This is a genomic window from Bradyrhizobium hereditatis (assembly GCF_020329435.1).
GTDB lineage: Bacteria > Pseudomonadota > Alphaproteobacteria > Rhizobiales > Xanthobacteraceae > Bradyrhizobium > Bradyrhizobium hereditatis.
In genome coordinates, this window is the sequence record NZ_JAGKJK010000002.1 from 1 (window position 1) to 230686 (window position 230686).

Annotated in this window: 199 protein-coding genes, 1 tRNA gene, 2 other RNA genes and 9 pseudogenes; 79 read left to right on the top strand and 132 right to left on the bottom strand. The window is 62.2% G+C overall.

What is annotated here, in order from left to right; genetic code table 11:
* Positions 1-210: transposase (locus J6524_RS05295; protein ID WP_225669337.1), on the top strand; the 210-nt coding region annotated here is incomplete at its 5' end.
* Between the two features lie 186 nt (positions 211-396).
* Here J6524_RS05295 and J6524_RS05300 read toward each other — a convergent pair.
* Positions 397-1158 carry a DUF2243 domain-containing protein gene (locus J6524_RS05300; protein WP_225669338.1) on the bottom strand — a complete coding sequence of 254 codons (762 nt, stop codon included), beginning with the start codon at positions 1156-1158 and terminating at the stop codon, positions 397-399.
* 247 nt (positions 1159-1405) lie between these two features.
* Here J6524_RS05300 and J6524_RS05305 point away from each other — a divergent pair, with 247 nt between their 5' ends.
* Positions 1406-1852: a hypothetical protein gene (locus J6524_RS05305; protein WP_225669339.1), complete on the top strand. Its 447-nt coding sequence runs from the start codon at positions 1406-1408 to the stop codon at positions 1850-1852.
* Between the two features lie 90 nt (positions 1853-1942).
* On the opposite strand, the pseudogene J6524_RS38205 reads toward J6524_RS05305, so the two are convergent.
* A pseudogene (locus tag J6524_RS38205) lies at positions 1943-2080 on the bottom strand (DUF1127 domain-containing protein); the annotation flags it as partial.
* A 541-nt stretch (positions 2081-2621) separates the two neighbouring features.
* On the bottom strand, positions 2622-3308 hold the full coding sequence (locus J6524_RS37580) for a DUF1127 domain-containing protein (protein WP_312002345.1): 687 nt from the start codon (positions 3306-3308) through the stop codon (positions 2622-2624).
* Positions 3309-3460: 152 nt separating this feature from the next.
* Between J6524_RS37580 and J6524_RS05320 the strand changes: the two genes are divergently transcribed.
* Complete coding sequence (locus tag J6524_RS05320) at positions 3461-5038, top strand: winged helix-turn-helix domain-containing tetratricopeptide repeat protein (protein ID WP_225669829.1); 1578 nt, start codon at positions 3461-3463, stop codon at positions 5036-5038.
* A 122-nt stretch (positions 5039-5160) separates the two neighbouring features.
* Here the strand turns inward: J6524_RS05320 and J6524_RS05325 are convergent, their stop codons facing one another.
* Both J6524_RS05325 and J6524_RS05330 read right to left on the bottom strand, forming a co-directional pair.
* The gene (locus J6524_RS05325; RefSeq protein WP_225669340.1) at positions 5161-6348 is read right to left on the bottom strand and encodes an extracellular catalytic domain type 1 short-chain-length polyhydroxyalkanoate depolymerase; all 1188 of its coding nucleotides are present in this window, start codon (positions 6346-6348) and stop codon (positions 5161-5163) included.
* Positions 6349-6353: 5 nt separating this feature from the next.
* The gene (locus J6524_RS05330; RefSeq protein ID WP_225669341.1) at positions 6354-6773 is read right to left on the bottom strand and encodes a ribbon-helix-helix domain-containing protein; all 420 of its coding nucleotides are present in this window, start codon (positions 6771-6773) and stop codon (positions 6354-6356) included.
* 114 nt (positions 6774-6887) lie between these two features.
* Between J6524_RS05330 and J6524_RS05335 the strand changes: the two genes are divergently transcribed.
* Complete coding sequence (locus J6524_RS05335) at positions 6888-7889, top strand: alpha/beta fold hydrolase (protein WP_225669342.1); 1002 nt, start codon at positions 6888-6890, stop codon at positions 7887-7889.
* A 251-nt stretch (positions 7890-8140) separates the two neighbouring features.
* On the opposite strand, the gene J6524_RS05340 is transcribed toward J6524_RS05335, so the two are convergent.
* Positions 8141-8434: a hypothetical protein gene (locus J6524_RS05340; protein ID WP_225669343.1), complete on the bottom strand. Its 294-nt coding sequence runs from the start codon at positions 8432-8434 to the stop codon at positions 8141-8143.
* 439 nt (positions 8435-8873) lie between these two features.
* On the bottom strand, positions 8874-9077 hold the full coding sequence (locus tag J6524_RS05345) for a CsbD family protein (protein WP_225669344.1): 204 nt from the start codon (positions 9075-9077) through the stop codon (positions 8874-8876).
* Positions 9078-9541: 464 nt separating this feature from the next.
* Between J6524_RS05345 and J6524_RS05350 the strand changes: the two genes are divergently transcribed.
* Together J6524_RS05350 and J6524_RS05355 are read left to right on the top strand one after the other, a co-directional pair.
* Entirely contained in the window at positions 9542-10396 is an 855-nt protein-coding gene (locus J6524_RS05350) for a hypothetical protein (protein ID WP_225669345.1), read from the top strand.
* A gap of 227 nt (positions 10397-10623) precedes the next feature.
* Positions 10624-12171, top strand: a complete 1548-nt coding sequence (locus J6524_RS05355; protein WP_225669346.1) for an FAD-dependent oxidoreductase — start codon at positions 10624-10626, stop codon at positions 12169-12171.
* A 200-nt stretch (positions 12172-12371) separates the two neighbouring features.
* Here the strand turns inward: J6524_RS05355 and J6524_RS05360 are convergent.
* The 4 genes and pseudogenes from J6524_RS05360 to J6524_RS05375 form a co-directional block, all read right to left on the bottom strand.
* Positions 12372-12764 (bottom strand): annotated as a pseudogene (locus J6524_RS05360) (beta-barrel domain-containing protein); the annotation flags it as partial.
* Between the two features lie 149 nt (positions 12765-12913).
* Positions 12914-13708 carry a Fic family protein gene (locus J6524_RS05365; RefSeq protein ID WP_312002354.1) on the bottom strand — a complete coding sequence of 265 codons (795 nt, stop codon included), beginning with the start codon at positions 13706-13708 and terminating at the stop codon, positions 12914-12916.
* A gap of 300 nt (positions 13709-14008) precedes the next feature.
* The gene (locus J6524_RS05370) at positions 14009-14188 is read right to left on the bottom strand and encodes a hypothetical protein (protein ID WP_225669831.1); all 180 of its coding nucleotides are present in this window, start codon (positions 14186-14188) and stop codon (positions 14009-14011) included.
* A gap of 205 nt (positions 14189-14393) precedes the next feature.
* Entirely contained in the window at positions 14394-14927 is a 534-nt protein-coding gene (locus tag J6524_RS05375; RefSeq protein ID WP_225669348.1) for a hypothetical protein, read from the bottom strand.
* 148 nt (positions 14928-15075) lie between these two features.
* Here J6524_RS05375 and J6524_RS05380 point away from each other — a divergent pair, with 148 nt between their 5' ends.
* From J6524_RS05380 to J6524_RS05395, 4 genes and pseudogenes are all read left to right on the top strand, one after another.
* On the top strand, positions 15076-15363 hold the full coding sequence (locus J6524_RS05380; RefSeq protein ID WP_225669349.1) for a PAS-domain containing protein: 288 nt from the start codon (positions 15076-15078) through the stop codon (positions 15361-15363).
* A 13-nt stretch (positions 15364-15376) separates the two neighbouring features.
* Positions 15377-16027 carry a GGDEF domain-containing protein gene (locus J6524_RS05385; RefSeq protein ID WP_225669350.1) on the top strand — a complete coding sequence of 217 codons (651 nt, stop codon included), beginning with the start codon at positions 15377-15379 and terminating at the stop codon, positions 16025-16027.
* Between the two features lie 29 nt (positions 16028-16056).
* Positions 16057-16194: pseudogene (locus J6524_RS37045) on the top strand (EAL domain-containing protein); the annotation flags it as partial.
* 354 nt (positions 16195-16548) lie between these two features.
* A pseudogene (locus J6524_RS05395) lies at positions 16549-16686 on the top strand (IS5/IS1182 family transposase); the annotation flags it as partial.
* Between the two features lie 174 nt (positions 16687-16860).
* Here J6524_RS05395 and J6524_RS05400 read toward each other — a convergent pair.
* From J6524_RS05400 to J6524_RS05415, 4 genes and pseudogenes are all read right to left on the bottom strand, one after another.
* On the bottom strand, positions 16861-17334 hold the full coding sequence (locus J6524_RS05400) for a DUF3147 family protein (protein ID WP_225669351.1): 474 nt from the start codon (positions 17332-17334) through the stop codon (positions 16861-16863).
* A complete protein-coding gene (locus tag J6524_RS05405; RefSeq protein ID WP_225669352.1) occupies positions 17331-17678 on the bottom strand; it encodes a DUF3147 family protein in 348 nt (115 codons plus the stop codon). Before J6524_RS05405 ends, J6524_RS05400 begins: the two co-directional genes overlap by 4 nt.
* Positions 17675-18279, bottom strand: a pseudogene (locus tag J6524_RS05410) (cupin domain-containing protein). The gene J6524_RS05405 and the pseudogene J6524_RS05410 overlap by 4 nt, the downstream one beginning before the upstream one ends.
* Positions 18266-18898: a phosphatase PAP2 family protein gene (locus J6524_RS05415; RefSeq protein ID WP_225669353.1), complete on the bottom strand. Its 633-nt coding sequence runs from the start codon at positions 18896-18898 to the stop codon at positions 18266-18268. The pseudogene J6524_RS05410 and the gene J6524_RS05415 overlap by 14 nt, the downstream one beginning before the upstream one ends.
* A gap of 825 nt (positions 18899-19723) precedes the next feature.
* Between J6524_RS05415 and J6524_RS05425 the strand changes: the two are divergent.
* A pseudogene (locus J6524_RS05425) lies at positions 19724-19945 on the top strand (cupin domain-containing protein); the annotation flags it as partial.
* A gap of 454 nt (positions 19946-20399) precedes the next feature.
* Here J6524_RS05425 and J6524_RS05430 read toward each other — a convergent pair.
* From J6524_RS05430 to J6524_RS05440, 3 genes are all read right to left on the bottom strand, one after another.
* A complete protein-coding gene (locus J6524_RS05430; protein WP_225669354.1) occupies positions 20400-21764 on the bottom strand; it encodes an exopolysaccharide biosynthesis polyprenyl glycosylphosphotransferase in 1365 nt (454 codons plus the stop codon).
* 190 nt (positions 21765-21954) lie between these two features.
* A complete protein-coding gene (locus J6524_RS05435) occupies positions 21955-22950 on the bottom strand; it encodes an NAD-dependent epimerase/dehydratase family protein (protein WP_225669355.1) in 996 nt (331 codons plus the stop codon).
* A gap of 249 nt (positions 22951-23199) precedes the next feature.
* Positions 23200-24636 carry a polysaccharide biosynthesis/export family protein gene (locus J6524_RS05440; protein WP_312002346.1) on the bottom strand — a complete coding sequence of 479 codons (1437 nt, stop codon included), beginning with the start codon at positions 24634-24636 and terminating at the stop codon, positions 23200-23202.
* 289 nt (positions 24637-24925) lie between these two features.
* On the opposite strand from J6524_RS05440, the gene J6524_RS05445 reads away from it, so the two are divergent.
* Together J6524_RS05445 and J6524_RS05450 are read left to right on the top strand one after the other, a co-directional pair.
* On the top strand, positions 24926-25906 hold the full coding sequence (locus tag J6524_RS05445; RefSeq protein WP_225669357.1) for a UDP-glucuronic acid decarboxylase family protein: 981 nt from the start codon (positions 24926-24928) through the stop codon (positions 25904-25906).
* Positions 25907-26759: 853 nt separating this feature from the next.
* Positions 26760-27608, top strand: a complete 849-nt coding sequence (locus J6524_RS05450; protein ID WP_225669358.1) for a LuxR C-terminal-related transcriptional regulator — start codon at positions 26760-26762, stop codon at positions 27606-27608.
* A 303-nt stretch (positions 27609-27911) separates the two neighbouring features.
* Here J6524_RS05450 and J6524_RS05455 read toward each other — a convergent pair whose 3' ends face one another.
* Genes J6524_RS05455 through J6524_RS05475 form a run of 5 tightly spaced genes read right to left on the bottom strand, consistent with a single transcriptional unit; the run spans position 27912 to position 32451 of the window.
* Complete coding sequence (locus tag J6524_RS05455; protein ID WP_225669359.1) at positions 27912-29261, bottom strand: NAD(P)H-dependent oxidoreductase; 1350 nt, start codon at positions 29259-29261, stop codon at positions 27912-27914.
* A 52-nt stretch (positions 29262-29313) separates the two neighbouring features.
* Positions 29314-29892 (bottom strand): dTDP-4-dehydrorhamnose 3,5-epimerase, encoded by a 579-nt coding sequence (rfbC, locus tag J6524_RS05460; RefSeq protein ID WP_225669360.1) that lies wholly within the window; start codon positions 29890-29892, stop codon positions 29314-29316.
* Between the two features lie 13 nt (positions 29893-29905).
* Positions 29906-30970, bottom strand: a complete 1065-nt coding sequence (locus tag J6524_RS05465; protein ID WP_225669361.1) for an NAD-dependent epimerase/dehydratase family protein — start codon at positions 30968-30970, stop codon at positions 29906-29908.
* A 15-nt stretch (positions 30971-30985) separates the two neighbouring features.
* On the bottom strand, positions 30986-31639 hold the full coding sequence (locus tag J6524_RS05470; protein ID WP_225669362.1) for a PIG-L deacetylase family protein: 654 nt from the start codon (positions 31637-31639) through the stop codon (positions 30986-30988).
* Positions 31636-32451 carry a glucose-1-phosphate cytidylyltransferase gene (locus J6524_RS05475; protein ID WP_225669363.1) on the bottom strand — a complete coding sequence of 272 codons (816 nt, stop codon included), beginning with the start codon at positions 32449-32451 and terminating at the stop codon, positions 31636-31638. Before J6524_RS05475 ends, J6524_RS05470 begins: the two co-directional genes overlap by 4 nt.
* A 422-nt stretch (positions 32452-32873) precedes the next feature.
* On the opposite strand from J6524_RS05475, the gene J6524_RS05480 reads away from it, so the two are divergent.
* From J6524_RS05480 to J6524_RS05510, 7 genes are all read left to right on the top strand, one after another.
* Entirely contained in the window at positions 32874-33830 is a 957-nt protein-coding gene (locus tag J6524_RS05480; RefSeq protein ID WP_225669364.1) for a GumC domain-containing protein, read from the top strand.
* Positions 33799-35196 (top strand): lipopolysaccharide biosynthesis protein, encoded by a 1398-nt coding sequence (locus J6524_RS05485; protein WP_225669365.1) that lies wholly within the window; start codon positions 33799-33801, stop codon positions 35194-35196. The genes J6524_RS05480 and J6524_RS05485 overlap by 32 nt, the downstream gene beginning before the upstream one ends.
* 12 nt (positions 35197-35208) lie before the next feature.
* The gene (locus J6524_RS05490; RefSeq protein WP_225669366.1) at positions 35209-36594 is read left to right on the top strand and encodes an O-antigen ligase family protein; all 1386 of its coding nucleotides are present in this window, start codon (positions 35209-35211) and stop codon (positions 36592-36594) included.
* Positions 36595-37110: 516 nt separating this feature from the next.
* The gene (gene asnB, locus J6524_RS05495) at positions 37111-39114 is read left to right on the top strand and encodes an asparagine synthase (glutamine-hydrolyzing) (protein WP_225669367.1); all 2004 of its coding nucleotides are present in this window, start codon (positions 37111-37113) and stop codon (positions 39112-39114) included.
* Positions 39104-40717, top strand: coding sequence for an FAD-dependent oxidoreductase (locus J6524_RS37585; RefSeq protein WP_225669368.1), 1614 nt, complete (start codon positions 39104-39106; stop codon positions 40715-40717). The genes asnB and J6524_RS37585 overlap by 11 nt, the downstream gene beginning before the upstream one ends.
* Before the next feature lie 141 nt (positions 40718-40858).
* A complete protein-coding gene (locus J6524_RS05505; protein ID WP_225669369.1) occupies positions 40859-42352 on the top strand; it encodes a right-handed parallel beta-helix repeat-containing protein in 1494 nt (497 codons plus the stop codon).
* A gap of 181 nt (positions 42353-42533) precedes the next feature.
* Positions 42534-43496: a glycosyltransferase family 2 protein gene (locus J6524_RS05510; protein WP_225669370.1), complete on the top strand. Its 963-nt coding sequence runs from the start codon at positions 42534-42536 to the stop codon at positions 43494-43496.
* Here the strand turns inward: J6524_RS05510 and J6524_RS05515 are convergent.
* From J6524_RS05515 to J6524_RS05545, 7 genes are all read right to left on the bottom strand, one after another.
* Positions 43493-44386 (bottom strand): class I SAM-dependent methyltransferase, encoded by an 894-nt coding sequence (locus J6524_RS05515; protein ID WP_225669371.1) that lies wholly within the window; start codon positions 44384-44386, stop codon positions 43493-43495. The genes J6524_RS05510 and J6524_RS05515 overlap by 4 nt on opposite strands.
* A gap of 106 nt (positions 44387-44492) precedes the next feature.
* Positions 44493-45323, bottom strand: coding sequence for a WecB/TagA/CpsF family glycosyltransferase (locus J6524_RS05520; RefSeq protein ID WP_225669372.1), 831 nt, complete (start codon positions 45321-45323; stop codon positions 44493-44495).
* The gene (locus tag J6524_RS05525) at positions 45311-46630 is read right to left on the bottom strand and encodes a nucleotide sugar dehydrogenase (RefSeq protein WP_225669373.1); all 1320 of its coding nucleotides are present in this window, start codon (positions 46628-46630) and stop codon (positions 45311-45313) included. The genes J6524_RS05520 and J6524_RS05525 overlap by 13 nt, the downstream gene beginning before the upstream one ends.
* Complete coding sequence (locus tag J6524_RS05530) at positions 46606-47820, bottom strand: hypothetical protein (protein WP_225669374.1); 1215 nt, start codon at positions 47818-47820, stop codon at positions 46606-46608. Before J6524_RS05530 ends, J6524_RS05525 begins: the two co-directional genes overlap by 25 nt.
* A gap of 499 nt (positions 47821-48319) precedes the next feature.
* Entirely contained in the window at positions 48320-50605 is a 2286-nt protein-coding gene (locus J6524_RS05535) for a hypothetical protein (RefSeq protein ID WP_225669375.1), read from the bottom strand.
* Between the two features lie 1254 nt (positions 50606-51859).
* Positions 51860-52420, bottom strand: a complete 561-nt coding sequence (locus tag J6524_RS05540; protein WP_225669376.1) for a hypothetical protein — start codon at positions 52418-52420, stop codon at positions 51860-51862.
* A 108-nt stretch (positions 52421-52528) separates the two neighbouring features.
* Positions 52529-53635, bottom strand: coding sequence for a TAXI family TRAP transporter solute-binding subunit (locus tag J6524_RS05545; RefSeq protein ID WP_225669377.1), 1107 nt, complete (start codon positions 53633-53635; stop codon positions 52529-52531).
* 261 nt (positions 53636-53896) lie between these two features.
* Between J6524_RS05545 and J6524_RS05550 the strand changes: the two genes are divergently transcribed.
* A complete protein-coding gene (locus J6524_RS05550) occupies positions 53897-54208 on the top strand; it encodes a hypothetical protein (protein ID WP_225669856.1) in 312 nt (103 codons plus the stop codon).
* On the opposite strand, the gene J6524_RS05555 is transcribed toward J6524_RS05550, so the two are convergent.
* From J6524_RS05555 to J6524_RS05580, 7 genes are all read right to left on the bottom strand, one after another.
* Entirely contained in the window at positions 54094-54576 is a 483-nt protein-coding gene (locus tag J6524_RS05555; protein WP_446479898.1) for an MFS transporter, read from the bottom strand. The two genes, J6524_RS05550 and J6524_RS05555, sit on opposite strands and share 115 nt — an antisense overlap.
* Positions 54567-54980, bottom strand: coding sequence for an MFS transporter (locus tag J6524_RS38210; RefSeq protein WP_446479897.1), 414 nt, complete (start codon positions 54978-54980; stop codon positions 54567-54569). The genes J6524_RS05555 and J6524_RS38210 overlap by 10 nt, the downstream gene beginning before the upstream one ends.
* 452 nt (positions 54981-55432) lie before the next feature.
* Positions 55433-55508, bottom strand: a tRNA-Lys gene (locus tag J6524_RS05560).
* A gap of 175 nt (positions 55509-55683) precedes the next feature.
* Positions 55684-56271 (bottom strand): Spy/CpxP family protein refolding chaperone, encoded by a 588-nt coding sequence (locus tag J6524_RS05565; protein ID WP_225669378.1) that lies wholly within the window; start codon positions 56269-56271, stop codon positions 55684-55686.
* Positions 56272-56404: 133 nt separating this feature from the next.
* The gene (locus J6524_RS05570; protein WP_225669379.1) at positions 56405-57730 is read right to left on the bottom strand and encodes a TRAP transporter large permease; all 1326 of its coding nucleotides are present in this window, start codon (positions 57728-57730) and stop codon (positions 56405-56407) included.
* Positions 57727-58302, bottom strand: a complete 576-nt coding sequence (locus tag J6524_RS05575) for a TRAP transporter small permease (protein WP_225669832.1) — start codon at positions 58300-58302, stop codon at positions 57727-57729. The genes J6524_RS05570 and J6524_RS05575 overlap by 4 nt, the downstream gene beginning before the upstream one ends.
* 125 nt (positions 58303-58427) lie before the next feature.
* Positions 58428-59429 carry a TRAP transporter substrate-binding protein gene (locus J6524_RS05580; protein WP_225669380.1) on the bottom strand — a complete coding sequence of 334 codons (1002 nt, stop codon included), beginning with the start codon at positions 59427-59429 and terminating at the stop codon, positions 58428-58430.
* 1291 nt (positions 59430-60720) lie between these two features.
* Between J6524_RS05580 and J6524_RS05585 the strand changes: the two genes are divergently transcribed.
* Positions 60721-60864, top strand: coding sequence for a hypothetical protein (locus J6524_RS05585; protein ID WP_225669381.1), 144 nt, complete (start codon positions 60721-60723; stop codon positions 60862-60864).
* Positions 60865-61133: 269 nt separating this feature from the next.
* Positions 61134-61592, top strand: a complete 459-nt coding sequence (locus J6524_RS05590) for a DUF3237 domain-containing protein (RefSeq protein WP_225669382.1) — start codon at positions 61134-61136, stop codon at positions 61590-61592.
* A 371-nt stretch (positions 61593-61963) separates the two neighbouring features.
* Here J6524_RS05590 and J6524_RS05595 read toward each other — a convergent pair whose 3' ends face one another.
* The 5 genes from J6524_RS05595 to J6524_RS05615 form a co-directional block, all read right to left on the bottom strand.
* Positions 61964-62686 carry a cytochrome c biogenesis CcdA family protein gene (locus tag J6524_RS05595; protein WP_225669383.1) on the bottom strand — a complete coding sequence of 241 codons (723 nt, stop codon included), beginning with the start codon at positions 62684-62686 and terminating at the stop codon, positions 61964-61966.
* A gap of 51 nt (positions 62687-62737) precedes the next feature.
* Positions 62738-63130 carry a thioredoxin family protein gene (locus tag J6524_RS05600; protein WP_225669384.1) on the bottom strand — a complete coding sequence of 131 codons (393 nt, stop codon included), beginning with the start codon at positions 63128-63130 and terminating at the stop codon, positions 62738-62740.
* Between the two features lie 208 nt (positions 63131-63338).
* Positions 63339-63845: a hypothetical protein gene (locus J6524_RS05605; protein WP_225669385.1), complete on the bottom strand. Its 507-nt coding sequence runs from the start codon at positions 63843-63845 to the stop codon at positions 63339-63341.
* A 220-nt stretch (positions 63846-64065) separates the two neighbouring features.
* On the bottom strand, positions 64066-64746 hold the full coding sequence (locus J6524_RS05610) for an adenylate/guanylate cyclase domain-containing protein (protein ID WP_312002347.1): 681 nt from the start codon (positions 64744-64746) through the stop codon (positions 64066-64068).
* A 162-nt stretch (positions 64747-64908) separates the two neighbouring features.
* A complete protein-coding gene (locus J6524_RS05615) occupies positions 64909-66468 on the bottom strand; it encodes a 2-isopropylmalate synthase (protein ID WP_225669387.1) in 1560 nt (519 codons plus the stop codon).
* 428 nt (positions 66469-66896) lie between these two features.
* On the opposite strand from J6524_RS05615, the gene J6524_RS05620 reads away from it, so the two are divergent.
* A complete protein-coding gene (locus J6524_RS05620; RefSeq protein ID WP_225669388.1) occupies positions 66897-68402 on the top strand; it encodes a CYTH and CHAD domain-containing protein in 1506 nt (501 codons plus the stop codon).
* An 80-nt stretch (positions 68403-68482) separates the two neighbouring features.
* On the opposite strand, the gene J6524_RS05625 is transcribed toward J6524_RS05620, so the two are convergent.
* The 6 genes and pseudogenes from J6524_RS05625 to J6524_RS05650 all read right to left on the bottom strand — a co-directional run bounded on the left by J6524_RS05625 (position 68483) and on the right by J6524_RS05650 (position 74354).
* Positions 68483-69394: a polyphosphate kinase 2 family protein gene (locus tag J6524_RS05625; RefSeq protein WP_225669389.1), complete on the bottom strand. Its 912-nt coding sequence runs from the start codon at positions 69392-69394 to the stop codon at positions 68483-68485.
* Positions 69360-70371 (bottom strand): annotated as a pseudogene (locus J6524_RS05630) (branched-chain amino acid ABC transporter permease). Before J6524_RS05630 ends, J6524_RS05625 begins: the two are co-directional and overlap by 35 nt.
* Entirely contained in the window at positions 70368-71249 is an 882-nt protein-coding gene (locus J6524_RS05635) for a branched-chain amino acid ABC transporter permease (RefSeq protein ID WP_225669390.1), read from the bottom strand. The pseudogene J6524_RS05630 and the gene J6524_RS05635 overlap by 4 nt, the downstream one beginning before the upstream one ends.
* Before the next feature lie 203 nt (positions 71250-71452).
* A complete protein-coding gene (locus tag J6524_RS05640) occupies positions 71453-72157 on the bottom strand; it encodes an ABC transporter ATP-binding protein (RefSeq protein WP_225669391.1) in 705 nt (234 codons plus the stop codon).
* A gap of 3 nt (positions 72158-72160) precedes the next feature.
* Positions 72161-72928 carry an ABC transporter ATP-binding protein gene (locus J6524_RS05645; protein ID WP_225669392.1) on the bottom strand — a complete coding sequence of 256 codons (768 nt, stop codon included), beginning with the start codon at positions 72926-72928 and terminating at the stop codon, positions 72161-72163.
* A gap of 115 nt (positions 72929-73043) precedes the next feature.
* Positions 73044-74354 (bottom strand): ABC transporter substrate-binding protein, encoded by a 1311-nt coding sequence (locus J6524_RS05650; protein WP_225669393.1) that lies wholly within the window; start codon positions 74352-74354, stop codon positions 73044-73046.
* Between the two features lie 278 nt (positions 74355-74632).
* On the opposite strand from J6524_RS05650, the gene J6524_RS05655 reads away from it, so the two are divergent.
* Positions 74633-75436, top strand: coding sequence for a FadR/GntR family transcriptional regulator (locus J6524_RS05655; protein ID WP_225669394.1), 804 nt, complete (start codon positions 74633-74635; stop codon positions 75434-75436).
* A gap of 29 nt (positions 75437-75465) precedes the next feature.
* On the opposite strand, the gene J6524_RS05660 is transcribed toward J6524_RS05655, so the two are convergent.
* From J6524_RS05660 to J6524_RS05670, 3 genes are all read right to left on the bottom strand, one after another.
* Positions 75466-76167: an NUDIX hydrolase gene (locus J6524_RS05660; RefSeq protein WP_225669395.1), complete on the bottom strand. Its 702-nt coding sequence runs from the start codon at positions 76165-76167 to the stop codon at positions 75466-75468.
* Positions 76168-76216: 49 nt separating this feature from the next.
* On the bottom strand, positions 76217-77245 hold the full coding sequence (locus J6524_RS05665; protein WP_225669396.1) for an ABC transporter substrate-binding protein: 1029 nt from the start codon (positions 77243-77245) through the stop codon (positions 76217-76219).
* Between the two features lie 484 nt (positions 77246-77729).
* Positions 77730-78050: a hypothetical protein gene (locus J6524_RS05670; RefSeq protein WP_225669397.1), complete on the bottom strand. Its 321-nt coding sequence runs from the start codon at positions 78048-78050 to the stop codon at positions 77730-77732.
* A gap of 176 nt (positions 78051-78226) precedes the next feature.
* Here J6524_RS05670 and J6524_RS05675 point away from each other — a divergent pair, with 176 nt between their 5' ends.
* Complete coding sequence (locus tag J6524_RS05675) at positions 78227-78868, top strand: cation diffusion facilitator family transporter (RefSeq protein WP_225669398.1); 642 nt, start codon at positions 78227-78229, stop codon at positions 78866-78868.
* A gap of 123 nt (positions 78869-78991) precedes the next feature.
* On the opposite strand, the gene J6524_RS05680 is transcribed toward J6524_RS05675, so the two are convergent.
* On the bottom strand, positions 78992-79780 hold the full coding sequence (locus J6524_RS05680; protein WP_225669399.1) for an ABC transporter permease: 789 nt from the start codon (positions 79778-79780) through the stop codon (positions 78992-78994).
* A complete protein-coding gene (locus J6524_RS05685) occupies positions 79780-80607 on the bottom strand; it encodes an ABC transporter ATP-binding protein (RefSeq protein WP_225669400.1) in 828 nt (275 codons plus the stop codon). Before J6524_RS05685 ends, J6524_RS05680 begins: the two co-directional genes overlap by 1 nt.
* Positions 80608-80839: 232 nt before the next feature.
* On the opposite strand from J6524_RS05685, the gene J6524_RS05690 reads away from it, so the two are divergent.
* The 3 genes from J6524_RS05690 (at position 80840) to J6524_RS05700 (ending at position 83641) form a co-directional block, all read left to right on the top strand.
* The gene (locus J6524_RS05690) at positions 80840-81109 is read left to right on the top strand and encodes a hypothetical protein (RefSeq protein ID WP_225669401.1); all 270 of its coding nucleotides are present in this window, start codon (positions 80840-80842) and stop codon (positions 81107-81109) included.
* Between the two features lie 187 nt (positions 81110-81296).
* A complete protein-coding gene (locus J6524_RS05695; protein WP_225669402.1) occupies positions 81297-82085 on the top strand; it encodes an ATP-binding cassette domain-containing protein in 789 nt (262 codons plus the stop codon).
* Positions 82082-83641, top strand: a complete 1560-nt coding sequence (locus tag J6524_RS05700; RefSeq protein WP_225669403.1) for an ABC transporter permease/substrate-binding protein — start codon at positions 82082-82084, stop codon at positions 83639-83641. Before J6524_RS05695 ends, J6524_RS05700 begins: the two co-directional genes overlap by 4 nt.
* A 61-nt stretch (positions 83642-83702) precedes the next feature.
* Here J6524_RS05700 and J6524_RS05705 read toward each other — a convergent pair whose 3' ends face one another.
* From J6524_RS05705 to J6524_RS05715, 3 genes are all read right to left on the bottom strand, one after another.
* Positions 83703-85454 (bottom strand): sulfatase-like hydrolase/transferase, encoded by a 1752-nt coding sequence (locus J6524_RS05705; protein WP_225669404.1) that lies wholly within the window; start codon positions 85452-85454, stop codon positions 83703-83705.
* Between the two features lie 10 nt (positions 85455-85464).
* Complete coding sequence (locus J6524_RS05710; protein WP_225669405.1) at positions 85465-87174, bottom strand: sulfatase-like hydrolase/transferase; 1710 nt, start codon at positions 87172-87174, stop codon at positions 85465-85467.
* Between the two features lie 204 nt (positions 87175-87378).
* The gene (locus tag J6524_RS05715; protein WP_225669406.1) at positions 87379-88065 is read right to left on the bottom strand and encodes a TetR/AcrR family transcriptional regulator; all 687 of its coding nucleotides are present in this window, start codon (positions 88063-88065) and stop codon (positions 87379-87381) included.
* 201 nt (positions 88066-88266) lie between these two features.
* On the opposite strand from J6524_RS05715, the gene J6524_RS05720 reads away from it, so the two are divergent.
* Complete coding sequence (locus J6524_RS05720) at positions 88267-88887, top strand: hypothetical protein (RefSeq protein ID WP_225669407.1); 621 nt, start codon at positions 88267-88269, stop codon at positions 88885-88887.
* On the opposite strand, the gene J6524_RS05725 is transcribed toward J6524_RS05720, so the two are convergent.
* Together J6524_RS05725 and J6524_RS05730 are read right to left on the bottom strand one after the other, a co-directional pair.
* Positions 88884-89093 carry a hypothetical protein gene (locus tag J6524_RS05725; protein WP_312002348.1) on the bottom strand — a complete coding sequence of 70 codons (210 nt, stop codon included), beginning with the start codon at positions 89091-89093 and terminating at the stop codon, positions 88884-88886. The genes J6524_RS05720 and J6524_RS05725 overlap by 4 nt on opposite strands.
* Positions 89094-89249: 156 nt before the next feature.
* A complete protein-coding gene (locus J6524_RS05730; RefSeq protein WP_225669408.1) occupies positions 89250-90101 on the bottom strand; it encodes an SDR family oxidoreductase in 852 nt (283 codons plus the stop codon).
* 591 nt (positions 90102-90692) lie between these two features.
* Here J6524_RS05730 and J6524_RS05735 point away from each other — a divergent pair.
* Entirely contained in the window at positions 90693-91670 is a 978-nt protein-coding gene (locus J6524_RS05735; RefSeq protein ID WP_225669409.1) for a DUF2336 domain-containing protein, read from the top strand.
* Positions 91671-91765: 95 nt separating this feature from the next.
* Here the strand turns inward: J6524_RS05735 and J6524_RS05740 are convergent, their stop codons facing one another.
* Positions 91766-92599, bottom strand: coding sequence for a LysR family transcriptional regulator (locus tag J6524_RS05740; protein ID WP_225669410.1), 834 nt, complete (start codon positions 92597-92599; stop codon positions 91766-91768).
* Between the two features lie 100 nt (positions 92600-92699).
* Between J6524_RS05740 and J6524_RS05745 the strand changes: the two genes are divergently transcribed.
* Positions 92700-93152: a PaaI family thioesterase gene (locus J6524_RS05745; protein ID WP_225669411.1), complete on the top strand. Its 453-nt coding sequence runs from the start codon at positions 92700-92702 to the stop codon at positions 93150-93152.
* A gap of 545 nt (positions 93153-93697) precedes the next feature.
* On the opposite strand, the gene ilvC is transcribed toward J6524_RS05745, so the two are convergent.
* The 8 genes from ilvC to miaA form a co-directional block, all read right to left on the bottom strand.
* On the bottom strand, positions 93698-94717 hold the full coding sequence (gene ilvC / locus J6524_RS05750) for a ketol-acid reductoisomerase (protein ID WP_225669412.1): 1020 nt from the start codon (positions 94715-94717) through the stop codon (positions 93698-93700).
* A gap of 146 nt (positions 94718-94863) precedes the next feature.
* Positions 94864-95469 carry a LysE family translocator gene (locus tag J6524_RS05755; protein ID WP_225669413.1) on the bottom strand — a complete coding sequence of 202 codons (606 nt, stop codon included), beginning with the start codon at positions 95467-95469 and terminating at the stop codon, positions 94864-94866.
* Between the two features lie 7 nt (positions 95470-95476).
* Complete coding sequence (locus J6524_RS05760; RefSeq protein ID WP_225669414.1) at positions 95477-96367, bottom strand: EamA family transporter; 891 nt, start codon at positions 96365-96367, stop codon at positions 95477-95479.
* A 9-nt stretch (positions 96368-96376) separates the two neighbouring features.
* Complete coding sequence (locus J6524_RS05765) at positions 96377-97072, bottom strand: class I SAM-dependent methyltransferase (RefSeq protein ID WP_225669415.1); 696 nt, start codon at positions 97070-97072, stop codon at positions 96377-96379.
* A gap of 3 nt (positions 97073-97075) precedes the next feature.
* Complete coding sequence (ilvN, locus tag J6524_RS05770; protein ID WP_225669416.1) at positions 97076-97633, bottom strand: acetolactate synthase small subunit; 558 nt, start codon at positions 97631-97633, stop codon at positions 97076-97078.
* A 19-nt stretch (positions 97634-97652) separates the two neighbouring features.
* The gene (locus J6524_RS05775) at positions 97653-98642 is read right to left on the bottom strand and encodes a threonine dehydratase (protein ID WP_225669417.1); all 990 of its coding nucleotides are present in this window, start codon (positions 98640-98642) and stop codon (positions 97653-97655) included.
* Positions 98643-98852: 210 nt separating this feature from the next.
* Entirely contained in the window at positions 98853-100628 is a 1776-nt protein-coding gene (locus J6524_RS05780; RefSeq protein WP_225669418.1) for an acetolactate synthase 3 large subunit, read from the bottom strand.
* 430 nt (positions 100629-101058) lie between these two features.
* Entirely contained in the window at positions 101059-101991 is a 933-nt protein-coding gene (gene miaA, locus J6524_RS05785; RefSeq protein WP_225669419.1) for a tRNA (adenosine(37)-N6)-dimethylallyltransferase MiaA, read from the bottom strand.
* Between miaA and serB the strand changes: the two genes are divergently transcribed.
* Entirely contained in the window at positions 101990-102892 is a 903-nt protein-coding gene (serB, locus tag J6524_RS05790) for a phosphoserine phosphatase SerB (RefSeq protein ID WP_225669420.1), read from the top strand. The two genes, miaA and serB, sit on opposite strands and share 2 nt — an antisense overlap.
* Positions 102893-103018: 126 nt before the next feature.
* Here the strand turns inward: serB and J6524_RS05795 are convergent, their stop codons facing one another.
* From J6524_RS05795 to J6524_RS05840, 10 genes are all read right to left on the bottom strand, one after another.
* Positions 103019-104521 carry a Do family serine endopeptidase gene (locus J6524_RS05795; RefSeq protein WP_225669421.1) on the bottom strand — a complete coding sequence of 501 codons (1503 nt, stop codon included), beginning with the start codon at positions 104519-104521 and terminating at the stop codon, positions 103019-103021.
* Positions 104522-104763: 242 nt separating this feature from the next.
* Positions 104764-104964, bottom strand: a complete 201-nt coding sequence (locus J6524_RS05800; protein ID WP_225669422.1) for a DUF2065 domain-containing protein — start codon at positions 104962-104964, stop codon at positions 104764-104766.
* A 102-nt stretch (positions 104965-105066) separates the two neighbouring features.
* Complete coding sequence (gene hflC, locus J6524_RS05805; protein ID WP_225669423.1) at positions 105067-105990, bottom strand: protease modulator HflC; 924 nt, start codon at positions 105988-105990, stop codon at positions 105067-105069.
* Positions 105987-107129 (bottom strand): FtsH protease activity modulator HflK, encoded by a 1143-nt coding sequence (gene hflK, locus J6524_RS05810; RefSeq protein WP_225669424.1) that lies wholly within the window; start codon positions 107127-107129, stop codon positions 105987-105989. The genes hflC and hflK overlap by 4 nt, the downstream gene beginning before the upstream one ends.
* Positions 107130-107314: 185 nt before the next feature.
* Complete coding sequence (locus tag J6524_RS05815) at positions 107315-107824, bottom strand: dihydrofolate reductase (protein ID WP_225669425.1); 510 nt, start codon at positions 107822-107824, stop codon at positions 107315-107317.
* Entirely contained in the window at positions 107824-108309 is a 486-nt protein-coding gene (locus J6524_RS05820; RefSeq protein WP_225669426.1) for a GNAT family N-acetyltransferase, read from the bottom strand. The genes J6524_RS05815 and J6524_RS05820 overlap by 1 nt, the downstream gene beginning before the upstream one ends.
* A gap of 7 nt (positions 108310-108316) precedes the next feature.
* Positions 108317-109111, bottom strand: a complete 795-nt coding sequence (locus J6524_RS05825; protein WP_225669427.1) for a thymidylate synthase — start codon at positions 109109-109111, stop codon at positions 108317-108319.
* A gap of 175 nt (positions 109112-109286) precedes the next feature.
* Positions 109287-110270, bottom strand: a complete 984-nt coding sequence (locus J6524_RS05830; protein ID WP_225669428.1) for a tripartite tricarboxylate transporter substrate binding protein BugD — start codon at positions 110268-110270, stop codon at positions 109287-109289.
* A 112-nt stretch (positions 110271-110382) separates the two neighbouring features.
* On the bottom strand, positions 110383-111948 hold the full coding sequence (locus tag J6524_RS05835; protein ID WP_225669429.1) for a tripartite tricarboxylate transporter permease: 1566 nt from the start codon (positions 111946-111948) through the stop codon (positions 110383-110385).
* Positions 111949-111955: 7 nt separating this feature from the next.
* The gene (locus J6524_RS05840; RefSeq protein ID WP_225669430.1) at positions 111956-112456 is read right to left on the bottom strand and encodes a tripartite tricarboxylate transporter TctB family protein; all 501 of its coding nucleotides are present in this window, start codon (positions 112454-112456) and stop codon (positions 111956-111958) included.
* A gap of 369 nt (positions 112457-112825) precedes the next feature.
* Between J6524_RS05840 and ssrA the strand changes: the two genes are divergently transcribed.
* From ssrA to J6524_RS05865, 5 genes are all read left to right on the top strand, one after another.
* Positions 112826-113183, top strand: a transfer-messenger RNA (tmRNA) gene (gene ssrA / locus J6524_RS05845).
* A gap of 145 nt (positions 113184-113328) precedes the next feature.
* A complete protein-coding gene (locus J6524_RS05850; RefSeq protein WP_225669431.1) occupies positions 113329-113844 on the top strand; it encodes an SspB family protein in 516 nt (171 codons plus the stop codon).
* Between the two features lie 72 nt (positions 113845-113916).
* Positions 113917-115332 (top strand): class II fumarate hydratase, encoded by a 1416-nt coding sequence (fumC, locus tag J6524_RS05855; protein WP_225669432.1) that lies wholly within the window; start codon positions 113917-113919, stop codon positions 115330-115332.
* 272 nt (positions 115333-115604) lie between these two features.
* Entirely contained in the window at positions 115605-115793 is a 189-nt protein-coding gene (locus tag J6524_RS05860; protein WP_225669433.1) for a DUF4169 family protein, read from the top strand.
* Complete coding sequence (locus J6524_RS05865) at positions 115790-116050, top strand: ribbon-helix-helix domain-containing protein (protein ID WP_225669434.1); 261 nt, start codon at positions 115790-115792, stop codon at positions 116048-116050. Before J6524_RS05860 ends, J6524_RS05865 begins: the two co-directional genes overlap by 4 nt.
* A gap of 52 nt (positions 116051-116102) precedes the next feature.
* Here J6524_RS05865 and J6524_RS05870 read toward each other — a convergent pair whose 3' ends face one another.
* The gene (locus tag J6524_RS05870) at positions 116103-116678 is read right to left on the bottom strand and encodes a tetratricopeptide repeat protein (RefSeq protein WP_225669435.1); all 576 of its coding nucleotides are present in this window, start codon (positions 116676-116678) and stop codon (positions 116103-116105) included.
* Between the two features lie 273 nt (positions 116679-116951).
* Between J6524_RS05870 and J6524_RS05875 the strand changes: the two genes are divergently transcribed.
* Together J6524_RS05875 and J6524_RS05880 are read left to right on the top strand one after the other, a co-directional pair.
* Entirely contained in the window at positions 116952-118529 is a 1578-nt protein-coding gene (locus J6524_RS05875; protein ID WP_225669436.1) for an ABC-F family ATP-binding cassette domain-containing protein, read from the top strand.
* A gap of 279 nt (positions 118530-118808) precedes the next feature.
* Positions 118809-120569 (top strand): adenylate/guanylate cyclase domain-containing protein, encoded by a 1761-nt coding sequence (locus J6524_RS05880; protein ID WP_225669437.1) that lies wholly within the window; start codon positions 118809-118811, stop codon positions 120567-120569.
* Positions 120570-120776: 207 nt separating this feature from the next.
* Here the strand turns inward: J6524_RS05880 and J6524_RS05885 are convergent, their stop codons facing one another.
* Together J6524_RS05885 and J6524_RS05890 are read right to left on the bottom strand one after the other, a co-directional pair.
* Entirely contained in the window at positions 120777-124412 is a 3636-nt protein-coding gene (locus tag J6524_RS05885; protein ID WP_225669438.1) for an AsmA family protein, read from the bottom strand.
* A gap of 161 nt (positions 124413-124573) precedes the next feature.
* Positions 124574-125806 carry a cytochrome P450 gene (locus J6524_RS05890; protein ID WP_225669439.1) on the bottom strand — a complete coding sequence of 411 codons (1233 nt, stop codon included), beginning with the start codon at positions 125804-125806 and terminating at the stop codon, positions 124574-124576.
* A gap of 108 nt (positions 125807-125914) precedes the next feature.
* Between J6524_RS05890 and J6524_RS05895 the strand changes: the two genes are divergently transcribed.
* Positions 125915-126526: a TetR/AcrR family transcriptional regulator gene (locus J6524_RS05895; protein WP_225669440.1), complete on the top strand. Its 612-nt coding sequence runs from the start codon at positions 125915-125917 to the stop codon at positions 126524-126526.
* Between the two features lie 185 nt (positions 126527-126711).
* On the top strand, positions 126712-127620 hold the full coding sequence (locus J6524_RS05900) for a M23 family metallopeptidase (RefSeq protein WP_225669834.1): 909 nt from the start codon (positions 126712-126714) through the stop codon (positions 127618-127620).
* Between the two features lie 4 nt (positions 127621-127624).
* On the opposite strand, the gene J6524_RS05905 is transcribed toward J6524_RS05900, so the two are convergent.
* Positions 127625-128926, bottom strand: coding sequence for an MFS transporter (locus tag J6524_RS05905; RefSeq protein ID WP_225669441.1), 1302 nt, complete (start codon positions 128924-128926; stop codon positions 127625-127627).
* A 227-nt stretch (positions 128927-129153) separates the two neighbouring features.
* Between J6524_RS05905 and J6524_RS05910 the strand changes: the two genes are divergently transcribed.
* Both J6524_RS05910 and J6524_RS05915 read left to right on the top strand, forming a co-directional pair.
* Positions 129154-129633 carry a hypothetical protein gene (locus J6524_RS05910; RefSeq protein WP_225669442.1) on the top strand — a complete coding sequence of 160 codons (480 nt, stop codon included), beginning with the start codon at positions 129154-129156 and terminating at the stop codon, positions 129631-129633.
* Between the two features lie 14 nt (positions 129634-129647).
* A complete protein-coding gene (locus J6524_RS05915) occupies positions 129648-130331 on the top strand; it encodes a class I SAM-dependent methyltransferase (protein ID WP_225669443.1) in 684 nt (227 codons plus the stop codon).
* On the opposite strand, the gene J6524_RS05920 is transcribed toward J6524_RS05915, so the two are convergent.
* From J6524_RS05920 to J6524_RS05930, 3 genes are all read right to left on the bottom strand, one after another.
* A complete protein-coding gene (locus J6524_RS05920) occupies positions 130255-133389 on the bottom strand; it encodes an adenylate/guanylate cyclase domain-containing protein (protein ID WP_225669444.1) in 3135 nt (1044 codons plus the stop codon). The genes J6524_RS05915 and J6524_RS05920 overlap by 77 nt on opposite strands.
* Positions 133390-133534: 145 nt before the next feature.
* Positions 133535-134527 (bottom strand): NAD(P)-dependent oxidoreductase, encoded by a 993-nt coding sequence (locus J6524_RS05925; protein WP_225669445.1) that lies wholly within the window; start codon positions 134525-134527, stop codon positions 133535-133537.
* 99 nt (positions 134528-134626) lie between these two features.
* Positions 134627-136672, bottom strand: a complete 2046-nt coding sequence (locus tag J6524_RS05930) for an adenylate/guanylate cyclase domain-containing protein (RefSeq protein WP_225669446.1) — start codon at positions 136670-136672, stop codon at positions 134627-134629.
* A 199-nt stretch (positions 136673-136871) separates the two neighbouring features.
* On the opposite strand from J6524_RS05930, the gene J6524_RS05935 reads away from it, so the two are divergent.
* From J6524_RS05935 to J6524_RS05975, 9 genes and pseudogenes are all read left to right on the top strand, one after another.
* On the top strand, positions 136872-137603 hold the full coding sequence (locus J6524_RS05935) for a cytochrome c biogenesis CcdA family protein (protein ID WP_225669447.1): 732 nt from the start codon (positions 136872-136874) through the stop codon (positions 137601-137603).
* Positions 137604-137747: 144 nt separating this feature from the next.
* On the top strand, positions 137748-138245 hold the full coding sequence (locus tag J6524_RS05940) for a DoxX family protein (protein ID WP_225669448.1): 498 nt from the start codon (positions 137748-137750) through the stop codon (positions 138243-138245).
* 151 nt (positions 138246-138396) lie between these two features.
* Positions 138397-140136 (top strand): annotated as a pseudogene (locus J6524_RS05945) (DUF255 domain-containing protein); the annotation flags it as partial.
* Positions 140137-140458: 322 nt separating this feature from the next.
* The gene (gene bufA2, locus J6524_RS05950) at positions 140459-140722 is read left to right on the top strand and encodes a BufA2 family periplasmic bufferin-type metallophore (RefSeq protein ID WP_225669449.1); all 264 of its coding nucleotides are present in this window, start codon (positions 140459-140461) and stop codon (positions 140720-140722) included.
* A 192-nt stretch (positions 140723-140914) separates the two neighbouring features.
* A complete protein-coding gene (gene bufA2 / locus J6524_RS05955; protein ID WP_312002349.1) occupies positions 140915-141172 on the top strand; it encodes a BufA2 family periplasmic bufferin-type metallophore in 258 nt (85 codons plus the stop codon).
* A 110-nt stretch (positions 141173-141282) separates the two neighbouring features.
* Positions 141283-142188, top strand: a complete 906-nt coding sequence (gene bufB, locus J6524_RS05960) for an MNIO family bufferin maturase (RefSeq protein WP_225669450.1) — start codon at positions 141283-141285, stop codon at positions 142186-142188.
* Positions 142185-142970 carry an HvfC/BufC N-terminal domain-containing protein gene (locus J6524_RS05965; protein WP_225669451.1) on the top strand — a complete coding sequence of 262 codons (786 nt, stop codon included), beginning with the start codon at positions 142185-142187 and terminating at the stop codon, positions 142968-142970. The genes bufB and J6524_RS05965 overlap by 4 nt, the downstream gene beginning before the upstream one ends.
* Before the next feature lie 23 nt (positions 142971-142993).
* Positions 142994-143770, top strand: a complete 777-nt coding sequence (locus J6524_RS05970; RefSeq protein WP_225669452.1) for a creatininase family protein — start codon at positions 142994-142996, stop codon at positions 143768-143770.
* Complete coding sequence (locus J6524_RS05975; protein WP_225669453.1) at positions 143767-144756, top strand: hypothetical protein; 990 nt, start codon at positions 143767-143769, stop codon at positions 144754-144756. Before J6524_RS05970 ends, J6524_RS05975 begins: the two co-directional genes overlap by 4 nt.
* 79 nt (positions 144757-144835) lie before the next feature.
* On the opposite strand, the gene J6524_RS05980 is transcribed toward J6524_RS05975, so the two are convergent.
* Positions 144836-146254, bottom strand: coding sequence for an FAD-binding oxidoreductase (locus tag J6524_RS05980; protein ID WP_225669454.1), 1419 nt, complete (start codon positions 146252-146254; stop codon positions 144836-144838).
* Between the two features lie 79 nt (positions 146255-146333).
* Here J6524_RS05980 and J6524_RS05985 point away from each other — a divergent pair, with 79 nt between their 5' ends.
* Positions 146334-146861 carry a thioesterase family protein gene (locus J6524_RS05985; protein ID WP_376711982.1) on the top strand — a complete coding sequence of 176 codons (528 nt, stop codon included), beginning with the start codon at positions 146334-146336 and terminating at the stop codon, positions 146859-146861.
* Between the two features lie 4 nt (positions 146862-146865).
* On the opposite strand, the gene J6524_RS05990 is transcribed toward J6524_RS05985, so the two are convergent.
* The gene (locus J6524_RS05990) at positions 146866-148404 is read right to left on the bottom strand and encodes a helix-turn-helix domain-containing protein (protein ID WP_225669456.1); all 1539 of its coding nucleotides are present in this window, start codon (positions 148402-148404) and stop codon (positions 146866-146868) included.
* A 152-nt stretch (positions 148405-148556) separates the two neighbouring features.
* On the opposite strand from J6524_RS05990, the gene J6524_RS05995 reads away from it, so the two are divergent.
* Positions 148557-149399: a class I SAM-dependent methyltransferase gene (locus tag J6524_RS05995; RefSeq protein ID WP_225669457.1), complete on the top strand. Its 843-nt coding sequence runs from the start codon at positions 148557-148559 to the stop codon at positions 149397-149399.
* Positions 149400-149469: 70 nt separating this feature from the next.
* Entirely contained in the window at positions 149470-150294 is an 825-nt protein-coding gene (locus J6524_RS06000; protein ID WP_225669458.1) for an alpha/beta fold hydrolase, read from the top strand.
* A gap of 37 nt (positions 150295-150331) precedes the next feature.
* Here the strand turns inward: J6524_RS06000 and J6524_RS06005 are convergent, their stop codons facing one another.
* Positions 150332-150505, bottom strand: coding sequence for a DUF1328 domain-containing protein (locus J6524_RS06005; protein ID WP_225669459.1), 174 nt, complete (start codon positions 150503-150505; stop codon positions 150332-150334).
* A gap of 285 nt (positions 150506-150790) precedes the next feature.
* On the opposite strand from J6524_RS06005, the gene J6524_RS06010 reads away from it, so the two are divergent.
* The 4 genes from J6524_RS06010 (at position 150791) to J6524_RS06025 (ending at position 156468) form a co-directional block, all read left to right on the top strand.
* Positions 150791-153385, top strand: a complete 2595-nt coding sequence (locus tag J6524_RS06010) for an ATP-dependent helicase (RefSeq protein WP_225669460.1) — start codon at positions 150791-150793, stop codon at positions 153383-153385.
* A gap of 301 nt (positions 153386-153686) precedes the next feature.
* Complete coding sequence (locus J6524_RS06015; protein ID WP_225669461.1) at positions 153687-154619, top strand: ABC transporter ATP-binding protein; 933 nt, start codon at positions 153687-153689, stop codon at positions 154617-154619.
* Entirely contained in the window at positions 154616-155377 is a 762-nt protein-coding gene (locus tag J6524_RS06020; RefSeq protein ID WP_225669462.1) for an ABC transporter permease, read from the top strand. The genes J6524_RS06015 and J6524_RS06020 overlap by 4 nt, the downstream gene beginning before the upstream one ends.
* A gap of 299 nt (positions 155378-155676) precedes the next feature.
* Positions 155677-156468, top strand: coding sequence for a L,D-transpeptidase family protein (locus tag J6524_RS06025; protein ID WP_225669463.1), 792 nt, complete (start codon positions 155677-155679; stop codon positions 156466-156468).
* A gap of 12 nt (positions 156469-156480) precedes the next feature.
* Here J6524_RS06025 and J6524_RS06030 read toward each other — a convergent pair whose 3' ends face one another.
* From J6524_RS06030 to J6524_RS06040, 3 genes are all read right to left on the bottom strand, one after another.
* Complete coding sequence (locus J6524_RS06030) at positions 156481-156939, bottom strand: DUF6691 family protein (protein WP_225669464.1); 459 nt, start codon at positions 156937-156939, stop codon at positions 156481-156483.
* A gap of 2 nt (positions 156940-156941) precedes the next feature.
* The gene (locus J6524_RS06035; RefSeq protein WP_225669465.1) at positions 156942-157367 is read right to left on the bottom strand and encodes a YeeE/YedE family protein; all 426 of its coding nucleotides are present in this window, start codon (positions 157365-157367) and stop codon (positions 156942-156944) included.
* 65 nt (positions 157368-157432) lie between these two features.
* Positions 157433-159694 carry a fused MFS/spermidine synthase gene (locus tag J6524_RS06040; protein WP_225669466.1) on the bottom strand — a complete coding sequence of 754 codons (2262 nt, stop codon included), beginning with the start codon at positions 159692-159694 and terminating at the stop codon, positions 157433-157435.
* 233 nt (positions 159695-159927) lie between these two features.
* Here J6524_RS06040 and J6524_RS06045 point away from each other — a divergent pair, with 233 nt between their 5' ends.
* Positions 159928-161532, top strand: coding sequence for a phytoene desaturase family protein (locus tag J6524_RS06045; RefSeq protein ID WP_225669467.1), 1605 nt, complete (start codon positions 159928-159930; stop codon positions 161530-161532).
* Positions 161533-161814: 282 nt separating this feature from the next.
* Here the strand turns inward: J6524_RS06045 and J6524_RS06050 are convergent, their stop codons facing one another.
* Positions 161815-161976 carry a Flp family type IVb pilin gene (locus J6524_RS06050; RefSeq protein WP_225669468.1) on the bottom strand — a complete coding sequence of 54 codons (162 nt, stop codon included), beginning with the start codon at positions 161974-161976 and terminating at the stop codon, positions 161815-161817.
* Between the two features lie 205 nt (positions 161977-162181).
* Here J6524_RS06050 and J6524_RS06055 point away from each other — a divergent pair, with 205 nt between their 5' ends.
* The gene (locus tag J6524_RS06055) at positions 162182-163072 is read left to right on the top strand and encodes a 50S ribosomal protein L11 methyltransferase (RefSeq protein ID WP_225669469.1); all 891 of its coding nucleotides are present in this window, start codon (positions 162182-162184) and stop codon (positions 163070-163072) included.
* A gap of 8 nt (positions 163073-163080) precedes the next feature.
* Here J6524_RS06055 and J6524_RS06060 read toward each other — a convergent pair whose 3' ends face one another.
* On the bottom strand, positions 163081-163263 hold the full coding sequence (locus J6524_RS06060) for a hypothetical protein (RefSeq protein ID WP_225669470.1): 183 nt from the start codon (positions 163261-163263) through the stop codon (positions 163081-163083).
* Between the two features lie 181 nt (positions 163264-163444).
* Between J6524_RS06060 and J6524_RS06065 the strand changes: the two genes are divergently transcribed.
* The 3 genes from J6524_RS06065 (at position 163445) to J6524_RS06075 (ending at position 167128) form a co-directional block, all read left to right on the top strand.
* Positions 163445-165280 carry an aminopeptidase P family protein gene (locus J6524_RS06065; RefSeq protein ID WP_225669471.1) on the top strand — a complete coding sequence of 612 codons (1836 nt, stop codon included), beginning with the start codon at positions 163445-163447 and terminating at the stop codon, positions 165278-165280.
* 70 nt (positions 165281-165350) lie between these two features.
* Positions 165351-165536: a M24 family metallopeptidase C-terminal domain-containing protein gene (locus J6524_RS06070; protein WP_225669472.1), complete on the top strand. Its 186-nt coding sequence runs from the start codon at positions 165351-165353 to the stop codon at positions 165534-165536.
* 311 nt (positions 165537-165847) lie between these two features.
* Positions 165848-167128: a multidrug effflux MFS transporter gene (locus tag J6524_RS06075; protein WP_225669473.1), complete on the top strand. Its 1281-nt coding sequence runs from the start codon at positions 165848-165850 to the stop codon at positions 167126-167128.
* Positions 167129-167289: 161 nt separating this feature from the next.
* On the opposite strand, the gene ligA is transcribed toward J6524_RS06075, so the two are convergent.
* From ligA to rsmH, 22 genes are all read right to left on the bottom strand, one after another.
* On the bottom strand, positions 167290-169437 hold the full coding sequence (gene ligA, locus J6524_RS06080) for an NAD-dependent DNA ligase LigA (RefSeq protein ID WP_225669474.1): 2148 nt from the start codon (positions 169435-169437) through the stop codon (positions 167290-167292).
* A 176-nt stretch (positions 169438-169613) separates the two neighbouring features.
* On the bottom strand, positions 169614-171302 hold the full coding sequence (gene recN / locus J6524_RS06085) for a DNA repair protein RecN (protein ID WP_225669475.1): 1689 nt from the start codon (positions 171300-171302) through the stop codon (positions 169614-169616).
* A gap of 301 nt (positions 171303-171603) precedes the next feature.
* Entirely contained in the window at positions 171604-172509 is a 906-nt protein-coding gene (locus J6524_RS06090; protein ID WP_225669476.1) for an outer membrane protein assembly factor BamD, read from the bottom strand.
* Between the two features lie 302 nt (positions 172510-172811).
* A complete protein-coding gene (gene lpxC / locus J6524_RS06095) occupies positions 172812-173771 on the bottom strand; it encodes a UDP-3-O-acyl-N-acetylglucosamine deacetylase (RefSeq protein WP_225669477.1) in 960 nt (319 codons plus the stop codon).
* A gap of 350 nt (positions 173772-174121) precedes the next feature.
* A complete protein-coding gene (gene ftsZ / locus J6524_RS06100; RefSeq protein WP_225669478.1) occupies positions 174122-175930 on the bottom strand; it encodes a cell division protein FtsZ in 1809 nt (602 codons plus the stop codon).
* Between the two features lie 90 nt (positions 175931-176020).
* Positions 176021-177340, bottom strand: coding sequence for a cell division protein FtsA (gene ftsA / locus J6524_RS06105; RefSeq protein ID WP_225669479.1), 1320 nt, complete (start codon positions 177338-177340; stop codon positions 176021-176023).
* Entirely contained in the window at positions 177337-178326 is a 990-nt protein-coding gene (locus J6524_RS06110; RefSeq protein WP_225669480.1) for a cell division protein FtsQ/DivIB, read from the bottom strand. The genes ftsA and J6524_RS06110 overlap by 4 nt, the downstream gene beginning before the upstream one ends.
* Before the next feature lie 301 nt (positions 178327-178627).
* Positions 178628-179620, bottom strand: a complete 993-nt coding sequence (locus J6524_RS06120; RefSeq protein ID WP_225669481.1) for a D-alanine--D-alanine ligase family protein — start codon at positions 179618-179620, stop codon at positions 178628-178630.
* A 47-nt stretch (positions 179621-179667) separates the two neighbouring features.
* Complete coding sequence (gene murB, locus J6524_RS06125; RefSeq protein WP_225669482.1) at positions 179668-180588, bottom strand: UDP-N-acetylmuramate dehydrogenase; 921 nt, start codon at positions 180586-180588, stop codon at positions 179668-179670.
* A 304-nt stretch (positions 180589-180892) separates the two neighbouring features.
* Entirely contained in the window at positions 180893-182296 is a 1404-nt protein-coding gene (murC, locus tag J6524_RS06130; RefSeq protein ID WP_225669483.1) for a UDP-N-acetylmuramate--L-alanine ligase, read from the bottom strand.
* Positions 182297-182455: 159 nt separating this feature from the next.
* The gene (gene murG, locus J6524_RS06135; protein WP_225669484.1) at positions 182456-183556 is read right to left on the bottom strand and encodes an undecaprenyldiphospho-muramoylpentapeptide beta-N-acetylglucosaminyltransferase; all 1101 of its coding nucleotides are present in this window, start codon (positions 183554-183556) and stop codon (positions 182456-182458) included.
* A gap of 136 nt (positions 183557-183692) precedes the next feature.
* On the bottom strand, positions 183693-184844 hold the full coding sequence (gene ftsW / locus J6524_RS06140) for a putative lipid II flippase FtsW (protein WP_225669485.1): 1152 nt from the start codon (positions 184842-184844) through the stop codon (positions 183693-183695).
* Between the two features lie 228 nt (positions 184845-185072).
* Entirely contained in the window at positions 185073-186455 is a 1383-nt protein-coding gene (locus tag J6524_RS06145; RefSeq protein ID WP_225669486.1) for a DUF5107 domain-containing protein, read from the bottom strand.
* Positions 186456-186635: 180 nt separating this feature from the next.
* Positions 186636-187094, bottom strand: a complete 459-nt coding sequence (locus J6524_RS06150) for a nucleotidyl transferase AbiEii/AbiGii toxin family protein (RefSeq protein ID WP_225669487.1) — start codon at positions 187092-187094, stop codon at positions 186636-186638.
* A complete protein-coding gene (locus tag J6524_RS06155) occupies positions 187078-187275 on the bottom strand; it encodes a hypothetical protein (protein WP_225669488.1) in 198 nt (65 codons plus the stop codon). The genes J6524_RS06150 and J6524_RS06155 overlap by 17 nt, the downstream gene beginning before the upstream one ends.
* A gap of 215 nt (positions 187276-187490) precedes the next feature.
* Entirely contained in the window at positions 187491-188891 is a 1401-nt protein-coding gene (gene murD, locus J6524_RS06160) for a UDP-N-acetylmuramoyl-L-alanine--D-glutamate ligase (RefSeq protein ID WP_225669489.1), read from the bottom strand.
* A gap of 132 nt (positions 188892-189023) precedes the next feature.
* Complete coding sequence (gene mraY, locus J6524_RS06165; protein ID WP_225669490.1) at positions 189024-190130, bottom strand: phospho-N-acetylmuramoyl-pentapeptide-transferase; 1107 nt, start codon at positions 190128-190130, stop codon at positions 189024-189026.
* Between the two features lie 165 nt (positions 190131-190295).
* On the bottom strand, positions 190296-191678 hold the full coding sequence (locus tag J6524_RS06170) for a UDP-N-acetylmuramoyl-tripeptide--D-alanyl-D-alanine ligase (RefSeq protein WP_225669491.1): 1383 nt from the start codon (positions 191676-191678) through the stop codon (positions 190296-190298).
* Positions 191675-193132 (bottom strand): UDP-N-acetylmuramoyl-L-alanyl-D-glutamate--2,6-diaminopimelate ligase, encoded by a 1458-nt coding sequence (locus J6524_RS06175; protein ID WP_225669492.1) that lies wholly within the window; start codon positions 193130-193132, stop codon positions 191675-191677. Before J6524_RS06175 ends, J6524_RS06170 begins: the two co-directional genes overlap by 4 nt.
* 52 nt (positions 193133-193184) lie before the next feature.
* On the bottom strand, positions 193185-194936 hold the full coding sequence (locus tag J6524_RS06180) for a peptidoglycan D,D-transpeptidase FtsI family protein (protein ID WP_225669493.1): 1752 nt from the start codon (positions 194934-194936) through the stop codon (positions 193185-193187).
* Positions 194933-195325, bottom strand: a complete 393-nt coding sequence (gene ftsL / locus J6524_RS06185; protein WP_225669494.1) for a cell division protein FtsL — start codon at positions 195323-195325, stop codon at positions 194933-194935. Before ftsL ends, J6524_RS06180 begins: the two co-directional genes overlap by 4 nt.
* A 2-nt stretch (positions 195326-195327) precedes the next feature.
* Positions 195328-196323, bottom strand: a complete 996-nt coding sequence (rsmH, locus tag J6524_RS06190) for a 16S rRNA (cytosine(1402)-N(4))-methyltransferase RsmH (protein WP_225669495.1) — start codon at positions 196321-196323, stop codon at positions 195328-195330.
* 546 nt (positions 196324-196869) lie between these two features.
* Here rsmH and J6524_RS06195 point away from each other — a divergent pair.
* On the top strand, positions 196870-197655 hold the full coding sequence (locus J6524_RS06195; RefSeq protein ID WP_376711983.1) for a peptidoglycan recognition protein family protein: 786 nt from the start codon (positions 196870-196872) through the stop codon (positions 197653-197655).
* 110 nt (positions 197656-197765) lie between these two features.
* Here the strand turns inward: J6524_RS06195 and J6524_RS06200 are convergent, their stop codons facing one another.
* From J6524_RS06200 to J6524_RS06210, 3 genes are all read right to left on the bottom strand, one after another.
* Entirely contained in the window at positions 197766-199007 is a 1242-nt protein-coding gene (locus J6524_RS06200) for an RNA polymerase sigma factor (RefSeq protein WP_225669497.1), read from the bottom strand.
* 14 nt (positions 199008-199021) lie between these two features.
* The gene (locus J6524_RS06205) at positions 199022-199372 is read right to left on the bottom strand and encodes a YciI family protein (RefSeq protein WP_225669498.1); all 351 of its coding nucleotides are present in this window, start codon (positions 199370-199372) and stop codon (positions 199022-199024) included.
* Between the two features lie 148 nt (positions 199373-199520).
* The gene (locus J6524_RS06210; protein WP_225669499.1) at positions 199521-199952 is read right to left on the bottom strand and encodes a PAS domain S-box protein; all 432 of its coding nucleotides are present in this window, start codon (positions 199950-199952) and stop codon (positions 199521-199523) included.
* Between the two features lie 130 nt (positions 199953-200082).
* Between J6524_RS06210 and rnpB the strand changes: the two genes are divergently transcribed.
* Positions 200083-200508: RNase P RNA component class A (gene rnpB / locus J6524_RS06215), an RNA gene on the top strand.
* A gap of 169 nt (positions 200509-200677) precedes the next feature.
* Here the strand turns inward: rnpB and J6524_RS06220 are convergent.
* The 3 genes from J6524_RS06220 to J6524_RS06230 form a co-directional block, all read right to left on the bottom strand.
* On the bottom strand, positions 200678-201307 hold the full coding sequence (locus J6524_RS06220; RefSeq protein ID WP_249789323.1) for an alpha/beta fold hydrolase: 630 nt from the start codon (positions 201305-201307) through the stop codon (positions 200678-200680).
* Between the two features lie 425 nt (positions 201308-201732).
* The gene (locus tag J6524_RS06225) at positions 201733-202698 is read right to left on the bottom strand and encodes a helix-turn-helix transcriptional regulator (RefSeq protein WP_225669501.1); all 966 of its coding nucleotides are present in this window, start codon (positions 202696-202698) and stop codon (positions 201733-201735) included.
* A 71-nt stretch (positions 202699-202769) separates the two neighbouring features.
* A complete protein-coding gene (locus tag J6524_RS06230; protein WP_225669502.1) occupies positions 202770-203486 on the bottom strand; it encodes an alpha/beta fold hydrolase in 717 nt (238 codons plus the stop codon).
* 184 nt (positions 203487-203670) lie between these two features.
* Between J6524_RS06230 and J6524_RS06235 the strand changes: the two genes are divergently transcribed.
* Together J6524_RS06235 and J6524_RS06240 are read left to right on the top strand one after the other, a co-directional pair.
* On the top strand, positions 203671-204414 hold the full coding sequence (locus J6524_RS06235) for a sulfite exporter TauE/SafE family protein (RefSeq protein WP_225669503.1): 744 nt from the start codon (positions 203671-203673) through the stop codon (positions 204412-204414).
* Between the two features lie 73 nt (positions 204415-204487).
* Positions 204488-205420: a DMT family transporter gene (locus J6524_RS06240; protein ID WP_225669504.1), complete on the top strand. Its 933-nt coding sequence runs from the start codon at positions 204488-204490 to the stop codon at positions 205418-205420.
* A 35-nt stretch (positions 205421-205455) separates the two neighbouring features.
* Here J6524_RS06240 and J6524_RS06245 read toward each other — a convergent pair whose 3' ends face one another.
* The 4 genes and pseudogenes from J6524_RS06245 to J6524_RS06260 all read right to left on the bottom strand — a co-directional run bounded on the left by J6524_RS06245 (position 205456) and on the right by J6524_RS06260 (position 210899).
* Positions 205456-207258, bottom strand: coding sequence for an ABC transporter ATP-binding protein (locus J6524_RS06245; RefSeq protein ID WP_225669505.1), 1803 nt, complete (start codon positions 207256-207258; stop codon positions 205456-205458).
* A gap of 327 nt (positions 207259-207585) precedes the next feature.
* Positions 207586-207806: pseudogene (locus J6524_RS06250) on the bottom strand (transposase); the annotation flags it as partial.
* A gap of 180 nt (positions 207807-207986) precedes the next feature.
* A complete protein-coding gene (locus J6524_RS06255; protein WP_225669506.1) occupies positions 207987-209570 on the bottom strand; it encodes a DHA2 family efflux MFS transporter permease subunit in 1584 nt (527 codons plus the stop codon).
* A 51-nt stretch (positions 209571-209621) separates the two neighbouring features.
* The gene (locus J6524_RS06260) at positions 209622-210899 is read right to left on the bottom strand and encodes an HlyD family secretion protein (RefSeq protein ID WP_225669507.1); all 1278 of its coding nucleotides are present in this window, start codon (positions 210897-210899) and stop codon (positions 209622-209624) included.
* 190 nt (positions 210900-211089) lie between these two features.
* Here J6524_RS06260 and J6524_RS06265 point away from each other — a divergent pair, with 190 nt between their 5' ends.
* The 6 genes from J6524_RS06265 to J6524_RS06290 all read left to right on the top strand — a co-directional run bounded on the left by J6524_RS06265 (position 211090) and on the right by J6524_RS06290 (position 217038).
* Positions 211090-211731 carry a TetR/AcrR family transcriptional regulator gene (locus J6524_RS06265; RefSeq protein ID WP_225669508.1) on the top strand — a complete coding sequence of 214 codons (642 nt, stop codon included), beginning with the start codon at positions 211090-211092 and terminating at the stop codon, positions 211729-211731.
* A 278-nt stretch (positions 211732-212009) separates the two neighbouring features.
* Positions 212010-212357, top strand: a complete 348-nt coding sequence (locus J6524_RS06270) for a YunG family protein (protein ID WP_225669509.1) — start codon at positions 212010-212012, stop codon at positions 212355-212357.
* A gap of 237 nt (positions 212358-212594) precedes the next feature.
* Positions 212595-213266, top strand: coding sequence for a TetR/AcrR family transcriptional regulator (locus tag J6524_RS06275; protein ID WP_225669510.1), 672 nt, complete (start codon positions 212595-212597; stop codon positions 213264-213266).
* Positions 213263-215953 (top strand): molybdopterin-dependent oxidoreductase, encoded by a 2691-nt coding sequence (locus tag J6524_RS06280; protein WP_225669511.1) that lies wholly within the window; start codon positions 213263-213265, stop codon positions 215951-215953. Before J6524_RS06275 ends, J6524_RS06280 begins: the two co-directional genes overlap by 4 nt.
* Entirely contained in the window at positions 215950-216873 is a 924-nt protein-coding gene (locus tag J6524_RS06285; RefSeq protein WP_225669512.1) for an FAD binding domain-containing protein, read from the top strand. Before J6524_RS06280 ends, J6524_RS06285 begins: the two co-directional genes overlap by 4 nt.
* Before the next feature lie 63 nt (positions 216874-216936).
* On the top strand, positions 216937-217038 hold the full coding sequence (locus J6524_RS06290; protein WP_225669513.1) for a type II toxin-antitoxin system VapB family antitoxin: 102 nt from the start codon (positions 216937-216939) through the stop codon (positions 217036-217038).
* Positions 217039-217294: 256 nt separating this feature from the next.
* Here J6524_RS06290 and J6524_RS06295 read toward each other — a convergent pair whose 3' ends face one another.
* Both J6524_RS06295 and J6524_RS06300 read right to left on the bottom strand, forming a co-directional pair.
* The gene (locus tag J6524_RS06295; RefSeq protein ID WP_225669514.1) at positions 217295-218548 is read right to left on the bottom strand and encodes an extensin-like domain-containing protein; all 1254 of its coding nucleotides are present in this window, start codon (positions 218546-218548) and stop codon (positions 217295-217297) included.
* Between the two features lie 332 nt (positions 218549-218880).
* Positions 218881-219753, bottom strand: a complete 873-nt coding sequence (locus tag J6524_RS06300; protein WP_225669515.1) for a DUF2147 domain-containing protein — start codon at positions 219751-219753, stop codon at positions 218881-218883.
* A 180-nt stretch (positions 219754-219933) separates the two neighbouring features.
* Between J6524_RS06300 and J6524_RS06305 the strand changes: the two genes are divergently transcribed.
* Positions 219934-220644, top strand: a complete 711-nt coding sequence (locus J6524_RS06305; RefSeq protein ID WP_225669516.1) for a DUF2147 domain-containing protein — start codon at positions 219934-219936, stop codon at positions 220642-220644.
* Positions 220645-220785: 141 nt separating this feature from the next.
* Here J6524_RS06305 and J6524_RS06310 read toward each other — a convergent pair whose 3' ends face one another.
* Complete coding sequence (locus tag J6524_RS06310; protein ID WP_225669517.1) at positions 220786-221556, bottom strand: NUDIX hydrolase; 771 nt, start codon at positions 221554-221556, stop codon at positions 220786-220788.
* 72 nt (positions 221557-221628) lie between these two features.
* On the bottom strand, positions 221629-222492 hold the full coding sequence (gene asd, locus J6524_RS06315) for an archaetidylserine decarboxylase (protein WP_225669837.1): 864 nt from the start codon (positions 222490-222492) through the stop codon (positions 221629-221631).
* Positions 222493-222526: 34 nt separating this feature from the next.
* Between asd and J6524_RS06320 the strand changes: the two genes are divergently transcribed.
* Positions 222527-224191, top strand: a complete 1665-nt coding sequence (locus J6524_RS06320) for an aminotransferase class III-fold pyridoxal phosphate-dependent enzyme (RefSeq protein WP_225669518.1) — start codon at positions 222527-222529, stop codon at positions 224189-224191.
* A 206-nt stretch (positions 224192-224397) separates the two neighbouring features.
* Here the strand turns inward: J6524_RS06320 and J6524_RS06325 are convergent, their stop codons facing one another.
* From J6524_RS06325 to J6524_RS06335, 3 genes are all read right to left on the bottom strand, one after another.
* The gene (locus tag J6524_RS06325) at positions 224398-225015 is read right to left on the bottom strand and encodes a hypothetical protein (RefSeq protein WP_225669519.1); all 618 of its coding nucleotides are present in this window, start codon (positions 225013-225015) and stop codon (positions 224398-224400) included.
* Between the two features lie 125 nt (positions 225016-225140).
* Positions 225141-225830, bottom strand: a complete 690-nt coding sequence (locus tag J6524_RS06330; RefSeq protein ID WP_225669520.1) for a class I SAM-dependent methyltransferase — start codon at positions 225828-225830, stop codon at positions 225141-225143.
* A 59-nt stretch (positions 225831-225889) separates the two neighbouring features.
* Entirely contained in the window at positions 225890-226945 is a 1056-nt protein-coding gene (locus J6524_RS06335) for a glycosyltransferase family 4 protein (protein WP_225669521.1), read from the bottom strand.
* A 131-nt stretch (positions 226946-227076) separates the two neighbouring features.
* On the opposite strand from J6524_RS06335, the gene J6524_RS06340 reads away from it, so the two are divergent.
* Positions 227077-228474 (top strand): TAXI family TRAP transporter solute-binding subunit, encoded by a 1398-nt coding sequence (locus J6524_RS06340; RefSeq protein ID WP_225669522.1) that lies wholly within the window; start codon positions 227077-227079, stop codon positions 228472-228474.
* Between the two features lie 80 nt (positions 228475-228554).
* Here J6524_RS06340 and J6524_RS06345 read toward each other — a convergent pair whose 3' ends face one another.
* On the bottom strand, positions 228555-228932 hold the full coding sequence (locus J6524_RS06345) for a cupin domain-containing protein (protein WP_225669523.1): 378 nt from the start codon (positions 228930-228932) through the stop codon (positions 228555-228557).
* 800 nt (positions 228933-229732) lie between these two features.
* On the opposite strand from J6524_RS06345, the gene J6524_RS06350 reads away from it, so the two are divergent.
* Positions 229733-230416 (top strand): L,D-transpeptidase, encoded by a 684-nt coding sequence (locus J6524_RS06350; protein WP_225669524.1) that lies wholly within the window; start codon positions 229733-229735, stop codon positions 230414-230416.
* Positions 230417-230686: the final 270 nt, after the last annotated feature.

Genomic DNA, 230686 nt, shown 5'->3' on the forward strand with positions numbered 1-230686 from the left:
GACCAAGAGCCCAACAAGATGACCTTACGCCGTCAAACGGCGGAGCATCCGTTCGGGACCATAAAGGCCTGGATGGGGGCGACGCACTTCCTGATGCGAAGACAGCACAAGGTTGCGACCGAGATGGCGCTCAATGTGCTCGCCTACAATCTAAAACGTGTAATAGCCATTCTGGGCTGCCGAACACTGCTGGAAGCGATGCAGACGTAAAGGATTTTGCACTGGAGCCAACTCCAGATCCGGTCCCAGACCTCTCGACCTGCCACTCGACAAAAGGGTTATCACACAGCCTGGGCCAGAGGCTGACATCGGCCGCACGGTCGACCTGCCGTACTGGCGAACATCAGGATAGGGCGTGCGACTAAATGCGTGGAGGTGACAAAAAGTTGGATCAGCTCAAATCGCGCGAGACCACGATAGACATCCAACAGCCAAAAGTGAGTTGCCGACGAACAGTGCACCATGCTTGTAGAGTGCTGTCGATCGGCTCGGATCAGACAAATCTAAGGCCCACAACTCTCCAGACCTGTCGGACCAGATAAGCCGAGCGTCAACAGCTGCCGCAGCGGCTATGACGGTCTCCGCTTTCGCCGCCGGACCGAAGTAAACCATGACCTGTGAGACATTGCGTGGCGGTATGGCCGACCACGCTCCGCCGACAAACACGGCGGCTGCGAGGACGGACGCAACAATGTGCCCTGTACCCTCGTCGTGGCTTCCGCGCCGCATCAGCAGACCAAGAACGAGCGGAACAATGCCGAAGGTCGCGAACCAGATCAGGTCCCAAACCAGCGGGTTTGCGGTATCCATTTTGATCCGGTGGATGCCTGTGATCCAATGGGAGAATACGCTGTCCACAACATGCCATACGCCAAAGCCAATCAGGGCATTTGCGAACAGCCACCGGTCCGAGCGTGCCGCAGCGAACTCCCCTCTGGTCCGCCACAGCAGCAAGAGGCCCAAAGCAGCAATCAAGTACATCAGAGCGTGAAACAGGCCATCGGCCAGAATTTGTACCCTAATATCACTGAAAGCGTGGGCTTGCAGCCCAGCCAGCAAGTGATGCCATTGCAGGATTTGATGCAGCAGGATTCCGTCAAAGAACCCGCCTAAGGCGAACCCCAATAAGTATCCGGACCAATGGTAACCACTGCTCATTTATGCGCAATCGCGTTCGATGTCGTAAGTTCCTTCCTAAATGTCCGGTTTGGGGTCACAAGCGGCGGTCGAAGGATCGCTGATGCGAAGTCCGGACTGCCCTCAGTACCAGACCAGCCGCAGGCGACGAGGTTGGTCGGCTTGGGGTCCACAAGCGGACATGACAACTCATTTCTGGCGGAGAATAATGAGGCCGCCAATAAAGCGGCCTTACAGTCCGATGGTTAGTAAAAAAGCGATCCACGCATTGACCGAAAAGGTCAGCGGCATTCTCAACCGAGAATGGCACCCTATTCCTGGCGATTGCCCAGAAGATGAGTACAACTCCTACGCATTGAAGATTGCCGGGATGGTTCTTCAGGGGGCGGATGATCATGCCATTATGCGATACTTGGAGCGATCTGAACGGCATGACATCGGCTTAGGCAGCTTCGATCATAATCGCGCAAGCCAAGTCATCGCGGCCATTCGAACTCTGCCATCATCGAATTCGAACACCACATTTCCTGAACCTGTTGGACGGCGAAAGAGCGGCGGCGGTCGAGTACTGATGGCCGCCTTGGGTCAAAAGGCGCCGTTCGGAAGATCGTTCGGCTGCTTCCGGTTTACCCCGACAAGCCGACGCTCAAAGAGCCAGACCGGACTTCGCTTTCGGGCCAGAAGCGGAAATTGCATTCGTTTGGAACAGGATTAATTCCCCGCTTCATCTGCTCTCGGTTGGGGACGATTAGCTGCGCCTCGCATCTACCGACTTAATAGGAGATCGCGAATACGGTCTTGGACATCAGCGATGGACGAGTGCTGCCTCCGCTGGTGCGGCCTTATTGGACCGCACGAATAGAAAACGGGACGCTACAGAAATTTCTGCTTCGGCGCGGCCATCCTGGCCGATGAGGATCAGTCCCGCTCCGCCATTAGCAACAGTGGAAGAAGATTACGTTAGGGAGCTTTTCAGATTTGCTCGCTCTTCGTAACGCTTTGAATGCAGTAGGTTGTGGCATCGGAGACTCGGCTGGGGAGATTCTTGCTCGACCAGACTTTACCCTCGGCGCCACGAAAGCAGACGTGGAGCTTTTTACGGTATCGGCGGCCGAACTCGGCTTTCAGACTTCCCGCGGTAGTGATTGGTCAGAAACCTAAGGACAGCCTGACTGTGTGTGGCTTTCCAGGGCACGCTGTGCGAGCTTCCGGCAATTGAAAAACGGCGTCTGACTGAACCTTTGTCGGCTAATACCAGCGATCGACGAGTGCTGCCTCCGCAGGTGCGGCTTTATTGGACTGCACGAATAGAAAACGGGACGCCACAGAAATTTGCGCGTCGACGCGGCCATCTCGGCCGATGAGGATTAGTCCCGCTCCGCCATTGGCTACAGTTAGAACGACGGGTTCGCCCTTCCCTGTTTTGATCGGTTCCATTCCGATGATCAGAAATTCACCGATCGGCTGATCTAAGTATTGAAGCCTCAGTTGCGGAGCGATTTCAGCTGCCGCAAGTCCAAACCTAGCTGTTGAGCACGGGCATAAATCTGTCCCAGCGACGCAGTCTCGGTCTTAAAGCCGAGTTCGGCCGCCGATACTGCAAAAAGCTCCACGACTGTTTTCGTGGCGCTGAGGGTAAAGGACGGTCGAGCGAGAATCTCCCCAGCCGAATCTCCAACGCCACAACCTTTTGCATTCAACGCGTTACGAAGCGCGAACGACTCTGAAAACGTCCCTACTGAAATCTTCTTCCAGACCGGAGCGTCGACGGCGGATCTGACTAGAACCTGCGTAACAGTAGGTGAAGGGATCTTGTTGAGCTTCAGTTGGTTCTGCAAAACATCTCTCGCCGTGCATTGAGCTTTAGCTTCGCTCGCGAATATGAGAATGCACGCGTTGCAGAGCATCAGATAGATGAGAGCACCGCTATTGTGCCATCCTGTCGAACTGTGCGGTGTTACGAGACCTCGCTGCGAGGCAACGTAGTCTATCTCACCGCGCGTGACACCAATATCCGTCAGCTCCCTTTCGCTTAGGTGGCACAACTGGGTTCGTAGCCGCCCGCGTTTGTGCCACTCTTGAAATGCATCCCAATATTTTTCGCGAGGGCTATAGACTTGCCGCTTTGCGGCTGTCTGTCGCAACTCGGTGGCGCCGTGGATCGTGCTCATTGCGATTTGTCCCAGGCTGGACTGTTTCACCCGGCGAGGGTCCCGGACATGCGCCGGCGCGCTTAACATCCAGCTTACATTTTTCTTACCGCGGGCTTATTTTTGTGCTGCAACTGGCACTAGAGCTATCGGACGAAAAAAGGAACGGCAGTTTGCGCTATCTCTTCGAGGAGTTCGTATTCGATACGGACCGTCGCGAGCTACATCGCGGGGCAAACCTCGTCTCCATCACACCGCAGGTATTCGATCTACTCGACTATTTGATCCGGCACAGGGAGCGCGTTGTTAGCAAGGATGATCTCATCAGTGCTGTTTGGAATGGACGCATCGTCTCAGATGCTGCGCTGACGACCCGGCTGAATGCTGCTCGGGCCGCAATCGGTGACGGTGGTGACAAGCAGCGCCTAATAAAAACATTGCCGCGTAAAGGCGTTCGTTTCGTCGGCACAGTTCGGGAAGTTAAGACGTCCACAGATCAGCCGGTTGGCTCGGCGGCGCATGGCCGCGATATGACGCCTAGGTCGTCATCACCACGTCTGTCCATCGTGGTGTTGCCGTTCGATAACCTCAGCAGCGATCCCGAGCAAGGCTACTTCGTCGATGGTGTGACCGAGAGCTTGACCACTGACTTGTCGCGCATCAGTGGCTCATTCGTTATCGGCCGGCACACCGCATTCACCTACAAAGGCAAGGCGGTCGATCTGAAGCAGGTCGGTCGCGAGCTAAACGTTCGGTACGTGCTTGAAGGCTCCGTGCAGCGCCGCGACAACAGACTTCGCGTCAACGTGCAGCTAATCGACGCCGAAACCGGCACCCAACTTTGGGCCGACCGCTTTGACAAACCCGTCTCCGACTTGTTCGACATGCAGGACGAGATCGTATCGCAGCTCGCTAACACACTGACAGCCAAACTCATAGCAGTAGAAGCGCGTCTGGCAGAGAGGTCGATGCAGCCCGACGCAACGGACCTGACTTTTCAGAGCAAAGCGTGTTTGTACAAGGCGACCACCGCCAAGCAGTTGATCCAAGCGCGCGGCTTTTTCGAACGTGCGTTGGCTATCGATCCGCGAAGTGTGGGAGCGTTGCTCGGTATGGCAGTGAGCGACTTTCGAATGGCTTCCAGTCTGCTGGCTGATGATCGCATCGCGCGCTTTTCAGCTGCTGAAACAAAGGTGATCGAAGCGTTGTCAATAGCGCCCGACCATTCATCGGCTCACATGATCTTGGGTGGCATCTGCATTTATACCAACCGCGCTGTCCAAGGGATCGCAGAGTGCGAACAGGCATTGCGACTTGATCGCAATGAGGCCCACGCTCATAGTTCAATAGGGTTGGCAAAATACTACTTGGGTCGGCCTGCCGAGACCCAAGGCCATATACTCGATGCCCTCCGTCTCTCTCCTCGCGACAGTGGCGCCGCCGCGTGGATGGCCGTCGTCGGCGTGGCCAAGATACAGCTCGGCGTAGATGCCGAAGCCGCCGGTTGGCTACGGCGAAGTATTGAGGCGAACCGCAACTTTGCTTTCGGCCATTTTGGACTGGCCGCTGCGCTTGGTCTGCTCAGTGCTCTCGATCAAGCGCGTGCCGCCGTGAAGGCAGGACTTGCGCTCGACCCGAACTTTACTATCCAGCGCGTGCTTGCAACACAACTGAGCGACAATCCAACTTACCTTGCTGGGCGGGATCGCATTTGTGAGGGTATGCGCAAGGCTGGGGTGCCGGAGGGGTGACGTCCGCCCAGGGTCACAAGCGGCGGTCGAACGATCGCTGATGCGAAGTCCGGACTACCCTCAATACCAGACCAGCCGAAGGCGACGAAGTTGGTCGGCTTGGGACCGCGAATGGACGAACTCTAACCTGATCCCTGTGCGAACGAATGCTCAAGGAAAAAACGCAGCATTTCCCTCGTTGCGTCCGGTCCTTTCGGATCGGTGTAGGAGCCGGCAGGGCTGCCTCCGGACCACGCGTGTCCAGCGCCGTGGATATTCCAGTGCTCCAATATTCCCCGCCCACTCGCGTCGCTAAGGATCGTGCAGGTGTAGGCATGCCCTCCAGGCACCTGGCCGCGATTAGTGTTCTTTTGCAGCCTCATGGCTCTCACAGACTGCTCAAGAATTTGATTGCCGTTGTTGGGATGAACGGTGGTGTCGCGATCTCCATGAAAAACAATGGTCGGGACAGGCGTCCCGTCGCCAAGAACAACACTGTGACTGGATCCGCCACCTTGTCGCATGGCGACCAACGCAGAAGGAAGGTCAATGGCGGCCCCGCAAGCAAGGCCCGAATGTACGCCGACTGCTGCGTACAGGTCTTTATAGGTATTACCCATGATAGCTGCAGCAGCAGCCCCGGCCGATAGTCCAGCGACATAGACACGATTTGGATCAATCGGAAAATCGCGCATTACCTGGCGAGTGATGCCGGCAATGATCGACGGTTCACCAATGCCCCGCTGCTGATCGGCTGCGCGAAACCAGTTCCAGCATTTCGCGCGGTTTGCCTCGCTGCGCTGTGCCGGATAGACCACAAAACAGGATTTTTCTTCAGCGATGAAGTTCATCCTCGTACCGGCGGCGAAATCGTCCGGGGACTGGGTGCAGCCGTGTAGCATCACGACCAGGGGAAGCGGTCGGCCCTGATTGCGGCTGGGGATGAAGAGCTTGTAGGCACGGCTTCCCGCCGCATTGCTGTAGCTAGCGTCGATGAACCGTGTGCCGTCGGGCACGATATCTGACGTGGACAGCGGCTTGCGCGCAGTCACACCTCGCGACACGAACCCACGGCGCTGCTTCGCGCGCTCGAGCAGCTCGCGTTGCAGGCGAGCTTTATCACGCGGCCGGTCCGGCCCAGTGTTCTCCTCAACAGCATTGGCTTTTGCGTCAATGATTAGTGGCTCTTTCAGTGCCGGCTGAGCACTGCGCGACTTCGAGTCTGGCGCGCTTTCGCCGCGCAGCATGCGTTGCAGCAGCGCGGTGGCCTCGGCTAGTCGGCCAGCGCGCGTGAGGCGTGTGGCTTCTCCAATCATGTCCTGTCGCAGCATCGCATTCACCGCGTTCTATCGGCGAGCGCGGCCTTGACCGCCGGACTGGCCTGTAAAGCGCCCAGCACGGAGACGGAGGCGATCGTGGCGCGAGCAAGCTCGGGCGTCACATCCTGAGCGATGCTGGCAAGGCCCAAAACGTTGATGTGCAGCATCTCCCCGGCTCGGCGCGCCGCTTCGAGATCCTCTCGGCTGAAGTGCCTCAGGCCCAGATCTAGATTTTTCCGGGTTGCTGACCGTTTGAGGACGTCGGAATGACGTTCCAGTTGGTTGCGGATTGCCGTTCGAATGAAATCGGTTCGATTTGAATAGAAGCCCTCCTGCACCATCAGGTCGACCTGACCAAGATCGACATAGCCAAGATTGATCGTGATCTTTTCGCTGTCCGGGGGCTTTGGCCGGAGTTCGCGAATGTTGTCTGCCATAACGTGATCCATCCTGCTACCATCCATTTGGATGGTGTAGGGATGGAACGGCCATTTGTCAAGCGTGAAGGAACGCCGGTCGGTTTTCGTCTTTGACGTGCACCGGGGGCGACGATGTTTCCGATTTTTTCGATTAGCGACGCCTACAGAAGGTCCCTCGGCGGCTTGCTGGAAAATGCCGGCTGCGGGCCGCATGAAGCAGCATGGGATCGCCTAGAGCATCCCGATTTTCGACTGCGCCGCTACGCGCCCTTAGCGGCAGACCCTTTGCCGGTCTTGATCGTACCCGCCCCGATCAAGCGGGCATACATATTCGATCTCTTGCCGGGCGTGAGCGTCGTTCGGCGTCTCATCCAGGCGGGATTCGCCGTCTATCTGTACGAATGGCCAGAGGACCAGGATGGGAAGTCGGACCTCGAATCCAGCATAAGCTCGCTCAGCCTTGCGGCTGAAATGATTGCGACCGAGCATCGCGGCCCATCCATCCTCATTGGGCACTCTCTTGGTGGGACCCTCGCCGCGGTCACTGCGTCTATTGAGCCGCACCTCGTCAGCAAACTCGTGCTTGTTGAAGCTCCCCTGAAATTCGGCGAACAGACCGGAGCACTAGGTCCTCTTGTGCTGTCTTCGCCAACAGTGCCGCCCTGCTCTGTTCCGGGAAGCCTGCTCGATGTTGCCAGCGTTGTGGCGGCTCCGGAAGAATTCGTTATCGGGCGCTATAGCGATAGTTGCACGAGCATTCTGGATCCGGAAGCGTTAGCAATCCATCTTGCCGTCATTCGCTGGAGTCTGGACGAGTTCGCGCCTAGCGGCCCCTTGATCCAAGATGTAATCGAGCTGCTCTATCGTGAAGACCGCTTCGCCCGAAACGATCTTCATGTGCTTGGGCGGGTCGCCCGATCGGACTTGCTGGGCAAACTGCCCATTGCGGCAATTGTCGATCATGCAAGCCGAGTGGTCCCATCCTCGTCCGTTTTGGGAGCGTTGAAGGACCCTTCGATCTTTCCTTATGAGCCGGAAGTCGGAGTGGCGCTTCAGCACGTCGGACCGCTTGTGGGCAGACAGGCGCATCGAGAAATCTGGCCGAAGCTAATCGATTGGATGCGCGGGCGTTAACCGGGACGTCGAGCGAAGGGGCAAATGTTCGATTTCCGCTTTGCTTCTACAATGGACCAATCCTCAGAAGCGGGATTTGGATATTTCCCGGCCTCTTCCCGTGTTCACCGATAAGCAGACCATCAGTAGCCGGCATTAATGCATTGCGCGACGTGTCGGGGCGCCCCGTCCTTTGCTTTGACTTTGCCTGATGTTCTAGTTGTACGATCATCGAACTATGAGCAAGTCCGTACGGCTGTTCAACGACCGACTTACTCGTTATCAGGAGAATGGCCGTGAAAAGCATTGCCACCGCAGCCGTCGCAAGCTGTAAAGGCAGGCAATTTGCCTCTCCTTCTTTCGCTTAGGACATTGCGGCGAACAGCCAACAGGCCGCGAAGAACCGAGGTCACTTCGCTAAAGTGTGTCGGAATATAGCAACATGCGGGTAACTTCCGTCCCATGACCACCCCGATTTCCATTTTCCGGTCTTGTGACGCCATGCAATACAACCAAGATGCGCCGAGCAAGGCCTTCAATACGGGATCGGGAACAAGTGGAAACACGGCGGCGTTCCTCTATGTGGGCAACTATGGAGGCGCAAATGCCGGTATTCATCATGTGGGCCGTTCCTGCCGTCATCGTGATAGGTGGCGTCAGCTACTATTTAATTCGCGCGGTTCACTAACCGATGCAGAAACGGGGCCGAAGGCCGTCATCTCTGTTACTAAGTGTCATGTGGCGGCCTTCGGCGCTTGTGCCCTTGGATAAGGGCGGTTTCGAAATTTTAAATAGTTTTCCGACTGAGCTCAATGACGCGAAATCTACGGAGGAGGTCACCAGACCTCCTCCGCTTCAGTGGAGAGATCAGTTATGCGCATCGCCTTGAGCTGTTCCTTGGCGTGCCATTGCCAATCATCCGCTGCTGGTTTTATTCCGGCATCACTAATCCAGATCGTCGCGCCACAAAAAAAGCCCGCGGACGCCGGCTTCTTACGTTCGGTTTCACCACTTCTGGCGATCGAACCAGTCGTTGATCTCTTTTCTGGCTTGGTCCTTGGCGTAGCCATACCGTTGCTGCAGCCGGCCTTCTAGCTGGTCCTGGCGGCCATCGATGACGTCGAGATCGTCATCGGTAAGCTTTCCCCATTGCTGTTTGACCTTACCCTTTATCTCTTTCCAGTTTCCCTCAACGCGATTCCAATCCATCTCCGTCCTCGCTCGTTGCTGGGAATGATAACCGGGCACGGCACGCTTTCGTTCCGATCCGCAAGCCCCAGCAAGAGGCGCGTTGGTTCCGCAATACGACCAGCGCAGATCAAGTTGGAGGATGACGCGTCGTTCCGAGAACCGCAGCCCGTTCCGGCGCCAAGCTTTCGATGCGGTGCCATAGTGGTGCATCTCTGCATCAGTCTGGTGGCGGCGAGCGCGCCTGCCGGACAAGCATCGCAGCGCAGCAGCGCCGCGTCTCGCTGCTGCTTTCTCGTGCAGAGGAACCAGTGCTCACGGTTTCGAATTGTGCATTCGAGAGGAAACACAGGAGCAATTCATCAAACGTGCTCTTGATCGCGTGATTACGGGAGCCGTCTATGCACCAGCTTATTTATCTCATTGGATTGATCGTGGTGATCCTCGCTATTCTTTCCTTCTTCGGTCTACGCTGAGCCAGGACCATGACCACCATCGTCGAAGAAGAACTGGCTTACTCCAGCCCCGCACCCTTTCTGGCCTGGACGCCGGCCGTCGCCGGCGCGTTGATCGGGGCGGCCTTCTCAACGGTCCTGATTGCCTTCGGCACCGCCATTGGCCTCGGCGTTGCATCGGCCGCGCCGAGCTGGCGTGACGCTTCGGTTGCACTTTGGCTGTTGTCGGGCTTCTATTTGATCCTGGTGGCGTTGATCAGCTTTGGACTCGGCGGCTATGTTGCCGGGCGCATCCCGTCGAATAGGCCGACGACAGATTCGGGCGGCATCGAACTCCGGGACGGCCTGCATGGCCTGGCTGCCTGGGCTCTCGCGGTCGTTCTTACCGTCCTGATCAGCACCCTGATCGCTAATGCGGCCGCATCGCGCGCGTCCAGTGCGCAGAACATGCCTTCCGCGATGGCGGCGGAGCCTTTGCTGAGCTACGAGCTCGATCGCCTGTTCCGGCCAGCGCGACGCAATCCCAATGCCGAGACCGGCATGGAGCGCGCGGAAACCGGCCGGATCTTGCTAACGTCGTCCAGCCATAGCGGCGTCGCGGCCGAAGACCGTACCTACCTGGTGCAACTGGTGAACGGAATTGCCGGTCTCGCCGGTCCGGATGCCGAGCGCCGCGTCGACAACGTCATCGCTGCCTCAAAGACAGCAATCGCCCGCTCCCGTCGCAGCGCCATCATCGCGGCCTTTTCGGTCGCGGCATCGATCCTGCTCGGCGCTGTTGTCGCATGGCTCGCGGCCTGCGAAGGCGGACGGCATCGCGACGGAGCGGCTCCTGAATGGCTGGCTACCCGTTCACTCGCACCGGGGAGACCAAGCGTCCGTTAGTCTCGCCGCACAGCGTTTTCACACAGCTAGGTCAAAATCCGACGTGGCAGTGGTAGTGGCCAAAGTCCTTCTTGGGTCAGAAAGCGAGATCGGGTCGGACTTGCAGACACTTCTGCTCTGCTCTCAACGGCGGACATCATCCGGCCCGCTGGGCATGTCGGCTAAGGCCAAGCCGCCGTAGGAACCTTCGCCCTGCCGCGCCGTTTGTTCTCTCGAGGAACAGTGTCATGAACGTACGGGACGAGCACACCCGGTCGCTGTGGATGGATATTTCGGTCGCCGATGCTCCGGCGTTGTCGCGTGCGGAGCGTGCAGATGTCGCTGTGATCGGTTCCGGAATTGCCGGGCTGTCGGTCGCCTATGAGCTCGCCAATCGTGGACGTTCGGTCGTGGTTCTGGACCGCGGCGGCATTGGCAGCGGGATGACGGCGCGCACTACCGCGCATCTGGCAACGGCGCTCGACGACGGCTACGACGAACTGCTCAGAGTACGCGGCCATGACTGTGCGCGGCACTATTATCAGAGTGTCGTCACCGCGATCGATCGTGCGGAGGCCATTCAGCGCGCTGAGAAGATCGATTGCGATTTTCGACGGGTGGACGGTTACTGGGTGCTGGCGCCCGAGACACCCGCATCCGAGCTGGACCAGGAACTGGATTGCTGCCGCAAGCTCCAGATTGACGTCCAAGACTGCACGGAGCCTACCCCGTTCCACGTCCGAGGCCTCGTGCGCTCGTTACGCTTTCCCCGGCAGGCGCGCCTGCATCCGACCAAATACCTCGCCGGTCTAGCCAGCGCGCTTCAGCGCAGGGGTGTGCGGCTCTACGCTGACAGCTGCGTCGAAAGCATCGATCAAAGCCAAGGCGACATGGTGGTGAAGACCACTTCGGGCCACGAACTGCGTGTGGCCGACGTAGTAGTCGCGACGAACTCGCCCATCAATGTGCGGGTGGCGATCCACACCAAGCAGGCGCCTTACCGTACCTACGCGCTCGCCGCGAAGATTCCGGCCGGCGCGGTTGTGGATGCGCTCTATTGGGACACGCTCGATCCATATCACTACGTCCGGCTGCAGCCGCTTTCTGCCGATGAGGACATCGTGATCATCGGCGGAGAAGATCACAAGTCCGGCGAAGCGGACGATGGCGCGCAGCGCTTTGCCGCGCTCGAGCGCTGGGCGCGCGATCGATTGCCGAGCCTGGGCGAAGTCAGCCATCGATGGTCAGGTCAGGTGCTCGAGCCAATTGACTATATTGGTTTCGTCGGTCATAGCCCCGATGAGGACCATGTCTTCGTCGTCAGCGGCGATTCCGGACAGGGCATCACCAACGGGCTTGTGGCCGGAATATTGATCGCGGATCTGATCACGACGGGCACGAGCCCGTGGAAACAGGTCTACTCCCCTTCCCGGAAGATCCAGAAGAACATCGGCGAGTTCATCAGCGAAAACATCACTCCGCTGAAGAACTTTGCGGAGTACCTTACGGCGAGTGAAATTGCGAGTGTCGAACGGCTTCGGCCGGGAGAGGGTCGCCTTGTCCGCAGCGGATTGAGAAAAATCGCGGCTTGTCGGGACCAGAACGGAAAGCTGCATCTGCATTCGGCAAGCTGCACTCATCTCGGCTGTGTTGTGCACTGGAATTCACTGGAGCAATGCTGGGATTGCCCATGTCACGGCTCGCAGTTCGCGCCTGATGGCACCGCGCTCAATGGCCCGGCGGTGTCGCCGCTGAGCGGCGTTGAGAAGCCGTCCGATCTCGAAGCGGCAGAGTGACCGGGCGCAGCCGGGGCGGCGCAGCGTATGCCGCCCGGACTATAGCGCCGCCGCCTTGCGGTACGGCTGAGATGATCCGCCCAAATCCGATATCTTACTTTCACCGGAGGCGACTCCTTCAGAATCGCATTGCCGCGGACGTAACAGCGGCGTCGATGTGAAGCAAGGTCTCGCGAGAAACCATGGACTCAGGCATCGCGCTATCGCTCGCGCCAACCCTTCATAATTTGGTCCGAAATCGGCTTGACCAGGTACGACAGCGCCGTGCGGTCGCCAGTCCGGATGAAGGCCTCGACCGGCATTCCCGGTACGAGCTTGAGGCCTTGGAGCCGCGCCATCTCGTGATCTGGCAGGCTGATTCGCACAGTGTAGAACCCTGCTCCGGTTTTTGCGTCATGTGTGACGTCGGCGGCAACCCCAATCACTTCGCCGTTCAGCTCGGGCGTCGTACGTAGATTGAATGCCGCGAAGCGGAGCAGCGCTCGTTGCCTGATCCGGACTTGGTCGACGTCCTGAGGGGCAACTCTGAGTTCAACGAGCAGCGGATCGCTCTCGGGCACGATCAGCATGATGGGGTCGCCCGGACTGATCAGATGGGTGCATGGCGGTGCCGTTCAACACGACATCGTGCGGGGCACGGTCGAGAGTGCAGTGCTCAGCGGGCTAAAGGCCGAATTGCGCGCGCCGAAAGTTATTTCGGAGTACGTACGCACATATCTCGAGGAGCGGAAGCGCCTCGCAGCTACGTCAAATGCAAAACGGCAGCGCCTTGAGCAGCAGCTTGAGCAACTAAACCGGGAAATCGAACGACTGGTGGATGCGATCGCATAGGGAATGGCGATCCATCCGTTCTCGGGTCGCGATTATTGTTTTTGACGTTGTAGATCGGTTTTAGGCGCCCGAAGGCAGCCGAAACATCCATCTCTCCCTCTTCAAGAAGCAGATGAATAATCGCTAGCTGTCGATCCGCAATCACGCGCTTCCGGCTACTTGCGAGACGATGGAATAGATCGTTGGAGATGTCTCTAAAGAGCGCCTTAGAAATGTTCGTGTTGATTTCATTTAGTAGGCGCTTGCATTGCACGGCGATGCCTGTGAGACCAAAAGCCAAAAACGCGGTCATGTCCCCGCCATTAGATTTTACCGAGGACAGAGTCCGCAGATAGCTGGTCTTTTCGTCGTAGTAGTAGTTGGAAAGCGCGATAAAAGTCCCATCGCGTGCGCGTTGCGGCATAAGCGCTTCAACGGCTCTGGCGTTTCTTCCGTTACCGTCTAAAAACGGATCCATCGCGCCGATATGATAATGAAACGCCAACGCGCGAATGAGAATGTCATGCGCACGAAACTCGCCATTGACGGCGTCAATCAATTCATTGAACGCGCTCGTGCATTCCCGACCACCCTCTGACCCTCGATGACGAGGGGCGCCGAATGTGACATTCTCTCCGTCTTTTCGCAGACCGCCGGGCTCACAATGGTCATCATCGCAACCAGTAACTATTCGACGGTGTATGTCCCTGACCAACTCAGCGTCAATTGGCCGGTCGTCCGGAAGGGACGCCCAGCGCGTTCGTTCGAATCGGTATTTTAGTTCGCAGCTTCACGCCAAGCTGTTTCGCTTTTACCACCTCATTCCACACGCGCCTTGCCTGTAACCAGCTTGGGAGTGATCGGCATGATCAAAGTATAAGTCCAAGGAAAGAGACAGCTTCTAGTGATCTGACGAGGAGGGCCACTCCCTCCCGAATTAGTAAGCGGCTGGACCAAAAAGCGAGCGGCACGCACTGTTAGTGATGAGATAAGCAGCGCGGTGATGCGGGACAGCTTCTATAGGCGCTCACAAAGACCGCTGATCGATGCCCCCCACGGACGTTTCCCGATCCGCCTGAAGCTCAGCCTCAAGTTCTAAGATGATGATGTGTAGCAGAGTTGCAGCAAGTGGATCGGTGACTTCCCGCTCCAGCAGCCGATAGCGCGCGATCTGAACTTCTCGCTCTCTGAATTTGCGCTCCGTCACCATGTTCTGCCCTCCAACAAACCGACGCGGTGGCAGGCAACTTGTTTCGCTAGAATCTTCAGATCATTTTGTATGGTTTCTAATTAATGAATGCGGGCGGCGATGGCATAGGTCCTCCTTGCGATTGTTACTAGATTTCTCAGAGTGCTATTGCTTGCCGAGAGCACGATCGCCGCCCCCGCTCCCCATAGCGGATTCTCCGTGTTCACTTGGTCGGATCAGGTCGCGAACTTCCGACGGTAGCCGGAATTTTGTACTCACCGCGGAGTTCATCCCACAAGGCCGTGTCGCTGACCAGCACGACGTGGTACTCACCGCGGCCCGTGATCCCTGCATATTTTCCTGTGCCGCCAGTGAACTCGAAGGTGCCGCGGAACTCCTTCGGCTTCGCGTCCTTCAGGACGTACTTGGCAAAGACCTTGGATCCGTCGGCCTCTGTGAAGGTCTTATGGCCGCCGCTGGAAGTGCCAGCATCCGTCAGATCAACAACCTGATAGCGAGCTTTGTCGAGGAAGGGCTTGCCATCGGCGTTGAACACGGCGCCGTCGTATTCGGTGACCGACACCGTATGGTCAGCCCTGTCTTCCACCTTCACGCTCTTACTGGAGACGGCTACCAGAACGGCTCGACCGAACCATTGGCCCGCTTCTTCCGCCAAGACGGGGACAGCGCCCCCCGGGACTGCCAAAGCAAGCACAACACAACCGCACATCCACGATGAATTGAGATGATATCTCATGGTTTCCTCCCAGATGGATCGCAGGTTACGAATTTGTTGGGAGCAAGATCTCCATGATCCAGTTTCCACGATGCCAATCATACCACTGCTTCCAAGGAGGACTTGCGCAGAGCGATGTTTGGATAATGCGTCTATTAGACGCGTGATTATGCATGTTTTCGTTCAGATCGCCGCGCTGTCAATCTCAAGGACTTTGTACGTCGATGCCAAGCAGAAGGTCGTGGTTTCGAACGCCAGATGCGCCGAGATCGACGGGCTAGATCGTGAGGAGATAGGACCTGGCATCTCGCTCGCCGAGATCCTTCAGTACCGTCGCAGAAGAGGCACCAACTTCTCCGATGTTTCGGAAGACGCCTACCTGAAGGCGAACGTAAAGCAGGCAGCGAGTTATGCGAACTCGCCGATGGCCGCGTCATCTCGATCGCACGTCAGATGATGCCGGCCGGCGGGTGACCACACATGAAGACATCACAGACCGCGCCAGAAACGAAAAGAAGATCGCGTTCCTGGCGCAGCATGATCTGCTTACCGGCCTCGCGAACCGCGCAGTATTTTCCGAGAAAATAGAGAAGGCTGTTAGGCGCCTTCAGCGCCATGGCACCAAGTTTACGATGCTCATGCTCGATTTGGACAAGTTCAGGATGATCAACGACACGCTGGGGCACCGGCTCCTGATCGAGGTGGTGCGGCGGCTCAGATCCTTGCTCCGCGATACGGATGTTCTCGCTCGACTGGGTGGCGACGAATTTGCGATCATCCAGGAGAACGAAACCAATCAAAGGGAGGGCGCCATCGGCCTCGCGCTGCGGATCATCGATCTAATCGAGCAGCCATTCGATTTGTACGGTCAGCGTGTGGTGGTTGGCACGAGCATTGGCATCGCCTCCGCTCCGGAGCACGGAGCTGATACAGAAACGCTGCTGCAGAAGACAGATCTCGCCCTGTATGCCGCCAAATCCAGGGGCAGGAACGATTTTCATATATTCCAGTCCCATCTTAGTGAGGCCGCTGACTTGCAGAAATCAACCGAAAGCGAACTGCTGGATGCAATACTCCGCAACCAGTTCGAGCTGCATTATCAGCCTATACTCAAACCGTGACACGCGAAGTAATCGGTGCGGAAGCGTTCGTGCGCTGGCGCCACCCGTCCAAAGGCATTCTCTCCGCCGAGGAATTCCTCACTCTAGCGGAATCGACGGATTTGATTGTGTCAATCGGCGAATGGATTCTGCAGCGAGCGTGCCAGGATGCCACTGCCTGGCCGCCCCATATTCGGGTCGCCGTGAACGTCGCGACGGCACAGTTCGAAAAAGGTAATCTCTTCGACGTCGTCTTGTGCGGCCTCGTAGATTCCGGCCTTCGCCGGAGCGGCTACAGATCGAGATCGCCGACGCAGCATTGCTACATGCCGGCCGGCCCACCTGCTCGCGGTCCGTCGACTCAAGAATCTCGGCATCTCGATCGTGCTCGACAATTGCGGAGAATGCTCCATGGTCAGTTATCCGCAGGGGTTTCCATTCGACAATCTGCAAATCGAGAGATCGATCGTGCAAGGCTCCGCAAATCGCAGGGATTGGGATCGCTGATTCATTCCCCCCAAAATGGGTGGAGATTTGAATCGATGATGGGTCCTCGGCAGGTCGATCAGGCGGCACTCCTTCACGAGTTCTCTCTTGAGCGACATGTTCTGGCCGGCCACTTGCTGAGGTCGATTGATCGCTTTGTCGATTTGTCAGAGGTTCGGGGCCATCTAGCGCCATCGGGATAACCTCGCTGGCAGCGCCCCACGCCGCATCATCGAGGGTTGCCAGATACTCCTTTACCGCGCGACTCGACTTCTTGGTATCGCGACCTCTGGTGCCAGTCCGGTCCCGCGATGACCGGTACTTGTGGCATCGGCAGCAATCAGGCTGGCACCAAAGCCTCAGCGGCCTCACGACGTCGCGGAGCCATTCGTGTTTTTCGAGAGCCGCGCCCTCCGCCCTGAGCGCATCTTGCGACGCGCGTACCAGGCCGCCATCGAAACTGTCAGCCAGGAAAGCGATGCACCGATGAAGCCGGCTGAGATGCTGATTTCTACCGTCAACCAGAAGACAATCGCAAAAACCAGCAAACCGAGCGCACCCAGCGCGGCACCGGCGGCGTCGAGCGCGGCAGCCTCTTGACCGCGTCGTACACCGTTGAGCCCAGCTTCCCGCTTGCGGCGGAGTTCATGCTTCTCGATGAGGGTCGCGCTTGCGCAGAAGATGGCGGGCAGAGCGAGAAAGAGACCCCCAATAGATGCTCCATAACGGCTGCTGACGAGACCGGTGAAGACGGTCGCGGCGCCGCCAAGCGCGAAGCGGATCAGGTATTCGTACCAGCGGCTTTCCTGTAGCGATGACGGCGAAAAGCGGATCGGGGTCATGCTTGCCCTCCGCCGAGCGTCAGCAGGGCGAAAGCGGCGATCAGCCAGACGACAAGTGACAGCAAAGTTGCCGTCGCCGCTCGCAGCCGCGCACGTACTAGGAGATGGCAGACGACAACGCTATAGACGGAGAGCGCAATCGCGCCCGCCATCATCGAACGGCTCTGCAGTGCTGCATAGCGGGCGCCGTGTTGGTAGATGGCGATGCCGAGAGTGGCGAGCGCGACAGAGGGCGCAGCGCCGAAAAGGCCCGCGAAGCTTTTGGGGCGCAGAAGGTCGCCCAGCATGGCGAAGGCCGAGACGACGGCGCCCCCGACGAGGAAGCGGACGACATACTCCGTCATTTCGCTCTCTTCCAGAGTTTCGAGAGCGGCCCGCCGCCCCCGTAGACCGGGTCCTTGCGTGGCACCGGCACCTCCGGATCGTTTCCAGCGCGCGCGGATGGTCTTCGACGGTCGTGCACTCGTCGTATGTGCCGGTCGACAAGTAGGACCCGATGACGAGGAACTCATCGTCCGCTGAAAGGCACCGATGGCCGGTGCCGGCGGGAAGAACGGCGACGTCGCCAGCTTTCAGCGTGAAGATCCTGCCCTTGTTGCCGCCGAACCGAACGCGGCCCTTGCCGCGCGCGATGCCGAGGACCTCATGAATCCGGGAGCGATAGTGCACATAGTCGTAGATGCCGCCGCGCCAGGTGTCGCCCCATTTGTTGGCTTCGAACAAGTCCTCGATAACGTCCGCCGGGTCGTGGTGTTCGTCTAAATCGAGAGCGCCTCGATAGATGATCAGCGGCCATCGCGGATGATTGGGGACGAGACCGTCGTCCTTGAAGCGGACGGTGTGGGGTTTTCGCGCCCGCGCGAGGTCCGGAGCCTTCCGTCTGCCGGGTCGGCTGAGGCCGGTCGCGCGCTCCGTGTATTCCTTCAGATCTTCAAGAATCGGCATGATCGTTGTCCTTTGAAGCTTCGGCTGGATAGCCGGTCCACGGTCGCAGGAGCCGTTCGACAACCGCTACGAGCGCGAATCCCGCGACGACGTCGCTCACCCAGTGCGCCAGAACCACTATGCGCGTCAGCGAGAGCCCGACCGCAAGCGCTCGGATCGCCCGGCGCGGGATGGCCGGCAACGCGCCGACCGCGGATGCCAGCGCCCCCATGTGCAGCGCGTGGCCAGAGGGAAACGCGTCGTCACGCTTGCCCGAGAACGGGATGCCGTGGATGTGCCCAATCACCGTTCTGCGGTCCGGACGGGTCTGGTCGAACAGGAGTTTCAAAGCGTGCGGCAACAGCGACGCCGCGACAGTGACCAGCAATGCATGGTTTCCGGCGCGCCGCAGCTGCTCCCCGCGCCCACGCGAGCAGAACCAACCGGCAGTGGCCAGAACCAGAAGGACCTTCTCGTCCGCGCCCCAGGTCAGGGCGCGGGCGATCTCCTCCGGAGCGGGCGCGGTATCGCGCGCAATTGCACGCGCGACCGCAACATCGGGCCCAGTCGGCCGGACCGTAATGGGAAAGCTTAGCCCGCGGCGAAAGCGACTGGTTCGAATTCTAGCTGCTGTACACATGTTTACGGCTCGGGTCGTCGGTATTCCAGATCGGCGGCCCGTTTCAATGAGCGATCATTACCGCCACGACGCCGAAGGCGAAGATGCAGGCGGCGACTAAGGACCAAAAGGTAATTGCAATCTGCTTAGGCATAAGCTTTAAATTGCCGACGCACATTCCGAGTTCCAAGCATTGGATGCCCTTTTTAGCCCACCGGATTGATGCGCTGCGATGAAGCCGCCCGTGCACGCGAAACCAAAATCTTGGACGGAAGCGGAGAAGCGGCAATTGATGAAATTGGTGCGCGATGGCACGCGTATGCCTCAGATATCGGCAAAGCTAGGACGGTACGCCGGCACGAGACCTAGCTGCTTATCGGGCCCGTGCCGCTTTAACTTGGTCAAGCGCTTCGCTGCCCTCCCCGCCAGCGGTAAATTAGGAAGTTACACAACAATGGCGCGGTGTTGCGTTTCGGTAACCCGTTCTCTGCCTTCAAGCGATAAGCTCAGTCGTTTTGCGAGACAGGCATATGGATGTGTATTTGAACACCAGACGTGATCTGCTCGTTGTGAAGAAGGGATTTCCGATACCGCCTATTGCGCCGCCGGGAAAATGGCGCAAAGCAAGAAACGGGTTGTCAAAGTTAGCGAGGAGATTAGGTCAGCGCTTCAGACGCAGGGCTACTACATGCGCAAGCTGAGAGACCTGCATTCTGATCGAGACTAGTGGGGAACATCTATCGCAGCAGCTCTCCAGAAATGTGCAATCTCTACAGCATCACGACGAACCAAGAAGCGATGCGCGCTCTTCCGCGTGATGAATCGTTACGTCGGCAACCTGCCCCCCACCACCACCGCTCCGAGCACTGGATTGTCGTCCGTGGAGCCGCGCGTGTCACCGTCAACGATACGATCAAGACGGTGCACGAGAACGAATCGATCTACATTCCGATCGGCGCCGTGCACCGCCTGGAGAATCCGGGCAAGATCCTGCTCGAATTGATCGAGGTGCAGACCGGTAGCTATCTCGGCGAGGACGACATCATCCGCATCGAGGACGACTATCAGTCGCACCTGACTTGGGGTCTTATGTCAAACAAATGTGGTTCTCATAACGACATACGCAGAACCGCTGGAACAACGTGCGGATGGACGAGCGGAGGCGAAGGCGCGGACATTGCTGATCGAGAAGCTCAAATTCGGCTACGGCCATCCAATCCGGAGGTAAACCTATCCGACAGAAGACTGCCTGCCGAACTGCCAAAACACGGCAGCAGCCTTTGCCTCCGTTTCGGCCGGGCCATACTCTTCAAATTCGGGTGATTTAACCGTTGCTCTGAACGTCAGCTAGTATGCCTCCGATAGGGTCAACGCACATGCTACGAGACGTGAAGAAATCCGAAGGTCTCTTCGCTCCATTGGATTGAACAGATCAGATCGAGCACCCTCGAGAAACGCCAACATTCACAACGCCGGCTTTCCGACTGTGGAGTTCACTCGATTAAGGTCCGGGAAGTCGCATTCACCTGGCGCCTCTGCCGCTCAGAACGACGATAACTGTCTGCAGCAGGATGTAGATGTCAAGCACCATGGACCAGTTTCGGATATAGAAGAGATCTTGCGCCTTCTGAACTTGCAAATCGCCGTTGCTCCGCGAAGAGATCTGCCACATTCCAGTGAGGCCGGGCGGAACGCTGACACGAATATTCCGAAACTCAGGATCAAAGCTGTTCATGTGATAAGTGGGAAAAGGCCGCGGACCCACAAGACTCATATCGCCAAGGATTACGTTCCAAAGCTGCGGCAACTCGTCAAGGCTGCTGCGCCGCATGAATCTTCCGATAATAGGCAGCACCCGAGGGTCGTGCACCAGCTTAAAAAATGATTGCCATTCCGCGCGCGCCTGCGGATCACCGCGTAGATACTCCTCCAACCGCTGCTCGGCATCAATATACATCGTGCGGAGTTTAAACGTTCGCAGTTTCGTCGCGTTGCGTCCTATGCGCTCCTGAACGTAGATGGCAGGACCGGGATCGACGAGCTTGATGGCAAACGCAAGAACGAGGATGACAGGCAACAACAGCAGCGCAAGCGGAACCGCTAAAAGAACATCGATTGCGCGCTTGAGCACCAGATTGTGTGGCAAATAGAGATCGCGCCGGATTTCAATTCCAATTGCTCCGCCGAGCATCCGCGTGCGCAGCCACAGGCTCTGCAAATTGTGTACATCCTCGACCAGCAGGAAGCGGCAAGACGACGTCCATGCCTTGGGCACGAGCGTAAGCGCGGAGAGTTCATCCACGGAGTCGAAAATCGCGAATTCGATATAAGGACTGATTCGATCCATATCCGCTATCGCTCCGATCAGCGGCAACGGAAGCGCCGCGTGATGCAAATCTCGGTCGCTGGAGGTCTTGATGAATCCGATCGGCCTTAACCCGAGCGAGGGCTGATGCACAAGCAATTCCGCCATTTTTCGACTGTTCTCGCCACAGCCCACAAGGACAACCGAAGCGCCCCACAGGTCTAGACGGATCAGTAGAGTTCGGATCATCGCCTCAGTGTAGTGACCGAAGATCAGCAGACAAAGCCCGTCGCCCAATCCGGTCATAAGAAGCAAGCCCCACTGGGCATTCGGGACCCCCACCAGCAGTTCGACCGCCACCAGGCCGATGACACCGATCGCACGCAGCCGGAATCGCTCATATGAGCTAGGCCCACATCCGGCGTATAGTCGAAGGCAAAAAAACGTCAAAATAAGCAGGGCTATCAGGAGGTGGATGGAGTCCGCCGGTTCGGCACCGGTCATCGCAATCAGCGATCGAGTAAGTGAAGTGGCAGCAAGGGCGGCAACGACATCGCCAAACGCCAACGTCGCTGCGACCATGGGCTTTCGCAATCGATCGGCAATCCCCGCATCACCCCTGCGCCAACCGTGATAGCGACTTTTCGGGGCGTCGCTTCGCGGAAGAATCGCGCCAGCGTCTACCATTTTCACCCTCTATCCGCTCTCAGTAGTTCAGCAACACATGCCCGCGTGACCGCATCCTGTTTGATCGGCCATCGCGATTACCTGCCTACTCGGCTGCGGTCTGCACAGGCTGATGCAGTCGCCCTGATACGCATGCTTCGATCCATCTATATGTCGGGATGAGCCCGACTCGCAGCGGCGTCTTGGGCTCCCAGCCGAGAACGCTTCTCAGTCGCGAATTGTCGCTATTACGGCCGCGCACGCCTTGTGGACGAGAGGTGTCGTGCCGCTTGACCAGCTTCTTGCCTGCAATGCTCGATACAATGTCGACAAGCTCATCAACACTCACCAACTCATCCGTGCCAAGATTGAGGGGCGCACTGTAGTCAGACCGCATAATGCGATGGATGCCTTCGACGCAATCATCGATGTACATGAACGATCGCGTCTGCAGTCCATCGCCCCAGATCTCGATTTCGCTTCCATCTGCAAGCAAGGCGACCTTCCGGCAAATTGCCGCGGGCGCTTTCTCGCGGCCTCCGTCAAAGGTACCGAGCGGGCCATAGACATTGTGGAAGCGCACGACCCGTGTCTCAAAGTGCCAATCTTTGGTGAAGTATTGACAGAGTTTCTCGGTATAGAGCTTTTCAAGCCCGTAACCCTCCTCAGGGTCGGCGGGGAATGCGTCTTGCTCCCGCAGCGGCTCGACATCGGGCCTTTTCTGAAGGTACTGAGGGTATACGCATGCCGAAGACGAAAACAATAACCGCCTTACTCCGTTTGCGCGGGCCGCGCTGAGCATATGAGCGTTGATGAGCGTATTGTTCAAAGTGATGCTCGCATGCGCTGCACTGATGTAGCCGATTCCTCCCATGTCGGCGGCGAGGTGATAGACCTCGTCGATATTCTTGGTCACCTTCAGGCATTCGGAATGATTCCGCAGGTCCGAGATAACGAACTCGTTGGCATCGGTTCCTTCAAATTCCGGAGCCTTGATGTCGGCACCGCGCACGACGTATCCACGTTTGACGAGATACTTGACGAGATGGTGGCCGATAAATCCGCCTGCGCCGCTTACAAGAATCCTCGGCTCGTTTGACATGGCAATCGCTCCCTCAGCATCTCCTTCAGCGCTTCGATGACAATACTTGCGATCGATGCGATTTGATCACTGCAACAAGGGAGTAATCCGGATTGCCCTCCAACCTAGCTGGTGGGCTGTGGCGTGCCGTTGCCGCGAGTTGGCGTGACAATCCGCTCGAGATGAGGCAAACGCACCGTCTGGGACCGAATTCGAATCTCCAGGTCTCGAATCGCCGACAATGGACTCCCGCGTGCCGACGCCGTGTGATCACCAGGGCGAACTGGCAGGCTGAGAGGCGGTCAGTAGATGTGGGGGCATACGGTTTTGCAGTCGAACGCGCTCCACTGGCCCTTCAGGATCTCGTTTTCCCATTTGAGACGGACGCAGACTGGACTGACTGGCCGAAGCGCTCCGGGGCAGCGATTCGCGAGACAGCAACTTCTTGACATGGATGACATCGCCCGGCTCGAGAGTCGTTGTCTCGATTGCCTGGAAGACGGTGGCCTCGCCGTTTCGAATACGCGTGATACTGAAGGAGCGAGCGGCTTCGGCTCCGCTCACATTGCCGGCCTGCTGTAGCTTTAGCTCGCGAATCTCGCGCGCCGACGGCAGCGTAACATCCACCTCCCTGAGACGCTCGCGCACGTCTCGCAGTTCGGCAATGACTTGCCTCTTGAAGGACGCCTCGGCCTCATAGATCTTGAGGTCGAGCTCACCGGCCTGCACGTGCAGACGCAACAGCTGGGTTGTAATCCTCCAAAGCTCGTTTTCATGGTTCGCCTCCATGAGCCTGAGCTGCAGCTCCGCGTTGACGACGCCCAGGCCCTGCTTGACCAGCCGGCTATATTGATCGGCTTGCTGCTTGACGACCTCAAGCTGCTTCTTCGCGGCCGCAATCTGCCCGTTGAAGGACTCGATCTCTCTTTCGATGCGCGGTTTTTGCGAACGCAGCAAAGTTAGCTGCTGTTGCAGGATGGCATCCTGCGTATCGAAGGTATCCGCCTCGTCCGCGACTACGCTCGACGGCTGCTGCGGCGGCGTGTCGTCGCCGGACATGGGCGCTCCTTCCGCGCCCTGCGGGGTAGGCGGCAAGAAGGTCTTCATGCCGTCCCGTTGCGCTTCGAGCCGCGCACGGCGGGCGAGCAAGGCCTGCTGTTGGAGCGTCAGCCGGCGCACACGCTCGTCCGCCAGAAGGAATTCGGAAACGCCCGTCTCCTGAAGGAGTTGAGGGAGCCCGAATCCGCCAGCAACAGCTACAGCGCTCTGCACGGTGCTGCCGTACCGGAACGGATAGGCGCCGGGTGTGCGTACATCGCCTAAGATATACAGCGGTCGGAGCTCGCTGATCCGCACGCTCACTAACGGTTGTCGGAGAATTCCATCGGCGAGCCGGTCTCGAACAAGATTTTGGCACTCGAGAGTCGTGAGATCCTTAACTTCAATCGCGCCGACCAGTGGCAGCACAATATTGCCTGCGCCATCGATAAGCATGTCGCCGGATAATTCCGCCTGTCCGAAAACGGTCACAGTGATCCGATCGCCCGGCCCTAGCCTATGGGTGCGACCGTCTCCCGCAGACTCGGCGCGGAGGGGAAAAGAGAAAGCGAGTGCACCAAGCAGAGCTGCCGCTCCTAAAGATCGATATACCACGCTCGCACAACAGCGCCCGATCGTGCCGGTCATTGCCGTCCGACCAGATGTCATGGCGTTCCTCTCGCGAGTTTCCACTCTCGCACCTCCGACCGAAGGCTTGCCGACAGCGCCGCAGCGTTCCTGAACAAGCTAACGGCGGTCCACACGCCATCGGGGACGAACAGTGGCTATGGAAGAGGCTCTCAGTGAGTACCTCGCGGGTATGCGCGGATACTTCGCTCTCTATCGTCCGCGTTCTGTGCTGCCCCCAATGAGCACTTCTCATAGTTCGTCCTGCCCGTCACAGTTCCGAACCAGCTCCGACAGGGGCTCCTGTCGCGACAATAACCGGGAGGTGTTGGTGAAAAAGCGGGTTCTTGTGACCGGTGGTGCGGGCTTTCTGGGTTCGCATCTGTGTGCACGGCTGCTCGAGCAGGAGTGCCAGGTTCTCTGCGTCGACAATTATTTTACAGGTGCGCGCTGCAACATCGAACCGTTGCTCCGCCACCCCGCCTTCGAGGTCATGCGCCACGATGTGACCTTTCCTCTGTATGTCGAGGTGGACGAGATCTACAACCTCGCGTGCCCGGCCTCGCCGATCCACTATCAGCATGATCCAGTTCAAACGACGAAGACGAGCGTCATTGGAGCGATCAACATGTTGGGTCTCGCAAAGCGCTTGCGTGCTCGCATTTTGCAGGCGTCCACCAGCGAGGTATACGGCGATCCCGACGTCCATCCGCAGCCGGAGGAGTACCGCGGTTACGTTAATTTGGCAGGCCCGCGCGGTTGCTATGACGAAGGCAAACGCTGCGCCGAGACGCTGTTCTATGACTACAAGCGCCAGCACCGGCTCTCCATAAGGGTCGCGCGCATCTTCAATACATATGGCCCCAACATGCACCCGCAGGACGGGCGCGTCGTGTCCAGTTTCATCATCCAAGCGCTGAAAAACGAGCCGATTACCATATATGGGTCGGGGTCACAGACGAGATCGTTCTGTTATGTCGACGATCTCACCGACGGCCTCATGCGTTTGATGAATGTCGAGGGCGACGTCGAGGGACCGATCAACCTCGGCAACCCCATCGAAACGACCATTTCGGAGCTGGCCGGGCTTATCATCTCCCTCGTTGGCTCGCGTTCCAGGCTCGAGTTCCGAGCGCTGCCACAGGACGACCCCCGACAACGGTGCCCCGACATCACGCGCGCCAAACAGATCCTGCACTGGCTGCCAGCGGTGCCGCTCAAGGAAGGCCTGAGCCGCACCATCCGCTACTTCGACAACCTGCTCTCGAGCCCAAGTGAAGCAAAGAGGATCTTATGGAAGGTCGCCAGCTAAGGTCCGGCAGCCTAATCCGCGACGATCGGGTCGACGTTCCTGGTGTCGGTGTCAGCCCCCCTTAACATCGATAACGCGATCGCAACAATTGAGCGCTGGAACAGGAATCGCACCCGCAATTGCACCGTGTAACCGGTGTCCACGGCGTGCTGGAGAGCCGGCGCGACCAGCGCCTCTGCGCCGCATTCACAATGAGGCCCGCTTGGTGACCCCCGACGGCATGCCGCTCGTTTCGCCTTCGCGCGTCCTTGGAAGAATCGCACGGCACGCGCCTATGGTCCCGATCTGATGCACAGAATGACGACCGGCATTCCTAAGTATGGCGGCTCCGAAGGCTCAGCCTACAAGCTCAAGCAGGCTCACCTCTAATAGGTCTATAGAGTTCCATATACGCCCAGAGTTCCAATAGAGATGTTCTTGAAATCCTAAGGCTGAGGCTCGGGTTTCTCCGATCCGACCCGGCACCGCACTCTTGCACCGGTTGCTTGTCGGGGTAATCAAAAGGGAGTAGCGCGACCAATCGCCGCCAATATTTCCTTGCGATCTTCAAAGGTGTATATGGATACGCGCAATTACTAACGTCTTACAAGTTTCGCGAGTACCCTTTGATTTTGGCGGCGAGATTTTTCGTCTAGAAGTAGAGAGGAGGAGCGCGACCGACTGAAGACGCCAGCACGCTCGACATCAAGATTTTACGCCGCCCAAGAAGCAAGACTTAGCGTCGACAATCCCCAAAATGAGAAGGACTGATCCCTTGGGTGTTCGATAGGCCAGTCCAACATCTGTTTCGTTCGCCTGCACGCTGGGAGGGTCACCATTCCAAATCTTTTACGCCTGCGCTTGGAGGGTTACCATGAAGAGGCGACAATCTTTTGCAACCATACTCCTTGGTAAAAGTATTCTACTCAGAGAAGGACTTGCGAGGATCCTGCACTCGGCAAATTTTCGCATTTTAGCCTCAGTCTTATGCGCCGACGACGTGCTGCCGGGCAAACTCCAACTACACCAGCCGCTTTTTCTCATTGTGCACACTGGCGAGGATTTTGACACTGCGCTTGAACAAGTCGGCCTTCTCAGGGACCGCCACCCGGACGGGCGCATCGCGATCGTGACCGACCATTATCGGATGGGCGAGGTGGTCTCTGCGTTTCGCGCGGGCGCCAACGGCTATTTCGCTGACGTCATGAGGTGCGATGCATTCATCAAGTCCATGGAATTGGTGATGATGGGCGAAACGGTTTTCCCGCCCGCATTTCTGTCATCCGTTCTGAGTCCCGAGGATGGCCTCCGCGCGGCGGTACGGCGCAACGAAGGGAACGAGGCGCCCCTCATTACGGACGAGGGCGCACTCGCACCACAGCTTTCCGAACGGGAGAAAGCCATCCTGAGCTACCTAATCAACGGCGATTCGAACAAATGCATAGCGCGAAAAATTGATATCGCGGAGGCGACCGTTAAGGTCCACGTAAAGGCGATCCTGCGCAAGATCCGGGTTCACAACCGGACGCAGGCGGCAATCTGGGGGATGAACAACGGGCCACTGACACGACTGGCGAACAACAACAGCCCGCCCTCTACCTGCGATGTGAGAAAGTCGCTCCCAAATCTCAATGAGACAACGCCGGAACTTAAGCAAATCGATGTACGCGCCAACAGCCGCGATCAATCCTCAATCAAATCACGTCGAGATGTCTCGCATTGATCGCCCGATCCGCTAGAACGAAGGTCATCCTGGCACCGCACGCACTGGCAAATAGCCGACGATCTCGCGAAGATTGATGACTGGATTTCTGTTCGTCTGACCGTGCTCTTGCCAACGCTCGGCGTACGGACCGTCTCTACTTTGATATCGTCGATGCCCGGACTTTAGTCATTCGCCGAGAGCATTCAGCGGATCCCATCGGCCAGAACGATCGGCCCGCCTCATACCGCCGAAAGGCTATACCGAGCTGAAAGCCGCGCACCGATCGCGTGGCGGATCGCACCATGTCAGTCAACGGTCAGCTCAGACTGCGACGTGTCGTCCGGTCCCTTGCGTGGTAGTCAACAGATCCACGAGCCATGTTTCGCCGCGGAACTTACAATACTGTTCCGCTCGCAACCTATCCGCGAGGCGGCCGGCCGGCAGCACGACGTCGTCGTAAGTGATGACCGCATCCTTGGCAATGTTGCGCGTCAACCGGCACCCCTCCACCAGGCCCTCCGGCAAGTAACGCCCTGCGCTCATTTCATCGGCATTCACGGCCTCGCCGTAAGTCATGTACATGCCATAGTCGTCGAGCACCTCGCCGGCGTTGAGATCGCGCTTGGCAACGGCGCACACCTCCACCACGGGGCCGCCAAGTGGCTTCGTGGTGGGATCGCGGAACAGCACAGCGCGCGCGATCGCGTTCGGCGCTTCGAAATGTACCAGATGATAGGGAATGAAGAAGGAATACAGCGGCCCTGGTCCCATCTTGTACAGGTTCAAATAGTGCTGCTGCTTGGGGTCGGGATGCTCGGCCAGGCAAAAGACCTTGGTCAACGGCGTCCCAACGACATAATCCACCGCGCCGCCCAGCTCGCGCAGCTCCGTTACGTCGTAGAGTTCGCCAATTTTCAGAACATCGCCCGTGTATTGAAATCCGCGGGACATGCCCCGCTGGCGCACCTTGAATCCCGTGGCGTTCGCGACAATGCTCTGCTCGAAGCTGATCTTCGAGCCATCGGCGAAGCTTGTCACCATGGAGGCGTTCTGTCCCCAACGGTCGGCGAAGCCCTGTTGCGTGGTTGGATTACGATAAGGGTCCTGAAGACCTTTCACATTCCCCATGAGGCGAGGCGTGAGGCCAAGGCCTTTCACCCAGCGATACAAGTTCATCTGCACGCCCGGTTCGTCGCCCTCGCAGCCAGTAAGGATGACGCTATGCTGGTCGGCATAGGTCTGGAGGATGGGGCCGATGGTGCCATCGAGTTCGGCGTTCATCAGCACGACATGCTTGCGGTGCCTAAACGCCTCAAGCACGACGTGGGCACCGTACTCCACCGAGCCAGTGACGTCGACGATCACATCGAGGTGCAGCGAGCGTGCGAGGAGCATCGGATCAGCGGTCGCCACCTGCCGACCACGTTCGAGGGCACTATCGAATTTGAGCTGCGACTCCGCCATGACGATGTCTTCGCAGCCCGCATAACCGAAGACCGCAAGGGCTCTCTCGGGACGTCGGTTGGATATGGCATCAACACGCATGCCAGGCGTGCTATGGACGATCTGGTTCGTCAAGCCTTGGCACATGAAGCCAGCGCCGACGATCCCGACGCGGATAGGCTGGTTCTGATTGGCTCGCATCTTCAATGCCGTATCTAGGATCCACATGGAGGCTCCTTCGCCACCCCATAGCCCCGAGCCGCCTTCTTTGCAGCAACGTTCAGGCAGGCGCGGGTGCGGGCGACATTCTGCGCTTCAGCGCGTCCTCGATCTCGCGCAACGGGCGGAACGCCTGATCCTTTGGCGACATCACCGAAACCGGCAGCGGCCATTTGAGCCCCAACCGCGGATCGTCGTAGCGCAGCCCGCCCTCGGCGGTCGGCGCGTAGAATTCGCCCACCTGATAGCTCGTATCCGTATTGTCACGCAGCGCTTGGTAGCCATGCGCGAAACGCTCCGGCACGTAGAGCGCCGTCATATTGTCCTCGTCGAGCTCGACGGAAATATGCTCGAGGTAGGTCTGGCTCTCGGGCCGCAGATCGACAATAATGTCGAGGATGGCACCGCGCGTACATCGTACCAGCTTGCTCTCGGCAGCAGGTGGAAACTGAAAGTGCATGCCGCGTAACGTGCCCTTTTTTCGGTTTGAGGCAACATTGGCCTGGGCAATCACAGGCTTCAGCCCGTGTTCCCGGAATTCGTGTTGGCAGAACGAGCGGGCAAAAAACCCCCGCTCGTCCGTCCTACGCTCGAGATCGATGATGAAGGCGCCTTTAAGCTTTGTTTCGGTAAAGATCATCGTTCTCTCCCGTCTAGCCGCTGGCGACGGCACGCTCGGGCGCGGCGGCCGGGCAATGTCTCAGATCGTCAGCAAGAATGCCGTCAGCGATCAGTTTCTGGATGTGACCGATGCGCTGGTACCGCGGACCCTCGAATTCCTCGAGCGTCAGCTTCGATTGGCAATAAGCGTTGTAGAGCTGCTCGGCCCCGCGCCGCGCATCCCACTGCGGCTTGAAGGAGGGCAGCACGCGCGCGATCTTGTCGAAATTGACACGGTAGGACCGGGTGTCAGGGCTCGCATCAGGAGCGATCTCGAGCCGGCAGCCCGGAACCACATCGGCGACGATCGCGGCGATATCCCGGATGCGGTAGTTGTGCGCGGTTTGGCCGACGTTGAATGCCTGATTGAAGACCAGGTCCGTCGGTGCTTCGAGCGCGGCGATGAAGGCGCGTGAAATGTCTTCGACGTGAACGATCGGTCGCCAGGGCGATCCATCCGACTTCAGATATATCAGAGCCTTGGTGACCGCCCAGGCCACTAAATTGTTCAGCACAATGTCGAAGCGCATGCGTGGCGAGACGCCATAGGCGGTCGCCGGACGCATGTAGGTCGGGCAGAAGCGACTGCCGGCGAGCAAGGAAATATCGCGCTCGGATCGGACCTTGGACTTGCCATAGGCGGTGACCGGGTTCAGCGCGCCCATCTCATCGAGCATAGCCTCGCCTGCCTGCCCGTAATTGCTGCACGAGGAGGCCAGCAGAAACCGCTTCACGCCTGCCTCCTTAGCAAGCGTGGCCAAGCGCACGCTGCCGTGATGGTTGATCTCGTAGGTGAGTTGGGGCCGAAAATTTCCGAGTGGGTCGTTCGACAGAGCGCACAGATGGATGATGGCGTCGAGCCCTTTGAGATCTTCGCGCGCAACATCGCGGATGTCTTTGCAAATATGCGGCACAGGCGCAATACTGCCGCCTATCTCGAAGGTGCAACGCTCATAGAGATTGCTGTCGAGGCCGATCACTTCGTGGCCAGACCGCAGCAGCATCGGGACCATGACCGTCCCAATGTAACCTAAATGTCCTGTCACCAGAACACGCATCGCCGTTCACCCTGTTCACCGGACCACAATCTTCCGTCCATGGAAGGCTTCTGCGAAACCGTCCGGCGCGCGGCATTCCGCGCCCCGCAGACGCGCCAGACCCATGAAGGTTTGCGCGTCGAACCAGTCCTTTGAGCGTTGCGTGCCGAAATGGTCGTAGAGAAGCTTTGCCTTGCGCTCCATTAGCGCCCTGCTGGCCGGGATGAAGACGTTCGGCTGGCTTAGATCGCCATCCCATTTCGGAATCTCGTATTCGAGGATCGCGTGGTCGCGAAATGTGCTCCACGTCAGCATGGACACTTCACGATGATCCTGATGTGCATCGTCGCGCGAGTGGCACAGGATCACATCAGGCGACGTGCGTCGTTTCAGCGCCTCGAACCAGATCTTGATGTCGGCTCCCTGGTACGGGAAGAAGCCGTCCTTGAACTCCGCCAAGTCGATGACCGACCGCGCTGCATCGGCTAGAAATGCCTGTGCGGATGCACGCGCTTCGTCAGAGCGTGGACCGGAGGCGCTGAGCACCGCCCAGTGCACGTCCAAGCGCACGCCGCGATCGATCCAGCCCAGGATCGTTGCTCCGGCGCCGATTTCGATGTCGTCTGAATGAGCACCGATACAAAGGACGGAGAGGCGGTCGCCCGAACCTGCAAATCCAAAGAGCTTCATCCAGTCTTCCTCCCGGCATCGACCGGGGCGGCCCGGGAGTTCCGATTGAGGAGCCAGGGCATCGTGCCTTTCTCGACGAGGTCCTCGAGGATCTGCTTGTCCTTCAGCGTGTCCATCGGGCGCCAGAAGCCCTCGTGCCGGAAGGCCATGAGCTGGTCGGCTTCGATCAATCGTTGAAATGGCGCTTCGACCAGTTCATCGCCTTCGCGCATGTAGTCGAATATTTCCTTGCGGAAGATGAAGAAGCCGCCGTTAATCCAGAGATTGGCGTCCTCGCTGGCGCGGATGCGCTCGACCTTGCCGCTTCGCAGCATATCAACCATATGCAGGCTGAACGACGGCCGCACCGCAGTGAAGCACGCAATTTTGCCACTCGCCCGGAAGGCCTTGATCATTTCAGGCAACTTGACATTGGACAGGCCGTCGCTGTAGTTGGCGAGGAACATCTCCTCGCCCGCGACATGCTCGCGCACGGCCCACAGCCGCTCGCCGATGTTGCGCCAGATGCCCGTGTCGATCATCGTGATCCGCCAGTCCTGCTGTGGATCACCGAGGATCTCGACCTTATTGCCAAAGCCCGTAACGACGCAGTCGGCATAACTCTGCGGCTTGTAGTTCAGGAAGAAGTCTTTGATGACGTTCGCCTTGTAGCCAAGACACAAGACGAAGTCCTTATGGCCGAACTGGCTGTAGTAGTGCATCAGGTGCCAGAGGATCGGCCTGTCGCCGATCGGAATCATCGGCTTCGGGATAGTTTCGGACACGTCCCGAATACGCATACCGAGGCCGCCGCAGAACAGGACTGTTTTCATCTCTCAGCCGTCTTTGTCGGGTGTGTGCGTCGCATGTCGGCTTGCATCCCATCTCAATGCCGTCTCTCGGAACTTGAGATTCTCTGGACGTACATTCATCGTGCCTGGGGCGAATTAGCCTAAACTTCCGTCTCACCGAAATATGAGCGCAAGCTCGCCGGCTTTTTCTCAAACGGCTCTATCTCACAACGACTTCGAAGGGCCGAGTATTCTCGAGTGAGTTCGCCAGGATACTAGTGAAGCCTGTCGGCGGCAGTGCACGGAGTCAACGAACCATCCGGGGTACTCACCCTGGAAGACTGTACGCCGGCGGAAATAACCGAAAAAAACTTGGCACCGCGTCTTCGAGGTAGTCATCTTGCAGCGCATACGCCGCCCAAAGCGCTGCGCGCTGCGCGCTCCGATCAGATATTGAATCAATGATGAATACACCGCTCAAATTCAATCATGAAAAGCCGCCCGATTTTCAGCACGAGGGTTCGGATTTTCGAGCCCACTACGTGGATGTCGCCGCCCAAGCGCTAGTCTCGATTTGGCGGCACAGAAGGCGCATCGCATCCCTCGTGGCGCTGGCGCTCGCGGTCGCGAGCATCTTCATACCCCTGATGCCGCGTAAGTATTCGGCGGAGGCTCTCATCTATCCGAATCTGTTCTTCTCCCATGAGCAGGGGAAGGCCGTACCCTTGGGAACCGTTGACGCGGCGTCGATGGTCACCAGCGAGGCTCGTCTGATCCGTTCCGACGCAATCGTGCGGGCGGTCGTAAAGCGACTTGGGCTGGATCCCATGGCCGCGAACTCGCGCTCGTGGGCCACGCAGGGCCTGGATTGGATTCGGGTCAAGCTTCTACCGGAAACCCGTAACCATTCGCCATTCGATCGCACCGTCGCGATGTTGCGCAACAAAGTGACGGTAACGAACGACACACGTTCATACCTTATCTCTATTTCCTTTACGGCGACGTCCGCCGACCAGGCCGCGCGGGTCGTCAACGCCTTCGCCATCGAATACCTCCGGGACAAGGACCTGCAACGGAGACGGGATGCCGCTGCGGCAGCCCACGGTGAACTGGGGCGTCAACTCGCGATCTACGGCGAAAAGCATCCGAACGTCTTGCAGGCCGGGGCCGCACTGAATGCTGCACGCGCAGCCCTGAGCGCCGCCATGAATCCGGACGATGCTGACCAAAACGGCCTTGTGAGTAATGAAAGCGTCAAGCTGGCCATACCAAATCGGACACCGACGAGCCCGAAGGGATTCGTGATCCTGGGGGTGTCATTCATATTGGCTTTGCTGGCCGGCATCGGCCTGGCCGTCTGGCACGATCGCATGATCTCCAGACAGAACGTTGATCATCGGCAGCATCCGCGTTTGCTCTGAAACCAGTTCTGATCTGCATCTCCTGGTGGGGATAACGACTGCCGAGGGCATTTCCATGAGCGCCAAACCTCTCATCGAGAAAGCATCATGGACGCTCGTCGACCAGGGTGTAGTGAGCTTCGGCAATTTCCTGCTGAACTTGCTGCTCGCGCGCACTCTCAGCGAAGAGGACTACGGGGAATTCGCTCTTTTCCTGGGTGCCATCTTCATCCTGCGGAACATCGATTACTCACTCATTTCCTACCCGCTCTCGCTGCGCCTGTGCATCGCGAGTGATGAGGAGCGCGCCGGTCTGCTCGGAAACACGGTCCTGCTCGCCGCGACTCTGGCTCTCGTGCTGGTCGTGGTCATGGCGCTTGGAACCACGCTGCTGGAGTTCGACAATATCGTGTTGCCGGCCTGCCTCTGCTATTTGTGCTGGCAGGCGCAAGAGACTTCGCGGCGATGCCTGCTCGCCGATTTCCTTTATCGCGCGGCGGTGGCCGGAGACGGTATCGCCTTTGTCGGACAGGCCCTGCTGGTCGGGCTTCTGGCTTGGCTCGATGCCATCACCCTCCCGGCCGCGCTCTATGTGATGTCGGTGACCTTCGGCATCGGTGCCATCGTGCATGCGTCGAAGCTACGATATGCTTGGCCGGATTTTGCCGACGCGCGGCTATTGGCGCGTGAGTATCTTTCGATCGGCAAATGGTCTCTCATCAATTACCAGTTGGTGCTTACCCGCTTTCAGCTCCTTCCGTGGGTGCTGGCGGCCTTTGCAGGTACCGCGGCGACCGCATCGCTTCAAGCCGGCCTGAACATCGCTAACATGATGAACCCGATCATCATGGGGATGGGCAACGCCATACCGCAGCTCGCCGCTCACGCATACCGCGCAGGGGACACGATCGGTGCGGCGCGCGCAGTCTATGGCTATGTCCTCTTTGGTTTGGGCCCGATACTTCTCATTGCTGTCGTAGCCGTTCTGATGCCGGAGCTGCTTCTGCGGTTGGCATATGGTCCGTCATCGCCCTACCTCACCCTGGCCACGGGCTTGCAGCTCCTCGCGGCCGCCTGCGTGCTCGAATACATCGCGGAAATGATCAACAAAACCCTCCTCGGCGTTCAAGCCGGCAGCCTCGCCTCTCTGGTCAATGTCTTGGCCCTCGGCGCGGCGGTGGTGCTGGCCTTTGCGCTCATCGGCCAGCTCGGCGCGTTCGGGGCATGCGTGGCTCTGTTGCTCGCCAACCTGGTGCGTGCAACCGGCGCCGTGATCGCGATCGCCTGGCTGATCGCCAACGAAAGATCACGCGCGCCGGTGCGATCCGCGGCGGCAGTCAGCCCAGTCCCGATCGACAAGACCCACGCTGCCCCCACAGAACGATGAAGGATTGCAGCAATGTCCGACGCGCAAGGAACATTGGCTGACACGTTGAAAAGAGAATCCCGGGACGCGCTTTCCGCAGGCGACCGTTATCTGGCCCTGCTCGCTATCGTGTTGCTGGGTTATGCACTCATGGGGAAGGGCTTCGCCTATCTCGGCTTCCCGCCGCTCTACGTGGGCGAGATGGCCTTCCTCACCGGCATCGTTGTCTTTCTCCGGATCGGCGCGTATGTCGGCACGCTCGCGACGCTGCCGGCGCTCCTGCTAGCCGCGCTGATGGCTTTGGTCCTCGCGCGCACGCTTCCGTTCGTTGGCTTGTACGGGTTCGACTCCCTGCGCGATAGCGCCATCATCATTTATGGCGGTTTTGCCTTCATTGTTATTAGTCTGTTGCTCGAGGATGCGCGCCGCATCAACGTCATGCTTCGCTACTACAGGATCATGCTGGCGAGCTTTCCCGCCATGTTAGTGGGGTTATTGCTTGCCAAGTACTGGGGCAACGACATTCCACGGCTGTACGGTCCAGTGCCGATCGTGGATATAGGTCCAAGCGCGGTGGGAACGCATTTGGCCGGCGGCATGGTTTTCGCCTTGATCGGCTATCGTAAAGTCTCTTTTTTCTGGATTGTCGTCTGGTTCGCTATGCTGGTTCTGGTCAGCGCGACCAATCGTGGCGCAACGCTTGCCGTCATCGTACCAGTCACGATAGCAATGCTCGCGCTCGGACGGTACCGTCTGATGCTCGCGACTGTGGTGGTGACCGTGGGCGTATTCGCCGCTCTTCTCGCGCTCGAGTCTACCTTCGGCGCTTACGAGGAAGCCAGGGGTGGTTCGTGGGAGCGCCCGGTCAGCGCGCACCAGATTGTCGAAAACGCCAAGAGCATCATCGGACAATCCGGCGAGCAAACGGAAGGCACCAAACTATGGCGTCTGAATTGGTGGGACGTCATCATCAACGATACCATCTATGGACCCAATTTCTGGACCGGCCGAGGCTTCGGGATTAATCTCGCCGACGCCGACGGTTTCTTCGAGGGTAGCATCGGTGGGCGCGATCCTCGTCCGCCAACGCGCAGTCCGCATAACGCGCACATGACCCTGTTGGCGCGCGCTGGGGTTCCCGGCCTGGTGCTGTGGGCGCTTGTCCTCGTGTCCTGGTTTGGCATGCTGATGAGAGCGATACTCACGGCCCGCGCCCGCGGACATAAACAGTGGGCCGACCTGTTCTTGTTCATCGGCTGCTATGCCGCGGCGATCCTTATCAATGCGACGTTCGACGTCGTGCTCGAGGGTCCAATGCAGGGCATCTGGTTCTGGTGCCTGTTCGGCTTCGGCGTTGGATCTGTGATGATCTATCGGGCTCAGCCTTTCAACGGATTTCGTTGGTATACCGGGTTCTAGGCTAAAGCGAAACTGAGTGTTCGGTCGGTTGGAGAAAGGAGCAGGTGAGCATATCCAAAGCTACCGATAGCTGCGCGTGGTCCTATTGCTCGATCCTTCATACATCACTATGCGGGGCGTCACTCCCGATGATCTTGCCGAGCCGGCGATCGGTATCCCCCGCGCAGTGAAAGCATCGCGAGCAAAACATCGGAGGGTGAGAGGATTACGCCAGTATGCGTTAGTGGTAGCCCAAAATCTCGCTAACGATCACCAAGGACCGTAGTGCAGCCAAAGCCGAACTGCCCCATGGTTATCAGCATAGGAGGCGTTCCGATGGAGAAGGCCATGTCGGCTTGGCGGACCTGATGGCGCCATGCCTATCGATGGTGGCGCCCTGCTACAACAACGCAGAAGTCCGCGCTGCCATTCACCAGGGTGCGTTCATTTTCGCCGCTCCGGATTTCGTGTGAGTGGCGTTGGCCGGCGTGCTGAAGGAACTGTGGATCATCGACAATCAAGACCGGAAGGCTCCTCGTGTGCGGCATCGCAGGCTTCCTTGACCCCAGCAGCAATCGCGGTCCCGAATGGATGCGCCGACATCTCATCGACATGACGAACTCCCTCGCACACCGTGGACCCGACGACGAGGGTACCTGGGTCGACCCGATCGCTGGAATCGCGCTCGGAAATCGAAGGCTGGCGATCATCGACCTTTCACCCGAGGGCCATCAGCCCATGCACTCCGCATCGGGTCGGTACGTGATCACGTACAACGGTGAGATCTACAACGCCGCGGCGATCGCTCGGACGCTCGAGTCGGCAGGTCTGGCGCCACGCTGGCGCGGTCACTCGGACACCGAGGTGATCCTTGCGGCCATCGAAGCTTGGGGCCTCGACAGCGCGCTCGAATCGTTCAACGGCATGTTCGCGTTCGCGCTCTGGGACGCCCGCAAGCGAACACTGTGCCTAGTGCGAGATCGACTCGGCGTAAAGCCCCTCTACTACGGTCGCCTCAACGGCGCACTCGTATTCGGTTCGGAATTGAAGGCGATTTCGGTCCATCCATACGCAGCACTGACGATCGACCGCGACTGGCTGGATCGGTACCTACGCGGGATACACCGACGATCCGAGGACACGATCTACCGCGGAGTTCGCGGCATCCGCCCAGGAACGCATGTGACGTTTGACCACAGTATGCAGGTGCATGAGCACGTGTACTGGTCGGCGACTGACAAGGCCGAGATCGGACACCAGGATCGCTTCTCGGGAAGCGAGGCAGACGCCGTCGAGCGGTTGGACAGCTTGTTGAGGGACGCGATCCGCTTGCGCACGGTCAGCGACGTTCCGCTGGGGGTCCTGCTTTCGGGCGGGATCGATTCCTCGACGGTGCTCGCGCTTCTGCAGCATGACAGCCCGAGGAGGATCCGAAGCTTCTCGATCGGCTTTCCCGATTCGGGCCTCGATGAGGCGCCTGCCGCGCGGAAGATCGCGGCTCACATCGGGTCGGATCACACCGAGCTCTACATGGCGCCGAACGATATCATCCAGCTTATCCCTTCGCTCGCTCGGCTGTCCGACCAACCGCAATCCGATCCGTCCTACGTATCCAATCACGTCGCCTACCGGCTTGCTGGACAGAGCGTGACCGTTACATTGTGTGGCGACGGAGGCGACGAGCTATTCGCGGGCTACCACCGCCATCGATGGCTGCCAAGAGTGTGCCGACGGCTCGGTTGGGTGCCGGCCGGGCTCCGGGAGCAAGGAGCGCGAGCGCTGACGGCGATCTCACCGGCGACGTGGGACAAGTTCTTCGACATCATCGAGCCGGCGGTCCCTCCCCGGCTACGGGAGCGAACCCCTGGCGCCAAGCTCCACCGATTGGCACGCTGGATGGTCTCTGCCTCCGACGAAGAGATGTACCGTGTACTATCCACCCGGTGGGATCCCGGTGACCGACTCGTCGTCGGTCACGATCCCGAGCAACCGCCAACCGATTTTGCATTCGTTCGACTGAACGGCGAATTCGAGATTTTGGAGCGGATGCTCGCTCATGAACTCGTCACGACCTTCGTGGACACGCAGCTCAAGAAGGTCGATCGCGCGAGCATGACCGTAAGCGTAGAGGCGCGCGTGCCGTTCATGGACTATCGCGTCGTCGAATTCTCCTTCACTCTGCCGCCTGACCTGAAGGTGCGCGGCGAGACGGGGAAGTATATCCTTCGCCGGGTTCTCCACCGACACGTTCCCGAAGCATTGTATCGGCGACCCAAGATGGGATTCCATCTGCCGTTGAGCACGTGGCTCAGAGGACCCCTGAGGGAATGGACCGAGGACCTATTGCACCCAAGTAGCATCCGCCAAGAGGGACTGTTGGACCCAGATCCGATCCGAGTGAAGTGGCACGAACATCTGACCGGCCGGCGAGATCGCGCTGACCATCTTTGGCCGGTGCTCATGTTCAGGTCCTGGCTTAGGCATCATGGTCCTGGAGTCTCCAGCGTGCTTGAGGATCGGAGGCCGGTGGGTGTTCACTGACGCAAGATACATCGCCGCGGGCTCGACGCTGCAGGCCGACATCTGCATCGTCGGCGCAGGGATCGCCGGGATCTCGATCGCGCGGGAGTTCATCGGTCGGTCTGAGAGAGTCGTACTCCTCGAAGGAGGCGACCTCGAATTCACGAAGTCCCTTCGCGACCTACCAACCGTGCTGCGACGACATACGCTGGGTGAGCAAGCACTGGCCAGCGGCCTCAACGCTGGACAACCCTACTATCCGCTCCGGTTCACAAGGGTGCGCGCGTTCGGCGGCTCGTCGCGGGCATGGCACGAACGTCGCGGCGTTCACGCCCGACCGCTCGACGCGATCGATTTCCGGACACGAGACGGTTTGCCGGAGCACGGCTGGCCAATCGACAGGGCGCAGCTCGAGCCCTTCTACCAACGGGCCCAACAGGTGTGCGGGTTGGGCCCGTTCGCCTACGATGCGAAGACATGGGAGGCCCAAGGCTACGGGACTCCGCTACCTCTGGATCCTAAGCTCGTCGAATCGGTGATCTTCCAGTTTGGCAGGAACAGCAGATTCGACCGATACGAGGATGACTTCGCGCGGGCCGAGAACGTCAACCTCGTGCTCCACGCCACCGCCGTGCACCTCGCCGACAGCGGCGGGCGCGTGGTCCGGACGGACTGTGCGACGTTGTCAGGCAACCGATTCGGCGTCCACGCACGGACGTTCGTTCTCGCCGCGGGAGCGATCGAGACCGCTCGCCTGCTGCTGGTCTCGAGGGACAGCCAGCCCGCTGGCATTGGCAATGACCGCGATCTGGTGGGCCGGTCCTTCATGGAACATCCGGATGTCACAACAGGATACCTGATTCCCGATCCGAAGCTCGACCAAAACGCGTTCAGGCTGTACCAGCACCAGCGCGCTGGGGAGCACGTCACGGTCGAAGCCATGTTTCGGTTAAGTGACTCTGCTCTGAGCACAGAGCGACTGCTCAATGCCGTGCTGCGTCTACGACATACCTACCGCTCTGGTATGACGCCGGCCGTGCGATCGGCCCAGATCGTCCGCAGATCGGTGCACCACGGAGTTGCGACGCCGGGGCTGGCGAGGCACGCGCTGAGGACCATTCTGGGCGCACCGCAGATCATCCGCCACTATGCGACCTGGCGCTCCGGGCGCCCACCGGAGGTCTTCGGCATCGACGTGATGGCCGAGCAGGCGCCGACGATGTCCTCTAGGGTGAGACTCGCGCGACGCCGAGATCGACTCGGCGTCCCCATGACGATCCTCGATTGGCGGCTGACGAGCATGGACTGGGGCTCGATCCGGCGGACCATGGAGATCTTCGGCGACGCCGTCCGTGAGGCAGGCGTGGGCACTGTGATCTCGACCCTTGGAGACGGGAAGCATTCGCCGGCGGTGTTCGGCAACTGGCACCACCTCGGTACGACACGGATGCACAACGACCCCACTCGTGGAGTCGTGGACGAGAACTGTCGGGTACACGAGATGACCAACCTCTATATCGCCGGAGGATCGGTCTTTCCCACCGGCGGCTATGCCAACCCGTCGCTGACCATCGTCGCGCTCTCGCTTCGGCTCGCCGATCACCTCAGATCGACGCCGAACTAGAGACCCCATTATGTCGAATGCCCCTCAGCAAAATGAGGTGGGATCTGGAGTGCCGGCCGCGATCGGTCTGACCTGCGGATTGCGGCTGGCGCAGCGGTGAAGGGTAGGCTGAATTGTCGCCTTCGAGAACGTGGGGGGCGCATGATGGACGCAATGGCAATGGGAGCATGGATTCGAAGTTCGACAGCGCGAAGGACAGTTATCGGCACGTTGGCTCTTAGCAGCGTGTTGATCCTTACCGCGGCCGCCCTCGTCAAGGTCAACAGTTCATCCTGTCCCCTCGATGCGATCGCCATTGAGCCTGGCAGCTCGATCCAGGCAGCGGTCGACATCTCTGGCGAGGGCGCCGTGTTCTGCCTGAAGGAAGGAATACACAGGGCGCAAGCCGTTCGCCCACGGCCGGGGCAGATATTCTACGGGGAGAGCGGAACCGTTCTGAACGGCAGCAGACTGCTGGACGGTTTCAGACGCGAGAAGAACTATTGGGTGGCGAACAGCCAACTCCAACGTATTCCCCGACATGGCGAATGCCTGCCGAGCGCGCCGGCCTGCGACCAGCCCGAAGCGGTTTTCATTGACGACAAGCCGCTCACGAAGGTGCTGAGCAAGGATGCGCTTGCAAGCAATGAAGTTTACATCGATTACGCAGGCGGCCGGGTCTATGTCGCCGACGACCCGACGAACCACAAGGTCGAGGCGACAATCGCCACGTTTGCCTTCGAAAGCGATGCGTCCGATGTGGTGATCAGCAACCTCACGGTCGAGAAGTATGGGAGCCGGGCGCAAAAAGGTGCCATCCACGCTCGCGAGGGCGCACGATGGATGATCGAAAACTGTATAGTGCGGCTCAACAGCGGTAGCGGGATCGGCGTCGGGACCGGAACTCGCGTGCACAACTGCGACATCCATCACAACGGCCAGATCGGCATCGCGGGCAACGGCAAGGACATCCTCATCGAGGATAACCGCATCTGGTCAAACAACATCTATGGCTTCGATCCAGAATGGGAGGCTGGCGGAGCCAAGATCGCTCGGAGCAGCGGCGTCACGTTCCGTCGTAATCATGTCAATGATAACAATGGTATTGGGCTGTGGTGCGATATCGAATGTCGCAACGTCATTTACGAAGACAATATCGTCGAGAACAATCAGTACAACGGCATCTTCCACGAGATTTCGTTCAACGCGGTGATCCGCAGGAACGTGGTGCGGCATAATGGACGTGGGAGAAGCTGGTTTTGGCGAGCCGATATTGCCATTGCCGCGTCGCAGGACGTGGAGGTGACCGGCAATACGGTGACGGTTGAGCCCGGGGCGTGCGGCATTATGCTGATCGATCAAGGACGCCGCAGCGAGAAAGGCGCGATGTACAAAACGCGCAATAACACCGTTCGCGCCAACGAAATGACATTCGAGGGAGCCCCCTGTGCTGGAGGTGCCTCAGACACAAAGCCCGAGAACGAGAATTTTGGCATCATTAGCAATGGCAACAATCGGTTCGACGCCAACACCTATCGTGTTCGAGGCACGAGTGGCCCGGCTCGCTTCGTTTGGGACGAGGACGTGACCGACTGGGACGGATTCCGGCGCAAGGGCCTGGAGCAGAGCGGTCGCCAGGTCTTGTCCGACAAATGATGGCCGCGCTTCTCCGGGCTGCGATTCAGTTGATCATTCTGAAGGAGTACCTCCAAACTCGGTGTCCCGGCGCCGTCGACAGGTGCGGATGGCCGCAAAGTGGTACCGCGCAGGCGGTCGTTGATCTGAGCCGTTACGACCGACATGATCGGCGCTGATCAAAGCAGGATGCTCAAGCCCGATGCCTAAACTCTCGATCGGAATCCCGGTATTCAATGGAGAGGAGTTCTTGTCGGAGCTGCTGGACAGCTTTTTGGCGCAGACCTTTCGGGATTTCGAGATCCTGATTTGCGATAACGCTTCGAGCGATCGCACTCCACAGATCTGTCGCGAATATGTACGGAACGATGCTCGCGTTCATTATGTCCGCAATCAGCGGAACCTCGGAGCTGTTGCTAACTTCAATCGAGTGTTCGAGCTGTCGAAGGCGCCCTTGTTCAAATGGGCTGCCCACGATGACCTCTATCATGAGACCTACCTGGAGGCGTGCGTCAGGTTGCTCGAAGAGAATCCGGATGTCGTCCTGGCTCACACCGGTACTGCCTTCATCGACGAAAAAGGCGAGCTGCTCCCCTTCGAACAGGAGACAGGAAGCTTTGTCGATCCTACAAATCAAAGGCGGTATTGGGCGGACGTCCCTGGCATAGGCGATGCGCCTGTGGCCATCAGCCGGTTTTGGCAGGTGCTCACGCGCGCCCGCTGGGGGACTCACATGTTTGGCGTCGTCCGTCGTGACATTCTGAAGCAAACATCTCTCCTGCCCAATTTCGCCGGCAGTGATCGCGCAATGCTGGCAGAACTGGCTCTGCTTGGCCGTTTCCGGTGCGCAAACGAGCGATTGTTCCTAAAGCGCTTCCATGCCAACGTCTCGGCCGCTCTTGACCTCAAGGAGCTGAGAGGTTTCCTTAGCACTGACGGCAAGCGCTATTCACGACGACTGCGGCAAATCAAGGCTTTCTTCGGTGCGCCAATTGGCAAACCGATTGGTATCGTGAGCAAGTCGGTGTGCCTCATGCTGGTGGCTGCACATAGCGCCAAGATCACCGTCCAGTCGATAGGTCAAAATGACCCGCGCATGGCGGCCCGTGGTTATGGGTGGCCGGGAGCGCTTGCCCCGCGGATCCGCCAGAGGCGACGCGGCTAAACTTTCTGTCCAAGCCTTGGCTCGACCTCCGGTGCGATGGACTTGGTCGGCCGTAGATGAACCCAGAGATGCCAGCCAAGGAGACGGCCGAGCGGCAGCCAAGATACGCGCAGCGGCGGCCCATGCATCCAACGCTTATAGGCACGGGCCACGTGGAATGAAGGGAAGTCCTGGCGCACTTCCCGCAGGCCATAGACCTTGGAATAGGGGTTGCTCGGCCCATCGGTGTTGCGGTGGATGAAGTTGCTCATCTTCAGATAGTTTCTCAACCCCATCCTGCGGGCGTTGACGACATGCTCGCCGTAGACGCCGCCGGGATCGAGATTGAGGCCCCAGAGGGCCAGCAGGCCGAGACGGCGCAGCAGACTAATCGCGACCAGATAGTTGAACGACCATTTGGCGTAGACCATCATGATCAGCTCGCCATCAGGCTTGAGCACGCGAGCGATCTCGCGTTCGGCCAGCCGAATGTCGGGGATATGGTGTAGCACCCCGTGACTGAACACCTTGTCGAAGGTGTTGTCGGGATAGGGGATGGCCAGCGCGCTGCCTTGCTTCAGCTCGTCATAGGGCAGCCGACGCAGCTGCAGCCGGGTGCGCAGCCGGGCTACGGACTCCGCCGTGAGGTCCAGCCCCGACCAGCGCGCTCCTCGGCGGATGATCTGCTCCGAATCAGTGCCCTGGCCGAGGCCGATCTCGAGCACTTTCGCGCCACGGAAGTCGATGCCATCGAGGCAGCCCAGGATGTGACCCTCGCGGCTATAGCGGAAGGCGTCGTATTGCCAGAAGAACGCTTCGTAGTCGCCACGGAAGGCCTGATCGAGGCTGCCGACCTGCTGATCGCCGCAAGGATGAGCCTGCCAGAACGCTTGGATCTGCGCTTCGTTCATGGGTGCCCTTCCAAGGCTTATCGTGAGGTTTGCAGCCGTGAAGCTGACAACTGGAAGCGCCCAACCTTTTTCAGTCAGGCGATTAACTTGCCTGACGGACCTTTCTTTAGGCCCGCCTGCGCAGGACGTCCCAGAGCAAATAGAATAGGAATATAGAATTATATCGGAGATAACGCGGGCCCAGTCGGAGCGGCTCCTTGCTTAACCGGTAAGCCCAGGTCAACCCCATCCGTTGCATCCACGGCGGAGCGAACGACTGGCGGCCGCTGAGCAGCGCAAATGCATCTCCCACCGCGAGGAACACACCGCGCCGGTACCGCGCCTGATTGTCGATGATCCACCGTTCCATCCGCACGCCGGGCAACGCGACCCACACGAAATCCGGATCGGCGTTATTGATGGTATCGGCGAACGAAACCTCGTCGGCCTCTGTGAAGGGCCGAAACGGCGGGCTAAGCATGCCTACAATTTTAATATCCGGTTGCAATTGGACCAGCGCGCGTCGCAGCTCCACGAGGCATTCCTCGGAATCACCGAAAAAAAAATGCCGCCAGGGTCGAGGCGTGTGCCGCAATGTGTGTCGCATAAAATATGGACCATATACCCGGTCCTTCAGGCCGGCTCCGCGAAAGTTGAGCGCCCAAACCACCGGCATCCCGTCCGGCAACACCAGGTCGAAACGGGCCAGTACCCGGGCGAATTCGGAGTTGTGCCGGGCCTCGCCAAGGATGTGAGTGTTGGATGGACAGACCGCTGTGGCCCGCGGTTCACGAGCGAGCGCCTTGATTCGCTCCAGCGCGGAATCGTAAGTGACACAAGCGACGGCCGTTCCCAAAAGCACGATGGAGTCCAATGATCCATTAGTTGAATACGCCGCATCGGGCTGCGCGCAGCAGGAGAGACCGGCATAGGTCGGGTTTTCACTCACAATTGCCATGGCGTGAAGACCCTGTTTCCCGCGGTAACGGCTAAGTCCCGGTACTGAGGCCAGGGACAACAAATAACGACGAGATCCACACCGGGATCTTTTTTGAATTCGTCCCAGTTCGAGATCATCTCGAACTCGTGGAGGCTCGGAGCATTGACAGGGGTTGCAGCGAAGTCATGGACGAGGACGCGATTGCCGCGCCGTTTGAGCCGTTGCGCCAGAAAAAGTCCCGCCGCTTCCTCGGTAATATACGTGTTCGGCTTGTACGCAACGCCGAGAACCGCAACCACGTCGCCTGGCCTGGTCATTTCCTCTATTTTCTCGACCAACTCTTCCTTGGTTCGCTCGTTCACCCGGTCCGAAGCCTCTGCGAGCGGCGCTTCCAGTCCGACCTGCCGCGCAGTGTAAGCCAGCAGACGGTTGTCGCGCGGGAAACAGGGGCCTCCATAGCTTAAACCGGCGCGCAGGTATTTTTTCCCAATACGGCTGTCGTTGCCGAGAGCGTCGAGTATTGCATGAATATCGGCCTGTGGATGACGCGCTGCAATAAGCCGCAACTGATTGGTAAAGCTGATCTTCATGGTGATGTAGCTGTTCAGCGAAATTTTCGTCAGCTCCGCGCTGACGATGGACATGCGCGCGATCCGCGGTGAATTGCGGTTGTATTTCCTGTAGAGGTGTTCCAGGGCCGCGCCGCCTTGGGGATCCGATTCGCCAATCAACACCAGGTCCGGTTCCAGCAAACCATTGATCACGTCGCCCAGTGCAATGAATTCGGGATTGTAACAGACGCTGAAATCCCGGCCGCAAATACCATCGAGCTCGCGTTCTAACGTCGGAATTAGAACCGCATCGATGGCGCCGGGCGTGGTCGTTGAACTGCAAACAAACAGATGATTCTTCTTGCCGGCGTCCTTCATTGCCCTGGCCACCGGCTGCATGGCCTTCAACAAAAATTCGTTCGAAAAACTACCGTCCGGAAGGCTCGGGGACGGGGGAATAAAGAACGTGACATCCGTAGCAACAGTTTCTCGGGCATCGAGAGTGGCACGAAATCGTGACTGTCCGGCTCGGATAGTTTCGGCGAGTAGCGGCTCATCTAGCGGCGCGAGACCCTCGTTGATCTTTCTGACCTTCTCCTGATCAATGTCCACTCCCACAACTTCAAAACCGCGTGCTGCCAGAGTCGCAGCTATGCACGCGCCCAGTTTCCCCAAACCGCAAACCGAAGCGGTCTTGATCGAGTTCATGTCGGGTGAAAGTTCACCTCGACGTCGCTCGGTTACGCGGGCTATCTCGATACTGTCTGCGAACATGAGGATTCCCCCAAGTACATGAAGGTGTCATCCGTCAATGAGCCATTCTTGAGCACCTGTTCTGCGATCGCGACACCGCCGGCATTCGATGCAGCCTTGTCCGCCGTTGCGCGCGCGCCGGCCTGGATGGAGGAAAGAGAGGCTCGGGGGCACGCGTCAATGGAGGCGCGTTCGAGCCAGATTTCGCGCCACCACAAATGGATGCTGCGAGGACAGAACATCCGCTTACCGTGATAGAGCGCTTTGCAGCTGACGCCTTCCAGAATAACCGCCGGCGTCTTCATCCGCCTCAGTTGTCCCGTTTGTTCGTCCACGAAGCGTTCGACGCAGGCTTTGACGCGAAAGACCTTGCCGCAGAATGGCACAAGCTCGGCGTCGAACCTGAGACCTCTGTTCGAAAGGCCGACGTCCAGCGTCGCAAGGATTTCTCCATAGGATCTTACCCGCACCAAGTCGCCCGGCCGAAGACCGAGATCGCGTCTGGGCGTGGGCTGACCGAGCGGGATCGCTCCCCTCAATCGCGGGAACGGAACACCGCCGGTGAGAGCCTGGATTCGATTATATAGCCAACGGGCTGGGCCTCCCCATCTGTCGCTGAAGGCCAGCGTTCCATAGTAGTAGAACAAATACAAAAAGCCGCGAGCTATCTCCGGCAACGTTGTGTTGCCTGACCGATATGAATCCACATACTGGCGGACATCCCACAAACTGAGCGGTGTCGTATAGTTGAGCAGTTCGGTGGCCTGACAGCAATATCTGGCTTCTCCGTCGGAGCCTCGGCGCTTTGTGGCGCCTAGGACGTCGCTTTCCGTGCAACGTGGCGGTGAACGCGCCTCCTCGCTCGGCGACTGGACGGGTTTCGGCACGTACTGGACCTTCCCAGGCCCGTCGACGGGTTTGAGCCAGGCGCTCTTCCAGAATATGAGGCAGCCGGCCTGACATCCACCGTACGCCTGACCATCGCAGCGGAGACTGAGATGGAATCCGTCTTGCAGGCGTCGCCCTGCATACTGCCCGCTGACCGTATCGCACGTCTTGTACGCGCTCTTGTAAATACGAAAGCGGTGACCGCAATATCTGAACATTTGCGGCATGAAGGGGAGACCTTCGAGGCGTCCATCCTTGTCGAGTGTCCTGAGAATGTCCTCCTTGCTCAAGACCTCTACCCAGTCGCCTGCACACGCTTTCATGCCAACGTCCCATCAGTCCGGAAAGGTGACCTTCGAGCTACTGACTACGAACACCAACAGCCGCTGACATGGCGACCGTGGTCCCCTTGGTCAGACTTTAAACCGATCTCTTTGATGAGCCAGATTTCGAAAAAGGCGACATGACTATTCTTAAGGGGTATTCCTTACGAGGATGTCGGGCGCAGTGCAGAACAACAGCCCCCGCGCAAGATGTCATGCAAAAGCACAAGGACATCCAATGGCCTCGTGGCATCGCTGCGCTGGATGTCGCGATATGGCGACATCGATCTGATCTGAAAAGCTGACGGGGTTACGACTGGACACATCGCTTCCGAAAGATCGCCGATGGCTGGCTGAAGTACCATCATCAGGGACGGGGCCAGCACGCCGAGCAAGAGTGACGAGCGTAGCCAGGAAGCGTGTTCATCCCCAAAAACTCCCTTCGTCATCAAGCCGTCCAGCCGGCGCCGTCATCGGGCCCCATAGATGAACCTCCCCCTCACTCTCGCAACGCATTCAAACGATCCTTCGCCTCCTGAATGCCGTCGGCGAGCGCCTTCGCGTAGAGCTCGCGCGCCTTCGCTACTTCGCCGCGCGCTCCAAAGGCGCGCCAGGCGGATAGAATTGCGGGATCATAGGTCTCCGCAAGCATAAAGCTTGCTTTTGGATTCCCGATCTTGGCGGCGCGCTCGAGCACGATCCGTGCCGCGCCGACATTTCCCTGGCCAAGCAGCGCACCGGCGCGTGCAATCAATCGCGCCGCTTGCGGATTGCCTTCTGCCTCGGCGTCTGCAGGCCTCCCCACCGCTGCCGCTTCTTTGGCTTGCATTGCACCTGATCCTGTACGGACGGCGGCTTGGAAATCCACCGCAAGGCCGACCGTCACGCGCTCGTCCATGGATCGCCGTACCGATTTAGTATCCTGAGCCATTGCTTCGGTCCTGTGGCGCCCCCGCTGCGGAGATTGTTGCAGCTCCGCGATCTCGCGCTCCGCAATCTGCTTGTGCTGCTCGGATTCTGCATCTGTCTTACGGGCTCGTGCTGTCTGCGTCTCGATCTCACTACGAGCCGCCGCAAGCTCGCTCATCAGCACGGCGACACGAGCCCGCGCCTCCTCGATCGCGCGACGGTGTTGCTCGGTGCTCGCCATCACCTCTTGTCGCGCGGTATCGGCTTCCTTTACGAGGGCGGCTGTCTTTTTTTTCTCCTCTTGCAGGGACCGTCGCAGTTCCGTGACTTCGCCATCCGCTGCCTGTGTCAACTGGCCGGCTTCTTCGCCCGCTTGCCGTGCCCGTGCTGAATGCGTCTCGATCTCGGTGCGCGCCGCCGCAAGCTCGCTCATCAGCGCGGCGACACGAGCCCGCGCCTCCTCGATCGCGCGACGGTGTTGCTCGGTGCTCGCCATCACCGCTTGTCGCGCGGTATCGGCTTCCTTTACGAGGGCGGCTGTCTTTTTTTTCTCCTCTTGCAGGGACCGTCGCAGTTCCGTGACTTCGCCATCTGCTGCCTGTCTCAACTGGCCGGCTTCTTCGCCCGCTTGCCGTGCCCGTGCTGAATGCGTCTCGATCTCGGTGCGCGCCGCCGCAAGCTCGCTCATCAGCGCGGCGACACGAGCCCGCGCCTCCTCGATCGCGCGACGGTGTTGCTCGGTGCTCGCCATCACCGCTTGTCGCGCGGCATCGGCTTCCTTTACGAGGGCGGCTGTCTTTTTTTTCTCCTCTTGCAGGGACCGTCGCAGTTCCGCGACTTCGCCATCCGCTGCCTGTCTCAACTGGCCGGCTTCTTCGCCCGCTTGCCGTGCCCGCTCTGAATGCATCTCGATCTCGGTGCGCGCCGCTGCAAGTTCGCTCGCCAGCTTCGCGACACGAGCCCGCTCTTCGTCAATCGCCCGGCGCTGTTGCTCGGTGCTCGCCATCACCTCTTGTCGCGCGGCATCGGCTTCCTTCACGAAGGCGGCTGTCTTTTTTTGCTCCTCTTGTAGGGAGCGTCGCAGTTCCGTGACTTCGCCATCCGCTGCCTGTCTCAACTGGCCGGCTTCTTCGCCCGCTTGCCGTGCCCGTGCTGAATGCGTCTCGATCTCGGTGCGCGCCGCTGCAAGTTCGCTCGCCAGCTTCGCGACACGAGCCCGCTCTTCGTCAATCGCCCGACGCTGTTGCTCGGTGCTCGCCATCACCGCTTGTCGCGCGGCATCGGCTTCCTTCACGAAGGCGGCTGTCTTTTTTTGCTCCTCTTGTAGGGAGCGTCGCAGTTCCGTGACTTCGCCATCCGCTGCCTGTCTCAACTGGCCGGCTTCTTCGCCCGCTTGCCGTGCCCGTGCTGAATGCGTCTCGATCTCGGTGCGCGCCGCTGCAAGTTCGCTGGCAAGCGCGGCGCTATGAGCGCGCTCCTCGTCGAGCGCGCGGCGATGCTGCTCGGCGTTCGCCGAGATCGCCTGTCGTGTGGCAGCGGCCTGCTTGAGGAGGGTGGCGGTCTTTTCGCGCTCCTGCTCGAGCGATTGCGCGGCCGCTGCGACTGCCGCCTGCAACTGCGCATGGAGCCCGTCGATTGTGCGCCGGGCCTCGGCCAGTTCATTCGCCAAAGCCTCTGCCTTCTGCTTGTTCTGCTGGAATTGTCGCGCCTCCGGGGTAGGGAGCGCCACCGACTGCTGAACCTGCACGACGGTCTCCCTCGCCGATCCGCTTTTCGCCTGGTCGACCTCGGCTCGCTGAGGCGCAGATAATGCAGGGTCACCCGGCTCCGGAAGCGCGAATCGAATTTCTTCCACTACGGCGTGGAAATAGACCATTATCGCCGCTGCGATCACGCTTGCGGCTGTCCAAATTGCAAATCGCCGGCCCGCGGGCCCGAACTTGGTTACTTGATCCATTGTTCTCTCGCCGGGAATATTGCCCCGCCGAAATTGGACACCAGTGCGACGGCGTAAGCTTGCTGGGATCGTCGTTTTTCAACGGCCCAACCGCCGGCCTTAGGCGGACTAGTGGGCGACTTCGTGAGTCCCGCTCGCATCGTCCTCGAGTATTACGGTTTTGCCGAGTGTTACAGTCTTGCCGTCTCTTGGCGCGGTCTCGATCGGCTGGGGCATGAAAAAAGCGCGATCTGACGTGGGGTTACCTAACCCCATTCATGCACAGCCCGCAATGTGCTCAAAGCACCCCTTAGTGTGCTCAAGGTACCCCTTTTGGTTCTGTTCCAGATAGTCCTTTCGGGGAAGCGCACGCGACGTTGCTTGCCGCTCGCACGTCTGAGGGCTGGCCCCAAACTGGGGAGGGTACTTCGGAATAAAACCGGTGAGGCGGCTGTGCCTGCTGGAGTGTTGATCCTGATCTTGCTTGCCTAAGTTCGACAGTGCCGTGGCGGCGATTGGACTTCTTGCGAGCAGCCTTGGCCGGAGCTGGATGTTTCGCACTCCAGTGCTTTTTGGATTTTGCTCTAGGTTCGATTGGCTAGGCTGATGCTCCTGTTCAACTCCGCTTCGCCTGCTCGCTCCTGTAGCGTTTGGCCAACCAGATGCGAGGCTACGATCTGAGCACTCCATCCGAGGTGCTGCGCTCGGCAGATTTCAATTCAAAGCTCGGCAATCAGCCGGACCACGCTCTGACGTAGCCACGCGTGCGCGGCATCGTGATCGTAGGAAGCATGCCAGAGCAACTGAAAAGGCACCTCCTGCAACTCCACGGGAGGCGGGCTGAGGCTGAGCCTGAGTTCGGTGGCGAACGGGCGAGCTAGTCGCGCGTGCCGGTGCACACGTCGTGCAAACGCCGCCCCAGCTGAATGGAGTACGCTTTCGTTCCAGTACTCATCGGTCGTTGGTTTTGAAGCTCCTGGACGTGGCGCATCGGCGGTCGACGCCACAGCCACACGGCCCCAGCTCGTCCCTCTATCCCCAAGGTGCTGGGGCTTCCTTGGCCTTAGACGTACGCTTGTCAGGTCTTCATGTTCCGCCACTTGGCAGCGGAGATATTGCCTCACTGCAGGGGCAGCCCTCAACGACCGACGGCGAGCCGCTGTAGTGGTGTCTTGCCCGATTCTGTTGCGCGCTTCATTTCGCAACGCGCGCTTCCTCTTTCTTGCTCACATGCCAGATCAGGACGTGATAGTGTGGCACGTCCACTCCGGGGTGACCCGGGTTGAAGTAGAGATTGACGTGGTCAACTGGTCCGGCGAACCCAGGCGCCTCCATTGACTTGTGATCGTCGATGTCTTTTGTCGGGACCATATACAACGTCGCTACCAAACGATCTTTGCGATCGAAGCACAGGAAGGGCCCTAGCGGCAAAGTTTCGGGTTTGACAAAGACAATGCCAAGCCCAGGAAAGAACTTTGGGAAGTTCACAAACTCGCTGAGCCGCTTGTATCCGTTCTTTTCGGCAATCTTGCGCTGATTTGGAAGCGAACGAAAGACGTGATACTTTCTGTGCGCTTTGCCGCTTCGGCGAGCGGTTGTTTTTGCTCTCCGGCCCACGTGCAATTGCAAGCTAGTCGGTGCGAGCGCCTCCCACTGCGCGCGTTCGGCTTGCGCAGGTTGGGCGGCAGGCCGCCTCACGTCGCTGATCAACCCGAGCAATGCAATTAGTGCTGCGGCGGCAAGTTGATTGCGCATTGAGATCTCCCAACGTTTGCTCACCTGCCCTCCTTGCGTTCTCGCCACCACCGCAGGAAATCCTGGAACAATGCTTCGCGGTCCTGCGGATTGCTGATCGAATGCTGCTTAAGGAACTGGTCGGACGCGTTTGCGAAGCGCGGTTTCTCCCGCCGATTGGCGCTCGAGCCAGCGCTCCGCAGGACGAAATCGCTGCCAACCGGGTAGCTGCGCCGCCAAGGTCACCTCACGCCATTTGGGGTGATGACCGTCGCCGAGAAATTCAGGAAACCGCGAGAACAGGGTCTGGACAAACAGTTCCAGGAGCTGAAACCGCTCCTTACGGATCGGCCAGTTATAGGCGAAAAGAGCGGATTGGATCGCGATCGTGTCCACGCTTTCACCGGTCGCGATGATGTTTGGATAGTCCTCGTGATGGAAAGCCGATGGCAGGAAATCACGCTCCAGTGCCGGGGAATACGGGATCGGCAGGAAGCGAATGCCATCGGATTGCGCGTAGCGCGCGAGGAAGTTGACCGGCTTTCCCGACACCAACAGGGTCGCGACAATTTGCCCGTTCCGCATCCCATCCAGCGCGGCATCCAGCCCCAGGTTCACTTCGCTGATCTTCACGTCCAGACCGTTGAACACCTCACGGCCAAGCATAGCACCGGCGCTTCCCTCCTCCCCCAGATTGACCGTCTGTCCCGCCAGATCTGTCAGATCTCTGATCTCCGGCCGCGCAAGGAGATGGAACTCTTCGGAAAAAAGGGGCACGATGTAGACAAGCTTGCCGCGGATATCGCCGAACGTCTTCGCTTCCCGGAGCCGATCGACCAAGACCACAGGCGCTATCGCCATATCGGCACCTGCCAGGGTGAGTATATCCAGGATATTGCGGCTGCCACCGTTTCCGACCATGGGCATTACCCGCAGTGCCATCTCGCCGCGAGGACCGGTCTCTTGGCCGCTCTCCAGCACGGTTGCAATTTCTTGAGCTATAGCGAATTCGCTGCTGTGCGGCGCACCGGAAACCAAACCTGCGGTGTACCGGATCTCAGATGTTCCCACTGCCTTTCTGGGGGCGCTTTCCTTCCGCGAAGACATATTCGCGGGTTCACGCAGAGAGACGGATGGTCGTGTTTGCGCGAGGGATCCCTGCACCTGTTCGCCGAGCGAGGCCGCTGCAATGAACGCGGTGAAGAAGCCGATCCGAACCGCTCCGCAAACCCTCATCGTTCAAACCTGTCCGTAGACCAGGCGTGACATCCTTTAACCGTAAGCGAGAATGCTTGGACCGACAAGTCACCCTTTAGGGTGATCTCAGAAACGCGCCACATCTCGGCCTCAGTTGAAAATTCGCGCGCTGCGCGCACGGCTCTTCCTTCCACGATCACGGGCTCAGCTCGTGCCGTCCGTCGAGAAGTAACCCGTCCCATGACACGACGCCGGACGTAAAGAGCGCGTTCGCGTGGATCGAGCCTGACCTGGCGGGCATTGCGTAGACGGCCCGAGGCTCCCACCCCGTGTCGGAGAAGATCGCGCAATCCGGCATCGGCCGAACAGGCGCTTGAATACACGCTTGCCGCCAATCCCCTGGTCGGCATCCGCGAGCAGGAGATCTGGGATTTTTCCGGAAAGCTGTTCGAGCAGATAGCGATCAATCCTACGCTCGCCGCAAAGCATTACATGTCCTATATCGGCGAGCTGGGCCGCATTGTGAGCGGCGATTGCGCGCTTGCGCCTGATGCCAGGGACAAGCGCGTCGCCGACAGGGGCGCAATGCGCCAGAAGCGCAAGTCCGAATAGATAGCCCTGAGAGTGAGCCCCTGACGAGCGCTCGCTGAGCTCACGGCAGGTTCCGGCACGATGAAATAAATGAGTCCCGCTGTTGCGACCGTCGCAAACGTCAGCACTTCAAACAGACCTCGCCAGCCGATCCAATCCAGCAACCATTCCGCCGGAGCCGTTGCGGTAGCAGTCCCTAATGATCCGAGCATGATCATGTAGCCGTTGACAAGCGCCACGCGCTCCTTCGGAAACCAGACGACGATGGCCTTTAACCCCGCCATCAATGCACCTGCGACGCCAAGTCCGATCGTTGCGCGGGCAACGAGAAGCTCCGCAAACCCCGATGCTGTGCCAAATAGCGTTGCACCTCCAGCCGCTATGACCAGGAGCGCGCCTGAACTCGTCTCGGGCCAAAACGATCCAGCAGCACCCCTATGGGGATCTGAGCGGCCGCAAAGAACAGGAAGTAGACCGACGCAAGCAAACCGATGTCTGCGGCATCGAGCCCAAACTCCGATATTAGCTGACCCGACACTGAGCTCGTGATGGTCCGAAAGAGATCGGAGAGATAGTAGCCCGCAACAAAGAGGAAGAAGACGCACGCAATTAGCCGCCACTTTTGAAGCGGGCTTCTGGAGCCAAGAGACGCCTCTGCCGGCTTCGGCTCAACATTTGACGATACGGCCGGCTCCGTTGGCGCTCCAGCCTTGCTCTTCTCACGCCGGCGAGCAGAACGAATTCGGGAGGTGCCGAAAGTTGGAGTTGCTGCCGTCCTCCCGGGCGGCAGCACTCAGTTTGTCTTGGATGTCTTCATCGGTTTCCGAGGCGGTTTCCTCATTCACTTGTTTCGACCCGCGACCGCTTGGCCCGCCCTCGCCGATCTCGAGGTCGGACTGGTCGAGGTTTGCGGCGCCGAGCCGGTAGAAAATCGTGTTGTCACGAGGGAACGAATCGTCCCCCGGACAATCTGGTTCTAATTCTACAGCAAGCGGTACCCTGTGGCGACGAGCAGAACAGATTGTCCGTTTTGCTCGCCCCGATGTCCTATTCTACGACGAGTACGTAATCGACCTGTACCGTCGGATCTGCGGGCTGTATCGAATGGGGTGAAGATAGAGAGACAAAGGGAAAGTTGCAAAGCAATCCGGCCGCGCCACGTCCTTCCACAAAAAGCGTCGCACGAGACCCATTTTGTTCTCGACGACCACTCCGCGAAGGTCTTGGAAAATAAGGATTTTCCTTTGGTGGGCGCACCAGGGCTCGAACCTGGGACCCGCTGATTAAGAGTCAGCTGCTCTACCAACTGAGCTATGCGCCCGGATGCTGGGTCCGGAAAACCCTTGCGAGGGGCGTCGTTTAGCAAAGCGATCCCGGGATGTCCAGCAAGCCGGCGGAAGTTTTCCCGGGCTTTGGTGGACCGCCCGAACGGCAAAAAGCCGCTGGGTTTCAGCGGCTTCTGCCAATGTTCGGATCAGGCCTTGGTCGGCGGCGCCTCAGAGCCGCTCGTGGCCGCCCCGGTCCGGGCCACCATCCCGGTCATAGCGGTCGCGGTCATAGCCGCGATGGCGGTCAAAGTCGCGGTCCCGGCCCATTTCGCGCTCGAACCGGCGGTGGTGCCAGCTGTCCCGGCCGGCGAACCGGTCCATCCGGGTCAGCACAGCGAGCCGCCGCTTCTGGCTATCATCCAGCGTCTTGTAGAGCGGGTCGGCCGCATCGGCGATCTTCTTCATGGCCGCCGCGCTGGCCGCCATGTTGTCGGCGCGCTCGCGCAGGCGCGACACCGGATCGTCCGGCTTCTGGCTGGAATCGTCCCGCGACGCGCCCATGCGCGCATTGGCGCGATCGATCTTGAGCTTGGCGAACTCCCTGACCGCGGCCTCGACCGGCGGCCACAGCTTCTCCTGCTCGGCCGTCAATTTGAGGCCGGCATGGACGGCCGCGATGCGCGCGTCGGCATAGGCCGCCCGGTCCTCCGGGCTCATCCGCATATGGCCGTAGCCCCAATGACGGTGCTGGGCGTAGACGGCGGTCGAACCGGCGATGGCAAGAACCGCGACCGCAGCGATGGCGAAACTCCTCATGCGAACCTCCTCTGGAAAGGTTGCCTGAGGATGGCTCCGGCCCTGCCAGTCTTCAACTTAACGTTTGGCAAGGGGCACTTCCCTTACCAACATGTAATGTGGCGCCCTTTGATCCAGTGCAATGCGCGACCAGCTACAGCATTCCGAGCACACGCGGCAGCCACAGCGACAATTCCGGGATGTAGGTGATCAGGCCGAGGAAGACCAGCAGCGTAATCAGCCACGGCAGCACCGCGATCGACAGCTCAGTGATGCCCATCTTGGCGATGCCGGAGGCGACATAGAGATTAAGCCCGACCGGCGGATGGCACATGCCGATCTCCATGTTGACTACGATGATGATGCCGAAATGAACGGGATCGATGCCGAGCTTGACCGCGATCGGATAGAGGATCGGCGCCATGATCAGCACGATCGACGACGGCTCCATCACGTTGCCTGCGAGCAGCAGCAAGAGGTTCACCACCAAGAGGAAGGTGATCCAGTTGATGCCGCTGCCGGTGATCCAGTTGGACATCGCCTGCGGGATCTGCTCGCTCGTCATCAGGAACGAGAACAGCACCGCGTTGGTGACGATGTAGAGGATCATCGCGCTCATGTTCGCGGAGACGAGCAGGACCTTCGGCACGTCCTTCCACTTCAGGTCCTTGTAGATGAACATCTCGATCAGGAAGGCGTAGACCGCGCTCATCGCGGCGGCTTCCGTCGGCGTGAACCAGCCGGCATAGATGCCGCCCAGCACCACGACGATCAGGGAAATTCCCCAGATCGAGTCCATGAAGGCTTTGATGGCCTCACCCCACGATGCCTTCTCGACCCGCGGGATGTTGTTCTTCCAGGCGCGATACCACGTGGTCGAGGACAGCATGATCGCCAGGATCATTCCCGGCACCATCCCGGCCATGAACAACTGCCCGACTGAGGCGGAGCCGACTTTCTCGCCGTTCGGGCCCAAATATACGGCGCCGCTGGTTGCGACCGAATAGATCACCATGATGATCGACGGCGGAATCAGGTTGCCGAGCGCGCCGCCAGTGACGATCACGCCGGCGGCAAAGCGCCGGGGATAGCCGACCTGCAACATGGCAGGCAGCATGATCGAACCGATGGCGACCACGGTCGCGGGCGACGATCCCGACACGGCCGAAAACAGCGCCGCCGACATTGTGGCGGCAATGCCGAGGCCGCCGGGCCAATGGCCGATCATGGTGCGCGCGAACGCGATCATTCTTCGCGCCACGCCGCCATGGGTGAGGAAGTTGCCGGCGAGGATGAAGAACGGGATCGCCATGATCTCGAACTTCTCGATGCCGGTGAACAGCTTTAGCGCCACCGATTCGATCGGCACCGACGTGAAGGTGAACAGGAACGTCAGCACCGTGAGGCCGAGCGCAATTGAGATCGGCATGCCCGTCAGCATCAGCGCAACGAGCAGGCCGAAGATGATCGCGGCGGTCATCGGGCGATCCCCCCGGCGCCGACCCCGGGCGCATCGATTTCGACGCCCTCAACCTGGGTTTCGTCGTGATGCGGCAGATGGCCGGTGTGCCAGAATTTCCAGGCCACCTGCAGGAAGCGGAAGCACATCAAATAGGACCCGAGCGGGACACAGAGATAGATGATCCAGATTGGCAGTTCGAGGTCGGGCGAGACCTGGTCGGTGTAGTAGAGGCCATGGACGAACTTCGCGCCCATTGATCCGACTACCGCCGTGAACAGCGCACCACACAGCAGGCCGAAAAGGATCGTACCCTTTCGTATCGGAGGACGGAGCTTGTTCACCAGCACGTCGACGCCGACATGGATGCCGGTGCGCACGCCATAGGCGGCGCCGAACTTCGCCATCCACACGAACATGTAGATGCAGACCTCCTGCGCCCAGGACAGGTTGATCGGAAACAGGATGTCGTAGAGGAAGGGAACGCCGACCAGATAGCGATGCATCACCGCGACGAAGATGATCAGGGTCGCGGCTGCGATCAGCACCGTAATCAGCAGTTCCTCAAGCCGGTCAAGGATGCGAAGCAGTATCAATGTCCCCCCTTTAGGCCGGACCCCGGAGGCCCTCACCTTCCATTCCTTCGCGGCTCATCGCCGCTCGCCCCGAAAATGCGAGGGCTTCCGTGCCGTGGCACGGAAGCCCGATCAGCATCGACTCAGTTCGTCGCGCCCCTCGTCTCCTTCAGGAACTCGTCGATCAGCGGCTGACCGACGCGGCCGGCGACATCCTTGTAGACCGGGTCCATCGCCTTGCGCATGGCGGCGTCCTGCTCCGGCGTGAGCGAGATGATCTCGGTCTTGCCGCTCTTCTTGATGTCGGCGAGCGCGTCGTCGTTTTCCTTCGCCGACTGGCCGTTGCCGTAGGCGGTGGCCTCCTTCATGGCCTTCTCGCATTGTGCGCGGATATCCGCCGGCAGGCCTTCCCAGAACTTCTTGTTTGTGACCACGACGTAACCGATGTAGCCGTGGTTGGTGTTGGTCATGTACTTCTGCACCTCATGCATTTTCTGGGTGTAGATGTTCGACCAGGTGTTCTCCTGTCCGTCGACCACGCCGGTCTGCAGGGCCTGGTAGACTTCGGAGAATGCCATCACCTGCGGGATCACGCCGAGTGTACGGAACTGCGCTTCCAGCACCTTTGACGACTGGATGCGGAATTTGAGGCCCTTGTAGTCGGCCGGCGAGATCAGCTTCTTGTTCGCGCTCATCTGCTTGAAGCCGTTGTCCCAATAGGCAAGGCCGATCATGCCCTTCGGTTCGAGCAGTTTTAGAAGCCTGGCGCCGAGCGGGCCGTCGGTGACTTTGCGCAGCGTTTTCAGATCGGGAAGGATGTAGGGCAGGTCGAATACCTCGAATTCCTTCACCCCGATCGGGCCGAACTTTGAGTTCGACGGCGCCAGCATCTGCACCGCACCTAACTGCAGCGCCTCCAGCTCTTCCTTGTCCTTGTAAAGCTGCGAGTTCGGATAGACTTCGACCTTGACCTTGCCTTCGGTGTACTTCTCGGCCAGTTCCTTGAACTTCTCGGCCGCCAGCCCCTTCGGCGTATTGGTCGCCACCACATGGCTGAACTTGATCACGATCGGCGATTGCGCCGCAGCGGGTCCGACCAGAGCGAGAGCCGCGATCGATGCCGCGGCCAAAATCAGCTTGCGCATGTTTCCTCCCTTATTTTCTTCGGAGCGCGAGCGCGACTCCGAAGCTTGCATGCCAAATGCACCAATACAGACAAGCCAGCCCAATTGCCATTGCCCGTTAGCAGGGTCAGGCGCCGCCAATCTTGCTGCGCTGCAAAATTCGGCCCGCGCGGCTTGGCGCAGGATCGTGCCGGAGCTGTACTGCCAGCGTCCAATAAACCTTCGCTATGGCTGATTTCCTCGATACGAAAGGCTCCACTTTCGGCGCCGCAACGGTCGACTGTCATCCCCGCTAAGGCGGGGTACGCCGTGGCTTATCGGTTCAATCACTGCTGTCTCTGGAAACTGGATCGTCCGCCCCAGTGCGCAATTGCGCACAAGGTGGACGATGACAACTGAATACGAGGCCGCATTCTCGCGGCGCATCGCGCCCGAGGTTTGCATCGTCTTGCCCTCACCGAATTCAGAGGGCGCAGGGAAGACCGGGTGCTGGCTGCACCCGCGGTCTCGTGTGCCGTTGCGCATAGCAAGAAGCGCACACGAGCATACAGGTACAGCGGAAACACTCCGGCCTTCCCTGCACAATGGCTTTACGGCTTATACGTGATCTCCCTGGTGAACGGCTCTTTTGCCACCATCGCTACGCAGGGACTCCCGCGCAACTTAACGCCAGCACCGCGGCGTCCAGACCACACGACTTCGCCGTACGCTTCCGGCGCGCAACGTCTCTCGCGCCATCTGCGTCCATCGCATCTCACCGCGCGTTCGTGACGTTGGCCGCCGCCCCTCATCTTGCCGTGAGACGAGCGGAGTTATGCGACTGATTTGGGTGAAAACGGAAGCGGAATATTTTTGATTCCGGGACTTGACACGATTTCTGAAAATCAGAAGTGATTTGCTGTCGTGCCATTTGGTCGCGGCCCGCCGCATCAAGTCGCGCTTGTGCGCAAAGCAAATAAGCCGGCAGCTGTAGGGTGGGCAAGGCCAACAGGTCGCGCGAACGCGCGCCCGATGACAGGCTCCGCGTGCCCACCATCTAACAGTCACGATCGGTGATGGACGGTGGGCACGTCGCTTGCGCTCCTGTGCCTACCCTATCGCAGCTACGTGAGTTCGGATTGGCGGTCACTAACGAAACGGTAATCTCTGTTTCGTCGGGGCGGCTTGACGAAACACCCGACCCGATTGACGAAACCATTTTTCTGATTTCTCGAAAACGTCCTGAAATAGAAGTCTGGCAACATGGCAGGCTGATGAATCCCCCTGCGTCTCGCCAGACCAGCGGCGAGACCAGCGCAGAACTGGAAATGCCATGCTCGCCGAAAAGTATATTCTGCTTTTGGAAACGATCCGCAGCCTGGCCGAGCTCAGCCCGGCCTATGCCGATGGAACTCCGAGAGTCATCAGCACCTCGCCGCACGTTCCCGTCCAGTTGCCGCGCGCTAGTCAGAAGTAGCGGCAACGGTCGTCGAACGAAGGTTGCGTAAAGCGACCAGCGTGCCCACCATCAAGCGGCGCGGTTGATGATAGATGGTGGGCACGGCGCAGGTGCGCCTTGATCCACGGCGCCTCGCCCTCGAGCCAGGCCCGTTCGATTTCATGTGTCCCTCGCCACGCGACGACTCTCGCCGGCTCCCGAGGTGCCAGAGCTGCACCGATGCTCCCGGAACAAATGCCCGCACAGCAATTTGGTTTGAAGCGCGCACCGGCAGAAGGCGGAGCACGATGATCCATCTCGAAAAGGAAATGACCTATCGCGTCAAGACCAGCCATCCGCTGGGTCCGACATACGGCTCGCCGCGTGCGACCCTGCAATACTGGCAGGTGGCTGAAGCCGAACTGAGTGGTCCCCGGATCAAGGCCCAATTGGCCGCGACCGGGCTCGACTGGATGCAGGTGAGCGAGGACGGCTTTTGGCGGCCGAATGTGCGCGCGCAATTCCTGACCCATGATGGCGCCGTGGTGCTGATGAGCTACATCGGGCTGGTCGAACAAACGGCGTCATTCAAGCGAGCCGCCGAGGCCAATGAGCCGACCGACTGGGACGATCAGTACATGCGGCTGTCCGTGACCTTCAACACCGGCGACGCCCGATATGCGTGGATGAATCAAAGCCTGTTCATCGCGGCAGGCCGGCTGCTCGGTACCGGCCATATCGAGTATTCGATATTTCGGATAACGTAGTTTCCGAGCGCGCCCCCGCCATCAGGCGACGCGAACCAAGCTAGCCAGGACCGGCGGACTGGCCGCGGACCAGGATGGAAGCCCGGGCGCAACGACGCCGCGTTAGGCGATGCGCACCATCCGGCCCTGAATCCGCTATCCTTCGTGCAACCTGCCGGCACAATTTCTAGAGCATGATGATTTTTGGTTAGATCAATTTGGCCGCAGACGCGCTTCAACCTCTCCCGCTCGCGGGGGAGGTCGGCGCGAAGCGCCGGGTGGGGGCTCTCTCCACTCGGGCAGTATCGCCCGCGGCGACACCCCCACCCCAACCCTCCCCCGCAAGCGGGAGAGGGAGCGCACCTTCTTCGTGGTCGCGATCGAGTCATGCTTTAGAACCGCGTCGTCACATTGGTCAGCCATTCCGGAGAAACTTCAACCAGGAAGGCTTCGAGCGCTTTGTCCGCTCCCGAGATGACGAGCACGCCTGCGACGAGTAGCAGAAGACCGAGCGCAGATTTCATTCCGCTACCCGCAGCCAGCAATCGGCCGCGCCAGCGCGCGATCGTTTCCCGCGAAAGCCATCCCAACCCCACCAATGGCAGTGCCGCACCGACACCGAACGCGAGCATTGTCAGTGCCACCTGACCAAGATCCCTGCCCTGGGCGGCCAGCAACGACGCTGCGCCAAGCGTTGGCCCCACGCAAGGGCTCCATACGGCGCCCAGCAGGACCCCGATCCAAAACTGTCCGGCAACGCCGTTTGCGCGGCTCGTTGCCAGCCTGCTGTCGGCCCAATTTCCGATCGGACCTGCTGCAACCGCGATCTGCGCCTGTAACCGCGGAGCGACGAGCACGATGCCAACAAGCATGATCAGCGTCGCCGCGACGTAGCGCAGCCGGTCGCCATCCAATCCGATCGAGTGACCGGCCGTCGCCAGAAATAATCCGATGCCGACAAACGAGACGCACAACCCGGCAGCAAGCGCCAAAGGTCCCTGACGATGGCTCGATGCCGCGGCGGCCAGCACGATTGGAACTATCGGCAGCACGCAAGGCGAGAGGATCGAAACGATTCCCGCAAGAAACGCCAAAGCCGTACTGCCGATCGTCATCGCCGCTTTCCCATTCCCAAGTCATCCTCGCCGGCGCGCTCGTCAACAAAGTCAAATGGCTTTTCCGACCATGGCGAAGATCGAATTCCGCCTGGTATCGCCAACCGAGCGGGCGGCTTCCTTGTCGCCCTTGAAGGCAATCAGCGTCGATTGCGCACGGACGCCGAACCGATTGAGCAGATCCTTCTGGCTGTCGAAATCGATGACGAAATAGACGAGATCCTTGAATCTTGGATCGGCCCTCAGATCACTCAGGATCGGGGCCTGCGCTTTGCAAGTCGGGCACCACGGCGCATGAACTGCAATCAGAATTGGCTTGCCGGCTTTCTGGGCTGCAGCGAAGGCCTTGGCATCGAACGCAAACGCGTTATCCGCGAACGCCGGCGAAGCGGCGAGCGTTCCGGCAGCGAGCGCGGCTCCAAGAATGAATCGGCGGGTCAGCATGGCATTCTCCTTGTTGATCTGCATAATTTCGTTTTGGAGGCCGCAAATGTTACGTGTGCGCTGCAGCATGGGCTTCGCTGGGGTTCACGACTGGAGGTTCGAGGCAACCGCGGCAAAGGTTACGGCCCGGCGGAAAATTCTTGTCTGTCGTCGCCGGATGGGCGGTGTATCCAGACCGGGCATCGGGTGAGAAAACGTCACAGGAGCGTCACCGGAGCGCATCAAGCAGCGCCCTGGTTTCCCGCAGATCGGGCGTGTCGAAACCTTCTGTGAACCAGCCATAGGCTGGCGCGAGCAGATCATGGGCCTGCTGCGGCTTGCCCTGATCACGCCAGACCCGGGCCAAGCTGGTGGCGGCGCGCAGCTCCAGGGCCTTCGCTTTCTGGCGACCCGCCACTTCAAGCGCACGCCGAAAGCACGCTTCCACTTCGATCCCGTCGCTGCCTCGCCTTGCCACCGTCAGTTCCCCGATCAAGCGATAGATTTCGGCTTCCCATCGCCGTTCACCAGTCTGCTCAACAGCGGCCGCAGCCTCGGCCAGCGCGGTCAATCCTTGCTCGATTTCTCCGGCCCGCGCCGAAGCTTCAGCCAGCAGCGCGAGATAATACGGTCGACGGATGCGCACGTTCGTCGTCTCGACGGCGGCGAGACCGCTGCGAGCTTCCGCGATCGCTTCCACAGCCTGTCCGCGCTCCGCGATCGCCCAGCCCCGCAAGATGCTTCCCGCCGGGCGCGCCGCCACCGGCGCAGCGGCAGTTCGAGCTCTTCCTCGCGGCCGACCAGCGGGGTTAGACCGGCCGAATGGAAGGCTTCAAACCGGCTCTCGACGGCGCTCGACCGAAGCACCTGATAGGCCTGGACGGGCTGCGGAAAGCCCTTCATCGCGACCGTTCCGAGATCGCGGTACTCGAAAAGATCGCCCAGGAGGTGGCGCGTCATGGGACCGACGACAATGGTGTTCGGCTCGCCAAGTGCTTGCAGACGCGCCGCAAGGTTGGGGTCTCACCCGCCACGGCGCGTTCCAGTGCTTCGCCCGAGCCAATGAGATCGCCGACCACGACCAGCCCCGTCCCAATGCCGATGCGGACACGAAGACGCTCGGATGTTTTCAGTTGGTCGACGGCGTCGATCAGCGCCAAACCGGCACGCACCGCGCGCTCGGCATCATCCTCGTGCGCCTTCGGGTAACCGAAATAAAGCAGTACGCCATCGCCCATGTACTTCGCGACGAAGCCGTCGAAGCGGGATACCGTCTCGGCGACGCAGCGGTGATAGGCGCCAATCACCTCACGCAGGTCTTCGGGGTCAAGATCAGCCGATAGCGCGGTCGAGCCGACGAGGTCGCAGAACATCACGGTGAGCTGCCGCCGTTCGGCCGAAGAGACGGCGCTCAAGCTTGGCACCGACGCGGCGCTTGGGTCTGCCGATGCTGAGGGTCTTGGCAGGCAAGCGGCCGCTTTCAATAGCTTCTTGCGTTGGCCGAGCGAGAAACCGAGCTTCTCCAGGTCCGCCTCATTCAGCTCAGGCAGGATATTGAGATCGATATCGTTCGCCCGCAACGTGGGTGCGAGTTGCACCAGGGCAAGCGGCACTAGCCAGCGCTCCAGCTCGTCCACGGCCTTCCTCTCCTGGCTGCCGTGGACTCTACCAGATCGAGCGTGTGCTCCAAAGTCACTTCGCCGGCGCAGGGGTTCCGAAAGACGCCGGCTTGGCTTCACGCCGATAGTTCCGGGCCCGGTCCTTTGGACCGTCCCGGAATGACGGAGGTTGCGGAGCGATCAGCCCGCCGCCTGCGCCGGCACATCGCGCTGGCGCTTCATGACGATCTTGTTCAGCGCGCCGAGATAGGCTTTTGCCGAGGCGACCAGCGTATCCGGATCCGCTGCACGAGCGCTCATCGAGCGCCCCTCATGCGCGAGACGCACCGTGACTTCCGCCTGCGCGTCGGTGCCTTCGGTTACGGCGTGGACCTGGTACAGCTCCAGCTTCGCTTCATGCGGCACCAGGCGCTTGATGCAGTTGAATACCGCATCGACTGGACCATTGCCCTCGGCTTCCTCGATCCTGGTCTGGCCCTCGACGTCGAGCTTCATGGTGGCGCGCTGCGGACCATGAGTGCCGGCGATCACCGTCAGCGAGGTCAGCTTGATGCGGTCGTGCGAAGCCGCCATTTCCTCGTCGACCAGCGCCTCGATGTCCTCGTCGTAGATGTCCTTCTTGCGGTCGGCGAGCGCCTTCATGCGGTTGAAGGCGTCTTCCAGCTGGTTGGCGCCGAGCTTGTAACCCATCTCCTCCAGCTTGTGCACGAAGGCATGGCGGCCGGAATGCTTGCCGAGCACCAGCGAGGACTGCTTCAGGCCGACCATCTCGGGACGCATGATCTCGTAGGTCGAGGCGTCCTTCAGCACGCCGTCCTGGTGGATGCCGCTCTCATGGGCGAAGGCGTTCCGGCCGACGATCGCCTTGTTGTACTGAACCGGGAACGAGGTCGCCGCGGAGACCAGTTTCGAGGCGCGCGTGAGCTGCGTGGTGTCGATCTTGTTCCAGTACGGAAACTTGTCGTTGCGCACGTTGATCGCCATTACGATCTCTTCGAGCGCGGCGTTGCCGGCGCGCTCGCCGATGCCGTTAATGGTGCACTCGACCTGCCGCGCGCCGCCGACGACGCCGGCCAGCGAGTTCGCCACCGCCATGCCGAGGTCGTTATGGCAGTGGACCGAAAATACCGCCTTATCGGAGTTCGGCACGCGCTCGATCAGCGTCTTCATGAAGTGGGTGTATTCCTCCGGCACCGTATAGCCGACCGTGTCGGGGATGTTCACCGTCGTGGCGCCGGCCTTGATGACGGCTTCGACGATGCGGCAGAGGAAATCCATCTCGCTGCGGGTGCCGTCCTCGGCCGACCATTCGACGTCGTCGATCTGGTTTCGGGCGCGGGTGACGTTGGCGATCGAGAGATCAATCACCTGCTCCGGGGTCATGTTCAATTTGACCCGCATGTGCAGCGGCGAGGTCGCGATCACGGTGTGGACGCGGCCGCGTTTTGCGAACTTCACCGCCTCGGCGCAGCGGTCGATATCCTTCGGATGCGCCCGTGACAGGCCGGCGATGACGGCGTTCTTGGAGCGGCGGGCGATCTCGCTGACCGCCTGGAAATCGCCTTCCGAGGTGATCGGGAAGCCGGCCTCGATGACGTCGACACCCATGTCGTCCAAGAGCTCGGCGACCTCGAGCTTTTCCTCGAAGGTCATGGTTGCGCCGGGGCACTGCTCGCCGTCACGCAGCGTGGTGTCGAAAATGATGACGCGGTCCTTCTCGGACTTGCTGGCGGTGGTCATGTTCTGAATTCCTTTTGGGTATTAGCGCCGGTTCAAATGGCGCTTAAGGGTCTGGTGATCTCGCGCGAACCCCTGAGTGCCCAGGCGCAAATGCCCAGACGGCCCTCAGGGGCCGATAAGAAGCAGAATCCCGCCAAGAAGGAGGGTGGGCGCGGACGCAGCCGGGATTGCAGGGGCAGCCTTGGCCGCTCCCCCCCGAACCCCGTGCTTTTCGCTGCGAATCAGCATTGCCAGACCCTTTTGGACGCGGAAATCCTCGGCCAAAACCATTGACGGTTCGTTGCCGGGAGGGCGTTCCGCGCCCGTTCTAGACGAGAAATGCGACCGCCCGCAATGCCAAAAGAGGGTCAGGAGATATGACCTAGTTTTCGCAGGCATCCGCAAGGCGCCCGTTCGCGTTATTTCCGCCAGCACGACAGGAGGACACGATGGGCGTCGAAACCGAGGTCAAGTTCCGGCTGCCGAGGCACGATCTTTCGGCATTGGCGGGCCTGAAAGTCCCCGGCAGCAGAATTGGCGAAGGCTCGGAGAGTGATCTGACCTCGACCTATTTCGATACGCGGAAACGGAAGTTGAGGCGGCATGGGCTGGTGCTTCGGGTTCGGCAAGCAAACGGCAAACATATCCAGACGGTCAAGAAGGCCTCGGAAAATTTCGGCCGTGGGGAATGGGAAAGCGAAATAACGGACGGCAGCCCGGATCTCGGCAAGGCCGACGGCACGCCGCTTAGGGAAATCTCCTCAAAAAAGCTGCAACGCAAGCTGAAGCCGATTTTCAAGACCTCGGTCCACCGCACCACCTTTCCGGTTCGCAGCAAAGGAAGCGAAATAGAACTTGCCATCGATCGTGGCAAGATCGTCGCCGCAGGACGGTCAAGCCGCATCGAAGAGGTCGAACTCGAATTGAAGCGCGGAAGCCGACGCGATCTATTCCAGGTCGCAAGAGCCGTCGAACGAAAACTGGCCGCCGAGCTCTATCTGAGAGGCAAAGCTGAACGGGGCTACGACCTCCTCGACAGCAAGGACGAGCGTCCGGTTTTTGCCCAACCGATCGAGCTGAACGAGGAGATGTCCGCGATAGAGGCCTTCAAGGCCATCGCCCACTCCGCCCTCCGCCACTTTTCTGGAAACATCGATGCGGTCCGCAAGCTCGATCCGGAAGGCGTGCACCAGATGAGAGTGGGATTGCGCCGGCTGCGCGCGGCCATCTCGCTATTTTCCAAGATCCTGAGTGGCGCGAAGACCGAACACATCAAGGCAGAGCTCAAGTGGCTCACCAAGGAATTGGCGCCCGCACGCGAAATCGACGTTTTCCTGCAGGAGAAAGTCGAGCCCGTGGCGCACAAGATCAATCCCCGACGAGGAGCCAGAGCCATTGAACGAGAATTCGCCGGTAGACGCGACGAAGCGCTCGATCGGGCAAGGAATGCTGTGAACTCCGGACGCAGCCGAACGCTGCTTGTCGACCTGCTCGAATGGATCGAGGCGCAAGACGGCAGTGGCAAAAAAGCGACGCTGGAAGTCGGCGAATTTGCCGCGAACCTGCTGAGCCGCCGCGTCAAGAAGATCAGGAAAGACGGAAAGACTCTGCAAGAGATGTCACCATACGAGCGACACAAGCTTCGCATCAATGTGAAGAAGGTCAGGTATGCGGTCGAGTTTTTTGAAAGTCTCTTTCCCGGCAAGCGCGAGCAAAGGGAGCTCGCGCGCCTTTCTCGGCATTTGAAGAAGATCCAGGGTGCTCTCGGCTCACTCAACGATTTCATTGCGGACAGCAAGATGGCTGCAGATGCCGCCCTCAACGCGCCCCCGCAAGATCGACGCGCCCGCGCGTTTGCGTCAGGCTTCATCGTCGGCCACGAGGCTGAACAAACCAAGCCGCTGATGAAAGCTGCCTCCAAAGAAGTCCGCGCGCTTCGCGCCTGCGCGCTGTGAGGGATGCGTCGGCGGTGGGGTTCCCTCCGCCCTTGCGGGTCCTTGCGGGAGAGGCTGAGGAGTGCTCACCTCACGCAGGCCTACTTCTTCCCCTCGCCTTCCAAGGCCTCGCGGACCTTGGCGAACTCGCTGCGGTCGGCCTTGTCGACTTTCGGAAAATGCAGATCGAGTTCCTCAAGGGCTGCGACGATGGACGAGCCGATCACGACGCGGGCGAACCATTTGTGGTCAGCGGGGACCACGATCCAGGGGGCGGCACGCGAGGCGGTATGGTGGATCATATCCTGATAGGCGGCCTGGTACTTTGGCCACAGCTTGCGCTCGCCGATATCGGCAAGCGAGAACTTCCAGTTCTTGGCGGGGTCCTCCAGCCGCTCGAGGAAGCGCTCGCGCTGTTCCTCCTTCGAGACGTTGAGAAAGAACTTCAGGATCACGGTGCCGTTGCGCGCGAGGTAGCGCTCCATCGCCGAGATGTCCTCGAAGCGCTCCCTCCAGATGTCCTTCGTCACGAGCCGCGGCGGGATCTTTTGCCTGGCGAGAATCTCCGGGTGCACACGCACGACCAGACATTCCTCGTAGTAAGAGCGGTTGAAGATTCCGATGTGGCCGCGCTCGGGCAGCGCGACCATGCTACGCCAAAGGAAATCGTGGTCGAGTTCTTTTATCGTAGGCTGCTTGAACGCCGTGACCTCGCAGCCCTGCGGATTGACGCCTTCGAACACGCTCTTGATCGCACTGTCCTTTCCCGCAGCATCCATGCCCTGGAAGATCAGCAGCATCGACCAGCGGTCCTGCGCGTAGAGCTTTTCCTGGAAATCGTTGAGGCGCTCGCGATTGGCCTCGATGATCTTCGTCGCCTGTTCCTTGTCCAGGCCGCCCTTCTCGTTCGTCTTGTGCGACTTCAGGTGAAACTCGCCTGTGCCGTCGTAGCGGAACGGGGCGACATAGGCTTTCAGTTCATCCGCGAGCGGCTGCGAGGATTTCTTGTTCATGTGGTCTTGGGCTTCTTCGGTTGCGTCTTCAGTCGGTCGAGGACGCTACCAAGAATGCCCTTGGGAAGGAATATGATGAAGATGACGAGCAAGAGGCCATAGACGAGGTTGTCCCAGCCGACCGCCTTGGTGCCGAAACTGATGCGCAGAATTTCGGCGAGCATAATGGTGATGATGGCGCCGACGGTGGGGCCGAGCGAGACGTAGAGCCCGCCGACGATGACGGCGAACACCATCTGCAGCGACACCGCAATGCCGCTGACGGTGTCGGGCGAGATGAACATCTGGTACTGGCAGTACAGCGCGCCGGCGAGCGCGGTCATTAGCGCCGAAATCAGCGTGATCTTGAGCTTTTCGGCGGTGACGTTGACGCCGGCCGCAGCCGCTGCGTCCTCGTCCTCCGAGATCGCCTCCATGGCATAGCGGCTCATGCTGTGATCGACCCAGCGCCAGATCAGAAGGCCGAGCACCCAGACCGCGAGCGCGATCAGATACCACGTCGTCTTGTCGTCGAACTGCAGCGCGATCAGCCCGTGGCCGCTCGGCGCGCGGTTCGGGGTGTAGCCGAGCGAGCCGCCGGTGTGGTCGCGCGTCGCCGTGATGACCTGCAGCACGATGCCTGACAGGGCCAGCGTCACCAGCACGAAATAGTGACCGGTGATGCGAAAGCGAAAGCAGGGATAGGCGACAACCAGCGCTAGCGCGCCCGCCGCCACCATGCTGATGGGAATGCCGATCCACGGCGACAGGCCGAGATGATTCCAGAGCAGCGCGGTGACATAGGCGCCGACGCCCATGAAGCCGCCATGGCCGAGCGACACCAGACCGAAGCGACCCATGATCGACCACGCGGTATAGGCGAACGACCAGATCAGGATCAGCACGAGGATGTGCAGGTGATAAGGGTCACGATAGACGAAGGGCAGCGCGATCAGCGCGGCGAGGCCGACGCCCCAGGCAGCATGACGGGAATTCACGAGCGCCTCGCCAAAAGGCCCGCAGGCCGGATGAACATCATGACGATGAAGAAGGCAAAGGCCAGCACGTAACCCCATTCGAGGTCGGCGAACAGCCCGCCCAGCGAAATGATCTCGGCGAACACGAACGCCGCGATGAAGCCACCTACGAAATTGCCAAGGCCGCCGAGGACGCAGATCAGAAAGGTGATGGGCCCGAACGACAGCCCGACGAAGGGATGCACGTCATATTGCAGCACCAGCAGGCAGGCCGCGAGGCCGGCGAGCGCGCCGCCGAGCGCGGAGGTGATGAGATAGATGCGCTTGGTATCCACCCCCATTAGCGACATGATCTGGCGGTCCTGCGAGATGGCGCGGATCGCGGTGCCGGTATAGGTGCGCGTCATGAAGAAGTAGACTGCCAGCATGCCGATCAGGGCGGCGACGAAGGCGAGCAGCCGCGAATAGCTGAAATGCATATCGCCGATCGCGAGCACCGGCAGGCGAATGCCGAGATTGCGGAAGTCGATGCCGAAGGCGACGGTGGCAAAGCTCTGCAGGATGAACAGCACGCCGCCGGTCGCGAGCAACTGGTTGATCGGCGGTGCTGTGAGCAGCGGCTCGATGACGAGGTAATGCAACAGCGCGCCGAGGCCGGCGACCAGGAGGATCGCGATGGGAGCCGCGACCCAGTACGGCAGGCCGAACGCCTGGACCATGTAGTACATGCCGTACATGCCGATCATCACGAGCTCGGCGTAGCAGATCCAGGTGACGTCGATGACGCCGAAGATCAGGTTGAGCCCGAGCGCCAGCAGCGCCAGCACGCCGCCGAGCAGGATGCCGTTGACCACGGCCTCGAGCAGATAGATGTCGAAGATGTCGAGAAATGCCTGCATCGTCTGTCGCCCTATCGCAGCCTTGCTTCACCTCTCCCGCTTGCGGGGGAGGTCGGATCGCATCGCAAGATGCGATCCGAGTGGGGGAAACTCTCTCCATACGGACAGTGTGACTCGCGGAGACACCCCCACCCCAACCCTCCCCCGCAAGCGGGAGAGGGAGTGCAGTTCCGCTGCCGCAACTGGCGCAAGCTCGTCATACCTTAAACCCCGAGATATGCCTGCTTGATGGTATCGGTCTTCATCATCTCTTCCGACGTGCCGGAGGCGCGGATGGTGCCGGCCTCAAGCAGATAGGCGCGGTCGACCACTTTGAGCACCTGCTGCACGTTCTGCTCGACGATCAACACCGTGAGCCCGCTGGCGCGGATGCGTTTGACCAATTCGAAAACCTGCTGCACCACAACAGGCGCAAGGCCCGCCGAGGGTTCATCGAGCAGCAGCAATTTCGGATCCGACATCAGCGCGCGGCCGATCGCGCACATCTGCTGCTCGCCGCCTGACAGGGTGCCGGCCATCTGGCTGCGCCGCTCCTTCATGCGCGGGAACAGGTCGAACACAAATTCCAGCCGCTCGGCATATTTGGCGCGCGCGCCAGGCATGTAGGCGCCCATCTTCAGATTGTCGTCGACGGTGAGCCGCGGGAATAGCCGTCGGTTCTCCGGCACATGCGCAATGCCGAGATCTACGATGCGATGCGCCGGCGTCGCTACGACGTCGTGGCCCTCCATGGTGATCGATCCTTTTGCCGGGCGGATCAGGCCCGAGATCACACGCATCAGCGTGGTCTTGCCGGCGCCGTTGGGGCCGATCACGCCGACCGCCTCGCCCGCCCTAACGTCGAGATTGATACCGAACAGGGCCTGGAAGGTGCCGTAGCCGGCGTCGACCGATTTCAGTTCGAGCATGCGTTACACCCCTGCCCGCCGGCGCGCTTCGGCCGCCGCCGCCTGACTCGAATCCGCATCCGTGCCGAGATAGACCTCGATGACGCGGGGATCGCTCGCCACCGCGCTCGGCAGGCCTTCGGAAATCTTCTCGCCGTGATCGAGCACCATCACGCGGTCGACCACCCGCATCAACACGCCCATGATGTGCTCGACCCAGATGATGGTGATGCCGAGCTCGTCGCGGATCTTGCGCAGCATGTCGGCGGCTTGGTCCATCTCGTGCTCGTCGAGCCCCCCGAGGCTTTCATCGGCGAGCAGCAGCTTGGGCCCCGTCGCGAGCGCCTTGGCGAGTTCAAGTTTCTTCAGGCCGGCGGCGCCCAGGCCGTCGACGCTGGCGTGGCGATCGGTCGGCAGGCCGACCATGCGCAGCGCGCGCTCGGCCGCCTCGTCCGCCTTGGCGCGGCTGTGGCGGCCCTGGCCGTAATAGCCGGCGAGCGCCACGTTCTCGAAAATGCTGAGCCGGTGAAACGGCCGCGGGATTTGGAAGGTGCGGCCGATACCGCCGTTGATGATGCGGTGCGGAGCGACGCCCGCGATCTCCGCGCCATCGAACAGGATCGATCCGGCCGTCGGCACAAGCGTGCCCGACAGCATGTTGAAGATCGTGCTCTTGCCCGAGCCGTTCGGGCCGATCAGGCCGAGGATCTCGCCCTTCTCGACCCGGAACGACACGTTGTTCACAGCGGTGAAGCCGCCGAAACGCTTCACCAGGCCTTCTACCGTCAGCACGCCAGATGCTCCGTTCTCGCACGCTTCAATTTCGTTGAGGCATGCTTGTCGACTTTTCTTGTTCGAGCATAATCCGGAAAACGCGACAAACGCGAAGCGTTTGCGGGATTATACCCTACTGGTTGCTGAACGTCGTGCCCTTCGGCAGTGGCAGCACGGCCTCGCGCTGCGCCTGGCTCTTTGGCCACACCACGTAAGACTTGTCGTCGACGTACTGGATGACCACCGGGAACGAGCGCTCGTTCTGGCCGGCCATCTGGGTGCCCTCGCCGTGGAACTTGACGCCGAAGCCCAGCATGGTGCCGCCTTCCGGAATATCGGTCTCGAGCGCCGCCTTGCGCAACGCATCGGGATCGACGCCGCCGTATTTCTTGATGGCGCGCGGCAGCACGTCGGTCAGGAACAAATAGGTGTTGGAGGCCGCCATGCCGACATGGGCGGAGCGGATCGCGACCCCGGGCTTGGCCTTGTCGAACTCCTCGCCGACCATCTTGATAACAGGCGGCAGCTTCGGGTCCATGTTCTTCTGGTTGGCGAGCCAGATCGAGATCGGATCGGTGTTGAAGACGTAATTAACGTCGGCGCCGAGACCTTCCTTCAGCTTCTCGTAGACGCCATAGCCCGCGCCGTGGCCGACGAGAGCCGCGAATTTCAGACCCTGCTCGCGGGCCTGGCGGCCGAACAGGGTGATGTCCGGGTTATAGCCGGTGTGAAAGATCACGTCGGGCCGCGCGCGTTTCAATTTGGTGATGAGCGCTGATAGATCGGGCGCGGTAGCGGCATAGCCTTCCTTCAACACGATGTTGAAACCGGCCTTCTTGGCGCCCGCCTCATTGCCCTTGGAGACGTCGACGCCGTAGGCGCCGTCCTCGTGGATGATGGCGACGCGCAGATCCTTCGGATCCTTGCCGAGCTTGGTTTTCGAATGCTGCGCGATGAAGTCCATCGTCATCAGTCCGAACTGGTCGCCTGAAGCCTGCGGCCGAAACACGTATTTGAGGTTCTTGTTGTCGAGCACCGCGGAAGAGATGCAGGTGGTGATCCACATGAACTTCTTAAGCTGCTCGACGCGCGCGGCCACCGGCACGCATTGCGCCGACGAATAGAAGCCGAGCAGCATGTCGACCTTTTCCTGCTCGATCAGGCGGACCGCCTCGTTGATGGCCACGTCCGGCTTGCTCTGGGCGTCGGCGTAGACCGCCTCGATCTTGTAACCTTCGACTCCGGTCTTGCTGAACTGGTCGAGCATGATCTTGGCGCCGATATATTGCAGCTCCGAACCGCCGCCCGCGAGCGGGCCAGTCAGGTCGTAAATCACGCCGATCTTGATTTTCTTTTCCTGGGCTTCGGCGGTGACCGCCATTCCCAGCGCCGCGATTGCGGCGGACAGCCCGACGAGAAGGCGTACAGCTTTGCGCCCCGGCATCAAAACCTCCCTCTATCGATGGTGCAATGCACCTTTATATTTTTGTCATTTATTGTTGTCGTTGTTCTCATCATCACACGGGCAGCGCCGTGCGATGTCAAGCCGTATAACCGGAGCCACTCTGTCGCGGCGCCGCGGCACCCAAAGTAGCAATCTACCGTGCAGTCGATATATGCGTGTGCCGCGCAATCATCAGATGTTAAACATCGGATGATTGCGTATCACAGCTGGCGCATGCTAGGCAATCGCGAACTCAGCGGGCCAGAAGGAGGCATGGGGTGGCCAAGCCAAGGACCACCGACAGGCGCATCAAACCGCGGCGTATTCGCAGCGTCCTGACGACGCTCGGCCGCGAAATCGCGCAGGATCTCATTCCGGTCGGCACGGCGCTGCCGCCCGAACCCGATCTGGAAGCGCGTTTCGGCGTCGGACGCGGCGTGGTGCGGGAAGCCGTCAAGACGCTGGCCGCCAAAGGAATGGTCAGCGTCCGCCCGCGTCACGGCACCCATGTGCTGCCGCGCGCCGAATGGAGCCTGCTCGACCGTGACGTCTTGAGCTGGCTGGTCGGCCAGAAAGAGCCGGATCGCGATCTCCTGCTCGCCATCCAGGAGGTCCGCTCGATCATCGAGCCGGCAGCCGCGGCGCTCGCCGCCGAGCGCGCGACACGGAACGACCGCTGGCGCATCAATACGGCGTTGGCGGCAATGGAGACGGCGCAGGACGAGGCCAGCGCGATCGCTGCTGACAAGGCGTTTCACCTTGCGATCCTCGACGCCACGCACAATCCGGTGCTGCAGGGGTTTCGCGGCGCCATCGACACCATCCTGAACACCGTCTTCGATGTGGCGGTCGGCAGCGTCGGCTGGTTCAAGGACAATCTGCCCAACCATGCTGCTGCCGCCCGTGCGATCGAGAACGGTGACGCCGAGAAGGCACGGATCGCGATGGAACGGGTGCTTGACTATACGAAGCTGAAACTGTCGAACCGGCGGACGACGATCGCCGCCGAACGACGGTCGACCGGCACGACGTCAACGACGAGAACGATCGCCAGGAAGACGAGCGCTAAGGGAAAGAAATAGCGCGGTCGCGCTCCCGGTGGGCGTCGAGGTCAAGTTGCGAACTGCGCTTCGAGAAAGACAGTGACGAAGCGCGGCATAGCGGGTGTGAAATCGCGCGTGCCGCGCACGAGGTGAATGGCGGATAATTCTGGCTGACGCTGTGCGGCGAGATCGGCCTCGATACGCTCGCGCACCGCCTCCCCCGACATGTTGACGCGCAGCATGCGGATCATCGCGACCGCAGGTCCCGTATAGACGCAGTACCAATGCGGATCGCTCTCATATTCGCCGGCCGCAAGCCCGGTCTCTTCCTCGAGTTCGCGCGTGACGCTGCCAGGTATATCGACCCTGCCGTCCCTGATATCGTCGAGGTCGGGGGTACCAGAGGGAAAATAGATCCGCCCAGCATTCGCGGTATGCGGGCCCATCTCGCCGAGTACGAAGGCGCCGTCGGTGCAGCGGAGCGCGCCCATGCCAAAGCCGTTGAACACGGATGGATCGGGAAAGCCCCAGTCGCGCCAGGCCAGGAAGCTTGCGAAATCGGTCTCGAAATAGCTGGCGCTGAAGCGGCCGCCCGAGAATTCCGGGTTGCGCCCGAGCAGGACACGGCCGTTCCATATCGCAGGTGTTTCGCGCCGCTTGTCGGCGAAATGCGCGGATATTTCCGCGCGCCGCGCTTCGGCGAACGGCCATGTCCAGGGCTCGACAACGAGATCGAGCGCGCCGACGCGATGAATGACCGGAACCTTCATGCCACTCATCGCTTCACGCCGTTCCTATCACCTTGACGTTATCCGGACGTCACTTCGAGCTCGTGCCCGTCGTCTTCCTGGCCTGCTCGACGTATTTGTTGGTCCAGGTCTTGGTCACGTCGATATTGGCTTTCGCGATCTCGGGCGAGCCCTCGCTGAACACGGCGAGAACGGCTTCGGCGCCCTTCGGGTCCATCTTGCCGGTCTCCGAATACATCGGGATCGTATTTTTCAGCGCGGCAAGATAAAGCTCCTTGTTCTTGCCGACGACCTCCTCCGGCATCTTCGCCATGATCTCTTCCGGTGAATGCGAGTGGATCCAGGCGAGCGTATTGACGATCGCATTGGTCAGCGCCTGCACTTCCTTTTCGTGCGAATTGATCCATTTGGTTGTGGTGTAGAGCGCACCGCCCGGATATTCGCCGCCGAACACGGCGAGCGTGTCCTTCTGCGTGCGGGTGTCGGCGAGGATCCTTAAGTCAGGATGGTTGCTCTGCAGAACAGTGACGGAGGGATCGAGCATCACGGCCGCATCGATCTGGCCCTGCTGCATCGCCGCCACCGCGGTTGCGCCAAGGCCGACGCCGATAACGGCGGCGCTGGTCGGATCGAGGCCGTTCTTTTTCAAGAGATACTTCAGGAAGAAATCGGTCGAGGAGCCCGGCGCGCTGACGCCGACCTTCTTGCCGGCGAGATCCTTGACCGACTTGATTTCATTGGTACGCGAAGGCGAGACCACCAGCACCAGGCCGGGATAGCGGTCATAGATCACAAAGGACTGCAGCTCCTGCTTCTTGGCGGCCAGGTTGACGCAATGGTCGAAATAGCCGGAGACCACGTCAGCGCTGCCGCCGAGCACGGCCTTGAGCGCATCCGAGCCGCCCTTGAGGTCGACCAATTCGACCGCCACACCCGCCTTCTCGTATTCGCCGAGCTGCTTGGCGAGCACGGTCGGCAGATAGCACAGGCACGAGCCGCCCCCGACCGCGATGGTGACCTTGCTTTGCGCCGCGGCAAATCCCGAGGTCAGCGCCAGCGCCAGCAGAGATGCGGCCAGCCGGCCGAACAGTTTCTTCATGGGTTCCTCCATTTGTTGGGCGGCAAGATAGAGCAGCGAGCGGAGCTTGAGAAGGCCGCCGGGACGATGCACGGGTGTGGCTCGACTCCTCGCCCGTCGTTGCCTGCGACAAACGCAAAGCGTTTGCGCACGGGAGCGACAGCGACGAAGCAATCTAGAGAGTACTAAGCGATCCAGGATGCGCCTTCGCCGCGCGGACTGCGGGGAGCCAAGAGACGGGTTCGCCGGAACGTCCCTGTCCCTTCGCCCCCCGATAGGTGTCTAAATCCATGTAACAATCACGGCTCCCAACATATGGAAGACGTAGAAATCTGAACCCGTAGATTTGGTGCTCGGCTCGCAACCTTCGATTGCACCTGAACGTTATAACATTGGCTATCGGTAATTGATCAGGTGCAGGCACCTCAGGCATCGTTGGCTTCCGCGACTGTTCCACTATGGTCTGCGATGGGGTATCGATGGCAAACAAACGCAGGGAGTATTGCTAATGACCACATGTACCGAGAAACACCATGCCAACCACACTCATAAGCATGGCCCGGATTGCGGGCACACCGCGGTTCGTCACGACGGCCATGTGGATTATCTTCACGACGGTCATCTCCACCATATGCACGAGGATCACGTGGACGAACATGTCATCGCGGTAAATGCAACAAATCCCGTGCAATGCACTCCTCAGGTCCATTGCGAGCATACGCACGGACCAAACTGCGGACATGAAGCGGTGCCGCATGGTGACCATGTCGACTATCTTGTAGACGGCCGGCTGCACCATCCGCACGGCGATCATTGCGATGATCACGGGCCCCTGCAGTTAGCCTGAGCGCGACCGTGATCGAACCCTGGCAGAGCTGGACACGCCGACCTATGACGACTGCGACAATATCGCAACTGCGCGAACGAAATAGTTCATGTTCAGCACCTCGAAGCACGTTCTAGTGCACATATTTGCCAGGTCGCGGAAATGGGAGATGGAGAATGGCTCATCATCAAAAAGCCGTTGCCGCTGCATTGGCGATAAACACTGCAATCTTTGTAGTGGAGGGTATTGCTGGCTATCAGGCATCAAGCCTGAGCCTCCTGATGGACAGCGCGCATAACTTGTCGGACGAGTTGGCCCTGGTCTGCCTGTATGCAGCATTCCTGGTCACCAGGGGTCCTTCGCAGAGGCTGTTGAGAGCCGGAAATCTCTTTAACTCAGTCGGGCTGATCGCGGTCAGCGGGCTGCTTTTGTGGCAGGCCGGGGAGCGTCTGTTCAATCCGGTGCCGGTTCAGGGCATCGTTCCAATGATCGTGGGTCTGGCCGCCGCTGCCGCCAATTGGAGCGTGGCGCGCTTGCTGCTGGAACCAAGCCAAAACAACGCTGCAATCCGGCTCGCGTATATCCACAATCTTGGCGACGTATGGGTATCCCTTGCCCCGGTGGCCGCGGGCTTACTGCTTCTAGTGACGGGTTATCCAAGCTTCGATCCAATTATCGCAGGAGCCATTGCATTGTGGATCATTCTCACGACTGGCCGTGAGGTTCTTGAATCGCATGATGAACTGATATGGCCGGAGAAAATCATCTGCTGCCATACCGACCATGATCAACCGGTCGTGACGCCACAATCAAATTGAGACGGTAGCAGATCAATAGTGCCGCTTTCCGCACCAACGTGAGATGATGCGTATGCTCGAGAAGCAGCTCCCCAATGCATCGACGATCAAGCGCGGCAGTTGCGCCTTGACGGCAGCGAAACTCTACCCTCGCCCCTCCGCCGTAGCCGGCCGCCACACTAACAGCCGCCGCTCGACCACCGTCACGCCCATGTCGATCAGGATGACGAACGCCGACAGCACAAACATTCCGGCGAACACGCCGGCGACGTCGAACACGCCTTCGGCCTGCTGGATCAGATAGCCGAGGCCGGCGGCAGAGCCCAGATATTCGCCGACCACGGCGCCGACAACGGCAAAGCCGACGGAAGTGTGCAGCGAGGAGAACATCCAGGACAGCGCAGAGGGCCAATAGACATGTCGCATCAACTGGCGCTCGTTCATGCCGAGCATGCGGCCGTTGTCGAGCACGGTGTTCGAGACTTCCTTGACGCCTTGATAGACATTGAAAAACACGATGAAGAACACCAGCGTCACGCCGAGCGCGACCTTGGACCAGATGCCAAGGCCCAGCCACAGCGTGAAGATCGGCGCCAGCACGACGCGCGGCAGCGCGTTGATCATCTTGACATAGGGATCGAACACCGCGGCGACGCGCGGCTGGCGCGCGAACCAGAAACCAACGAGAACGCCGGCAATCGAGCCGATCACGAAGGCAAGGATGGATTCCCAGAGCGTGATGATCAGGTGCTTCCAGATCACGCCGCTGGAAAACCATTTGACGATCTGGCTGCCGACATCGACGGGATTGGAGAAGAAGAACGGCGGCAGCAGGATCTTTCCGAACACCGGCACGGTCGTAAGGAACTGCCACAGCGCCAGCGCGACGACCGCGACCAGCAACTGCGAGAGCAGGAGCATCGAACGCGACATCAGCCGACTCCTGCCGCTTGGGTGGATTGCACGTAACCCTTCATCACTTCATCCTTCAGCACGCCCCAGATCTCCCGGTGCAGCTCATGAAAGTCCTTTTCCATGCGGACCTCCGAAATGTCGCGCGGGCGCGGCAGCTTCACCCGCCAGTCGCCGATGATGCGCGCCGAGGGTCCGGCCGACATGATCACGACGCGGTCTGCGAGCGCGATCGCCTCCTCGAGATCGTGGGTGACGAACAGCACCGCCTTGCGGTCGGCGTTCCATAATTCAAGCAGGAGGTTGCCCATGATCTGGCGGGTCTGGGCATCCAGCGGGCCGAACGGCTCGTCCATCAGGAGAATCTTGGGATCGCGGATCAATACCTGCGCGAGGCCAACGCGCTTGCGCTGGCCGCCGGACAGCATGTGCGGATAGCGGTTGGCGAAGGCGCCGAGACCGACGGATGTGAGCCAAGCTTGCGCCCGCTGCAGCGCCTGTTCGCGCGGCGCGCCCTTGATCTCGAGCCCGATCGCGACGTTGTCGATCGCGGTCTTCCATGGAAACAGCGCGTCCGCCTGGAAGAGATAGCCGGCCTCCCGGTTCAGCCCCGTCAGCGGTTGGTCAAAAATCTTCACCGATCCCGACGCCGGCTTCAAAAGTCCGGCGGCGACGTTGAGCAGCGTCGATTTTCCGCAGCCCGTCGGCCCGACGATGGCGACGAACTCACCATGCGCGACCGACAGGTTGGCCTTTTCCACGGCCGTATAGACGCGGTCGCCGGCCACGCGAAACGCCACTGTCGCATCGCCAAGCGCGACCGCCGTCGGCTGTGCGGTATCTGCCATGTTTCTCCTCAAGTCTTTGGAGGGATGCCTTAGCGGGTACGAAGGAGAAGTTCAACGAAGGTCTGTGACGCCTGCCGGACCGAACCGGACCGGGCAGACCCGATGCCGCGCGATCTCCTGCAGCAGTTCATACCGACCGGGTGAACGCATCGCATCGGCGTCCCTTCCAGACGGATACAGGTTGCTGCAAACTGCATATCTAGCCTGCGATTCGTAGACGTCTTGAGGAGCCATGAACGAGACCTTGATATCCGCCTGCACCATGTTTCTCGTTCCGGCAACGCTTCTGTTTGGCGCTTTGGGTGTCGCGAACTCGTCCTTTCTCAAAATGCTGGTCTGCCTGCTTGGCGTGGGCACGGCAGGATTATGGCTCTACCGGATATGGTGGTGGACAAACCTGTCTTTGATGGATCGCAGAACAGCGCTTGGTCTCGCCGGCATGTATGGCTGTGCATGGCTGGTGACATTCCTGGTGCAATTGAAGAATGTGTTCTCCCGCTGATTGAATCTGTATTGCTGAAAATCCTGTCAGTCTGAAGTCGGGGTGATCACGGGCCGGCCGTAGACCATTTCGAACCCCGTTGCTTCACAACACACCAGGCGGGGGCCATTGAGGCCCCTCATTCGCGACCGGCCATTTATCGGCTATCACTATATCGTCAGGAAAAGCCAAGGTGGGACCGCACCGGATGCCGAGCACGCCACTGATCGCCTACGCGCATGTCGGCAAGACCTTTGACGGCGGCCGCGTGGTAGCTGTCGATGACGTCTCGCTCGACGTCGCCGAGGGCGAATTCCTCGCCGTCGTCGGCGGCTCCGGCTCGGGCAAGACGACGCTGCTGCGGCTTGCCAATCGGTTGATCGAGGCGGATGCCGGCTCGATCACGGTCGAGGGTGAGGAAGTGCGCAGCGTCGATCCGATCCTGCTGCGGCGGCGGATCGGCTATGTCTTTCAGAGTGGCGGGCTGTTCCCGCACCTGACGGTGGCCGGCAATATCGGCATCACGCCAAAACTTCTGGGCACGCCGCCCGCCGAGATTTCCGCGCGGGTGGATGAGCTGCTCGATCTTGTCCGGCTCGACCGGGCGCAATATCGGGGCCGCCTGCCGCATGAACTCTCCGGCGGAGAGCGCCAGCGCGTCGGGGTGGCGCGCGCGCTTGCTGCAAAGCCACGCATCGTGCTGATGGACGAGCCGTTCGGCGCGCTCGACCCCCTAACGCGCGACGCGCTGGGCGAAGATTTTCGCGAGCTGCACAAGACGCTCGGCCTGACCACGGTGATGATCACGCACGACATGACGGAGGCGATTCTGCTTGCTGACCGCATTGCGGTGATGCGCGGCGGCAAGCTGCTGGCGCAGGGCACGCCAGCAGAGCTTTCGGACAGTGACGACGCCTATGTCGGCGAACTCCTGCGCACACCACGCCGGCAGGCCGAGCGGCTCGGCGCGCTCTTGCCGCGAGATGGTGCGGCATGAATTTCTTTGCCGATCCGCGCTGGGGCGAGGCGCTGGGCCATCTGCCCGACTATCTCGGCAGCCATGTCCGCGTCAGTGTAACTGCGCTGGCGCTCGGCCTCTTCGTCAGCCTGCCGCTTGCGATTCTTTCGCGCCATCGGCCGGTGCTGCGCGGCGCTTTGCTCGGGCTTGCCAGCATCGTGCAGACGGTGCCGGGACTGGCGCTGCTGGCGCTGTTCTATCCGCTGCTGCTCGCCCTCGCGGCGCTGTCGCTGTCGTGGTTCGGGTTTAGTTTTTCCGCATTCGGCTTCCTGCCCGCGGTGCTGGCGCTGGCGCTCTATTCGATGCTGCCGGTGCTGCGCAACACCATTACCGGCCTGCAGGGCGTCGACGCGGCGATCCTGGAGGCGGCGCAGGGCGTCGGCATGACGCCGCGGCAATCGCTGTTCACGGTGGAGCTGCCGCTGGCGCTGCCGGTGATGATGGCGGGCATCCGCACCGCGGCGGTCTGGGTGATCGGCACTGCGACGCTGTCGACGCCGATCGGCCAGACCAGCCTCGGCAATTACATTTTTGCGGGCCTGCAGACCCAGAACTGGGTGTTCGTGCTGTTCGGCTGCCTTGCCGCCGCGGTACTGGCATTGCTCGTTGATCAGCTGCTGGCACTGATCGAAAGCGGCCTGCGCAACCGCAGCCGTCTTCGCGCGGGGCTGGGCGGCGTCGGCATCGCAGCGCTCGTCGTAGCCACGCTGGCGCCGGCCGTCGTGCGGCCGCAGACGAGCTACATCATCGGCGCCAAAACATTTACCGAGCAATATGTGTTGTCCGCCCTGATGACGCAGCGGCTGAAGGCGGCGGGCCTCTCCGCCACGACGCGCGAGGGCCTCGGCTCCAACGTGATCTTCGAGGCGCTGGCGGCTGGCGACATCGACGTCTATGTCGACTATTCCGGCACGTTGTGGGCCAACCAGTTCCATCGCACCGACATACGGCCGCGCCAGGAACTGGTGGCAGAGCTGAAGACGATGCTGGCAAAGCAGAACATCACGCTCCTCGGCGAACTCGGCTTCGAGAATGCCTATGCGCTGGTGATACCGAAGAAACGCGCCGAGCAACTGGGCATCCGCACCGTCGCCGACCTCGCCGCGCGTGCCGCCAACATGTCGATCGCCGGCGACTATGAATTCTTCTCGCGCCCCGAATGGGCCGCGCTGCGCCGGGTCTACGGTCTGTCGTTCCGCACCCAGCGACAGATGCAGCCGGACTTCATGTATGCCGCGGTCGCCTCCGGCGAAGTCGACGTCATCGCCGGCTACACCAGCGACGGGCTGATCGCGAAATACGACCTGATGGTTCTCGACGACGTCAGGCGCGCAATCCCGCCTTACGATGCGATCATGCTGCTGGCGCCAAAGAGCGCAGATGACGAGCAGTTACGCAAGGCGCTGACGCCGCTCGTCGGCAAGATCGACATCGCCACCATGCGCGAGGCGAATTTGCGCGCCGCCGGCAATGATGCCGCGAGCTCGCCGGATGCGGTGGCGCAGTGGCTATGGGAGAAAGTGGGGAAGAAGTAGGAGGCTGATGCTTGCCGCGGCCCCTCCCCTTCATTGCGAGCCAACGAGGACAGAGCGGAATTTAAAGCCCGTTGATCATTCCGGCATCGATCAGGAGACGATTGAACCTGCGCGCCTCTGCGCCTTTCTTGCAGGCATAGAACACGCCGTTGCAGCGAAGCATGATCTTCTTCTGCTCCTCGAACGACGGATCGAGCGGGACACCGGCGGCTTCCTGGATTACGAGCGGGATGTAGGCCGCATCGAGCGTATCAAGCGCCGACGACAGGTCAGCCGGCCGATAGTTGATGCCGTCAATCGCGTAGTAGGTAGAGAAGTAGCGCGGATCGGCTGCCATCAAGCGCTTCGCCAGCAGTTTCTGGTCGATGCCGGGTTCAAGCAGCTTTTGCGAGATGGCCGGCTGGTGATCGCCGAAACGCAACACCAGAAACGACTGATCCGGATAGTCGCGCTTGAGGGCAGCGACGAATTCGCGGTAGTCGTTCTGCGTCATGACTTGGCGGCGAATATATTCATCGGTCTCCGCCGTGTTTCCTGGTGGCGTCCAGTCCGGCGGTGTCAGATCGGGCCGATAGACGTCGGTCCACGGAAAATGGTTGGCCGTGAGGTAGACGAACATGAAGACCGGCGCGTGCTGCGGCTGCTCCCGCGCAAACACCCTCAGGGCCTGATCGAAGTAGAACTTGTCGGGCTGCATATCCTGGGCGACGCCCATATCCGCCATGTCGATGAAGTGGCCGACGCCAGTGCCCTTCTGGAATGCGCGCGCGCCGAGGAAGTTGCCATAGGTCGGATAGAGCGAGAAGGTCTTGTATCCGCAACGCTTAAGCGCTTGCGGTAGGCCGCGCGCAACACGGTTCGCGGTGATCCTTGTGACATAAAATCTCAGATCGCCGAACGACCGCGCCGACATGCCGGTCAGGACGTTGAATTCGGTGTACCACGTCGGGCCGCCGGTTGCCTCCGCGATCATGGTCCGTTGCTTGCCGTCGATGGACTTGAAGTAATCGGAGTACCCTTGCGGCACTTTGATGCCAGGCGCGGCCGAGATGTCGAAGCTCGACTCGTCGAGCAGCATGATGATGTGCGGTCGCTTTGCCGTGGCGTCGCAGGTCTCGGCAGGCGGCAGCATGGGCAGGCCGGCAGCGTGCGCTCCCGCAAAGCGAAGCGGGGCATTCGTCGGCGGATCGACCTCGATCCAACCGGTCGAAGCCAGCCGTGACACCGCCACCACACCGGATCGCGCCAGACTGGAAATGTGATTGACGCCCTGGAACGGCTCCCAGGGCTCCTCGGGCAATGCGACAGCCATCGCCGATATCAAGGCGGTGGCCCCGGCCATCCCCGACAGTGCGAACGAGCGGCGCACGCGAAACGGATCGAAGCGCCAGAGCGCCCACAAGAGCGGAACCGCAATAAGCCCCGCGATCACGAGCTGCATCTGCAGGCGCGGGAACACCGAGAGCAGAAACGAAAACGTATCGCGGTCGATGATTAGGAAATCGAGAAACGTCAGGGTTAGTTGGAGTATGCCGAACTTGAAGCGCGACAGCTCGATCAAGATCACGATCAGTGCAAGCGCCAGCGCGGCGCAGACGCCGGGGCGCTGCAGCACGACCAGGAGGAAACAGTTTACGAAGATCCACGCCAGCACGGACAGCGTGATCGCAAACGGCCCGAATTCGCTGGTCAGCAGGACCGCCAACCCTGCGAGATGTAGGGCAACGAGCAGGCCGGCCAGCACAAAGAACCGGATGCCGCGCGTTTCGGTGCGGATGCTTTCGCTCGTTCCGGATCCCACAACCGCTGACATGTCTTCGTCCTCAAAGCCCCTTAATGAAACCTGCCTCGATCAACAACCGGTTGAACCTGCGCGCCTCCGCGCCGTCCTTGCAGGCGTAAAATACACCCTTACAACGGAGCATGATGTTCTTTTGCTCCTCGAACGAGGGGTCGAGCGGAATGCCGGCGGCTTCCTGGACCACCAGCGGCAGATAGGGCGCGTCAATCGTATCCATGATCGCGGAGCTCTTTACCGGCTCAAAGTTGATCGCGTCGATCGCGTAATAGGTCGTGAAGTAACGCGGGTCGTAGGTGTTGAACTTGCGGGCGAGCCTGGCCTCATCCAGGCCGGGATCGAGCAGGTTCGACGAGAACTCCGGCTGATGGTCGCCGTAGCGGACGATCAGGAACGGTTGCGCCGGGAACTTCTTCTTCAAGCTGGTGACGAAGGCCGCATAGTCGCCGGCGCTCATCGCCTGTCGCCGCAGATATTCATCGACCACCGGATCGTTGCCGGGCTTGCGCCAGGACGGCAGCAGGTCGGGACGAAACTTGGTTTCCCAGGGGAAATGGTTGGCGGCGAGATAGACGAAGGTGAAAAGCGGCGTGTTGGCTGGCTGCTCTGAGATCAGCTGGAGCGCCTTGTCGTAGAAGAAGCTGTCCGGCTCGATGCCCTTGGCGCCGAGCGCGCGCGCATCATAGAAATGCTGGATGCCGGTCGAGGTCTGGAAGCCTCGCGCGCCCATGAAGGCGCCGTAGGCTGGATAGAGCGAGGCGGTGCTGTAGCCGCAGCGGCGCAACGCCAGCGGCAGCCCCCGCTCCACCCGCCCCGACGCGATGCGGGTGACGAAATAGGAGAAGCGGCCGAACGAGCGCGAGGACAGGCCGGCCAGCACGTTGTATTCGGCCATCCAGCTCGCGCCGCCGCTGCTCTCGGCCATGAACTTGCGCTCGCGGCCATCAAAGGATTTGAAGTGGCTGCCATAGCCCGGCGGCACCTTGACCCCGCCGGCCTGACGGATGTCGAAGCTCGACTCGTCATGGATCATGATGATGTGCGGGCGGCGGCCGGCGACATGGCAAGAATCGACCAGCGGCACTTTTAGCCGCTCAGCCGTCACGGCTTCCGATTCCATAAAACCGTAGTTGACGAAGTCGGAAACCGCTGTCACGCCCGAGCGGGCGAATTTGGAGAGATAGCCATCGTCGTAATAGCCGCGCCAGGCTTCGTCGGGCCAGGCCATGGAGTGACCGGTCAGCGCGGCAAGACAGGCGAGCAGGCCCGCTGCCGCCGGCAGGCGGCGGATGCGGAACGGATCGAGCCACCACAGTGCGTACATCAGCGGCAGGATGACCAGCGCGGCGCCAACCACGCTCCAGCGCAGGTTGGGAAAGATCGTAAACAGATAGGCCGCGGTGTCGCGGTCGATCACCATCAGGTCGACGAAGTTCGCAGTCATCTGCACGACGTCATGTTTGAGCCGCGACAGGAGCACCAGGACCACGACCAGCGTCAGCGACAGCGCCCCTGACAGCGCCGGGCGGCGCAGCAGCAAAATAAAGAAGAAGTTCAGCATGCCCCAGGCGAGGGCAAAGCCCATGCGACCGCCGAAATCGGCTTCGGTGTGCAAGAGGATCGCCAGCGCCGCCATGTGCGGTGCAGCAACGGCCGACAACCGCCAAAGACCGATCGCGGCAAGGCCGGCGGCAAGGGTGGTAGCGGACGGCCCAGGATTTGGCGCGGGCGCCATGGGAGGATACGCAACATGACCCGGCGCAATGCAAAGCCTTAGCTGGCGACGTACCAGGAGACGCACGACCCAGCCGGAACCTGTGCCGTGTCACAAAAACGTAGTGGAATCGTCATGAACGCGCAATGAATTTGCCCACGAGAGGACGCGGCGCAGTTAATTTGGCAGAATCATCTCGGGGCGCGAAGCGAACCCGGAATGACTTCAACCGCGTCGCGCAATCCCCTCGATGAACAGATCGAGGATCGCCTCGGCGGTCCGTTCGGCCTCGGGGGCGGCCACGCCCCAGCGCGGGAAATGACCGTCGATATTCATGCGGGCAAAGCCGTAAACCAGCGCCCTACCGGCGATCTGGACCTGCTTCAGATCGGCGACGCGGAGCTGCCCGGCGGCAAAGGCTTCCGCCAGCGTCTGCTCGGTCAGCGCGATCAGCTCAGCATTATCGCGGCTGATGGCGGCCGCGTCGTCGTGGTCGAACAGCCGGCGGCTGGAGATGATCTCGAAATGCGTCGGGTTGCGCATCGCCCAGCGTAGGTAGGCGAGCCCGAGGGCGCGGAAGCGGCCAAGCGGATCGCCGGCCGCCGCGCCGGCCAATGCCGCCTCGATCTCGGCACGGAACCGCCGCTGCGCCTCCTCCGCCACCGCCTCGATCAGGGCATCGCGGCTCGGAAAATGCCGGAACGGCGCCCCCGGCGACACCCCGGCGCGGCGGGCGGCCTCGCGAACGCTGACCGCATCCATCCCGCCCTCGTAGACCAGTTGCAGCGCCGCCTCGATCAGGACGCGCCGGAGATCGCCATGGTGATAGGGCTTTTCCGCAGGCGCACGGGCGACGAGCCGACGCCGCTTGGCGGCGGATTTCCGGGCGGGCGATTTGGCGGCTGGACGCATGGCCTCTCCTAGCATCACCAGCTCGTGAATGTAAGCATTGATTACACCGATTGACGGTTCTGCGCAGACATATGTAACTGATGATTACATTGTGCATCCGCGTCATTGCGAGCGCAGCGAAGCAATCCACCTCTCCACTTGCGGCGCCATGGATTGCTTCGCTGCGCTCGCAATGACGGGGCAATCAGGGGGACAAAACACATGCAGCGTCAAAACTGGTTCGAAGGCTGGCGGCTGTTCGCCCTGCTTTCGCTCACGCTACTTGCGCTCAGCATTTGGATCGCCGGCATGCGCGGGTTCGAGGTCGAGGGCGTGCGGATGGTGATTCGCTTCACCGCGCGGACCTCGCTGCTGCTATTCTGCCTCGCCTTCTCCGCCGCCGCGCTGGCACGGCTGTGGCCCAACGCCGCGACGCGCTGGCTGCGCCGCAACCGCCGCTATGTCGGCGTCAGCTTTGCGGCCTCGCACGCCATCCACGCCGCCGCCATTCTGGCCTTCGCCGTGATGGACCCCGAAGGTTATGCGGCGGCGACGTCGATCGCCTCCTACATCTTCGGCGGCATCGGCTATGCCTTCATCATCGCGCTGACTGCGACTTCCTTCGATCGCACCGCAGCCGCGATCGGCGCGCGCGCCTGGCGGCGGCTGCATCTCATCGGCGGCTACTATTTGCTGTTGCAGTTCATGGTGTCGTTCGGCAAGCGGATTCCCGACATGCCGCTCTACGCGCTGTTCCTCGTGCCACTCTTGGCTGTGTTCGCGCTACGCATGATCGCGATGGCACCGCGCGCGGAGGCGCCGGCGCGAGCGGCGCAAAACTAGTCGCGCAGATGATATTTCCGTCCGAGCCGACGGTGCACTGACATCACGGCGCGGTCGATGTCGCTGATCAGGCTGTCACCGAGAACGACGTTGGGGATTTCCCAGTTCCGCCCCGCGCGGACATTGGGCAGGGCGCGCACGTCGGGCACGGATGCGGTTTCGCATCCGGGCTGGCTGCGAAGCGCCGCCTCGGCGATTTCAGTCAATTCCGCTCTGGTCTTTCCCGTTGTCACTGCTGGTCGATGCCTTAGTTCCTTGGCGCGTATTTCGGTCATCCTGCGCATGCGTTCGCCGGCTTCAGCCGCACGATGGCGCCCTCGCCCATTCCGTAGAGGCAGTTGTTGCCGTTCGCAGCATCATGCTCATCCCTGCGGTATTAGTCCGAGACGCTTGGCGATGATCTTGTCGAGCATGCGCTTGGGCAGCACGGCAGCCAGGAACTGCCGCATCGGATCGGGCGCGATCATGTAGCGCACCTTGGGATTCGGCAGCGTCAACGCCTCGAACACTTTCTCGGCGATCGTCTCGGGCGGCAATCCCTTCGCGCCGAGATCCAGCATGTAGGCGCGAATCTTCTCCAGCACCGGCAAGTAAGGCGAGTTCTTATAGGCCGAAATGTCGACTTCCTCGGCCTTGCTCCAAATCGGCGTCTTCACCGCGCCCGGTGCAATGATGATGACGTCGATCCCGAACAGCATCAGCTCGCGGCGCAGGCTCTCCGACAATCCCTCGATCGCGTGCTTGGAAGCGGCATAGGGCGAGGTCATCGGACTGCCGTTCTTGCCAGCGACCGACGAGATCATCACGATCCGTCCCTTCGGTCCCTTCAGGCTTGGATCGGAGCCAAGCATCGGCCCGAACGCCTGGGTCGCAATGATCGGGCCGATGAAATTGACCTCCATCTGGCGGCGGAATTCGTCGGCAGCGAGTTCGAGCACGGGGCCTGAGACCGCAATGCCTGCATTGTTGACGAGGCCGGCGAGTGTTTCACCGTTGAGTGCGCTACGGACCTCCCGCGCGGCGGCTAGCACCGCCGCCTCGTCGGTGACGTCGAAGATCAGCGGCGTGAAGTTCGCACCGAACTCGCCTCTGAGGCGATCGGCGTCAGCCTGCTTGCGCACGCTGCCGAACACGCGGAAGCCGCGTTCGAGCAGCAGCTTCGCACTGGCCCAGCCGATGCCGGTTGACGCGCCGGTGATGACGACTGATCTCATGGTCTCAATGCCCTGTCAGAGGTTTAATGAAGTTCGTCGTGAAGGAATGCTTAAGCGCTAGGTCTCTGAGATTCCTCCGCGGGCGCGGTCAGCCTTGACGGCGCCTTGTTCGGCACGTTGCCAATCGATTTTTTCCGGCAACGGTTTGGTGAGGATAGCAGCCGGACAGGGATACCGAAAGCGGCGGCAGATGGCCGATCCGCTTCAACATCGGCGATTCTGAGGCGATTTATCACATGAAGTCGCGGCATACGCGCTGGCGCCTTGGTAAAGCAATTCGAAACACGGTGTATGCAATGCGCGGCGCGCTTGTCGCGGCCGACTGCGCGGCGTCGGCTTGCGAACGAGTTGCCCGTTTCGGTAGCAGCCGGTCCATACGTACACCGCCTTTCGCCTTTAACGCGAGTGTAAGGCTCGGTTCGTCATTGTCGCGCCGACCCTTCAACAACGAACAGGCTGCCCACAATGGTGCAACAGCCGGCCCATTCGATCATTGCTGAACTCGAAGATGCCGTTAGAGGCGGCTCCTCTGCCCGACGGGTGGAGACGCTGCGACAAGTAACCGACCTGTTTCTCCACGACGGAGAGCGTTTGAGCGACGACCAGGTCAAGGTCTTCGACGACGTGCTCTGCCTTTTGATCGCGCGCGTCGAGACGCGGGCGAAGGCCGAGCTCTCCAAGCGGCTGGCGCCGCTCGATTACGCTCCGTTCGAGGTCATCCAGCATCTCGCCTGGGACGACGAGATCGAGGTCGCCGGCAATGTGCTGGCCCATTCCAGCCGGCTCGGCACCGAGGTGCTGGTCGAGATCGCCAGCAGCAAGGGACAGGATCACCTGCTCGCCATTTCCGGCCGTGCCGAGTTGCCTGCGGCCGTGACCGACGTCATCGTCGACCGCGGTGAAGGTCCGGTGATTCGAAAGCTCGCCAACAACGCAGGCGCCAAATTTTCCGACCAGGGCTATTCCACCATCGTTGCCCGCGCCGGCGCCGATGACGAACTGGTGGAAATCCTCGGCCTGCGCGCTGATTTCCCGCAGAAGTTCATGGGCGACCTGCTCCGCCGGGCCAAGGATGCGGTTCGCGCGCGGCTCCTGGCCATCGCGCCGCCCGCGGTCCAGGATGAGATCAAACGAGTCCTGAACGAGATCGCCCGCGAAGCACCGCAGCCGACCCGCAGCTTCGGCGTCGCCGAAGAACTGGTGAAGCTGATGAAGGGGTTGAACGAGCTCGACGACGCGGCGGTCTACAAATTCGCGGAAACCAACAAGTTCGACGAGGTGACTGTCGCGCTGGCGGTTCTCAACGAAATGCCGGTCGAAATGACCGCCAAGCTGATGGATGGTCCTCGCGCCGACCTCCTCCTCATTCCCTGCCGGTCGGCGCGCCTGAACTGGCCGACCGTCGAGTCGATCCTGCGCAACCGGCCGAAGCATCCGGTCAACGAGCAGACGCTGGAGGTCGCGCAGCGTGACTATCGCAAGCTGTCGATGGAGACGGCGCAGCGCACCGTGCGCTTCTGGCAGCTTCACAACAAGATCGAGAAGGAACCGATCATCCGGACGAATTAAAGTCCGGCCTGAGATCCACTGTTTCCAGTCATGGCCGGGCTTGTCCCGGCCATTCGCTTTTTCGGCGAGCTCTCAAGACGCGTGGCGCCAGCCGATCACAGACCATCCAGCGCGCGATCGAGCCAGCCATCGCCGCCGCCTTTGACCCATTCAAAGCCGAGCCGCCTCGTCAGCTCGACGCCTTCGGGGCGGAGCATCCGCACTTCGGGATGTTCAAAACTGTCCGGCATCAGGCAGAAGCCGAGGCCGGCCGCCACCATCGCAAGCGCCCGCGCGTCACTGTCGGTCTGCGCGACAACGCGCGGCCGCACCTTCCACGCATCGAGAATACGCGATGCCGACTGCAACTGCTCGCAATGCACGCGCACGATCAGAGGCTGGCCCGCCAGTATCTCCGGTGAGACGGGTCCACGCGGAAACGCGCGGGCGGAAACCGCCAGCGCCTGCCGGTCTGCCGTCAGCTCCAACTGCCGGTGGCCGCGGGCCGGCGAGCCCAGCGCGGTCAGGATGACGTCGTAGCGGCCGCTAGTGAGCCGCTCCCGCAGCTTGGCAAGGGGCGCATCCTCGGTGCGCCATGACCGGCCAGGCTCGAGCGCCCGCAGACGCCCGATGCATTGGGCGACGAAGGCAGGCGCGATCGTCGGGAGAATGCCGAGCCGTAACGGCCGGCCCGAGGGCTTGCCGGACGCCGCCTTGAGCCGCTCGGTCTGGCGCAGGATCGCGCGCGAGGTCTCCAGCGCCTCTTCGCCCTTTGGGGTGAGCCTGACGCCGCGCGCATGCCGTTCCAGCAAGGCAAAGCCGAGTCCGGCCTCGAGGGAAGCGATCGCCGCCGACAGCGTCGGCTGCGTGACGAACGCCCGCCGAGCGCCGGCGCTGAAGCTGCCCGCTTCGGCGACGGCTACGAAATACCTGATGTGTTTGAAGTCCATCCATAGAGAGTATCTATGGGTCGGTATCGGAGCAATCGGGATTGCCTAAGGCTATTCCCGGTCTGAGCATGGCGCCCGGTCACACAGCCGGGACGAACCGATGGATCATCCAAGACAGCCGATGACGCCTGATGAGATCCGCAATCTTGTCGAACGGGTCACCTCCGCCCCTGGCTACACCCGGGCCGTCGGGACCAAGGTCGAGAGCGCGAAAGCCGGCCATGTCGTGATGTCGCTGGCGAAGAACGCCGATCTGCTCCAGGCCAACGGCTTCTTTCATGGCGGGGTCATCGCCGGCCTGGCTGACCATGCCGGTGGCGGCGCGGTGACCACGGCGATGCCATCAGGCCGGTTTGCGGTAACGGTAAACCTCAACGTGAGCTTCCTCGCCCCCGCGAAAGGCCAGTTGCTGATCGCCCGTGCCCGCGCGATTCAGGTCGGCAGCACGATCGGCGTGGCGCATGTCGACGTGGCCTCGGTGGCTGACGGCGTGGAGACGCCGTGCGCAGTGGCGATCGTGACGCTTCGCGGTGTCGACTTCCCTGCCAAATAAAAGCCACGCAAGGCTGGAGACTGCGGCGCGCTCCGACGAGGCAATGCGAAGTCAAGCGCGGCTTGCTGATCCAGCACATGAGATGTTCGGAACGGCGCAAGCCAATGCTTCGTGCGGCTCTCTAGCGAATGCAGATCTCGTTTGGCGGACGAGAATGCACATTAAGCGACCGAGCTTTGACTCGGTAAACGCTCATCTTTCCGTCACTAGTGTAATTGTTGAGCTTGCTCCGCATCAAGGATGCGTACGCAGCGTCAGTTCTTCGTTTCGGCTCAGCCGGCGCGTTTGGCGCGGCGGATTGAAGAATGTGGTTGAGCCAACAGTTCTTCAAGGAAACGGCGAGACCGCTTGCGCGATCTCGCCGGATATAGCCGAGCACGGCTTAAAATTTGGTGTTTCAGTACCAGTCCCTCATCCTGAGGAGCGGCGTCTTCGCCGCGTCTCGAAGGATGAAGGCCCGTCTGTGGCCTCATGGTTCTCCCGGCGATGCGAAGCATCGTCCGGAGACGGCGCTTACGCGCCTCCTCACCATGAGGGTCTGATACTTAGTTCTTCGTCTTGTCGACCAGTGCGCCCTTCTTGATCCAGGGCATCATGTCGCGGAGCTTGGCGCCGACTTCCTCGATCGGATGCTGGGCGAGCTTGGCGCGGGTCGCCTTGAACGAGGTCTGGTTGACCTTGTTCTCCAGCATCCAGTCGCGGGCGAACTTGCCGGACTGGATGTCGTTCAGCACCCGCTTCATCTCCTTCTTGGTCTCGTCGGTGACGATCCGCGGACCCGTGACATACTCGCCGTACTCGGCGGTGTTCGAGATCGAGTAGTTCATGTTGGCGATGCCGCCTTCATAGATCAGGTCGACGATCAGCTTCACCTCGTGCAGGCACTCGAAATAGGCCATCTCGGGGGCGTAGCCGGCCTCGACCAGCGTCTCGTAACCGCCCTTGATCAGCTCGACCAGGCCGCCGCAGAGCACCACCTGCTCGCCGAACAAGTCGGTCTCGCACTCCTCCTTGAAGGTGGTTTCGATGATGCCGGCGCGGCCGCCGCCGATGGCTGAGGCGTAGGACAGGCCGAGGTCATGGGCGTTGCCGGAGACGTCCTTGGCGATCGCGATCAGGCAGGGCACGCCGCCGCCGCGCTGGTATTCCGAACGCACGGTGTGGCCAGGGCCTTTAGGGGCGATCATCAGCACGTCGAGGTCGGCGCGCGGGTCAAGCAGGTTGAAATGGACGTTGAGGCCGTGAGCGAACACCAGCGCCGCGCCCTTCTTCATGTTGTCGTGCAGGTGCTCGCGGTAGATGTCGCCCTGCAATTCATCGGGGGTCAGCATCATCACGAGGTCGGCCCATTTGGCGGCTTCGGCGACTTCCAGCACCTTGAAGCCGGCGGCTTCTGCCTTCTTGGCCGAGGCCGAGCCTTTGCGCAGCGCGATCGCCACTTCCTTGACGCCGGAGTCCTTCAGGTTCAGCGCATGGGCATGGCCCTGGCTGCCATAGCCGACGATGGCGACCTTCTTGCCCTTGATCAGGTTCAGGTCGGCATCACGATCATAATAAACACGCATGGTCGTTTCCTTAATTGATGGCCAAAATCGGCCGGTTAATCAGGCATTTGGGGGAATAAGACCGCCGGTCGCCCGTGAATTTCCGGCGTTGTCTAGAGCATTTTCCGCGTCAAAGGAAACCCGTTTCTGCATGGCCCGGCGCGGCATCATGCGTCCATGAAGACCGGATAGAGCGAGGCCAGGAGCAATACTGCCATCACGACATTGAAGGCCCGCACCGCGCGCCGGGAGGTCAGGATCGGCCGCAGCGCAGTGCCGAACAGGGCCCAGGCGGTGCAGGACAGAATACCGAGGATCAGGCTGAGACCGACCTGGATCGCGATGTTCCAGGGATAGGCCGCGATCGCGGCATAGGCGGTAATGGTGCCGATCACCATGACCCAGCCCTTGGCGTTGACCCATTGGAACATGGCCGCGCCCCAAAACGTCATCGGGCGGCCGCGGCTTCTGTCCTCCTCCGCGGAGGGTGGCTCGGACATCGCGATCGCCCACGCCAGATAGATCAGGTAGGCCGCGCCGGCATATTTCAGGATGGTCTGCAGCACCGGATAGGCGATGAAGATGGTGCCGAGCCCAAGCCCAACCGCGCCAACCATGAAAGCGAATCCAACCGTGATCCCCATGATGTGCGGGATGGTCGGGCGGAAGCCATATGTCAGCCCCGACGAAAGCAGCATGATGTTGTTCGGTCCCGGCGTGAAGAACATCACGGTGGCGAACATCACGAAGGCGACGAGCAGCGATTGCGACATGGGGGCCTCATGCGATCTTTGGCAGAACTTGTTTTTCTGAAGCCTTGGTACGTTTCGACAGCAGCATGATGGCGATGCCGCCAACCACTGTGATCATACCGGTGAGCCGAAGCGGCCCGAATGTCTCGCCGAACACCACGCTCGACGCAGCCGAGCCGACGAACGGCACCAGCAGCGCGAACGGCACCACCTGCGCCGCCGGATAATCCCGCAGCAGTCTTCCCCACAACCAATAAGCGATGCTGGTGGAGACGCCGCCGAGACCGATCATGCACAAAAGGCCCGTCAGCGACATATGGGTCAGCGCATGCCAGGTCGGCTGCGGGCCGTTCGTGATCAGCGTCAGCGCGAACAGCGGAACCGCAGCGACCAGGCACAGCCATGCGAACAGGTCGAACATCGGCACATCAGGCGCGCGCCGCAGCAGCAGATTGCCGGCCGCGAAGCTGAGCGGCGAGATCATCAATATCGCGAAGGCGCTGACGCTGAAATCGTAACCGACGGTGCCGCAGATCATCAGGAGGCCAGCGGTCGCGACCGCAATGCCGACGGTTGGCCATGCGCTCGGCCGCTCGCGGAACAGGAGCGCGGCAAAGGCGATGGTGAACAGCGCCTGGCTTTGCACGATCACGCTGGAAAGGCCGACGGGAACGCCGTACGCGATGGCGAAGGCCTGCGAGAGAAACTGGCCGAGAAACAGCGTGAAGCTGATCGAGATCAGCACCGTCCATGAAACCTTGGGCCGCGCCACGAACAGGCAGGGCAACGCGGCGATCGAAAACCGCAGCGCCGTCATCAGCTCCGGCGAAAACTCGTTCAGGGCGATCCGGCTTGCCACGAAAGCAAGGCCCCAGATCACCGCTACCAGCACGGCGATGCAGACGTCCGCCGGTTTCATTTTTCTTTTCTAGCTCTGTTGATCCGGCTTTGGTTTGCGCAGGAGATAGGTGCCGTGAAGCGGGGCGTGATAGTCAACCGATTCCAGCACAAAGCCGATATCGGTCAGCATGCGTTCGATCACCCAGCCGAAGGTCGAGTATTCGTCGCGCATATGAGTGACGACGCCCTCGCGCTGGAAATCGTGATTCTTGATGGTGAACTCGGCCCATTGCTCGACATCGCGCTCGACGCCGTCAGGCATGGTGACGAACACGATGTCGCGCAGGTAGAAGTTTGCGCCGGGCTTCAGCGCAGCGAAGATCCGCGCCAACGCGACCGCCTTCCAGAAGTCGGGCAGATGATGCAGCGTGAATTCGCTGACGATCAGATCGTAGGAATTCGGCTGGTAGGCGAAACTTAGAAGACCAGCGGCCTGGGTTCGGATCGCCGCCTTGCGGTCGCGCGCGTAGATGTCGGCGAGCGCCAGCATTGCCGGCGAAATATCTATGGCGTCGACCTCGGCGCCCATCAGCGCCGCCTCGCAGGCCAGTACGCCGTTGCCGCAGCCGATATCGGCGACCCGCCAGCCGCGCTGCACGCCGAGCATGGTCAGCGCAGCGCGTGCCCGCTCGTCGCTGTCGTCATGCCGGTCGTAGATCGAAGCGACCGCGGAATCGAGCCCGAGCCGCCGCCGTTGAGTGTAATACCAGTCCCGCGCCAGCATGTTTCACATCCCTTCGGGCCCGCGCCCGATCGCCGCAACCCCGGTGCGCGACACCTCGACAAGGCCGAGCGGGCGCATCAGGTCGATAAATTCATTGATTTTGGAAGAATTGCCTGTGATCTCGAACACAAAACTCTCTGTGGTGGCGTCGATCACCCGGGCGCGGAACGCATCCGCCAGCCGCAGCGCTTCGACCCGGCTGTCGCCACGGCCGCGCACTTTCACCATCGCGAGTTCCCGCTCGATCGAACGGCCGGTCAGCGTCATGTCGACAACGCGGTAGACCGGAATCATGCGGTCGAGTTGGTGCTTGATCTGCTCGATCACCATCGGCGTACCCGTCGTGACGATAGTGATGCGGGAGAGATGTTTCTGGCTCTCGGTCTCCGACACGGTGAGACTGTCGATGTTATAGCCGCGGCCGGAGAACAGGCCGATCACGCGGGCGAGCACGCCGGGTTCGTTCTGCACGAGAACCGACAGCGTGTGCGTCTCGTTGGGATCGTGACGATCTTCCAGGAAGTAGGCGGATGCGGGTTGATTCGCGGGCTGCTGGTTCATCATCGTCCCCTTCAAACTCTCACGCCACTGCCCGCTGACCGTGCGCGGTCGTGGCATCCGTTCCGACCCATTGCCGGAACAGATCAAAATCGATATTGCCGCCACTCAGAATCAGGCCGAGGCGCCTGCCCTGCAGCTTGCTCTTTTCCTGACAAGCGGCTGCAAGCGCCGCAGCGCCCGCTCCTTCGGCGAGATTGTGTGTGTCGGTCCAGTAGGCGCGGATCGCTGCACCAATTTCAGCGTCCGTCACCTGCACAATGCGGGAGGCGCCCTTGCGGATGATCGCCAGCGCCTCCTCATCCGGAACGCGCGTTGCCATGCCGTCGGCCAGCGTGTCGCTGCTGTTGGTCTTCACCAGCGTGCCCGAGGCAAAGGACAGCGCATAGGCGGGCGCCTCCGTCGACTGCACGCCGACGATCTCGGTCTTCAAACCCAACAGGTCGCGCGCGAGAATGCAGCCGCAGATACCCGAGCCCTGCCCGATCGGCACGTAGAGAACATCCAGATCCGGCGCGTTCCGGAACAGCTCGAGCGCGTAAGTCGAAACTCCCAACACGAGGTCGCGATGAAATGCCGGCACGATATGCAAGCCGGCGCGATCCGCTTCGCGATAGGCTTCCTCGCGCGCGGACTGAAAATCGTCGCCATGTTCGACTAGCCTTGCACCGAACGCCTGCATCGCGCGATTCTTCTCGACCGAGTTGCCGTAGGGCACATAGATCGTCGCGGGGACGCCGGCGCGGCTTGCTGCAAACGCCAGGCTCTGGCCATGATTGCCGCGCGTCGCCGAGATGATGCCGGGCACGCCTGGCTGCTCACGCCTCAAGCGGTCGAGATAGGTGAGCCCACCACGCACCTTGAACGCGCCGATCGGCGTGTGGTTCTCGTGCTTGACGATGACATGCGTGCCGAGCCGCCTGGCCAGCAGCGGCCAGGCATGCGCCGGGGTCGGCGGCACCGCCTGTCCCACGATCTCATGCGCGCGCTCCAGCTCGGCGAGGTTAAACATGGAAGCACCCCAACAGCCGCGCGCACGATCTACTCCCTCGCCCCGCTCTTCGCGGGGAGAGGGTCGGGGTGAGGGGCTGCCTCCCCGAAGACGGTGAGAAACGGACTCGCGGAGAGTCCCCCTCACCCGGCGCTGCGCGCCGACCTCTCCCCGCACGCGAGGAGAGGCAAAGAGACTGAGCTCGTGGTGAGCACGGCATAACCAATCACCTCACACCAGCGCCTTGCCGCCGGCAAACGCCGCGGCCGTTGCCTCGTCGGTGGCTTCCACCGGCAATAGCATTTCGTTGTGCGCCTTGCCGGACGGAATCATCGGGAAGCAGTTTTCCAGCGCGGCGACGCGGCAATCGAACAGCACCGGGCGCTTGATCTTGATCATCTCCTTGAGTGCGCCGTCGAGATCAGAGGGCTTGATCGCCTGCAGGCCGACGCAGCCGAACGCGTCAGCCAGCTTGACGAAGTCAGGCAGCGCCTCGGAGTAAGAGTGCGACAGGCGGTTGCCATGCAGGAGCTGCTGCCACTGCCGCACCATGCCCATGTATTGGTTGTTCAGGATGAAGATCTTGATCGGCAATTCATACTGAACCGCCGTCGACATCTCTTGCATCGTCATCTGCACCGAGGCATCGCCGGCGATGTCGATCACGAGGCTATCGGGATGCGCGACCTGCACGCCGAGCGCCGCCGGCAGGCCGTAGCCCATGGTGCCGAGACCGCCCGAGGTCATCCAGCGATGCGGCTCCTCGAAGCCGAAGAACTGCGCCGCCCACATCTGATGCTGGCCGACTTCGGTCGTGATGTAGGTGTCGTGGCCGCGCGTCGCCTCGAACAGCTTCTGGATCGCGTGCTGCGGCAGGATGACCTCGCTGCTCTTCTTGTAGGACAGCGAATTGCGTGCGCGCCACTTGGCGATCTCCTGCCACCACGCCTTGATGTCGGGCTTCTTCGCCTCCGCCTTGAACACCTGCAAGAGGTCGCCGAGCACGTTGGCGGCATCGCCGATGATCGGCACGTCGACACGGATGTTCTTGTTGATCGAGGACGGATCGATGTCGATGTGGATCTTCTTCGAGCCCGGCGAGAACGCGTCGGTGCGACCGGTGATGCGGTCGTCGAAGCGCGCGCCGACGCACAGCATGACGTCGCAACCATGCATCGTCATGTTGGCCTCGTAGGTGCCGTGCATGCCGAGCATGCCGAGCCAGTTCTTGCCCGATGCCGGATAGGCGCCGAGGCCCATCAGCGTCGAGGTGATCGGGAATCCCGTGACCTCGACCAGCTCGCGCAGCAGTTTCGACGCCTCGGGTCCGGAATTGATGACGCCGCCGCCGGAATAGATCACCGGCCGCTTGGCGGAAGCGAGCAGCGCCACCGCCTTACGGATCTGCGCCTCATCGCCCTTCACACGCGGCGTATAGGAGACATGCACGTCGTCCTTGCGCGGCGGATGGTAGGTGCCGGTCGCAAACTGCACGTCCTTCGGCACGTCGACAACCACGGGACCAGGACGGCCCGAGGTCGCGACGTAGAACGCCTCATGCAGCACCTTCGCCAGATCGTTGACGTCGCGGACCAGCCAGTTGTGCTTGGTGCAGGGACGGGTGATGCCGACAGTGTCGCATTCCTGGAACGCGTCATTGCCGATCAGATGAGTAGGAACTTGCCCGGTGATGCAGACCAGCGGAATCGAATCCATCAGCGCGTCCGTCAGCGGCGTCACCATGTTGGTGGCGCCAGGGCCTGACGTCACCAGCACCACGCCGGGCTTGCCGGTCGAGCGCGCGTAGCCCTCAGCGGCGTGGCCGGCGCCCTGCTCGTGCCGCACCAGGATGTGCTCGACCTCGCTCTGCTGAAAAATCTCGTCATAGATCGGAAGCACCGCGCCGCCGGGATAGCCGAAGATGTGCTGGACGCCATGATCGATGAGCGCGCGCACGATCATCGCGGCGCCGGTCATCTGATTGGGGTCGTTGCTCTGGTCGCTCATGGTCTGCTCCGGATGCGCTGTTGCCAGCGGCTTCTCGTCTGTTTCGGGAAATAAAAAAGGGCCCGAGAGGCCCATGCACACCGCCTGAATTTGGATGGCCTCAGCCACCCCCGGCGGTGCGCCTGGGTACGACTACGATAAGGGCGAGTTTGGTAATAATATTACGCATTTTGCGGCTCTGACTTCCCAAAGGTTGCGCGGGTTATACCGTCCGATCCCCGGAAGTCAAGGGAAGGACGCGTTCAGCGCGGTTTTGCAGTGTAACTGCGTTCCGGGCATTCGGCGAGTGGGAATTTTTGGTTCCAGCTATGCGCTTCTTTCTCTTCGTGGGTGAGGAGCGCGTCTTTGCGCGTCTCCGGACGATGCTTCGCATCGCCGGGCGAACCATGAGGCCCGTGGCCCATCCTTCGAGACGCCGCTTCGCGGCTCCTCAGGATGAGGTCCGTGTGCTTAGCCACCCCCTCGCCGCCTCCGGCGTCACCCACTCGAACTCTGGCAATTGATGCCTGAACCAGGTGAACTGCCGCTTGGCGTAATGGCGGGTATCGGCGCGGCCGATTTCGGCGGCCGCCTCACGCGTGATCTCGCCGTTGAGGTGGCGGATCAGCGCCGGCACGCCGTGGGCCTTCATGGCCGGCAGCAGGGGATCGAGCTTTCGCGCGGCGAGCGCTGCGACTTCCTCCAACGCGCCGGCCTCGAGCATTGCGTCGAACCGCGCGTCAATCCGCGCATAAAGCTGATCGCGGTCCGGTGCGAGGAACAGCGCAGAGAATTCACCCGGCGGCAGCAGCGGCGGCAGGCCCTCGCGATGCCAGTCTGGCAGCGCGCGGCCGGTGGCCTCGATCACTTCCAACGCGCGGGCGATCCGGGTGCGGTCGCGGGGCTTCAGCCGTTCGGCCGATAGCGGATCGCGCCGTGCCAGCTCAGTGTGCAGCGCCTCGACGCCATCGCGCTCCAGCCGCGCGCGCACGTCCTCACGTACCTCGGCCGGGATCGGCGGAACGGCCGAGAGACCACGTGTCAGCGCCTTGAAATAGAGGCCGGAGCCGCCGATGAAGACGGCTAAGCGCTTTGCCGCGCGCGCCTCTGTAAGCACCTTTTCGGCATCCGCCAACCAGGCGCCGGCCGAGAAATTGACTGATGCGTCGACGTGGCCATAAAGCCGGTGCGGCACGCGGGCCTCTTCCTCTGCCGTCGGCCGCGCCGTGATGATGCGCAGATCGCGGTAAACCTGCATGGAATCGGTATTGATGACGATTCCGCCGGTCTTTTCCGCCAGTTCGAGGGCCAGGGCCGACTTGCCGCTGGCGGTCGGCCCTGCGATAAGCACGGCCTTGCTCAAATCCAGCTGAAACGCCTGCATGTCCCTCGTCGCCACACTCATCTGCCACCCGGCCAATCCCGCGCTCGATAGTACCATCGTCGACGGCGCGCTCGCCGTCCTCCCCTCGCCCGGCACGGCGCAATGGCTGTTCGACGAGGTCGCGGTCGACATTCCCTTCGACTATCAGGTCAAGAGCCCGGACGAAATCAAGGCGATCGAAACCCGCCTGCAACAGGCGCGCGGCGATTTACCGATCGATATTGTCGTGCAGCCTGCCGCTTTCAGGCGCAAGAAGCTTTTCCTGGCCGACATGGATTCCACTATGATCGGCCAGGAATGCATCGACGAGCTGGCCGATTTCGCCGGGCTGAAGGCGCATGTCGCAGCCATCACCGAGCGGGCCATGCGCGGCGAAATCGAATTCGAGCCAGCGCTGCGCGAGCGCGTCGCGTTGCTCAAGGACATGCCGGTTGGCGTGGTCGACGAGGTGCTGGCAAAACGCATTACGCCGACGCCGGGCGGCCGTGAAGTGGTCATGACCATGCGCGCCAATGGCGCTTACACCTGCCTGATCTCGGGCGGCTTCACGCTGTTCACCAACGCGGTCGCTGCGAAGATCGGCTTCCAGGAAAACCGTGCCAACGAATTGAAAGTTCGCGACGGCAAATTCACTGGCGAGGTGGCCGAGCCGATCCTCGGCCGCGCCGGCAAGCTTGCGACGCTCATGGAGCTCTGCGAATCCTTCGATCTCGACGAGATCGATACGCTGGTGACCGGCGACGGCGCCAACGATCTCGACATGATCCAGGCGGCGGGGCTCGGCGTCGCCTATCATGCGAAGCCCGCGGTCGCCACTGCTGCCGCCGCGCGGATCGACTACGGCGATCTCACCGCGCTGCTCTATGCGCAGGGGTATCGGCGCGACGAGTTTGTGGGCTGAGGTCCTCGCCAAACTCGATCGTCATGCCCGGACTTGATCCGGGCATCCATCAAGCGAACAGATTCTTGCGAAGGGATGGATTGCCGGGTCAAGCCCGGCAATGACAGAGTGGAATGCGCGGCCGCGCTATTGCACGCTCAGCGCTACAAAGCGCAATTCGCCTTCGCCGTTCGACACCAAGAGCAGCACGGACTTCTTGCCGTCTTTCTTGAGCTGATCGACGCGCTTCTTGATGTCGGCGGCGCTGGTGACGGCTTCCTGCGCCACCTCGACGATGACGTCGCCGGCGGAGAGCCGCTTTTCGGCAGCGTCGGAGCCGCCGTCGACGCCGGTAACAATCACGCCCTTGACGCTCTCCTTGATCTTGTACTTGGTGCGCAAATCCTTGCTCAGCGCGGCGAGGTCGAGGCCGAGCGCCTTTTGCGTCACCGGCTTCTCGGCCGGCTCTTCCTTGGTCTTGGCGGCGGCCTGCTGCACCTTTTCGGTGTCCTCGAGGCGCCCGAGCGTAACCTTGCGGCTTTCCTCCTTGCCCTTTCGAATGATGATCACGTCGACTTCCTTGCCGACCGCGGTGTCGGCGACGACGCGCGAGAGATCCTTCGGATCCTTGACGTCCTTGCCGTCGAACTTGACGACAACGTCGCCCGGCTCGATGCCGGCCGGCTTGGCCGGTCCCTTGTCGTCAACGCCGGCCACCAGCGCGCCGCGCGCGGGCTTGATGCTGAGGCTTTCGGCGATCTCGTCGGTGACCTGCTGAATGCGCACGCCGAGCCAGCCGCGGCGCAGCTCGCCGAACTGCCGGAGCTGATCGACGACACCAGCCACCGTCTTCGACGGTACCGCGAAGCCGAGGCCGATCGAGCCGCCCGTCGGCGAGATGATCAGCGTATTGACGCCGACCACTTCGCCTTCGAGGTTGAACAGCGGTCCGCCGGAATTACCGCGGTTGATGGAGGCGTCGGTCTGGATGTAGTTGTCGTAAGGCCCCTGGCTGATGTCGCGGTTGCGCGCCGACACGATGCCGGCCGTGACCGAGCCGCCGAGGCTGAACGGATTGCCGATCGCGATCACCCATTCGCCGAGCCGCAGCTTGTCGGAATCGCCGAACTTCACTGCGTTGACCGGCTTTACCGGCTTGAACTTCAATACCGCGATGTCGGTCTTCTTGTCGACGCCGACCAGCTCGGCCCTGATCTTGGTGCCGTCGTTCATGATTACGTTGATCTCGTCGGCATCGGCGATGACGTGATTGTTGGTGACGACGACGCCGGAGGCATCGATGATGAAGCCGGAGCCAAGCGAGTTGGTCTTGCGCGGCGGCTGCAGTTCCCCTCTCTCGCCGCCCTTGGGACTGCCGCCGCGGCGGTTCTTGAAGAAGTCGTCGAAGAACTCTTCGAACGGCGAGCCCGGCGGCAATTGCGGCATCTCGCTCCGGCTGCCCTTGACCTCCACGCTCTGCGAGGTCGAGATATTGACGACAGAATCGATCACCTTCTCGGCGATGTCGGCGATGCCGTCCGGTCCGCGCGCATGGGCCGGCACCGAGGCCAGCAAGCTGGCGGCACTGAGCGAGATCGCAATCCCCATCAGGCGCAGGCGGCTCTTCAAGGCGGGTCTGACACCGGTCATGTCGGCTTGTCTCCAAGGAGTCGAATTGAGGTCCACAGTGCGCCCGAACGGGCCCGAGGCGCAAGCATCTGCAAATGATATTCCGGCGAAAAACCGGCCCGAGATGGCTCACATTACGTTGACGCCACACTCATCCGCGGCCTTTGATTACCGTCATTCCGGGGCGCATCTAAGACGCGAACCCGAAATTTCGAGATTCCGGGTTGACGTTTCGCGTGCCCTGGAATGACGGTGGCCGGAACCTACCGCCGCACGAACCAGATTAGCAGCAGACCCACGATCGCCGAGACGATGCCGACGGTCCGCAAAATATTGTCGGGCGTTGCCAGCGCGCTCTTCATCGCCCGGCGCATCCAGGCCGGGCTGGCGGCAAACATCAGGCCTTCGAGCACAAAGAGGATGCCCACACCGATGAGGAAGTCGGCGAACGCAATGGACCTCATCGGTTGGCATCCCCCCAGCTAATCAAGCGCCTTTTTGCTTTTTATACCGGCGAAGCAGCCCCCCGCTTCGCCGTAACTTGCGTGTGTTCCTGGCCGGACGCCTTACTGCTTCGGCGCCGCTGCCGCAGCCGCCGCCGCTGACGGTGCCGCCGGCGGATGTCCGGACGGATTGGCAAAGAAGCGGAAGAACTCCGAGTCCGGCCGCAGCAGGAAACGGGTGTCGTTGGCGCGGAGCCCGGTTTCATAGGCCGACATCGATCGATAGAAGGCGAAGAAATCCGGATCGCGGCCGTAAGCCTCGGCGAACAGGCGGTTGCGCTCGGCGTCACCCGCGCCGCGCACCTGCTCGGCGGTCGAGTTGGCCTCGGCAACGATGACGGTCGCCTCGCGGTCGGCCTTGGAGCGGATCTCCTGCGCCTTCTGGCCGCCTTGCGCGCGGAACTCGGCCGCCTCACGCTGACGTTCCGTCTGCATGCGCTGATAGACCGCCTGGCTGTTAGCTTCCGGCAAATCGGCTCTCCGGATACGCACGTCGACCACCTGGATGCCGTACTGATCTGCCTCGCGGTCGAGTTGTTCGCGGATCCGCATCATCAGGCTATCGCGTTCGTCGCGCACCACATTGATGAAGGTGACCTCACCCAGCACGCGGCGCAGCGCCGCGTTCAATAGCGTGGTGAGCTGGACGTTGGCGGCCTGGATCGAGCCGACGCTCTGATAGAAGCGCAGCGGGTTCTTGATCCGGTAGCGCGCGAAGGCATCGACGACGAGCCGCTTCTGGTCAGACGCGATGACTTCCTGCGACGGATTTTCCAGATCGAGGATACGCTTGTCGATGAGAATGACGGTATCGATGAACGGCGCCTTGAAGTTCAAGCCCGGCTCCGACACGACGTCGACCGGCCGGCCGAGCCGGACTACGAGCGCCTGCTCGGTCTGCGACACCGTGAAGATCGAGCTGTAGCCTACGATCACCACGACGAACAGCAGGATCAGCGTGACAATACCTGAAACGGGAGACTTCATCGTGCGCCTCCACTCTGCTGCTGACCCGCCGTCGGCGGCGGGCGCCGCGGCGTCAATTCGCTGAGCGGCAGATAGGGCACGATGCTCTGTCCTCCCGAGTTGCCGCCGTCATAGACCAGCTTCTCGGATCCGCCGAGAATCCGCTCCATCGTCTCCAGATAAATTCGCTGCCGCGTCACGTCCTTGGCCTTGTTGTATTCCTCGAACACCTTCGTGAAGCGCGCGCTCTGGCCTTTGGCCTCGGCGATCGCCTGCTCCCTGTAACCTTCGGCGACCTGCAGGATCTGCGCGGCGCGGCCGCGCGCGTCGGGCACGACGCGGTTGGCATACGTCTGCGCCTCGTTCTGCAGTCGCTCGAAGTCGGCACGCGCGGCCTGCACGTCGCGGAACGCGTCGATCACCTGCGCCGGCGGATCGACCTTCTGCATCTGCACCTGCGTGATCTGGACGCCGGAGCCGTAGCTATCCAGCGTCCTCTGCATCAGTTCATGAACGGCCTGCTCGGTCGTGTTGCGGGCGCCGGTGAGGATCGGCTGGATCTGCGAACGCCCGATCACCTCGCGCATCGCGCTTTCGGCGACCGCCTTCACGGTGCCTTCGGGATTCTGGATGTTGAAGAGGAAATTACCGACGCCGTTCGGCTTGATGCGCCACAGCACCGTGAAGTCGACGTCAACGATATTCTCATCGCCCGTCAGCATTAGGCTTTCTTCCGGCACATCGCGCATGGTGCGGCCGCGCCGCGCCGGATCGTCGATCAGCGACATGCCAATCGAAAGGGTCGAGACGCGCAGCGCCTTCGGCAACAGCACGGTCTCGATCGGATAGGGCAGATGATAGTTCAGCCCGGGATCCACGGTGCGCACATGCTTACCGAAGCGCAGCACGACACCGAGCTCTTCCGACTGCACACGGAAGAATCCGGACAAGCCCCAGATCACCAGTGCGCCGACCAGCACGAGCGCGATGCCCATGCCGCTGAAATGACCGCCCGGCAGGAGCTGCTGCAGCTTGTCCTGGCCGCGCCGCAGCAAATCCTCAAGATCGGGTGGCCTCGGCCCGCCCGACTGCGGACCGCCACCCCACGGTCCTTTGGGACCCTGGCCCCATGGGCCCCCGCCTTGATTCTTCCACGGCATATTAACTCTCCTCTGCGGGGGGCCGGGTCCGCCTGTCGGGCAGCCGACTTAAAGCCTCGCATATCCGGTCGGCTTTATAGGGGACCACTCGGGCCCTTACAACGCAAGCTTACTGCTCGAAGCAGCTATGCTTGAGGCCATAATTGTCAATGCAAAACATTGGTTAGCGAGGTTAACGCGGGCGATTAGGGCTTGCGCCGACGATATGTCACATAGGAGAAGTCGACGCCATCGTCCGGGCCGGCCGGTTTCCGCACGCGCGCCACCTCTTCCCAAACGTCCAAATCGATTGCCGGGAAATACGTGTCGCCGTCGGGCCGGGCATGCACCTCGGTAATCTCCAGGCGATCGGCGTTCTCCATCCATTGGGCATAGATTTCCGCACCGCCGACCACCGCGATCTCAGTGGCGAAACGTCGCAGCGCATCGCCGGTGGCGATTGCCTTCGCGTCGGTGAAGGAACGGGTAACCACAACACCATCGGCGCGAAAGCGGGCGTCGCGGGTCACGACAATGCTGGTCCGCCCCGGAAGCGGCCGGCCGATCGAGACGAAGGTCTTGCGTCCCATCACCACCGGCTTGCCTGTCGTGAGCGCCTTGAAACGCGCCAGGTCGGATTTCAGCCGCCAGGGAATGCTGCCGCCTGCCCCGATCACCCCGTTCTCCGCGACCGCGGCGATGAGAACGATTTCCATTACCGTGCTCCTTGTGCGAGCGCGGTCAGCGCCGGACCACTGACCCGGCAGATCGTCCACTCATCCATCATTTCGGCACCGAGCGATTTGTAGAACGCGATCGACGGCGTGTTCCAATCGAGCACCGCCCACTGCAGTCGCGACCAGCCGTTTGCCACGCACTCCCTTGCAAGATGCACCAAGAGCGCCTTGCCGATACCTTTGCCGCGCAGCGCCGGGCGGACGAACAGGTCTTCCAGATAGATTCCGGAGCGACCGCTGAAGGTCGAGAAATTGACGAACCAGACCGCAAAGCCGACCGGCTCGCCATCCCATTCGGCGATTTCGCAGAACAGGCGCGGATTATCGCCGAACAGCGCGGCTTCGATGCCGGCCTCGGTCGCCTCGACCTCATGGAGCAGCTTTTCGTATTCCGCGAGCTCGCGAACGAAGGACATTACAAGTCCCGCTTCGCCAGGGCGCGCGCGGCGGATGCTGAGAGACATCAGATGCTCATACCGCGACTTCGGCCTTGATATGCGGGTGCGGATCGTAGCCTTCGAGCGCGAAATCCTCGTAGCGGAACGCGAAAATATCCTTCACTTCGGGATTGATCTTCATTGTCGGCAACGGCCGCGTCGGCCGCGTCAGCTGCAGCCGCGCCTGCTCGAGGTGGTTGGAATAGAGGTGCGCATCGCCGAGCGAATGCACGAAATCGCCCGGCTTCAATCCGGTGACCTGCGCGACCATCATGGTCAACAGCGAATAGGACGCGATGTTGAAGGGCACGCCAAGGAACACGTCGGCGGAGCGCTGATAGAGCTGGCAGGAAAGCTTGCCGTTTGCGACGTAGAACTGAAACAGGCAGTGACAGGGCGGCAGCGCCATCTTGTCGACGTCGGCCGGATTCCAGGCCGTTACGATCAACCGCCGCGAATCCGGGTTGCGCTTGATCATGTCGATGACGTTGGAAATCTGGTCGATGCTGCGCCCGTCCGGCGCCGGCCAGGAGCGCCATTGCGATCCGTAAACCGGGCCGAGATCGCCATTGGCGTCGGCCCATTCATCCCAGATCGAAACGCCATTGTCCTTGAGATATTTGATGTTGGTATCCCCGGCCAGGAACCACAGCAATTCGTGCACGATCGCCTTCAGCGGCAACCGCTTGGTGGTCAGCATCGGAAAACCGGCCGACAGGTTGAACCGCATCTGGTGACCGAAGATCGACAGCGTGCCGGTGCCGGTGCGGTCATGCTTCTCCGCGCCGTCGCTGAGGATACGTTCGAGCAGATCGTGATACTGGTTCATGGCAGGTAGCTTCGGACCTTTGATCGGAGCAGCGAATTTACGCCCGGGGCATCCGATCGACACGCCGATTCGGCGTAAACACCGATTATACCCGGAAAAATGATCACCCCCGGAATAAACGACAAGGGGCGGGAACCGCTGTCCCGCCCCTCGCCCATCGTCCTGATCAGGTGGATCAATTTACCGGCTTGACTACCGGCGTCCACTTGGCGATTTCGCTCTTCACCAAGGTTCCAAGCGCCGCCGGCGTACGGTCGGCGGGTGCCGGGATGACACTGCCGAGCTCGATCAGACGCTTGCGCACGGTCTCATCCTCCAGCGCCTTGACAATGGCCGCGTTCAGTTTGGCGATGACATCCGGCGGCGTTCCCTTCGGCGCGAAGATTGCGTTCCAGGCCTGGGCCTGGAAGGCCGGCAGTCCGGCCTCGGCCGTGGTCGGAACATTGGGCAGCGATGGATTGCGCTCCGGCGTCGCCACGGCATAGGCCTTGATGGTGCCGCCGTTGATCTGCGGCACGGCATTGACGATCTGGTCGCACATGTAGTCGACCTGTCCGGCAACCAGCGCGTTCATCGCCGGACCCGTCCCGTTGAAGGGAACGCCGATCGGCTTGACGCCGAGCACCGAGTTCAAGAGTTCGCACGAGACGTTGGAGACCGAGCCGATGCCGGCATGCGCCGCGTTGACCTTGGTCTCGTTCGCTTTGACGTAGGCGATGAATTCCTTGAGATCCTTCGGCGGCAGGTCCTTGCGCGCCAGGATCAGGATCGGCGTGCCGGCGAGCAGACCGACCGGCTCGAAGTCTTTTTCCGGGTGATAGGCAAGTTTCGGATAGAGCGGCACGGAGGCCGCATGCGTGCCCATGTGACCGGTGATGAGCGTATAGCCGTCATTGGCGGCTTTCGCCGCGCGTGTCGTGGCAGTGGTGCCGCCGGCGCCGACCACGTTTTCGATGATGATGGTCTGACCGAGCGTCTGTGCCATGTGGCCAGTGACGATGCGGGCGATGACGTCTGTCGGTCCGCCCGCCGCGAACGGCACGATCATGGTGATGTTGCGCGTCGGGTAGTTCTGAGCCAGCGCCTGCGAAGAAGACAGGCCCAGCCCGGCAAGCACTGCCACAAAACCGCTCGCAAGCAAGCGACCGTACCGATTCATTTTGATCTCCCGAAATTTGTTATAATGCCGAACCCGCCGGTCGGCATTTTCTATGGCATAGAAAATTAGCCCGAAGTCGACCAGACTTCGGGCTGCGGCGCACCGACGCAGGTCAGTTCTCCGACTCCACGAACACCTCGTCGCGCTTCTTGCGTAGCGCTGGCAGCACCGTAAGGACCAGCAACGCAGCGGCGATCGCCATCAGCACCGCCGACAGCGGACGCGTCAGGAAGACCGACCAGTCGCCGCGCGAGATCAACAGCGCACGACGCAGGTTCTCTTCCATCAGCGGTCCAAGCACCATGCCGAGCAGCAACGGGGCCGGCTCGAAATCGTGCTTGATCAGCCAGTAGCCGAACAACCCGAACGCACCGGCGATCATGACGTCGGTTGGCGCGTTGTTGACGGAGTAGATGCCGATACAGCAGAAAACCACGATCGAAGGGAACATCAAGCGATAAGGCACGCGCAGGAGCCGCACCCATATCCCGACCAGCGGCAGGTTGATGATGAGCAGCATCAGGTTGCCGACCCACATCGAAGCAATCATGCCCCATACCAGGTCCGGCTGCTTCTGCATCACCTGCGGGCCCGGCACGATGCCATGAATAGTCATCGCGCCGACCATCAGCGCCATGACGGCGTTGGGTGGGATGCCGAGCGTGAGCAACGGGATGAAGGAAGTCTGGGCGGCGGCATTGTTCGCACTCTCGGGTGCTGCAACACCGCGGATTTCGCCATGACCGAACTTCGAGGGATCTTTCGCGATCTTCTTCTCGAGCGTGTAGGCCGCGAACGATGCGATCACGGCGCCGCCGCCCGGCAGAATGCCGAGGATCGATCCGAGGACGGTACCGCGCCCCACCGCGGGCGCCGCATCCTTGAGATCCTTCCGCGTCGGCATCAGTCCCGAAACCTTCTCCTGGACCAGCTTGCGATCGGTTTCACCACCGGCGTCGAGATTGCGAATGATCTCCGCAAAACCGAACAGTCCCATCGCCAGCGTCGCGAAACCAAGACCGTCCGCCAGTTCGGGAATGTTGAAGGCCATGCGCGACGCACCGGTCTCGATGTCGGACCCGACCATCGACAGCAGCAGCCCCATCACGATCATTGCGATCGCCTTCAGCACCGAGCCCTTCGCGAGCACGACCGCGAAGATCAGGCCGAGCACCATCAGCGAGAAATATTCGGCAGGACCGAACGCCAGCGCAATCTTGGTGAGCGGCGCGCCCAGCAGGGCAATCAGCACGGTCGCAACGCAGCCGGCGAAGAACGATCCGATTGCGGCGATCGCGAGCGCCGGACCGGCGCGGCCTCTTTTCGCCATCTGGAAGCCGTCGAGCGCGGTAACCACTGAACCGGCCTCACCTGGAATATTCACCAGGATCGACGTGGTCGAGCCGCCATACTGCGCACCATAGTAGATGCCGGCCAGCATGATCAGCGCGCCGACGGGGGGCAGGCCGAAGGTGATCGGCAGCAGCATTGCCACGGTGGCGATGGTGCCGATGCCCGGCAGCACGCCGACCAGCGTACCGACCAGCGCACCGATCAGGCACAGCAGAATATTGACCGGAATCGGAATGGAAGCTCCGCCTAGAAAAGCGGGCGTCCACTGCACGAAGTTGAAAACGACGCCAAAGCCGAGGCTGAGATTTGCGAAGACATCTCCCATAACGCCCTCACCGGATCATGAAAGTCGGCAGGAGCTGCAAAGGCAGGCCGAGCGCATACGGAAACAACAGGCTGCAAAACGCCGTCAGGCAGACGGCGACGATAACAGTTTCCATCCATCGCGTCTCGGGTGTCCCGCATGCCGCGATCAGGAAGCTGGCCATAGCGGCAAAGATCATCCCCATGGGCCGGATCGTGAAAGCAAACGTCAAAATCGCGATCGTCACGAAGAAAGGTCCCCGCCAATGGTATTTCGCAAGATGAGGACCTTCGGTGAAAATGCCGACGACAGTGATGAGAGCGCCCAATCCCAGCAGCAAAAATGCGAACATCCGCGGCGCAGTACCGGCGCCGAACGAAAAGCCGCGCATGCCCTGCAGATCGCTTGATGCCCAAAGGGCAAACACGGCAATCGCCATCAAGGCAATTCCGCCGACAAATTCCTGCGGGTTGCGAACCCATTTCGGCATAATGGATTTGACCGGCGCCTGGCCGGGCGTGGCGTTCATGGATACTCCTCCCCAAAGCGGGCTTTGAGCCCGTTGATCGGATAACGGTATGCTGTCCCGGAAACTGCCTAGCGAGTTTCCTCACGCAACGCCAGCAAAACCAAACGCTTCCGAGGCGGATGGCAAACGACGCCGTAAAGTGGCCATCAAGCGCGCCAGGAAAGCCATAGATCCGCAACCACTGCGATTGCAGCGCCGCAACACCCGGATGAATTAGCGATCGACCTTGTCTGCTGACCGAAACCGAACCGCGCCGGTGCGGTAAGCCGGCATCCTATTCGGGAAAGGTCGAGTCCGTGGCGAAACCGCAACTCGGCGACACCAAAACGAAACTCCGAGGTGGTGTTCCCGTCCCGTTCAGGCCATGGGGCCCTGTTTTTCTCCGGTCGCGCACCCTATATTCGGGGTGCCGGTTCGCCGGCTATGGAAATAAATGACCGTCGCAATAAACCATTCGGACCCGGGGGCAGTACCCGGCGCCTCCACCCAAGCCCACCCTTTCCAGAGCGGGTTTCGGCGGGGGCGAACCAGGATCGACGAGGGCGTAAAGGGCGCGTTTTTTCCCGGTATTGTTCCGCCGTTATCGGGCTATGCAATAGTTGCAAACGACAACTATGCTCCGGTTGCTCAGGCTGCGTAACGCAGTTTGAAAGACCAATCTAAAGTCCTAGCGGGTTAAGCTCCACTAGGCGGGGTCCGGAGGCACCTGGCAACAGAAGCCTCCACTTTATTCTTTTTCACCTCCGGCCGACGGGGCCGTTCTGCCGCAATTCGGTCTGTCACGCCTGCTGACCTGCGGCTCCCACCGGGGTAGCATGAGGGCAAGGGGGCGAGTCGGGTGACCGGCGGCCATCCAACGTAACAGGACGACCATGGCAACCGATCATATTCGTTATGACGTGCTGGCGCGCGACGCGTTGCGCGGGGTGCTGCGCCGCGTGCTGGCCGACGCCGCCGAACACGGCCTGCCTGGCGAGCATCATTTCTTCATCACTTTCCTGTCGACCGCCGATGGCGTGAAGCTGTCGCCGCGGCTTCTGGCGCAATATCCGGACGAGATGACGATCATCCTGCAGCACCAGTTCTGGGATCTGGTGGTGACCGAAGATCGTTTCGAAGTCGGCCTGTCCTTTGGCGGCATCCCGGAGCGGCTGGTGGTGCCGTTCGCGGCAATCAAGAGCTTCCTCGATCCATCCGTACAGTTCGGGCTGCAATTCGAACCGTCGGAAGGCGCCGCAGAGGCACCGCCTGCGAAGCTGCCGGCAGTCCCGACGCCCTCTGCCGTGCCCGTCGCCACGCCGGAGGCGGCCGCCGAAAGCAATGACGAGCCGGCGAAGACGAGCGAAGGCGCCGAAGTGGTGCGGCTGGACCGCTTTCGTAAGAAATAATCTAGGCGCGGGAAAAACCGCGGCCCTGTAATGTGTCCGTTCCGCCATTTCACGGCGCAATGGACATGACGTATGGCTCGATCAGAAACATCCGGAAACAAATCCACCCGCAGCGAGACCGACAGCTTCGGTCCGATCGACGTCGCCGCCGACCGCTATTGGGGCGCGCAGACCGAGCGCTCGCGCCAGAACTTCAAGATCGGCCAGGACCGCATGCCGATGGCGGTCGTCCATGCGCTCGGCCTTGTCAAGCTCGCCGCCGCTGAAACCAATCGGGAACTCGGACTGCTCGACGCGCGCAGGGCCGGCGCCATCATCCGCGCCGCACGCGAGGTGATCGACGGCAAGCTCGACGATCACTTTCCGCTGGTCGTCTGGCAGACCGGCTCCGGCACCCAGACCAACATGAACCTCAACGAGGTGATCGCCAACCGCGCCAACGAGATCCTTGGCGGCAAGCTCGGCGCCAAGGAGCCGGTTCATCCCAACGATCACGTCAATATGAGCCAGTCGTCGAACGATTCATTTCCGACGGCGATGCACATCGCTGCTGCCGGACGCATTACGTCCGACCTTATACCGGCCTTGAGCGAACTGCATCGCGAGTTGCGAAAGAAGGAAAAGGCGTTCGCCAAAATCGTCAAGATCGGCCGAACCCACACCCAGGACGCAACGCCGCTGACGCTTGGGCAGGAGTTTTCGGGCTACGCCGCGCAGGTCGAGAGTGGCATCGCGCGGCTGCGAACGGCGGTGAAGGAATTGTTCCCGCTGGCGCAAGGCGGCACCGCGGTCGGGACCGGCCTCAATTCGAAGCCGCGATTTGCAAAGCTATTCGCAAAACACGTCGCGAAAATCACGCGGCTGCCCTTCACCAGCGCGCCCAACAAATTCGAGGCGCTGGCGTCCAATGATGCCTACGTCATGGCACATGGCGCGATCAATTCGGTGGCGACCGGGCTGTTCAAGATCGCCAACGACATTCGCCTCCTGGGCTCGGGCCCGCGTTCCGGTCTTGGCGAACTGATTTTGCCGGAAAACGAACCGGGCTCGTCAATCATGCCCGGCAAGGTCAACCCAACGCAGTGCGAAGCGATGACCATGGTCTGCTGTCAGGTGTTCGGCAACCAGACCGCCGTCACGATGGCAGGGAGCCAGGGCCATTTCGAACTGAATGTTTACAAACCCCTATTGGCATATTGTATGATGCATTCCATTCAACTGCTGTCGGACGCGGCGCGCTCGTTCACCGAACATTGCGTGGTGGGCATACGCGCCGATGAAAAGCGAATCCGCGAATTGATGGAGCGCTCGCTGATGCTGGTCACCGCGCTCGCTCCCAAGATCGGATACGACAATGCAGCGAAGGTCGCCAAAGCGGCACACGCGCGCGGAACAACGTTGAAGGAAGAAGCGGTACGTCTCGGGTTTGTGAACGCCGCCGAATTCGAACGTCTGGTACAGCCGGACAAAATGACACACCCGGGCTGATGGCCGCAGCCGTCCCCCCGGGAAACTACGGATGAGGCGTATAAATTATGGATCGTACGAAAAGAATGAGGTGATCTTCTATCGCCGTTGCGTGGACGCGTGGTAGGAGCAGGAAATATTTGGTTTTCGCAGAGCGAAATTTATTTTTTGGTGCTATCACAGAGCACTTGACGGGGATTCCGAATGACCAACCAATTTGCTTGCGCAGTACTCGACATTTTTCCGTCCAATGAATCATCATGCCTTCGAGTCGCCGGATAATGGAGGCGAACATGGGAGACGTGATCAACCTGAAGCGATTCAAGAAGCGCAGCGAGCGGGAACAATCGGCAAAACAGGCCGATGCCAACCGCGCGCGGTTCGGCCGGACCAAGGCCGAGCGCGCGCTCGATGAACGTCGCAAGGATCGCGCCGCCGATCTTCTGGACCAGCACAAGCTCAATGGCGGAGACGCGTCATGAAGTCGCCCGTGGTCAAACGCTCGATCGTGGTCGCCGGCCACAAGACCAGCGTCAGCCTCGAGGAGGCTTTCTGGAACGGCATGAAGGAAATCTCGGGCCTGCGGAACATGACGTTGTCCGAACTGGTCGGCGAGATCGACAGCAATCGCCAGCAGGGCAACCTGTCCTCGGCGATCCGATTGTTCGTGCTCGACTACTTCCGCAACCGCGCCATGCCTCCCGCCGCAGCCTCCGACGCCCCGCGGCCTCAGGCTTGAGGTCCTATCGCGGCGAGCGCACCACCAGCGCGCCCGCCCCGCTCCACTGCGTTCAATAGACGAGTCCGGTGCCGGGCGGCTTTTCCAGCGCCGCGGCCAGCGACCGATATTCCTCGCAGCCGGTGCCGCAAATCGCCGCGATGCGGCTGAGATGATACGACGCCTGGTCGCGATTACCCTGCTCGATCTGCCACAGGCCGTAATACTGCCAGGTCAGCACATGGTTCGGGTCCGCTTTCAGCGCACGCTCGTACCAGGTCTGCGACAGCCTGTAGTCACCGAGCTTGCGATAGGAATAGCCGATCAGGTTGGCGACGCCTGCATTGTCGTCACGGCCGAGGGCCTTGAGCTGCTCGATGGCACCGGCATAATCGCCGCGCTCATAGATCGTCGCATGCGCGGCACGGTAACCCTGCCGGAACGCATCATCGTCGACACTCGACTGTTTGGTCGCCTTCTTCTTGGCTTTGGACGGTTTGGCACCGGATCGGTTGTCCGGCGGCGGCGGATTGGCTGACGGCGGATCGCCGCCGCCGCCCGCGGCAAAGGCCGGAATAGATGGCGAAGAAATGATCAGGGCCGTCGAGAAGAGTGCCAGCGTTGCGAGCTTGATTGCCGATTTGATCATTCGAACCTCCGGTTTTCCTGCCTGACGCGAATCCACGGTCCAGCCGGAGGTAGAGACACCGCCGCGCCCGAACTATTCCCGCCGCACCACCCGAGAAGCGCGTCCGGCACGCTGGACGGGAATGAGGACAATGCGTATCTAATTGGCGGCCGTTGCCGTTCCTCAACCGGAACCTGACGAAGCCCACCCGTCCGAGAGCATCCCTGGAGAGAGAAATGGACCTCGCAAAGCTGACCATGCCCCGCGACATCAGTCCATTTTCGGAAACTCTCCATGCCTGCCTTCCTCGTTCTGGATTCCATCTCTCTTGCCACGCCTGACGGACGCCCGCTGTTCAATGGATTGACGCTCGCCATTGGAGGCGAGCGCACCGGCCTTGTCGGCCGCAACGGCAGCGGCAAATCCACATTGTTGCGCCTGATCGCGGGCGAGATCGAACCTGCCGGTGGATCGCTCCAGCGCATCGGCTCGATCGGCGTGCTGGCGCAACTCAGTGACGAGCGGCTATCCGTCGACGAGGCGCTCGGCGTTGCCGGCGGTCTTGCCCGCCTGCGCCGTCTCGAACGCGGCGAAGGATCACTCGAAGACGCGGCGGAGGCGGATTGGACACTGGAGACGAAGGTACAAACGGCACTGGTCGAAGCTGGACTGCCGTCTTTGCCGCTGCATCGCCCGATCCTATCCTTGAGCGGCGGCGAACGAACCCGCGTCGCGCTGGCGCGCGTTTTGATCGAGGCGCCCGATGTGCTGCTATTGGATGAGCCAACCAACAATCTCGACACGGACGGCCGTCAGGCCGTGGCCGAAATGCTGGAACGCTGGCAGGGCGGCATCCTCCTCGCCAGCCACGACCGCGCGCTATTGGAGCGCGTCGACCGCATCGTCGAATTGACGCCGGTCGGCATCACGATCTTCGGAGGCGCGTGGTCAGCCTTTGCGCAGGCGCGTGACGCCGCCCACGCCCGTGCCGCCGCAGACCTCGAGCGCGCGGCGGACGCCTTGCGCAACACCGAGCGCGCGGTGCAGAAGGGGCGCGAGAAGAAAGCGCGCCGCGACAAGGCCGGCCGCGCCTGGCGCGCCAAGGGCATCGAGGACAAGATGTTCATGGATCGCGAGAAGGAGCGCGCCGAGAACAGCGCCGCGCGCGAAAGCCTGCTCGCGACCCGCCTGCTCGGCGAGCGCGTCGAAGCGCTGGAGACGGCCAAGTCGCAGGTCGAAATCCTGACACCGCTCTCGATCGACCTGCCGCGCACCGATCTGCCCGGCGGCCGCGAACTCATCACGTTCAGGGACGTGGTGATGGCCTTCGGCAAGCGCCGCCTGTTCGGGCCGCTGTCATTCGAGGTGCGCGGTCCCGAGCGGATCGCCATCCGCGGCGCCAATGGCTCCGGTAAGACCACCCTGTTCCGCCTGATCTCCGGCGAGCTGAGACCTGCGAGCGGCGAAATCAGCCGCCTCACCGACCGCATTGCCGTGCTCGATCAGCATGTCGGCCTGCTTGATCCCGGTCTAAGCATTCTCGACAATCTCGGTCGCTTGAATCCCGAACTCACGGCGAACGAAGCTCACGCTGCGCTCGCCCGGTTTGCGTTCCGTAATCGCGCAGCGCTGCAGATCGCGGCGACCCTCAGCGGCGGCGAGCGGCTGCGCGCAGGTCTCGCCTGCGTGTTCGCGCGCCCGCAGCCGCCATTCCTGTTGCTGCTCGACGAGCCGACCAATCACCTCGATCTCGCGGCGATCGAGGAACTGGAAGCTGCGCTCAAAGGATTCGACGGCGCGCTGATCGTCATCAGCCACGATGAGGCATTCTTGCGAGCGATCGGGATCGGCCGGGAGATTGTACTCGGCTAGGCCGTGTACTCATGCAGTGGGTGGCGTGATGGACAGAAGCAATGTCTGCCCTGTCCTCAAATCGGCGCGATTACCGCACGGCGGCGAAATGATGCGAAGGGCCAGCAGCGGACGTGTGGCGCCTTTCTGGGAAGAGGACTGAAAGCAAACCTTCTCAGGCTCCCGGTCGCGGTCGAGAGGAAAGCGAGAGTTTGACAGCAGTTGAGCCCATGAAATTTGTGGCGGCCTCGGTTATACTCCATCGTCCTAGGTTCCGGCTCTCGAACGAGGCGGCAGGAAATGGGCACTGCAGAGATTGAACGCAAGCTCTCCGCCATTCTGGCAGCCGATGTGGCTGGTTATTCGCGGCTCATGGGCGTCGACGAGGAAGGCACTCACGCCTCGTTCGTAGCGCACCTTCGGGAGCTGATCGAGCCAAGCATCCGGGAGCATCGCGGCCGAGTAGTGAAGACCACGGGCGACGGTTTCCTAGCTACTTTCGAGAGCGTGCTCGGCGCGGTCCGCTGCGCCGTCGAGGTCCAGCGCGGGATGGCCGAGCGCAATGCTAACGTGCCGGAGGCGCAGCGCCTTGTGTTTCGGCTCGGCATCAACGCCTGCGACGTGATGATCGACGGCGAGGACATTTATGGCGACGGCGTCAACATCGCAGCGAGGCTCGAGACGATGGCCGAGCCTGGCGGCATCTGCGTCTCCGCCCGCGTCCAGGAGGACGCGAGCGGCCGGCTCGACCTTGGTTTCGAAGATCTCGGCGAGCGGCAGCTCAAGAACATCGTCCGGCCGATGCGGCTTTACCGCGTCATATTCGACCGGCCCACGGCAGCGGCCGGCTCCGCCACACCCACGCAACTGCCGGATCTCAGCGATCGCCCGACCTTCGCCGTGCTGCCGTTCGAAAACATGAGCGGCGACCCCGAGCAACAGTACTTTGCTGACGGCATCAGCGAGGATCTCATCACAGCGATTGCGACCTGGTGCCGTTTCCCCGTGATCGCCCGCAACTCGTCCTTCGTCTACAAGGGCCGTGCACTCGATATCAAACAGGTCGGCCAGGAACTCGGTGCCCGCTACGTGTTGGAAGGGAGCGTCCGCAAGGTGGCGAACCGAGTCCGCATAACCGCCCAGCTCATCGACGCGCCGACCGGACACCACGTTTGGGCACAACGCTATGATCGCGAGCTCGGTGATCTCTTTGCGATTCAGGACGACATCACCACGAGCATCGCGGCTGCGATCGAACCGGAGATCATGGAAGTGGAGGAGCGTCGGGCAACAGCGCGCAGCAGCTTTACCGGCTACGATCTCGTCCAGCGCGGCAACTGGCACCTCTACAAGTTCACCCCGGAAGGCATAGCCGAGGCACAGCGCCTGTTTACGGCAGCCATTGAGGCCGATCCCAACTATCCCCCGGCCTATGCCAGCATGGCATACAGCAAGTATATTTCGGCGCAGTTTGGTGCAGACTTTGAGCCAACGCTGCAAAGCGCATTCGAGTTCGCCCGCAAGGCACTCACCCTCGACGAGAAGGATGCGCGAGCGCACATGTTTTTCGCGCAAAGCTCGCTTTGGCTGCGCCGGCACGAGGAGGCCATAGCGGCCGCGCGCCAAGCGATTGCACTCAATCCGAGTCTCGCGCACGCCTATTCGGTGCTTGGCTATGCACTCGACTGTGTCGGCGAATTCGAGGAAGCGCTCAAGACCGTAGCGCATTCATTTCGCTTGCGCCCGCATGACCGTACCGTCGGGCGCTGCATTCCAGCTATGGCCGTCGCCCACTATCAGCTCGGATCCTACGAGGCCGCGGAGCAGACCGCCTTTCGCGCCGTGACCCTAACGCCACTCTACTGGCTCGGTCATCAGATGTTGGCCGCCAGTCGTGGGCAGCTCGGCCGCAAGGCGGATGCCGCGCAATGTGTCGCCGAAATCCGCCGCCGGGAGCCCGAGATCTCGCGCAGCGCATATAGCGCGAGGCTTCCGTTTCGAGACGCCATCTACGCCCAGCGCATCGAAGAAGGTCTCGCCAGGGCTGGCTGGAACGGCTGAGCAAGACTCGCAAAATCCTTTTCGTTTTTTAGCACCCGTGGCGGCGGTCTCAACGGATCAGACGCGATCGCGAGTGTAGGCGCTCACAATCGAGGGTCCGGTTGTGGTCATTTTCGACCGAGTTTGCGGGAGCTGCCAGCCACTTGATCTCTGCTTTGCCTCAAAAACGGCCGGCCGCCTGTGGCAGCGCGCCAATGAGTCCACGCTCTAGTTCGAGCGCGGCGGCGGCGGATTGGCGACCTGCGGCGTCAGCGCCAGCGGCGGACGCGGTCTCGGCTTGGCGGCGCCTGGCGCAGGCCTGACGTCGATCGGCGGCGGCAGCGGGGCAACCTGTGGCGGGCCCGCGACCGGCGCGGGCGGCGCATTGACGGTCGGAGGACGCGGCACTGTCGCCTTCTTCGCCGGCGGCCGCCGCGGGTCGCGGCCGCCCTTCTGCGCCGCCGGCGCGCTCGGCGCCGCTTCCGGAATCGGCAATTGTCCCTCCGCGGGCAGCACGATCGGTGGCGGCGCCGCCGGCGGCGGCTCACCACGCTCGATGGCGTCTAACCTCTTGGTTTCGTGATCGATCGCGCGCACGGCCAGCCACGACGACAATGGCGCAACGTCGACGCTGCGGTTGAGCGCGTCGGGCGTACCCACCGCAAGCAGCTGGATTTCGGGCCGCCCGGTTGTCATCGTCAACGAAAGCGCGGCGCGGATATCGGCCTGATCGGCGGCAATATCATATCCGCCGGAGACGGTGGCGCGCACGCCATTGCCGTCCAGCGTCGTGGCTCCCACGCGAAGCCGGCCGTCGCGGATGGTGAACGGAATTTGAGCCGACGGAATCGCAAGCGCGCCGGCCGGCAGGGTGGCCTCGACGATCTGCTTCAATCTGACATCGTCCTTGGCCTGCCCGCTGTCATTGGCGCGCACCGCCACTTCGAAGGCGCGCGGATCGAGGCCCGCGATTTTGGCCGCTTCCAGCGTCAGCGTTCCACTGCCGGACAGCGCGCCGGCAAGCGCCTGGGCGCTGCGACCCTGGCTCGTCAGCGTCATCTGCAGCGACGCGCGGCCGGCCGGCATTGCAAGGTTACGATAGCGCAGCGCCGCGCCGTCGACGCCAGTGAACTGGACGCTTGCGTTCAACCCAATGCCGTTGGCGCCGGGGCGCGCATCGATCGTTGCGGTGACGTCGCCACCGCCGATCTTGCCCGTGATGGTATCGAAGGTCAGCGACTGGCCGTCGCTCTTGATCATGCCGCTCACCGGCTGCAATTCGCTGCCGCCGGGAAGCAGGCCCCGCAACGCCTGGAAGGCGACCTTGCCGCGCCAGCCCTTCACGAGCCCGGTGCCGAGCGGCTCGGCGGCATCGTGTCCGGCGGCGCCGAGCGCCAGGCCAAGGGCCGGTGCCAGCGCGAGCTGCTCGGCGCCGATTTCGCCTTCGATCTCCTTCTCCTCGCCAAGCGTCACAGCGATACGGCCGCGCAGGCGCGAGCCGCTGATAGTGCTGTCGAGATCGTCGAGGGTCAGCTTGTTGCCGGCGAGCTGCACGCGCGACGACAGGCCGATGTTCTGTGCGAGCGTATCCTGCGGCTTGAGATCGAGCAGCGGCCCGAAATTGGCGCTGCGAACTTTCAGGCCGAGGTTTGCCTGCGCCTCCGCCGCCCATGGTTCGGCGGAGCCTTCCGCTTCAGCGTCGAGGCCGACTGCCGAGACCTTTGCCTTGAGCCGGAGCGGCGCACCCCACGCACCCGTCGCGGTACCCTCGAACCGTGCGGGACCATCGCCCGCGGAGACGACGCGATCGAGGCCGAGCAAGGCAAGCAAGGCGCCGCCCTGCTCGGACGACAATTTCGAATCGATCCACACCTCACTGCGCCAAAGAGCCGCGAGATCGAGCCCCTGGATTGCCGCGACAGCCGGTCTGCCGGTGATCGTGATGCCGCCCTTGAGCAGCGCCGAATCGAGATCGGCGACGGCGCGCGCCTGGACGCGATCGGACTGCACGGCGCCTTTGGTGAGGTCGAGTGCCAGTTTCAGGCGCGCCGGCCCCGGGCCGGTCCCCAACGTATTGAGCCGGGCGGCGAGCGTTGGTGAAAAGGGGACGATCAGACTGGTCAACCGGCCGAGCGAAGCTGCGCTCGAATTAAGCGCAAACCATCCGGTCGCATTGAGGCGATCGAACGTGCCAGCACCGTCCAGTATCACATTCTCGAGCTTCCCGATCTTCAGCTGCTCCAGCGATAGCTTCGACGGTGAGTAGGCCAGTTTCGCGAACAGGGGGCTCAGTTCCTGCCCAGCCGAGATGGCCCGGCCGATATCGAGCGAAAGCCTTGCCTCGTCCGGCCACTCGCCTTGCGGTCCCGCCAGCGAACGCGCAAAGGCCGTGACGGCATCGAGGTCGAGACGCTCCGACTTCAGTTCCGCATCGACGCGGGAGCCGTGATCCGCTTGCCGGTGGGACAGCATTATCCGCCCCTCCACCGTGCCGCCTTCGATGTCGGCTTTCATGGTGTCGATGGCAAAGCCTTCAGGCGCTACGGTGATGTCGCCACGCAGACGAAACGGCTTCTGGCTCCGATAGGCAATCTCGCCGCGGCCCTGCAGCCAGGTCAGCAGCGCGTCGGGGTCTGAGGATTCAACGCTGAGTGCGGCCTTGAAGCGGTCCGGGGCAACATTCGTGGCGCCGGCCTCGCTGAGCGAGACCCTGGTCGCGCCGGGCGCGCGGAACTCCAGCCTGTGGACGCGCCACGACTTCGCATCGCCTTGCAGCTCGGCAGTGATGTCCTGCAGCGGGCGTCCACCCAGCATGACCTGCTCGGACCCGAGTTCGAGCCGCGCAGGAATCGGCAAATGCGGAATGGCGGCGTTGAGGACCCGCAGCGCCGGCAGCGCGCGAACCGGCTCGGCGGAATTATCCTTTGCGACAAGCCGGTCGGCATCAAGCTGACGCGCCGAGAGGGCCGCGCGTAGCAGCGGCGATGCCCCGAAGCGGATGTCGCCGCTGCCCGAAAGTTTTAGCGCGCGCTCCTCGGCACCGTAGCTCACTTCCAGCTGGTCGAGCCGCGCGGCCGAATAATCAGCCTTGAGCTTGGCGGCGATCCGCCACGGCACCTCGTCGGCCTTTCCCTTCTGGGCGGGAGCGGCGAGCGTCATGGCGCCTTCAAAGCGTGGCGCGCGGGCATCGAAGCTCAGTAGACCGTCGAGATCGATCGCGAGCGCACGGTGGCCCGGATCGATATTGAGATGGACGCGGGTGCCGCCGCCGTCGGGCCCCTGTCCCGAAGAGACGCGGAACGGATAGCGCGTGCCCGAGAACGTGAAATTGCCGTCACCGCGGATCGAACCGGCAAGCGAGCGGACATCGCCACTGAAGGCAATGTCATTCAGCTCGAGCGTAGAGCGGCTCGCCGCATCATGCAGCGCGACGCGGCCGGTGAGATTGAGCCGGTCGATCGCCAGCGAGCCCAGATTGAACGTCCCGGTCGAAGCCGGCCAGTCGATCCGCCCTCTGGAATCGAGACCGAGGTCGAGCGACATGCGGCTGATCGTCAGCTCGGTCGCGCGCACCTCGCCGCGCATCAGGGAGTCCAGGCTGAATTCAACGTCGAGCTTGTCGGCGCGAACCTTGCCAAGATCGTTGGCGCCGCCGACCACGACCGAATGCAGTTGCAGCGACGGCGCCGGCAGCAGGCGCGCGTCAAGCTTGCCGCCGACGCGGACCGGCGCGCCGAGGACGCGCGTCGCCTCGGCCTCGAACTGCGGCCGAAACTGGCTCCAATCGATGAAATATGGCCCGACGAGCGCGGCAATCAGCGCAATGATGAAGGCGATTGCCAGGCCGAGCAGCGTCGTCTGCACGGTGTCTCCTCTTGAACCGCCCCGGCGCCGGCCGCATCACGCCGGAACCGGCCCCGGAGCAGCCCGGAATATAGAGAGAAGTTTGGCGATGTCACAGCGGCATACTGACAGAAGCCTTGGCCGGCTCCGATCGACGCAGCCGGGGGCTCCGCGCCGCGGTTTTACCAGCTTGCCGGCAGGCGCTTGAGGCCGCGCAGCACGAAGGTCGGCCGCCATTCCGCATTGACAGCGTCATCGAGCCGCAGGTCCGGGATCCGCCGCAGCAGGGTCGAAATCGCGATCTCGGCCTCGATCCGCGCCAATTGGGCCCCGAGGCAGAAATGGATGCCGCCGCCAAAGGACAGCGGCTTCACATTGGGCCGGGTAATGTCCAGCCGCTCGGGGTGATCCGGATAGACCGCCGGGTCGTGATTGGCCGAGCCGAGCAGACACAGCACGCTTTCGCCCTTCGGGATGCGCTTGCCGCCGAGATCGTCAATGTCTTCCAGTGCCACCCGGCCGGTTAACTGCACCGAGGAATCGTAACGCAGGAATTCCTCGATCGCATTGGTGATCAGTTCGGGCCTCGCCTTGAGCAGCGCGAGCTGGTCAGGATTGCGGTAGAGCGCCAGCAGGCCGTTGCCGATCAGGTTGACGGTGGTCTCGTGGCCCGCACCGAACAGCAGGATAATATTGGCGGTCAGCTCCTCGTTGGTGAGCTTGCTGCCGTCCTCTTCGGCCTGCACCAGTTGCGTGGTCAGATCGTCGCCCGGGTTCTTGCGCCTGAGCTCGAACAGCTGCTGGAAATACATCGCCGCCATCGCATTGCCGGCGTTGCCCTGTTTGATCTCTTCGGGCGATAGCGGCACCGGATCGAGCAGCCGTCCGCCGTCGCGCGAACCGGCATAAAACGCCTCGCGATGCTCTTCGGGGATTCCGAGCATGTCGCAGATGATCGTGACCGGCAGGCGAAACGCAAAGTCCTCGATCAAGTCCATCTTGCCTTGCGGGATGATGCGGTCGAGCGTTTCGTCGACGACCTGCTGGATTCGCGGGCGCATGTCCTCGACCCGGCGCGCCGTAAACGCCTTCACCACCAGCCCGCGCAGGCGGGTGTGGTCCGGCGGATCCTGCTGCAGCATCCAGTGGCTCATGCTGCGGAACACCGGCTCGTCCATGATCTTGGGGCCGTAGCGGCGGATCGTGCGCTCGACATAGTCCTTGCCGAACCGCTTGTCGCGCAGCACGAGGCTCGCCTCGGCGTGGCGGCTGCAGACATACATGCCGAGCGGCGTCAGGTGCACCGGATCAACGGCGCGCATCCGCTCGTAATGCGGATAGGGATTGCGGATGAATTCCGGGTCCAGCGGATTGAATAGCGGCGCGCTGCCGGCAGTCTGAACATGCTCGTTCATGGTGACCTCACTGGTTGCTATGCGCCGTGCAGCGCGTTTCCCCGGGGCCGATCGTTCGAAATTCGATACATTGTTGTATTGAGTTGCATTCTCGCCTAAACTGGCCGGATGTCAAGGGTACGAACGAGACCAACAAGGGACGACACCCGCGAAAAGCTGTTCGAGGCGGCGGCGCGCGTGTTCGAGGAACAGGGCATCGGCAGCGCCAGCATCGAGGCGATCGCGGCCGCGGCCGGCTTCACGCGCGGGGCGTTCTATTCGAACTTCAAGAGCAAGGACGAGCTGATCATCGCCATGCTCGAGGATCATGTCGAACAATCGATCGGGCGCATCCGCGATCTGCTCGATCGGTACAAGAACCTTCCTGATTTTCTCGATGCGCTGAAGAGCATGGATCGCAGCCAACAGGATCCGCTCGGCCGCTCTCCCCTGCTCCACATGGAGATGATTCTGTTCGTGGCGCGGGCCGAAAAGCGCCGTCCCGAACTTGCCAAGCGGTTGCGCGCCCGGCGCAAACTGGTCACCGACATCATCGAGACCACGGCGAGGAACAGCGGCCGCACCACCATTCTCAATCCGACATGGGCCGGCGCGCTGGTGCTGGCGCTAGAGGATGGCTTCCGTCTGCACCGCCTGATCGATCCCGAGACCACGGCGGCCGACAGTTTCTTCCGCGCCATCAGCGATCTGCAGCGGGCGATGGGGATTTCAGCGGCATGAGGCCGCATACATCGTGATCGCCAACGAATGCCGGCATCGGAGATTCGACACATTCTGCGCGCCAAGCTTAGGCGTCGTTCCGCTGCATTCGGATGGTCGCCCTGAAATACCTGATCCCGATATTGCTGTGGCTTTCAGCTACGACCGGCGCCAGGGCCGACGAAGCGATTTCGCTCGCGCTGCCGATGAGGTGCCAGCCAAGTCTGACCTGCTTCTTTCAGAATTATGTCGATCACGATGCTTCCGACAAGGCTCGCGACTATCGCTGCGGCGGACGCAGCTATGACAGGCACGACGGCACCGACCTAAGGATTCGGAATCAGGAGATTCAGAAACAGGGAATAGAAGTGCTCGCCGCCGCGCCCGGGCGCGTCATCGGGGCGCGAAATGACATGGAAGACGTTTCCGTGAAGACCGTGGGCAAGGCCGCCATCGCGGGCAAGGAATGCGGCAACGGCGCCGTCATCGAACATGAGGGCGGCTGGCGCACGCAATATTGCCACATGGCCAAAGGCAGCGTCCGGGTCAAGGCTGGCGATCAAGTGACGACGGGGCAGCCGATCGGCATAGTTGGACTATCCGGCGACACCGAATTCTTTCACCTGCATTTTACAGTGCGGCATCGTGGCAAGATCGTGGACCCGTTTGCCCATGGTGCGGAAGAAAATTCCTGCGGCGGCGGCCGGTCGCTCTGGGCCGCTTCGCTTTCCGAGCAGATCCAATATAGGCCGCGCGAAATCATCGACTTCGGTTTTGCCGGCATCGCCCCGACGATGGAATTGGTCGAGTCAGGAGAAATCGACAAGCATCCCGTGACCTCGGGTTCGGATGCGCTCGTCGCCTATGTCAGAGCGATCGGCCTGCAGGCTGGCGATCAGCAATCCCTCGCCTTGGAGGACCCTACCGGTGCTTCCATGTCCACCAACAATCTTCCCCCGCTCGACCGGGACAAGGCGCAGTTTCTTGTTATCGCCGGAAAGAGGCGCACGGAGGCCGCTTGGCCTGCCGGCCGCTACTCCGCAACGTACCGCGTCATGAGAGACGGCGCGGAAGTGCTGCGAAAGACGTTTGATATCGAAGCGCGCCTGCGATGAGCGGCTAGTCCTTGCCCCGGACGGCTTGCACCCGGTGCATTTGGCCTGCGACCGCCCTCACCTTGCGTGGCGATGCCTGCCATATTGCGAGTGCTGACAGGACGCTGACGGCGATGCCGATCGCAAAGGCTAGCGTGTAGCTGCCAGAGAGATCGTACAGCCAGCCGGTCGCCCATGGGCCCGCAGCGCCGCCGGCCAATGCGGCCAGCATGATAGTGCCAAAAATGCTGCCGTAGTGCTTGCCCTGGAAGATCTCCAGCACCACCGCGCCCATGATCGAGGTCAGGCCATAGCCGAGCGCGCCCTGCGTGAAGATCATGAGATAGACCAGCGGCAACGCCGGCGCGAATTTCAGGGCGATCAGCGCCGCAAAACAGATCGCAAAGCCGGCGCAGCTGATGGCCCAGATCCATTCGCGCCCGATCCGGTCGGACAGATGCCCGAGCCAGATCTGGCCGGGAATGCCGAGCAGGCTGACGACGCCGAGCGCCCACACCGCGACATTCGCGCTGAAGCCGACGTCGAGCAGAAATTTGGTCTGGTGCACCTGCACGGCGTACCAGACGTAGAGGCCGCAGAAGTAGCCGAGCGATATCCACCAGAAGCGCGCGGTGCCCAGCGCGCGGCGCAGCGTCCAGTCGGTATTCGCCCACACGGAATCGACGACGTTCGAAACCGGCGCAGCGGAGGTTGCCGACGGCGCCGCGTCGCCATCGGGCAACAGCCCGATGTCCTCGGGACGCTTGCGCAGCAAGAGGTTGATCGGCGCGAGTACGGCGAACACCAGGACGCCCATCGCGGTGCAGGCGGTGCGCCAGCCGGCCTGCTCGATCATGTGCTGCACCCACGGCAGCAGGGTCACTGAGCCGATGCCGACGCCGGCAAAGGCGAGTCCCATGGCTAGTCCGCGTCGGCGGATGAACCAGTTCGGCAGAAACAGCGACTGGCCAGAATAGCCGAGACACACGCTACCCGCGCCGACCAGGACGCCGATGGTGAGGTAGAGATGCCAGGGCTGCGTCGTCAGCGGCGCCAGCAAGAGGCCGCCGCCCATCAGCGCCACGCCAAGCTCCATCACCGCACGCGGTCCGAAGCGATCCATCATGCGCCCGATCAACGGACTGACGCCGCCGGAAACCACGAAGCCGAACGAAAACGCGCCGGCGGTGACGCCGCGGTCCCACCCGAACTCGCCGATAATTGGCGGAAAGAACAGCGAGAACGCCGTCCGCGCATTAACGCCGATCGCCATGGTGACGAACGTCACCGCAACGATCAGCCAGCCATAGAAGAAGGGAAGAGGCATGGGGTTCACGGTTGGAGCGGCCGGTGTTGCCGCAGCTGAGCTGCAGCAACGAGCGCAGCACCACATCATGCACGGCCCGCTCCGCGAAGCAATTCTGCGAGCCGGTTAATAGATTCGGGCCAAACTATTGTTTGTTGTATCCGCGTGTCAGCCGGTCGCATCTGGCCGAAGGCCAGGAAGCGGGTTAACATGAATTTTTCACAAGTGGTTTTTCAGGAGGTTCAGAAATGGGTGCGTTCGTCGCGGCTGGATATGTCCCGCATGTCCAGGAGCAGTTGAATTCAAGATTTGCCATCGGAGATGCCCTGAGCGAGATGATAGGCTTCCAAGAAGAGTTCAAGCTATTCTCGCCGCCGCACACGCTCAAAAGCGCATTTGCTTTGCTCAACATTGCTCCCGTCGGGGAAACGGACCGTGAAGGTTTCTTCAAGTATCTCAAGTCCTTGATGAAAACGAAGGCCGAAGTCGACGAAGTGACGTCGACGCTGAGCGGCCACGATCAAATACTCGCTTCGCTCCGGGAGAATCTCGAATCCAAGAGGCCTTTGCCGGTCTATTTCACCTGGCACATCGGGGAAACGCCCAAAGGGATCGTTCGCATCACCTCGGGCGAGCCATACTCATTCTCCGGCGAGACTTATCTCACCATCTCGGTGCCGACCATACGGGAGGACCGGCCCAAGGCGGGGAAGCGCAAGAAGAAATAGCCTCCATCCCGCGGATGCGCGGACCGCGCGCCAAAGTTCGCGATTACTATTCGGGAACGATCGAACGTCACGGCCCGACCCCTCTCGGGGTCGATTGGCCGAATGCGGCCTCGCAATATCTGCGCTTCGTCCAGCTTCTGAAGCTGTGTGATTTCAAAAAGCCCTTCAGCCTGAACGATTTCGGCTGCGGCTATGGCGCGCTTCTGGACTATCTGGCGATGAGACATCCGCAGGCCGAGGTCGCTTATCGCGGCACCGACATTTCAGCATCGATGATTTCGGCGGCGCGCCAGCGCTGGGCCGGCAACCGGCGCGCGACATTTTCTTTGGGCTCGCAGTGTGGGGAGATGACCGACTATTCGCTCGCCAGCGGTGTATTCAACGTCCGGCTCGGCCATCCCGTCGCCGATTGGGAGAGCTACGTCGAATCCGTCTTGAGGGATATGCGCGCCAGCAGCCGGATCGGCTTTTCTGTCAATTTCATGTTGCCGCACGATGACCAGCCGATGGAGGATGAACTCTATCGCAGCCAACCGCGGCGTTGGGTCGCCTTCTGCAGAAAAGAACTCGGCTGCAGCGTCAGCCTGCTCAAAGACTATGGGCTGCGTGAGTTCACACTGCTTATTCGCAGGAAGCCGTCGACGGCTGTGCGGCGGCAAACAGGTTCTCATACGGCGCGGCGCCGGTCTCCTCGATGAGATGGCGCGCACGCGCAAGCAGATCGCCTGCCCGGTAGTCTGGGTGGCTCAACCTTCCCTCGCCCAGCACCGATGCCAGTATGATCGCGGCACGGCATTCCGCCAGCCGGGCGTGGCGGTCCTTCGCGACTGCCATTCCTCTTTCAGCGACCCGGAAGGCAGCCGTCGGGCTGTTGCTCCTCAAATGGATTTCCGCAAGGAAGGCGAGCATTTCGCTTTGATATTCCATTCCCGCATAAGCTTCCGTCGCAAGCCGTATGGCGGATTCGAGCTTCTGTATTGCGGCAACGTGATTGCCGGCCAAGGAAAGCTCCAGCGCCCTGCACACGGCCGCATATACCGCGACATAGGGAATGCGGCTGCTTGCGGCGATTTCATCGAGGCGGAAGCAGTGATGGTCGGCAAGTTTCTGGTCCTGGGTAAGCCAGGCCAATTCGACGCCGGCGAGATGCGGGATAAACTGAACGGCCGGATCCGGATGGTCTGTTTCACTCGAGGTCAGCTTGACGATGCTCTGCTTCGCGGCGATGAAATTGCCCATTCGCACCAGCAACCGCGCACGAAGGCTTTCAACCCACCTTTCGACATTGAAGCCGAGTAAAGCTTCATGGGACTTCTTGATATCAGAGATATGCGCCAGCGCGGTATCGCTGGCTTGAAGCGCTTCCCGCAGCTTTCCGGCGTATCCACAGGCTTGGCACAGGAAAACCTGCAGCATGGTCCTGACGCTGGGATCTGCAGTGTCTGACAGATCGATCGCTTGCAGAACCTGCTTGACGTAGTCGTCCGCCGAACCGGTGCATGCGGAAATCCGGCCGTAAACCGCAAGCGTCAGCACCTCCGAGACCGAGTCTTTCAATTCCCGCGCGAGGTCGAGCGCCTCCCTGGCGAACGGGGCGATCTCTTCAGCGCTGACGCCCTCGCGCCAGGCAGCATTCATGATCTGACCAGAGGCGCGAATGCGCAGCTGGTCGGTCTCGGGCGTACGCGGCTGGGATTGCAATAGCAGCCGGACCTTTTGCCACGACTTCATGGCCAGGCGGGAATTGGTCATGCCGATCCAGGTGGCGGCACGCGCGGTATAGATGGCGGCCGATGCAAAATCCTTCGCTGCCTCGAAATGATACGCAATCAGATCGGCATACTCGCTCAGTTGGTTGTGATGAAACCGTTCGAGTGCCTTGGCCACCGCCGAGTGCAGTTCGACCCGGCGGCTGCGCAACTGCATGGCATAGGCGACTTCCTGGATCAGCGGATGTCTGAATGCGAACCGGCTCTGTTCGTCCTCGGACGTTACACCTTGAACGAGCTCCAGCCGTGATAGCCTGTTGAGAATGTCGGCGAGATCGTCGGCGGTCGATCTCGTGACTTCGGCGAGAACCGAGAGCGGAAATTCGCGCCCGATCGTCGCGCCGATTTGAAGCACCTCCTTGTCCGCCGGAAGGAGACGGTCGATGCGGGCGCCGATCACGGTCTGCACGGTTGCCGGAAGCGTCTCGGCGAGCGGCTCTCCGACCGCTTCATAATTTCCGGGACGGCCATCGAGTTCACCGGCATCGACGAGTGACCTGATCAACTCCTCGGCGAAGAACGGATTGCCGCCGCTGCGCTCGACGATGCGTTCGGCAATTGCTCGGGTGGACGGATGATCGCCGATCAAATCCCTGGTCAGCGCCGACACGTCCTCGTCTCGCAATTCGTCGAGCCTGATCTCCTGAAAGCCGGGGCCATCGTTCCACGGCACCTGGAAGGTCGGCCGATAAGTGAGGATAAGCAAGACACGGCTGACCGAGATGATCTCCACCAGCGCCGAAACGAATTCGACGCTTGCCTCATCGAGCCAGTGAATGTCCTCGATGATGATCACGGAGGGCGTGCGGGTGCCGTCGCGCACCAGGCTGGAAACCAGATTGATCAGCTTCGCATGCCGTGCCTTGGGATCGAGCATTGGTGCCGGCGATTTGGCAGCGCGAATGCCGAGGAAATCGGCCAGGATCGGCACGTCGCCGACCAGTTCGGGAATCGTCGCCTCGATCCGCGATGCTATTTTCGAGCGCGCCGTATCCGGATCATCCGTCGAAGCAATTCTGAAGAACGTCCGGAAGAATTCCACGAGCGGCTGCAGCGGTCCGGAATGGTCGTAGGGTGACGCTCTCAGATCCAATACCGGCACCAGCCGGTCCCGCGCGACGCTGGCGAATTCGAAACACAGCCGGCTCTTGCCAAGGCCGGGCGGCGCTGAGATGCCGATCGCCTTGCCGGCGCCGCGCTCCGCGCCGGCGAAGGCATCATGCAGCACTGCAAGTTCGGCATCGCGTCCGCGATAGGCGCCGAAGACCGCGTCACGGAACGGCGTTCGCGCCGCCTTCATCCCCACAAGCCGATAAACCCCGATCGGCCGCGGAAATCCCTTGATGTCCTGATGGCCCAGCGCGCGGCCATCGCAATGCGAGTGCACCAGCTTGAACGTCGATTCCGTGACGCAGATGTCGCCGGGTTGAGCCATGTGCTCAAGCCGGCTGGCGAGATGCACGGCGGCGCCATAGACGCTTTGCTCCCGCGTGAACCTATCCGACAAGCCGGCGACGATCTCGCCGGAGTGAATCCCGACCCGCAGCGTGATGCCGTTGTCGCGCGACGACTGCACCATCGCCAGCGCAGCCTGACAGGCGCGCAGGGCGTGATCTTCCTGCGCATGGGGGACACCGAATATCACCATCAGCCCATCGCCCATGCTGCGCATGATGGTGCCGTGGAATCGATTGACCGCATCTCCCATGCGGGCCAGCGCGGGAGGAAGCCGATCGAGCGCCTGCTCGGGATCGTTGTCGCCGATCATTTCGGTCGAGCCGACGATGTCGGCAAACAGCACCGTGACGACCTTGCGCTCACCGAGCGTCTGGGCCTGCTCGAGGCGCTCGCCACAGCCGCCGCAAAACCTAGCCGCTGCCAGGTTCGGATGCTGGCAATTCGGGCAGATCACGGAAAAGCTGACGCCACACGACCGACAAACCCGGTCGTCCGCCAATGTCTCCATCTGACAGGCCGGGCACAGCATTAATGAACCGTTACCTAACGTCGGCAGTGGGCTTTCGTGCACATTCTAACATGATTAAGATGAAAGACGCATGGAATGTGCGCCGGACAGCCCGCCCCCTCATTGACGCCGAAACACTTCCAGACGTTGCGCCGTAACTATACTGCTATCTTTGCGCTCCGGAAGCCCGCCGCTTCCACTGCTCGCCATTCACCGCGCCGGCCGGAATGTCACCCGCGATAATTTGCTCGACCTGCCGCACCGTTTCCAGCGCCTGGCTCTCGATCGCCGGTGGCGTCAGCCCGCCGATATGCGGAGTGGCGATGACGTTCGGCAGTTTGGCGAGGTCTGGCGACGGCATCTGGTCGAGCGCGCGGCCGACATCCATGGCCGCGCCGGCGATGCGATTTTCGCGCAAGGCAGTCGACAGCGCGGCCTCGTCGACGAGATTGCCGCGCGACAGATTGATGAAGAAGGCATGCGGCTGCATGCGCGCCAGCGCCGCCGGCCCGATCAGATTTTCGGTTTCTTCGTTGGCGACGGCGAGGCAGACGACGTAATCGGCGCGGACGAGGAGATCGTCGAGCGGTAGATGCAAAATGTCGGCGTCGCTCACGGTCGCGTAGGGATCGGCGACCAGCACTTTCATGCCCAATACCTTGGCGATGTCAGCGAGGTAACGGCCGATGCTGCCATAGCCGATGATGCCGAGCCGGCTGCCGGCCAGTTGTCGACCCATGATGATCTCGGGCTTCCGCCCGGCGTGATAATCGGCGGTAGCGCGCGAGACGCCGCGCGACAGATCGACCATGAAGCCGAGCGCAAGTTCAGCAACTGACTGGATGAATCCCGGCCCTGCCCGCGTGACCAATACGCCGGCCGCGGAAGCGGCTGCGACATCGACGTTGCGGATATCGACCGCACAGCGAACGAAGGCGCGCAAGGCTGGCAGTGCCGAAAATATCTCGCGCGGTCCCGCCGTGAGCCGATCGGCGACGATAATATCGACGTCGCGCGCGGCCGCGATCAGGCCGGCGGCGTCGAGCGCATCGTTGGCGTCATGCAGCTTCACCTCGGCGATGGCCTGAAGATCGCTAAGGGCGCGCGCGCCGTAGTACTGGGCGCGAGCCTGCGGCGTATGGGTCAGCAGGACTTTCAACGCTGGAGGACTCCCTGTCAGAGGCCGACACGTTCGTCGTGGCGGCAGCACATCTATGGCCAGGCGGCTGCTGCATGCAAGGCAGCCAGCATCCTGATCTTACTTGGTGCGCGCGATTGTCGTGCCGTCCCAATCTTCGCCGGCGGGATTTTCAAGCTGCTGCCGGCAACGTTCGACCATCGTCGAGGAGGCTGCATCGTGCTCGCGGACCGCCAGCACCTTCTCAAACGCGCCGATCGCGGCGAAGAAGTCTCGGGCGCGCCAGGCGGCAAGCCCGGCCTCGTACGAAGCCACCCAATCGGGTGTGCCGTCGAAGTCGTCGGCCATGCCGAGCAATTCATAGATCTGCAGTCCGCCGGCGCGGCCATAGACCGCCAGACGGTCGAGTTCGCGAACGACGATGGTATCGCCGGCAAGCCGCCGCGTTTCCGGACCGATGATGATGGTGGAGCCGTAGGCTTTGTTGGTGCTCTCCAGCCGGCTCGCGATGTTCACGGCGTCGCCGATCACGGTGTAGTTCAGCCGCACCTCCGAGCCGATATTGCCGACCAGCATGTCGCCGGAATTGATGCCGATGCGAATCCTGACCGGCTGGCCGTGGTCGTCGATGAGGCCCGCCTCTTCCGCCGCGCGCCGGCACGCCAGCGCGGCCCGGCAGCAATCGACGGCATGGTCCGGGTTGGGCGACGGCGCACCCCAGAACGCCATCACGGCATCGCCGATGAACTTGTCGATGGTGCCGTTGTGGCCCTGGATCTGCGCCGAGACGCAATCGAAATAGCGCGACAGCAGCGGAATGATGCGGTCGCCGAGCCGTTCCGACATGCCGGTGAAGCCGGCGAGATCGATGAACATCACGCTCATCGGCCGCACCGCACCGCCGAGCCGCGCCCCATTGCCATCGCGGATCAGCCGCTTCACGAGATCGGCCGGAATGTATTTCCGGAACGCGGCAAGCCCCTGCGCCATGTCGCCGATCGCGCCGGAAAGATTGCCGATCTCGGTCAGCCGCGACGGATGCCGCTGCACCTTGTCGAGATCGAAGCGCTCGACATGCCTGATCTCGTTCACCACCTTGATCAGCGGTGCTGCGATCAGGCGCTGGGCAAGCCATGCCGACAGCAGTCCGGCAAAGACGATCAAGACCGCAAGGCCGATCAGCAAATTCCGGATCGTCATCTGGACGGGTCCGAGAAATTCCGATTCCGGCACCACCGTAACCAGCGACCAGCCGGGAAACGAGATAGGCGTGATGACGGCCTGGTAAGCCTTGCCGTCCCGCGTCACCGTCGTGTTGAACGGCTCGCCTTCGCCGGGCTCGTAGGCGCTGCCGGCATTCCTGATCGCGTCGACAGCGACCGAAAACAGCGGGTGATCGGTTTTCAGCGCCACTAGCTCGCTGGCATCGGGATCGGGCGAGGCCACCACCTTGCCGTCCCGCTCGAGAATGAAGGCGCCTGCAGACTTTCCAACGGTGAGCTGCGACAGGAAATTCGAAACGCGCGTCAGCTCGATGATGATGGCGACGACGCCGGCCGGCTTGCCGTCAATCTCGACCGGGGCCGAAAACGCCGCCGCGAGCCGTTCGCCGCGCGGATGGATCGTCAGCGTCGACCAGTATTCATCGTTGGTCTGGTGGGCGACCCGAAACCATTCCTGCTCGGTCACGGAATAGTCGGTCTCTTCGAACCAGCTGGCCTTGAGCTTGAGATCGTCGCCGACGAATTCATAGCGATTGATGCGCAAATTGCGGTCGGGCGAGATCTCGAGCATCTCGATGACGTCGTTGCCGAGCTTGTGCCCGGCAAAGAACGATCCGTCCGGCCATCCGAACGCCACCCAGGAGATGGTCGGCTGCGACAGCAATTGCGACCGGAAAACCACCTCGCGTGTCCGAGCGTCCCGCGGATCGAACACTTTCTCGGCCAGCAGCGTGCGCACCGCCATCATGGACGAGCGCGCCTCCGTGGTGACCGACTGCAACTCGTCGCCGACGGCGGAAACGATCTGGTCGTTGATGGTGTTGGCCAGCGTCTGGCTGACCTGATGGGCGGTGCGCCACCACAATAGATGCACGCCGACGGCGCTGACGACGATGGAGGTCAGCACGAGGGCGGAGATGGCAGTACGGATGCCGAGGCGCATGCGGGTCCCAGATCGCGGGTTGGTAACCCGCGATACGAGACGATACCAGCCTATGTTTCGCCCGCGAGGCCAATTTCGGCCATCCGGACACGGCTCTGTGACCGAACTTGAGCCGCAATGCCGACGAAACTTATCGATTGGCTGTTCCGTACCAGCCAAGAGGGCGCTATGCCATGCGACAGTTCTCGAAGGTCATGCAATGCACGATGTTTCTATCCCGGCGGCCCTGATTGCCGGTCTCGTCAGCTTCCTGTCGCCTTGCGTCCTGCCCCTGGTGCCGCCCTATCTGGTCTATCTCACCGGCGCGACCATCGAGCATGTCGCCGATGACGAGACGCCGGAGACCTCCAAGCGCGCGGTGATGGCATCGGCGCTGATGTTCGTGCTCGGCTTTTCCACCGTATTCGTGGCGCTCGGCGCCAGCGCCTCGCTGATCGGCAGCCTGATCCGAGCCTGGTCGGCGGAGCTCTCGATCGTCGCCGGCATCGTGATCATCATCATGGGCCTGCATTTCCTCGGCCTGACCCGGATCGGGCTATTGATGCGCGAAGGCCGCATGCCGATGCCGAAACCGGTCGGCCTGTGGGGCGCCTATGCCATGGGGCTCGCCTTCGCCTTTGGCTGGACGCCCTGCATCGGTCCCATTCTGGCGGCGATCCTGTCCATCGCAGCCGCCGAAGCCACCGTCACCAAGGGCGCCGGCCTGCTGGCGGTCTATTCCGCCGGACTCGGAATCCCCTTCCTGCTCGCGGCGTTCATGATCGAGCAGTTCTCTTCGCTGTTTGCGCGGATGAAACGGCATCTCGGCAAGGTCGAGCATGCCATGGGCGTCCTGATGGTGATCACCGGCATCGGCTTCCTGACTGGCGCCGTCTCCAACGTCAGCATCTGGCTTCTGGAGACTTTTCCGGCCCTGCAAAATTTCGGCTAAGGCCCCGTAACAAACGGGCGGGCTATTGCGAAACTGTTGTCGGAGCCAGATTACCGCCGTCGCTTCCACGGCATTTTCGAGCGTGCCGGGTTGAAGTGACCGCAGGCCGCCTCGTCGCGACAGAGATAGCTAGAGGGGGTCTGCATGAAATCTATCGTCAATCTTCTCATCCTGCTGCCTGCGCGGATTGCGTTATATTTTTCCTGGGCCGGCCCCCTGATCATGCGGGTCGTGGTCGGCTACACCTTCATGCTGGCCGGCTGGGGCAAGCTCAATAATCTGGCTTTGGTGACCGAGAATTTTGCCGGTTGGGGTATTCCGTTCCCGAACATACTTACCCCGTTTGTGGCCGGCGTCGAATTCCTCGGCGGCATCATGCTGATCTTTGGCCTGTTCACGCGAATTCCGGCTGCGATGCTGGCGATTGTCATGGTGGTCGCTATCAGGGCGGCGAAATGGGACGAGGTTGACTCCGTTCAAACACTGCTTGGCTTCGAGGAGGCGACCTACTTCGCCGCCTTCATGTGGCTTGCGATCGCCGGCCCCGGCGCCGCGTCGCTGGACCGAGCCCTGGTGAATGCCAGTGGTAGTCCGAAGCTTCAACCCGAAACTCACAATCCCGTGACGTCGGCGAAAGGCTGAGCCCGAATCGTGGTGCCTGCGTAGCTGGAGGAACACCACCTTCCGGGAAGCTGCCATGAAACTCGTCCGCATTGCCGCCCTTGTCCTCGCCGTGCTTGCGGCTTCGCCATCCTTTGCTGCGGACGGACCTAAATGAAGCAACTGGGACGATGATCTGTTCACCCGCGCGCAGGCCGAACGGCGCTTTGTCATCCTCGATCTTGAAGCGGTGTGGTGCCACTGGTGCCATGTCATGGAGAAGACGACCTACGCCGATCCCAAGGTCAGGGAATTGCTGGCGGAAAAATACATTCCGGTTCGTGTCGACCAGGACGCCAACCCCGATCTGTCGAGTCGCTATGGCGACTGGGGCTGGCCGGCGACCATCGTGTTCGGCCCCGACGGCAGCGAGATCGCCAAGATCAGGGGATACATCGAGCCGGAGCGGATGCAGGCGCTGCTCAAGGCCATCATCGAGGATCCCACGCCGGGCCCGTCAGTCGCCGAACCCTTTGAAGTCAAGCCATCGACTTCCGCCTTCCTCGGCAAGGAGCAGCGCGCCGCGCTGATCAAGAATTTCGATGAGTCCTACGAGGAAAAACTCGGCGGCTGGGGCGAGAACCAGAAATATATCGACGCCGACAGCATGGACCTCGCGATCTCCCGCGCCGAGGCCGGCGACGCCAACGCGATCAAGCGCGCCCGGCAGACGCTTGACGCCGCGATCGCGCTGATCGATCCGGTCTGGGGCGGCGTGTACCAATATTCCGAAGCAGGGTCCTGGACGCGTGCCCATTTCGAAAAGATCATGTCATTCGAGGCGCAATATCTCCGGCAGTACAGCCAGGCCTATGCACTGTGGAAAGACCCTAAACATCTCGCCGCTGCGCGCAGCATTGAACGCTATCTCGCGAATTTTCTGACGAGCCCTGAAGGCGCGTTCTATGTCAGTCAGGACGCCGATCTCGACCACGATACCGATGGGCATAAATACTACGCGCTGTCGGACGGCGAGCGCCGCAAACTCGCCATGCCGCGCATCGACAAGAACCTCTACGCGCGCGAGAACGGTTGGGCGATCTCGGGGCTTACGGCTTACTACAATGTCACGAACGATCCCAGGATACTTGGCGTTGCCGAGCGCGCCGCGAAATGGGTGATCGACAACCGCGCGCTGCCGGATGGCGGCTTCCGTCATGGCGAGAAGGATCGCGGCGGCCCGTTCCTCGGCGACACACTGGCCATGGGACAGGCCTTTATCGATCTCTATGTCGCTACGGGAAATCGCGACTGGCTTACCAGAGCCGCGAAGGCCGGCGACTTCGTCGCGACCTTCCGCGATGAGGCCGGCGGCTTCGTGACCTCGAAGACGGCGGAAGCCAAGACCGGCGTGCTCGCAAAACCCGCCAAGCTGATCGACGACCAGGTGCAGGTGAGCCGGTTCATGAACCTGCTCAACCGTTACTTCGGCAACGAGACCTATCGCGAGCAGGCCGCGCACGCGATGCGCTATCTTGCCAGCGCCTCGATCGGGATGATGCGTCCCCTGCCCGGCGTGCTGCTCGCCGACGAAGAGCTCGCGGTCGAGCCCACCCACATCACCGTCGTCGGACCCAAGGACGACGCCCGCGCCAAGAACCTGCACGCAATCGGCCGCGCGCTGCCGGCCCGCTACAAGAGGCTGGAGTGGCTCGACCTTCGCGAGGGCAAGCTGCCCAACCCCGACGTCGAATATCCCGATCTTGGCGAACCCGCGGCATTCGCCTGCAGCAATCGCATCTGTTCGTTTCCATCGTTCAACGCCGAGGAGTTGCGGGCCACGGTCGCGCAGATGGCGAAGCTGAGGCCTGTGCGGTGGATGAGCAAAGCACCCCCATTGTGCAACGCAATCGATTGTTCGAAACGCAGCTAATCCGTTGAAGCGCCGCGCTTTCTGACCAGCGCGCGGTCGCAGAGATCAGCACGGACGAATACTCTCAAAGTCGCCGGGGCTAGACATGAGCGGGATGTCTAACCGCAAAAAGAAAATTTTCTTTTGAAACTCTGTAACCAAATCGCCTGATGCCCCGTAGCTGGCTTTCGGATGCGCACTCGATTAGGGGGACCTGCCATTCCCGGCAAGCTCTCGCGACCGATGGCCATCCGTCACATCGCTTGCGTTGTGGGGTCCGTGATCGAGCGATCGGCGGATGCTTGCGACGTCCTGTCTTCAAACATTGATCGAGGAGATCGTCATGAAGCTGAACTCCAAATCCGGTGCGACGCTCGCCGCTGCCGCCGCCACCCTGTTCCTTGCAGGTTCGGCGGCATCAACGGTGTCGACGCCGGCGAACGCCGCTCAGGGCAAGTGCATGGCCGGCAATGCCTGCAAGGGCCAGAGCGCCTGCAAGGGCTCCGCGAACGCCTGTAAGGGACAGAATGCCTGCAAGGGCACCGGCTTCTCGATGACTTCCGAAAAGGCTTGCACCGCCATGGGCGCCAAGTTCGTCAAGAGCTGATCGGCGGATGATGATGTGTGGGGGCCCGGTGCCGCCGGGCCCTCATTGTTTCGGACCGACGGCTAAAATAAAGTTGACCTCACATGTAACTAAATCCGAACCCGACCCGTAACTTTCTCCGGGTGCCGTTTGTCAGCTTGATCTGTCGCTGCTTGCGGGCGATGCACCCTGACACTCTTTTGGAGGATACCCATGAAGATGACATCCAAGTCCGGCGCCGCGCTGGCCGCCGCCGCTGCCACCCTGTTCCTGGCTGGGACTACCGTCTCGACCGTGACCTATGCTGCAGGCGAGGGTAAATGCGTCGGCGCCAATGCCTGCAAAGGCCAGAGCGCCTGCAAGGGTGCCAGCAATGCCTGCAAGGGCCAGAACGCCTGCAAGGGTCAGGGCTTCTCGGCCATGACCAAGGAAAAGTGCGACGCCGCCAAGGGTAAGTTCATGCCGTCCTAGCGACGGTTCGATATGAGGCCCGGTGTAGGCCGGGCCTCGTATCCATGCTAGGTTGAAGTTCAGTGTGGGACGCGCCGCCACGTTCGCGGCGTGGTTCGAGCGGAGACGAGATGAACGTCGCAAGCAGATTGCAGGACACCTCGGCGGCCGCGCGTGCAGAGAGACGGGCGACGTCGGCCAAGCCACCCTTTCTCGGCTTCGGTCTCGGCCTGCGCCACCAGCACTACGATGAGATCCTGAACGGTAATCCGCCGATCGACTGGTTCGAGGTCATCAGCGAGAACTATATGCTACCCGGCGGCCAGCCGCTGCGCACGCTCGACCGCATCCGCGAACGCTATCCCGTGGTGATGCATGGCGTGTCGATGTCGATCGCCTCCACCGCGCCGCCGAATTTCGAATATCTGCAGGCTCTCAAGGATCTCGCCCGGCGCGTTGAGCCGAAATGGGTCTCCGACCATCTGTGCTGGACTGGCGTGCACGGCAAGAACCTGCATGACCTCCTGCCGATTCCCTACACCAGGGAAGCACTCGATCACGTTGTCAGTCGCGTCCAGCTCGTGCAGGATTTTCTTGGCCGCGCTGTCGTGCTCGAGAATGTCTCGACCTACGTCCAGTTCAGCAATTCCGAAATGACGGAATGGGAATTCCTGGCTGAATTGTCGCGCCGCTCCGGTTGCTGGCTCTTGTTCGATGTCAACAACGTCTATGTCAGCGCCTTCAACCACGGCTACGATCCGATGACTTTCCTCAATGGCATTCCTGCGGATCGCGTGGTGCAGTTTCATATGGCCGGCCACAGCCATATGGGCACCCACATCATAGACACCCATGACCACCCGGTGTGCGAGGACGTCTGGGACCTCTATGCCGCTGCCTTGAAACGCTTCGGTCGGGTCTCGACGATGATCGAGCGCGACGACAACATTCCACCGCTCGCCGAGCTTCTGCTCGAGGTAGCCCGGACCCGCGAGATGGCCGAGAAAATCCTTCCCACAGGCACCCAGGCGGGATGAGCGACTTCGCCCGCCAGCAGGCCGAGTTTCAGCGCGGCATCCTCGATGGCGACGACGCGGTGCTTGCTGAAATCCTCGATAGCCCGCGGGAGAAGCGCGACGTGCTGTTCGGCGTCTATCGCTACGCCTACGGCTCGCGGCTGGTGGAGGCGATGCGCAACGACCATGAGCTGCTGCATCTCTATCTCGGCGACGAGAGGTTCGACGAGATGGGGCATGCCTATGTCAAGGCGCGCCCATCCGAGCATCCGAACCTGCGCTGGTTCTCGCAAGGCCTGCCGGAATTTCTGAAATCGACCGCACCCTACGCCGAGCATCCCGTGCTGTCCGATCTCGCGGCACTGGAAAAGGCGCTCAACGACGCTTTCGATGCCGCGGAAGGTAAGACGGTCGACTTGACCGACATGGCGGGCTTTGCGCCGGAAGTCTGGTCGGGTCTCCGATTCCGGCCGCACCCCAGCGCGTCCAGGCTTGACCTTGCGACCAATGCATCTGCGATCTGGCTCGCACTCAAGAATGACGAAACGCCCCCAGAGGCGACAGAGCTGGAGCAGCCCGTGCATCTCCTGATCTGGCGTGAAGACGTCACGCCGATGTTCCGCGAGCTATCGGCGGAAGAGGCGATGATGTGGGACGAGGCCACGAATGGCATTCCCTTCGGCGTGCTCTGCGAAATGCTCGCGACTTATGACGACCCCGACAGCGCAGCCGGCCGCGGCGCGGCCTATCTACACGGCTGGATCACGGCGGGACTTTTGACGGAAGTTTCCGTCGGCTCATGAAGGGGAGCGCTCGGCGAATGGGAATGAACACCGATCGCCATTTCATCGAGCGCATGCATTGGGACCAGGTCGCACGACGCATCAGTGAAGGCGCGGTGGCGATATTGCCGATCGGCGCCGCGGCCAAGCAGCACGGCCTCCACCTCCCCCTCAATACCGATCGCATTCAGGCCGAATGGCTCGCAGGCAGAATCGCGGAGAAGATCGACGCGCTGATCTGGCCGACGCTGACCTACGGCCACTATCCCGCCTTCGTCGAGTACGCCGGCAGCAGCAGCCTGTCGATTGCGACCTTCGAGGCGCTGGTGCGCGAAATTGCCGGGCAGATCCTCAGCGGCGGATGCCGCAAGCTGCTCGTGCTCAATACCGGGATCAGCACCCTGGCGCCGGTCGATCGCGCGCTGGCCCGGCTCGATGGCGCACGGATTAGGCACTTATGGATCCACGAGGGTCCGCGCTATCCGCGCGTAGCCCGGCAAGTGGCCGAGCAGAGCCATGGCAGCCATGCCGATGAGATGGAAACGTCGCTGATGCTGGCGATGGCGCCGCAGCTGGTCGACATGACACGCGCGGAAGCCAGTCCCGTGCTCGAGCAGGAGACGCCGGGCCCATTGACGCCGTTGGATCCAAATTCGCCGAACTATAGTCGCTCCGGCAGCTATGGCGATCCAACACAAGCGACATTGGCCAAAGGCGAAGCCTTGCTCGCTGCCATGCTCGACGATCTCCACGAACAGGCCGCCACGTTCATCGCGCAAGGCGAGCAACAGCCGGTCGCGATGCAAAGCGTGCCGAGATGAAAACCGCCAGCGCCTTTCGCTGCGCCGTCGCCGCCATGGTCATTGGCGCGATGCTGGCAGGCGCGATTTCGTTCGGCGCCGGCGCGCAGTCGGAATATATGCGCGGCGGCCGCATGCCCTACGACGCCTTCGACCGGCTGCCCAAAACTGATCTCGAAGTAGGCGGCAGCACCATCCATGTCGCCTTCGCGCCGGGCGACATCACGCTCCCCAAGGAAAAGCTGCTCGACTGGATCAGCACGTCGGCCCGCGCCGTCGCGACCTATTATGGGCGCTTTCCCGTTGGCTCGCTGCGGCTGCTGCTGGTCCCCGTCGATGGGGCGCGCATTCGCGGCGGCACGACATGGGGCTATCGCGGCGCCGCCATTCGCATTCCGTTCGGCCGCGATTCCACGGAAGATGTTTTACGGGGCGACTGGGTGTTGGTGCACGAGATGGTGCATACCGCCCTGCCCGACATGCCCGACCGCTACGCGTGGCTGTCGGAAGGGCTGGCCGTCTATGTCGAACCGGTCGCACGGGTGCAGGCCGGCGATCTCACCGCGCGGGAAATCTGGCAAGCCATGATGCGCGACATGCCGAAGGGCCTACCGCAGTCCGGCGATCAGGGCCTCGACAACACTCCCACCTGGGGGCGGAAATACTGGGGCGGAGCGCTGTTCTGCCTGCTCGCCGATATCGAAATCCGCAAAGCTACCGGCAATCGCCTCGGCCTGCAGGACGCGATGCGCGGCGTGCTCGCCGCCGGCGGCAATCATGAGCTGGACTGGCCCATCACCCGCATTCTCTCAACTGCCGACAAGGCCGTCGGCGTCGACGTACTGAGCCGGCTTCACGATGAGATGGGCCCCAAGCCGGTGACGCCGGACCTTGCCACACTATGGCGCGACCTCGGATTGAAGCGGATCGGCGAAGACATCGAATTCGACGACACCGCGCCGCTCGCCGCAATCCGCAAAGCGATCACCGCGCCGCGCGGGCAATAAGGCGCACATTGACGCGAGTCGGTGATTCGGCAGCCGTTTGCTGCATGGACCCGCCGGCAAGAAGCTGCAATCGGCAACGCTAACTCACCGGCACGATCTTGCCGGGATTGAAAATGTTCTGCGGATCGAGCGCCTGCTTCAGCGCGCGCATGGCGTCGATCGCTTCGGGGCCGAGCTCGGCGTTGAGATATTTCTGCTTGCCCTGCCCGATGCCATGCTCGCCGGTGCAGGTGCCGCCCATCGCCTGCGCGCGCTCGACAAGGCGATGCATGAATTCCTCGCCGCGCGCCATTTCTTCCTTGTTGTCGACGTCGCAGACCAGCGAGCAGTGGAAATTGCCGTCGCCGACATGGCCGACGATCGGCGACAGCAAATTGAGCTGTTTTAAGTCTTCCTCGGTCTCGGTGACGCAATCGGCTAGCCTCGAGATCGGCACGCAGACATCGGTCGCCACCACGCCGGCGCCGGGGCGCAGCGCCTTCACTGACCAATAGGCGTCATGCCGCGCCTGCCACAGTTTGGTGCGGTCTTCCGGCTTGGTGGTCCAGGTGAACTCGCCGCCGCCGCACTCCTTGGCGATCTCGCCAAAATTCTTCGATTGCTCGGCGACCTCGACATCGCTGCCGTGGAATTCAAGCAGCAGCAGCGGCGTCTCCGGCAAGGTCAGCTTGGAATAGGCGTTGCAGGCGCGCACCTGCTCGGCATTGAGCAGCTCGATACGCGCCAGCGGAATGCCGGTCTGGATGGCAAGGATCGTCGCCTGGCAAGCGCCGCGCACCGTCTCGAACGAGCAGGCAGCGGCTGCGATCGTCTCGGGAATGCCGCGCAGCTTGATGGTCAGTTCGGAGATGATGCCGAGCGTGCCCTCGGCGCCGATGAACAAATGCGTCAGGTCGTAGCCGGCCGCGGATTTCTTCGCCCGCGTGCCGGTCGTGATGATCTCGCCATCGCCGCGCACCACCTTCAGCGCCAGCACGTTCTCGCGCATCGTGCCGTAACGCACCGCATTGGTGCCGGAGGCCCGGGTCGAGGTCATGCCGCCGAGCGAAGCGTCAGCGCCGGGATCGATCGGGAAGAACAATCCCTGGTCGCGCAGGTGCTCGTTCAGCGCCTTGCGGGTGACGCCGGGCTGGATCACGCAGTCCAGATCCTCGGCATGAACTTCGAGAATCCGGTTCATGTCGCGGAGGTCGATGCAGACGCCGCCGGCCGGCGCATTGACCTGCCCTTCCAGCGAGGTGCCGGTGCCAAAGGCGATCACGGGCACGCGGTGTTTGGCGCAGATGCGCACCACATCCTGGATGTCGGCGGTCTCCTCCGCCATCACCACCGCATCCGGTGGCTGGGTCGGCAGCCAGGTGGTGGTATGGGCGTGCTGTTCGCGCACCGCCTGCGAGGTGATCAGCCGGTTACCAAACCGTGCCGCCAGCGCTTCGACCGCACTTGCCACAGCCTGCGGTTCCGGCCGCTTCACGCTACCTGATATCGTCGTCGCCACGCCAAGTTCCTCCCGAATTTGAGCGGACCGTGGCAAAGGATATAAGGGGGGTCAAGAGCGCGAAATCAACAAAGGATGGATGATGACGACCGCTGCCGCCACCGGCGATCGCTTGATGAACATGCCGCTGCCGCCTGCCCCGTTTTTGTCGTCGGTGATGCAGATCGAGCCGCAATGGATCGACTATAACGGCCATCTCAACATGGCCTACTACAACGTGATGATGGACCGCGCCATCGATGAGATGTGGCTGCAGCTCGGGATCGGACCGGCCTACATGAAGGAGCGCCAGTGCTCGACCTTCACGGCCGAAGCCCATGTGCGCTATGTGCGCGAGATTCATCTCGGCGATCCCGTGCAGGTCACGGTTTACCTGCTCGAAAGCGACGAGAAGCGACTGCATACGTTCGAGGAACTGCGGCACGCCAGCGAAGGCTGGCTCTCCGCCACCTCTGAGAACATGACGCTGCACATGGACATGAAAGCGCGCAAGGTTGCGCCCTTCCCGCCAGATATCCGCGCGCGCATCGAGCAGGTGGTGGCTTCACACGCGGCGGTGCCGCGGCCGGAGGGCATCGGCCGCACGGTCGCGATGCCCCGGAAATAGCAGTTCAGGCCGGCAGGCCGACTTCCTGCAGCGCGCCGACGACCAGATCGCACTGGCTTGGCGGTAGCGGCGGCATGCCGCGGTGCACTTCTGACACCGTCAGGTCGGGATAGTGCTGCCGCAGCGCGTCGAGGCTGCGGCGTGCCTGTGGCGCCTGTCCGGCAAGCACATGCGCCGGGCACAGCGTGCGATGCACCCAGCTTGCCGTCGGATGCTCCGCCAGTGCCCGCTCCTGCCAGTGCGCACCTTCGGCATATTGACCGGCGGTGAAGAGCGCACAGCCGATCCCGACCATGCTGTTGAACGCCAGCGGATCATGGGGTGCGAGGTCGAGCGCGATCTTGAAGCGTTCGACCGCGGACTGCGGATCGCCCTTGTAGACGTCGATCCATCCGCTGCGGCTCCACGCCCAGGCCGATCCGCCGTCGATGGCCAGCGCCCTGCGTGTAACGAGATCGGCGGCGTCGAACTCCCTAAGCAGCGATAGCGCATTGCCGAGGATGGCGAGCACGGTGGCGTCGCCGCACAGCGCCCTCGCTCTGCGCGCCAATTCGAGGCTTCGGGCGCGTTCTTCCTGCGGCGCATGGGTGAAATGATAGACCACGCGCTGGACATGCGCCCAGGCGGCCAGCGCGATGGCCAGCGGATGGTCCGGATCCTGGTCCATCGCGCGCTCGAGCATTTCCAGTGCGCGGGCGTTACCGCAAGCATCGAGCGAGAGCACGCCGGGCATCGCGCGCAGCGCCAGATCCTGCGCGCCGAGACTGGTCACCGGCTTTCGTAGCGCGCGGTCGATCTCCGCGAGCCGCAGGCAAGGCTGCAAGGCAGCCGCGATCCTGGCCGCGAGATGCTCCGTCGTTGCGATATCATCATCGCGCAGAACGCTGTCGGCGCGGTGCGCCCAGAGCTGACCGCCGGTTTCGGTGTCGATCAACCGGATGGTGAGGTGGGTCTGCGCGCCCGATCCCCGGATCGCCCCGCCCAGATGATAGCGCGCGGCAATCGACCGGCTGGCGACCGCGATTCCGGCGCGGGTGAGTGCGGTAACGAGGTCGTCGGCGATATCAGCCGCAAGCGCCAGATTTTCAGCCGCGGCCTCGATCGGCCCGAACGCAACTGTTGGCCGGTCCCGTGCGGGCATAAGCAGCGAAGGCATGGCGCGGAGGGCATCTGTGAGAACCGCCTGCCGCTTCAACGTCTGCGACGGCGTCTCGTCATAGCAGCGGCGATAGGCAATCGAGAACCGCCCGAAATGCGGAAAGCCGCAGCGCAACGCCACGTCCATGATCTTGAGGCTCGGGCGGCCTTGCAGCAGCTCTCGGCGGGCACATTCGAGCCCGATCTCGCGCAGCACGGCGCGCGGGGTCTTGCCGATAAAGGCGAGGAACTGGCGCTGCAAGGTTCGAGCGGAAACACCTGCGACGGCAGCGAGCTCGGCCAGGCGCCAATTATGACCGACATTGGCACGCATCGCGTCCAGCGCACGCCTGACACCGCGCGGCAGCGGCGATCTCGCCGCCGAAATCCCGTGACTGATAATCATCCGCAACTCCGAGGGCCCTGGTGATGAGTCCACGGAACAGTCGAAAGGTTCACGATCGGGATAGCCGTGTCGCGAAGTGGATAGGCACTCCTCAGCTCCGGGATTAAGCCGGCAACACGCTGAAATTCACCCTGCTTCAAAGGAGAAATGACATGGCTACCACCGCCACTGCCCAAACCCAGCAGCCCGGCCAGGTCGACCTTTCCGCTCTTAAGACCCGCCAGCACGGCGCCTGGTCGTCCGGCGACTATGCCGTCGTCGGCACCACGCTCCAGATCGTCGGCGAGGAACTGTGCGAGGCGCTCGACATTAGGGCCGGCCAGAAGGTGCTCGATGTCGCCGCCGGCAACGGCAACGCCACGCTGGCCGCCGCGCGCCGCTGGTGCGAAGTCGTTTCGACCGATTACGTGCCGAGCCTCCTCGAACGCGGCCGCGCCCGTGCCGCGGCAGAGGGCCTGTCGGTCCAGTTCAAGGAAGCGGATGCGGAAGCGCTGGACTTCGGCGATGCGACCTTCGATGCGGTGCTCTCGACCTTCGGCGTGATGTTCACGCCGGACCAGGATCGCGCGGCGTCGGAGCTTCTGCGGGTGTGCAAGAGCGGCGGCAAGATCGGTCTCGCCAACTGGACGCCGGATGGTTTCATCGGTCAATTGTTCAAGACGCTCGGCAAATATTTGCCGCCGCCGGCCGGCGCGAAATCGCCGGCGCTATGGGGAACGCAGGCGCGCATCACGGAGATGTTCGGAACGTCGGCCGCGTCCATCAAGGCCGAGAAGCGTCACTTCACGTTCCGCTACCGCTCGCCGATGCATTTTCTCGACGTGTTCAGGAACTACTACGGCCCGACGCTGAAAGCCTTTGCTGCGCTTGACGAAACCAACCAGCGTCGCCTCGCCGACGACATCCTGAAGCTGATCGCGTCGATGAACCGTGCCGAAGATGGCACCATGGTGCTGCCGAGCGAATATCTGGAAATCGTCATCGTCAAACGCTGATTGAATCGAAAGCGGCGGCGGCAAGCAGGCCGCCGCCCGTCGCTCGTACACCACCCACGGAGCTTCCAAGATGATCTACCAGACGCCCGGGCTGATCGATTACCAGGAAGCTGGCAAGGGCCCGACCGTTGTGCTCGTGCCGGGCTCGTGCAGCACCGGCGCGGCTTGGCGGCCGGTCATCGGTCATTTGCACGGCCAGTTCCGCTGCGTGACCACCAGCCTGCTCGGATATGGCGGCACCGCCGAGCGCCGTACTGCTGATGATACCGACATCGCATATGAGCGCGAAATACTCGAGACCGTGATCCGTCGGACTGGCGGCCCCGTGCATCTCGTCGGTCACTCGTTCGGCGGACTGGCCGTGCTCGCGGTCGCGCTGCGAGGACGTGTTCCGCTGCTCAGCCTGACCATTGCCGAAGCACCGGCCGTGGACATCCTGAAGCAAACCGGCGAGCAGCAGCACTATGATACGTTCCGGAACATGTCGCGCGCCTATTCCGCTGCTTTCAGGCGTGGTGAGGCCGATGCGATCGCGCGCATGATCGATTTCTACGGCGGCGCCGGCACGTTCGCCGCATGGCCGCAGCGCGTCCGCGACTACGCCATCGAAACGACACCTGCCAATTTGCTGGATTGGGAATCGGCTTACGGTCTTCGCCTCACGCCCGCGTCACTGGCGGCCGTGACGATTCCGACACTTGTGGTGTGGGGTGAGAACAGCCATCCGGCTGTACGCCGGGCAAACGATCTGCTGAGCCGCCATATCCCGCGTGCGGAACGCGCCACCATTGCCGGCGCATCCCATTTCATGATCGCGACCCACCCGAAGCAATTTGCGGATTTGACCATCCGGCATTTCGAGCGGGCCATCCTGGCGTTGGCCGCCGCGCAGTAGTTCGCGCGGCGCCAAGCTCAAGCTTTGCGGTAGCCCGCTAGACGTTGCTGCGTCCACGGACCAAGCTGATCACCGCCGAGATCAGGAACAGGATGACGGCGATAAAGAAGATCGCCTTGGCGATTTCGACCGAGACGCCGGCGATGCCGCCGAAGCCCAGAACACCCGCGATTAGCGCGATGATCAGAAAGGTAACGACCCAGCTCAGCATGATAGAACCTCGATTGCTGTTGCTCCTTCGATGGCGGCTGCCGCGTCGCGCATCGACTGCAGGACCAATCCAGGCCGGTAATGTTGGTTCCGGGCGGCCAAATCGCGAAATTTGACGATTTTTGAGGAACAAAATCGCCGTTCATGCGCGAAATTGCGCCCGGCGAATGCGTCGGGATAAACCTGTCAAAACGGCCGAATAGGCCCTATATGGCCCTCAATCCCTGCTATGAAGGCTCCTCTTTACGGCCTCACGGTGCCATCGTGGGGACAAGACGATTCGACGATGACCGAGCCGAGCAAACTGTCCCATCACAGCGTTCCCGAGCACCAGCCCGCAGCTGGCGGCATCGCCGCGCGGGCGCGCGCGGCGGCCGGTCCGCAATATCTGAGCGGGCTCAATCCGGAACAGCGCGAGGCGGTCGAGACGCTGGATGGGCCGGTTCTGGTGCTGGCCGGCGCCGGCACCGGCAAGACGCGCGTTCTGACCACGCGGATCGCCCACATTCTGAGCCAGGGCCGCGCGCGCCCACATGAAATCCTCTCGGTGACCTTCACCAACAAGGCGGCGCGCGAGATGAAGCTGCGGCTTGGCCAGATGCTGGGACAGGCCGTCGAGGGCATGCCGTGGCTCGGAACCTTCCACTCGATCGGCGGCCGCATCCTGCGCATTCACGCCGAGCTGGTGCAGCTCAAGTCCAACTTCACCGTGCTTGATGTTGATGATCAGGTTCGCCTGCTCAAGCAGTTGCTGCAGGCCGAGAATATCGACGATAAGCGCTGGCCGGCGCGCATGCTGGCCGGGCTGATTGATAGCTGGAAGAACCGCGGGCTCGCGCCCGGGCAGGTGCCGGCAGGCGAAGCCGCGATGTTCGGCAATGGCAAGGGCGGCAAGCTCTATGCCAGCTATCAGGAGCGGCTGAAGATCCTCAACGCCGCCGATTTCGGCGATCTGCTGCTGGAGAACATCCGCCTGTTCCGCGAAAACCCTGATGTGCTCAGGCAATACCAGAACCGCTTCAAGTTCATTCTGGTCGACGAATATCAGGACACCAACGTCGCGCAATATCTGTGGCTGCGGCTGTTGTCGCAGGCGCCGTCGCGGCCGGGCGCGCCGCTGTCGGCGATCATCCCGGGTGCGACAGAGTCTTCCGTCATTCCGGGGCGCATCGAAGATGCGAACTCCGATGTGCGATCGCACATCAAAGAATCTAGAGATGAAGATAATGGACCTCGAGATTCCGGGTCTGCGCTTTCAGCGCATCCCGGAATGACAGCGGCTGCCAGCCCCGCCCCTCCCAAAAACATCTGCTGCGTCGGCGACGACGACCAGTCGATCTACGGCTGGCGCGGCGCGGAGGTCGACAACATTCTGCGCTTCGAGCACGATTTCCCCGGCGCCAAGGTCATTCGCCTCGAGCGCAATTACCGCTCGACCGGCCATATCCTCGCTGCCGCCTCACATCTGATCGCGCACAATGAGGGCCGGCTCGGCAAGACGCTGCGCACCGAGGATGTCGACGGCGAGAAGGTCACCGTCACCGGCGCGTGGGATTCGGAAGAGGAAGCCCGCGCCATCGGCGAGGAGATCGAGGAGCTGCAGCGCGCCGGCGAGAACCTCAACGAGGTCGCGATCCTGGTGCGCGCCTCGTTCCAGATGCGCGAGTTCGAAGACCGCTTCGTCACCCTCGGCCTGCCCTATCGCGTGATCGGCGGCCCCAGGTTCTACGAGCGCGCCGAAATCCGTGACGCGCTGGCCTATTTGCGCGTGATCAATTCGCCCGCCGACGACCTCGCCTTCGAGCGGATTGTCAACGTGCCCAAGCGCGGGCTTGGCGATGCCACCGTGCAACTCCTGCACGACCATGCCCGCAAGCGGCGCATGCCGCTGTTCGAGGCCGCGCGCGCCGTGGTGGAGACCGATGAATTGAAGCCGAAGGCGCGCGGCGCCTTGCGCGACCTCATCCTGCAATTCGACCGCTGGCGCGCCCAGCGCGAGGTGACGGCGCATACCGAATTGGCCGAAATCGTGCTCGACGAGAGCGGCTATACGGAGATGTGGCAGAAGGACCGTTCGGCCGACGCCGCGGGCCGGCTGGACAACCTGAAAGAACTCGTGCGCTCGATGGAAGAGTTCGAGAACCTGCAAGGCTTCCTCGAACACATCTCGCTGGTGATGGACCGCGACGGCGATGCCAGCGACGAGGCGGTGTCGCTGATGACGCTGCATTCGGCCAAGGGCCTCGAATTCGACAATGTCTTCCTGCCCGGCTGGGAGGAAGGCCTGTTTCCGAGCCAGCGCACGCTCGACGAACAGGGCCGCGCCGGTCTCGAAGAGGAGCGGCGCCTCGCCCATGTCGGTCTCACGCGCGCCCGCCGCCGCGCCAAACTCTATTTCGCCACCAACCGGCGCATTCACGGCACCTGGTCGACGACGATCCCCTCGCGCTTCCTCGACGAATTGCCGTCGGCCAATGTCGAGATCACCGAATCGAAAGGCGGCTCCGGCTGGGGCGGCGCCGGCGGCTACGGCCCGTCGCGCTTCGATAACATCGATTCCTTCGGCTCGAGTTACAGCACACCGGGCTGGCAGCGCGCGCAGGCCAACCGCAACCGCGGCCAGGCGCGTGGCGGTTTTGAGGAAAGCCAATCGTCATTTTCAGGCGGCTTCTCGCGCAACAAGCGCGGTCCGCTGGTGATCGAAGGCGAACTGGTCGCCAAATCCACCGGCACCGTTTCGGAATTCTCGCTCGACGACCGCGTATTCCACCAGAAATTCGGCTACGGCCATGTGGTGAAGATCGACGGCAACAAGCTGACGATCGCGTTCGAAAAGGCCGGCGAGAAGAAGGTGGTCGATAGTTTTGTGGAGCGGGCGTAGGATTGCCCCATGAACCACAAGCGCAGACGTCCGAAATCTGCCCGTGCCGGCTGCCTGTTATGCAAGCCGCACAAGGCAAATGGCTGTTGTCCGCGTCATAAGAACATGCGGTTCGGAGATCGTCGACGTTTCGAGAGCGGGCGAGAACAAATGCGCTGCGAAGGCTTCGTTCGCACGCAATAGATTCGCTATTCCTATTGCGGAACAGGTAATCCGTTCCTATCTCTCGGTTCCCACCCTCCCCCGCCTCGACCCGGCCGATGCGCCGCTTCGACGTGGGCAAATTCCGTTTAACACTGCCATGCTCGCGCCACCTCCCATCATATCCGTCTCGCATCTGTCAAAAATCTATGGCTCCGGCTTCAAGGCGCTGAACAACATCAATCTGGACATCCGGCGCGGCGAGATTTTCGCCCTGCTCGGGCCGAACGGCGCGGGCAAGACCACGCTGATCAGCATCATCTGCGGCATCGCCAATTTGAGCGAAGGCAGCGTGACGGTGGGCGGGCATGACATCGTCAGAGACTACCGCGCTGCGCGCTCGCTGATTGGCCTCGTGCCGCAAGAACTCCACACCGATTCCTTCGAGACCGTCTGGGCGACCGTCAGCTTCAGCCGCGGCCTGTTCGGCAAGCCGAAGAACCCGGCTCACATCGAAAAAGTGCTGAAGGACCTCTCGCTGTGGGACAAGAAGGATTCCAAGATCATCACGCTCTCCGGCGGCATGAAGCGTCGTGTGATGATCGCAAAAGCGCTGTCGCACGAGCCGCAGATTCTGTTCCTGGACGAGCCGACCGCGGGCGTCGACGTCGAACTGCGCAAGGGCATGTGGGACGTGGTGCGCACGCTGCAGGCCTCCGGCGTCACCATCATCCTGACCACGCACTACATCCAGGAAGCCGAGGAGATGGCCGACCGCATCGGCGTCATCAACAAGGGCGAGATCATCCTGGTCGAGGACAAGGCCGGGCTGATGCAGAAGCTCGGCAAGAAGCACTTGAAGCTCTATCTGCAGGGCAAGGTCGACGCGCTCCCCGCCTCGCTTGCCGCCTACAACCTCGAACTATCCGATGACGGCCGCGCGGTGATTTATGACTACGACACCAAGGGCGAGCGCACCGGGATCACCAGCCTGCTCAGCGATCTCCGCAACGCCGGCATCCACATCTCGGATCTCGACACCACCCAGTCTTCCCTCGAAGACATCTTCGTCAGCCTGGTGAAAGCGCCATGAATTACCGTGCCATCCGCGCCATCTATCTGTTCGAAATGGCCCGCACCTGGCGCACGCTGCTGCAGAGCATCGTCTCGCCGGTAGTTTCCACCTCGCTCTATTTCGTGGTGTTCGGTGCTGCGATCGGCTCGCGCATCACCGAAGTCGAGGGCGTCAGCTACGGCACCTTCATCGTGCCGGGTCTCGTCATGCTGTCGGTGCTGACGCAGAGCATTGCCAACGCTTCGTTCGGCATCTATTTCCCGAAATTCGTCGGCACCATCTACGAAATATTGTCGGCGCCGGTTTCTTACATCGAGATCGTGATCGGCTATGTCGGCGCGGCGGCGACCAAATCCATCATTCTCGGCGTGATCATCATGGCGACCGCAGCGCTATTCGTACCGCTGCACATCCTTCATCCCGTGTGGATGCTGACCTTCCTGGTGCTGACGGCGGTCACCTTCAGCCTGTTCGGCTTCATCATCGGCATCTGGGCCGACGGTTTTGAGAAGCTGCAGATGATCCCGATGCTGGTGGTGACGCCGCTGACCTTTCTCGGCGGCAGCTTCTACTCGGTGGACATGCTGCCCCCGGCCTGGCGCACCATCACGCTGCTCAATCCGGTGGTTTATCTGATCTCGGGCTTCCGCTGGAGCTTTTATGAGATCGCCGACGTCAGCGTGGGCTTGAGTCTCGGCATGACGATCGGCTTCCTCGCGATCTGCATGGTGCTGGTGTGGTGGATCTTCCGGACCGGGTATCGCCTGAAGAACTAACGCGGGATGCGTGTGCTGGATTCGTAGCCCGGATGAGCGCCAGCGACATCCGGGGCGACGCAGTCACCGGTCCCCGGATATCGCTTCGCTCATCCGGGCTACGACGCCAGAGCACTCACCGCTCGCGAAAATGTCAGCACTTTGCCGCCAGTTGCGCCGTCCTGACGCCTTGTTTGCGCCGCGGGACGCGTTAACGATGCAGATGCAGGCCACTGGAACCGGTGCCGATTTCCGGCATATTAATGCCCGGGGACGGAGAGCCGACATGCAGTACAGGGGCCTGGGAGGCCAAAGGTAAGATGCGTTCGTTCCTCATTGCCGTCACCGCGCTGACGCTGTTTGCTTCGGGGGCAGTTCAAGCCAAAGTCGCCATCACCGTCGATAAGGATAACCAGCAGATGACCGTCACCGTCGACGGCGTCGAGCGTTACCGCTGGCCGGTGTCGTCGGGTATTCCCTCCTATGAGACGCCGAACGGCAGCTTCCGCGCCTTCCGCATGGAAGAGGATCACTACTCCAAGGAATTCGACGAGGCGCCGATGCCGCACTCGATCTTCTTCACGAAGATCGGCCACGCCATCCACGGCACGGATTCCGTCAACCGTCTCGGCTCGCCGGCTTCGCATGGCTGCGTGCGACTGTCGCGCGAGAACGCCGCAAAACTGTTCGCGCTGGTCAAGGAGCAAGGCGTGCTCAACACCACGGTGACGCTGACCGGCTCGTCGCAGGTGGCGCTGGCGCGCAATCCGCGACCGCGCGGCAACACCGCCGTCGCCCGCCGTGCACCGCTGCCGCAATATGAACAGCAATACGACTCCGCGGCCGGTGATCCCGTCGTTATCACGCCACAAGCGCAGCGCGTGGCGCCGCAGGCGCGGGCCGACGATGGTTACATCTATCCGGCCGATGGTTCGTCCACCGAAGCGCGCTATCCCGCGCCGCCGAGCCGCCGCGTCTATGACACCCAAGCCTATCAGCAGCAGCCGCAATATTATGACAACCGCGGCTACGTGCCGGCGCCGCAGGGCTACTACTACCAGCCGCGGCAGCAATATTATCAGCAGCGCGGGCTGTTCACCTATCAGGACTAGCGGGCCGGTTCATTAACCGTCCGTCGCACTCACGAGCAGGCGCTCGCGCTGCGCGGTCAATCGCGCTTGTTGCCAGGCATCGTGCGTGATCATGCCGGCCGCCATCGCAACGACGAAGACAACGACGCCAAGCGACAGCGTCGCCAGACTCTCCAATGCCGGCCCCGGGCATAGTCCGACAAGGCCCCAACCGATCCCGAACAACCCGGCGCCCGTAATCAGCGGCAGGTCGATCTCCGACTTGCCCGGCAGGAAATACTGGCCGGCCAGCCAAGGCCGTTCGCGGCGACCCGCCAGCATGAAGCCGGGCACCGACACCGCAAGCGCCGCCACCATCACCACGGCAAGGCTCGGATCCCACGCGCCGAAGATATCCAGAAACGCCAAAACCTTGGTGGGCTGTACCATGCCTGAAATCAGGAGGCCCGCACCGAAGATCAGGCCGCACAACAAGGGAGCAATGATCCACATGGCTAGCCTCCGAGCACGTGGCGCGTGATCGCGACGGTGATGATCGCCGTCACCATGAAGATTACGGTGGCAGCGACCGAGCGCGGCGACAGCCGCCCTATTCCGCAAATGCCATGGCCGGAGGTACAGCCCCCGCCGAGCCGCGAGCCGAAGCCGACCAGGAGGCCTGCGACGACGATGACGGCCCAGCTCGATGGCAGCTTCGGCGGCGACATGCCATACCCAATGAGGTCGGCGATGACTGGCGCCAGGATAAGCCCGGCGATAAAAGCGATGCGCCAGCCCTTGTCCTCGCTGCGCAAATTCAAAAGGCCGCTGAAGATGCCGCTGACGCCGGCGATCCGGCCGGTCGACAACAGCAGGAGAACGGCGGAAAACCCGATGAGGGCGCCGCCGATCGCGGCGGATACGGGAGTGAAATCGGCCATGAGCGATCTCCAGTCGTCGTTGGACGCGGTTGATCATAGCCGCGCGCTGCCCGGCCGCAACGCGGCTATTCTTCGCCTTTCCTGAGCCGCCGCCACACCGCGCCCAGCACGTTGGAATAATCGTCGGTCCAGACCCGCTGGTCGTCCTTGGCTTCGGTGAGCGCCCACTGGTCCGATGACGCTAGCTTGCCGACATCGGCCTCTTCCCGCGCCGAGACCACGACCGAAGTCGAAAAGATGTATTCAGCGTCGCGGCCGGAATCCTCGCTGTAGACCCAGCTAGTCAGATCGTTGGCGTCGGCGATACCAACGACGACGCTCGACAATTCCAGATGCCGGTTGGAGACGTGCATCACCACCGCGCCCTGCGGCGCCAGCTTGGACTTGTAGATCTCCATCGCCTCTTCGGTCGCGAGATGAACCGGGATCGCGTCCGACGAATAGGCATCCACAATGATCAGATCGTAGACGCCATCAGGCTCGCGCGCGAAGGTCAGCCGTGCATCGCCGATCACCGGCTCCAGGTTCGGCTCGCAGGCTTGGACATAGGTGAAGTATTTCGGGTCGCGCGCGGTATCGACCATCGTCTGGTCGATTTCGAAAAACTTCCACTCCTCGCCGGGCTCCGCGGCGCAGGTCAGCGTTCCGGCGCCGAGGCCGATCACGGCTACCCGCAGCGGCGCGCCCTTGCGCTCGCGGATCGCCGTGATCGCCTGACCGATGCCGCCGTCCTTGTGGTAGTAGGTGATCGGTTCGGGCTGGCCGGTGACCGGCGTGCCGTCGTCGTTCTTGAATTTCTCGGCGCCGTGGATCGTGGTGCCGTGCATCAGCACGTGATACTGGCCGTTCGGCGTCACCACGATCTTGTGGACGCCGAAGAAGCTGCGCACCGTCTCCACCCGCCCCTCATCGGAGGGGTAGGCACGCAGCAGCACCAGCGCGACCACGACCGTTGCAAAGATCTTCCAGCGGCTGGCGTTGAGGGCCAGAGCCAGCAATGCCGCGAGCACGCCGACCGCGCCGATCATCCAGACGCGATGATCTTCCAACCAGTTGAACACCTTGCCGGTCGACCATGTCGGCAGGATCAGCGCCACCGCCAGCGCGGCGAGGAACGGCCAATACCACCTGCTCCAGCGTGGCAGCCGCTCATTGCCGGCGGGACGGCATAGTGCCGCAAGCGCCAGCAGGATCGGATATTCAGCGACCCATGAGAAGGTGAACGGCGCGATCAGGCCAGCGAAGAGACCGCCGACCATGCCGCCTAAGGACAGCGCGACATAGAAGCCGGTGAGATATCTTGCCGCCGGGCGCGTCCGCGCCAATTCGCCGTGACAGGCCATCGCGATGACGAAGAAGCAGAGCTGATGACCGCCGAGCGTCAGCAGCAGATTCTGTTCGCCGCCGAAGGCAAGAAGCGCCACGGTGCCGGCGATCGCCAGCGGCTGCGCTAGCAGCATCCACTTATGAGGAAGCAACGGTCGCGACTGGAACACGAGCACCCAGGTCAGAAGATAGAGCGACAGCGGCAGCACCCAAAGCAAGGGCGCGGCAGCGACGTCGGTGGAAATATGCGCGGTGACCGCGATCAATAGGCCCGAAGGCACGGCGGCGAGGAAGATCCAGCGGGCAATCAGAAGCCATGACGGCGCCATCACGCCGGCGTCATCGGCAGGCATGTTCAATTCCGCCGCCCGCGCCGGCGAGCGCAGCAGCAAGACGCCGCAGGTCGCGATCAGCACGATCAGGAGACCATAGCCGCCGGTCCAGATCAGATTCTGCATGCGCAACGTGAACACCGGTTCCAGCAGCACCGGATAGGACAGCAGCGCCAGGAAACTGCCGATGTTCGAGGAGGCGTAGAGGAAGTACGGGTCCGGGCCGTTGGGGTGTCCGGTGCGAACGAACCAGGCCTGCAGCAACGGATTGTTGGCGGCGAGCGCAAAGAACGGCAGCCCGATCGACACCGCGAACAGGCCAAGCAGCCAGAGCGCATAGCCTGACGTCGGCGGGTCGCCCCACGCGCTCGCGATCGAGAGCGGCAGCGTCAGCATCGCAGCGGCCAACAGCACCAGATGGATCGCCACGGGAAGTGTGCGGTTGCGCGCTTGCATCAGAAAATGCGCATAGGCATAGCCGCCGAGCAGCAGCGACTGGAAGAATACCATCGCCACCGACCAGACTGCCGGCGAGCCGCCGAGCCGCGGCAGCACCATCTTGGTGAACAACGGCTGCACCGAGAATAGCAGCAGTGCGCTGACGAAGATCGCGGCGGTGTAGACGACCAGCACCAGCCGGTTTCGCGAGGCAGATGGCTCAGAAATCATGAAAGCTCCGGCTTGGACCCGGCAGGAGCCGGCGGGAATTCCGGCAGGTTTATGCCAGAGAGGCGGATTGGAACATAGGGTACGGCTAGCAAGAAACCGCAGACTTGACGAAATGATGATTGAGCGCGACAGCACGGGGCGATGCGCAGCATCGAGCCCGAAATCAGGAGGTTCCGGATCTGTGCTAAGCACCATCCCGGAATGACCGATAGTTAAACCTTCTTGAAGCGGACATGAACGAAACCGACGTCGTCATTATCGGTGCGGGGCATAACGGCCTCACCTGCGCGGCCTATCTCGCGATGGCCGGCCTGCGCGTAAAGGTGGTCGAGCGCCGCAAGGCGGTCGGCGGCGCCGCAGTGACAGAAGAATTCCATCCCGGCTTTCGCAATTCGGTGGCCGCCTACACTGTCAGCCTGCTCAACCCGCAGATCATGGCCGACCTGAGGCTCGCTGAACACGGCCTGCGGATCGTCGAGCGCCGCGCACAGAACTTTCTGCCCGCGCCGGACGGCAGCAGCTATCTTCTGACCGGCGAGGGCCGCACCCGGCAGTCGGTCGAGAAGCTCAGCCGGCACGATGCCGCCGCCATCGACGGCTTCTCGCGCGAGCTGGAGGCCATTGCCGACGTGTTGCGGCAGTTCGTGCTGCGCGCGCCGCCAAACATCGTCGAAGGATTCGGCATCAGTGCGATCCGCGAAGCCTTCAATGCGCTGGGCAGTGCGAGCATCCTGCGCAAGCTTTCGCTGGAACAACAGCGCAGCCTGCTTGACCTCTTCACGCGCTCGGCCGGCGAGATGCTGGATGAGCGTTTCGAGAACGATCTGGTGAAGGCGCTGTTCGGCTTCGATGCCATCGTCGGTAATTACGCCAGCCCTTACGCCGCCGGCTCCGCCTACGTGATGCTGCACCATGCCTTCGGCGAGATGAACGGCAAGAAGGGCGTGTGGGGCCACGCGATCGGCGGCATGGGCGCGATCACACAAGCAATGGCGCGCGCCGCACGCGCCCATGGCGCCGAGATCGAAACCGAAGCCGGCGTGCGCGAAGTGATCGTCGAGGGCGAGCGCGCCACCGGCGTTATTCTCGACAATGGCGAGACCATACGCGCGAAATACGTCGTCTCCGGCGTCAATCCGAAATTGCTGTATACGCGGCTCGTGCCATCGGGCGCGCTGACGGGAGAATTCCTCGCGCGCATCGCGCGCTGGCGCAACGGCTCCGGCACCTTCCGGATGAACGTCGCGCTCGACGCCCTGCCCTCCTTCACCGCATTGCCCGGCGCCGGTGATCATCTCACCGCCGGCATCATCCTTGCGCCGAGCCTCACCTACATGGACCGTGCCTGGCAGGATGCGCGCAGCCATGGCTGGAGCCGCGAACCGGTCGTGGAAGTGCTGATCCCCTCCACGCTCGACGATTCCCTCGCGCCGAACGGCCGACATGTCGCGAGCCTGTTCTGCCAGCACGTCGCGCCGGAATTGCCCGACGGAAAATCATGGGACGATCATCGCGAGGAGGTCGCCGACCTCATGATCGCCACCGTCGACAAATTCGCGCCGGGCTTTGCCGCCAGCATCATCGGCCGCCAAGTGCTGTCGCCGCTCGATCTCGAACGGGAGTTCGGCCTCCTCGGCGGCGACATCTTCCATGGGGCGCTGACGCTCAACCAATTGTTCTCGGCGCGGCCGATGCTGGGCCATGCCGATTATCGCGGCCCACTGAAGGGCCTCTACCATTGCGGTTCCGGCGCCCACCCCGGCGGCGGCGTCACCGGCGCCCCCGGCCACAACGCAGCGCGGACGATCCTCAGTGATCACCGCGCACTGTTCGGATAGGGCGGCAAACGCACCAGGCGGAACTGGTGTATCTGCGCCCAGCCGGTGGCCTGTGGATGGGGTGCGGAAAACATGTGTAAAGCCGGTGGATAACGCCCCAAAAGCCTGTGGATTTACTGTCGAAAACCCGTGGCAGCGGCCGTGGAGAAGGTCGGTATGATCAGGCGGATAACGGATGAAATAGAACCTGCGGGGCTGTGGACAGGCGGTGGAACATCATCCAAAAAAGAACGGGACCGGGTACTCCACGCGCCCGGTCCCGCATGCCTATAGAGTGTCGGATTATTTCAGCGAGTTGCTGATGTCGACGAAGTTCGAGCTGAGCTTGCCGCCGAGACCGTTGACCGCGGCGATGATCGCAATCGCGATGCCCGCGGCGATCAGGCCATATTCGATGGCCGTGGCGCCCGATTCGTCCTTAAGGAATGACTTAATGATCGACATGGCTGGTTCCGACCTTGGTTGGTGTGCACTCAGAACCGAGGTTCCCCCTGCAGTTCCTATCCGGGAACCTATGGAGAGGAATCTAAGGCTGCTTTAACGGGGGAACTGCAACTTTTCCGAGTAACGCGACATGAAATTTGCTCAAATTTGAACGAATGCTCTTTCCCCAATCGCCGCCCCCTCCTGCTTTTCTCCAGGTTCTTCAATGATTTCCCTCGCCTCCACACATCGCGTCAACGTTGCTGTCGGCGACGAGCACACAGCCAAGGGTATCGTCGATGCCCTGACCGAGATTTTTTTTGAGGGCCAGGCCGCGGTCGCGGCGTTCGAGCGGCCGGACGGGCGCTGGGACGTCACGGTGCATTTTGCCGAACCACCCGATCAGCCGCTGGTCCGCGAACTCGTCGGCAATGCCGCCGGCACCGAGATCGCGGCGAGCATCACCTTTGACACCGTCGAGGCCAAGGACTGGGTCAAGGCCAGCCTCGAAGACCTAGTTCCGGTGTCGGCCGGGCGCTTCATCGTCCACGGGCAGCACGACCGCGCGCGAGTCCCGCCCAACAAGCTCGGCATCGAGATCGAGGCGGCGCTGGCCTTCGGCACCGGCCACCACGGCACCACGCGCGGCTGCCTGCTGCTGCTCGATCATGTTCTGAAGGCCTGGCGGCCACGCCGCGTGCTCGATCTCGGTACCGGAACCGGCGTGTTGGCGATTGCCGCCGCCCGGGCGCTGCACGAAAAAGTGCTGGCCAGCGACATCGATCCGCCCTCGGTGCAGGTCGCTCGCGACAATGCCCGGCTGAACGTGTCGGGGCATCTAGTGCAGGCGATCCGCGCCACCGGGTTTGCGGCGCCCCATTTCGCCAGCCGTGCGCCATTCGATCTGGTGCTGGCGAATATCCTCGCCAATCCGCTGCGCCAATTGGCGGGGCCAATGGCGCGGCAGCTGGCGCCGTCGGCGATGGTCATCCTTTCCGGCCTGCTGACCCATCAGGCGCCTGCCGTCATTGCCGCCTACCGCGCCCGCGGGCTGGTGCCGCTCCGCCACCTTCGCGTCGAAGGCTGGAGCAGTCTCCTGCTGCGCAAGGTGAACTGAAGGCCTGGCTAGTCGGCGTGCGAATTCCGGGCCGCCGCGTCCTTCTCTTTCTTCAACGATCGTTTGACGCGCGCCTCTGCGAGGCGGTCGAGGATCTGGATAATAGCGCCGCGCTGCTTCTTGTTGGCAACCGGCGGGACCGGGCCGCGCTCGGCTGGCGGGGAAATCTTCTCAAACGTGAAAGCAGGCATGGTGTATCCCCTCTTCGTTGAGTTGAAACACTCCCGGGCCTCCCGAAATTTCTTGAGCCGAACGGACGCTGCCGCAAAACCGTTCGTCCAGCTGATAATATTTAAGCACGGATTATGCCAAATTGTGGCCAACTCGGCCCGCATTGCGGATCGCTTCACTGAACTTTAGAGTAACCAGGCGATGTTCGAAGCCCATTTCCAGACATTCGAAGAACCCGAAAGCGGTGTGGCACTCGCCGCACGGCTGGCGACATTCCGCGAGGAGCTGGCACGGCGGAAGCTGACCGGATTTGTGATTCCCCGCGCCGATCAGCAGCAGAACGAATATGTCCCGGCTTCCGAAGAGCGGCTGGCCTGGCTTACCGGCTTTACCGGCTCGGCCGGCATGGCGATCGTCCTGACGCGCGAAGCCGCAGTCTTCGTCGACGGCCGTTACACGCTGCAGGCCGCCAAGCAGGTCGACCGCAAGGCCTGGCATATCGAGCCGCTGGCTGATCCGCCGCCCGAGCAGTGGCTTGCCAAGCATCTTGTCGCCGGTGACCGCTTCGGTTTTGACCCGTGGCTGCACACTTCTGCGGCAGCCGAGCGTCTGGCGGCCGCCTGCACCAAGGCCGGCGCGGAGCTGATCGCAGTCGACAGCAACCCGCTGGATTCGGTGTGGACCGAGCGACCGTCCCCGCCGCTCGGTCACGTCTCGATTCACGGCGTGCAGTTTTCCGGCGAGATCGAAGCCGAAAAGCTCAAGCGCATCCGGCTTGAGATCAACAAGCTCGGCGTCGAGGCGCTGGTGCTGTCGGACAGCCACGCGGTGGCCTGGACCTTCAACATTCGCGGCGCCGACGTCTCGCACACGCCGCTGCCGCTGTCCTACGCGCTGGTGCCGAAGGACGGCCGCCCGACCATTTTCATCGACCACCGCAAGCTATCGAATCTGACGCGCGACCATCTCGAACAATCCGCCGATGTCCGCGAGCCCGCCACGCTGGTGCCCGCACTCACCGAACTCGCGCGCAGCGGCGCCGCGATTGCGCTCGACAGCGCGACCGCTGCCGACGCGCTGAGCCGCCTGATCGCGGGCGCCGGCGGAAAGCCGGTAAGCGGAAACGATCCGGTGAGCCTGCTCAAGGCGGTGAAAAACATCACCGAGATCGAGGGCACGCGGACCGCGCACCAGCGCGACGCCGTGGCGCTGACGCGCTTTCTCGCCTGGGTCGACCGCGAGGCGCCCTCCGGCGCGCTGACCGAGATCGACACCGTCGAGGCGCTGGAAACCTTTCGCCGCCAGACCTGCGCGCTGAAGGATGTCTCGTTTCCAACCATCGCCGGCACCGGGCCGAACGGCGCCATCGTGCATTACCGCGTCACCCGCAAGAGCAACCGGCGCATCGTGCCCGGTGATCTCCTGCTGATCGATTCCGGCGCGCAATATGAAGACGGCACCACCGACGTCACCCGCACGATTGCGATCGGCAATCCCACCGACGAAATGCGCGACCGCTTCACCCGCGTCCTGCGCGGGCACATCGCGATCGCGCGCGCGCTGTTTCCCGACGGCACCACCGGCGCGCAGCTCGATAGCTTTGCGCGACAATTTTTGTGGCAGGCCGGCCTCGATTTCGAGCACGGCACCGGCCACGGCGTCGGCAGTTATCTCTCGGTGCATGAAGGCCCGGCGCGGATCTCGAAACTCGGCACCACGCCGCTGAAACGCGGCATGATCCTCTCCAACGAGCCCGGCTACTACAAGACCGATGCCTACGGCATCCGGATCGAGAATCTCGAACTGGTCGTCGGCACCGATGTGCCGGGCGCCGAGAAGCCGGTGAATGCGTTCGAGACGCTGACGCTGGCGCCGATCGATCGCCGCCTGATCGACGTGAATATGTTGAGCGCAACCGAGCTGAAGTGGCTCAACGACTACCACGAGCGGGTCAATCGCGCGGTGCGCCCCCACCTCGACGACAACGCCACCAAACTGTGGCTGGACGAAGCGACGGCAGCGCTGCTGCCGCTTTAATCACCTCACGGAGCCGTAGGATGGGTGGAGCGCAGCGATACCCATCAATGCCAGTGCGCGTGGTGGGATGATGGGTATCGCTGCGCTCCACCCATCCTACTTTCCACTGATCGACGTGAACATGTTGAGCGCAACTGAACTGAAGTGGCTCAACGATTACCACGAGCGGGTCAATCGCGCGGTGCGCCCCCACCTCGACGACAACGCCACCAAACTGTGGCTGGACGAAGCGACGGCAGCGCTGCTGCCGCTTTAATCACCTCACGGAGCCGTAGGATGGGTGGAGCGCAGCGATACCCATCAATGCCAGTGCGCGTGGTGGGATGATGGGTATCGCTGCGCTCCACCCATCCTACTTTCCACCAGTCGCCCCGGCCCGCCCTCTGCAGCGATACGGCGCAGGCGCCGGACACAAAATCGCGAAAACAACCCCATGCAAAGTAGAATCCAGCGGCCCAGCTTCGTACCCGCCTCCCCAAATCGGCATGGCCGCATGCCAAAACGTCCCTATTCGCGCTGAGCCATCTGGTTAAAAGTCCGGTCCAAGCAAAACAGGGTCGGAACGGAATGCACGGCGTCGTGGGCAAGCCGCCCGGCGCGACGGACAATAATGCCGTCGCGACATCGAAAATCATGCTGCTGATGCTGGTCGCGATGACCGGCGTCGCGCCGATCTCGCTTTACATGCTGGTGCCGGCGCTGCCCGTGCTGGCGACGACGTTCGACGGCGATATCTCAGTCGCGCAGATGACGGTGTCGCTCTACATGGTCGGCATCGCCTGTTCGCAGCTCATCATGGGACCGTTGTCGGACAAGTTCGGACGCCGCCCGGTGCTGCTCGCCGGCCTCGCCCTGATGGTCGCCGCCAGCGTCGGCTGCTCGCTGGCGCAGACCCTGCCGCAGCTGATCGCCGCCCGCTTTCTGCAGGCGCTCGGCGGGGCCACGGGCATGGTGGTGAGCCGGGCCATTATCCGCGATCTCTACAGCCGCGACCGCATCAGCTCGATGATCAGCCTCGTCATCGCGGTGATGATGGTGGCGCAGATGCTGAGCGCACTGGTCGGCGGTCTGCTCGAGACCGCATTCGGCTGGCGCGCGATCTTCTTTTTCATCACGGCGGGTTCGCTCGGTGTCGCCGTGCTGATCGCACTTGCGTTGCCCGAGACGCGCCGCGAACGCAGCGCGAGCAGCAGCTTCCGCAGCGACGTCGGCATCCTGATCCGCAACCGCGCCTTCATCGGCTTTGTGCTGTGCCAGGTGCTGGCGTCGCAGATCATCTTCCTATTCGCCGGCGGCGGACCCTACATCGTGGTGACGCAGATGGGCCGAACCACGGCCGAATATGGTGCATGGTTCGCGACAACTGGATTTGCCTATCTGATCGGAAACGTGTTCTGCGTCCGCTTTGCGCCGCGCCAATCGCTGGAACGGCTGATCTGGTTCGGGCTGGCGCTGCAATTCGCCGGCGCCCTGCTCAATCTCATCTTCAGCATCACCGGCACCAACCAGGCGCCGCTCTGGCTGTTCGGCACCCAGATGATCGTGATGGTCGCAAATGCCTTCGTGATGAACAATGCCGCGGCCGGCGCCATCAGCGCCCGGCCCGAGGCCGCCGGCACCGCCTCGGGCGCGATGGGTTTTCTGCAACAGGGCCTCGGCGCGCTGGTCTCGCAATTCGGCGCCTATCTCGGCGGCCACTCCACGACCACGCTGCCGCTGACGGCGGCAATCTTCGCATTGTCGATCGCATGTGCCTCGGTGATGTTCTTCATCGTGCCGCGGCGACAGGTCGTGGTCAGCGAGGAGCTGGTGAAGAAGGCGGAGGAGGAAGAATCGGGGATGTTGTAGGTACCACAACTGTCATCGCCCGCCTTGTGCGCGATTGCGCACTGGGGCGGGCGATCCAGTACGCCGCGGCTTCTCGGTTCAATCACTGCTGCCTCTGGAATGCTGGATCACCCGCCTTCGCGGGTGATGACGTTTTTGTGTGGGGCGACGACGGGCGCCACTCACTCCCCGATCAGCTTCAGCCACTCGTCTTCGGTCAGCACCGGCACGCCGTGCTTCTTGGCTTCCGCCAGCTTTGATCCGGCCCCCGGCCCCGCTACGACATAGTCCGTCTTCTTCGACACCGAGCCCGCGGCCTTGGCCCCTAACCGCTCGGCGGTGGCCTTGGCTTCATCGCGCGTCATCTTCTCCAGCGATCCCGTGAACACCACGGTCTTGCCGGCCACGGCCGAATTGCTCTTGGGCTTTTCTGCATCGATGATCGTGACTTCCGTCGTCAACCGCTCGACGATGCCGCGGTTATGGCTTTCGCCGAAATAGGCCGCGACACTCTTGATCACGGTATCGCCGATCTGATCCAGCGCATCCATTTCCGCGATCGCTTCCTCATCGCCCTTGGCGACCCTGAGGCAGGCATCGTGGAAGGCGTCCCACGAGCCGTAGCCGCGCGCCAACGCGAGCGCCGTGGTCTCGCCGACATGGCGCATGCCAAGCGCGTAGATGAAGCGTTCCAGCGAAATGCGGCGGCGGTTCTCGATCGCGGCGAAGAGGTTGCGCACCGAGGTTTCGCCATAGCCATCGATCTGTTCGAGCTTTAGCTTGGCGTTACGTTTCGGCAGCGTGAAGATATCGGCGGGCTCCTTCACCCACCCCTGGTCGAAGAAATACTGCAGCTGCTTCTCGCCGAGTCCGTCGATATCGAAGGCGCGGCGCGATACGAACAGTTTCAGATGCTCGATCTTCTGGAACGGACAGGCGAACTCGCCGGTGCAGCGGGCGCGCGAGCCCTCCTCGCCGGTCGCCGTCTCCTCGCGCACGACATCGCTGTGCAGCGGGCAAGGACACTTCTTCGGGAAGTGAAACTCCTTTGCGTTCTTCGGCCGCTTGTCGATCATGACGTCGACGACCTGCGGGATCACGTCGCCGGCGCGCTGGATCACGACGGTGTCGCCAATCCTGATGTCGCGCCCCTCGCGCAGCACTTCGCCCTTGTTGCCGATGCCCTTGATGTAATCCTCATTGTGCAGCGTGACGTTCTGCACGATCACGCCGCCGACACCGACCGGCTCGAGCTTGCCGACCGGGGTGAACGATCCGGTGCGACCGACCTGGATATCGATGTCGCGCAGCACCGTCATGGCGCGCTCGGCGGGGAATTTGTGCGCAATCGCCCAGCGCGGCGTGCGCGAGATGAAACCGAGCCGTTCCTGCCAATCAATACGGTCGATCTTGTAGACGACGCCATCGATGTCGTAGTCAAGCTCGCCGCGCTGCTCCTCGATCTCGTGATGGAACGCAATCAGGTGCTCGACGGAGTGGCAAAGCTTTGTCAGCGGATTGGTCTTGAAGCCGCAGCGCTCGAACCAGTGGATCATGCCGGTTTGAGTCTTTTCGGGCATCGCGCTCATCTGACCCCAGGAATAAGCGAAGAAGCCGAGCGGTCGCGAAGCGGTGATCGAAGGGTCCTTCTGACGCAGTGAGCCTGCAGCCGAATTGCGCGGGTTTGCAAAAATGGTGTCGCCCGCGGCCTTCTGCCGCTCGTTCAACGCAAGGAACGCCTTCTTGGTCATGTAGACCTCGCCGCGCACCTCGCAGATATCAGGCACGTTGCGGCCCTTCAGCTTTTGCGGCACGTCCTCGAGCGTGCGGATGTTCGCCGTGACGTCCTCGCCCACAGCGCCATCCCCACGGGTCGCCGCCGTAACGAGCTCGCCGCCTTCGTAACGCAGTGACATCGACAAGCCGTCGATCTTCGGCTCGGCGGAAAAATTGATCTTGTCGTCACTGAGCTTGAGAAAGCGCTCGATGCGGCCGACGAAGTCGAGCACGTCCTGCTCCGCGAACGCGTTTTCGAGCGACAGCATCGGCAGGGCATGGCGGACTTTCTTGAAGCGTCCGGAAGGCGCCGCACCGATCTTTTGCGACGGCGATTCCGCACTGACGAATTCGGGAAAGCGCTGTTCGATCGCATTGAAGCGCTGGCGCAGCGCGTCATATTCGGCATCGCTGATGCTGGGCGCGTCTTCCTGATAGTAGCGCTTGTCGTGCTCTTCGAGCTCCAACGCCAACCGCATGTGCTCGACCTTGGCCTGCGCCTTGGTGAGCTTTGCGACCTCGGTGGGGGTTTTTATTTTTGCTGTCTTGGCCATGTGAGTTGAATACGACGAAAAGAGGCCTGGAGGCAAAGTCGGACACTGGCCGTGCCCCGGATGCGGCGCAGCGGCGGATCGGTGCGCTGCTGATCCGGGCCCGCGGCGGGCACGGCGTAGGTCCCGGCTCTGCGGTGCAGCGTCAAGAACGCTGCACCGCGTCCGGGACGCGAGAATTACGCCGTCGCTGCCTTCAACAACCGTTCCGCCGCAGCCCTCGCCTCCGCCGTGATCTCGGCACCGGCCAGCATGCGGGCGATTTCCTCGCGGCGGTGGTCGGCGGCGAGCGCATTGACGCGGGTGGCGACGCGCTTGCCCTTGTCGAGCGCATCCTTGGAAATCAGCAGATGCTGGTCGGCGCGTGCGGCGACCTGCGGCGCGTGCGTCACAGCCATTACCTGGACATTGCCGGCGAGCCGCGCCAGCCGCGAGCCGATCGCGTCCGCCACCGCGCCGCCGACGCCGGTATCGATTTCGTCGAACACGAGCGTCGGCGCCGAGCCGCGATCGGCCAGAACCACCTTGAGCGCCAGCAGGAAGCGCGACAGCTCACCGCCGGAGGCGACCTTCATCAGCGGCCCGGGCTTGGTGCCGGGATTGGTCTGGACCCAGAATTCGATGCGGTCGATGCCCTGCGGCCCCGGTGTGTCAGCATCGCTCTCGACCTGCGTCATGAACTTCGCGCGTTCGAGCTTGAGCGGCGCGAGCTCGGCATTGACGGCCTTGTTGAGCTTCTCGGCAGACTTGCTACGTGCAGCAGACAGCTTCGCCGCTGCAGCGCCGTAACGCTGATCGGCCTCGGCCGCCGCCGCCTCCAGTTTCTTCAACTGATCCGCACCGGCATCGATCAGCGCGACATCGGATGCAAATTTGGTGGCAAGCGCGGCGAGCCCGTCGACCGGCGTCGAATATTTGCGCGAGGCGGCGCGAAGCGCAAACAGCCGCTCCTCGATGCGCTCCAGCTCGGCCGGATCGAAATCGGCCGCAACCAGCGCGGCGCTGAGATGCTGGTCGGCCTCTTCCAGTGCATTGATCGCGATGTCGATCGCCTTCACCGCCGGCTCGACGAGGGCCGGCGAGTTGGCGGCGCGGCGTTCGAGGCGGCGCACCGCCGCCGCCAGCGCCGGCACCGGAGAGTTGCTGCCGCCGACCGCCTCCTGCGCCTCGCGCAGGTCGCTGGCGATCTTCTCGCCCTGCATCATGGTGGTGCGGCGTTCGGCGAGCGCCGTTTCCTCGCCTTCCTTTGGCTTCAGCGTCTTCAGTTCATCGGCGGCATGGCGCAGGTAGTCCGCCTCGCGCGCGGCGCGCTCCATGCTGGCGCGATGCGCATCGAGCGCCGTGTTGGCGGTGCGCCGCGCCTCCCAGAGCGTCTCTAGCGCCGCAACCTCCTTCTCCAGCCCCGCGAAGGCGTCGAGCAGTTGCCGGTGCGTCGAGGCGTCGACCAGCGCGCGCTCGTCATGCTGGCCGTGGATCTCGACCAGCGTCGCGCCGACGGCTTTCAGCGTCTGCACGCTGATCGATTGGTCGTTGATGAAGGCGCGGGTGCGGCCGTCAGCAAGCTGCACGCGGCGAAGAATCATCTCGCAGGAATCTTGAACACTCGGGTCGTCGAGGCCGTTCTCGGAAAGGATCTTTGTCGCCGGATGGCCCTTGGGAACGTCGAAGGTGGCCGTCACCTGGCCCTGCTCCGCGCCATGGCGGACCAGGCCCGCGTCGCCGCGGCCGCCGAGCGCGAGTGCGAAGGCATCGAGCAGGATGGATTTGCCCGCGCCGGTTTCGCCGGTCAGCACCGCAAGGCCCCGGGAAAATTCGATATCGAGCCGTTCGATCAGGACGATGTCGCGGATCGACAGACGCGCCAGCATGCGACGTAAATTCCTAGTGGTCCGGTTCTAACATCCGCTCCCCCACCCGGGAGCCACTTGGCGAATGTTAGAATCAAAAGAACCACTAGCAAATATCAAGCTGTTAGTGGAGCTTTCGGACGTGACATTCGCTTGACGGGCCTCGCGGCAGCTACCCGAGCGAATGTCACAATCCGCTCCGCTGAGCATGCTTCAACCGAGTTGAATCATGCTCGGCAGCCATCTTCTTGTTTGAGCATGATCTTTTCGGAAAACCGGTGTCCACTTTGCGCTACGCGGCCGTTCCGGTCCGGATCATGCTCTAGCCGAGACCCAGCTTCTTGAACGCCCTGGAAATATAGGAACCCTTGTTCTCGCTCGGCTCGAGACCACCCGACTTTACGAGATTATAGGCGTCCTTGTACCAGCGGCTATCAGGAAAGTTGTGCCCAAGGACGGCCGCCGCGGTCTGCGCCTCGCCGACGATGCCGATCGACATATAGGCCTCGGTGAGTCGCGCCAGCGCTTCCTCGACATGCCGCGTGGTCTGGTAGCGGGTGACCACGGTCTTGAAACGGTTGATAGCGGCGGTGTAGTCGCGCCGCTCCATGTAGTAGCGGCCGACATCCATTTCCTTGCCGGCGAGCTGATCGCGCGCGCCTTCGAGCTTGGCCTTGGCGGAGTTCGCGTATTCCGACGTCGGGTATTTGCGAATCACCTCTTCCAGCGCAGCGATCGCCTTTTCGGTGCGGCCCTGGTCGCGAGAGATGTCCGGAATCTGGTCGTAATGCGAGGCGGCGATCAGATATTGCGCATAAGCGGCGTCGGGGCTGCCGGGATGCAGCGTGACGTAACGGGTCGCCGCGCCGATGCAGCTGTCATAATCGCCCTGGTTGTAGAAGGAATAGGCCGACATCAGCAGCGATTTGCGCGCCCAGTCCGAGTAAGGATGCTGGCGGTCGACTTCCTCGAATTTCTTCGCCGCCGCCTTGTTATCCTTGCGCTGGTTCATCAGGTACAAGCCCTCATTGTAGAGCTTGTCCGCCGGTTCCTCGACGAAGGTGTCGTCCTTTTGCGTGAACTTGTCCCAAAGCGCGCCCGTGCCGCAGCCGCTCAAGGAAATGGCGAGCGCAACCAGGCCTACCAACCGCAGCGACCGCCCGGCGCGAGCGAGGTTGGACGCCCTCAGTGAATTGCGTGGTTCAAGCGTCATACGCTGTGCCGACATGGAATCTGTGACCTGACGCCCTGTGATGCGACTGATGACTGAGCCCGCCCGTCCCTGAACCGCAGTCATGGACGTCATATTCCCCGTGCCCAATGCGTTGGTGCCCAATTCTGCAAGGCCCGTGGCGCCTTGTCGTGCAACCCGCGGGCTTCTCTAGCCGAAAAATGGTCCTCGACCAACCGAATACGCAGCCAATTCGCCCGGATTAAGGCGGGCGGAACGACCCCGTTACCTCTATGGTTACTACGGAAAACGCGCCGAAGCGGCGCAAAACGGCTCAAAATTCAACAATTTTGCCAAGGTCAGGAAACGTCCGGGCCATAGGCCGGGGCGACTAGGCCGCCTACGAGGCCCACGCCAGCCTCGACATGGCCACGCGGACGGCGTGCCGTTTCAGCCTCGACCACCCGCCAGGCGCTGCGATCGGCCAGCAACGCGGTCAATACGGCGTGGTTCAGCTTGTGGCCGGGACGGATCGAGCGGTAGGTGCCGAGCAGCGGCAAGCCAGCCAGCGCGAGATCGCCAATGGCATCGAGCACCTTGTGGCGGACGCATTCATTGCGGTAGCGCAGGCCTTCGGGGTTGAGCAGACGGTCCTCGTCGAAGACCACCGAATTCTCGAACGATGCGCCAAGTGCGAAGCCGGCGCTCCACAGCCGCGCGGTATCGCTCATGAAGCCGAAGGTGCGCGCGCGTGAAACCTCGCGGCGGAAGCTTTCTGGGCTGAGATCGAGCGAATAATGCTGGCGGCCAATCGCGGGCGTGCTGAAGTCGATCTCGACTTCGACGCGGAACCCGCCTGCATGCGGACGGAGCTCGCCAAAGCTGTCGCCGATCGCAACCTGCACCGGCTTGAGGATCTGAATGAAGCGGCGGGAAGCCGATTGGGTGACGATGCCGGCCTGATCGATTGCAGCAACGAAGGCCGCAGCGCTGCCGTCCATGATCGGAACTTCGGGACCGTCGACTTCGATGAAGGCGTTGTCGATACCCATGCCGCGCAGAGCAGCGAGGACGTGTTCGGAGGTGGAAACGAGCGGGCCTTCGCGATCACCCAGAACTGTCTGGAAATCAGTCGCGGTGACGGATGCGGCGACAGCCGGAACTTCGCGGTCGGTATCGTCGAGACCGGTGCGGACAAAAATAAAGCCCGCATTCACAGGTGCAGGTCCGATGGTCAGGCTGACAGGTAAACCGGAATGAACGCCAACACCCGTTACGGTGGCTTGCGACCGAAGCGTGGTTTGGCGGCTGAATTTCATCGATAACTGCCCACTACCCGACTTAACCTAAAGCGGAACGGCGCTTGAAGCGTCGATTCGCGTTCTAGGCATCCCCAAGTCACGGCAGACCATAGTCGTTGCCCCGACGCGCACAACTCACGCTTCTTTACGGATTGTTACCCTATCTCTGCCGCAATCATGACAAGAGTTAACCAAATTCCGGCATGGCCAGACGCCGGTTCAGCCGCAGCATTTGATCACGCAATCAATAATTAATCATTTAAAATCAGTTGGTTGAACCATACTCTGAATCGGGACACCAGCCCAAAGAGAAGGGCCCCGGCTGATCCAGCCGGGGCCCTTTGGGCTGCCTTGATTGTTACAAAACCTCAGTTCGCCTGCCGCCGGAGGAAGGCCGGGATATCAAGATGGTCGTCACCCTGTGGCGTCGGCGCAACAGGTGCGGGGCGGCCATGGATGTCCAAACCCTGCGGCGCCGGACGCTTTGCGTACTCCGACACCGGCTCTTGATTCGCGATCTGCTGCGCGACGGTGCGCTGCGGCTTGCGCTCCGGCAGCGGCGGAAGCGGCGCCATCGATGGACCGGAGGCCCGCGCCGCGATCGGCGGCTCGTTCTCTTCATCGCGGCGGCCAAGGCCGACATTGGCCAGCCGCTGCAAGAGGGACAGCCGGGTTTTCTGCGGATGCTCCTCTTCGGGTTCGCCGCGGGCTTGCCGGATCTCGGCCTGCGCCGGCATCGGAAGTTCCTCGAACTTCGGCATCCGCGGCGCACGGCTCGCAGGACGTTCAGCCGCCTGTGGGATGAAGTTCTCAGGGGTGGGCGGCGCCTCGGGCTCGCGGACGGTTTCCTTGTCGGGGAACAATGTGGGCTTCTGCGCGATCGGGCGTACCGTGACATCACCATAGGACGCCGGCTGGATCGGCGCCTGTTGCGGCGTCTCGACGGCCGCGGCGATCGCGGCCAGCGCTGCACGCTCGACATTCTGGGACGAACGTTGTGCCGGGGCCGCGGCCGGCGCGGGAGCCGGAGCGATAGTCAGCGGCGCAGTCGCCGGGTCGAGCTTTTGGACGCGTTCGGCCAGGCGCGCATTGTCGGCGCGCAAGCGGGCGGTCAGTTCAGCCAGGCGCGAATCCGGCGAAGCCGACGGCGCTGCAGCGGTAGTGGCGGTCGGCGTGGCAACGGACGGCGCAGCCTGGTTGCGCGCGATCTGCGACTGGTCGATGCCGGTGGCGACGACCGAGACACGGATGATGCCGTCGAGCGATTCGTCGAAGGTGGCGCCGACGATGATGTTGGCGTCCTGGTCGACCTCCTCGCGAATCCGCGTGGCGGCTTCGTCGACCTCGAACAGCGTCAGGTCCTTGCCGCCGGTGATCGAGATCAAGAGGCCCTTGGCGCCCTTCATCGAGGAGTCGTCGATCAGCGGGTTGGCGATCGCAGCTTCGGCCGCGGTCAACGCCCGCTTCTCGCCGGTTGCCTCGCCGGTGCCCATCATCGCCTTGCCCATCTCGCGCATGACAGCGCGGACGTCGGCGAAGTCGAGATTGATCAGACCTTCCTTCACCATGAGATCGGTGATGCAGGCGACGCCCGAATAGAGCACCTGGTCGGCCATCGCGAAGGCGTCCGCGAAGGTGGTCTTTTCGTTGGCGACCCGGAACAGGTTCTGGTTCGGGATGATCAAGAGCGTGTCGACCACCTTGTGCAGCTCGGCGATGCCGGCTTCCGCGGTGCGCATGCGACGCGCGCCTTCGAAGTGGAACGGCTTGGTGACGACGCCAACCGTGAGGATGCCCATGTCGCGCGCGGTCTTGGCAATCACTGGGGCTGCGCCGGTGCCGGTGCCGCCGCCCATGCCGGCGGTGACGAACACCATGTTGGCGCCCGAGAGGTGATCGCGAAGCTCGTCGATGACTTCCTGCGCCGCCGCCGCGCCGACATCAGGCTGGGACCCCGCGCCGAGGCCCTGAGTCACCGCCGTGCCCATCTGCACGATGCGCTGCGCCTTCGACATCGTCAGCGCCTGCGCGTCTGTGTTGGCGACGACGAAATCGACCCCCTGCAACCCGGCGGTGATCATGTTGTTGACGGCATTGCCGCCTGCTCCACCGACGCCGAAGACGGTAATCCGCGGTTTCAGTTCGCTGATGTCAGGGGGTGTCAGATTGAGTGCCATGGGTGCCTCTCGATTACGACGCGCGCGTTGGTTCGCCCGGGCCGGTGGCCGCGGGATTTGGTGAATGTCGTTTGGTGATGAGATCGGTCATCAGAAGCCCTCGCGAAGCCATCGTCCGACCCTTCCAAAATACCCGTCAGTCCCTGTTTTGAGCTGCCGCGTATGCCGCGGTTCGACGTGTTCAAGGTGAGCGTATTGCGGATAGACCAAGAGGCCGGTCGGCACCGCGAACGAGGCGCTCTTGGCCTCGTTGGGCAGCCGGCCAAAGCCGAGCGGACGGCCGATGCGGACCGGCCGGTTGAGAATGCGGGTAGCGAGCTCCACCGTGCCGGTCAGCTGGGAGGCCCCGCCGCTCAAAACAACCCGAGCCCGCGGCTCTGCCGCAAAGGGGGAATCCGCGAGCCGGTCCCGGACCATCTCAAAAATCTCCTCGGCACGATGCCGGACAATGTTGGCAATCGTGGCGCGCGAGACGATCTGCGGGGCATCATGTTCCTCGCCCGCAGCCGGTACAGACATCAGTTCGCGCGCGTCAGACCCGCCGGTCAGCACGGTGCCATATAACGTCTTGATTCGCTCAGCATCAGCAATGCACGCGCCGAGGCCGCGAGCAAGGTCCATCGTCACGTGCTGGCCACCGAGCGCAAATCCGCTGGCATGCACGAAACGGCCGCCCGAATAGGTCGCAATCGTGGTCGACCCGGCCCCCATTTCGACCACGGCGGCGCCAAGATCCGCCTCGTCGTCAGTCAGCACCGACAGGCCTGCGACATAAGGACTCGCCGCCATGGCCTCGACGTTGAGATGGCAACGTTCGACCACCAGCATCAAATTGCGGGCTACGGTTGCATCCGCCGTCACCACCTGCATGTCGACGCCGAACTGGCGAGCAAGCATGCCGCGCGGGTCGCGAATGCCCTTTACGCCATCGAGTGCGTAGCCGACCGGCAATGCGTGCAACACCGTTCGCCCCTCACCGGTGGCGTGGCGCATGCCGGTGGAGGTTACGCGCGTGACGTCGTCAGCGGTGACGGAGCCGCCCCTGATGTCGGCGGCAGCCTCGACGAGCTGGCCCTGCAGCCGGCCGCCGGAGACCGACAGCAATACTGACTCGACGCGGACCTTGGCCATGCGCTCGGCCAGCGCCACGGCCTGGCGCACCGCCTGCTCGCATTCGGCGAGATCAACCACGGCGCCAGCCTTCATGCCGCGCGACTGGATCTGGCTATAGCCGATCAACTCCACCGCGTGAGTGCGGCCGCGCAGCGCCTCGCTCGGCGGCGACGGCTTCAGCCGCGCGATCATGCAGGCGATCTTACTGGTGCCGATGTCGAGTGAGGCCACCATCGCCGTGCGCTTGTGATCGACCGGCCGCGTCTTTGGGGTCTGGTTGCGATCGAGGCCGGTCATGCGGAATCACCCGGCTTCTTCTTCGGTTTCTTGTCCTTGAACAGTTCTTCCCGGGCCTTGGCGGCCTCTTCCGACAATTGCACCGTGAGCCTGTCAGGCAGGCGCATGTCGACGGCGACGATGTCGCGCGAGAACAGCCGGTCCTCCTTGTCGAGCTTGCTCAGCATCGCCAACGCATTGCCGACGTCGTTCTCCGGCAGGCGGATATCGAGACCGTCCTTCAGCCGCAAGTTCCAGCGCCGCTCGCCGACGAAGATCGCCGCCTTCGTCACCGAGCGGACCTGCGGATAGCGATCGAGCAGTGCGAGGAAATCACGCGCCTTCACGTCGGCGCCCTTCCCCACCACTAGTGGCAGCGTCACGAAGCGGCGCGAAACAAAGGGCTCCAGCACCGCACCGTCCTCGGCGATCACGGCCAGGCGGCCGTCCTGCTGCCACAGCGCGAACGCCGTGCGCTCGACGATGTCGATCTGCAGCCGGCCCGGATAAAGCTTCAGGATCGTCGCATCCGCGATCCACGGGCTCGCCTTGAGCTTCTCGCGCAGGGTGGTGGCATCGAGAAACAGCAGCGACGAGCGGCCGTTGATGCCGCCGATCGCGAGTATTTCGTCCTGGCTCAGCTGCTTGCGGCCGTTGATGGCGACTTCGGTGATGCGGAAGCCGGCCGAATTGGCCAGCGCGTTGCGGGCGTCGCTGAGCCCAACCATGAACTCGTCGACATGACCGCCCTTGACGATGCCAAGCCCGGCGCTGCCGAGCAGGATCAGCACGGTCAGGGCGACGCCGAGGCGATTCGGAAGATAGCGTTCGACCAGTCGGACCAGCCGATTCGACGGCTCGCGATCGATCACGGGTTTCTTCGGGACGGGGGCACGACGGCCCAGCCGCTCGCGCAGCAGCACCACCGCTCCAATAGCGGCGGCTTTCAGGTCAGCCTGGGGCCTCTGCGGTCTCATCGACCGCTCGAGGCGTCCTGCACCATCCATTGCACGAGCCTGTTCAAGTGTTGTTCCCGCAAACTTTTTTGCGAGTTTGGCTCAGATGACGTCTCGGCGGTGCCGGACCTAAGTGCTGACCTGAAGTCGGAACAGCGCACACCCCGGCAGCCAAGCGCCACATGCGCCGCCGGCGTTAACCTTCGGACTTACTGGTAAACAAAGTGTAAAACCGCCGCCCCGGCGGTGAGATTTGATACGTATTTTGAGTGGTTTGCCGGCGAACTGTTAGGATTTTGAAACAATTTTAGGGGCCGGCCCGCGGTTCCCGGTTAACGATCTGGGCGGCCGGTTAACTGCGTTCCCTCGTCCGCCGCTCGGCCAGGGCAATCTGGTCGCGCAGAAAGTCCGGGAATTCGATCCCCTGCGCCTTCAGCGCCTTGGGATAAAGCGAGGCCGCCGTCAGGCCCGGCAATGTATTGGTTTCGAGGTAGACCGGCCCCTTCGCCGAGACGATGAAGTCGGTCCGCGAATAGCCGGTGCAGGACAGCGCTTTGTGCGCGCGCAGCGCCTGATCCTTCAGTTGCGCGGTGATTTCCGGAGAGAAGCGCCCGGGGCAGATCTCCTGAGTCGATTTGAGCAGATACTTGGCCGTGTAGTCGAAGGTGCCCTCTCCCGGAACGATCTCGATCGGCGGAAGCGACATCAGTGTGCCATCCGATTGCTCCAGCACGCCGCAAGTTGCTTCCACGCCAGCGATGAACGGCTCGATGACGTATTCCTCGGTCTTCGCAGCGTTGCGCACCGCGACCAGATCCTGTTTCGCGTTGACGAAGATCAGACCGTAGCTCGATCCGTCGCGCGCCGGCTTTGCAATCAGCCGGCCGTATTCGGCAAACGCCGCGTCAATGTTTTCCAGGTCAATGCCGTCCGGCGCCGCGACACCTGCAATCGCGGCAAAGCGCTTGGCCGCCACCTTGTCGAAGGCGAGATTTGACGATGCCGAGCCGGACCCTGTGAAGGGAATGCCGCGCAGTTCGCACATTGCCTGCAACTCGCCATTCTCGGCGCGGCCGCCGTGCAGACCGAGCACCAGCACACGATCCTCGGCCTTCGCCTTGTCGAGAGCCGCCTCCAGCGCAATGCCGCGGTTATCCGGCTTGAATTCATCCTCGAATGGACGCTTGTGTTCGAGCAGCGCCTTCGAGCTGACGTCATGGACAGTGTCGGCTACTGACCAGAACCAGAGATCGGCTTCCGGCAGGGCCCGATGCAGCGCCTGCGCGGTGGCTACCGAAACCAGCCGCTCCTTGTTGGTGCCGCCGAAGAGAATGGTCGTTCGCATCAGCCTCTACCTATCCGCCATCCTGGGCATCGAACCCGGAATGACAATTACGCCGGAATTCCGATCCGCTTGATTTCCCAATGCAGCTCTATGCCAGAATTCGCTTTAACGCGCTCGCGCACGGTTTCGCCCAAGGTTTCAATATCATGCCCGGTGGCGCTACCGGTGTTGATGAGGAAATTGCAGTGCATTTCCGAGACCTGCGCGCCGCCCACGCGAAGCCCGCGGCAGCCGGCGGCGTCGATCAGTCTCCAGGCGCTGTTGCCGGGCGGATTCTTGAAGGTCGAGCCGCCGGTCTTTTCGCGAATCGGCTGAGCGGTTTCACGGTGGTTCTGCACCTCGTTCATCTTACCGCGAATAGTTTCGGCATCAGTCGCCGCACCGCGAAACCGCGCGGAGGTGAAAATGATGGAGGCGTCGACGCCGCTGTTGCGATAGACGAACTTCATGTCGGAATTGTTGAAGATATGCTTCGTACCGTCGCGGCCGACACCCGTTGCTTCGACCAGCACATCCTTGGTCTCGCGCCCATTGGCGCCGGCATTCATCCGCAGCGCGCCGCCGATCGTGCCGGGAATGCCGAAGAAGAATTCCATGCCGCCGATGCCGGCAGCAGCCGCCGTCTCCGCCACCCGCTTGTCGAGCGCGGCGGCGCCGGCGCTGACGACATCTCCGGAAGCGGAGGTTTCACCAAATGCCCGCGGCGAGAGGCGTATCACCACGCCGGGCATGCCGCCGTCGCGCACGATCAGGTTGGAGCCGACGCCGACCACATAGACCGGCAGCTCCTTCGGAAGATGCTTTAGGAAATAGGCGAGATCATCCTCATCCGCCGGCGTGAACAGCACCTGCGCCGGCCCGCCGACGCGAAACCATGTCAACTCCGCCAGCGACTGGTTCGCCAGCAGCCGCCCGCGGAGCTCCGGCATCGCGGCTTTCAGATCGGAGGTGATATCGGGGAAGGTCATATCGCCTCGCGACGTGATTTGAGAGCGCGTCGCGTTTCAACTTGCACCAGCGCCCGGGGCTTACCCCTCTCCCCAACCCTCCCCCGCAAGGGGGGAGGGAGCCTGACCAACGTGCTCACCTCACATCGTCTGACAGCTCCTTCAGAAAAGTTGCGCGTAGGCGTACTTATCGAGCGGGTGATGGACGCACCGACGCGAGGGTTCCCTCTCCCCTTGCGGGAGAGGGTTAGGGAGAGGGGTGGCCGCAAACGCCGGCGTTTGTCGTTACGCTTCCCTTTCACTTCCAAGGCTACAGTCATCATCATCACCCCAGCGCCTTCAATTCGCCGGGCAGCGCGTAGGCCCATTGCGTGATGTTGCCAGCACCTAAGCAGACGACGAGATCACCGGAGCTGGCGATGCCGTGGACGACCTTGGCAAGCTCCGCCGAGCTCGGAAGCGGGATCACCTCGCGATGGCCATGCGCACGCAGGCCGGTGACGAAATGGTCGCGGTCGATGCCTTCGATCGGCGCCTCGCCGGCCGGATAAACCTCGGCGACGATGACCGCATCGGCATCGTTGAAGCAGGTGCAGAATTCCTCGAACAGCGATTGCAGGCGGGTGAAGCGATGCGGCTGCACCACGGCGATGATCTTGCCGCTGTAGGAGTCCCGCGCGGCCTTCAACACTGCCGCGATCTCGACGGGGTGATGGCCGTAGTCATCGATGATAGTAACACCGTTCCACTCGCCGGTGCGGGTGAAGCGCCGCTTGACGCCGCCAAAGCCGGCGATCGCCTTGCGGATCGCTGCATCGGAAATGCCGAGCTCGTGTGCGACCGCGATCGCTGCCGTCGCGTTGGAGGCGTTATGCCGCCCGGGCATCGGCAACGCGAGGTCTGATATCTCGTGCGTGGCGTCGGTCTTGCGATTGCGGATCGCGACCTTGAACTTCGAGCCGCCGGGGATCGGCGTCAGGTCCATCAGTCGTGCGTCGGCCTGCGGGTTCTCGCCATAGGTGATGATGCGGCGATCCTCGATCCGGCCAACGATGCTCTGCACCACCGGATGATCGATGCACATCACGGCAAAACCGTAGAACGGCACGTTCTCCACGAAATTGCGGAACGCGTCCTGGATCGCCTCGAAGGTCTTAAAATGATCGAGATGCTCGGGGTCGACATTGGTGACGATGGCGACATCGGTCGGCAGCTTCAAAAATGTGCCGTCGCTCTCGTCGGCTTCCACCACCATCCAGTCGCCCGCCCCGAGCCGCGCATTGGTGCCGTAGGCATTGATGATGCCGCCATTGATCACGGTCGGATCGAGATTGCCGCCATCGAGAAGGGCTGCGACCATCGAGGTGGTTGTGGTCTTGCCATGGGTGCCGGCGATCGCGACGCAGCTTTTCAGCCGCATCAGTTCGGCGAGCATCTCGGCGCGGCGCACCACCGGAATGCGCTGCGCGCGGGCTGCCATCAGTTCCGGATTGTCGCGCTTGATCGCGGTCGAGACCACGACAACGTCGGCGCCGTCGACATTCTCCGCCTTGTGGCCGACCGAGACCTCGACGCCCTTCTCCCGCAGCCGTGTGACGTTGCCGCTTTCGGAGGCGTCCGAGCCCTGCACGGTGTAACCGAGATTGACCAGCACTTCGGCGATGCCGCTCATGCCGATGCCGCCGATCCCGACGAAGTGAATGGGTCCGATCTCGCGCGGCAGTCTCATGAATTTGTCCTTGGCCGTCATCGCCCGCCTGGTGCGCAGTTGCGCGCAGGGTCGGGGCGATCCAGTATTCCGCGAAGCCGAGGCTCAAATCAGGCGCCGCGGCGTACTGGATGCCCCGCTTTCGCGGGGCATGACAAGGGCAATTTTGCGCCCAACCGCCTAGATTCCGGCCGTTTTCACCACCAGATCGGCCAGCCGCTCGGCGGCGTCGAGCCGGCCGACCTGGCGGGCGGCGGCCGCCATGGCGGTCAGCCGCGCCGGTTCGGCGGCAAAACCGGAAATTTCCGCCGCCAGACGGTCGGGCGTGAACTCTCCTTGCGGAATCCGCAACGCTCCGTTCACCTTAGCGAGCACGCCGGCATTGGCGAACTGGTCCTGGTCGATCGCGCCCGGCAGCGGCACCAGGATCGAGGGCCGGCCGATCGCGGCGAGTTCCGCCACCGTACCGGCGCCGGAGCGCGAGACCACGAGATGGCTTGCCGCCAGCCGCGCCGGCAGGTCGGCAAAGAACGGCGCGAGCTCGGCCCTGATCTTGAGCCGATCATAAATCGCACGCACCCGTGCCATGTCCTCCTCACGCACCTGCTGCGTCAGGATGAGGCGGCTCCACAGCACTGGCTCGAGCCGTTCGACGGCTGGTGGCACGATGTCGCTCATCACCCGCGCGCCCTGGCTGCCGCCGACCACGAGCAAGCGCAGCGGCCCGTTTGGCTCGGGTGAGGCAAACTGCACCGCGGCGGCGGCAAGGATCGCGGGCCGCATCGGCGTGCCGACGGTGGTGGTCTTTCCGGCAAGATCCGGATCGCGATCAAGCACGCCCGGCAGCGAGGTCGCGATCGCATTGACGCGACGGGAGAGAAAACGGTTGGCGCGGCCGAGCACGGCATTGGCATCGTGAATGACGCCTGGCACGCCGAGCAGCCTCGCCGCCATCAGCGGCGGCAGCGTCGGATAGCCGCCGAAGCCGACCACCGCCGCCGGCTTCAGCCGCCGCACCAGGTTGACGGCAACCAGCATGCCGTAGGCGAGCATGAAGCCGGTGCGCGCCAGCGACAACGGATCGCGCCCACGCACCGTCTCGCTCGGCACCACCTCGATATTGTCTCTGGTGAAGAGGCCGCTGTAGCGCAACGCACGGGCATCGGTCGCAAGCCGCACGCGCAGGCCGCGCTTGATCAACTCGACGCCGAGCGCTTCGGCGGGAAACAGATGACCGCCGGTGCCGCCGGCGGCGAGTAGAATGAGAGGAGTGTTGTCCATGGGAGCGCCTTTTACAGGCAATCAGCCGTCATTGCGAGCGAAGCGAAGCAATCCATAAGCGCGGCAGAACGGAAAGATGGATTGCTTCGTCGCTGTCGCTCCTCGCAATGACGAAAAGCGCGTCTTTTCGGCTACGTCAAGCGTAGCCGCGCGCGACGCCGGCCTCGTTCATCGATTCGACCTCGGTGCGCGGACGCTGCCGCGTCAGCGCCAGCATCATGCCGACGCCATAGGCCAGCGAGATGATCGACGAACCGCCATAGGAGATGAACGGCAGCGTCATGCCCTTGGCGGGGATCAGTTGCAGATTGACCGCCATGTTGATCGCGGCCTGCACGCCGAACAGAATGGCAAGCCCCGACGCCGCAAAGCGTGCGAACATGTCCTCGCTGGCATAGGCGCGCGTCAGCGTGCGGAGCACGACGAAGGCGAACAACCCGACCAGCGCCAGGCAAAGGATGATGCCGAATTCTTCCGCGGCTACTGCGAACACGAAATCCGTGTGGCTGTCCGGCAGGCTGCGCTTGGCGATGCCCTCACCTGGCCCGAGCCCGAACCAGCCGCCGTTCCAGAACGCTTCCATCGCCATGTCGACCTGGAAGGTGTCGCCGGAGGCCGGGTTCATGAAGCGCCTGATGCGGCCCGCGACGTGCGGAACGAGCAGATAGGCGCTGAACAATCCGGCCATCGCAACACCGGCAAGGCCGGCCACCCAGATCATCCGCATCCCGGCGATGAAGAACAGCGCGCCCCACACCATCAGGACCAGCATGGTCTGGCCGAAATCCGGCTCCATGATCAGAAGCGCCACCAGCATCAAGAGCAGCGCCATCGCCATCGAGGTCGCCGGCATTTCCGGCCGCTTGGTCGATTCCGCAAACAGCCACGCCGCCATCACGACGAAAGCGGGCTTGGCGGATTCCGAAGCCTGAATGTTGACGCCGAGCAGCGTGATCCAGCGCCGCGAGCCCTTCACCTCCGCGCCGAACACCAGCGTCGCCACGATCAAGATGATGCTGACCACGAAGACCAATAGCGCCAGACGGCGGATCTGCTTTGGCGACAGGAACGACACCCCGATCAGCACCAGGAGAGACGGCAGCAGGAACAGCATGTGCCGACTGAAGAAGTGGAACGGATCGAGCCCGATCCGGGTCGCGACCGGCGGGCTCGCCGCCAGCGACAGGATGACGCCACCCAGCATCAGCGCCATGATCGCGCCGAGCAGCAGCTTGTCCACGGTCCACCACCAGTCCGAAAACGGCGTGCGTTGGTCACGGGCGAGCATGGGCGTCCCCAAATGGCAGAGGTAACGCCCATTGGTGGAGCAGGATGGTTTATGGGGGGTTAATGAATTGCAGATGATTTGAACGAAGCGACGCCCTCGTGCCCCGGATGCGGCGCAGCGCGGAGCGGTGCGCTGCCACGCCGGGGCCCATGGAGCTATGGGGCCCGGCTCTGCGTAGCCGCATTCCATCCCGCAACGCGTCCGGGACACGATAGCAGTCTGCAAGCTTCACTTCATTCTTGTCTCGGCCGCGATCAGCTCTCGCCCGTCTGCGCTCGTGATCGTCAGCCGCACTTGTTCGCCGCTGCTGCCGGCAGGACTCGCCGCGGAAACGCGATTTCCGTTCTTCGGATCGGCCTTCACGTCATCATCGAACAATATCGCATCGCCGCGCTTCAACGTTACGCGCAGAGGCGTGGCCGGTTCGATGCTGAAGAACTGAAGATTCACGCCGGACGCCGCGGCCGAGAAATTGATCAGGATATTCTCGTTCGCATGCGTCACGTGGCTCATGCCGACGGTCGGGCTGTAGGTCTCCGGTATGGACAGCTCGCCCCGCGCCGGAAGCTTGGCGCGGTGGAAGAACTGGTCGGACACGCCCGCCCACAATTCGACGTAAGGCCGCGCTTCGTTCAGATCCTTGCGCGCGTCGGTTTCGTTCGTGAACGATGGAAATCCCCACGTCCACATCTTCAGGCCTGGCGTGACCCGATTGTCCGCGATACGGATGATCCCCTCTTCGTTGTCGTGGTTGATAACGCCCCAGAAATTGCCGCCCTGCATATCAGGCGCCGCGTACGCTATGCCCATCGTCGGCCAGTTCCTGAAGTAACGCAGGTTCTCGAAACGGCTCCTGCCCGCACCTAAGCTCTCATCGCCTTCGGACAGGTTTGTCGACCAGGCAGGCGTAGTGTAAGCCTCAATCGGCGCGATGATTTCGGCGCCGCCGGTCGTCTTTGGATTTTTCGGGTCCGACCCAGGCGCGAGCGTCGTGCACGTCCAGTACTCGTAGTCGATGGCGCTGTCGTGCGGGTTTCGCAGCACCACGCGCGCATCGAGCGCGGCGCGACCGGCTTTCAGCGTGACATAGTAAGTCGCCTCGATACCCGTCGAACCCTTGAGGAACCGCCCTGGCGCCGCGGAATAGGCGAAGTCATCCTTGATCGACATCGACACCGTCACTTCGCCGGCACTCTCCTCCACGACGTTAAAGTTCCATGGCTTCAGCCAAGCCCTGCCATGCTCGGGATCCGGGAACGTCGGGAAGATGCCGCCATACACCATTAGCCAGTCATAGTAGAAATTGCCGGCGTCAATCCCGTAAGGCACGCCTACTTCCGTGCGGTACAGTTGTTCGTGGCCAGTCGGCTTGTAGATGATGGAAAGAATGCGCCCGCCAAATTCGGGGACGAGCGTCACCTTCAGATAGCGATTCTCCAGCACGTAAGTCTTGAACGCGCGATCGACGATGGTCTTCTTGTCGAGCGATCCGCTGACGAACCCGTTCTCCGCAGTGGTCGCGTATTTGACGGTGCTCCACGTAATCGTCGACTCGCTGAGAGATACTCCGCTGTCGGACGCTGCTGCATCTACGACGGTATTGAGTGTCAAGGCCACCGAGAGCAAGCTAAATGCAAAACGAAATTGAATGCGTGAGGGAGCATGAGTTGCCATTTGCGACGCCCTCGAAATGAACGGGTGTAGGATGGGTAGCGCGCTGCGCGCCGCGGATTTCAAAATTTGAGGTGCTCCGCTCATCCAAGCGGAAGCAATCCCCTTGAGAGACGCACCTCAGGCACGTCGGAAACCTGGTCCCGCGCCGCGCGGAGCAAATCCTGATCGGCCTTTAGAGGAAGCGTGGGGTCCCTCTGGTAGTTCTTTGCAAAGGCCCCCAATGCCTTCCAGCGAAACGCCCGCCGTGAGCATTGCAGCAATATCGCGATAGTCCTTGGCTTCGGCGCGATCCAGAATCGCCTTCTTGGTGGCGAGCAGGTCTTCCAGAGAAGCAACCAGCAGCACCTGATCCCTCGTGCAAAGCGGATCGTTGATCCTGTCCAGCGTGAGTCCACCGAAGAACGATATCTTGACGGGCCCGGATGGCATCGGCACACCCATAACAAGGGTGTTCTTGGCAACAGCGGTGCCACCGTACAGCACGAACCCCAAGCCGGGTGCCGGCGCCAGTTGGGGCCAGATCTCCTTCTGGGCGGGTGGAAGGATTTCTATCCGTGGATCAAGCTGATCCGGCATCGAACGACCTCACAGGAACAGCGTCGGGTATCCGGCGGCCGGTGGCCCGCATCAGGCGGCCGCGCCAGAACTCCCATGACCGTTCGTCAATCCATCCGGGCTCGGCACGCAGCATGACATCAGCAAGAAGGTCGTGGCCGAGCAATTGCTCGAACCTCCGCACTTCGTCGAACCCGGCCATGCTCATCGCCTGGGCAAGAATTCTAACGTCCGAGCGGGGCTGCGAACCGACGGGCTCCCACCAGAAGAACTTCCGCTCCAACTCAGACAAGAAGTCCTGGGGAAGGCTGCGACTGGGTGAAATTTCCATGCCGCAAACTTAGCACGAAGGCACTGGCTGGGCCAGCAGCGGCGCACATACGTGCGGCTTCCCCGACGGATCACAAATAGATGCCCTCACACCACCGGCTTCACGCCGGGCATCGCCGTCACGAGATCGCGGAACGCAGCGCCGCGGATTTCGAAATTGCGGTACTGGTCGAACGAGGCGCAGGCCGGCGACAGTAGCACCACGGGATCGACGATCCCGGAGGCTTCAGCATCGCGCGCGGCGTTCGCTACGGCAACATCGAGCGTCTCGGAAATTTCATGCGGCACGCGCTCGCCGAGCGTGCCGGCGAATTCCTGCGCGGCCTCGCCGATCAGATAGGCTTTGCGGATACGCGGGAAATATTCGCTGAGGCTGGTGATGCCGCCCTGCTTCGGCTTGCCGCCGGCGATCCAGAAGATGTCGGCAAAGGACGACAGCGCATGCGCGGCGGCATCCGCATTGGTGCCCTTGGAATCATTGACGAACAGCACGTTGCCGCGGCGGCCGACCTGCTCCATGCGGTGCGCGAGCCCTGGAAAACTGCGTAGGCCGTTTTGCAAGGTTTCGGCGGATATACCCATCGCGAGCGCGCAGGCCGCTGCACAGGCTGCGTTCTGTGCATTATGTAGACCGCGCAGCGAGCCGATGCCGCCAAGTCTTGCGACTTCGTTGCGCGCGCCGCCCGCGGCCTGAACGATGATTTCGCGCTCGACATAGATCCCATCCGGCAGCGGATTCCTCACTGATATCCGCACCACGCGTTTTCCCGCCCGATCGAGCCGGTCGGCGATGTTGCGGGACCAGATGTCGTCGACGCCGACGATCGAGGTGCCCTGCGGCTGCACGCCGGCGACCAAGCGAGCCTTCACGGCGGCATAGTTTTCCAGCGTGCCGTGGCGATCGATATGGTCTTCGCTGACGTTGAGGAGAATGCCGACCGACGGATCCAGCGACGGCGCAAGGTCGATCTGGTAGGACGACATTTCCACGACATGCACACGTCCCATCCGCGGCGGCTCCAGCGAGAGAATCGCAGTGCCGATATTGCCGCCCATCTGGGTGTCGTAACCGGCAACCTTCATCAGATGCGCGATCAGGGCCGTGGTGGTCGACTTGCCATTGGTGCCGGTGATGGCGACGAACGGCGCGTCCGGCGCGTGACGACGGCGCTCGCGGCAGAACAATTCGATGTCGCCGATCACCTCAACTCCGGCCTGCCGCGCCATCAGCACCGACCAGTGCGGCGCCGGATGCGTCAGCGGCGCGCCGGGGGTGAGGATCAGCGCGGAAAAATTCGACCACGAGACCGTGCGCAGATCGGCCGTGGTGAAGCCGGCTTGTGCCGCCTTGGTGAGATTGTCGGCGTTGTCATCGCCCGCGATCACCTCGGCACCGCCGGCCTTCAGCGCCTGGCAGCTTGCAAGGCCCGAACCGCCAAGGCCGAAGACAGCGACCGTCTTGCCGGCGAAGGAAGTGACGGGGATCATACTGCCTCCACGGTCATTCCGGGGCGATGCGTCAGCATCGAACTCTGGTGCGCAACGCGCACCTGAGAATCTCGAGATTCCGGGTTCGTGCTTCGCACGCCCCGGAATGACAGCCGTAGAATTGCATGATGATCACCGCAGCTTCAGCGTGGAGAGGCCGGCCAGCGCCAGCATCACCGAGATGATCCAGAACCGGATCACGATCTGCGGCTCCGTCCAACCCTTCTGCTCGAAATGATGATGCAGCGGCGCCATCCGGAACACGCGCTTGCCCGTCAGCTTGAACGAGGTCACCTGCACGATCACGGAGACGGCCTCCAGCACGAACAGGCCGCCGATCACCGCGAGCACGATCTCGTGCTTCACTGCCACCGCCGTCGCACCAAGCATGCCGCCCAGCGCGAGCGAGCCGGTATCGCCCATGAAGATCGAGGCCGGCGGCGCATTGAACCAGAGGAAACCTAGCCCTGCCCCGAGCACCGCGCCACAGAGCACCGCGAGCTCACCGGTGCCGGCGACATATCGGATCTGCAGATAGTCGGAAAACACCGCGTTGCCGGTCAGGTATGAGATCATGCCAAAACTCGCGGCGGCAATCATGACCGGCACGATGGCAAGGCCGTCGAGACCATCGGTCAGGTTCACCGCATTGCCGGCGCCGACGATGACGAACGCGCCGAAGATCACGAAGAACCAGCCGAAATTGATCACCACGTCCTTGAAGAAAGGAATCGCCAGCGACGTCGAAGTCGCATCGCGGCCGAGCCGCACCAGGGCGTAGCAGGCCGCGAGCGCAATGACCGCTTCGATCAAGAGCCGCAGCTTGCCGGCGAAGCCGCTGTGGCTCTGCTTCGTCACCTTCAGATAATCGTCATAGAATCCGACGAAGCCGAAGCCGAGCGTCACCGCCAGCACGATCCAGACGTAAGGGTTGACCGGATTGGCCCAGAGCAGTGTCGCGACCACGACGCCCGACAGGATCATCAGCCCACCCATCGTCGGCGTGCCCTTCTTGGAGATCAAATGCGATTGCGGGCCGTCGGTGCGGATCGGCTGGCCCTTCCCCTGCCGCAAGCGCAGGTGATCGATGATCCAGGGGCCGAACAGGAACACGAACAGCGCGCCCGTCACCATGGCGCCGCCGGTGCGGAACGTGATGTAGCGAAACACGTTGAGCACGCCGCGGAAGATGCCAAAACCGGGAACGGTGTTGGAAAGCTCGATTAGCCAGTAAAACATTCAAAAGGCCCTATCACGCGGCTTGGTTGCGCCGTCTTTGGCGGGAAGCGCTTTGGCAACGCCTTGATAATCGTTTTCATCCTCAAACCAAGCAAATCTTGGTCATGCCTGGGGTATTGACGAATCACGTCTCGCGAGAACGGCGGGCCGCCTGATACGGCCATTCTACGCCTTTGCCTGCAGGGCGGCCAGCAGGCGGGGCACAAACTTGTTCACCCAGAACATCTTTTTGCTGCCCTTGACCACCACCACGTCCCCGTCCCGCAGCATTGCGGCGATTTTCCGGGGATCGAGTGTAACGGGGTCTTCATGCCAGCCGAGCGCCTGCTCCGGCGGCACGAGATCGTAGAGATGACGCATCAGCGGGCCGACGCAGTAGACGCCGTCGATATCAGGCAGGTCTTTCGCGAGCTTCACGTGATAGGAGGGCGCGTCAGCGCCCAATTCCAGCATGTCGCCGAGAATGGCAATGCGCCGGCCTGACTTCACCGGCCGCGCCCTAAGGCTGCCGAGCGCTGCCACCATGCTGGCAGGGTTGCCGTTGAAGCTGTCGTCGATCACGGTGATGCCGCCAGCCGCATGCTCCACGCCACGGCCGGTCATGATGCCTACATGGCTCAGTTCCTTGGCCAGCGCCGCAGGATCGAGACCCGCGGCGTGAATCGACGCCAGTGCGGCCAGCGCGTTCTGCAGGCGATGCGGCGCGCCCGGCGTCAGGCTGAATTGGATCTGGCTGCTGTTCACCTGCGCGGCAACGTTCCAGCTCTCGCCCTCGGCCGCATGGCTCAGTTCCCGCACCTCGGCTCCCTCACCGAAGCGGACGACCTTGCCGCTCCATTCCGGCGCCGCGACATCGTCGGGCAATACCAGCACGCCATCGTCAGGCAGGCCTTGCGCGATGCTCACCTTCTCGCGCCGGATCGCTTCCAGGCTGCCGAGCTTTTCCAGATGCACCGGCTGCACATTCACGACCAGCGCGACCGTCGGCTTTGTCAGTTCGCTGAGCCTCGCGATCTCGCCGGTCTGGTTCATGCCCATCTCGACGACCCATACGCTCGCACTCGGGCTGGCATTGCACAGCGTCAGCGGCACGCCCCAGAAATTGTTGAAGCTGCTCGGGCTCGCATCGGCATTCGGGTAAGCAGCGAGGAATTCCTTGGTGCTGGTCTTGCCGGCGCTGCCGGTCAGCCCGATCACCGGACCGGAGAACCGGGCGCGCGCGGCGCGCGCAAGGCCCCACAGGCCATCGATCAGCGTGTCCTTGACCACCAGTTGTGGAACGCTCACGCCGGCAATTGGATGCGGAACGATCATCGCCACCGCGCCGGCGGCCTCCGCCTTGTCAGCGAACTCCCAGCCATCGCGCGCGCTGGCGAAACTCGAAATGAACCCGCCGCTCGGCGTGCCGCTCAACGCCACGAACAGGCTGCCCGGCTTCACCAGGCGGCTGTCCTGCGTGACGAAATCGATCGGCGTGTCGGGAAAGTCGCTCGAGAGCCTCAGCGCACGCGCGACTTCGGCAATCGTCCACAATGCGGTCGCGCTCATTTCACCCTCGCTGCCAGCGTGGCCGCCACCGCCTCGTGATCGCTGAACGGCAACACCTTGTCGCCGACGATCTGCCCGGTCTCGTGCCCCTTGCCGGCGATCAGCAGCGCATCGCCAGGCTGCAGCGCCGCGATCCCCTGCCGGATCGCTTCAGTGCGATCGCCGATGTCGGTTGCGCCCTTTGCCGCGGCCAGAATGGCGACGCGGATCGCGGCCGGATCTTCGCTGCGCGGATTGTCGTCGGTGACAATGACCTGATCGGCATTCTCGGCCGCGATCGCGCCCATGATCGGGCGCTTGCCTGCATCGCGGTCGCCGCCGGCGCCGAAGATGACGACGAGCTTGCGCTTGGCGTAGGGCCGCAGCGCCTGCAGCGCCTTGGCCAGAGCGTCGGGCTTGTGGGCATAATCGACGAAGATCGGCGCGCCATTATATTCGCCGACCCGCTCCAGCCGCCCTTTGGCGCCTTCGAGATGTTCGAGCGCGGCGAAGACGGCGTCAGCCTCGCTGCCGGTGCCGATCGCAAGCCCTGCGGCAACGAGGGAATTCTCGATCTGGAACTCGCCGACCAGCGGCAGCTTGACCGTGTAGTTGCGTCCGCGCGTCTCCAGCGCAAGGTTCTGCGCAAATCCTTCGACGCTGGCACCGACCAGACGAATGCCTTCGGCGTCGCCATCCGCATTGCGGCCGACGTCGATGATGCGCAAGCCTCTCGCGCGCGCAGCGTCGATCACCTGCGGCGAGCACGCGTGATCGGCCGAGATCACCGCTGCGCCGCCGGGCGGGACCAGATCGCGAAATAGCCGCAGCTTGGCCGCAAGGTAATGCGCCTCATCCGGATGGTAATCCATGTGGTCGCGCGAGAGATTGGTGAAACCGCCGGCCACAATGCGTACGCCGTCCAGGCGGAACTGGTCGAGCCCGTGCGAGGATGCTTCGAACGCGAGATGCGTGACGCCGTCGCCGGTGATTTCGTCGAGCTGCTTATGCAGCGCGATCGGATCCGGGGTCGTCAGCGAGCCATAGACCGTGCGTTTTTGCGAAACGAGACCGATGGTGCCGATGCTGGCGGAGGTGTGGCCGAGCCGTTCCCAGATCTGGCGCGTAAACGCGGCCACCGATGTCTTGCCGCTGGTGCCGGTCACGGCCGCGATAGTCGTGGGCTGGCGCGGATAGAAGCGCGCCGCCGCCAGCGCCAGCGCGCGGCGCGGGTTTGGCGTGACGACGAAGGGCACGCGATGGCCGGGCGACGCCCGGTCGCCAGCTACCGCAACCGCACCCGCATCGATCGCGGCATCGATGAAGCGGGAACCGTCCGTCTTGGAGCCGGAGAGCGCGAAGAATAGATCGCCCGACTTCACCGCCCGGCTGTCGAAACTGAGGCCTTTCACATCCACAGCCTCCGCCTGCGGCTCGATCGCCACATCGTCGCTGAAGAGTTCGCGAAGTTTCATCTTGCTCCAGTCCGGCCCGGCGCGCAGCTCGGCGCGCGCGTGATCCTACGCCTTACTGGGTTGTCCTCGATGCCGCAAGAATAAGGCGCTCGGACGGCGGCAGGTCGAAGCGGGGTTCGATGCCGAGCAGCGGCCCGATGCGGGCGATCACCTTGCCGCCGGTCGGCACCGCGTTCCAACCCGAGGTGATGAAGCCATGGGTTTCCGGCAGCGCCTTTGGCTCATCCAGCATGACCAGGAGCTGATATTGCGGATTGTCGGCCGGGATGATCGCCGTAAAGGAGTTGAGCACCTGCTTCTTGGAATAGCGGCCGTTGACCACCTTTTCCGAAGTGCCGGTCTTGCCGCCGATATAATAGCCCTTCACGTCGGCCTTCTTGGCGGTTCCGACCTCGGCGTTCAACCGCATCAGATAACGCATCTTCTCCGACGTTTCGGTTCGCAGCACCTTCTTGGCGATCGCCCTCGCCTCCTCTTCCGAGCGCTTGAGGAAGGTCGGGGGGATCAGGTAGCCGCCATTGATGCAGGCGTTGATGCCCATCACCGCCTGCAGCGGCGCCACCGCGATGCCGTGGCCGAAGGACGCCGTGATGGTGTTGAGCTCGGTCCAGCGCTTCGGCACGATTGGGGAAGCGCTTTCCGGCAGTTCGGTGCGCAGCCGGTCCATCTGGCCGAGCTTCTTCAGGAACGCCTTGTGCGCCTCGACACCTTGCGACAGCGCGATCTTGGCCGCGCCGACGTTGGAGGAGAAGGTGAACACTTCCGCCAGCGTGATGTTGCGGCCGACCGGATGGGTATCGTGAATCGTGAACTTGCCGAAGCGCAATGCGCCGCGCCCGTCATAGAGCGTGTTGAGATTGGCCTTGCCGGAATCCAGCGCCATCGCCAGCGTCAGCGCCTTGAAGGTCGAGCCCATCTCGAACACGCCTGTGGTCAGGCGGTTGATACGGTCGGGGTCGTGCGCCTCCTTCGGATTGTTCGGATCGAAATCGGGCAGCGACACCAGCGCCACGATCTCGCCGGTGCGGACGTTGGAGACGAGGCCGGAAGCCGCCTTGGCCTTGTATTTTTCCTTCGCCTTCAACAATTCGTCGCGCAGCGCGTGCTCGACGCGGAGGTCGATCGACAGTTCCACCGGCTTCTGCAGCCGGTCGGTGGCAAAGCCCGCACGGTGCAGATCGGCCAGACCATTATTGTCCAGCCATTTCTCCATCCCGGCGATGCCCTGGTTGTCGATATTGACGAGGCCGATGAGATGCGCGACGGCAGCGCCGGTCGGATAGACGCGCTTGTTCTCGCGCAGGAAGCCGATGCCGGGAATGCCGAGCTTGTGGATGTCATGCTGCTGCTTCGGCGTGATCTCGCGCTTCAGCCAGACAAAACCCTTGCGCGACGACAGGCGCGTGCGCGCCTCCGCCGTGTCGAGGTCGGGCAGCGCGGCGGTCAGAAGTTCGATAGCCTCGTCCTTGTCGATGATGCGGCGCGGTTCGCCGAACAGGCTCGGCGCCTTGACGTCGGTCGCCAGCACCTCGCCGTTGCGGTCGACGATATCGGGCCGCGCGGTCGCGATCGCGTCCTGCGAGGCGGTGCGGCGCGCACCATGGCTGTCGGCGCCGACCGCGAACATGACAAGACGTCCGGCAAGCACCGCATAGATCGCCGCAAACAGCAGGATCGCTAGTCCCACGCGCGCCCGCGCCTTGGCGATGCGGTCGACGTTGCGCCCGTAGAGCAGGCTGCGGATCAGACGCTGCCGCCACGGTTCCGCACGCCTTCTGGTGTTGGCAAGCGCCTGGCCGGTCATTGCTGGTCTCCCGGCTGGGGCACCGACCCGGTCGTGGCTGGCGCCTCGGCGGCGGCCTCGATGGTATTGATCATGGCGCCGATCGGATCGGGCGCGCCGGGCCGCGCAAACGCCGGCGGCCGCTCCGGCAAATTCTTCAACTGGTCGTACTGCGTGGCGACGAGCGGTTGCAGTTTGAGATGCCGTTCGGTGAGCCCCTGCAGCCTGAGCGGCGCATCGAGCTTGGCCCATTCGGCCCGTAGCGCCGCGATCGCGTCGCGCTGCTCGCGGATCTCGGCATTGAGCCGCAGCACGCGCTCGACGCGCGAGGTCGATTCCATCTTGATCCGGTAGACATAGGCCGCCGCGAATACCAGCACACCGATGACGAGGCAGTGGATGATCCGCATGATCAGCCTCCCCTCATCACGTCGGCAAGGACGGGCCAGGCCGGCAGCCGACCTGCGGCATGCGCCGGCGCGGCCGTGCGCTCGGCCGCGCGCAGTTTGGCGGAGCGTGCGCGCGGATTGGCCGATATCTCGGCTTCACTCGGCGTGATCGGACGCTTGGTCAGGATCTGAAAACTCGGCGCGGCCTGCGCGACTTCCGGCAGGTGGCGCGAGCCGCCGCCGGTCTTGCCGCGCGCGTTGAAGAAATCCTTGACGATGCGGTCTTCCAGCGAATGGAACGACACCACCACCAGCCGCCCGCCGGGCCTCAGCACGCGCTCGGCCGCCGTCAGCGCCAGATGCAGTTCATCGAGCTCGGCGTTGACGAAGATTCTCAAGCCCTGGAACGTGCGCGTCGCCGGATGAATCTCATTGGGCTTGGAGCGCACGACCCTGGCGACGATATCGGCCAGCGCCTGCGTCGTCGTGATCGGCGCCTCTTTCCGCGCAGCCACGATGGCGCGCGCGACGGCGCGGGAATGCCGCTCTTCGCCGAAGATATAGATGATGCTGGCAAGATCGGCCTCGGAGGCTTTTGCCACGACATCCGCCGCGGTCGGGCCAGTATGGCCCATCCGCATGTCGAGCGGGCCACCCAGTCGGAATGAAAAGCCCCGTTCGGCCTGATCGAGCTGCATCGAGGAGACGCCGACGTCCATCACGACGCCGTCCACCGCCGTTTCGCCCTGCGCCGCGCAGACCTCCGCAAGATTGGAGAAACGGTCCTCGACCAAGGTCAGCCGCCCCTCCGACTGGTCGACCAGGTCGAACCCGCCGGCAATGGCCGACCGGTCACGATCGATGCCGATCACCCGGGTTCCCGCGAGCGCGAGGATCGCGCGGCTGTAACCGCCGGCGCCAAACGTCGCGTCGACATAAACGCCGCCGTCTTTGGGATTGAGCATCTCGACCGCCTCGCGGCCGAGCACCGAGATATGGCGCGACGCAGCCGGGCTCATGCGCCGTCCTCCGGCGTCTTCCCGTCGATGGTGCCAAAACTGGACGCGAAGGGGCCCATTGCGCCTCAAATCTCTGCGCTTCGCCGGGCGTGTCCGGCCGAGAGGCCACGACTCGGCACCATTGCCGCATCCACCCTGGCCTCGCGCCCGCTCATTTCCAGACGAAATTTGCTGGCTTGCCATGAACATTTCGAGCGCGAAAAAGGGCCTCGGCCGTCCCCAACCCGGTTCGGCTCTTCACCACTTAGTAACGGCACTTAGCGTTAAGAAAGCGTTGATGATCCTCGACGGGTTTTGCGCGCATTTGAGACACCGAAAAATGGTGATGCGCCCCCCACACAGCTATCGAAAATACCGGGTGGAACTCGGCCGCCTCGTTGCGTCGCTGCTAGGTAAAAGAGTAGTAAACGCCGTTGTCGCTTGAACACGATGTTGCCGCCTTTACGCCCCGCTTGAGATTAGAAAATGGCTACAGGTTCGTTCGGATCCGCTGCTATTGATTCGAAGCGTCAACGGGCCCTTTCCGTGCCCAGGGCCAATGCCGACATGAAGACTTTTACTCCCGACTCATCGATCGCTTCCGACGTCATCCCTTCGCCGAACTATGGCGAGCGCAACAACGGCCGCGTCGCCGACATGATCCTGCTGCACTACACCGGCATGCCGGATGTGGAAGGCGCGATCGCCCAGCTCTGCACCCCCGGTACCGACGTCTCAGCCCACTACATCGTGCTGGAGGACGGCCGCATCGTGCAGTCCGTGCCCGAAGCCATGCGCGCCTGGCACGCCGGTGTATCCGCTTGGGCCGGCGAGGAAGACATCAATTCCTGCTCGATCGGCGTCGAGATCATCAATCGCGGCCACGACTGGGGCTATCCGGACTTCCCGTCGCGCCAGATCGCCGCCGTGATCGCGCTGTGCCGCGGCATCATGCTCCGCCGCAAGATCCCGGCGCATCGCGTGCTCGCGCATTCCGACGTCGCGCCTGCGCGCAAGAAGGACCCCGGTGAAAAATTCCCGTGGCACCTCCTGGCGAATTCCGGCGTCGGCCACTGGGTGCAGCCGGCGCCGATCGTGCGCGGCGAAACGCTCAAGCTCGGCAGCATCGGCGACGACGTCGCCGGACTGCAGGCAGCGCTCGCCAAATACGGCTACAACATCCCGACCCATGGCAAGTTCGATGGGCCGACCATGGAAGTGGTGACCGCCTTCCAGCGTCACTTCCGTCCCGCACGCGTCGACGGCATCGCCGATCTCTCGACCATCAGCACGCTGCACGCGCTGCTGGCGAGCCTGCCGGCCGATGCGATGACGACGATGGCAGTGAGGTAGGTCACGGTACTCTCCGCCGTCATTGCGAGCGAAGCGAAGCAATCCATCGCTCCACACGCGCGGATAGATGGATTGCTTCGTCGCTTACGCTCCTCGCAATGACGGAGGAACTAGTTGCGATCCATCTCCGCGATCCTTCGCGCATAATACCGCCGCAACGGCTCCAACTGCGTCGCCGCCGTCGCTTTCAGATACGCCTCGCGCGCCGCGTCGCGTCGACCGAGCCGGCGCAACAGATCCGCTCGAACCGCCGGCAGCAGCTCATACCCCTTCAGCCCGCCGCGCGCCTCCAGCGCGTTGACCAGATCGAGCGCCCGCGCCGGCCCGTCGACCATCGCCACCGCCGCCGCGTGGTTGAGTTCGATCACTGGCGACGGGCTGATCCGCAGCAGCACCTCGTAGAGGCCGACGATCTGCCGCCAATCGGTGTCTTCGTAACTCGGCGCACGCGCATGCAGCGCCGCGATCGCCGCCTGCACCGCATAGGACTGCGGCCGCCCCGGCATCCGCAGCGCCTCTTCCACAAGAAGCAATCCTTCCGAAATTTGCGCACGGTCCCAGAGCGTCCGATCCTGCTCTTCCAGCAGCACGATGTCGCCGCCTGCGGTAGTGCGGCCGGCACGGCGCGAATCGTGCAGCAGCATCAGGGCGAGCAAGCCCTTGATCTCGCCGCGTCCTGATATCAGCGCATCGAGCAACCGCGCCAGCCGGATCGCCTCGCGTACCAGATCGGGCCGCATCAGATCTTCGCCTGAGGTTGCCGCATAGCCCTCGGTGAACACGAGATAGACCACGGCAAGCACGCCGTTGAGCCGCGGCGCCAGCGCGTCGCGGTCAGGCACCTCATAGGGAATGCCAGCGAGACGGATCTTCTGCTTTGCCCGCAACAGGCGCTGCGCCATCGCGTCTTCGCTAACGAGAAAGCCGCGCGCGACCTCGGCAGTCGTTAGCCCGCATACGGTGCGCAGTGTCAGCGCCACCTGTACCTCGGCGGCAAAGGACGGATGGCAGCAGGTGAAAATCAACCGCAGCATGTCGTCTTCGAGCATGCCGTTGTCATCGTCGCACGGCGCCGACGCGTTGAGCAGCAGCTCATGCGTCAGCGCCTCACGCTTGCCGCGAAAGGCAATGCTCCGCCTGACCCGATCGATCGCCTTGTTGCGGCCGACATTGACCAGCCACGCGCGAGGATTGGCGGGCAGGCCGGTGGTCGGCCAGCGTTCCAGCGCTACCGCCACCGCATCCTGCAGGGCATCTTCCGCCAGATCGAAATCACCGACGAGGCGGATCAGCGTGGACAGCGCCCGCCCCGCCTCGTCGCGGAATATTTTCTCGATTTCGACGGGTGTCATGCCATCGCTGGACGTCAGTCATACACCATGATCGGCCTGACCTCGATCGAACCCATCTTGGCGGTGGGAATCCTGGCCGCAATGCCCAGGGCTTCATCGAGATCCTTGGCCTCGATCAGATAATAGCCGCCGAGCTGCTCGCGGGTCTCCGCAAACGGACCGTCCGTGGTCAACATCTTGCCGTCGCGAACGCGCACGGTCGTGGCGGTCGCCGTCATTTGCAGGGCGTCGCCGGCCTTGAAGTTGCCGCTCTGGATGATGGATTGGGTGAATGCGCGGTATTCCGCGGTCAGCTTCTGGAGCTCGGAAGCGTCCATCTTCGCCTGCTCGGCTTCGTTTCGATAGATCAACAACAGATACTGCATTTTTTGAAACTCCTTCTAACCGGCTGGATCGCCGACAACCAGTCGAATGGACTTCCCGCAAAACGACATGGTCACGGAATTTTTTTCGGTCGGCCGCCGTCCCTTGACGGAACGACTTCATATCCGGAGCATGATCGCCGGCGGGTGTTCAAGGCCTCCCGGCTGCCCCGGCGAGCCGCCGCTTCAACTCCCTGACCTCTTCGAACCGCTTTGTCACGTCGCGCATCACCGCCATCGTGCCCCCGACCTCCTGCTCGTTGTCTCGCAACAACACAATGGTGAACTCGACCGAGATGCGGCGTCCATCCCTGGTCAGTGCGGGCACCGACAACAGGTCGCCGTGGCCGTAGCGGCTCGTCCCCGTCGCCATCGTGTGGCGAAATCCTTCCCAATGCCGGGCGCGCAAATTCTCGGGAATAATGATGTCGAGCGATTGGCCGTTTGCCTCTTCGGCCGAAAAGCCGAATATCCGCTCCGCGCCTGGATTCCAGAATGTAATGTGTCCCTCGCGATCGGTCGCAACGATCGCGTCAGAGGCACTGCGCAGCAGTGCCTCTCCAAGAGCGGCAGGAATTTTCATCGCGCATCAACTCATCATTGCCGGTCAGCATTCAATTCCGTGATGTCGCCGGTGTCAAAATCGGAGATGGAACCCGATTAACCATCGCTTTCCCTTGACGCAGGCCATCGGAATCCCCATTCGTAAGGTGTCAGTCGGCCGGACGGCCGCTCCCGCTATGGTCGAAAGGCTGCGGGAGAGGAAAGTCCGGGCTCCATCGACATGCGGTGCCGGATAACGTCCGGCGGGGGTGACCCCAGGGAAAGTGCCACAGAGACTGAACCGCCCGCCTTCGCCCTCCGGGGCGTTGGCGCGGTAAGGGTGAAAAGGTGCGGTAAGAGCGCACCGCGTTTCCGGCAACGGAGACGGCATGGCAAACCCCACCGGGAGCAAAACCGAATAGGGACGGCAACGCGGGCAGTTCGCGAAAGCGATAACGCCGCAGGGCGATGTCAGGCCCGTCGTCCGGGTAGGTTGCCCGAGTCCATGCGCGAGCATGGTCCCAGAGGAATGGCCGTCACGTACCATTCGCAAGAATGGTGCCCTACAGAACCCGGCTTACAGGCTGGCTGATATCTGATGAATGAGGGGTTCGGCGCGAACACGCCGGACCCCTCGCCATTTGTGGCCTCGCGCAGAACCGTAGCCCGCATGAGCGTAGCGACATGCAGGGCGGTTTGGTGGTTAGATTTGTCCCGGATGTCGCTGCGCTTACCCGGGCCACGTTTTTCGCGTGCGGGTCGACCTCAGTCGCGCCCGGCCTCGGCGATCGCCTGCGCCAGGCGCGGCGGATTGCTAAAGAACATCTCATGGCTGCCGTCGCATTCGACCAGACGGAACAGGCCGAGGCGCTCCGACAGCCGCGGATGCCATGGCAGGCTGTGCGGCAAGGCAATGTCCTGCCGGCAATTGACATAGGATTTTCCGACCGGCAGCTCCGCCAGCGGACGCTTCAGCGTGATCTTGTCAGTGAATGTCCGGTAGGGATGCGGATTGAGTCTGGCATAGGCGGACCTTGCCAGCTCGACGTCGGCGTCGTTGATGAAGGCATCGCGCCAGATTTCGAACGGCAGCATGACGGCATTGTTGTTGGCGGCGGCCACCGCATCGAACAGGCCGACATAGTGCGGCGGCACCATGTCGTTGAGACACTGCCCGTCCAGCGGCACGAAGGCGTTGACATAGACGAGGCGCTTGATCCTGTCGGTGAGACGGTCGGCGACGCCCGAAATCACCATTCCTCCGTAGGAGTGACCAACCAGCCTGATGTCGCGCAGATCGTTCCTTTCGATATATGCGACGATCGACGCGATCGCCTGCTCAAGCCCCGTTGCGCCGCGGTCGTCATCCCTGTTGTTGCCGGCGACCGTCGGCAATGCACGACATGGCCGGCTTTTCCCAAATGCCCGGCCACCGCTTCCATCTCGGCGCCGGTGTGCCACGCGCCGTGAACCAGTACGTAAGTGTCTGCCATTGCCGTCTCCTCCGATTTTTTTGAATCGAACCTTGATAGAAACAGCCGTTCGCCAGGGATGGCCGGATTCGGCCACCGCCATCGCCTGATTGCGCCAAGTAATCGAGTTAGGTCTAGCGCACGATGGAATTAGGTTTGATTGCGGCCACGAAGAAGGTCCGCTCCCTCTCCCGCTTGCGGGGGAGGGTCGGGGTGGGGGTGTCTCCGCGGGCGAAACTGCCTGAGTGGAGAGAGCCCCCACCCGGCGCTTCGCGCCGACCTCCCCCGCAAGCGGAAGAGGTGAAGCGCGTCTGCGGCCAAATCCATCTAACCAAAAATCATAATGCTCTAGCGCTGCTGCCGGAAGGCACCCGGCGTCATGCCTAGATATTTTCGGCACTGGCGGATGAAGTGGGAAGGATCTGATAGTCCAACCCGGAGACCAATTCCGCCGACGCTGATGCAATCGAACCGCGGTTCGCTCAGCATCCGACGCGCCACCGCCATGCGGCAATCATTGAGCAGGCCGCTGAAGGTCAGGCCCGCTTTGTTGAGGCAGCGGTGCAAGGTCCGCTCCGAAACGTGCAGATGCTTGGCCACGGTTGCAGCCGTCAATCCCGGCTCGGCGTAGCGCAGCCGGATCACCCGGCCGATCTCGTCTAGGAGCTTTACGCCATCGCGCTGCTCCGCGGGCGTAGCGGGAATCTCGCTTCCGTACGCTAGCGCCAGCAGTGATCCGAGCTGGTCGGTCAGGACCTGCGCCGGCAAGGGCCGCTCGATGGCGAGCTGCGGCGTCAACTGGCGCGCAAACGCGCTGAGCACCGCGCCCCAGCCAGAGCGACCGTCGATCCGCTCCCCGATGCGCTGGTCGGGATCGGTGATCCAGGATTCGACCCATGCGATCGGCAGCTCCAGCGACAGCGTGTTCGAGGTCTGCGGAAAGTTAAATTCATAGCAACGCCGGGAGTCCAGCAGCACGAGATCGGAAGGCAGCAGAAGCGACGAGCGTCCGTTCTGTGAGGCCGTCCAGGCATTATCAGTCTTGCACAGAAGGTAATAGTAGTTGGTCCCACTGCGAGCGAGGCTCGCCTTTCGGCGATAGACGTGCTGCGCCGAACCCTCGACACGGTTGATGCCGATGGTGTCGAGCTGCCCACGCTCGATCGAGCAGTCGAAGCCCGAGCGAACCGGCGTCGTAATGTCCATTTCCAGAAAGCATTCGCAGACGGCGCCGATCCAATAATCCAGGCGCCGTTCGGGCTCGACCAGGCCGGTCGACCACGTCTCGATGACTGCCGTCGTTCTGGCCGCCATGCCCTGCCCTCCGCGATCGGCTTCGATCACCGGACCCCAGATTGTTGGGCGCACGGCAGAGAGTCAATCCACTACGCAGCGATCTTCTGCAAGAGCGCCATCAGCGCTTCCGGCGCGGTGACGTTCGGCGAATGGCTGGCGTCGATCTCGTAGTAGCTCCAGGCGGGGTCGCCCTTCGTCATCCTGGCGAACGGTCCGAACGTGTCGGCCGGCGTAATCCGCGTGGCGTAGATGTAGCTGCGTGGCAGCGTCAGCGGTCCGCCCTGCAGCTTGAGTTGTGTTTCGAAGCATTTGATCGGCATGTCGACGCGGCGGGCGTTGAGCCACTCGAGGTCCGCAGGCGAGGTATCCGGCGGCGTTGGGTTCGGCGGCACGCGCCAGCCGTCGCCGGCCTTCGCCAGTTCTTCCATCCGCGCCCGCGCGGCCTCATTGAGGTCGAGCAGCGATTGGCCGTCCTGCGGCACGAAGGCGTCGACATAGATGAGTTGCCTCACCTTGTCGCGGGCGCGGTCGGCGACACCGGTCGCCACCATGCCGCCATAGCTGTGCCCGATCAGCACGATGTCGCGCAGATCCTCATACTTGATGACGTTCAATACGTCCTCGATATGCGTATCGAGAGTGATCGCCGGATGCGCCAGATGCGCGCGCTCGCCGAGGCCGGTGTAGCACGGCGTGACTAGGCGATGCCCGGCCGCCTGCATCAGCGGATGCATCTTCTTCCACGCCCAGCCTGCGGACCATGCGCCGTGACAGACGAGGAAGGTTTTCGCAGGCGTTGTGTTCATCGAGCCGTTTCCATCAGGTTATTGTTGAAGGCTTTAATTGGGATAGTACCTGCCCGATCCATCGTGTAAACGTCGGCACAAATTCAACGTCGTCATTCCGGGATGGTCCGAAGGACCAGACCCGGAATCTCGAGATTCCGGGTTCGATGCTCTGCATCGCCCCGGAATGACGGGGGAATAAAGAGTGGATTTAACCACCTACGCTGTTCTGCTGGCCGGAGCGCTCGCCGGCGGCTTCGTCTCGGGCCTTTCCGGATTTGGCACGGCCCTGATGGCGCTGGGGATCTGGCTTTATATCGTACCGCCGTCGATTGCCGTGCCGCTGGTGCTGATCTGTTCGGTCAGCTCGCAGATTTCGACGCTGCCATCGGTGTGGAAAGTGATCGACTTCAAGCTGGCCTTGCCCTTCGTTGCCGGTGGTCTCATCGGCATGCCGATCGGGGCGCTGCTGGTCGCGCGCGCCGATCCACAAGATTTCAAGCTTAGCGTCGGCGTGATGCTGCTGGTGTTTCCGGCCGCCCTCTATTTCATCCAGAAGCCGATGGCGTTCCGCTTCGGCGGCCGCCTGGCCGACGCCTGCATCGGGTTTGCCGGCGGCATTCTCGGCGGCCTCGCCGGCCTGTCGGGCCCGCTGCCGACACTGTGGGCCAGCATACGCGGCTGGACCAAGCACCAGCGCCGCGGTGTCTTCCAGATCTTCAATGGCAGCGTGCTCGGCGCTGCGCTCATCCTGCAGATAGCCAGCGGTTTCGTGAAACTGGACGTGCTCTGGCTGGCCATGCTGGCATTGCCTGGTACGCTGATCGGCGCCCATCTCGGCATGCGAACCTATCACGCGCTGAACGACCGCAATTTCTACGATGTCGTGCTGGGACTGCTCTTTCTGTCAGGGATCGCATTGGTGTGGAGCAGCATTGCTCCGAGGTGAGCGGCGCATAGCCGCCATGTGCTCCGAGTAGATTGCTGTACGCTGATCTGCAAAGCGGCTAACCAGTCGCGTCATGAGCTCTCCTTCGTCGCGCGAACACCTCGGCCTGCTGCTGGGCTTTATCGGCATGGCGATCTTCGGCGGCACGCTGCCGGCGACGCGGATCGCGGTTGCGGAAATTGATCCGATTGCACTGACCGCGCTACGCACTGCCATCGCCGGGCTGTGCTCGCTGGCGCTCCTGCTCGTGTTGCGCCGCCCGCTGCCACCCCGCGCCCTGTGGCCGCAACTGGTCATTGCGATGCTTTGCGTCGCCGTGCTGTTTCCGCTGCTGATGTCGATGGGAATGCAGCGGGTAGATGCCTCGCATGGCGGCGTGGTGCTGGGCGTGCTGCCGATCGCAACCGCGCTTGTGGCCGTCGCCATCACCCATGAGCGGCCGAGGCCGCTGTTCTGGATCGCCTCCGTCGCCGGGGCCGCGCTGGTGATCGCGTTCTCTTTGCGGGAAGGCGGCGGCGCGTTCTCGGCCGGCGACCTCCTGCTGTTTGCCGCTGTGGCCGTCTCTGCGATCGGCTATGCGTTCTCCGGCCGGCTCACCTCCCATATGCCGGGCTGGGAGGTCATCAGCTGGATCCTTGTCATTGGCCTGCCACTTTCGATTCCGGCCGCTGCGCTGACCATGCCGCACGATGTCGGCCAGATCGCGTTAAAGCCGTGGCTCGGGCTACTCTATGTCGCACTGTTCTCGCAGTGGATCGGCTTCTTCGCGTGGAACGCAGGGCTGGCGATGGGCGGCATCGCGCGGGTGTCGCAGGTGCAGTTGCTGCAGCCCTTCGTCACCTTCGCGCTCGCGGCGTTGTTCAATGACGAGACCATCACGCTGCAGATCCTGCTGTTCGCCGCAGCCGTCGTGGTGACGGTGGCGATCTCGACGCGTACGCGCGCCAGGGCCGCGCCCTCGCCCCCGCAGCGAAACCGCGAGCCGCCTCAGCTGGCCGCGTCCTGATCGATCAGCGATGGATTTTCCGCGATCAGCTCACCTCACTCCGCCGCCGACATGCGGCCGAACTCGGTCGCCTGCAGTTCGAACAGCCCGCGATAGATGCCGCCGGGCCTCGCCGTGAGCGCCGCGTGCGTACCCTGCTCGACGATCTCGCCGCGGTCGAACACCAGGATGCGGTCGAGGCCGCGCACCGTCGACAGGCGGTGTGCGATCACGATCGAGGTGCGGCCCTTCATCAGCCGCTCCATCGCCTGCTGGATCAGGCCCTCCGATTCCGAATCGAGGCTCGAGGTCGCCTCGTCCAGGATCAAGACCGGCGCATCCGCGAGGAATGCACGCGCCAGCGCGACGCGCTGCCGCTCGCCGCCCGACAGCTTGACGCCGCGTTCGCCGACCAGCGTGCCGTATCCCTTCGGCAGCCGCAGGATGAAGTCGTGCGCATTGGCAAGCCGCGCCGCCTGCTCGATCGCTTCCATGCTGGCGCCCGGCCGCCCATAAGCGATGTTCTCGGCCAGCGTGCGGTGGAACAGGATCGGCTCCTGCTGCACGATTGCAATCTGGCTGCGCAGCGAGTGCTGCGTGGCTAACGCGATATCCTGACCGTCAATCAGGATCTTGCCGCCGCTGATGTCGTAGAGCCGCTGCACCAGCTTGACGAAGGTGGTCTTGCCCGAACCGGAACGGCCGACCAGACCGACCCGCTCGCCGGCGCGGATCTCGACCGACAGGCCGTCATACAGCGGCGCGCGATGGCCGCCGTAGTGGAACGTCACGTCGTCGAAGACGATGCGGCCGCCCTGGATGTCGATCGGTCTTGCATCCGGCGCATCGGCAATGCCGATCGGCTCGCCGTGGATCGCGACAAGCTCCTCCATGTCGTTCACCGAACGCTGCAGGTTGTTGATGTGCATGCCAACGTCACGCAGGTAAGCGTGGATGATGTAGTAGCTGGTCAGCACATAGGTGACGTCGCCCGGCGTGGCGCGGCCCGCGATCCACAGCAGGATTGCGCCGCCGATCACGGAGGCGCGAAAGCACAACAACACCGCCAGCTGCGCCGTCGAGGTGTAGTTGTAGCGGTACCAGGTTCGCCGCACGCGGCGGCGCCACCGGCCGACGACGCCGGCCAGCCGCGCGTCCTCGCGCCCCTCTGCGCCGAAGGATTTCACCACCGCGTTGCAAGTCAGGGCGTCCGCCAGCGTGCCGCCAACCCTGGTGTCCCAGGCGTTTGAAACGCGCGCCGCCGGCGCGATGTAGTTCACCGAGAACGCCATCGTCATCGAGACATAGATCACCGTGCCCACCGCGATGACCGCACCGAGCACCGGCCAGTGCAGGCCGAGCAGGATCATCGAGCCGACCAGCACCAGCAGCGACGGCAATAGCGCCATCAGGATGGTGTCGTTCAAGAGGTCGAGCGCCCACATGCCGCGCGTGATCTTGCGCACGGTCGAGCCGGCAAATGAGTTGGCGTGCCAGTCGGTCGAGAAGCGCTGCACGCGCGCGAACGCGTCGCGCGAGATGTCCGACATCGTCGTCAGCGTGAACGGCACGATCGCCTGCAGGCCGGTCAGCCGCAGGATCATCGAGGTGAGACCCAGCGCCACGATGGCACCGAAGGCGACAAACGCGGCATGGCGCGCCGCCGGATCTGCGGTGCCCCGCGTCAACGCGTCGACCAGATGGCCGGAGAACACCGGCATGAACAGGTCGGCTGCGGTCGCACCGAGCAGGCCGCCGGCGACGACAATCGCGCGGCCGGGCTGTTGCAGCCAGTGGCGGAACACGAACGGGATGACCACGCGTATCGCCGCGGGACCCTTTTCTTTTTTTGCGGTCATGGCGTCATCCGGCTGCGCATGGGCACACGCCGGCTCCATCTGAATTGACGCGCGGGCGAACTCGGAAACCGAGACGCAAGCGTCGCCAGAAAATAATGTTAAGTCGTTGGGAAGCTTGAAGATCGGGGCATCAGGCCCGATCGTGACTGGCGGAGATCGCGCTCAAGGACGCGATCGAAAACCCAGTACGAGCATCGGACGCGAGGATGCGATCTGCGAATACATGGAAATCATGCAAATCCTCCCCGGTGCGAGCGACAATGCGCTGCTTATAAATGCATCGCGGGTGATTTGCAACATGACAAGCACGTGATGTGCACGCGATGTTGAGAAATCCGAGTCGCCCGGCGGCAAGGTCAGGACCGCATGTAGATGATCGGAAAGAATCACAATCGCATCGATCGCGAATGGACGCTCGCGACGGGTTACGCGTAACGCGTCGCGAAGAAGATCAATACGATCTACAAGGATTTCGAATTTCGATCTGCGAGAGTGACGGTAAAGAAGAACGTTCCGCCAGCAACGAAGTTACGCCGATAACCGACCATATTGAATTCGTCACTCCGACACCGACCCGCATATCGCTCGGCTCATGCGGGCTACGACGGCTCCAACCTGTAGCCCGGATGAGCGAAGCGATATCCGGGGCCGCTCTCCGATTAGTCGCGCTCTCGACGGCCGTTCCCGCATATCGCTTCGCTCATGCGGGCTACAATTGTACGCCGCTCCTAATGCGCATCGCCCCCGGCAACCGCCGCGGACGGCTTTTTCAACACCAGCACGAACAGGCTGAGGCCAAAATAGAACACGGTCAGCATGAAGAAGGCGTCGCCATAGCCCATCACCACGGCCTGGCGATGCACGATCTGCGACAATTGCTTCATCGCCATCAGGGCGGAATCGCCCATGCCCTGGAATCGCTGCGTTAGCATGTTGAGCGTCTCGACCGCGGTGGCGTTGCCCCAGGTGACGCGGTCGTGCAGCCGCGAGATGTGCAGGTCGGTGCGTTCGTTCAGCACCTGGTTGATGACGGCCAGGCCCACCGCGCCGCCGAGATTGCGCGTCAGGTTGAACAGGCCGGAGGCGTTCTTCACCCGTTCCGGCGCCAGCGTGCCGAGCGCGATGGTGTTGGTCGGCACTATCGCGAGCATCATGCCGACACCACGCAGGAGCTGCGGGATCAGCAATTCGTAGAAGTCATATTCCTTGGTGATCCACGTCATCTGGTAGGTGCCGAGCCCGAACAGCACGAGGCCGATCGCGATCAAATAGCGCATGTCGTATTTCACCATCAGCCGCCCCACGATCGGGGCGGTGAGGAACATGGTCAGACCAGACACGAACAAGGTCTCTCCGATCATCAGCGCGCTGTAGCCGCGGACTTCGGCCAGATAGCGCGGATAGATGTAGGTGAGACCGTAAAGGCCGACGCCGACGCACAACGAGATCAGACAGCCGACGGCGAAATTGCGGTCGGAGAAGGTTCTGAGATCGACGATCGGCTCCCGCGCGATGAGCACGCGCCAGAAGAAGGCGATCGCCGAGGCCACGCAGATCGCTGCGCAGACTGCGATCGAGGTGTCTTCCAGCCACTGTGACTGCGGCCCTTCTTCGAGCACATATTCGAGCGTGCCGAGAAAGCCCGCCATGAACAAAAGGCCCCACCAGTCGAAATGCTCGAGCAGCGCAAAGTTCGGCCGATCGAAATCGCACAGCGCCAGCACGCCGATGGTGATGCCGATGCCGGGCACGATGTTGATGAAGAACAGCCAGTGCCACGACGTCATCTCGGTGATGATGCCGCCGACCGTCGGTCCGATGGTCGGCGCGAGCGTCGCGACCAGCCCGATGATCGGGCCGACGATGTGAAACTTGGAGCGCGGAAACACCGTGTAGGCGGATGCGAACACGGTCGGGATCATGCCAGCGCCCAAAAATCCCTGGATCGCGCGCCACAGGATCATCTGCTCGATGGTCGAGGCGAGGCCGCAGAAGAAGCTCGCAACGGTGAAGCCCGCCGCGGAAATCGCGAACAGTAGCCGCGTGCCGAACGCCCGCGACAGGAATCCGGACAGCGGAATCGCGATCACCTCGGCAATCAGGTACGAGGTCTGTACCCACGACACTTCGCTGGAGCTTGCGGAGAGGCCGGCCTGAATCTGCTGCAGCGACGCCGAGACGACCTGGATGTCCAGGATCGACATGAACATCCCGAACACCATGATGAGGAACGTAAACAGCCGCCGCGGCGGGACATGATCAGCGGCCGCTTCATTCATCATCGACGGCGATGCGGTGGTGGCGTCGGCCATGGTGAACTCGCAACGCGTGCCGGGGCTTTCGCCCCTGGGATTCAGAAGGAATTACTTGGGTTGAACCGTCCCGGGCGCATCGAGATCGGCCTCGCTATCGGCGTCGGCCGCGCCCTCGCGGGTATCGACGGTGGTATAGACCGACATGCCGGCGCGCAGCAGGTTCTGCTTCGCCACTTCCTTCGGCACGCGAATGCGGACCGGCAGCCGCTGCACGATCTTGGTGAAATTGCCGGTGGCGTTGTCCGGCGGCAAGAGCGTGAACACCGAGCCTGCGGCCGGCGAAATGCTGTCGACGACGCCGGAGAACTTGCGATGGCCGTAGGCGTCGACCGAAATCTTCACGGGCTGGCCGGGGCGGATGCGCTTGAGCTGGGTTTCCTTGTAGTTGGCGTCAATGAAGACGTCGTCGAGCGGCACGATATTGGCGAGCCGCTGCCCGGCCTGGATGAAATCGCCGGCATTGACGAGGCGGTTGGAGAAGGTGCCGTCGACCGGCGCGCGCACCGAGGTGAAGGCAAGATCGCGCTCGGCCTTGGCGAGCTGGGTCTGCAATTCCGCAAGCTGCGCGCGCGCCTCGGCCTGTTGCGCCTTCGTCACTTCGACATTGTCGCGCGCCGCGTCAAAGGCAGCCTGCGCCGACCTCACCGCGGCAATGCCCTGGTCGCGGCCGGCTTCGGAAACTTCAAAAGTGGCGCGCGAGGCAAAGCCCTTGGTGCTGAGCGCCTGCTGCCGTTCGAAATCGAGACCGGCGCGCTTGAGGGCGGCTTCCGCGGACGTGAGCTGCGCCTTGGTCTGCTCGACCGCGCTTTCGAGCGCAGTAACCTGCCGGCCGATGCGGTCGATGGTCGCCTGCTGGGTCGCGATCTTGCTGCGGGCAGCGTCGACCGCGATCCGGTAATCGCCATCGTCGATCCTGAAGATCACATCGCCCGCGCGAACCAGCGAATTATCGCGGGGCAGGATCGCCGCGACATGGCCGGAGACCCGGGCGCCGAGCATGGTGTTGTTGGAGCGGACATAGGCATCGTCGGTCGAGATATAGAAGCGGCCGACGAGAACGAAGTAAACGCCATAGCCGACGGCTGCGAGCGCCAGAAGGCCGAGCACGCCCATCATGATGAATTTGCTTTTGCCCGGCTTCGCCGCCGGCGCAGAAGCGGCGCTGACGGGTGCCGCAACAGGCGCTTCGGCCGGCGCTTCCGTAGGTCGTCGCTTGGCTTCTTCCGCAACGCCAGCGCGCGGCTGGGCAGAAACGTCGGCGTCATCCTCCGCCGTCTCGGGCCCGGCGCGAACGATCCGCGCGGCCTGGTCTCTCGCTGCGGCCATCATCGGCCTCCCCCATCCAATGTAACGGCACCAGCGCAGCCTAGAACTTGCTGACAGGGGGCACCATCGGGACAAAATGTAGCATTGACCGAACGGTTCGGTCAACTTACCTTTTCAACGGCAAGAACTATAAAGCGAAAACACAGGCGGACCTGCACCCCGGGTCGAATTCTTCCCCGAGAGCAAACCAATGGTTGCATCCACATCAAACACGATTCATCCCTTCGGCGAGGAAGTCAGTTCGAAGCGCCGCCAGATTTTGGACGGAGCGCGAAAGGTGTTCATGGATCTTGGTTTTGATGGGGCCAGCATGAACGAGATCGCGCGCGCCGCCGGCGTCTCCAAGGGCACGCTCTATGTCTACTTCGCCGATAAGAACCGATTGTTCGAAGCGATCGTCGAGGACGAGGCGCTCGAAAAGGGCAAGATCGCCTATAATCTCGATCCCCAACGCGATGTCGAAGCCACGCTGCGGGAATTCGGCCGGGCCTATATCGGATCGATGTGCCGCCCCGGCGGCGGCTCCTCGATCCGCACGGTGATGGCGATCGCCGAACGGATGCCGGATGTTGGACGGCAGTTCTACGAGAACGTGCTGGCAAAGACCATCAACCGTCTCGCCGACTATCTGCAGACCCGGATCGGACCGGACAATCTGGCGATCGATGATTGCACCCTTGCCGCCGCACAGTTCATGCAGATGTGTCAGGCGACGCTGTTTCTGCCGTTCGTGTTTCAAGCAGAGCCCGCGCCATCGGCGGAGCGCATCGCGCGTGTGGTCGACAGCGCGACGCGGATTTTTCTGACGACGTATCGGGCGAAGCCGCGGTAGGAGCGGCCCCTTCCCCGGCCCATGCCTAGAACCTGTACGTCGCACTGCCCAGCACAGTGCGGCCAATGCCGAAGAAGCAGTCGCCGCGGGAAAGACACGTGGTGACATGACGCTTGTCGGCGAGATTGCTGGCGACGCGAAATTTTGAGCTAGCATTGGTCCAGATAGACCGAGCGATAGTTGTTATGAGAACGATTGCGCGATTTCGCGCGAGGGATGAACACACCTTGCTATCGTCGAGAACAGCGACGACGCAATGCCGCGAGCAGGAGCTATCGATGACGGCAGGCTGCTCCTCGCTGATCGATCTCTATCGCAAGCTGCGCGAGGCCTGGTCGGCAGAGACGAGCGGGAAGTGGCGGCCCGACAATCCAGCGGCGGGACAATGCTCGGTGACGGCGCTGGTTGTCCAGGACGAACTTGGTGGCGAGATCCTGAAGACGGATTTTGGCGGCGCCTGGCATTTCTACAACCGGATCGACGGGCGGCGGATCGATTTGACCATGAGTCAATTCGATAGCCCGATCGGCTATGATGACCTGCCGAGCAACCGGCACGAGGCGCTCAGAGACACCTCCGTGAGGCAGTACGAATTGCTTTGCGAACGGATTCGAAAAGCAGACTGATCCTTTCAGGACTTTGTCCCGGGCGCGATACAGCGCGCAGCGCTGCGTAGTGCGCCGCGTCCGGGGCACGCACCTCCCTCCGTTTCGAGGCGGCCGGCCGCGACGGCGACGGACCTTGCGATTGGCGGCCCGGCAAAGCGCCATCATATCAGTGACATCGCGCCCTGACATCGTCGCCGGCGCCATCCTCGCGCCCCCGTGATTTGACAGTTCATCTACTTCTGTAAAATTCGTCAAATGAACCCACGGACCCGCATTCTCGATGCCGCGATGCTGGTATTTCGCCGGCACGGTTTCCGGCGTTCCTCGATCGAGCAAGCCGCCGATGCCGCCGGGCTGACGCGGCAGGCGCTCTATCACCACTTCAAGTCCAAAGAAGCGTTGTTTCGCGCCGTCATCGAACGGCTGCATGAGGAGGCGCTTGCCGCCGAAATCGCCGCTGCTACTGCCACGGAAAAGGCCGGCGGCAGCCTCGCCGATATTCTCGTCGCGTCCGTCTCCGCCAAGCTCGGACAGATGGTCGCTTCGCTCGACGGCTCGCCCCATGTCGAGGAGTTGTTTTCCGAGCATCTGCTGCAGGCGCGCGACCTCTACCAGAAATATACCGCCGCCTATGCGGAGCAGCTCGCCACGACGATCACGCGTGTCTGCCGTAAGCAGGGCCTCGTTCTGAGCGCCGGCATGACGCCGCGCGAGCTGGCGCGATGCGTCGAGATGGCGGTCAACGGTACGAAATCCGCCTACCCTGCGCTGCAGCCGCCCGGCGCCTTTCTGAAGGATCTGGAAATCATGCTGCGCACGCTGATCGCCGGCGCCCTTGGCCCGGCGAAACCGCGCCCGAAACGGCCACGCGCGGCCAAACCGAAGCCAGTCAAAAAATCCGCCCGCCAACCTGGAGATCGCAGATGAGCACCATGACGATCAACGGCAAGCCAGCTTCCCTCCCCGATGATCCCGACGCGCTGTTGGTCGATGTGGTGCGCGACACACTCGACCTTACTGGCACCAAGCTCGTATGCGGGGCCGGCGTCTGCGGCGCCTGCACAGTGCTGGTCGATGGCGAGCCTGCCGTGAGCTGCCTGATGCCGGCGCACGCCGCTGCAAACAGGAGCGTGACCACTGTCGAAGGCATCGGTGCGAAAGACCTGCATCCGGTGCAGAAGGCCTTCATGGCGCACGATGCGCTGCAATGCGGCTTCTGCACGCCGGGCTTCATCGTCGAGGCCGCGGCGTTTCACGACCGCTGGCGCGCAGCCAAGGGAACGGGGGTGCCGTCGCGCGAGGAAATCGGCGCGGCATTGTCAGGACATCTCTGTCGCTGCGGTGCCTATGATGGCATCTTCCGCGCCGTGGCGGATGCCTGCGCCGGCCGCTTCGACGGCAACGACATCCTGCCGCCGCGCTTGGAAGCCCGCGACAAGGTGACGGGATCGGCGAAGTACACGGTCGATATTCACCATGACGGCCAGCTCGAAGGCGTGATCCTGCGCTCGCCGTTTGCGCATGCTCGCATCAGCGAGCTCGATCTGGCGCCGGCGCGTACAATGCCGGGCGTGAATGCCGCGATATCGCTGCTCGGTGACGATCGCGTCGTCCGCTATGTCGGCGAACCCATCGCAGCCGTTGCTGCTACCGATCGCAAGACCGCGCTGGCTGCGATCGCCGCCATCAAGCTCACCAGCGAACGCCTGCCATCGGTGATCGGGCTCGATGACGCGCGAAGCGCGAATGCCCCTGTCGTGTTCGAAAAATCCGCGCGCAAGAAGGCCGGCAACGTCTCCGAAGGCGGCGGCTCGCCGGCCTCCTGGAAAGGCAATATCCGTGGGCCGACGGCGGCCTTTTCCAAAAAGCCGAGGAAGGTGCGAAGCTGGGTCGCCGACGCACGCGCGGCGAACAATCCGCTGCTGGTGGAAGCCACCTTCCGCACCGGCACGCAGCAGCATTCCTGTCTCGAGCCGCACGCCGCCGTCGCGCGCTTCGACGGCGACCGTCTCACTGTCCACGTCTCGACGCAGGCCGTGTTTCATCTGATGGAGCTGATCGCCAAGCGCTATAAGCTCGACCACGACAAGGTGCGCGTGATCGCCGATCATGTCGGCGGCGGCTTTGGCTCGAAAGCCGCGCTTGGCGTGGAGACAACCACTGCGATCGATCTGGCGCGCGAAGCCAAGGCGCCGGTGAGAGTTGCCTATGACCGGCACGAGGAATTGTCCGTCACCGGTTATCGGCCGGCGGCGGAGATGAAAATCGCGCTGCTGCCGTCCGAGCAGGGCGAATTGAAGGCGCTGTCTTTCACCGCACATGCCGACACCGGCGCGGCCACGAACTCCACGATCGCCGCCCTTGCACGCCTGATCTATCCGGCGGAAGCAAAGGAGCTCGCCGATTTCGACGTCATCAGCAATCTGCCGGCGGGTGCGCCCTTCCGCGGCCCCGGCGGTCCGCCGATGGCATTTGCGCTTGAACAGGCGATCGACGAGGCCGCGCTGCGCATGAACGTCGATCCGATCGCGCTGCGCAAGCGCTGGGACCCCGACCCGAACCGCCAACGGCTCTACGATTGGGCCTTGAGCCTGGATGTGTGGCGCAACCGGAAACCGATCGCCGCGCAGAGCGGCCGCTATCGCCGCGGCGTCGGCGTCGCCACCGGCTACTGGCTTTATCTGTGGCAGCCGGGTTCGAAGGTTGAAGTATCGGTCAAGCGCGGACGGCTCGTTGTCAGCACTGCCACCCAGGACATCGGCACCGGTACGCGCACCGTGATCGCCAATACGATCGCACGCGAGTTCGGACTGGAGCCGCATGAGATTGACGTCAGGATCGGCGATTCGAAATTGCCGGAAGGGCCCGGCTCGGGCGGAAGCCGCGTCACGGCATCAGTCATTCCGCCGATGCTGCTTGCGATCGGGCAGCTGAAGACCGCAATCCGGCAGAATGCAAGACGACAACCCGTCCCCGGCTCCAACGCGCCCTGGCGCGAGTTGCTCGCGGCATCGCCTGACCTCTCCGCGTCAGGCGTGCGGCCGGAAGACTCCCGCCGGACGGCGCCGGGCGTCGAGTCGCCACTAAAGCAGGCCGGCTTCCTGGGCTGGATCTTCGGCTGGATGATGCGGCGCTTCTCCAATCTTGCGATCGGCGCCGGCGTGCCGAGCTCGGTGCAGATCGTCGAGGTCGAGGTCGACACCTGGCTCGGCCATGTGCGCGTCGTCAACGTTCACACCGGCATTGCGGTCGGCAAGATCGTGGCGCCCGCGCTGGCGCACAGCCAGGCAGCCGGCGCCGTCATTCAAGGCATCGGCTACGCGCTCTACGAAGCGCGAGAGGTTGATTCGCGCACGGGAGATGTGCTCAGCGGCAGCATGGAAGATTACCGGATTCCCGGCATTGCCGACACGCCTGTCATCGACGTGCATTTCGACCAGGCTGGATATGATCACGTGCTCGGCGGTGGTGTCGGCATCGGTGAGGTCGCGACCGTGCCCACCTCGCCGGCGGTCGCCAATGCGATTCACAACGCTACAGGCGTTCGGCTGACGGAGTTGCCGATCCGCCCCGATCGTCTCGTCGCCGCACTCAAAGGGAGGGCCGCCGCATGACAGCAACAGCCATGAACGCTACGCACACAGGTGAATTCCGCGCCGCCGGCACCGATCTCTCCGAGCGACGACGCAGCGGCGTCTCGAGGGGACCGTTGATCGATATTGCGGCCGCACCCGATATGATCGGGATGCATTGGGCCGCCGACGGGAGCTTGCGCCTCGGCGCGTTCACGACCATTGCGGCGATCGCCGCCGATCCGCTCATTGCCGCCGCATATCCGGGCGTTGCGGCCTCCGCGCAAGGTCTGGCAACGCCACAGATCCGTCACCTCGCCACCCTCGGCGGCAATCTCGCACAGCGTTCGCGCTGCTGGTATTTTCGAAACCCGCACATCGCGTGCCTGAAGAAAGGCGGCTCCGACTGTCCGGCACGATCCGGCAATCATCTCTATCATGTCGCCTTCGACCTCGGCCCCTGCGTGGCGCCGCATCCCTCGACTATGGCGGCGGCGCTGCTCGCCTATGAAGCGAAAGTAACCACCGATCGAAGAAGCTCGCTGACGATCGGCGATCTGCTCGGCGACGGCTCCAACGGCACCGCCGACAACACGTTGCAGCCGGGCGAGATGATCAAGAGCGTCACACTTGCCTCGCCGCTGCAAGGCGAGCGCGCACTATACAAGCGCGCGATCAGCCGCACGCATGCCGAATGGCCGCTGGTCGAAGTCTGCGCGCGTGCCGTGATCAGGGACGGCACGTTCCACCTCATCCGCCTCGCTGCCGGCGGCATCGCCCCGGTGCCGCTGCGGCTCGCGGCTGCGGAAGGTGTGTTGCAGGGCAAGCAAGCATCTGTATCCATCATCGCCGAGGCTGCGCAGCAGGCGACTTCCGGCGCGAAGCCATTGCCAATGACGGGCTACAAGGTCGATCTCTTGAAGGGCATCGTGCGGGATGTGCTGGAGCGGCTCATGGGGTAGACTTCAGGCATTCTTGGTATGATGAATTCATACCTTCTACTATTAGCCCAAGGCCGCCGCCCAATGCACCTGAACGATGAAGCGCACAAGCTGGCAAACGAGCTGGCGGAGCTCACCGGCGAGAACTTGACGTCGGCTGTAATCGTGGCGCTGCTTAGGACATGATGAGTTTTGGTTAGATCAAGTTCGCCGAATATGCGGTTCACCTCTCCCGCTTGCGGGGGAGGTCGGCGCGAAGCGCCGGGTGGGGGCTCTCTCCACTCGGGCGGCATCGCCCGCGGAGACACCCCCACCCCAACCCTCCCCCGCAAGCGGGAGAGGGAAGGCACCTTCTTCGTGGTCGCAATCAAATCTAATTCCATCATGCTTAGCGAACAGGATTGATGAGTTCGCTCCACCCATCCTACGAAGCTAACGGAATCTAATGATCCTCGAACTCGTCTTCCTCGTTGACCTTGCTGCGGGCTCCGAACCAGCGCGAGATCGACTTCTTGCCGAGCGATCCCGTCGAATAGGGATCGCGCGACCCGTAAGGATTGCGCTGGGCGCGCGCGGCGACCTGCTCGCCTGAGACCGCGGCCGGCTGGCAGATGGTGCGGCGCGACGGGCGGCGCATCAGGTCGACGTGGATGTGATCCTCGTGGTGCGAGTTGGAGCCCGGCGCCAGCACGGTGTTGAACTGCTGGCAGGCGGCGGCCTGGATGTCGCGCAGGAAGCCCTGCTCTTCCGGCAGGCCGCGCCAGCCGCCCCTCACCGTCACGCGCCGTCCGTCGGCGAGCGTGAAGCCTGCGATGTCGAGCGCATTGCCGAAGGCATGCTCGGAAATATGCGCGTGCGGATTGCCGTTCATGCCGCGGCAGGAATAGGCGGAGATCTGCTTGATCTCGACGACGCGTACGCCGAACCAGCGCATCGACGCCGGCTGCACGGAATCGGTGAGCCAGCGGTCGAGCGCGGAGACGATGGGGCATGCGAGCGTCGCCGCAGGCTTCATCGAGACCTGCCCGAAGGCGTTGACCGGATTGCCCTGCGCCGGTCCGAGCCGCGGCGCGGCCGGCGACGGCGATGCTGAATAGGATGGCTGTGAATATGGCGCAGACGACTGCGGCGCATATCGCTCGCGCGACTGATAGGACGGCGCCGCCATATAGCCGCCGTTGCGCGATGCCGGCGTACCCTCGGGAGGCAGATCGATATCGTTTTCCTGCGGAGCGGCGACGCCCGGCGCGGAAAGCGAGATCGGACCGTTCGATGGCGCGGCATAGTTCGGCTGACTCGGTGCCGGATAGCTTCCCGAATGGTTGCCTGAATACGTGCTCGGATAATTCCCTTGTGGCGGCGCTGCCGCCGGCGCGCGGCTGATCGGCCAGCGCGGCTGATTGCCGATATTGGCGGGCGGCCGCAGGCTTTCGTCAGCAAAGCCGAAGCTCGTGATGTTTTCGCCGAGCGCCGCCACCTTCAGCGGGTATTCCGCACCGCACACACCGGGACCGGAGATCGGATCGATCCGGACCACTTCGGGGCTTTCTTTGACCGCACCGGACTTCAGGCAAGCGATTTCGGCCTCGGCGCGCCACGGTTCGCGCTCGGCGGACTGAAAGAATCCGCGGCCACAACCAGCTAGCGAAACGAGGACGAAGGAGCCGACGAGATACAAACGAACTCCGCGCGTCATCCGCGCAGGTTCAACTAATTTATTTAAAGACTCTTCAACATATTGATTTTACGAATTTTTTACCATGTTTCCGGGTCTCGTCGCCTGTGGAGAGCGGCTGGATGGACAATAAAACTTACTTTTTGGGCCGGGAACGCTTTGCTAGCCTCGAAGTTAGTTGCGGGCACGACTTGAACCCAAGGGAGCCTTCCCAATGGATTTCGTAAGTCCTCTCGTCAGCAGGCTTGGCGTTGTAGCCGCATATGTTGCACTCGCCTTCGTCGGCGCGATTGTGCTCGGCGTGTTCTAGACTTCCCATCCTAAAGGTGGAGCTAGAGCGCCCGGTGACCGTGTCACCGGGCGTTTTCGCGTAAAGCCAAACGCTGCCCGGCGGACGTCGGCCATGACGTTGCCAGGCTGTCGGCGCGGCGGGTGATGCGGCTCCAGTTGTTGCCGGAGCAGTAGAAGCGATAGAGCGCGCAGGCTTCGACGCGAAGCGTGTTGGTCCCCTTCATCGACATTGTGCCGTAGTAGGTCTCGCCGCTGTCCTGGCTGTAGATGCTGCCGGTCCATTGCCGTTCTTTCTTCGGCTTCATGTTGATCAGGATCGCTTCGCCCCTCTCGTTCGATGACATCAGCAGATAGCCGCACAGCGCGTTGCCGCATTTGGCGATCCGCACCGTGCCCTTGCCTTCGGTCAGCCAGTCACCCATCGGCGAATCCGATGGCTCTTCCTCGCTCTGATGCGCAACGCGCTCGACCTCCGGCGCAGGAGGCGCGGCCTCGACCGGCTTCGTGGCCGGCGGCGGCAACGGGACAGAAGCCTGCTGAACCGGTGACGGTGTGGGCGGCGGAGGTGGCGGCGGCGCAGCGACGATCTCGCTTGTCGATGCAGCCGGTGAGTAGACGGCGGGCGGCGCGGCGACGACGGTCTTGGCGGGCGCCGTGGTCGCCGGCGGTGGCGGCGACGCGGGTGGTGCGGGCGGCGCGACCGTCTGCGGCTGAGGCGGCACAGGTTTTGGCGCTACGCCCGCGTCGCGATTCTCCTCCAGGCGCTTGCGGCGCCAGTCGAGGCTTCTGGAGATCGAGACGCACGATCCGGAACGGCAGTGCCTTGAGGATTCGATGTGGACCCGGTGACCGCCGACGCTGAATGAAATCGAGCGGCCGGCCTCGGCCGAAGATGTGAGCGCGATCAGCACGGCGAGAAAACCAAGTCGTTTCATCGAAGCCTCCCGCAGGTGATGCGGCAGGCTAGTCGCGGGGAACCTGGGCTGGATGTGATTTGAATCACCGAGCCACACTGCTCGTTGCTGGCCTCCCGTGACGTACATCACAGAATGCGTCCGCCTGCCCGCATAGGTTCCGACTACGTTCAACGACCACAAGCCGCTCGGGAGGCTCTCATGAAGAAGCTCTACGTCCTCGCCGCATTGTTGATGGCCGCGACCTCGGCGCAGGCCGGCGGGATCACCTTCGAAGTCAATGGCGAGCGCGTCCGCGTTGAAGCGCCGCGCAATTGCAACGCCCTTTCCTGCGTCAAGATCACCGCGCCCGGATACAACGGCACGCTCGGCAATATCGATCTCAAGGGCCTCGGCTCGAAGGGCAAGGACGACGATGACGTCGTCGCCACCGCGCCGGCGAAACCGGCGCCTGCGCCGGCTCCGGTCCAGGCCGCCACGGCGCAGCCTGCCGCTCCCGCCGCGCCATCGCCTGCGCCCGCGCCTGCTCAATCGACCGTCGCGGCTGCAACGCCTGCCCAAAGCAACGTCGCTCCGCCTGCGCCTGCCCCGCAGCCGGCTCCCGTCGCCGCAGCGGCCGCGTCCGATCCGAACTCGCCGCTCGGCGTCTGGGCGACTGAAGAGAACAAGGGCAACGTTCGCATCGAGGAATGCGGCGCCAACCTGTGCGGCTATTCCGTCAACACCGGCGAGCGGATCCTGATCAACATGAAGCCGCAAGGCGGCAAGTGGACCGGCCGGATTCACGATCCGAACAGCGGCCGCAATTACGACTCGACGATCGCGCTGAAGGGCACCAATACGCTCAAAGTCCAGGGCTGCGCCTTCGGCGGCATGTTCTGCGGCGGCCAGACCTGGAAGCGCGTGAGCTGACGATTTTCTCCCGAGCCTGAAGGCCCCATGCGATTTCACGGGGCCTTCTTTTTTGCGCGCTCGCGGATGGTTGCGCGTTCGTTACCGGGTTGCGCGACGAAACAAATCTCCTGTGCGAAAGTTCGTTCGCTCGGTTTGCGATCAGGCCGCACGCCGCAGCCAGTCCCGCATCCGCTGAAACAGATTTCTGCGCGGCTGCGGTCGCATCGCGGCCGCATCGACAACCATAGGCTCGATCTCCGGCGCAAATGACGGCGGAGCGACGGGCTGCGCCTCTTCGATTGGAGCGGTGGGCTGCGCCTTATCGACGGACGCACCGGCTGCCGCATGGATCACCACCGTGTCGACCATCACCGTCAGGCCATCATCCGGCGCAATCGGCGGCGGAGGCTGATCGGCTGGGGGCGTTGCAGCGACGGAAGGCGGCGCAACACTCCGCCTGCTCCGGCGCTTTTCCTGCGCCGGCTGTTTGGCCCGCGGCTTGCGCGTGGTCGCGGCATGTGCGGCCGCGGAGAGTGCGATCGGGCCGACATTCTCAAGAAACGCACGCTCGTAATCGCGCGAGAGCCGATCCACGGCGTCCGGCAGCGGCAGCCAGTCCACGGCCTTCACGTCGCGCATCAGCTCGTAGGCCGCGTCACCGCGCGCTTCCATGCGCCAATAGTGCACCACCTTGGAGCCACCGCGGGATTCATAGGCCAGGGTGCCCAGGAATTCGTGCACGGACACCTCGTGCCCGGTCTCTTCCATCACCTCGCGCTCGGCCGCGGCGCGCGGCGTCTCGCCGTCGTCGAGTTTGCCCTTGGGCAGAACCCATTCATTGCGCTTGCGCAGGCGCACCACCGCGAACAGCGGCGGCTCCGCCTGCCGCAGCACAATGCCTCCCGCCGCCAGCACAGGCGTTCGCGCCATCTTTCTTGCCGCTTTCCGACTTCGAATCTTGCGACCATATAGAGACAAGCGGCCGCAAAATCGAGATCAGGATTACGGTTTCCGCAGCAGCGCCTCGCCCGCGCGGATGCGCCCGCCTTCCACAACATTGTCGGCGAATTCGAAATTCTCGGGCGCCAGCACGATGATGGTCGAGCCGTGCTCGAACCAGCCGAGTTCATCGCCCTTCTTGACCCGCGCAAGGCAGGCGAAGTCCACCGGTCCCCTGCTCTGCGCGTTGAGTGTGACGTCGAGGAAATGCAGGCGGATGCTGGCGACAAGAATGGCGGCGACCGGCACCAGCGTCAGCGCCTCGCCCGACGGCAGCCGCGCCTGCAGCACCGCGCGCTCGTTCTTGCAGAACAGACGCTCGACGCGCTTCAGCGCGATCGGGTTGACGTTCCAGACATCGCCATGGATGAACGTCACCCGCTTGATCGTGGCGTCATACGGCGCGTGAAAGCGGTGATACATGCTCGAGGTCAACCTGAGCGTCAGGAAGCGGCCGTTGCGATGTTGCTCGACCAGCGCGGGATCGCCGAGCAGGTCGAGCAGCGAGTATGGCGCGCCTTTGATCTGGAACAGCTCGGTATCGGCGATCCGGCCGTGCGCGCCGATGATGCCGTCACTCGGGCTGCTTACGACCGTCGGATCAGGGTCGAACGGCCGCAGCCCGGGGCGCAGCTCGCGCGTAAAGCAATCGTGCAGGCTCTTGAATTCGCTCTTCCTCGCTTCCGACAGGTCGAGGTCGGAAAAGAGCCGCCAGCACCCAATCGAGAAATCGCGCACCAAAGGGTTCTCGATCTTGCTGAACCAGCCCATGAAGCGCGTCAGCGCCGCCCGTGGAACGCGGTTGGTCAACAGGAAATTGAGGTCCTCCTGCTCCGTGAAGCGGGCGATCAGGCGCCGGATTGTCATCAATCTGTCAGCAGGATTGGCTAGCGCTTCAGGCATGGATTCGTCCCTTCCGATTCTTTCGCTGTCCGCCGCTGCGGTCGCTAGCGCCGCGGCAGTCTTTCCCAAATTGCAGGCGCGGCTCGCACTGTCGCGTGCCAAACACCGCTCGCTGACCGGACATTCCAAAATGTCCAAGATGGTCGCGCGGCTGGTACCGCATTACGAGTTCGATATCGACGACTTCTTCGCTTCCGACGGCGCGCCCGCGGATGTCGCCATGCAGCGGCAGGACGCCTTCTTCCGCCTCGCCTGCCTGTTTGAAGAGTGTTACGCCAAAGGCCGGCAACTGACGGCCGACGCGGCCGAGCACATCTCCGACCTGCAGTTCACCGAAAGCTACCGCGTTCCGTTCCAGTACAGCCGCCTGGTGCGGGAAAATCTCGGCACCGGCACCTTCATGGAATCCTCCGCCGGCGTCACCGTCACGGACGTCGACGGCAATGTGTTCTACGACCTGACCGGCTCCTACGGCGTCAACATCTTCGGCAACGACTTCTACAAGGAGTGCATCACCGAAGCCGAAAAGCGCGCCCGCGCGCTCGGCCCCGTGCTCGGCCCCTATCATCCCGTGATCACCGAGAATGTGCGGCGGCTGTGCGAAATCTCCGGCCTCGACGAAGTCTCGTTCCACATGTCCGGCACCGAAGCGGTCATGCAGGCGGTGCGGCTCGCCCGCTACCACACCAAACGCTCGCACCTCGTCCGCTTCGCCGGCGCCTATCACGGCTGGTGGGGCGACGTGCAGCCCGGCGTTGGCAACCCGGTGTCGCCGCACGAAACCTATACGCTCGCCGACATGTCGGAGCGCACGCTGCACGTCCTGCGCACCCGTAAGGACATCGCCTGCGTGTTGGTCAACCCCTTGCAGGCGCTGCATCCGAACGCCAACGCGCCCGGCGATTCCGCGCTGGTCGACTCCTCGCGCAAGGGCGCGTTCGACCGCGCGGCCTACACCGAATGGCTGAAGAAGCTCCGCGAGGTCTGCACCGAGCGCGGCATCGTCCTGATCTTCGACGAGGTCTTCGTCGGCTTCCGCCTCGCCGCCCGCGGCGCGCAGGAATATTTCGGTGTCCGCGCCGACATGGTCACCTACGGCAAGAGCCTTGCCGGCGGCCTTCCCGTCGGCGTGGTCTGCGGCCGCAAGGATCTGATGCGCCGCTTCCGCGACGATCGCCCGGCCGACATCTGCTTCGCCCGTGGCACCTTCAATTCGCACCCCTATGTGATGACGGCGATGGATGAGTTCCTGAGCCGCCTCGCCAGCCCGAACTTCAACGCCGTCTACCAGGGACTCGACGAGACCTGGAATGGCCGCGCCAAAGCTTTGAACGACCGGCTGGCCGCAAACGACCTGCCCGTCCGCGTCAGCAATCTCTCCTCGATCTGGATGGTGCAGTACACCGAGCCGTCCCGCTACAACTGGATGCTTCAATACTACCTGCGTGCCGAGGGATTGGCCTTGAGCTGGGTCGGCACCGGCCGCCTGATCTTCAGCCTCAACTACACCGACGCCGACTTCAACGAAGTCGCCGACCGCTTCGTCGCAGCGTCCGAGAAGATGAAGCGCGATGGCTGGTGGTGGCATGATGCTGCGCTGACTAACAAGGATATCAAGCGGCGGATTTTGAAAGAGATGCTCGCCAAGAGATTCGGGCGCTAAGGACGCACTTCCCTCTGTCGTCATCGCTAGGCTCGCCTCCTTCGGCATTGCGAGGAGCGAGAGCAACGAAGCAATCCATCTATCCCCGCGCGGAGAGGTCGATTGCTTCGCTTCGCTCGCAATGACGACCTCTGATCCAGTGCTCTAGAACGTTGATGGCCGGGACAAGCCCGGCCATGACGCCTTTCTCTACTAACCCGCAAGACTCACGCCGGCTTGACGTGCTTCTCGAGGCCCGGATCGATCAGCTCGCCCTTCATGAGGGCCAGCGGCGCCTTGTAGTACAGTTTCAGATCGTGGAAGGGATCGGTCATGATCTTGGTCATCCAGACGAGGCCAGTCTCGACGTCGCGGATGAAGAACAGGTGCACGGTGCGGAACAACAATCCGCCGATGCCGACCGCCAGCCACACCTTGGCAACCTGGCGCATGAAATCAGCGCTTGTGGCCCACGGCTCGACCATTCCGAACAGCGTCGGGCTGAAATACAGCACCACGGGCGACAGGGCCCAGATCGTCATCAGCACGACCTTGCGCTGCAGGTTGTAGCCGACCTTGATATCTTCCTTGTGCTCATGGGTGGCCTGGTTGACATGGTCATAGCCCTTTGGCTCGAAGAAGAAGTGACCGGCCTGCCGCGTCGTCATCGAGACCAGCCAGCCGACCAGCGCCGACACGACGGGATCGAAGAACAGCATCACATAGGCAAACAGGAAGCTCAGCGCGCTGACGAAGTGCAGCGACTGGTTGATGCGGCTGTGATGATAGTAGCGATGGTCATCCCAGCGCTGGGTTTTCAGTTCCTGCAGGAAGTCCTTAATCATTCTCTACCCCCTCATTCTTTCGTGTTCGAGGTCTATCGGGATTCGATGTCCGGCATGTGACATCATGATGTTGACATGTGACAAAGCGCAGCGGCGCGATGACGCAAGCCAGAAGCGCTTACGCGTCAGGCCGCCGCGGCGACGTCGGTTTTGCGGAAACGCACCAGGGAGAAATGCCCGAGCGGCGGAATCAGGCGGCGCTCCGCCAGCTCCATGCCGCGCGCACCGGCGAGCCACTGCGCATAGCGTGACCAGGCGAACTCGGCGGTGCGGAAGCCGAGCGGACGAACCACCGGCTGCAGGCGCTGCTCGATGAAGCGGCGCATGCCGGCATCGGCGCTCACGCGGGTCAGGATGATCAGTTCGCCGCCCGGCCGCAGCACGCGGGCGAACTCGTCGAGCGCCTTTTCCGGGTTCGGCACCGCGGTGACGACATATTGCGCCATCACGACGTCGAACGAGTCGTCTGGGAATTCGAGGTTCTCGGCGTCCATCACCGCAAGGCCCTCGATGTTCTTCAGGCCGAATTCGTCGACGCGTTTCTTCGCCTTCTGCAGCATCGCTTCCGAAATGTCAGTGCCGAAGATACGCAAGTGAGGCGCGTATAGCGGTAGTGAAATGCCGGTGCCGACGCCAACCTCGAGCACGCGCCCGCCGATTTTGTTGGTTGCCGCAATCGCCGCCTTGCGGCCCTTCGAAAACACACCCCCGAACACGAGGTCGTAGACCGGCGCCCAGCGGTCATAGGCCTGCTCGACCGTTTCGCGGTCGAAATCGAGCTGCCTCGCACCGTCAAGCTTGATGATATCTGCCATGGTTGGTTCTGCCTTCTCGTCTCACGCACATCACTGTTGTTGCGATGAACTTTCTTAACTCAGCCCTGTACGGCGGTGGTGGCGGGCACCCCGAGCACCGGCCGCAGTGTGCGGCTCGGCTGCAGCGCCGTCAGATTGCCGATGAACTGCCGCGCGCTGTTTTCCCAGGAGCGCGCCAGTGCAAAATTCCGGCACGCCTCGCGCGACACCGTCAGCGCGCGCAGGCACGCTGCGCCGAGGTCAGTATCCAGCGCACCGATCGGATGATCGGCGATAACGTCCTTCGGGCCGGTCACCGGAAACGCGGAGACTGGCGTTCCGCACGCCAATGCCTCGAGCTGCACGACGCCGAACGTGTCGGTCAGGCTAGGAAACACGAAGACGTCGGCGGCGGCGAGATGCGCGGTCAGGTCCGCGCCCTTCTTCTCGCCCAGGAAAATCGCATCCGGAAATTTCTGTTCGAGCTGCGCCCTCTGCGGTCCGTCGCCGACGACCACCTTCGATCCCGGCAGGTCAAGCGACAGAAACGCTTCGATATTCTTTTCAACCGCGACGCGGCCCATGGTCATGAAGATCGGCCGCGGCAAATCGAGCGTGGCGGGGCTATGCGGGTTGAACAACTCGGTGTCGACGCCGCGCGTCCAGAAGCCGAGCTTGCGGAATCCGCGCGCGGTAAGTTCCTGCCGCAGCGAGTCGGTTGCGACCATGACCGTGGAAGACGCCGCATGAAAGTGCCGCATCACCGCATAGCCGACGCTCAAGGGAATTCCGGTGCGGACGGCAACATATTCGGGAAAGCGCGTCGTATAGGACGTGGTAAACGCGAGCTTGCGGCGGCGGCAGTAGGCGCGAACCATCCAGCCGATCGGCCCCTCGGTCGCGATGTGGATGGCCTCGGGTGCCGCCTCCTCGATCCGCCGCGCGATCTCGCCCCTCGTCGGCAGGGCGATGCGCAGGCCCGGATAGGTCGGCAACGGCAGCGAAGGGAATCCCTCCGGCGTAAGGAAGCTGATATCGGCGCCAAGCGCCGAAGCGCTGCGCGAAAGCGACGTCAGCGTACGCACGACGCCGTTCACCTGTGGATGCCACGCATCCGTCGCAATCAAGATCTTCATGGCCCGAATCCGAAATTAACGATTCTCAAGTCGGACGTTGGGACATGGATATTTCAGGCGTATGACGTCATCGTTCTGTAAGGTTCTTTTTTGAACCCATCACCAGGCTTTTGATGTAACGTGACAGAATGATGTCAGACACGAACGACAATTCCGCGCGATCCCGCCGGCGGCGAAGGCGACGGAGCTATGCGCTTCTGATCCTTGCTGTCGGGATGCTCGTGTTCTGCGTCGCCGCCGGCACGCTGTACTACGTGCTGCGGCCGACAACGCTGCGGATTGCCGTTGGCCCTGCGAACAGCGAGGACCAGAAACTGGTCCAGCTCATGGCGCAGACATTTGCGCGCGAAGGCAGTCCGGTGCGGCTGTCGGTGGTCACGACCGAAGGGACGACGGAAAGCATCGCCCTGTTCACCGACGGCAAGGCCGACCTCGCCGTCGCGCGCGGCGATCTGAACTTGCCGACCAACGCCGAGTCGGTCGCCATCCTGCGCAAGAACGTCGTCGTGCTCTGGGCGCCGTCTGGCCTTCCCGCCAAGGGCTCGAGGAAGCAGCCGACGGCGAAGATCAAAAGCCTCGACGAACTTGCCGGCCATCGCGTCGGCGTGATCGGGCGGACGCAGGCCAATGTCACGCTGCTGCGCGGGATCCTGAAGGAGTCCGGCATCAACCCCGACAAGGTCACGATCAGCCAGTTCGCCACCAACCAGATCAACGAAATGGCAAAAGATCAGTCGGTCGACGCCTACATGGCGGTCGGTCCGCTCAAGAGCAAGATCACGGTGGATGCGATCGCGGCAACTGCGGCTGCGCGCGGCGAACCGAAATTCCTCCCCATCGAAGTTGCCGAGGCGATTGCCAAGAAGAACCCGATCTATGAATCGGAGGAAATTCCCGCCAGCATCTTCGGCTCTTCACCGCAGCGGCCGGAAGACAAGGTCGATACGGTCGCCGTGAACCATCTGATCATCGCGCCGAAGTCATTGTCTGATACGGTGGTCGCCGCCTTCGCCCGCCAGCTCTTCACCAACCGCCAGCAACTCGCGCGGGAAATGCCGACCGCCTCACAGATCGAGAAGCCCGACACCGAGAAGGATGCCGCGCTGCCGGCGCATGCGGGCGCAGCCGCCTATATCGACGGCAACGAACGCACCTTCCTCGAAAAATACACTGACTATATCTGGTTCGCGGTGTTGATCCTCTCGGGCCTCGGATCGGCCGGCGCCTGGTTCAAACATTACTGGAACAAGGACGAGCGCGAGCAGTATCTGGCTCATCGCGATCATCTGCTGGAACTGATTGCACGGGTAAGGAAAGCGGAAACGCCGGAAGATCTGGTCGAGATGCAAAATGCAGCCGACGGCATGTTGCGCGAGACTCTCGAATGCTATGACGACGGCACCGTCGAGGAAAGCGATCTATCAGTGATCGCGCTCGCGCTGGAGCAGTTTCATCATGCAGTCTCCGACCGCCGCGCGGTGCTCGCCGGAGCCGGCGCTGCCGACTCACCGCGGATGCGCGTCGGCTAGGCTCCCTCCCCTTCTCGAAGAGAGCGGAGCGACGCTGCGAAGCGGCGGCAAGTTTCCCTTAGGACGTTCTTGAAAACGCGTCATTTCACAACTTCTGTGACGGGTTTTCCTTTATCAACTATGTGGACTGTCAACATCTTCAACGCCTCGTCGCCTGCAACTTTGAAGCCGGCATGGGGTACGTTACGAATGTTGATCGTGGCTGCTCCGGTGGGGAATTGCCTCTGGCTTCCGTCCGGTAGCTCAAGCATCGCACCGTCGAGTACGTAAACGACTTCCTCGCCCGGATGTATGTGTCTCGGAAGATTTTCACCGGGCGGGACAGTGACGATGGTGACGATGACGTCCATGTCCTTTCCGGTCAAATCTGCTCTCTTAAGTTCGTCCCGCGTGATGCCCTGCGCATGGGCGGAACTGATCAACATAGCCATGATGGATGTAAGAAATAGTTTTTGCATATTTGGCTCCCATAAAATGCATCAAAAAAGCAATCGTATCCGTAAGACGCGAGTAGCAACAGCAGCCACTGCAAACGTCGCAATCTTCGCTACGGTGGGAACGGTAGCATAGCCTCACCAGACCTACGAGGAGTCCAGTCGCTTAAGATGCGGCAGTACGACTGACCAAGGGAACGGTGGTGTGCTGTCGCAGCCAATGGCATGTTTTGCGAAATGATCGAGTGCTATGTCGACGTAGCCGTCGAGGAAAGCGACCTATCGGTGATCGCTCTTGCGCTCGAACAACTCCATCATGCCGTAGTCAGCGCCAATGGCGACGGTGATGACGATGGCCCCAATAGTGACGATGTCCCGCTCGTGCCCAGCCATAGCTCGTGTAGGGATTACCTCGCCCATAATTCTGGCAATTGGCGTTTGGATAATACTGAGCGCACCTGCCCGGATTTGTAATCACGTGCTGCGCCGATGCCGGATTGGCAGGAACGGACAGGAATAGCAGGGCAACGGCGCCAACTAAAAGCATTGGTCTCGTCATGGGGTCTCGCCTATCTCTGGACTCCATCTCCAACGGCGCCAAATCCTGGGGGTTCCTACTTGAATCCATTGTTGCTCGGCCTACGCGACCAGATTGCACCCGGCATGCCAACGGTCCGTCAACGAAACCTTAACGAAACAATTCCCTAACGCGACGAAACCATTTTGGCGATTTCGTGCAAATGTCCTGAAACGGTTCACCTGTACTGCTTTCCCCAACGACGCGCTGAAACTGGCGCGACTGGGCGTAGAACAGGGGACGACCAATGTTTAATTCATTTCGACTGAACACCCGCTTTGCTGCCGCCTTCACTGCTCTGGCAATCGGCGCCACCGCATTTTCCGCACCCGCCACCGCAGCCCCGCTGCCGCTGTTTCCGTTCTTCCTGCCGCAGCCGCAGTTCGAAGCAGCCCCGCCGCCGGTTGCTGCCACCCCGCGCGAGGAGGAAGAGCGGTTCGAGCTTCCGGCCCGCCTGCGCCGCCAGGTCGTGAACTACTCTACCCGCGAGGCGCCGGGCACGATCATCATCAATACCCCTAACACCTATCTCTATCTCGTGCTCGGCAACGGCCAAGCGATGCGCTACGGCATCGGCATCGGCCGTGACGGCTTCACCTGGTCGGGCGTGCAGACGATCACCCGTAAGGCCGAATGGCCGGCCTGGACCCCGCCGCCGGAAATGATCGCCCGCCAACCTTATCTGCCGCGCCACATGGCCGGCGGCCCTGGCAACCCACTCGGCGCCCGCGCGATGTATCTCGGCGGCACCATCTATCGCATCCACGGCACCAACGATCCCTCGACGATCGGCACCCGCGTTTCCTCCGGCTGCCTGCGCCTCACCAACGAAGACGTTAAAGACCTCTATTCGCGCGTCAGCGTCGGCACCAAGGTGATCGTGCTGCCGATGACGGACCGCCGCGCCGATCTGGGGCGGACCATCCGCTGAGCCATTAAGTTTCTCAAATACGAAAGACGGCCTCGGCATTCGCCGGGGCCGTATTGTATTTGATCTAGGTCCTACTCATGAACTGCGTTCATTTCGGCAATCGCCGCGGATGTCCGCGTTTGCCCTCGAAAGCGACCAAATTGCAGGCAGACGGCAAAGCGCTTCCGACTGCGGAGTCGCATGGCTAACCGCCGGAGCTAATAGAGATGCTGCCGCCAAATCTGGCGAATCATCCGATGAGCCATCGCCCTTTATGATATCGAACTTCAC

What these genes read in the sequence shown, in the direction of transcription:
- J6524_RS05765 (WP_225669415.1), bottom strand. Translation starts at nt 97,072, where the DNA reads ATGCTGGCGCGGGACTGGTATTACACTCAACGGCGGCGGCTCGGGCTC.
- J6524_RS05440 (WP_312002346.1), bottom strand. Translation starts at nt 24,636, where the DNA reads ATGACATCTGGTCGGACGGCAATGACCGGCACGATCGGGCGCTGTTGT.
- J6524_RS05930 (WP_225669446.1), bottom strand. Translation starts at nt 136,672, where the DNA reads ATGCGCCTCGGCATCCGTACTGCCATCTCCGCCCTCGTGCTGACCTCC.
- J6524_RS05620 (WP_225669388.1), top strand. Translation starts at nt 66,897, where the DNA reads ATGGGCGTCGAAACCGAGGTCAAGTTCCGGCTGCCGAGGCACGATCTT.
- J6524_RS05760 (WP_225669414.1), bottom strand. Translation starts at nt 96,367, where the DNA reads ATGAAACCGGCGGACGTCTGCATCGCCGTGCTGGTAGCGGTGATCTGG.
- J6524_RS05775 (WP_225669417.1), bottom strand. Translation starts at nt 98,642, where the DNA reads ATGTTTAACCTCGCCGAGCTGGAGCGCGCGCATGAGATCGTGGGACAG.
- J6524_RS06285 (WP_225669512.1), top strand. Translation starts at nt 215,950, where the DNA reads ATGACAGCAACAGCCATGAACGCTACGCACACAGGTGAATTCCGCGCC.
- J6524_RS05740 (WP_225669410.1), bottom strand. Translation starts at nt 92,599, where the DNA reads ATGGACTTCAAACACATCAGGTATTTCGTAGCCGTCGCCGAAGCGGGC.
- J6524_RS06260 (WP_225669507.1), bottom strand. Translation starts at nt 210,899, where the DNA reads ATGGCCGCAGCGAGAGACCAGGCCGCGCGGATCGTTCGCGCCGGGCCC.
- hflK (WP_225669424.1), bottom strand. Translation starts at nt 107,129, where the DNA reads ATGCCGTGGAAGAATCAAGGCGGGGGCCCATGGGGCCAGGGTCCCAAA.
- J6524_RS05540 (WP_225669376.1), bottom strand. Translation starts at nt 52,420, where the DNA reads ATGCGCAATCAACTTGCCGCCGCAGCACTAATTGCATTGCTCGGGTTG.
- J6524_RS05480 (WP_225669364.1), top strand. Translation starts at nt 32,874, where the DNA reads ATGAATACACCGCTCAAATTCAATCATGAAAAGCCGCCCGATTTTCAG.
- lpxC (WP_225669477.1), bottom strand. Translation starts at nt 173,771, where the DNA reads ATGAAATTCAGCCGCCAAACCACGCTTCGGTCGCAAGCCACCGTAACG.
- J6524_RS06325 (WP_225669519.1), bottom strand. Translation starts at nt 225,015, where the DNA reads ATGATTAAGGACTTCCTGCAGGAACTGAAAACCCAGCGCTGGGATGAC.
- J6524_RS05970 (WP_225669452.1), top strand. Translation starts at nt 142,994, where the DNA reads ATGAACACCGATCGCCATTTCATCGAGCGCATGCATTGGGACCAGGTC.
- J6524_RS06090 (WP_225669476.1), bottom strand. Translation starts at nt 172,509, where the DNA reads ATGTCGGCACAGCGTATGACGCTTGAACCACGCAATTCACTGAGGGCG.
- J6524_RS05515 (WP_225669371.1), bottom strand. Translation starts at nt 44,386, where the DNA reads ATGAACGAAGCGCAGATCCAAGCGTTCTGGCAGGCTCATCCTTGCGGC.
- J6524_RS06295 (WP_225669514.1), bottom strand. Translation starts at nt 218,548, where the DNA reads ATGACGCGCGGAGTTCGTTTGTATCTCGTCGGCTCCTTCGTCCTCGTT.
- J6524_RS05820 (WP_225669426.1), bottom strand. Translation starts at nt 108,309, where the DNA reads ATGTCTCTCAGCATCCGCCGCGCGCGCCCTGGCGAAGCGGGACTTGTA.
- J6524_RS05430 (WP_225669354.1), bottom strand. Translation starts at nt 21,764, where the DNA reads ATGGTCGCAGCGACGTTGGCGTTTGGCGATGTCGTTGCCGCCCTTGCT.
- J6524_RS05380 (WP_225669349.1), top strand. Translation starts at nt 15,076, where the DNA reads ATGCATGTTTTCGTTCAGATCGCCGCGCTGTCAATCTCAAGGACTTTG.
- J6524_RS06150 (WP_225669487.1), bottom strand. Translation starts at nt 187,094, where the DNA reads ATGCCGGATCAGCTTGATCCACGGATAGAAATCCTTCCACCCGCCCAG.
- J6524_RS05715 (WP_225669406.1), bottom strand. Translation starts at nt 88,065, where the DNA reads ATGCGTCCAGCCGCCAAATCGCCCGCCCGGAAATCCGCCGCCAAGCGG.
- J6524_RS05690 (WP_225669401.1), top strand. Translation starts at nt 80,840, where the DNA reads ATGAACGAGACCTTGATATCCGCCTGCACCATGTTTCTCGTTCCGGCA.
- J6524_RS06010 (WP_225669460.1), top strand. Translation starts at nt 150,791, where the DNA reads ATGACCGAGCCGAGCAAACTGTCCCATCACAGCGTTCCCGAGCACCAG.
- J6524_RS06075 (WP_225669473.1), top strand. Translation starts at nt 165,848, where the DNA reads ATGCACGGCGTCGTGGGCAAGCCGCCCGGCGCGACGGACAATAATGCC.
- J6524_RS06280 (WP_225669511.1), top strand. Translation starts at nt 213,263, where the DNA reads ATGAGCACCATGACGATCAACGGCAAGCCAGCTTCCCTCCCCGATGAT.
- J6524_RS05695 (WP_225669402.1), top strand. Translation starts at nt 81,297, where the DNA reads ATGCCGAGCACGCCACTGATCGCCTACGCGCATGTCGGCAAGACCTTT.
- J6524_RS06210 (WP_225669499.1), bottom strand. Translation starts at nt 199,952, where the DNA reads ATGAAAATTCCTGCCGCTCTTGGAGAGGCACTGCTGCGCAGTGCCTCT.
- J6524_RS05905 (WP_225669441.1), bottom strand. Translation starts at nt 128,926, where the DNA reads ATGCCTCTTCCCTTCTTCTATGGCTGGCTGATCGTTGCGGTGACGTTC.
- J6524_RS06200 (WP_225669497.1), bottom strand. Translation starts at nt 199,007, where the DNA reads ATGACACCCGTCGAAATCGAGAAAATATTCCGCGACGAGGCGGGGCGG.
- J6524_RS05345 (WP_225669344.1), bottom strand. Translation starts at nt 9,077, where the DNA reads ATGGATTGGAATCGCGTTGAGGGAAACTGGAAAGAGATAAAGGGTAAG.
- J6524_RS05830 (WP_225669428.1), bottom strand. Translation starts at nt 110,270, where the DNA reads ATGAATCGGTACGGTCGCTTGCTTGCGAGCGGTTTTGTGGCAGTGCTT.
- J6524_RS05530 (WP_225669374.1), bottom strand. Translation starts at nt 47,820, where the DNA reads ATGAAAGCGTGTGCAGGCGACTGGGTAGAGGTCTTGAGCAAGGAGGAC.
- J6524_RS06345 (WP_225669523.1), bottom strand. Translation starts at nt 228,932, where the DNA reads ATGCAAAAACTATTTCTTACATCCATCATGGCTATGTTGATCAGTTCC.
- J6524_RS05350 (WP_225669345.1), top strand. Translation starts at nt 9,542, where the DNA reads ATGACCACCATCGTCGAAGAAGAACTGGCTTACTCCAGCCCCGCACCC.
- J6524_RS05545 (WP_225669377.1), bottom strand. Translation starts at nt 53,635, where the DNA reads ATGAGGGTTTGCGGAGCGGTTCGGATCGGCTTCTTCACCGCGTTCATT.
- J6524_RS05400 (WP_225669351.1), bottom strand. Translation starts at nt 17,334, where the DNA reads ATGACCCCGATCCGCTTTTCGCCGTCATCGCTACAGGAAAGCCGCTGG.
- J6524_RS05505 (WP_225669369.1), top strand. Translation starts at nt 40,859, where the DNA reads ATGATGGACGCAATGGCAATGGGAGCATGGATTCGAAGTTCGACAGCG.
- J6524_RS05900 (WP_225669834.1), top strand. Translation starts at nt 126,712, where the DNA reads ATGAGGTGCCAGCCAAGTCTGACCTGCTTCTTTCAGAATTATGTCGAT.
- J6524_RS05470 (WP_225669362.1), bottom strand. Translation starts at nt 31,639, where the DNA reads ATGAAGCTCTTTGGATTTGCAGGTTCGGGCGACCGCCTCTCCGTCCTT.
- J6524_RS06230 (WP_225669502.1), bottom strand. Translation starts at nt 203,486, where the DNA reads ATGAACACAACGCCTGCGAAAACCTTCCTCGTCTGTCACGGCGCATGG.
- J6524_RS05650 (WP_225669393.1), bottom strand. Translation starts at nt 74,354, where the DNA reads ATGCCGGGGCGCAAAGCTGTACGCCTTCTCGTCGGGCTGTCCGCCGCA.
- J6524_RS05755 (WP_225669413.1), bottom strand. Translation starts at nt 95,469, where the DNA reads ATGTCGCAATCGCTGCTCGTCGCCTTCGTGATGTTCGCCACCGTGATG.
- J6524_RS05860 (WP_225669433.1), top strand. Translation starts at nt 115,605, where the DNA reads ATGGGAGACGTGATCAACCTGAAGCGATTCAAGAAGCGCAGCGAGCGG.
- J6524_RS05570 (WP_225669379.1), bottom strand. Translation starts at nt 57,730, where the DNA reads ATGACCGCCGCGATCATCTTCGGCCTGCTCGTTGCGCTGATGCTGACG.
- J6524_RS06000 (WP_225669458.1), top strand. Translation starts at nt 149,470, where the DNA reads ATGATCTACCAGACGCCCGGGCTGATCGATTACCAGGAAGCTGGCAAG.
- hflC (WP_225669423.1), bottom strand. Translation starts at nt 105,990, where the DNA reads ATGAAGTCTCCCGTTTCAGGTATTGTCACGCTGATCCTGCTGTTCGTC.
- ligA (WP_225669474.1), bottom strand. Translation starts at nt 169,437, where the DNA reads ATGGCCAAGACAGCAAAAATAAAAACCCCCACCGAGGTCGCAAAGCTC.
- J6524_RS05405 (WP_225669352.1), bottom strand. Translation starts at nt 17,678, where the DNA reads ATGACGGAGTATGTCGTCCGCTTCCTCGTCGGGGGCGCCGTCGTCTCG.
- J6524_RS05880 (WP_225669437.1), top strand. Translation starts at nt 118,809, where the DNA reads ATGGGCACTGCAGAGATTGAACGCAAGCTCTCCGCCATTCTGGCAGCC.
- J6524_RS06030 (WP_225669464.1), bottom strand. Translation starts at nt 156,939, where the DNA reads ATGTGGATCATTGCTCCCTTGTTGTGCGGCCTGATCTTCGGTGCGGGC.
- J6524_RS06040 (WP_225669466.1), bottom strand. Translation starts at nt 159,694, where the DNA reads ATGATTTCTGAGCCATCTGCCTCGCGAAACCGGCTGGTGCTGGTCGTC.
- ftsZ (WP_225669478.1), bottom strand. Translation starts at nt 175,930, where the DNA reads ATGGCACTCAATCTGACACCCCCTGACATCAGCGAACTGAAACCGCGG.
- J6524_RS06015 (WP_225669461.1), top strand. Translation starts at nt 153,687, where the DNA reads ATGCTCGCGCCACCTCCCATCATATCCGTCTCGCATCTGTCAAAAATC.
- J6524_RS06110 (WP_225669480.1), bottom strand. Translation starts at nt 178,326, where the DNA reads ATGGATGGTGCAGGACGCCTCGAGCGGTCGATGAGACCGCAGAGGCCC.
- J6524_RS05325 (WP_225669340.1), bottom strand. Translation starts at nt 6,348, where the DNA reads ATGCTGCGACAGGACATGATTGGAGAAGCCACACGCCTCACGCGCGCT.
- J6524_RS05870 (WP_225669435.1), bottom strand. Translation starts at nt 116,678, where the DNA reads ATGATCAAATCGGCAATCAAGCTCGCAACGCTGGCACTCTTCTCGACG.
- J6524_RS05865 (WP_225669434.1), top strand. Translation starts at nt 115,790, where the DNA reads ATGAAGTCGCCCGTGGTCAAACGCTCGATCGTGGTCGCCGGCCACAAG.
- J6524_RS05600 (WP_225669384.1), bottom strand. Translation starts at nt 63,130, where the DNA reads ATGCTGACCCGCCGATTCATTCTTGGAGCCGCGCTCGCTGCCGGAACG.
- J6524_RS05975 (WP_225669453.1), top strand. Translation starts at nt 143,767, where the DNA reads ATGAAAACCGCCAGCGCCTTTCGCTGCGCCGTCGCCGCCATGGTCATT.
- J6524_RS05910 (WP_225669442.1), top strand. Translation starts at nt 129,154, where the DNA reads ATGGGTGCGTTCGTCGCGGCTGGATATGTCCCGCATGTCCAGGAGCAG.
- J6524_RS05985 (WP_376711982.1), top strand. Translation starts at nt 146,334, where the DNA reads ATGATGACGACCGCTGCCGCCACCGGCGATCGCTTGATGAACATGCCG.
- murG (WP_225669484.1), bottom strand. Translation starts at nt 183,556, where the DNA reads ATGGACAACACTCCTCTCATTCTACTCGCCGCCGGCGGCACCGGCGGT.
- murD (WP_225669489.1), bottom strand. Translation starts at nt 188,891, where the DNA reads ATGATCCCCGTCACTTCCTTCGCCGGCAAGACGGTCGCTGTCTTCGGC.
- J6524_RS06055 (WP_225669469.1), top strand. Translation starts at nt 162,182, where the DNA reads ATGATTTCCCTCGCCTCCACACATCGCGTCAACGTTGCTGTCGGCGAC.
- J6524_RS06020 (WP_225669462.1), top strand. Translation starts at nt 154,616, where the DNA reads ATGAATTACCGTGCCATCCGCGCCATCTATCTGTTCGAAATGGCCCGC.
- J6524_RS05935 (WP_225669447.1), top strand. Translation starts at nt 136,872, where the DNA reads ATGCACGATGTTTCTATCCCGGCGGCCCTGATTGCCGGTCTCGTCAGC.
- J6524_RS05875 (WP_225669436.1), top strand. Translation starts at nt 116,952, where the DNA reads ATGCCTGCCTTCCTCGTTCTGGATTCCATCTCTCTTGCCACGCCTGAC.
- J6524_RS05685 (WP_225669400.1), bottom strand. Translation starts at nt 80,607, where the DNA reads ATGGCAGATACCGCACAGCCGACGGCGGTCGCGCTTGGCGATGCGACA.
- ilvN (WP_225669416.1), bottom strand. Translation starts at nt 97,633, where the DNA reads ATGAACCAGCAGCCCGCGAATCAACCCGCATCCGCCTACTTCCTGGAA.
- J6524_RS05455 (WP_225669359.1), bottom strand. Translation starts at nt 29,261, where the DNA reads ATGTGGATCCTAGATACGGCATTGAAGATGCGAGCCAATCAGAACCAG.
- J6524_RS05355 (WP_225669346.1), top strand. Translation starts at nt 10,624, where the DNA reads ATGAACGTACGGGACGAGCACACCCGGTCGCTGTGGATGGATATTTCG.
- J6524_RS05940 (WP_225669448.1), top strand. Translation starts at nt 137,748, where the DNA reads ATGAAATCTATCGTCAATCTTCTCATCCTGCTGCCTGCGCGGATTGCG.
- J6524_RS06305 (WP_225669516.1), top strand. Translation starts at nt 219,934, where the DNA reads ATGAAGAAGCTCTACGTCCTCGCCGCATTGTTGATGGCCGCGACCTCG.
- J6524_RS05585 (WP_225669381.1), top strand. Translation starts at nt 60,721, where the DNA reads ATGCTCGCCGAAAAGTATATTCTGCTTTTGGAAACGATCCGCAGCCTG.
- miaA (WP_225669419.1), bottom strand. Translation starts at nt 101,991, where the DNA reads ATGCAGGCGTTTCAGCTGGATTTGAGCAAGGCCGTGCTTATCGCAGGG.
- J6524_RS05330 (WP_225669341.1), bottom strand. Translation starts at nt 6,773, where the DNA reads ATGGCAGACAACATTCGCGAACTCCGGCCAAAGCCCCCGGACAGCGAA.
- serB (WP_225669420.1), top strand. Translation starts at nt 101,990, where the DNA reads ATGTCCCTCGTCGCCACACTCATCTGCCACCCGGCCAATCCCGCGCTC.
- J6524_RS05825 (WP_225669427.1), bottom strand. Translation starts at nt 109,111, where the DNA reads ATGAACCAGTATCACGATCTGCTCGAACGTATCCTCAGCGACGGCGCG.
- J6524_RS05335 (WP_225669342.1), top strand. Translation starts at nt 6,888, where the DNA reads ATGTTTCCGATTTTTTCGATTAGCGACGCCTACAGAAGGTCCCTCGGC.
- ftsA (WP_225669479.1), bottom strand. Translation starts at nt 177,340, where the DNA reads ATGACCGGCCTCGATCGCAACCAGACCCCAAAGACGCGGCCGGTCGAT.
- J6524_RS06310 (WP_225669517.1), bottom strand. Translation starts at nt 221,556, where the DNA reads ATGGCGCGAACGCCTGTGCTGGCGGCGGGAGGCATTGTGCTGCGGCAG.
- J6524_RS05665 (WP_225669396.1), bottom strand. Translation starts at nt 77,245, where the DNA reads ATGAAGAAACTGTTCGGCCGGCTGGCCGCATCTCTGCTGGCGCTGGCG.
- J6524_RS05990 (WP_225669456.1), bottom strand. Translation starts at nt 148,404, where the DNA reads ATGATTATCAGTCACGGGATTTCGGCGGCGAGATCGCCGCTGCCGCGC.
- J6524_RS05720 (WP_225669407.1), top strand. Translation starts at nt 88,267, where the DNA reads ATGCAGCGTCAAAACTGGTTCGAAGGCTGGCGGCTGTTCGCCCTGCTT.
- J6524_RS05675 (WP_225669398.1), top strand. Translation starts at nt 78,227, where the DNA reads ATGGCTCATCATCAAAAAGCCGTTGCCGCTGCATTGGCGATAAACACT.
- J6524_RS05415 (WP_225669353.1), bottom strand. Translation starts at nt 18,898, where the DNA reads ATGTGTACAGCAGCTAGAATTCGAACCAGTCGCTTTCGCCGCGGGCTA.
- J6524_RS05565 (WP_225669378.1), bottom strand. Translation starts at nt 56,271, where the DNA reads ATGAGGAGTTTCGCCATCGCTGCGGTCGCGGTTCTTGCCATCGCCGGT.
- J6524_RS06205 (WP_225669498.1), bottom strand. Translation starts at nt 199,372, where the DNA reads ATGCAGTATCTGTTGTTGATCTATCGAAACGAAGCCGAGCAGGCGAAG.
- J6524_RS05835 (WP_225669429.1), bottom strand. Translation starts at nt 111,948, where the DNA reads ATGGGAGATGTCTTCGCAAATCTCAGCCTCGGCTTTGGCGTCGTTTTC.
- rsmH (WP_225669495.1), bottom strand. Translation starts at nt 196,323, where the DNA reads ATGAGCCCGGCTGCGTCGCGCCATATCTCGGTGCTCGGCCGCGAGGCG.
- J6524_RS05730 (WP_225669408.1), bottom strand. Translation starts at nt 90,101, where the DNA reads ATGAGATCAGTCGTCATCACCGGCGCGTCAACCGGCATCGGCTGGGCC.
- ilvC (WP_225669412.1), bottom strand. Translation starts at nt 94,717, where the DNA reads ATGCGTGTTTATTATGATCGTGATGCCGACCTGAACCTGATCAAGGGC.
- J6524_RS06245 (WP_225669505.1), bottom strand. Translation starts at nt 207,258, where the DNA reads ATGACCGCAAAAAAAGAAAAGGGTCCCGCGGCGATACGCGTGGTCATC.
- murB (WP_225669482.1), bottom strand. Translation starts at nt 180,588, where the DNA reads ATGACCTTCCCCGATATCACCTCCGATCTGAAAGCCGCGATGCCGGAG.
- J6524_RS06120 (WP_225669481.1), bottom strand. Translation starts at nt 179,620, where the DNA reads ATGCGAACGACCATTCTCTTCGGCGGCACCAACAAGGAGCGGCTGGTT.
- J6524_RS06265 (WP_225669508.1), top strand. Translation starts at nt 211,090, where the DNA reads ATGGTTGCATCCACATCAAACACGATTCATCCCTTCGGCGAGGAAGTC.
- J6524_RS06025 (WP_225669463.1), top strand. Translation starts at nt 155,677, where the DNA reads ATGCGTTCGTTCCTCATTGCCGTCACCGCGCTGACGCTGTTTGCTTCG.
- J6524_RS05375 (WP_225669348.1), bottom strand. Translation starts at nt 14,927, where the DNA reads ATGAGATATCATCTCAATTCATCGTGGATGTGCGGTTGTGTTGTGCTT.
- J6524_RS05625 (WP_225669389.1), bottom strand. Translation starts at nt 69,394, where the DNA reads ATGAACAAGAAATCCTCGCAGCCGCTCGCGGATGAACTGAAAGCCTAT.
- J6524_RS05895 (WP_225669440.1), top strand. Translation starts at nt 125,915, where the DNA reads ATGTCAAGGGTACGAACGAGACCAACAAGGGACGACACCCGCGAAAAG.
- J6524_RS05815 (WP_225669425.1), bottom strand. Translation starts at nt 107,824, where the DNA reads ATGGAAATCGTTCTCATCGCCGCGGTCGCGGAGAACGGGGTGATCGGG.
- J6524_RS05700 (WP_225669403.1), top strand. Translation starts at nt 82,082, where the DNA reads ATGAATTTCTTTGCCGATCCGCGCTGGGGCGAGGCGCTGGGCCATCTG.
- J6524_RS06240 (WP_225669504.1), top strand. Translation starts at nt 204,488, where the DNA reads ATGAGCTCTCCTTCGTCGCGCGAACACCTCGGCCTGCTGCTGGGCTTT.
- J6524_RS05965 (WP_225669451.1), top strand. Translation starts at nt 142,185, where the DNA reads ATGAGCGACTTCGCCCGCCAGCAGGCCGAGTTTCAGCGCGGCATCCTC.
- J6524_RS05840 (WP_225669430.1), bottom strand. Translation starts at nt 112,456, where the DNA reads ATGAACGCCACGCCCGGCCAGGCGCCGGTCAAATCCATTATGCCGAAA.
- J6524_RS06255 (WP_225669506.1), bottom strand. Translation starts at nt 209,570, where the DNA reads ATGGCCGACGCCACCACCGCATCGCCGTCGATGATGAATGAAGCGGCC.
- J6524_RS06350 (WP_225669524.1), top strand. Translation starts at nt 229,733, where the DNA reads ATGTTTAATTCATTTCGACTGAACACCCGCTTTGCTGCCGCCTTCACT.
- J6524_RS05915 (WP_225669443.1), top strand. Translation starts at nt 129,648, where the DNA reads ATGCGCGGACCGCGCGCCAAAGTTCGCGATTACTATTCGGGAACGATC.
- J6524_RS05995 (WP_225669457.1), top strand. Translation starts at nt 148,557, where the DNA reads ATGGCTACCACCGCCACTGCCCAAACCCAGCAGCCCGGCCAGGTCGAC.
- mraY (WP_225669490.1), bottom strand. Translation starts at nt 190,130, where the DNA reads ATGTTTTACTGGCTAATCGAGCTTTCCAACACCGTTCCCGGTTTTGGC.
- J6524_RS06290 (WP_225669513.1), top strand. Translation starts at nt 216,937, where the DNA reads ATGCACCTGAACGATGAAGCGCACAAGCTGGCAAACGAGCTGGCGGAG.
- J6524_RS06225 (WP_225669501.1), bottom strand. Translation starts at nt 202,698, where the DNA reads ATGGCGGCCAGAACGACGGCAGTCATCGAGACGTGGTCGACCGGCCTG.
- J6524_RS06195 (WP_376711983.1), top strand. Translation starts at nt 196,870, where the DNA reads ATGAAGACTTTTACTCCCGACTCATCGATCGCTTCCGACGTCATCCCT.
- J6524_RS06070 (WP_225669472.1), top strand. Translation starts at nt 165,351, where the DNA reads ATGGGTATCGCTGCGCTCCACCCATCCTACTTTCCACTGATCGACGTG.
- rfbC (WP_225669360.1), bottom strand. Translation starts at nt 29,892, where the DNA reads ATGATCTTTACCGAAACAAAGCTTAAAGGCGCCTTCATCATCGATCTC.
- asd (WP_225669837.1), bottom strand. Translation starts at nt 222,492, where the DNA reads ATGACAATCCGGCGCCTGATCGCCCGCTTCACGGAGCAGGAGGACCTC.
- J6524_RS05300 (WP_225669338.1), bottom strand. Translation starts at nt 1,158, where the DNA reads ATGAGCAGTGGTTACCATTGGTCCGGATACTTATTGGGGTTCGCCTTA.
- recN (WP_225669475.1), bottom strand. Translation starts at nt 171,302, where the DNA reads ATGCTGGCGCGTCTGTCGATCCGCGACATCGTCCTGATCGAACGGCTC.
- J6524_RS06175 (WP_225669492.1), bottom strand. Translation starts at nt 193,132, where the DNA reads ATGAAACTTCGCGAACTCTTCAGCGACGATGTGGCGATCGAGCCGCAG.
- J6524_RS05595 (WP_225669383.1), bottom strand. Translation starts at nt 62,686, where the DNA reads ATGACGATCGGCAGTACGGCTTTGGCGTTTCTTGCGGGAATCGTTTCG.
- J6524_RS05640 (WP_225669391.1), bottom strand. Translation starts at nt 72,157, where the DNA reads ATGCTCGAACTGAAATCGGTCGACGCCGGCTACGGCACCTTCCAGGCC.
- J6524_RS06035 (WP_225669465.1), bottom strand. Translation starts at nt 157,367, where the DNA reads ATGGCCGATTTCACTCCCGTATCCGCCGCGATCGGCGGCGCCCTCATC.
- J6524_RS05920 (WP_225669444.1), bottom strand. Translation starts at nt 133,389, where the DNA reads ATGCTGTGCCCGGCCTGTCAGATGGAGACATTGGCGGACGACCGGGTT.
- J6524_RS06335 (WP_225669521.1), bottom strand. Translation starts at nt 226,945, where the DNA reads ATGAAGATCTTGATTGCGACGGATGCGTGGCATCCACAGGTGAACGGC.
- J6524_RS06065 (WP_225669471.1), top strand. Translation starts at nt 163,445, where the DNA reads ATGTTCGAAGCCCATTTCCAGACATTCGAAGAACCCGAAAGCGGTGTG.
- J6524_RS05435 (WP_225669355.1), bottom strand. Translation starts at nt 22,950, where the DNA reads ATGTCAAACGAGCCGAGGATTCTTGTAAGCGGCGCAGGCGGATTTATC.
- J6524_RS06270 (WP_225669509.1), top strand. Translation starts at nt 212,010, where the DNA reads ATGACGGCAGGCTGCTCCTCGCTGATCGATCTCTATCGCAAGCTGCGC.
- J6524_RS05795 (WP_225669421.1), bottom strand. Translation starts at nt 104,521, where the DNA reads ATGACCGGTGTCAGACCCGCCTTGAAGAGCCGCCTGCGCCTGATGGGG.
- J6524_RS05475 (WP_225669363.1), bottom strand. Translation starts at nt 32,451, where the DNA reads ATGAAAACAGTCCTGTTCTGCGGCGGCCTCGGTATGCGTATTCGGGAC.
- J6524_RS05800 (WP_225669422.1), bottom strand. Translation starts at nt 104,964, where the DNA reads ATGAGGTCCATTGCGTTCGCCGACTTCCTCATCGGTGTGGGCATCCTC.
- J6524_RS06300 (WP_225669515.1), bottom strand. Translation starts at nt 219,753, where the DNA reads ATGAAACGACTTGGTTTTCTCGCCGTGCTGATCGCGCTCACATCTTCG.
- bufB (WP_225669450.1), top strand. Translation starts at nt 141,283, where the DNA reads ATGAACGTCGCAAGCAGATTGCAGGACACCTCGGCGGCCGCGCGTGCA.
- J6524_RS05680 (WP_225669399.1), bottom strand. Translation starts at nt 79,780, where the DNA reads ATGTCGCGTTCGATGCTCCTGCTCTCGCAGTTGCTGGTCGCGGTCGTC.
- ftsL (WP_225669494.1), bottom strand. Translation starts at nt 195,325, where the DNA reads ATGCGGATCATCCACTGCCTCGTCATCGGTGTGCTGGTATTCGCGGCG.
- J6524_RS06275 (WP_225669510.1), top strand. Translation starts at nt 212,595, where the DNA reads ATGAACCCACGGACCCGCATTCTCGATGCCGCGATGCTGGTATTTCGC.
- J6524_RS06330 (WP_225669520.1), bottom strand. Translation starts at nt 225,830, where the DNA reads ATGGCAGATATCATCAAGCTTGACGGTGCGAGGCAGCTCGATTTCGAC.
- J6524_RS06180 (WP_225669493.1), bottom strand. Translation starts at nt 194,936, where the DNA reads ATGACCGGCCAGGCGCTTGCCAACACCAGAAGGCGTGCGGAACCGTGG.
- J6524_RS05490 (WP_225669366.1), top strand. Translation starts at nt 35,209, where the DNA reads ATGTCCGACGCGCAAGGAACATTGGCTGACACGTTGAAAAGAGAATCC.
- ftsW (WP_225669485.1), bottom strand. Translation starts at nt 184,844, where the DNA reads ATGCTCGCCCGTGACCAACGCACGCCGTTTTCGGACTGGTGGTGGACC.
- J6524_RS05510 (WP_225669370.1), top strand. Translation starts at nt 42,534, where the DNA reads ATGCCTAAACTCTCGATCGGAATCCCGGTATTCAATGGAGAGGAGTTC.
- J6524_RS05615 (WP_225669387.1), bottom strand. Translation starts at nt 66,468, where the DNA reads ATGACCACCGCCAGCAAGTCCGAGAAGGACCGCGTCATCATTTTCGAC.
- J6524_RS06060 (WP_225669470.1), bottom strand. Translation starts at nt 163,263, where the DNA reads ATGCCTGCTTTCACGTTTGAGAAGATTTCCCCGCCAGCCGAGCGCGGC.
- J6524_RS05660 (WP_225669395.1), bottom strand. Translation starts at nt 76,167, where the DNA reads ATGAAGGTTCCGGTCATTCATCGCGTCGGCGCGCTCGATCTCGTTGTC.
- J6524_RS06170 (WP_225669491.1), bottom strand. Translation starts at nt 191,678, where the DNA reads ATGAGCGCGACCGCATTGTGGACGATTGCCGAAGTCGCGCGTGCGCTG.
- J6524_RS05450 (WP_225669358.1), top strand. Translation starts at nt 26,760, where the DNA reads ATGAAGAGGCGACAATCTTTTGCAACCATACTCCTTGGTAAAAGTATT.
- J6524_RS05745 (WP_225669411.1), top strand. Translation starts at nt 92,700, where the DNA reads ATGGATCATCCAAGACAGCCGATGACGCCTGATGAGATCCGCAATCTT.
- bufA2 (WP_225669449.1), top strand. Translation starts at nt 140,459, where the DNA reads ATGAAGCTGAACTCCAAATCCGGTGCGACGCTCGCCGCTGCCGCCGCC.
- J6524_RS05525 (WP_225669373.1), bottom strand. Translation starts at nt 46,630, where the DNA reads ATGTTCGCAGACAGTATCGAGATAGCCCGCGTAACCGAGCGACGTCGA.
- J6524_RS05780 (WP_225669418.1), bottom strand. Translation starts at nt 100,628, where the DNA reads ATGAGCGACCAGAGCAACGACCCCAATCAGATGACCGGCGCCGCGATG.
- J6524_RS05465 (WP_225669361.1), bottom strand. Translation starts at nt 30,970, where the DNA reads ATGCGTGTTCTGGTGACAGGACATTTAGGTTACATTGGGACGGTCATG.
- J6524_RS06340 (WP_225669522.1), top strand. Translation starts at nt 227,077, where the DNA reads ATGTCAGACACGAACGACAATTCCGCGCGATCCCGCCGGCGGCGAAGG.
- J6524_RS06005 (WP_225669459.1), bottom strand. Translation starts at nt 150,505, where the DNA reads ATGCTGAGCTGGGTCGTTACCTTTCTGATCATCGCGCTAATCGCGGGT.
- J6524_RS06320 (WP_225669518.1), top strand. Translation starts at nt 222,527, where the DNA reads ATGGATTCGTCCCTTCCGATTCTTTCGCTGTCCGCCGCTGCGGTCGCT.
- bufA2 (WP_312002349.1), top strand. Translation starts at nt 140,915, where the DNA reads ATGAAGATGACATCCAAGTCCGGCGCCGCGCTGGCCGCCGCCGCTGCC.
- J6524_RS06155 (WP_225669488.1), bottom strand. Translation starts at nt 187,275, where the DNA reads ATGGCCGGGTTCGACGAAGTGCGGAGGTTCGAGCAATTGCTCGGCCAC.
- J6524_RS05520 (WP_225669372.1), bottom strand. Translation starts at nt 45,323, where the DNA reads ATGGCAATTGTGAGTGAAAACCCGACCTATGCCGGTCTCTCCTGCTGC.
- J6524_RS37580 (WP_312002345.1), bottom strand. Translation starts at nt 3,308, where the DNA reads ATGAGCACGATCCACGGCGCCACCGAGTTGCGACAGACAGCCGCAAAG.
- J6524_RS05635 (WP_225669390.1), bottom strand. Translation starts at nt 71,249, where the DNA reads ATGCAGGCATTTCTCGACATCTTCGACATCTATCTGCTCGAGGCCGTG.
- J6524_RS05590 (WP_225669382.1), top strand. Translation starts at nt 61,134, where the DNA reads ATGATCCATCTCGAAAAGGAAATGACCTATCGCGTCAAGACCAGCCAT.
- murC (WP_225669483.1), bottom strand. Translation starts at nt 182,296, where the DNA reads ATGAGACTGCCGCGCGAGATCGGACCCATTCACTTCGTCGGGATCGGC.
- J6524_RS05710 (WP_225669405.1), bottom strand. Translation starts at nt 87,174, where the DNA reads ATGGCGCCCGCGCCAAATCCTGGGCCGTCCGCTACCACCCTTGCCGCC.
- J6524_RS06045 (WP_225669467.1), top strand. Translation starts at nt 159,928, where the DNA reads ATGAACGAAACCGACGTCGTCATTATCGGTGCGGGGCATAACGGCCTC.
- J6524_RS05890 (WP_225669439.1), bottom strand. Translation starts at nt 125,806, where the DNA reads ATGAACGAGCATGTTCAGACTGCCGGCAGCGCGCCGCTATTCAATCCG.
- J6524_RS05705 (WP_225669404.1), bottom strand. Translation starts at nt 85,454, where the DNA reads ATGTCAGCGGTTGTGGGATCCGGAACGAGCGAAAGCATCCGCACCGAA.
- J6524_RS05580 (WP_225669380.1), bottom strand. Translation starts at nt 59,429, where the DNA reads ATGCGCAAGCTGATTTTGGCCGCGGCATCGATCGCGGCTCTCGCTCTG.
- J6524_RS06050 (WP_225669468.1), bottom strand. Translation starts at nt 161,976, where the DNA reads ATGTCGATCATTAAGTCATTCCTTAAGGACGAATCGGGCGCCACGGCC.
- fumC (WP_225669432.1), top strand. Translation starts at nt 113,917, where the DNA reads ATGGCTCGATCAGAAACATCCGGAAACAAATCCACCCGCAGCGAGACC.
- J6524_RS05850 (WP_225669431.1), top strand. Translation starts at nt 113,329, where the DNA reads ATGGCAACCGATCATATTCGTTATGACGTGCTGGCGCGCGACGCGTTG.
- J6524_RS05535 (WP_225669375.1), bottom strand. Translation starts at nt 50,605, where the DNA reads ATGGTCTATTTCCACGCCGTAGTGGAAGAAATTCGATTCGCGCTTCCG.